Origin of the sequence: Pilimelia anulata, from assembly GCF_014647895.1 — a bacterium.
Taxonomy (GTDB): domain Bacteria; phylum Actinomycetota; class Actinomycetes; order Mycobacteriales; family Micromonosporaceae; genus Pilimelia; species Pilimelia anulata.
In genome coordinates, this window is sequence record NZ_BMQB01000002.1 from 113,882 (window position 1) to 344,567 (window position 230,686).

Sequence of the window (230,686 nt, forward strand, 5' to 3'; positions counted from 1 at the left end):
CGTCCGGCTGCGGCGGGGCCGCCGGCGCTGGTGCAATAGGTCGGATCGGCGCGCCACCGGCCGAAAGGGGGGCCCATGAGTCTCTCGGTCGTCTCGGACGCCGTCCTGCACGAGCAGCGGCGGCTCGCCGCCCTGCACGAGTACCGGCTGCTCGACGCCCCCGCCGACGACGAGCTGGAGGCCGTCGTCCGGGTGGCGGCGATGGTCGCCGGCGTGCCCACCGCGACGCTGAACCTCATCGACGAGCACCGGCAGTGTCAGCTCACCACCACCGGCTTCGCGGGCTGCGACTCGGCCCGCTCCGACTCGATGTGCGCGATCCGGTTCGAGACGGGCAAATTCACCTACATACCGGACGCCAGCCTCGACCCCACCTACGCGCCGAACCCGTGGGTCACCGGCGCGCTCGGCAACGTCCGCTTCTACGCCTCGGCCCCGCTGGTCACGCCGGAGGGGCACGCGCTGGGTTCGCTGTGCGTCTTCGACGTCGTACCGGGCGTGCTCGACAACGCGCAGATCGCCCGCCTCCAGGACCTCGCCGGGGTCATCCTGGCCCTGTTCGAGCGGCGCCGGCAGAGCCGGATCAACGCGGAGCTGGCCATCCAGGCCGAGCGCAGCAAGAAGTTCACCGACACCGTGCTGGAGGCCATCGACGTGGCCGTCGTCGCCGCCGACCAGCGCGGCCGGTCCCGGCTGTTCAACCGGGCCGCCCGCGAGTGGCTGGGCATGGCCGCCGCCGAGGCCGAGCCGGCCGCCGACCGGTACACGCTGCTGGCCGCCGACGGCGCCACCCCGCTGCCGCCCGACCGGGCGCCGCTGCACCGCGCGCTGCACAGCGGCGGGTTCGACGCCAGCGAGCTGATCGTCCGCCGTACCGGGGTCGACGACCGGCAGGTCACCGCCACCGGGCGGCCGCTGACGGCGCGCGACGGCACGCCGCTCGGCGCGGTGGTCGCGCTGCACGACGTGACCGCCGACCGGACGCACCGCCGCGCCCTGGAGCGCGCCCACGCCGAGCTGGCCGAGCGCGGCGAGCAGCTCGCCGCCACCGTCGCCGAGCTGCGCCGGTCCAACACCGAGCTGGAGCAGTTCGCGGGCGTGGTCAGCCACGACCTGGTCGCGCCGCTGGGGGTGGTGTCCGGGTACCTGGAACTGATCGCGGACGTGCACGAGGCCGACCTGGACGAGCAGTCGACGGCGTGGATCGAGAAGGCGCTGAGCGCCACCATGCGGATGCGCCGGCTCATCGAGGCCCTGCTGTCGTACGCCAGGGCGGGCAACGCGCCGTACCGGCCGCAGCCCACCGACCTCGCCGAGATCCTGGAGCAGGTGCAGCTCGACCTGCGCACCGCCATCGCCGACAGCGGTACCGAACTCACGATCGCGCCGCTGCCCACCGTGGACGGCGACCCGACGCTGCTGCGCCAGCTCCTGCAGAACCTCGTCGGCAACGCGATCAAGTACCGCGACCCGGCCCGCCCCTGCCGGGTCGCGATCGCCGCGGTGCCCGACGGCGACCGGTACACGGTCACGGTGGCCGACAACGGCATCGGCATCCCGCCGGAGCACCGCGACCGGATCTTCGACATGTTCGCCCGGGTGGACGGCACCGCCGCGCACGGGCACGGCATCGGGCTGTCGACCTGCGAGCGGATCGTGGACCGGCACGGCGGGCGGATCCGGGTCGCGGACCGCCCCGGCCCCGGTACCACGATCACCTTCACCCTGCCCGCCGTCGGCTAGGCCGGCCGAACCCCCGACGCCCCGTCGGGTTCGGGGTGGCCCGCGCGGTCGTCAGCGGCGGGTCCGGGCGGCCGCCGCGGCCAGGGCGAGATGCCGGGGGAAGGCGGCGATCCGGTCGGCGCCGGTACCGGGCGGGTGGGGCGGGTTGCCCTCGGGTCCCAGCAGGACGGTGACCCCCTCGGCCCGCAGCGCGGCGACGGCCGTGCGCAGCGGCGCGCGGGCGGCCAGGGCGGTGTTCAGGAACGGCAGGACGACCACCGGTACGCCCGCGCCGACCCGCTCGGCGAGCACATCCAGGGCGTAGGTGTCGCAGATGCCGGCGGCGAGCTTGTTCACGGTGTTGAACGTGGCCGGGGCGACGATGACCGCGTCCGGCCGGTGCGTCGAGCGGCGGGGGTCGCCGGGGGTGCGGTGCGCCGACCGGACCGGGCGGCCGGTCCGCTGCGCGACCGCGTCGGCAGCGGCGTCGAGGAGGGCCAGCCCGCTCGGCGTGGCCAGGACGGCGGCGGACCAGCCGCCGGCGGCGGCGAGGTCCAGCAGCGCGGCCACGTACGGCGCCGGCCCGGCCCCGCACACCACCACCTCCAACACCCGCTCCCTCACGGCCTCACCCACTCCGAACCGACCTCCCGTGTCACTCCGTCCATGGTGAACCTCCCGGCAGGTTCACCTCGATGATCAATGAGGTCGGCGACCTTGTGGGTCGGTTTTCGGTACCGGATCTCTTGTTCGCCGGGCGGGTCAGCGGGGCTTGTCGGTGATCAGGGGGTCGGTGGCGAGGGTGCGGGTGCGTTGGCGGGTCAGGGTGCGGAGGCGCTCGGTCTCGCGGGTGGCCGCCGCGCGGTCCACGCCCGGCACCGTCGCCAGGACCGCGCCGAGGTCCGCGGCCGCCTTCGTCGCGCGGCCGCTGGCGTAGACGCGGCGGTACAGGTCGCGGTACGCCGTGCGGTACGCCGCCCGGAACGCCGGGCGGGCCAGGAACCGCTGGGTCAGGCCGGGCCGCGCGGCCCGCGGCGCCGTCGGCGGGCCGCCGCGCTCGTACGGGCCGCGGTCGGCCGGGTCGGCGAACGCGAGGTCGTGGTCGCGGGCGAGCGGGGTGAACAGCTTGCGGCGCAGGTCGTACCACAGGTAGTAGGGGCGGCCCGGGTCCGCGGCCGGGCCGGGGTCCAGCAGGAGGTTGCGCAGGGCGACGTACCGGGCCAGGGCCGGCACGTCCACCCGCCGCCCCAGCTCGCGGTCGAACGCGGCGTCCGGGGCCCGCTCCACCCAGCGGAGCAGGTCGGCCACCGGCTTGAGGTCGTGGCCGCGGTCGGCGGTGAGCTGGGCGAGGTCGTGCCGGTACCCGTTCCGGTCGCCGGCCGGGGCGCCGGGGCGGCCGTCGGCGAGGGCCCGGTACAGCACGCCGGGGCCGGTCAGCCGCTGCGCGACGCCGGTGTCCGGCTGCTCCACCACGAGCCGGGCCGCGGCGGGGCGGTCGTTGACGGTGAAGCCGGCGTACGCGAACCGCGGGGCCGGCTCGCCGGCGCCGGCGAGCAGGTTCAGCGCGAGCGCCTCGTTCAGCCCGGTGACCCCGGCCGGGCCGCCGACGCGGACGGCGATCTCGCGCAGGCCCTGGTACCGGCGCCCGGCCACGAACTCGTCGAACCGGATCAGCCAGGGGAGCGTCTCCGGCTTCTCGGTCGCCAGCGGCGCGACGCCCGGCCCGACCGGCGTACCGGCGGGCGCGGTGGGTGCCGCGCCGGCGGGCCGGTTGTCGCCCCGGTCGGGGCGGCGGTCGCGGTCCGGCCGGGGGCCGGGCCACGGGCCGTCGCGGCCGCGGTCCGGGCCATCGCCCCGGCCGCGGTCGGGATCGCGGTCCGGGTCGGGCTCGCGGTCCGGGTCCCGGTCCGGGTCGGGATCCCGCTCGCCGGACCCGCGGCCGCCACCGTCGGCCGGCCCGCCGCCACCCCGCCGGTCCGTGTCGCCACCCCGCCGGTCCGCGTCGGCCCCGCGCCCCGGTCCGCCGGTACCGCGCCCCTCGGGCGCCCCGCGCTCGCCGGCCACCGACCCGGCCTGCGGCCCGTGCTCGTCGGCCCGATCCTCGCCGGACCGCCGCTCGCCGGACCGTCCACCATCGGATCCGCCCTCGTCGGATCGGCCCTCATCGGACCCGCGGCCGGCACGCGACCCGCGGTCCTCCCACGCCCCGTCATCCCGCGGACCGTGGTCCCCCCGGTCGTCGCGATCCCCCCGGCCGGGCCGGTCGTCGCGGTCGCGCCAGCCCCGGCCGTGGTGCCGGTCGCCGCGCCCCTCGCGGTCCCACCACGGCCCCTCGTCCCCGTCCGACCACGGCCCGTCGCCCCCGCCGCGGTCCGGCCAGCGGTCGCGGTCGGGCCAGCGCTCCGGCCCCCGCCCGTCCGGCCCCCGCCCGTCGGGCTCGGGGCGGCCGTCGGGGCGGCCGCCCGCCGGCCGCTCCGGGCGCGGCCGACCGGCCCGGGTGAGGTCGGTCAGCGACGCGGCGCCGCGCAGCCGGATGCCCACGCTGGGTACCGGCGTGCCGTCGATCGTCAGGTCCGCCTCGACGTACCCCTTCTCGCCGTCGTCGAAGTAGTCGTCGAGCATCCGCTCGTAGTCGCCGTCCCGGAAGGTGACGGCGAGCCGGTGCGGCCCGGCGTCGAACAGGCCGCGGGTACCGGCGATGTCCACCGGCATCGCGGCGCCGCCGGCGATCCCGGTGACGTACGGGCGCGCCCGCAGCGCACCCAGCGCGATCGTGAGCAGTACGGCGATGGCCACGCAGGCCGCCAGCGGTCGCCAGTACCGGCGCAGCCGGCCGGCGAGCCGGCGGTCCGGTCGGGCGGGGGCCGCGGCGGTCACCGGGCTGGCCGGGCCGGCGCGCCGGCGGCGGGTGCGCCGGGGGAGTCCTGCAGCATGGTCGAGCCTCGCTTCCGCGACTGTCGGGGTGCGGTCGTGCCGGTGTCGCGTCCGCGTCCCGACCGGGCGTCGGGCAGCGGGCCGCGGCCGGGTACGACCGGTCGGGCGGACCGGTCACCCGACCCCGGCGGGCCGGGCGGCGGCGCCGGTGGCGCGCCCCGCGGTGGCTGCCGGCCGCCGGGTCGGATGGGGGCCGTGTGACGCATGGGAGTCCATGAATACCGCATGTGGGGCCCCGGAACGAGATGCGGGGCACCCCGGTTACGCCCGGGGCGCGAAAATTTTCAGCGGACGACCGGGCTGCGCCGCTCCAGCAGCAGGACGTCGCGCCAGCCGCCGTTGAGCCGGGCGACCCGTTCCCGGCTGCCGACGACGCGGAATCCGCAGGCGACGTGGACGGCGAGGCTGGCCGCGTTCTCGGGCAGGATGCCGGACTGGATGGTCCAGATCCCGGCGGCCTCGGTGGAGGCGACCAGCGTCGCGAGCAGGGCCCGGCCGACGCCGCGGCCCCACGAGTCGGGGTGCACGTAGACGGAGTCCTCGACCACGCCGGCGTACACCTCGCGGTCGGACACCGGGCTGCACGCCACCCAGCCGAGCACCGCGGCGCCGTCGACGGCCACGTACCGGTGCCCGGGCAGCCGGCGGGCGCTGAACTCCGCCCACGGCGGTACGGCGGTCTCGAAGGTCGCCTGCCCGGTGGCGATGCCGAGCCGGTAGATGTCCAGGACCGGCGCGGCGTGCCGGTCGGTCATCGGCACGACGCCGAACCCCGCGCTCACGCCGCGCCCCGCCCGGCGGGGCGGGCCGCCCCGGCGAACGCGCGGCGGCGGCGGTGCATGGGCGGCGGTGCGGTGGTCACGAGGGCTCCATGGTGTCGGGTACGGATCGGCCGGCACCGGGTGGTGGAGGGCGTGGCGATGCCCCGGGTCGCCGCACGCGGGGCCGGGCGGCCGGGCCGGGGCCGGGTCGGCGATCCCCGGCGGCGCCGCCCCGGCGCTGGCCCCGGGCCGCCCGAGTACCACCGGGCCGCCCGCCGCTGCGCAGGCTATCAACCCGGCCGGCGCCGCCACTTTCAGGTGATCAGCGGATTTCCGCCGGAAAGCCGCCGTTTCACAGCGGGCGCGGCGGGGCGCCGCCGGGCGGTGGGCGGTCGACCGGGTTGAGCTGCGCGCGGAGCCGGGCGGGCGGTCGCCGCGGCCCGTGAACGGCCGGCCGCCGCCGCCGGGACCGCCGCCTGCCGGGCCGGGCACCGGGTGCGGCAGCGCACCCGCGCGCGGTGAGCAGGATCACCGCCGGACCGCCGCGGCACGGGCTGGCGCCGCCACCGCGAATCCGACTGCCACCGCGCGAATCCGGCTGCCACCGCGAATCCGGCTGCCACCGCGAACCCGGCTGCCACCGCGAACCGGCGGCCGCCACCGCGAGCGCGGACGCCAGCGCCGGCCGGCGCCGCGGGTCAGGTGGCCGGCGCGACGCGGTCGCCGCCGGCCCGCTTCGCCACGTACATCGCCCGGTCCGCCCGCTCCAGCGTCTCCCGGACCAGGTGCGCCGGCCCGCCGGCCACGCCCACGCTGAGGGTGGCCGGGCAGCCGGGGATCGCCCGGACCGTGTCGACCATCCGGGCCGCCAGCCCGGCGGCGACCGCCGGGTCGGTACCGGGCAGCAGCGCGGCGAACTCGTCCCCGCCCAGCCGGGCCACCGCGTCGCCGTCGCGCAGGCAGTCCGCGATCGCCCGGGCGATCGCGCGCAGCGCGCTGTCGCCCGCGTTGTGCCCGGAGACGTCGTTGATCAGCTTCAGCTTGTCCACGTCGATCACCAGCGCGGCCAGCGCCGGCGCCGTCGCCGCGGGCTGCGCGACCAGCGCGTCGACGAACTCGTCGAAGCCGCGCCGGTTCGCCACCCCGGTCAGCGGGTCGGTGCCGGCGGCCCGGGCGATCCGCTCGTGCTCGGCGCGCAGCGTCTCGTACGAGACCATCGTGGTCGCCGCCTGGAGCGTCCGCTGCCGCTGCCGCCACAGCGCCGCGGCCAGCCGGTCGCCGTACGCCAGGCCGGCCGCCGCGCCCGGCGAGCCCTGCTCGCGCAGCAGCACCGCCCGGGTCCGGTACGCGGTGGCCAGGGTCAGCCACTCCACCTCCGGCACCGAGGCGATCGCCTCGTCCAGCACCGCCATCGCCTCGTCCGGGCGGCCCGACCGGTGCAGCGCGACCGCCAGGCACGGCTGGCTCAGCTCCAGCTCGGCCACGTCCTCCCGGGCGGCCAGCTCGGCCAGGTGCCCGGCCAGGTCCGCCGCCGCGCCCGCCGGGTCGTCGCCGAAGGCCCGGGCGCTGGCCGCGTACACCAGGCCGCGCAGCCGCCAGCCGGTCGCGGCCGGCCCGGCCGCCTCGGCGACGGCCCGCTCGGCGTACCGCTGGGCCTCGGCGACGTGCTTGTCGCCGTCGGGCTGCTCGCCGATCTGGTACAGCTCCAGCGCCCACTGCAGGTGCAGCATCGCCAGGTTGGTCAGCCACATCGACGGGTTCCCGGTGTCCACCGGCGCCGCCGTGCTCACCTCGTACGCCCGCCGGTACTGCGGCTCCGCCAGCTCGTACAGCCGGAGCTGGTGGTACCCGAGCGCCACCCCGGTGTACGCGTTGCCGGCCACGACCGGGTCGGGCTCCCCGTCGCCCAGCGCCGCCTCGGCGGCGGCCAGGTCGCGCAGGACCGCGTCGACGTCGTACTCGCCCAGCTCGCACTCGCCCAGCCGCAGCCGCAGCTCGGCCCGCAGGGACAGCCCGCAGGACCGCCAGCCGGCGGCACCCTCGCGCTCGGCGGCGGCCACGACCAGGTCGCCCGCGGCGATCCCCTCGCGGTGCCGGTGCAGGACCGCGAAACAGACAGCGCGCACGAAGTGGTACGCCGCGGGCCCGTCGGCCAGCTCGCCCGTCCGGGCGCGCAGCAGCTCCTCGGCGCGCGGCAGCACCTCGGCCACCCCGCCGGTCTGCGCCTCTTCGAGCAGGCGCACGGCGTGCGCCGGGACGTTCTCCATCGCGGTCCTCCGGCCCTCCCATCGGCACCGGGGAGCCGGGGGAAAGGGAGCCGGGCGAACCACGTCAGAGCAGGTCGGTCAGCGCCGCCAGCAGGGCCGCCCCGACGCCGGCCACGGTCGGGACCGCGAGCAGGACCAGCGCGCACCCGGACGACCCGCCGCCCCGGCCGCCGCCGCCCCCGCCGCCGCCTCGGCCGCGGCCGCCGGACCAGCCGCCGCCGTCCGACCAGCCCCCGCCGTCACCGCCGCCACCCCCGCCACCGCCGTCGCCACCACCGGCACCGCCACCACCGTCGGACATGCCACCCCTCCTCGCCGGACGCCGGGCACCACGCCCCCTTATCCGACCGCCGCGCGGGCGCCGGCGCAATGCCCCGGTCGGGGTAGCCGGCCTACTTGCCGAGGGCGACCGCGATCCGCTCCGCGTTGGACCGGAACACCGCGGTCAGGTCCAGGTCGGTGTCGGGGAAGTTCTTGATCCCCGCGGACGCGGCGCCCGGCACGTCCGGGTCGGCGCCGGCCAGGTGCCCGTTGCCGAGGACCAGCTTCGGCTTCTTCGCCGACAGGGCGGCGAGCTGGCTGGCCGTGACCGGCTGCGGCCCGTACGTGCCGACGACCGGCAGCCCGGCGAACTCCGCCCAGTACGCCATGAACACGTGCGCCACCGCCGGCGGCGCGGGCGTCCCGATCCGGGCCCGCAGGGCCGTGCTGATCGAGGCGTGGTCGCTGTCGAACGTGGACAGCCACGCGCTCGCCCGGTCCGCCGTGCCGAACAGCGCGCCCAGCCGGGTCACCTCGGCCCGGATCGCCGCCGGGGTGTTCTCCAGCTTGACCGGCTCCAGCTTCGCGCCGCCGCCCGCCGCCTCCCGGATCTTGGCGGCGAAGCCGTCGAACTCGGCGTACAGCACGTACCGGGCGCCGTTGACCGCCGCCAGGTCGCTCGGCTTCGGGTCGTAGTCCGGCGGGTGCTGGACGTTCGCCGGGGCGATCAGCGTGACCTCCGCCGCGCCGGCGGCCTTGGCCAGCGCGCCGACCCAGCTCGTCGACGCGACGACCGCCGGGGCGCCGGCCGCCGCCCGGTCCGGCGCGGGCGCGGCGTCAGTGCTGGAGCACGCGCCGGTCGAGACCAGGGCCACGATCAGCAGAACCAGTGCGGCGGTGCGGGGAGAGCGCATCCTTGACTCCTTCGGGTACGGCGTGGGTGAGCAGGGTCAGCGCGCCGGCGGTCAGCACGAGCACCGGGCCGGGCGGCTGGTCGAGGAGCAGCGCGAGGGCGAACCCGGCGGCGTTGCCGACGGTGCCGATGGCCACCGCCCACAGGGCGATGGAGCGCAGCGAGTGGCCGAGATTGCGGGCGGCGAGCGCGGGCAGGATCGTGACGGCGTCGACCAGCAGCGCCCCGGTCAGCGGCAGCGCCGACCCGATCGCCACCGCCACCACCATCAGCAGGGCGAGCAGCAGCGGGCCGGTGGCCACCCCGGAGCAGGCGGCCAGCTCCCGGTCGAACAGCAGCAGCGCCAACTGCCGCCGGTACCGCCAGAACAGCGCGTGCACCGCCACCGCGAGCACCGCGATCACGACGAGGTCGGCGGTCCGGACGGCGAGGATCGACCCCCACAGCAGCGCGAACGCGCCGGTGGCGTTCACCCCGGACACCGACAGGACCAGCAGCGCGGCGGCGATGGCGAACGTCATCAGCAGCCCCATCGCCCCCGGCAGCCCCGCCGGCCGGCGGGCCAGCGGCGCCAGCGCCGCGCCGGAGACCGCGCAGGCGATCAGCGCGGTGACCATCGGGTTCACCCCGGCGAGCAGGCCGACGGCGATGCCGAGCAGCGCGACGTGCATGACCGCGAACCGGACGGCGATGATGTCCAGCCCGACGATGAGCACCCCGACGATCGGCAGCCCCGCCGAGGCCAGCGCGAGCCCCAGCCCGGACCGCTGGACGGCCGGCAGGGTGAGCAGGTGCAGCAGTGCGTCCACCGGCGGCCTCAGACGATCCGCAGCCGGCCGGCGGCCATCTCGGCGACCCGGTCGCAGACGCCGGCCACGGCCCGGTCGTGGCTGACCACGACGACGGTGACCGGCTGGGCGGCGAGCAGCTCGGCGACCCGGCGCTGCCCGTCGAAGTCCAGCGCCGCGGTCGGCTCGTCGGCCAGGATCGCCCGCGCCCCGCCGCCGACCGCGCCGAGCGCCCGGGCGAGGAACGCGCGCTGCAACTGCCCGCCGGACAGCGTGTGCAGCGGCCGCCCGCCGAGGTCGCCGACGCCCAGCCGGTCGGCGGCCGCCGCGGCGGCCGCGGCGTGCCCGCTGCTGGCCAGCAGCTCGTCGACGAGCAGCGGGAACCGGCCGGGGGTGAGCCGCTGCGGCACCCAGGCGATGTCCCGCCGCCGGGCCGACCAGTCCGCCGGCCGCGCGGCCCGCCGCCCGTCCACCGCGACGCCGCCGCCGGCGACCGGGTGCAGGCCGAGGACCGTGCGCAGCAGGGTGGTCTTGCCGGAGCCGTTGGCGCCGGTCAGCGCGACGTGCTCGCCGGGGGCGACCGCCAGGTCGACGTCGGTGACGACCTCCCGCCGCCCGTACCGGCAGCGCACCCCGGCAAACGTGATCGCCGCCCCCGTCACCCGGCCGCCCCCGCGGCCAGCGCCTCCCACAGCCCCCGCTTGTCGATCTTCCCGGCGGCGGACAGCGGCAGCCGGTCGAACACCCGCCACACCTCGGGCAGCTTCGCCCGCTCCAGCCCGTGCGCGTCGGTCAGGTACTCGGCCGCCGCGGCGAGCGTCAGCGCCGTACCGGGGCGCAGCGCCACGCAGGCGGCCATCCGCTCGCCCATCAGCGGGTCCGGCACGCCCAGGCAGGCCACCTGGGTGACGTCCGGGTGCTGGGCGAGCAGCAGCTCGACCTCGACGGGGGAGAGGTTGCGGCCGCCGCGGATCACCACCTCGTGCTTGCGGCCGACCACGTGCAGGTACCCGGCGGCGTCGAACCGGCCGAGGTCGCCGGTGCGGACCCAGCCGCCCGCGGTCCGGTACCGGGCGTCGAACGCCGGGTCCACGTAGCACAGCGGGCTCATCGGCCCGAGCCCCCAGATCTCGCCCACGCCGCCGGCCGGGACGTCCCGCCCGTCCTCGCCGACGACCCGGATCGCCGCGACCGCCGGGTTGGGGCGGCCGACCGCGGTGTGCACGTCGGCCGGCGGGTCCGCCGGGTCGGTGGTGCAGTTGACGCCGTCGGCCGAGCCGTAGCAGTTGACGTACGCCGCGCCGAACCGCTCCCGGCAGCCGTCCACGGTGGCCGGGTCCACCCGCGAGCCGCCGGCCACGATCGCCCGCAGAGAGGACGTGTCGATGCTGTCCAGCCGCGGCTCGGCGAGCATCATCGCGAACATCGTCGGCACCCCGAACACCAGGTGCGGCCGGGCGCCGTCGATCAGGTCCAGCGCCCGGACCGGGTCGAACCGGCCCTGCACGATCAGCGTGCCGCCGTGCCGGGCCAGCGTCACCGCCGTCCCCGACGAGCCGAACGACGAGGCCAGCGGTACCAGGAACAGGTTGCGCATCGGCTCGGCCCCGTGGTGCAGCCCGGCGATGAACGCCCCGCGCCCGCCGGCCAGCGCGTCGTGCGAGTACGCGATCATCTTCGGCGCCGCCTCGGAGCCGGACGACACCAGGATCCGCGCCGGCCCGGCCGGGTCGGCCGGCACCGGCTCGACCGGCGCCGCGTCGGCGGCCAGCGCCTCCAGGCTGCCCGGCCCGCCGCCGGCCACGACGACCGCCCGCAGGTCCGGCAGCTCCGGCGCCAGCGCCCGCAGGACCCGGGCGGGGGAGGTGTCGCCGTACTTGTCCGGCACGACGGCCGCGGCGGCGCGGGACCGGCCGAGCAGCGCCCGGGTGTCCCGCCGGCCGCGCCCGATCGGGTACGGCAGCGCCACCGCGCCCAGCGCCGCGACCGCGAGGTCCGCGGCGACCGCCCGCCACCCGTTCGGTAGCTGGATCGCGACCACCTCGCCCGGCCGCACCCCGGCGGCGCGCAGCCCGCCGGCCAGCCGCAGCGCCCGCTCGCGCAGCGCGGCGTAGGTGAGCGCGCCGTCGTCGTCGATCACCGCGGCCCGCTGCGGGTGCGCGGCGGCGTGCCGGTCGAACAGCGTGAACAGGTCCGCGCCCGGGTACGGTCCGGCGGCGGACCACCACCGGCGCAGCGCCGCCGGGACGAGGTCGCGGGTGGGCAGGACGGTCACGGCAGGAACCTCCACGGGGGACGGACGAACGCGCACCCGGCGCGCTCCAGGAGAGCCGCCGCGGGCCCCGCGGCGAGCCGGCCGGGGTCCGGGCAGACGACCACGGCCGGGATGTCCGCCGCCCGCAGCCTCGCGGCCAGCGCCGCGGCCGGCAGCGCGGCGGCGCCGGCCAGCAGGCCCGCTGCCGGCGCCGCGCCGGCCGGCAGGGCGACCGCGCCGTCGGCGGCGGCCAGCAGCGCCCCGCCGGGCCCGGCGGGCGGGTCGATCGGCCGCCCGCACGGCCAGCGGTGCAGCAGCGACGACGCCGCCAGCAGGCTGGTGTCGACCCGCTGCCCGCGGCCGGTCCGCTCCCGGGCCACCAGCCCGGCCAGCACCCCCTCGGCGCAGGTCAGCCCGCCGAGGACGTCCAGCAGCGTCATCAGCGACCCGGCCGGCGGCGCGCCCGGCGGGGTCAGCCGGTCGGCCACCCCCGAGTACGCCTGCACCGTGAAGTCCGTGCCCGGCGGCGCGGTCCGCCCGCGCGCGTCCCCCCAGCCGCTCGCGTGCGCGTACACCAGCGCCGGGTTGACCGCCGCCAGGTCGGCGGCGTCCAGCCCCAGCTCGGCGGCCTTGCCGGGCGCCCAGTTGTGCAGCAGCACGTCCGCCCGCCGGGCGAGCTGGCGGACCGTGTCCCGCCCGGCGGCCGTGCGCAGGTCCACCGGGACCACCCGCTTGCCCCGGTTCAGCGCCAGGAACCGGGCCGACGTCCCGCCCACCATCGGCGGCATCCCGCGCAGCGGGTCCCCGCCGGCCGGCTCCACCCGGATCACCGTCGCGCCGAGCAGCCCGAGCAGGTGCCCGGCCAGCGGCCCCTGCACCCGCCGCCCCGCCTCGACCACCGTCAGCCCGGCGAGCGGCCCGCCGGCCAGCCCGCCGCCGTCCGCCCGGCGCGGCGCGGCCGCCCCCGGCAGCGGCGCGATCCGCCACGGCGGGGCGTCCGCGTCCGGGTCCCGCCGCCGCTGCGCGAGCGTGCGCACCGGCTGCACCGCCACGCCCGCGTCCCGGGTGGCGGCCACCACCCGCTCGTACGGCAGGTCCGCCAGCACCGTGTGCAGCGCCGCCGGGATCGGCGCGTACCCCGTGGCGTACCGCAGCACGAACGCCCGCCACCCCCGGTCCACCACCGCCGCCGGCACGCCGAGGGCCAGCCACAGGTCCCGCCACTGCTCCGGGTCCAGCGTCTCCAGCTCGAACCGCACCCCGTCCGCGCTGACGAACGGCGGCGGCACCCCGTCCGCGGCCGGCGCCGGCTCGGGCTCCTCGGCGGTCGCCGCGGCCAGGTACTGCGCCACCGTCAGCAGCGCCGCCGACGCCACCGCGACCCGCACCCCCGCCACCGGCCGCCCGCGCAGCCGGGCCACCGCCCCCGCCAGCACCCCCTGCACGGCCAGCACCCCCGCCGCCGCGGTCACGTGGTCGACGGCCAGCGGCGCCGGCCCGCCGCGCGCCCGCCCGTGCACGGCCATCGGGCCCAGCGCCGCCTGCGCGGTCGTCTCGTCCAGCGGCACCCCGTCCGGCCCGGTCCAGTCGATCTCGACCGCCACCGCCCCGTCGGGCAGCAGGAGCCGCAGCGGTCCCTCGCCCCGCCCCGGCGCGGCGCCGAGCAGCCCGAGGTGCGTGCGGGCCAGCCGCGCCGCCCCGCACTCCGCCCACCCCGCCAGCGCCAGCCCCGCCAGGGGCCCGCCCGGCGCGGGTGGGTCCGCTATGGTCGTGGGCCCGGCCGGCATGCCGGAGCCCGTACCGATCCCGGGATCCGCCCCGGTACCCGTTGCGATCCCCGCCCGTTCGATCGTCACAGCCACATAGTCGAACCCGGACGCCGCGTGGTTCCCGGCGTCCGCCACGTTCCCGGAGGCGGTCGTGACCAGCGCGGACGACGTACGCGAGTTCATCGATGGCCGGGTCGTCCCGGCCGAGCCCGTGCTGGCCCGCGGCGGCCCGCCGGCCCGCGCGGCGCTCGCGGAGCTGCGCGCCGCGGCCCGGGCCGCCGGCCTGTGGGCGCTGCCGCTGCCCGCGGCCCTGGGCGGCGCGGGCCTGACCCCGACCCGGTACGCGCCGCTGGCCCGGGCCGAGGGCCGCAGCGACTTCGGCCCCGCCGCCCTCGGCTCCGACCTGCTGCTCGACGCCACCATGCTCGACGCCCACGGCACCCCCGCGGTCCGGGACGCGTACCTCGCCCCGCTGCTCACCGGCGACCACCCGCCCAGCTTCGCGATGACCGAGCCCGGCGTCGCGGGTACCGACCCGGCGGCCCTGGCCTGCGCGGCCGCCCGCGACGGCGACCACTGGGTGATCACCGGCCGGAAGTGGTTCACCTCCCGCGCCGCCGACGCCGCCTTCACCACGGTCGTCTGCCGGACCGCCCCCGACGCCCTCTCCCTGCTCGTCGTCCCGACCGGCGCCCCCGGCTACCGGATCGTCCGCGAGCTGCCGGTGCTGGGGGCGGGCGGCCAGTACGAGATCGCCCTGGACGCCGTCCGCGTCCCCGCCGACCACCTGCTCGGCGAGCCCGGCGCCGGCCTGCGCCTGATCGGCGCCCGGCTGGCCCTCGGCCGGACCCTGCGCTGCCTGCGCTGGCTCGGCCAGGCCGACCGCGCCCACGAACTGATGCTGCACCGGATGCGGCACCGCCGGGTCGGCGCCGGCCCGCTGGCCGACCGGCAACTCCTGCACGGGTACGTCTTCGCCAACCACGCCGAGCTGCTCGCGGCGACGGCGGCCACGGACGCCGCGGTGGCGGCGGTCGAGTCCGGCGCGGACACCCGGATCGCGGTGGCGACGGCGAAGGTGCTGACGGCGCGGGCGTACGCGGCCATCGTGGACCGCGCGATCCAGGTGCACGGCGCCGAGGGCCTGTCGGACGACACGCCGCTGGCGCTGCTGCACCGGACGGCCCGCGCGGCCCGCATCCTCGACGGCCCGGACGAACTCCACATCACGACGGTGGCCCGCCGCCTCCTGCGCGGCTAGCGCCGCGCGGCCGGCCCGCAGGCGGGCAGCGCGGTTTCACCACAGCGGTACCCGGACGCGGCCGGTGGCGCGGGCGAGCAGGGCGAGCAGGAAGTGGTCGCCCCAGATCAGCTCGTGCGCGGTGGCGATGCCGCGGTCGGCGTCGTAGCAGCCGTCGAGCAGCGCCCCGCCGCGCAGGTGCCGGGCGACGAGCCGGGCCAGGTGGACCTCCTCCCCATCCGGCGCGACATCGACCGGCGGCGACCCGGCCGCCGCATCGGCGAGGGTCCACAGTCCGGCGGCGGCGATGACGGCGGCCGACGTGTCCACCGGCCCGGCGCCGGGCGGCTCCGCGGACAGGTACGCCGGCGGGGCGACGCCCGGGGTGGTACGCCGCCGCCAGTACGCCGCCGCCCGCCGCGCCGGCCCGGCGAACTCCGGCCACCGGCGCGCGGCGTTCGCGGTACCCAGCACGCCCCACGCCTGCCCCCGCGCCCACCCGCCCGCTCTCCCGTCCGCGCCGGGGGAGTGCCCCACCCCGGCCGGGCCGCCGGGATCGCCGCCGGACTCTCGCCCGCCGGTCCGGCCGGCCGCCGCCCGGGGCAGCGCCATCTCGGGCCCCACCCGCCCGTCGTCGGCCAGCAGCAGCCGGACGGTCGTCCCCGCGTGCGCCCGGCCGACCCCGTCGGCCCCCGCCATGCCCCGGTCGGCCGCCCAGCCGAGCAGCGCCACCACGGCACCCAGCGCGTCGATCCCCACCCGCGGCCGCGGGTCGCGGGTGAAGGCCGTACCCACCGGCACCGCCCCGTACCGCGCGTCGAACGCCCCCACCAGCGCCCGCGCCCCCGCCAGCGCGACCGACTCCGCGAGGTCGTCGCCGCACAGCAGCGCCCCGACGGCGGCCCCGTGCCAGAACGTCATCGCCCGGGTGACCGTGTCGTCGCCGGCCCGCTCGGCCAGCCGCCCGGTCCACCGCCGGGCCGCGTGGCGGTGCCGGCCGCTGCCGGTCACCGCGGCCCGCACCCACAGGCACCCGACCCAGAACCCGCCGGTCCAGGACCCCCGCCGGCTCGTCAGCCAGTCCCCGCCGGCCGCGGCGTACAGCGGGAACCGCTCGCCCACCGCCGCCTCGACCGCGTCGACCCGCCCCAGCACGGCGCCGAGCGCCCACTCCCACCCCTCGCCCGGACCGCCGGGTCCGCCGCCATCGGAGCCGCCGCCACCCGCCCCGCCGGCACCCGGCTCAGCCATCGCCGACCCGCCGCAGCACCACCGCCACCGCCCCGGCCGCCGCGAACACCACGGCGACCGCACCCCACCCGACGCCGTACCCCGCCGCGTCCGCCAGCGCCCCGAACCCCGCCGGCCCGACCACGAACCCGCTGAAGAACCCCAGCGACACCAGCCCCGACGCGTGCCCCGCCGCCCCGCCCCGCCGGACCACCGCCACCATCGACACCGCGTTCGCCCCGGTCGCCGTCGCCCCGATCCCGAGCGCCGCCACCCAGACCAGCGCCCCCGCCCCGGCGTCGGCCGCCCACAGCAGCGCGCCGAACCCGCCGGCCAGCACCGGCAGCAGCAGCAACGCCGTACCGAGCACCCCCGGCCGGTCCGCCCAGCGCGCCCAGGCCACCCGCCCGACCACCCCGGCGACCCCGAACACCGCCAGCACGGCGCCCGCCGCCCCCACCCCGAGGCCGAGCCGCTGCCCGGCGAACAGCGGCAGGTACGCGTTCACCGCCGCCAGCCCGGTGCCCAGCAGCAGCGAGTACCCCACCAGCGTCCCCAGCCACCGCGACGGCCGCCGCCACCGCCACCACGCCCCGCCGCCGCGGCCCGCGCTCGCCGCGACCACCACCGGCGCGACCACCGCCAGCAGTACCGCCGCGGCCGCGACGACCCGCAGCGCCCCCCGCCACCCCCACGCGGCCGCCGCCACCGGCAGCAGCAGCCCGCAGGCGAACGCCGCGACCTGCACGCCCGACTGCTTGATCCCGATCGCGGTCGCCCGCCGCGGCCCCGGCACCGCCCCCGCGACCAGCAGGTTCGTGGCCGGATTCGCCAACGCCTGCCCGACCCCGGCGACGGCGACGGCCGCCACGAACACCGCGTACGACCCGGCCAGCGACGCCCCGGCGAGCGCCACCGCGACCACCCCGCCGAGCGCGACCAGGCACCGCCGCGCGCCGACCAGGTCGGCCGCGTGCCCGGCGACCAGCGACCCGGCCGCGGCCACCGCGAACGTCGCCGTCACCACCCCGCCGACCCCGGCCCGGGACAGGCCGAACTCCGCCACCAGCAGCGGCGCCAGCGCGCTGACCGCGTACAGCGGCGCCATCGCCACCGCCATTCCCGCGGTCGCCAGCGCCGTCGGCGCCCACCACCCCCGCCCCATCCCGAACCCCCTCGCGCGCGGGTCGCGACGCGACCCGATAAACCGGATAGTCGTCGCCGCCCGGGCGAAAGTTCCCGCAGAATCCAGGCTGGACAGTACGCGCCGGCCGCCACATACTTCGACGGGCCGATCCGCGGGAGAGGAACGAGATGGCGATCGAGGTACATATTCCGACGGTCCTGCGCCCCTTGGCCGAGGGAAACCGAACCGTGGCCGGCAGCGGCGGCACCATTGACGAACTCATCGACGTCCTGGAATCCCGATTCCCCGGAATGGGAAAGCGTCTCCGGATCGACGGTGAGGTACCCCGATACATGAACATCTACGTCAATGACGCCGACATCCGCTTCGACCGCGCGCTGTCGACCCCGCTGCGCGACGGCGACGTGGTATCCATCCTCCCCGCCGTCGCCGGCGGCTGACGCCCCGCCGCATGCTCGACGCCGAAACCGTCCGCCGGATTCACGCGGACGCCGCGGCGCGCTATCCCGCGGAGTGCTGCGGATTCGTCCGCGGCCGCCGCGTGGTGCCGTGCCGGAACGTCATCGCCGAACTGGCGGCGGCGCGGGGAAAGGTGCGCGACGCGGGCAGCGGATTCGCGTTCGGGCCGGCGGACCTGCGGGCGCTGGACGACTCGTTCGACAGCGCGGACCCGGCCCACACGATCTACCATTCGCACGTCGGCGCGGGCGCGTTCCTGAGCGCCGAGGACCTGCGGTACGCGCTGGTCGACGGCCGGCCCGCGCACCCGGTGGAGCACCTCGTCGTCGATGTGCTGGGCGGCGCGGTCGCGGGCAGTCGGGTGTTCGCCTTCGACCCCGCCCGCGGCAGCTACGCCCCGGTCCGGGACCACGACGCGGACGGGAACCCGGTCGCGCTCGGCCTCCTGCCCGGCCGCCGCGGACGGTTCGCCTAGCATCGCGGGAATATCCGACTAACACCGAATGCCGGTTTTGTCGCTGGTCTGCTGTCGGCCGTCGACCGGGCCGCCCGGGCCGCGGGTCGGGATCGCCGCCGGAGCGGACGCCGGTCCCGCCCGTTCAACCGGCGCCGGCCGTGGGCCACCCGATCTACGTTGATTAAGCGGTCCGTTGGGGATTGTCGGGAAGTGTCGATCCGCCGGACGTCCACACTGGTCGCCTGGTCCGGCGGGGAGCCAGTGGCGAAACCGAGCCCGCGCAACGAGTGATGAGGTGCCGGTGTCGTACTTCGCTTCCCTGTTCCGCCGCGCGCGGGAATGGTCCGTGCGGGCGCGGGCCCTGGTCGCCGTCCTCGCCCTGCTGGGCGTGGCCGGCGGCGCGGCGGCGGTGCATTTCGGCACTCGCTCCGAGCCCACGGTCACGGTGACCAGTACCGATCCGAATCAGGTTCCCGCGCCACCCCGTCCGCCGCGCGCCACGCCGGTGGAACGGATTGTGTCACCGGCACGCTGATCGTCCGCTTGCTTCCCTACCCCCACCCCCAAGGAGAAGAGAGTGTCTATCCGGAACCAGAAGCGTCGGATCATCTCGCTGTCCGTCGCAGCCGTGGCAATCCTCATGGCCTCGGGAACCGTCGCGTACGCCGGCATCCCGAATACCCAGACCGGCGCGATCACGGCGTGCCGCAACGCGAAGACCGGCGCTCTCCGGGTCATCGACCATCAGGCCGGCAAGCGGTGCGTCCGCGGGGAGGCGACCCTCAGTTGGGCCCAGCGCGGCGCGACCGGCGCGAAGGGCGCCACCGGCGCGGCCGGCGCTACGGGTGCGCAGGGCGCCAAGGGCGACGCCGGAGCGACGGGTGCGCAGGGTCCGCAGGGCGACGCCGGAGCCACGGGCGCGCAGGGCGCAACCGGAGCCGCGGGCGCAACGGGCGCAACGGGTGCGACGGGTGCCGCGGGTGCGACGGGCGCCACGGGGTCGCAGGGCGCGAAGGGGGACACGGGCGCCACCGGCGCGACCGGCGCGCAGGGTGCCACGGGCGAGACCGGCGCCACGGGCGCGCAGGGCACCAAGGGTGACACGGGCGCTACCGGCGCTACCGGCGCTACGGGTGCGCAGGGCGACGCGGGTGCCAAGGGTGACACCGGCGCCACGGGTGCGCAGGGCGACACGGGCGCGACCGGTGCGCAGGGCGCCAAGGGTGACACCGGCGCGACCGGTGCGCAGGGTGACACGGGCGCTGCGGGCGCCAAGGGTGACCAGGGCGACGCCGGCGTACCGGGCCTGCCCGGCGCGACCGGCGCGACGGGCGCCACCGGCCCGCAGGGTGAGAAGGGTGAGACCGGCGCTACTGGTGCTCAGGGCGCCACCGGCGCCCGGGGCGAGACCGGCGCTACCGGCGCCACTGGTGCTCAGGGCGAGACCGGCGCGACCGGTGCTCAGGGTGAGACCGGCGCCACCGGCGCCACCGGCGCGACCGGCGCTACTGGTGCTCAGGGTGACAAGGGTGAGACCGGCGCGACCGGCGCTACTGGTGCTCAGGGCGAGACCGGCGCGACCGGCGCTACTGGTGCTCAGGGTGAGAAGGGTGAGACCGGCGCTACTGGTGCTCAGGGCGCCACCGGCGCCCAGGGCGAGACGGGGGCGACCGGTGCCCAGGGTGCTACCGGTGCTCAGGGTGAGAGGGGCGAGGCCGGCGCGACCGGTGCCCGGGGCGAGACCGGCGCGACCGGCGCAGAGGGTGCCCGGGGCGAGAAGGGCGAGACCGGCGCCACCGGCGCGAAGGGCGAGACCGGCGAGACGGGAGCTACCGGTGCCCAGGGCGTCCAGGGTCTCCAGGGCCTGCCCGGCGCGAGCGCCTACGACGTAGCCGTCGTCCAGGGCTTCGGCGGCACCGTCGAGGAGTGGCTGGCGTCGCTGATCGGGCACGACGGCACCAACGGCCAGGACGCGTACCAGCTCGCCCTCGCCCTCGGCTTCGAGGGCGACGAGACGGCCTGGCTCGCCTCGCTCAAGGGCGCCGCCGGCGCGGTCGGCCCGCAGGGCGCGGCCGGTACCGCCGGCCAGAACGGTCAGGCCGGCGAGGCCGGGGCGACCGGCGCCACCGGCGCGACCGGTGCCGCGGGTGCCACCGGTGCCGCGGGTGCCAACGGCGCGAAGTGGTTCGCCGGTGCCGGCGCTCCGGCGGCGGATCTGGCCGGCTCGGTCGTCGGCGACATGTACCTGAACACCACCGACGGCAAGGTCCACAAGAAGACCGCCGCCGCGACGTGGACGGTCACCGCCGGCAGCCTGACCGGACCGCAGGGCGCCACCGGGGCGACCGGCGCGACCGGAGCCGCGGGTGCCAACGGTGCGGCGGGCACGATGGGCATGGTCAACGGCACCTCGTCGACCCGGACCATCACCAGCCTCAACGAGGGCTCGACCTTCGACACGGCTGCCTGCCCGGCCGGAAAGGTGGCCATCGGCGGCGCCTTCAGCGTCACGAACAGCCGGGACATGTTCGTCCGGTCGAGCGTGCCGAACGGCAACACCTGGCGGTTCCAGATGGTTCGGGAGACGAACAGCGACGTCGCGGTGACCTACTACGCGATCTGCGCCAACTCCTAGCAGTACCCGGGGCGGGGGCACCGATGACGTCGGTGCCCCCGCCACCGCTCCGGCGCCCGGCCCGCCCGCACTCCGCGGCCGGGGCGCCGCCCCTCCCCTTCGCCGCGTGGCGGCGCGGTCCCCCTCCGGCCGCGAACAGAGACGAGGAACCTCACGTGCGTAGCATGCGACTGCTCGCCGCCGCGACCGCCGGGGCCCTGGCCGCCGGCACCCTCGCGGTGCCGGCCTCGGCCGCCGGCCCCACCGTGGCGAGCACTTCACCGGCCGACAAGGCCGTCGGCGTCCCCACGACCGCGAAGCCGACGGTCACGTTCGGTACCGAGATCAAGCCGGCCTCGGTGCGCTACTCGTGGCGCACCGACCGGCACGCGGACGTGCCGGCCAGCTTCCGCGTCGACGCGGCGAACCGGACGGTCACCTTCGCCCCCCGCAACCCGCTGACCGCCGGCGGCAAGTACACGATCACCGTCACCGCCCGGGACGCCGCGACGAACACGACGGGCAGGTCGTACGCGTTCAGCTTCACCACCGGCACCCCCGACACCAGCGCCCCGACCGCCCCCGGCACCCCGACGGCGAGCGGGGTCGGCGCGACGTCGGCGACGCTGGCCTGGGCGCCGAGCACCGACAACGTCGGCGTGGTCGGCTACGACATCCACGCGGCCGGTACGGCGACCCCGATCGCCAGCACGACCGGCGCCACCGGCAAGGTCCTCGACGGCCTGACGCCGAGTACCGCGTACTCGTTCACGGTGCGGGCCCGCGACGCCGCCGGCAACGTGTCCCCGGCATCGGCCGCGGCGGCCGTCACCACGGCGACGCCGCCGGACGCGGCCGCGCCGACCGCGCCGGGCAAGCCCACCTTCACCGAGGTCACGGCGACGGGGGCGAAGGTGAGCTGGGCGGCGTCCACCGACAACGTGGGCGTGGCGAGCTACCAGGTCCTCGGCGGACCGGAGCCGATGACGGTGTCCGGCACCGCCGCGACGCTGGCGAACCTGACCCCGCAGACGGCGTACTCGATCACGGTCCAGGCCCGCGACGCGGCCGGCAACGCCTCCGGCGCCTCGGCGGCGGCGGTCCTGACCACGCCGGCGCTGCCGATGGTCAACGCCAGCTCCGGCCGGGGCATCCCCGGCGCCACCGCCAACACGCTGGTGGTCTACGACAGCTCCGACCCCACGTACGGCTTCCTCGGCGGGCAGTACGCCACGATGACCGCGAACCTGTCCTCGCACTTCGGGGACTGGACCGCGCAGCCGGTGGTCGACTACGCGGCGGGCACGCTGAACAACTTCGACGCCGTCGTCTACGTCGGGGCGCTCTACGACGAGCCGCTGCCGCCGGCGTTCCTGGCCGACGTCACCGCCACCACCAAGCCGGTGGTGTGGATGTACAACAACATCTGGCAGTTGACGGCGTTCGACCCGAACTTCGCGGCGAACCGCGGCTTCACCTGGTCGTCGTTCGACTTCTCCACGATCGACAAGGTGCAGTACGAGGGCCGCACCTTCACCCGGAACACCCTCAACGGCGCCGGCCTGATGCAGACCGCGATCAGCGACCCGGCGAAGGCGCAGCCCGTCGGCGAGGCGGTCCGGGCCGACGGTACGACGCTGCCGTGGGGCGTGCGCTCGGGCAACTTCACCTACCTGTCGGAGATCCCGTACTCGTACATCAATGAGCGGGACCGGTACGTGGCGTTCACCGACCTGCTGATCGACGTCCTGGCGCCGGCCACGGCGGCCCGGCACCGCGCGCTGGTCCGGATCGAGGACGTCGGGCCCGACTCCGAGCCCGCCGAGCTGGACGCGATCAGCGCCTACCTGGGCGGCAAGCACATCCCGTTCTCGGTGGCGGTGTACCCGCGCTACCGCAACCCGCTGGGCACCGACAACGGCGGCGTGGCGCAGGACTACACCCTGTCCGACCGCCCGCTGGTGGTCGCGGCGCTCAAGCGGATGCAGAACCGCGGCGGCACGCTGCTGATGCACGGCTACACCCACCAGTACGAGGCGGTGGCCAACCCGTACAACGGGGTCAGCGCCGACGACTTCGAGTTCTACGCCGCGCACATCGACGCCAACAACAACGTCATCTACGACGGGCCGGTGCCGACCGACTCGGAGCAGTTCGTCCAGGGGCGGATCGACGCCAGCTTCGCCCAGTTCGAGGCCAACGGGCTCGGCCGGCCGACCATCTTCGAGTTCCCGCACTACGCGGCCAGCGACCTGGACAACCGGGTCATGGTCCGGACGTTCCAGAAGCGGTACGACCGGGGGATCTACGCGTCCGGCGCGCTGCGCGGCGGGGCGGTCGACCACAGCCGCATCATCGGCCAGTTCTTCCCGTACCAGGTCCGGGACATCTACGGGGCGCTGGTGATCCCGGAGAACCTGGGCAACATCGAGCTGGAGGCGTTCAACAACCACCCGGCCCGGCTGCCCGCGGACCTGGTGGCGGCGGCGCAGGCCAACGCCGGGGTCCGGGACGGGGTGGCGAGCTTCTTCTACCACACGTACCTGGGCACCTCGTACCTCCAGCAGACGGTGGAGGGCATCGAGGCGGCGGGCTTCACCTTCGTCGCCGCCGGGAACCTGTAGCGGCCCGGCGGGTTGCGCTCGCGGCGGCGGGCTGGATGGGCGAGGGCCCTTTCAGCCCGCCGCCGCCGTCTGCCGGCCGGTGGGACGACAGGGGCGGCCACGCCCGGTCCGTAGGCTTGGGCATATCCGAAATATAAGGCATTTTATTCTTCGACAGGCAAGGGGGACCGCGGTGGTGGCGTTCAGCGGGAAGACGAAGCTGGTGCTGGGCGCGGTCGCCCTCACGGTCGTCGGCGGCCTCGGCGGCTGGCAGCTCCCGCGCCTGCTCGACGGCCAGCCCTCCTACACCGGCGAGCCGGCGTCGGCGCTCGCCGGGGGCCTGGGCTGCACCGGGTACCAGAAGGACCCGGTCCGCGACGAGCAGGTCTTCTCCTACTTCGACCGCGGCACGTGCAGCCTCGACGGCACGGTCGTCACCCTGACCACCTTCCGCGACGAGGCGGAGGGCAAGTCGTTCCGGACGCTGATGAACGGCGTCATCCCGCTCCTGCACCCCACCTGGCGCGGGGCGGCCATCGCCGAGGGCGACGGCTGGAGCGTGGCCGACAAGGTCAACCTGACGCCGACGGCGGCCGAGAACGCCGTGCGCGCCCTCGGTGCCGGCCGGGTGCACGTCATCCCGTTCGCCGCCGGCGGGACGGCCGCCACGCCCGCCGCCGCGGCCACCCCGACCGCGGCCGCCACCCCGGCGCCGCGCCGCCCGACCGCGCCCCGCCCGACCGCCACCCCGGCCCGCCGCCGCTAGCCCACCGGGACGAAAGTCCCGCCCCGCCCGCCGTTCCAGCACCCCCGCGCCCGCGAATGTCGGACGTACGGAAACTACTGCCAGTAGTTACGCCGGGTCGGCTGGCCGGTTCGGCCCGAACCGGGGAGTCCCCGTGGAACGAGGTGCAATATCCCGATAATACTGCTGTTCACCAGGGACATACGCCGGCAAGTCCGATTCCCGGCTGGCCGGTGCGGCCACAAGTTCGACCACTCGGCTTCCGGCTATTGCATTACTTTCAGTAACTTCCTAGCGTGTTGACGCGTGGTATCCCGGCACCGCGACCACCCGTCGGAACACCAGCCGCAGGGAGTGGGATGAGTGCGATGTACGCGTGGCTCACGCTGATGCTGGCCCACGCCGTCCTGCTCGCCTGGCCCGCCCTGACCACCACGCTCGCCGTCCACGCCGTATCGGACCGGGGCCGCCGCGGCCGGTCCACCGCCGGCAGCGTCGTCGGCCCGAGCGAGTTCTGGATCGTGGTACCCGCGCTCAACGAGGAGCGGGTCGTCGGCAACACCGTCGCCGCCGCGCTCCGGCTGCCCGGCCCGACCGGCGCCCGCTGCCGGGTACTGGTCGTCGACGACGGCTCCGACGACGCCACCCCCGAGGTGCTCGCCGCGATCGACCACCCGCGGCTGCACGTACTGCGGCGCGACCCGCCCGCCGCGCGGCTCGGCAAGGGCGAGGCGCTGAACGCCGCCTACCGGTGGATCGCTGCCCGGGCCGCCGCCGAGGGGACCGCCCCGCGGCACGTCGTCCTCGGCATCATCGACGGCGACGGCCGGGGCTGCCGGCACCTGCTGCGGGAGGTCGGCGCGCAGATGAGCGACCCGCGGGTCGCCGCGGTCCAGTGCCAGGTGCGCATCCGCAACCGGAACCGGATCCTGGGCGCGGTCCAGGACCTGGAGTTCGGGGCGATGGTCAGCGCCTTCCAGGCGCTGCGCGACCGGCTCGGCACTGTCGGCCTCGGGGGCAACGGCCAGTTCACCCGGCTCAGCTCGTTGCAGACCCTCGGCCCGGCGCCCTGGTCGGGCTGTCTGGTCGAGGACCTGGAGCTGGGCCTGCGGCTGCACCTGTCCGGCGCCGACATCCGCTACACGGCCGCCGCGTCGGTCACCCAGCAGGCCGTGGTGGACGTGCGGCGCCTCACCCGCCAGCGCACCCGCTGGGCGCAGGGCAACCTGCAGTGCACCCGGTACCTGCGGCAGCTCGTGGCGCACCGGGGCAAGTCGGTGCTGGCCCGCGCCGAGATCCTCTACTACCTCATGGGCCCCTGGCTGAACGCGCTCATCATGGTCGTGCTGCTCGGCTACGCCGCCGTGGCGTCGGTGGCGATCGCGGTCCACGCGCCCCTGGACTCCCTGCCCACCTGGGGCCACCTGGGCGCCGCCGCGGCGACCTGGCTGCTCGCCGTGCTGTTCCCCGGCTTCATCTGGGCGCTCGTGCACCTCACCCGGCTGCGCGACGAGGGCGCCTGGCGGCTGGCCCTGGCGGCGCTGGCCTACCCGGTGTTCCTGCTGCTGGGGCTGCTCGCCACCTACCGGGCCGTCGCCCGGCAACTGACCGGGCGGCAGTCGTGGACCAAGACCGACCGCCTCGCCGAGGAGCCCGCCCCGCCCGCGGACCCGTCCCCGCCCGCCGACGCCCGGCGGCCGACCGCGGTCGTGGCGCGGTGACACCGTGTCGGCGATAGCCGCCCGGCTCCGGCGGGCCCTCGCGGCGGCGCTGGTGCTCGTGCTGTCCGGCGGCGCCGTCGGGCCGGTGGCCCTGGCGAGCGTGGCGCGTACCGTCCTGGACCGGCCGGGCGCCGCCCCGGCGGCGGTGGCGGACGCCGTGCTCGGCGACGGCGTGCCCGGCGCCCGCGGCGGCCGGACCCTGGTGCTGTACGACCGCACCGGCCCCTACGGCTGGATGGGCGAGACCTACGGGATCCAGGCGGCCAACCTGGTGTCCCACTTCGGGCCGTGGGCCGCCAAGCCGGCGGCGAGCTACCGGGCCGGGGAGCTGGCGCGGTCCGCGGCCCTGGTCTACATCGGCTCCACGTACGACGAGCCGCTGCCCGCGCAGCTCCTGGCCGACATCCGGGCGTCGACCCGGCCCGTACTCTGGATCAGCAGCAACATCTGGCAACTCAGCCGCATGCCCGGCTTCGCCGCCGACCACGGCTTCGTCGACCAAGCAGCGGACCGGACCCCGGTGACCGGGGTCCGGTACGGCGGCCGGACCCTCACCCGCGACCCGGCCAACGGCGCCGGCATCACCTCGCTGCGGATCACCGACCCGGCCAGGGCGACGGTCCTGGCCGAGGCCGTGCGCAGCGACGGCAGCACCACGCCGTGGGCGGTGCGCTCGGGGAACCTGACCTACGTGGGCGAGATCCCGTTCGCCTTCGCCGGCCACGACGACCGCTACCTGGCCCTCGCCGACCTGCTGTTCGAGCTGCTCGCCCCGCGCACCGCCCCGCGGCACCGCGCGCTGGTCCGGATCGAGGACGTCGGCCCGGACGCCGACCCCGCCGAACTGCGGGCGATCGCCGACTACCTGCACGCGCAGGCGGTCCCGTTCAGCGTCGCGGTCTACGCCCGCTACCGCGACCCCCGCGGCGCGCAGAACAAGGGCCGGCCGCAGGACTACACCCTGGCCGACCGGCCCGAGGTGGTGGCGGCGCTGCGGTACCTGACCGCGCGCGGCGGCACGCTGCTGATGCACGGCTACACCCACCAGTACGCCGCACGCCCCACGCCGTACGACGGCAGCAGCGGCAACGACTTCGAGTTCTACCTCGCGCACGTCGACGACAAGGACTCGGTGATCCTGGACGGCCCCGTCCCCGACGACTCGCCGGAGTTCGCCCGCCAGCGCATCGCCGCCGCCCGCGACGTCTTCGCCCGCACCGGCCTGCCCCAGCCGACGATCTTCGAGTTCCCGCACTACGCCGGCAGCCCGACGAACTACCGGACCGTACAGGCGGAGTTCGGCCGCCGGTACGAGCGATCCCTGTACGCGCCGGGCGTGCTCAGCGGCCGCCCCGACTTCACCCGGCCGGTCGGGCAGTTCTTCCCGTACCCCGTCCGCGACGTCTACGGTTCGGTGGTCGTACCGGAGAACATCGGCAACATCGAGCCCGGGGCGTACAACCACCACCCGGTGCGCCTGCCGGCCGACCTGATCGCCTCGGCCGAGCGCAACCTGGTGGTCCGCGACGGCGTCGCGAGCTTCTTCTACCACCCGTTCCTCGGGGTGGACCACCTCGCGGCGACGGTGTCCGGGATCAAGGCCCTCGGCTACACGTTCGTCCCCGCCGACGCCATGGTGGAGTCTGCTGTCTCAGCGGACGCCAACTGACGCGATTCCCGGGTCGCCGCCGGGTCGAGCGGGAGCCGCGGGTGGGATTCGGTCGGCCGGTCAGCCGGCCTGCGCGGCCGGCGGCGGCCGCGCAGGGTCGGCGGCGTCCGGGCCGGGGAGGCCGTGGGCGGTGAGCAGGCGCCGGTAGCCCTCCTCGGTGCCGATGAAGCGCCGCTCCCCGGGGTACGAGACGTAGTAGCGCAGGACATCGGCGAGGAACCACGGGTGGACCCGGCCGACGGCGATCCGGTCCAGCCGGACCAGCCCGGTGCGGCGCACCGGAGCGGGGTCGCGGAACACGAGCGACAGCCGACGGGGCCGCGAATCGCGGCCCGGCGTACCCGGTTTCATCGCGTCCCACGGCACGGTGAGCCGACCGCCCGGCGTCCGGTACCGCAGCCCGTCCTCGCGAATCTCCAGCGAGACATTGACCCACGCGAGCCAAGCGTGGTGTTCGTACATCAAGAAGATCAGCACGAGGAGGATCAGCAGGACCCGGGACAGCACCCCGATCGGGAACTCATCTTCATGTCCAGCGTGAACTGCACGAACAAGGAAATCGGGAACAGCAGCATCGGACCGGCGGCAGCGGCCGGCCCGTGGTGGAGCGGAACCACGAACCGGCGCCGTTCCGGGTCGACGCGAAGCTGCGGCGGCGGCGTACCGGATGTGCCGGACATTGCCGGGAGCAGCGCCACGAGCGCCGCCGCGTACATCGCGACCATGACGAGATCGATATCGGTGTCGTCCGGGGCGAGCGCCGCCAGTGTCACCGCAGCGGCACCGACCAGGTGAATGGCCACGATGACGGCGCGCCGCCACCGCACCATCAGAGGCCCGTCCACCGTTGCGAGAATACGGACGCCGTACCCGAGCCGCGTCGGCCATTCGCCCAACCCGGCCCGATTCCGGCCTCGAACGGCGCGTTCATCCGAATCAGCGCGGTGAACGCGGACGCGGTTCATCGCCGCGGCGAACGGTGCTGGTGCCGTTCGTGTATCCCGCCATTGCGCACCCACGTGAGACCGTTGAGTACCAGCGCATGAGGCGGCTCTGATGGCAGGTGCAGCAGCACCTCGGTCCGCCGGCTGCCGGCGCACGGCGCGAGCCCGTCGCCGGTCAGGTCGTCGGCGACGACGGTCGCCCGGACCCCGGACGGGGACCCGGCCACCCTGCCCGCCCGCGGTACCTGCCCGCGGTGCGGTCCGCCACGGTGGACGTCCGGGTCGATCGAGACGGCCCGCTCGTCCCCGCTCAGCCGGACGGCGTGCGCGGAGGCCTCCCGGGTGTCCCAGTGCCCGCGACCGGCATCCGGGATCGGCCGCCCGGCCCGGCCGCCGATCCGCCGCAGCGCGGCCGTGCCGACGCTCGCCGTCATCGTCACGCCGCCGCCCTCGCGACCCACGCCGACCAGGACCACCGGGTAGTCGTCGCTGTCGCTCCGGGTCACCGCGTCGGAGTCGGTTCCGGTAGGCCGGCGATCCCGGCCTCGGTACGGAGACTCGGCGCACCGCCAGCTCACGCCGGTGGTGCCGCAGTTGTATCGGTACCGGCCGGTCTCGAGCGGAACCCGGGCCATACCCGCAGTCCTCGTCGGCGAGCACTTCGGGCCGCCGCGGCTACGATCACCTCGTCGGGAACCAGGTGACCGCCCTTCGAACAGGCGTGTACCGCCGCTGCACATTCTGACTTTCGCCGTCCGCCCTGGTGGTGAGAACACCTGCTGAGAGCGAGTGCCAACATGGCCGTTGCGGAGGGGGACCGCCGCACCAACCCGGCGCCCCGGTCGGCAGTCGTCGTCAATCCGTCGAAGGTCGAGGACCTCGACCACCTGCGACATACCGTCGAGGACGTGCTTTCGCGGGCAGGGTGGCCGCCCCCGCGATGGTTCGAGACGAGCGCAGCCGATCCCGGCCTCGGGCAGGCCCGTGATGCTGTCGAGTCGGGTGCGGAGGTGGTCTTCGTGTGTGGCGGTGACGGGACGGTGATGTCGGCGGTGTCCGCGTTGGTGGGAACCGAGGTTTCCATGGCGGTGCTGCCGGCCGGGACCGGTAACCTGCTCGCCGCGAACCTGGGTTTGGCGACTGATCTGGGCGCCGGCCTTGCCGTGGCGCTGGAGGGCGGCTTGCGGCGCCTCGACGTCGGCAGGGTCGAGGGCCGGCATTTCGTGGTGATGGCGGGAATGGGTTTCGACGCGCACATGCTCGATGCCACGTCGGACACTGCCAAGGCGCGCATCGGCTGGCCTGCCTACGTCCTCGGTGCCGTCAAGCATCTCCAGGATCGCCCGATACGGGTCACTGTCCGTGTCGACGGTGCAGCGCCGGTGCGTCGGCGCGCTCGTTCGGTACTCGTCGCCAACGTGGGCCGGCTCCAGGGCGGAGTACCGCTGTTCAGCGAAGCGCAGCCCGACGACGGCGTGCTGGACATCGCGATTCTGACGCCCAACACGTTGCGAAAGTGGATCGCGCTGGGTTGGGGGCTCGTACGGCGCAGAAAGGGGGTCCCGTCGATCGAATTCTTCCGCGGCGCGCGGGTCGAAGTCACCAGTGACCGGCCCCAGCCGCGTCAACTCGACGGCGATCTCGTCGAGGCCAGTGACCGGCTGGTCGTCGAGGTGGTCCCGCAGGCCTTATTGCTGTGCGTGCCCCGGCCCGCCGAATCCCCGGACCTCGCTGCCCGCGCCGATGCCGCGGCGAAACCGGCGTAGGCACCCGTCAGGGCCACTGGTCGTGGTTGCGCCGCCGACGACCGGGCGTGGGATCGGTCGTGTCGGCTTCCGCGTCGGGGGGCGAGGTGCGGCGCGTCAACGGGCCGGACGAGTTGCCTACCGGCTGGTCGAGGTTGGAGCGGCCGCGGATCCGCCCCCGGCCGCGATCGGCGTCCGGCGCGGCGCGTCTCCCTCGGGTGGGTGAGTCGCGGGCGGCGGTTCACGTGAGGGCGTCCCGGGTATGCGCCCGGCATCTCGCTGACCGCGAATGTCGGAGGCTCTCATGATCGATCCCCACGTCCGGCTCGACGCGGCGACGCTCGGGCCCGTCGGACGCAAGTTGGTCCATCCCTTGGAGGAGCAGCTCACCTCGGCCATGCAGCGAGCGGCCGAGAACGTTGACGACGAGTATCACGGGGAAGGTGTGCCGGAGGTCGCCGAGGAGCTGCTGGCGGAGACCCGCAGTGGTCTGCACCCGGATATTGCCGCGGCGTTCGAGCCCGACGCCGGGAGGTCGCCGTACAGATCGTCCGCCACCACTGCGGGCCCGCGGGCCGGGGGACCGGCGAACTGTCCGGGTGATCGGTGGGTCCCGGCGTGCGGACCGTGAGGGTCCACACAGCTCATGGGTCTCGCGCCCGTGCCGAACACCGTGCGCGGCCCTGCCCGCCGAAATCTATGTTCGAGGTACTAGACATGCGGACGTCCCTCGGCTAGAGTTTCGGGAGTTGGAAGGCAAGCTAGTCTAAGATGCAGACGTAGCAGCGCGGCCGTCGGCCGTGATGGACCATCGGATCGAAGTGGCACCGGCTCGACCTGCATTTCGCCACCTGACGCGGATCGTTGCGTCGAGGCGGGTGGTCGAGCTCGTGTGCGGGAGTTGTTGGTAGAGGAAGGGGTCGGTCCGTTCACCACTGATCGCCCGCTCGTCGGTCGCCTTCGCGGCGGAGCGGACACCGTTGTCATCTGAAAGAAAGGTGGTCTCGGTCACGCTTACGCGATCTCCGCAGGTGCTCTCACATAGGGCCCCAGGGCGGATACACAAGCCGAATTTTTCTCGGTAGTTGGTGTTCTGTCCAGTTCCCCCGGGCCCCGGCGCTACCGCGCCGGGGCCCTCAACATGGAGGCTGAATGAGACCCAACCCCGACGACATGTTCGGCGACGAGGACTACCCCGCATACACCATGGGCCAAGCCGCAGAGATTGTTGGCGCTACTCCCGATTTCCTGCGCAGTCTCGACCAACTTAAGCTGATCAATCCGCACCGCTCCGACGGCGGCCATCGACGCTACTCCAGGTATCAGCTCCGCCTGGCGGCTCGAGCCAGGGAAATGGTAGATCAGGGCACCGCGCTCGAATCCGCCTGCCGCATCATCATTCTCGAGGACCAGCTCGCCGAGGCTCAGCGTCTGAACGACACCCGGAAACCTTGACCCCGCTGTTCCGCCTTGCCGCCGCCGTCGTTACCGAGACCGGCGGCGTCCTGAGCCTCGCACCGATCGCGGGGCGCCGTCCCCGGCAACCGCCGGGCAGGCCGAAGAACGACTCCATGGCCGCGTTGTCCCCGGCCGTGCCGACGCGGCCCATCGACCCGACCATGCCGTGGCGTGCAGGGCAGCGACGAACTTTCTGGAGCGAAATTGACCCGCGGTCGGTGTGCAGAACGCAGCCGGCCGGGCGACCACGTCGGGCGGCGGCGTTGTCCAGGGCAGCCACGGCCAGGCGGGACTTCTGGCGGGCGATCTGCAATACCCGGCACGTCACCGCCACGGCGATCCCGTCAGCGGCCAGCTTGCTCACGAGCGGGTGGAATCTTTCGACTCACTGCGGGTCACGCCCGGATCGGCCACGTCAGACGCGTTCGACAAGGCCGCGACGGTCGAGTTTCTTTCCGCCTTGCTGTGGCTCACGGCGGCGGGCCGCTGGCCTTGGACTGCCCTCGGTGGGAGCGGACTCTGAGCAGGACGCGTTGAATGGCGTCCGGCGATTGACGGCTCAGCCGGCATTTTCCCTGGTCAGGAAAGTGCGGAACCCGGCAGGGGCTGGGCTGCTCCAACCTGTCTGCCGTTGCTGGCCGGTGCCCCCACGCCGGGCGACGTACGAGTCGTCCATACCTGCGGCCGCCCGCCTTGTGACCGCGGCACGAAACCTGAGGCAACTCGTTGCCGGCGTTGACCTGCGCGAGATGTCCGTGAGGAGTCGCGACCGTATTGCGCAGGTTCTGGTTGAGATGTGTAGGGTGCCCTGCGCGACTCGAACCTGCGACAACTCAAGGCCTTGCTGAGCTGGACAAACATCCGAGTGGTCACCCGTCAGCTGGCATTCAGCCGGGGGTAGTGGTCGTCGTCCAGTGATGATCATGGCTCTGAGCTGCGGAAATACTGTTCGTAGGTGGTGCCCCCGGCAGGATTCGAACCTGCGCCCCCGCCTCCGGAGGGCGGTGCTCTATCCCCTGAGCTACGGGGGCTCAGCGACCGGGTCAGCCTAGCAAAGCGCCCCCGATCCCCTCGAACCGGCATCCCCCACCCCCTCCCACCAGCGGCGGAAGCCGGGCACGACGAAGGCCGAAGCGGGGCCGGACAGTCACCCAACGACCGCCCGACCCCGCCGATTCCCCGGTTCAGTCCGCGTCCGCCCGGGACCCGACCCCCAGCACCGCCCGCCCCGCGGCGACCAGCCCGAGCACCCCGAAGACCCCGAGCGCCCCCACCACCAGCCACCCCGCCGAGGGCAGCCGGACCTCGGCCTCGTACCGCAGTACCCACCACGCCGCCCCCGCCAGGAACAGCAGCGCGAAGCAGAGCGACAGGATGTCCGTCCGGTGCGTCCTCATCGGGTGACCTCCACGTTCCCGGCGCGAGCCGTCAGGTTCAGTTCGAGGGTGCCGCCGGCCGTACCGCCGGTGCCCTGGTCGGTGCGGGTGGCGGTGGTGTCCCAGCCGGTGCGCTGGTCGAAGCCGAACACCGACACCCGGCCGGCCTGCACCCGGCTGGACGTGGTCACGTTCACCGTCGGCGGGACCACGATGCGCAGGTGGGCCACCTCCGCCGTCGCGTTCACAGCGGTGGTCGTGCCGGCGAAGTTCACCCGGCTCAGGTCCAGCGTGCCCTCGCCGAAGCGGCGTTCGTACGCCGGTTGTACCTCCGCGACCGTGCGCGGCGCCCAGACGATCGCGGCCGTGCCCACCTCGCGGTCCCAGTGGTGCGCCGCGGACGCCCCGCCCAGCGCGATCAGCAGGACCAGGCCGAGCGGGATCAACGCCCGCGCCCGCCCGATCCAGGCGCCGGCGAGCAGGCCGAGGCCGGTCACGCCGAGGGCGGTGGCGACGTACGTGCCGCCCTCGATCGCCCGGACGTCCGCCAGGTCCAGCACCCCCAGCGCCCCCAGGGCGAGCAGCGCCACCGAGATGGTGATCAGGCCGAGCGGCGAGCGCTCGCGGGGGCGCTTCGCCGGTCGGGGGGCCGGCGGGGGCGCGGGGGGTGCGGGCGGGCCGCCCCACGGTCCGTGCGGGGCGAAGGGCGCGGTGTACGCCGGGGTGGCGGGCGGGGCCGGCGCGGGCGCCGGCGGGCGCGGCGGGGTCGCCGGGCTGCCGGCCGGGACCGGGCCGAAGAACGACGTGCCGGGCTCCGGCCCCAGGCCGATGCGGCTGAGTACCGTCGGGCCGGTGCCGGTGGCGCGGTTGGCCAGCAGGGCGATCGCGATGAGGACCGCCGCCGCGAGGACCAGCGCGCCGCCGTTACCGATCGTGACGCCGAAGGCGATCACCGTACCGACGGCCACCGCCACCGTCACCCCGTTCGGGGTGCTGGAGCGGCCGCGGCCGAGCAGGGCGTCTACCGGCGAGCCGGTGTCGCCCTCGGCGGGGGAGATGAGCCAGAGGATCAGGTACAGCAGGATGCCCACGCCGAACAGGCCCAGCACGGACAGCACGATCCGCCACAGGATCGGGTCGGTGCCGGTGACCCGGCCGAGGCCGGCGCAGACGCCGGTGAGGTAGCGGCCCCGGACCGGCCGCACCAGCCCGTGCCGGAACAGCGGCCCCGGCCCACCGGTACCCGCCGACGGACCACCACCCGGTCCGCCCGCCGCGCCGGCACCCGCCCACGCCTCACCACCCGAACCGGCATCCGCCGCCGGCCCGCTTCCCGTGCCGGTACCCGCCGCCGGTCCCCGGCCCGGCCCGCTTCCGTCGTCCGCGCTCGTCGACGGCCCGAAGCCGGTCGCGCCGCCGGCACCGGGCGGCGGGGCGCCGAGCCCGTCCGCCGGGTCGGCAGCCGCACCCGCGCCGGAGCCGACCGGAGCGTCGGCGCTCGTCGCCCGACCCGCTCCGGCGCCGGCATCGGCGACGGGGTCGGCCGCTCCCGGACCGCCCGAGTGCGCTCCCGGTACCGGGTCGGCGTCCGGGCGGTCGGTGGTGCGGGGGAGCTGCGCCGTCGGGTCGTCGGACCCGGGCGCGTCGGTGTCGGGCCGGTACCAGTGGTCCGCCGCGGCGGGCCCGGGCGGCGGGGGATCGGTGGGAGGCGGACCGGTCCGGTCCGTGCGGTCATCGCTCATGCCATCGATCCTCGCCGCCCCGCCGCCCGGCCGGATCCGGTACCGACCCCGAGGCGACCCCGAGATTTCCCGGCCCCGGACTCGGGGTCGTCCCCGAGGGCGCCCCCGCCCGCACGTGCGACGATCGGGAGCGAACCGCGGCCACCTCGGCCCGGCCGGCGAGCGGCCGACCGGGCACGACGAACAGCACAGCAGCGCGGACAACAGCAGCGAGAACGACGCCAGATAGAAGACGACGGCACCGGCGAGGGGAGGCGGTCATCGACACGGTCGGCATCGACGTGCCGCGGCTGGCGCGCTCCCGCGACGGGTACCTCGTCGTCGGCGTCGCCGCGGGCATCGCCGCGCACCTCGGCGTCCCCCGGGTGGCCGTCCGTGCGGCGTTCGTCGTGCTGGTCGCGTTCAGCGGGCTCGGCCTCATCCTGTACGCCGCGTTCTGGGCCATGCTGCCCGAGCGGGCCGCCGACGGGACGGTCGGCGAGGCGCGGTCGCTGGCCCGGCTGGTGCCGTTCCTGGTGATCGGCGCGGCGATCGTCGGCGCGCAGCTCGTGGGGGAGGTGCCGCAGCTCAACCTCATCGCCGCGATCCTCGTCGCCGTGATCGTCGGCGGGGCGGGGATGATCTGGCACCAGACCGACCGGGAGCAGCGGCGGCAGTGGCGGGCGGCCGTGCCCGGCGCGCCGTGGCTCGGCGTGGTGGTGCAGGAGTCGGACCGGCGGCTGGTCGCGCTGCGCTTCGTCGGCGGGGCCGTGCTGGTGGCCGCGGGGCTGATCGGCGTGGTCGCCGTGTACGCGCCGGTCGGGCGGTTCGACGTGCTGACCGTGCTCGGCGGGATCCTGTTCGCGCTGGTCGGCGTGGCCGGGGTGGCGCTGGTCGCCGCGCCGACGCTGTGGCGGCTGTTCGACCGGCTGCGGGCCGAGCAGGCCGGGCGGATCCGGGAGCAGGAGCGGGCCGAGTTCGCCGCGATGGTGCACGACCGGGTGCTGCACACGCTCGCGCTGATCCTGCGCAACGCCGACGACCCCGGTACGGTCCGGCGGCTGGCCCGCGGGCAGGAGCGGGCGCTGCGCAACTGGCTCTACCGGCCCGCCGGGTCGCCGGCCGAGCGGTTCGGCGCGGCGCTGGAGGCGCTCGCGGCCGAGGTGGAGGACACGTACGGCATCGGCGTCGAGGCCGTGGTGGTCGGCGACGCCGCGGTGGACGACGCGGTGGCCGCGCTGGTCGCGGCGACCCGGGAGGCGCTGGTGAACGCCGCCCGGCACGCGGGCGTGCCGACGGTGTCGCTGTACGCGGAGGTGGAGCCGGACGAGCTGAGCGTGTTCGTCCGGGACCGCGGCCGCGGCTTCGACCCGGGTGGGGTACCGGACGACCGGCACGGGGTACAGGGGTCGATCATCGGGCGGATGCGCCGGCACGGCGGTGGCGCCGAGGTGCGCAGCGCGCCGGGCGACGGGACCGAGGTGCGGCTGCGGCTGCCGCACACCGCGCCGGCCGCGGCCGGGGACGAGGGGGAGTGATGCTGCGGGTGTACCTGGTCGACGACCACGCCATGTTCCGCGCCGGTGTGGTGGCCGAGCTGGCCGGGCGGGTCGAGGTGGTGGGGCAGGCGGGCACGGTCGCCGAGGCCGTCGCCGGCATTCCGCGGGCCGCGCCGGACGTGGTGCTGCTGGACGTCCACCTGCCCGACGGCGGCGGCGCGGCGGTGCTCGCCGCGCTGCACGCGGCGCTGCCGGACGTCCGGTTCCTGGCGCTGTCGGTGTCCGACGCCGCCGAGGACGTGATCGGGGTGATCCGCGCCGGCGCCCGCGGGTACGTCACCAAGTCGATCTCCGGCGACGACCTGGTGGACGCGGTCCGCCGGGTCGCCGAGGGGGACGCGGTGTTCAGCCCGCGGCTGGCCGGGTTCGTGCTGGACGCGTTCGCCGGGCGGGTCGACCCCGCCGCGGCCGACCCGGAGCTGGACCGGCTGACCAACCGCGAGCGCGAGGTGCTGCGGCTGCTGGCCCGCGGGTACGCGTACAAGGAGATCGCCAAGGAGCTGTTCATCTCGGTCAAGACGGTCGAGACGCACGTGTCCAGCGTGCTGCGCAAGCTCCAGATGTCGAACCGGCACGAGCTGTCCCGCTGGGCCGCCGACCGCCGCCTGGTGTGAGCCGGGGCGCTAGTGCGCCGGCAGCGGGGTGCCGCCGAGGCGGGTGAGCAGCCGGGTGAGGTTCTTCACCTCGGCGTCCTGCACGCCGCGCATCGTGCCGGCCGCCCGGGCGACCTCGGCGTCGTCGGTGCGCTCGAGTACCCCGTCCAGCATGTGCACGCCGCCGAGGTGGTGCCGGATCATGAGCTGGAGGAACAGCACGTCCAGCTCCCGGCCGGTGGCCGCGCGCAGCCGGGTCAGGTCGGCGTCGCTGGCCATGCCGGGCATCTGCCCGTCCGCGGTGAGGTGCCGTTCGGCGGGCGGCATCCAGGACATCGGCGGGTCCGTCGAGGTCGGCGACACGCCCCACTCGCGCAGCCACGCCTGCATCATCCCGGTCTCGGTGAGCTGCGCCATCGCCATGTCCACCGCGAACGACCGCACCTCGTCGTCGCCGGTCTCGCGGAACGCGATCAGGGACATCTCGATGGCCTGCGCGTGGTGGTTGTCCATGTCCCGGGCGAAGCCGGCCTCGGCCGAGTGCTCGCCGGGGGTGCGCAGCGTGGTCGCCAGCCAGAGCCCGCCGGCACCCAGCAGGACGCCCAGGACCAGCAGCAGCGCCAGCGCCGGCGTGCTGCGCAGCCACCCGCCGCGCGGCGCGGCGCCGGCGGCGGCGGGGTCCGGCTCGGCGGCGGTCGGCTCCGCGACCGCCGTGTCGGTGCCGCCGTCGGCGTCCGTCATCGCGATCAGCCGGCCGGGGTGCCCTGCGGCAGGTCGATCGGCGTCGTACCGGTCGAGGTGACGCCCTCGGAGCACGGCACGTTCTCCACCGCGGCGTTCTTGCGGAACGCCTTGATGAACTGGTTGACCCGCTCGTCGTCGGCGGAGTCGAGCTTGAGCTGGTACCCCCACGCCTGGAGCGAGATCGGCGCGCTGAGGTTCGGGAACGGCGACAGGATCATCCGGTCCCGGTTGCGCACCTTCGCGGCCAGCTTGTCGACCTGGTCCTTGGCGACGTCCGGCCGGTACGTGATCCACACCGCGCCGTGCTCCAGGCTGTGCACGACGTGCTCGTTGGCGATCGGCGCGTCGAAGACCTCGCCGACGCAGTTCTGCCAGCGGGCGTTGTGCGGGCCGGCGACCGGCGGCAGGACGTCGTACTTGATCGGGCCGGTCTTGTGGTCGCCGCCCTGCACCAGCTTCGGGTCCGTCTTGCGGAAGTTGGACAGGCCCTTGATGTCGTCGGCGGTGACCTCGCTGTCGTTGCGCACCACGGCCACCACGCCGAACGCGACGATGCCGACGGCGAGCAGCCCGACGAGGGAGAACAGCAGGATCGGCCCCCAGGGCCGGTCGCCCGCGACCTTGACCGGCTTGATCGGCTTCCGCGGGCCCTTGCCGCCCGGCCGCCCGGCGCCCTTGCCGCCCGGCTTGCCCTGCCCGGCCTTCCCGCCCGGCCTGCCGGCGCCCGCTTTCGCCCCGCCCGTGCGGACCACCGACGGGTCGCGCTGGCTGTCACCGGTGCTGCTGATGCTCATCGTGCCTCGTCATCCGTCGGGATTTCGGTTCACCGCGCCGCGGCTCGGGGTGCGCCCGCCGCCCGGCCGCCGCCGGGCGGTGCCTGTCGGGCCGGCCACCGGACGGGCAGGACCCCGCCGGGGCCGCCGGGCCCACCGACGGCCGATAGTACCCCGGTTCCCCGGGTGCCCCGGCCCGCTGCGAAAACCCCCGATTCCGGCGCTCGGGCCGGTCCGGTAACGGGCTCGACCGGCTCGGTAGCATACGGAAGTGACTCCCGACCAGCTCGCCGAGACCGTGCTCGCCGCCGTCCGTGACGTCTTCGCCGCCCGCGGCCTCGACCCGGCCGCCCTGCCGGCGACCACGGCGGTCGAGCGACCGCGCAACCCGGAGCACGGCGACTACGCCTCCACGCTCGCCCTCCAGGTCGCCAAGCGGGTCGGCGTGGCCCCGCGCGAGCTGGCCGGTGCCCTGGCCGAGCGGCTGGGCGCCGCGCCCGGCATCAAGTCGGTGGAGATCGCCGGGCCGGGCTTCCTCAACATCCGGCTCGACGCCGCCGCCGCGGGCGAGCTGGCCCGGGTCGTGGTCGAGGCCGGGCCGGCGTACGGGCGGTCGGAGCGGCTGGGCGGCGAGCGGATCAACCTGGAGTTCGTCTCCGCCAACCCCACCGGCCCCGTGCACCTCGGGCACACCAGGTGGGCCGCGGTCGGCGACGCGCTGCGCCGGATCCTGACCGCCGCGGGCGCCCGGGTCGACAGCGAGCACTACACCAACGACGCCGGCCTGCAGGTCGAGCGGTTCGCCGAGTCGCTGTACGCGGCGGCGACCGGGCGGCCGGCGCCCGACGAGGGGTACGCCGGCGGGTACGTCGCCGACGTCGCGGCCCGGCTGGTCGCCGCCCACCCGGGGCTGCTGGACGGGCCCGCCGACGCCGCGCTCGCGGTGTTCCGGGACGAGGGGTACCGGGTCATGCTCGCCGATATGCGGGCCAGCCTGGAGCGGTTCGGCGTGCACTTCGACGTCTGGTTCTCCGAGCGCACGCTGCACGCCGGCGGCGCCGTCGAGCGGGCGCTGGCCACGCTGCGGGCGCAGGGCCACGTGTACGACCACGAGGGCGCGGTCTGGCTGCGCACCACCGACTTCGGCGACGACAAGGACCGGGTGCTGATCCGGTCCAACGGGGAGAAGACGTACTTCGCCGCCGACGCCGCCTACTACCTGGACAAGCGCGGCCGCGGCTACGACCGGTGCATCTACCTGCTCGGCGCCGACCACCACGGGTACATCGGCCGGCTGCGGGCGATCGCCGCCTGCGCCGGGGACGACCCGGCGGCGAACATCGAGGTGCTGATCGGGCAGCTCGTGAGCCTGCTGCGCGGGGGCGAGCCGGTCCGGCTGTCCAAGCGCGCCGGGACGCTGATCACGCTGGACGAGATCGTCGAGGCCGTCGGCGTGGACGCCGCCCGGTACTCGCTGGCCCGCTCGTCGACCGACTCGCCGCTGACGCTGGACATCGAGGAGATCACCCGGGCGGCGAACGACAACCCGGTGCACTACGTCCGGTACGCGCACGCCCGCTGCTGCTCGGTCCTGCGCAACGCCGCCGAGCTGGGCCTGGACCGCGGCGCGGGGCTGCAACCGGCGCTGCTGGCGCACGAGCGGGAGAACGTCCTGCTCAAGAGCCTGGGCGAGTTCCCGGCGGTGGTCGCCACGGCCGCCGAGCTGCGCGAGCCGCACCGGGTGGCCCGGTACCTGGAGGAGCTGGCCGCCGACTACCACCGGTTCCAGTCGACCGACGCGTGCCGGATCCTGCCCCGCGGCGACGAGCCGGCGACGGATCTGCACAGGGCGCGGCTGTGGCTGGTCGAGGCGACCCGTACGGTAATCGCCAACGGCCTCGACCTGTTGGGCGTGTCGGCACCGGACCGCATGTAGCGGGGCCCGGCGGCGGCGCGGACCACCCCCCGCCCGGGGCCGTGGACCATGTCGAGGAGCTATTGAGGTGGGCATCGTGATTTTCGGAGCCGGACGATGAGCGGGCGCGCGCACGAGGCGGGTGCGCTGCACCAGGAGATCGGGCACCGGGGGCCGGAGTGGCTGCGCCCGCCGGCCGACGTCAACGCGCTGCTGCCGCGGCTGTGGTCGCGGTCGGTCGCCCGCGGCGACGACGGCGAGCTGGCCGTCGCCGGGCACCGGGTGAGCGCGCTGGCGGCCGAGTTCGGCACGCCGCTGTTCGTCCTGGACGTGGCCGACTTCACCGCCCGCTGCCGCGACTTCGCCGAGGCGTTCGCCGACGCCGACGTGTTCTACGCCGGCAAGGCGTTCCTGTCCCGGGCGGTGGCCCGCTGGGTGGACGAGTGCGGCCTGCACCTGGACGTGTGCACCGGCGGCGAGCTGGCGGTGGCGCTGTCGGCCGGGTTCCCGCCGGCGAGGCTGGGCCTGCACGGCAACAACAAGTCGACCAACGAGCTGGCCCGGGCGGTCGACGCCGGGGTGGGGCGGATCATCGTCGACTCGTTCCACGAGATCGAGCGGCTGACCGCGCTGGCCCGCGAGCGCGGCGTCCGGCAGCGGGTGCTGCTGCGGGTGACCTGCGGCGTCGAGGCGCACACCCACGAGTTCATCGCGACCGCGCACGAGGACCAGAAGTTCGGCCTGTCGCTGGCCAGCGGCGCCGCGCTGGAGGCCGCGCTGCGGATCCTGGACGACGGGGTGCTGGAGCTGGCCGGGCTGCACTCGCACATCGGCTCGCAGATCTTCGACGCGTCCGGCTTCGAGGTGGCCGCGCGGCGCATCCTCGGCCTGCAGGCGCAGATCCGGGACGCGCGCGGCGCCGAGCTGCCCGAGCTGGACCTGGGCGGCGGCTTCGGCATCGCGTACACCAGCCAGGACGACCCGGCGCCGGCCAAGGAGCTGGCCGAGCGGCTGCGCTCGATCGTCACCGACGAGTGCCGGGCCCGCGGGCTGCGCGAGCCGCGGCTGTCGATCGAGCCGGGCCGGGCGCTGATCGGCCCGGCGATGCTGACCCTGTACGGGGTGGGCACGGTCAAGGACGTCGACGGCCTGCGCACGTACGTGTCGGTGGACGGCGGGATGAGCGACAACATCCGCACGGCGCTGTACGGCGCCTCCTACTCGGCCACGCTCGCCTCGCGCCGGTCGACCGCGGGCCCGCTGCTGACCCGGATCGTCGGCAAGCACTGCGAGAGCGGCGACATCGTCGTGCAGGACGAGTTCCTGCCGACGGACATCCGGCCGGGAGACCTCGTCGCCGTACCGGGGACGGGCGCCTATTGTCGCAGCATGGCGAGCAACTACAACCACGTGCCGCGGGCGGCGGTCGTGGCCGTGGACGAGGCGGGCGCGCGGCTGATCGTGCGCCGCGAGACCGAGGAGGACCTCCTCCGGCTGGACGTCGGATGAGCGCGCCGGGCGGCGACCGGCCGCTGCGGGTGGCCCTGCTCGGCTGCGGCACGGTCGGTACCGAGGTGGTCCGGCTGCTGCACGAGCAGTCGGCGGACCTGACCGCGCGGATCGGCGTACCGATCGAGCTGGCCGGCATCGCCGTGCGCCGGATCGGGCGCGACCGCGGCGACCTGCCGGTGGACCCGGCGCTGTTCACCACCGACCCGGCCGAGCTGATCACCCGGGACGACATCGACGTCGTCATCGAGGTGATCGGCGGGATCGACCCGGTGCGCGGCTGGCTGACCACGGCGCTGCGGGCCGGCAAGAGCGTGGTGACGGCGAACAAGGCCCTGCTGGCCGAGGACGGCGCCGCGCTGCACGAGGCGGCCGCCGCGGGCGACGCGGACCTGTACTACGAGGCCGCGGTGGCCGGGGCGATCCCGCTGCTGCGCCCGCTGCGCGAGTCGCTGCACGGCGACACGATCACCCGGCTGACCGGCATCGTCAACGGCACGACCAACTACATCCTGTCCGCGATGGACGCCACCGGCGCCGGCTTCGCCGAGGCGCTGGAGCGGGCCACCGAGCTGGGGTACGCCGAGGCCGACCCGACCGCCGACATCGAGGGCTTCGACGCGGCGGCGAAGGCGGCGATCCTGGCGTCGCTGGCGTTCCACTCCCGGGTCACCGCCGCGGACGTGTACCGCGAGGGGATCACCGAGGTCACCGCCGCCGACGTGGCGAGCGCGGCCGAGATGAACTGCACGATCAAGCTGCTCTGCCTGGCCGAGCGGGTGGACGACGCGGTGTCGGTCCGGGTGTACCCGGCGATGATCCCGCGGACGCACCCGCTGGCCGGGGTGAACGGCGCGTTCAACGCGGTGTTCGTCGAGGCGTCCGCGGCCGGCGAGCTGATGCTGTACGGGCAGGGCGCCGGCGGCGCCCCGACGGCCAGCGCGGTCCTCGGCGACCTGGTCGCGGTGTGCCGCAACCGGCGGGCCGGGGTGCGCGCGCCCAGCGAGTCGGCGTACGCCGACCTGAAGGCGCGGCCGATCGGCGAGGCGCTGACCCGGTACCACGTGCGGCTCGACGTCGCCGACCGGCCGGGCGTGCTGTCCACGGTGGCCGCGGTGTTCGCCACGCACGACGTCTCGATCGCGACGGTCCGGCAGGCCGGGCGCAACGACGACGCGTCGCTGGTGATCGTCACCCACCGCGCGCCCGACGCCGCGCTGGCCGCGACGATCTCGGAGCTGCGCGCGCTGCCGATGGTCCGGTCGGTGGTCAGCGTGCTGCGGGTGGAGGCGCTGTGAGCAACTGGCGGGGACTGATCGAGGAGTTCCGGGACCGGCTGCCCGTCGGGCCGGACACGCCGGTGGTGACGCTGCTGGAGGGCAACACGCCGCTGCTGCCGGCGCCGGCCCTGTCGGCGCGCACGGGCGCGGAGGTGCTGCTCAAGGTCGAGGGGGCGAACCCGACCGGGTCCTTCAAGGACCGCGGGATGACCGTGGCGGTGGCCAAGGCCGTCGGCGCGGGAGCGCGGGCGGTGATCTGCGCCTCGACCGGCAACACGAGCGCGTCGGCGGCGGCGTACGCGGCCCGGGCCGGGATCACCTGCGCGGTGCTGGTGCCCCGCGGCAAGATCGCCATGGGCAAGCTGGCCCAGGCGCTCGTGCACGGCGCCCGGCTGGTCGAGGTCGAGGGCAACTTCGACGACTGCCTGGCGGTCGCCTCGAAGCTGGCGCTGGAGTACCCGGTCACGCTGGTCAACTCCGTGAACCCGGACCGGCTGCACGGCCAGAAGACGGCCGCGTTCGAGATCGTCGCCGCCCTCGGCGACGCCCCGGACGTGCACTGCATCCCGGTCGGCAACGCGGGCAACATCAGCGCCTACTGGCTGGGGTACGGCGAGGACCACGCCGCCGGCCACGCCACCCGCCGGCCGCGGATGTTCGGCTTCCAGGCCGCCGGGGCGGCGCCGATCGTGCGCGGCGAGGTGGTCCGCGACCCGGAGACCATCGCCACGGCGATCCGGATCGGCAACCCGGCGAGCTGGACCCTGGCCACGGCGGCCCGGGACGAGTCGGGCGGGCTGATCGACGCGGTGACCGACGACGAGATCCGCGCGGCGTACGCGCTGCTCGCCCGCGAGGTCGGCGTGTTCGTCGAGCTGGGCAGCGCGGCGAGCGTCGCGGGGCTGCTCAAGACGGCGGCCGACGGCCGGCTGCCGCGCGGCGCGCGGGTGGTCTGCACGGTCACCGGCAACGGCCTGAAGGACCCGGGGTCGGCGCTGGAGAGCGCGCCGGAGCCGGTCTCGGTACCGAACGACGCCGGCGCCATCGCCGCCCGCCTCGGCCTCGCCTGAGTCGGATACCCGATTTCCCCGGTCCGCCGGGTGGCCCGCGCTCGTTAGCATCGCTCCCCACCGGCACCGGTGGGGAGCGATGCGGCGACGGGGGCGGCATGGACGGGGAATCGGGGGCGGGCACGACCCGCCGGGGCTGGCTGCGCCGGGCCGGGCTGCTGGCGCTGGGGGCGGGCTGCGGCGGCGCCGGCGCGGTCGGCGGGGCGGACCTGCTGGACCGCGCGCTGCCGATCCGCGGCGGCGCCGCGTCGGCCACCACCGCGAGCCGCGGCGCGCACCCCGGCCTCGACCGGCTGGACGTGCTCTGGTCGATCCGCACCGAGCGCAAGCTGGTGGCGCTGACCTTCGACGACGGCCCGAAGCCGAACTGGACCACGCTCACCCTGGACACCCTCGACGCGCTCGGCGTGCCGGCCACGTTCTTCTTCGTCGGCGACCGCGCCCGCCGGTACGCCGGCGTCGTCCGCGGCCGGATGGACCGGCACGAGGTCGGCAACCACTCGTGGCGGCACCACGACCTCGCCCGGCTGGACGCCGGCGCCGTCCGCGCCGACCTGGAACGAGCGCACGACGCGATCGCCGCCGCCACCGGGCGGACGCCGCGGCTGTTCCGCCCGCCGTACGGGCACCTCGGCGGCTCGACCCTGCTCGCCGCGAGCGAGCTGGGCTACCGGGTCGTGCTGTGGAGCCGGCAGATGGTCGAGTCCCGGTTCCCCGGCGACCCGGCCGGGCACGCCGCGCACGTCGCCGCGGGGGTGGCGCCCGGCGCGGTGCTGCTCGCCCACGACGTCGGCCCGGCCGACCGGCTGGTCGCGCTGCGCGGGCTGCCCGAGCTGGTCCGCCGGGTGCGGGCCCGCGGGTACCGGTTCGTCACGGTCGGCGAGCTGCTGCGCGCCGGTCACCCGGTGGGCTGAATCCGCTCCGGCGGGTAAGGTGCGCTGGTGTCTTCACCCCTTCCCCCGTCCTCCTCCGTGCTGGGCCTGCTCCGCCGCAACCGGGACTTCCGCCGCCTGTTCGCCGCCGAGCTGGTGCTGTTCGGCTCGGACTGGTTCGTGCTGGTCCCGCTCCTGGTCCTGCTGCCGACCCTGACCGGCAGTGGCCTGCTCGGCGCCCTCGTCCTCGCCGCCTCGACGGGCGCCGGCGCGCTGCTGCTGCCCGTCGGCGGCTCGTTCGCCGACCGGTACGACCGGCGCACGATCATGCGGCTGGCCAACCTCGCCGCGCTGGTCGGCGTGCTGGCCATGCTCGCCGTCCGGGACGCGGCGACCGCCTGGCTCGCGCTGCCCGCCGCCGGGGTCGTCGCCATCGCCAAGGCGTTCTACTCGCCGGCCGCCGGCGCCGCCCTGCCCAACGTCGTCGACCCGGCCGACCTGGCGCTCGCCAACGCCATCGCCGGCTCGGCCTGGGGCACGATGGCGATCGTCGGCGCCTCGCTCGGCGGGGTGCTGGCCACCACCGTCGGGCCGTACGTCAGCTTCGGCATCGCGTTCGCCTGCCTCGCGCTGGCCGCGGCGCTGCTGTGGGGGATCCGCCGGCCGCTGCAGGCGCCGCGCGAGCCGGCGAGCGTGCCGACCCGGACGTTCGCGTCGGTGCGCGAGTCGCTGCGGTACATCAACGCGAACCCGCGGGTCCGGGCGCTGGTCACGGTGAAGTCCGCGGTCGGGCTGGGCAACGGCGTGCTGGCGACGTTCCCGCTGCTCGCGCTCGCGTTCGGCACCGGCGGCTGGGGGACGGGGCTGCTGTTCGCCGTCCGCGGCGCCGGGGCGCTGATCGGGCCGCTGCTCATGCGCCCGGTGCTCACCCACCGGCGGTGGCTGCTGCCGGTGCTCGGGCTGTCCATGGCGACGTACGGGCTGGCGTACCTCGGGGTGGCCGCGGCCGGCTGGTTCCCGCTGATCCTCGGCCTGGTCTTCCTCGCGCACCTGGCCGGCGGCGCGAACTGGGTGACGTCGAACTTCGCCCTCCAGCACGAGGTCCCGGACGGGCTGCGCGGCCGGGTCATCGCCACCGACATGATGCTGGCCACCCTGGCGATCTCGGTCAGCCAGCTCGTCGTCGGCGCGCTGCTCGGCGCGGTGTCGGTGACCGGGCTGATCGCCGGCTGCGGCGCGGTGACCCTGCTGTACGCGGCCCTGTGGCGGCTGGGGACCCGCCGGCTGCCCGCGCCGGCCCACCCGGCGGCCGCGTGAATGATCACCCGATAGCCTGATCACGTGTCCACTCTCCTGTCCGAACCCGTGACGGTCCGCGCGCCGGCCAGCAGCGCCAACCTCGGCCCGGGCTTCGACGCGTGCGGCCTCGCCCTGGACGTGTACGACGAGGTGACCGCCCGGGTCACCGGGGACGCCGCGGGCGTGCGGGTCGAGGTGGCCGGCGAGGGCGCCGGGGCGCTGCCGGCCGACGAGCGGCACCTGGTGGTCCGCTCGCTGTACGCCGGGCTCGACGCGCTCGGCGTCCGCCCGCCGGGCCTGGCGGTGCGCTGCCGCAACGCGATCCCGCAGGCCCGCGGCATGGGCTCCTCCTCGGCGGCGATCGTGGCCGGGCTGGTGCTGGCCCGGGCGCTGGTCGCCGGCGGCGCCCGGCGCTGGCCGGACGCCGCGCTGCTGCGGCTGGCCAGCGAGATCGAGGGGCACCCGGACAACGTGGCCGCCTGCCTGCTCGGCGGGCTGACGATCGCCTGGACCGAGGCCGACGGCGCCCGGGCGGTCCGGCTGACCCCGCACCCGGAGCTGCAGCCGGTCGTCTACGTGCCGACCGGCCAGGGGCTGACCGCGCACGCCCGGGCGGCGCTGCCGGCGGCCGTCCCGCACCGGGACGCCGCGTTCGCCGCCGGCCGGGCGGCGCTGCTGGTGCACGCGCTGACCGAGCGGCCCGAGCTGGCGTTCGCCGCGACCGAGGACCGGCTGCACCAGCCGTACCGGGCGGCCGGCATGCCGGACACCGCCGCCCTGGTCGGGCGGCTGCGCGCGGCGGGTGTGGCGGCTGTGGTCAGCGGGGCGGGGCCCAGCGTGCTGGCGCTGTCGCCGGTGCCGCCGGCCGCCGAGCCCGGGCCGGAGTGGAAGCGGCTGGAGTGCGCCGTCGCGGCCGGGGCCGCCCCGGTGCCCGATTCCGCCGGCTGAACCGTACGCCGGCCGGTCGCGGGCAACGAGGCACGGACGGGAAAGTTGCGGGCGCCCGTGCCCGGCGTCGCGCGGCGGGGTATGCTGGACACGCCGCACGGCACATAGCCGCAGGTAGCTTGCCGTAGCCAGCGGAGTTTTACTACGCTTCCGGCAAGCACAGTTCGCGCAGTTGGCGATCTTCAGTGGGTTGACCCGTTCGATGGGCCTCCAGCCCGATCTCGACGGCCGATCCGTCATCTCGTCAAGCAGCCTTGTGTTCCACCGTCTTGACGGGTCGCTGACCTGCGGCGTTCGCCCCCGGTCCGGACTCGCTCCGGCACGACCGTTGGCGAAAGTGTCCGTCCCGGCCGCTGGAGGCGTAGCGGCCCGGTACGGGAGACGCGGGCACCACCTCCCCCCACCCGACCGGGCCGGGGGGGTCGGTACCCGCGCGGCTGTGCCCCACCCCCGCACTTGCGTATGCCGCGCAGGGCGCGGGGTCTACCGAGGCCACCCGAGCGGTGCTGGCGTGTTCCAGCCAGGTCGGCCCCGGCCCACCGAGGGAAGGAATCCATTGAGCGACACCACCGACGTCACGTCGGATGCCCCCCAGGTCGAGGCGGCCGGCACCACGCGGCGGCGGCGGTCCGGTACGGGCCTGTCCGCGATGCTGCTGCCGGAGCTGCAGAGTATGGCCACGTCGCTCGGCATCTCGGGCACTGCCCGGATGCGCAAGAGCGAGCTGATCGCGGCCATCTCCGAGCGCCAGGGCGGTACGCCGCGCCAGCGTGAGGTAGCGGCCGACAGCGGCCGGGAGGCCGTCCGGGCCGAGGTCGCCGCGGAGCCGGCGGCGGAGGCGGCGACCGACGCGCCGGCCCGCGAGGGCGGCCGCCGGCGGCGCAACCGCGACGAGGCGGGCCGCGCCGACGAGGCCGAGGCCGCCGAGGGCACCCGCCGGACGCGCGAGCGCGGCGACCGCGACCGCGGCGACCGCACCGAGCGCGACCGCACCGAGCGCGACCGCACCGAGCGCGACCGCAACGACCGCGGGGAGCGCGCCGAGCGCAACGACCGCGACCGCAACGAGCGCGGCGACCGGGACCGCAACGAGCGCGACCGCAACGACCGGGATCGCAACGACCGCGACCGCGGGGAGCGCGCCGACCGCGACCGCAACGACCGCGATCGCAACGACCGGTCACGCGACCGCGGCGGCGAGCGGGCCGAGCGGGACGACGACGACGAGAACGGCGGCCGGCGCAACCGGCGCAGCCGCTTCCGCGACCGCCGCGGCCGCCGCGGCGAGCGCGAGGGCGGCGGCAGCGAGCCGCCGGTCGGCGACGAGGACGTGCTCGTCCCGGTCGCCGGCATCATCGACGTGCTGGACAACTACGCGTTCGTCCGCACGACCGGCTACCTGTCCGGCGCCAACGACGTGTACGTGGCCATGTCGCAGGTCAAGAAGCACGGCCTGCGCCGCGGCGACGCGGTCACCGGCGCCGTGCGGGCGACCCGCGACGGCGACAGCAGCAACCGGCGGGACAAGTACAACCCGCTGGTCCGGCTGGACACCATCAACGGGATGGAGCCGGAGGAGGCGCGGCGGCGGCCGGAGTTCTACAAGCTGACCCCGCTGTACCCGCAGGAGCGGCTGCGGCTGGAGACCGAGCCGCACGTGCTCACGACCCGGGTCATCGACCTGACGATGCCGATCGGCAAGGGCCAGCGGGCCCTCATCGTCTCGCCCCCCAAGGCGGGCAAGACGATGGTGCTCCAGGCGCTCGCCAACGCGATCACCCACAACAACCCGGAGTGCCACCTCATGGTGGTGCTGGTGGACGAGCGGCCCGAAGAGGTCACCGACATGCAGCGCTCGGTGAAGGGTGAGGTCATCGCCTCCACCTTCGACCGGCCGCCGTCGGACCACACCACGGTCGCCGAGCTGGCGATCGAGCGGGCCAAGCGCCTGGTCGAGCTGGGGCACGACGTGGTCGTGCTGCTGGACTCGATCACCCGGCTGGGGCGGGCGTACAACCTGGCGGCGCCGGCCAGCGGCCGGATCCTGTCCGGTGGTATCGACTCCACGGCGCTGTACCCGCCGAAGCGCTTCCTCGGCGCCGCCCGCAACATCGAGAACGGCGGCTCGCTGACCATCCTGGCGACCGCGCTGGTGGAGACCGGCTCGGCGATGGACAACGTCATCTTCGAGGAGTTCAAGGGCACGGGCAACGCGGAGCTGAAGCTCGACCGCAAGATCGCGGACAAGCGGATCTTCCCGGCGATCGACATCCACCCGTCGGGTACGCGCAAGGAGGACATCCTGCTCGCGTCCGACGAGCTGGTGATCATCCACAAGCTCCGGAAGGTGCTGCACTCGCTGGACTCGCAGGCCGCGCTCGAGCTGCTGCTGGACAAGCTGAAGCAGAGCAAGACCAACATCGAGTTCCTGATGCAGATCGCGAAGACCACGCCGGGGGAGTAGCGCCACCGGCCGACCGGGTCGCCGGGCGCGTGCGCCCAGTGATCCAGCATGCTCGATGCGGCGGGCGACGGATCGCACTGGCGGTCCGTCGCCCGCCTGTTTCCGCAGGGTTCAATTGTCCTTACGTCCGGTTTGGCGGTTCTGTGACCTGGCTGCCCGCGTTGCTGTGTGTCAAATTTTGCTCGCACACAGTTTCTGTAGGAGGCGGCGCATGAGGGTTCCCGGCTACCGCGACACCCCGCCGCGGCCTTGGGACGCGGCGGCCGACGTCGATCCCGCCGAGGCCGCGGAGTTCCTGACCCGGTGCTACGCGGAGAACCCCCGGCTCGGCCCGGTGGCGCCCCGGCTCGCGCTCGTCGCCGCGCAGGTCGAGGCCACCGGCACGTACACCCACACCCCCGACGAGCTGACGTACGGCGCCCGGCTCGCCTGGCGCAACTCCAGCCGGTGCATCGGCCGGCTGTACTGGCGGAGCCTGATCGTCCTCGACCGGCGCCGGGCGAGCGCCGCCGACGACATCTTCTCCCTGCTGGTCGAGCACCTGCGGATCGCCGGCGGGCAGGTTCCGGTCCGCGAGCCCGGCCGGAGACGCACCGGCGGCGACGCCGTCAAGCAGGGCCACATCCGGCCGGTCATCTCGGTCTTCGCGCCGGCGGTACCCGGCCGACCGTATGCGCGGCTGTACAACGAGCAGCTCATCCGGTACGCCGGCCACCGCACCCCGGAGGGCGTCGCCGGCGACCCCCGGTACATCGAGTTCACCGCCCGGATGCAGGAGTACGGCTGGCAGTCCACCGGCAAGCCGTTCGAGGTGCTGCCGCTGGCGGTCGAGACCCCCGCCGAGGGGGTGCGGCTGTTCACCCTGCCGCCGGACGCCGTGCTGGAGGTGCCGATCCGGCACCCCGAGTACGAGTGGTTCGACGAGCTGCACCTGCGCTGGCACGCCGTCCCCGCGATCGCGAACATGCGGCTCGCGGTCGGCGGCGTGCACTACCCGCTGGCCCCGTTCAGCGGCTGGTACATGGGCAGCGAGATCGGCGCCCGCAACTTCGCCGACCTGGACCGGTACGACCTGCTGCCCGAGGTCGCCCGCCGGCTCGGCCTGGACACCTCCCGCGAGTCGACGCTGTGGCGCGACCGCGCCCTGGTCGAGCTGAACCGGGCCGTCCTGTGGTCGTTCGAGTCCGCCGGCGTGCGGATCGCCGACCACCACACCGAGTCCGACCGGTTCCTCAAGCACGTCGCCAACGAGGAGCGGGCCGGGCGCGGCACCCCCGCCGACTGGACCTGGATCGTGCCGCCGATCTCCGGCGGCGCGACCAGCGTCTTCCACCGGTACTACGAGGAGGCCGACCAGCGCCCGAACTTCTACCTCGACGCCGAGGCCCGGCACCTCGGCAAGTACGGCGAGCCGCCGGCCGCCGGCACCGCGACCGCCCCGCGCCCGCGGGCCGCCCGCTGCCCGGTTTCGGCCCACCTGCCCGATCCGGTGCCCTGAGCGCAGCCCGGCCCGGCCCGCCGCCGGGCCGGGGAATAGCGCCGGTCGCCGGGCGTTGTACCCGGCGGCCCCCGCGGCCGGCCCCCGGGCCGGCCATGGCAGACTGGGGGGCCGGCTTCGGTACCGGTTCACGCCGACAACCACCCGCCACGCGAGGGGTGGGGCGACCCGGCGACCACGACGAGAGGACACGCCGAGATGCGCAAGGGAATCCACCCCGAGTACCGCGACACGACGGTCACCTGCTCCTGCGGGACCACGTTCGTCACCCGCAGCACCGCCCCCGGGGCGAGCATCCACGCCGAGACGTGCAGCGCCTGCCACCCGTTCTACACGGGCAAGCAGCGGGTGCTCGACACCGCCGGCCGGGTGGCGAAGTTCCAGCAGAAGTACGCCAAGGTGCAGGCCAAGAAGGCCGGCAAGTAGCGCGTCCCGGCGCCCGCCCACCCGCATCGGGAGGGGCGGGCGCCGTTCGCTGTTCCCGGCCGGTACGGCCGAACCCCCGCCGGCAGCGGCCGGCGAACCGCGGCGCGGAGGTGGCCAGCATGAGCGAGCGGACCCGGACCCGGCCGGCGGTGCGCCGGTGAGCGGCGCGCAGCGGCTCGACGCCCTGCTGGCCGAGTACGCCGACCTGGAGCGCCGGTTCGCCGACCCGGCCACCCACGCCGACCCGGCCACCGCCCGCCGGGTGGGCCGCCGGTTCGCCGAGCTGACCCCGATCCACAGGGCCGCCGCCGAGCTGGCGGACGCCCGGGCGGACCTGGCCGCCGCCCGCGAGCTGGCCGCCGAGGACGCCGCGTTCGGCACCGAGGCCGACGCGCTCGCCGCCGGCCTGCCGGCGCTGGAGGAGCGGCTGGCCGAGCTGCTGATCCCGCGCGACCCGGACGACGCCAAGGACGTCCTGATCGAGATCAAGGCCGGCGAGGGCGGCGAGGAGTCGGCGCTGTTCGCCGGCGACCTGCTGCGCATGTTCACCCGGTACGCGGAGCGGCGCGGCTGGACCACCGAGATCATCGACGCGCAGGACTCCGACCTCGGCGGCATCAAGGACGTCCAGCTCGCCGTCAAGAGCAAGGGCACGCCCGAGGCCGGGCACGGCGTGTGGTCCCGGCTCAAGTGGGAGGGCGGCGTGCACCGGGTGCAGCGGGTGCCCGCCACCGAGTCGCAGGGCCGCATCCACACCAGCGCCGCCGGCGTCCTCGTGCTGCCGGAGGCCGAGGAGGTCGACCTCACGATCGACCCGAACGACCTGCGGATCGACGTGTTCCGCTCGTCCGGCCCCGGCGGGCAGTCGGTCAACACCACCGACTCGGCCGTCCGGATCACCCACCTGCCGACCGGCGTGGTGGTGTCCTGCCAGAACGAGAAGAGCCAGCTCCAGAACCGCGAGCAGGCCATGCGCATCCTGCGCGCGCGGCTGCTCGCGGTCGCCCAGGAGCAGGCGGACGCCGCGGCCTCCGACGCCCGCCGCTCGCAGGTGCGCACGGTGGACCGGTCGGAGCGGATCCGGACGTACAACTTCCCGCAGAACCGGATCACCGACCACCGGATCGGGTACACGGCGTACAACCTGGACCTGGCGCTCGACGGCGACCTGGACGGGGTGCTCGACGCGCTCGCCGTGGCCGACCGCGCGGCCCGGCTCGCCGGCGAGGACACCCCGGCCCGGCGCTAGCCCGCCCCGGGGCTACGGCCGCCAGCGCTGGAAGTTGCCGCCGTTGCAGGCGAGCGTGTACACCGCGCCGTCGGTGTTGCTGTCCAGGCAGAAGCCGGTGGCCACGTTGGCCAGCTCCTCGCCGAACGCGTGCTGCCGCACGTCCCACTCCTGGTACGAGCCGCCGTTGCAGGGCAGCGTGTAGACCGCGCGGGCGGCATTGCTGTCCAGGCAGCGCCGGGTCTCGGCGTTGACGAACCTGGTCCCGAACCGGCCGCCGACCCGGCTCCACTGCTGGTACCGGCCGCCGTTGCAGCCCAGCGTGTACACGTGGCCGGCGTGGTTGCCGTCCAGGCAGAGCAGGGTCGCGGTGTTCCGCATCGTGCCGGCGGCCGCGGTCGCCGGGCGCGGCGCCGCGGGCGCCGGGGCGCCGGCGGCCAGGGCGAGCGGCGCGCCGGCCAGGGCGGCGATGAGGACAGTGGTGCTGCGCATCGGTGGAACCCCCGTGTGTCGGTACCGGTCCCGGCCGTCGGGCGACCGCCGGGCTGCGGTGTCGCGCCCGCGGGATACCCGGACTCGGCGGTCGGAACCCTCGCCCGCGGCGTCAGCCGTCGCCGGCCACCCGACTGAGTGTCGGCAGGCCGCGCACCGCCGCCCGCGGGCGCGGGCGGTTCTTCGCCCGCAGCATCGCCCGGTCGGCGGTCTCGAACGCGGCGACGATCGCCGCCGGCAGCGCGCCCACGTCGTCCGCGGCGACCTCCGCCCAGCCGACCGTCACCCCGACCGGCGTACCGGGGACCAGCGCCGCCCAGTCCTCCGCCGCGACGCCGGCGGTGATCCGGTCGTGCAGCAGCGCGGTGTCCCGGCCGGCGTCGCCGGGCAGGACGACGACGAACTCGTCCCCGCCGTACCGGGCCACGAAGTCGCCCGACCCCATCACCCGGGCGAGCACCGCGGCGATCCGCTGGAGCACCAGGTCGCCGGAGAGGTGGCCGTGCACGGTGTTGACGTTCTTGAAGCCGTCCAGGTCGCACACGCCGATCACCGGGCGGCCGCCGCGGTTGATCATGCCGGCGACGTGCCGCTCCAGGTGCCGGCGGTTCGGCAGGCCGGTCAGCGGGTCGGTCAGCGCCTCGTCGGCGTACCGGGCGACGGTGTGCCGCAGCTCCTCGTGCGCGAGCCGGGCGGCGATGCCCTCGACGTACACGTCCTGCTGCGCGGCGATCCGCTCGGTGACGATCCGGAACGCCGCCCGGTCGGCCCGGTGCGCGGCCGCGTGGTCGCCGGCGCGCTGGTTGGCGAGGCTGCGCAGGCGCAGCGGCTCCGGCGCGCCGAGCACCGTGCGCTCGGGCAGGCTGTCCAGCCGGGTCAGCGCCTCGATCGGGAAGCCGGAGTTGATCGCCAGGCAGACCTCGCCGAGCTGCCGGATCTCCCGGGCCATCGGCGTCGGCCCGCCCGAGGCCAGCAGCGCCCCGGCGTCGAGCGAGGACGGTCCGCCGAGCACGGCCAGCCGGGCCAGCGCGTAGCCGTACCCCGTCCGGCCGCTCGGCCGCAGCAGCGCGATCCCGCCGCGCTGGCGCAGCGCGGCCAGCTCACCGGCCAGGTCGGACAGGATGCGCAGGCAGCCGTCGGTGTCGCCGCGGTGGTCCAGGGCCAGCGCGCCGCGCAGCCGGATGCCGGGCGCGGCCAGCGTCTCCATCGGCACCCCGACCAGCGCGCCGAACTCGCGCGCCTTGGCGATCGCGCTGAGCGCGTGCCGGTGGAAGCCGTGGTGCGAGTACGCCACCGCCAGGTCGTGCCACGCCGCCGCGGTGTCGACGTCGATGTCGGTGATCCGGTTCAGGAAGCGGGCGCCGTGCACGAGGTGGGTCACGGCCCGCTCGAACAGCCCGTGCGGGAACACCGTGACCGACGCCAGGGCATGCAGGTGGCCGTGCAGGTACGGGTCGTCGACCTCGCCGGCGGCGGCGAGCGCCGCCTCGGTGGCCTCCCGGTACGCCCCGGTCCGGCCGAGGTGGTACAGGATCGCCAGCCGCTGCACCAGCGCGTCGGCCCTGGCCCGCGGGTCGGCGGTGGCGGCGAGCACCCGGTCCACGACGAGGCACGCCTCGGCGGCCCGGCCGTCGATCTGCAACCGGCGCGCCTCGGCGAGCGCGCCGGCCTGGTCCCGCACCCGGTCCAGCCAGCCCACTCCGCCTCCTTCGCGACGCGCCCGCCGCCGGTGCGCGGCGCCGGCCGCGGTGGTCACCGCCGGGAGCCGGGCCCGCCGGCCGGGCGGCCCACCCGGCGGGCATGATTATCCGGTGCCCCGCCACACTGAACAGCCCACCGAAGGTACAGAACCACTCAGCGTGGTGATCGCACAAGCGGTGCGGGTGCTCTCCGCCGCCGGTGTGCCGTCGCCCAGAGTGGACGCCGAGCTACTGGCAGCTTACGTCCTCGGAACGCCCCGTGGGCGGCTGCATACTCTGGATGGCGTGCCGTCCGTCACTGCGGCCGCACTGGCCGCGCTGGTCGCGGCCCGCGCGGCCGGTGCGCCGGTGCAGCACCTGACCGGCAGCGGGCCGTTCCGCCACCTGGACCTCGCGGTCGGCCCCGGCGTGTTCATCCCCCGCCCGGAGACCGAGCTGCTGGTGGACTGGGGGATCGCCGCGCTCGCCGACGCCGCCGACCCGGTCGTGCTGGACCTGTGCGCCGGCTCCGGCGCGATCGCCCTCGCGGTGGCGCAGGAGGTGCCGGCCGCCCGGGTGTACGCCGTGGAGCGGGACCCGGCCGCGCTGGCCTGGCTGCGCCGCAACGCCGCCGCCCGGGCCGCGGCCGGCGACCGGCCGATCACGATCGTGGCCGGCGACGTCACCGACCCGGGGCTGGCCGCGGCGCTGCCGGCCGCCGTCGACCTGGTGCTGACCAACCCGCCGTACGTGCCGGCGGCCACCCCCGTACCGCCGGACGTGCGCCGCGACCCGGCGGCGGCGGTGTTCGGCGGCCCGGACGGCCTCGCGGTGATCCGGCCGCTGGCCGCGCTCGCCGCGGCCGTGCTGCGGCCGGGCGGCGGGCTGGCCGTCGAGCACGACGAGACCGGGGCCGCGGCGGTCGCCGCGCTGCTCGCCGCCGACTTCCTCGGCGTCGCGGGCCATGCCGACCTGGCCGGACGGCCACGGTTCACGACCGGGTGGCGGACGGATGGTGGGGACGCGGCCGGACGTGGGAGAGTGGTCGGGTGACCTTTTACGACTGTCGGACCGCGCGCGAGCGGGATCGCGCGCTCGAGGCCGCGGTCGAGGCCGTCCGCCTCGGCGAGCTGGTGGTCCTGCCGACCGACACGGTGTACGGCGTCGGCGTGGACGCGTTCCGCCCCGACGCGGTCACCCGGCTGCTGGAGGCCAAGGGGCGCGGCCGGCAGATGCCCCCGCCGGTGCTGGTCGGCTCGAAGGACACCCTCGACGGTCTGGTGTACAGCCTGCCGCCGGCCGCGCGCGACCTGGTCGACGCGTTCTGGCCGGGCGCGCTGACGCTCGTGGTCACGCACGCCCCCTCGCTGAAGTGGGACCTCGGCGACACCGACGGCACGGTCGCCGTCCGGATGCCGCTGCACCCGGTCGCGCTGGAGCTGCTCGCGCGCACCGGCCCGATGGCCGTCACCTCGGCGAACCGCACCGGCGAACCCGCCGCGAACACCGCGGAGGAGGCGCACGAGCAGCTCGGCGCCAGCGTCCGGGTGTACCTGGAGGCCGGCGCGGTGGCCTCGGTCGGGCCCGGCCCGGCGCTGCCCAGCACCATCGTCGACCTCACCGACGACATCCCCCGGGTGCTGCGGGCGGGCGCGATCCCGCCGGCGGCGCTCCGCGAGGTCGTACCGGACCTCGCCGAATCCGAGGAAGATTGATGCCCCCCTTCGTGGTCCTGCACGTCTGCATGGGGAACATCTGCCGGTCGCCGATGGCGGAGCGCCTGCTCGCCGCCGCGATCCGGCAGCGGGTGCGCGCCGTCGGCTGGTCGATGAACCCCAGCGACCTGGTGTACAGCCACGGCGCCGGCACCGGCGGCTGGCACGTCGGCCAGGCGATGAACCCGCCGGCCGCCCGGCAGCTCCGCGAGCGCGGCGCCGACCCGTCCGGCTTCGCCGCCCGGCGGCTGCGCGCCGACCAGCTCGACTCGGCCGACCTCGTGCTGACCGCGACCGCGGAGCAGGCCGAGTACGTCCGCGAGCTGCGCCCGGACGCCGCCGACCGGGCGTTCGTCCTGGGCGAGCTGAGCCGGCTGCTGCCGGCCGTGGACGCCGCGCTGCTGCCCGCGCCGGGCCCCGACCCGAAGCTGGTGTACGCCCGCGGGGTCGCGCTGGTCGAGGCCGCCCTGGCCGTCCGCGCCGGCGCCGCGCCGGGCGCGGCCGACGACCTGCTGGACCCGTACGGGCTGGCCGAGACCGAGTACGCCCGGGTCGCCGACGAGATCGAGCGGACCATTCATCCGCTCGCCGACCTGCTGATCCCCGGCCCGTAGCCGCCCGCGGGCGTACGCTCGGGGGGTGGAGCAGACGTACTGGGGGCCCGACTTCGCGCAGCTCGCGACCACCGACCCGGAGATCGCCGGCGTCGTCCTCGGCGAGCTGGAGCGGCTGCGCGGGGGCCTCCAGCTCATCGCCAGCGAGAACCTGACCTCACCGGCCGTGCTCGCCGCCCTCGGTTCGACGCTGACCAACAAGTACGCCGAGGGGTACCCGCAGCGGCGCTACTACGGCGGCTGCGAGCAGGTCGACATCGCCGAGCGGCTGGCCGTGTCCCGGGCGACCGCGCTGTTCGGCGCCGACCACGCCAACGTGCAGCCGCACAGCGGGGCGAGCGCCAACCTGGCCGCGTACGCGGCGCTGCTCCAGCCCGGCGATACCGTGCTGGCGATGGGGCTGCCGCACGGCGGCCACCTCACCCACGGCAGCAAGGTCAACTTCTCCGGGCGCTGGTTCGCCACCCTCGGCTACACCGTCCGCGAGGACACCGAGCTGATCGACTACGACGAGGTCCGCGACCTGGCCCGGGCGCACCGGCCCAAGATGATCATCTGCGGGGCGACGGCGTACCCGCGGCTCATCGACTTCGCCGCCTTCCGGGCCGTCGCCGACGAGGTGGGCGCGTACCTCATGGTCGACGCCGCCCACTTCATCGGCCTGGTCGCCGGCGGGGCGATCCCGTCGCCGGTGCCGTACGCCGACGTGGTCTGCGCCACCACCCACAAGGTCCTGCGCGGCCCGCGCGGCGGCATGATCCTCTGCCGGGCCGACCTGGCCGCGCGGATCGACAAGGCCGTCTTCCCGTTCAGCCAGGGCGGCCCGCTCATGCACGCGGTCGCCGCGAAGGCCGTCGCGCTGCGCGAGGCGGCCACCCCCGAGTACGCCGCGTACGCCCGCCGGGTCGTCGAGAATGCCCGCGCCCTTTCCGCCGGCCTGGCCGCGCACGGCATGCGCCCGGTCTCCGGCGGTACCGACACCCACCTGACGCTGGTCGACCTGCGCCCGGTCGGCGTGACCGGCGCCGAGGCGGAGGCGCGGTCCGACGCGGCCCGGATCACGCTGAACAAGAACGCCATCCCGTACGACCCGCTGCCGCCGCTGACCGCCAGCGGCATCCGGGTGGGCGCGGCGAGCGTGACGACGCAGGGGATGGGCCCGGACGAGATGACGATCGTGGCCCGACTGGTCGCGGCGGCGTCCGGGGCGGACCCGGCGACGACGGCGGGGGCGGCGACGCTGCGCGACGTCGCGGCCGAGGTGGTCGACCTGGTCGGCAAGTTCCCCGCGTACCCCGCCCCCTGAGCCGGCCGACCCGCCGTTTCGCTTTCCGGGCCCGGCCGGGCACCATGTGGGGGCGCGGCCGCCCGGCGCCGCGTGCGCCGAGCGAGCGAGGGTGAGTGGCATGGGGTCCGGTACGGCGGAGGACGGGTGGCGGCTGCGCCACCTGCCGATCCTGCTGGCGAGCTGCGCGGCGACGGCGGTCGTCGCCACGATCGCGGCGTGGGCGGTGGCCGGGCCGGCGAGCGCCGTGGGGATGCCGATCGGGATGGCGGTGTCCGTCGGCAGCTTCACCGTGACGACGGTGCTGCTCGCACACCTGGACCGGGTGGCGCGTCATTTGATCATGCCGTTCGGGATGACCCTGTACGCGACGAAGTTCACCCTCTTCGCGGTCCTCATGCACGCGGTAGCGCGGACGGAGTGGCCCGGTCTGCCGGCTCTCGCGATCGGCATCGTCGTCGGGGCATTCGCGTGGATCGGTACGCATATTGCCTGGTTACAGACTCGACGCGGTCGACCGCGTTTGTGACCGTCGCCGTCGGCCCGGGACATCGGCGAACGCCTACTTAGGCGACGCTCACTCGCCGTTCAGGGGGGTGTGCCCGCGACGGTCCGCCCGACTGATATCGTTCGCCGCGTCATGGCAGGTGACCACACTTCTCCGCAGAAGCCGGACCCGGGCGACCCGCCGCCCGTGCAGTCCGGTCAGGGCTATGCGGTGCTCGGCTACCTGATCGCGGGGATGGCGGTGTGGGGCTTCGTCGGGTTTCTGGTCGATCGCTGGCTGGACACCGGTGGGATCTCCACCGGCATCGGTCTGATCCTCGGTGCCGCCGGGGGCGTGTACCTGGTGGTCCGCCGGATGGGCCTGTAGCAATGGAAGGAACACGGTGCTCGCACAGCTGATGACCGACCCGGGCGACGGCGGCGGCTTCCACCCGCCGACGGTCAAGGAGTTCTTCCCCGCGCCCGTCGTCGACGGCGCGCCGTTCTGGCTCACCAGGTTCCCGATCCTGGTGTGGATCGCCGTGGCGGCCATCATCATCTACTTCCTGGTCGCGTACCGCGACCCGAAGCTCGTGCCCACCAAGAAGCAGTGGATCGCCGAGTCCATCTACGGTTTCGCGCGCAACTCCATCGCGAAGGACATGATCGGCCACGAGGGCATCCGGTTCGCCCCGTACCTGGCCACGCTGTTCGTGTTCATCGCCGCGACGAACTTCTTCGCCATTCTGCCCGGTGTGCAAATGTCGCCGAACGCGCACATCGCGTTCCCGCTGGTCCTCGGCCTGCTGAGCTACATCGTCTTCATCGCCGCGGGCATCAAGAAGAACGGCGCCGGCAAGTTCTTCAAGAACCACCTCATGCCGCCGGCCCCCTGGTTCATGCAGCCGCTGCTGATCCCGATCGAGTTCATCTCGACGTTCGTCGCGCGACCCCTGACGCTGGCGCTGCGGCTGTTCGCGAACATGTTCGCCGGGCACATGATCCTGGTCGTCTTCACGATGGGCGGGTTCGCGCTGATCGGCGCGCAGAACTTCCTGCTCAAGCCGATCGGCGTCCTGTCCTGGGCGATGGCCATCGCCCTCACCTTCCTGGAGATGATGGTCATCGTGTTGCAGGCCTACATCTTCAGCGTGCTGTCCGCGAGCTACATCGGCGGCGCACTCGCCGATGAGCACTGAGCGACCCAGCCGAGCACCGAGCGACCCACGAGCCCATCCTGCAAGTCCTAAGTCCCGCGTGAGGGTCACGCGCGATTACCGGGAGGAACAACGCAATGGAGATTCAAGCCGCGGTTGAGGGCAGCGTCGCCGCCATCGGTTACGGCCTCGCCGCGATCGGCCCGGGCATCGGCGTGGGTCTGGTCTTCTCGGCTTACATCCAGTCGACGGCGCGCCAGCCGGAGTCGAGCCGGATCACGCAGCCGTTCGTCTGGATCGGTTTCGCCGTTATCGAGCTGCTCGCGCTGCTGGGCATCGCCTTCGGCTTCCTCTGGCAGTAATTCCGACCGTGCTGCTGTAGGAGGCTGCAATGATGTTTCTGGCCGCCGACGACCCGAGCCCGATCGTCCCGATCTGGGAAGAGATCGTCATCGGTACGATCGCGTTCGGCATCCTGTTCTGGGTGCTGAGCAAGTTCGTCTTCCCCAAGATGGAGGAGACGTTCCGGGCGCGCGTCGACGCGATCGAGGGTGGCATCCAGCGCGCCGAGGCGGCCCAGGCCGAGGCCAACGCGACGCTGGAGCAGTACCGCGCCCAGCTCGCCGAGGCGCAGACCGAGGCCGCGCGCATCCGTGACGAGGCCCGGGCCGACGCCGAGGGCATCCGCCGCGACGTGCTGGCCAAGGCCGCCGAGGAGCGGGACCGCATCATCGCGGCCGGCAAGGAGCAGCTCACGGCCGAGCGGCAGGGCATCGTCCGCGACCTGCGGGCGGAGCTGGGCACGCTGGCCGTGGACCTCGCCGGGAAGATCGTCGGCGAGTCGCTGGCCGACGAGGCGCGGCAGCGCGGCACCGTCGACCGGTTCCTGTCCGACCTCGAGACCGCCGGGCGGCGCTGATGCAGACCGCCAGCCGGGAGTCGTACGCCGCCGCGGCCGCGCGCCTGGCGGCGTACGCCGAGTCGGCGGTGCCGGACGCCCTGGCGGCCACCGCCGGGGAGATCGACACGGTGGCCCGCCTGCTCGGCCGGGAGCCGCGGCTGCGCCGCGCGCTGTCCGACCCGGCCCGCGCGGGCCGGGACCGGGCGGAGCTGCTGCGCGGGCTGCTCGACGGCCGGGCCTCGGCGGCGACGCTGGACGTGCTGGGGACGCTGGTCGCCGGGCGCTGGTCGGCGCCGGGCGAACTGCTGACCGCGGCCGAGACGCTGGTCGTGGACGCGCTGCTGGCCGCGGCCGACAAGGCCGGCGAGCTGGCCGAGGTCGAGGACGAGCTGTTCCGCTTCGGGCAGGTCGCCGCCGGTACGCCGGCGCTGCGCTCGGCGCTCGGCGACTCGACCACCGACCCGGTCCGCCGGGCCGGCCTGGTCGCCGACCTGCTCGGCGGGAAGGCCGGGTCGGTGACGGTCCGGCTCGCCGAGCTGGCCGTGCGCGGGTTCGGCGGGCGCGGCTTCGAGGCGGCGCTCGGCCGGCTGGTCGAGCTGGCCGCGGAGCGGCGGGAGCGGCAGGTCGCGTACGTGACCGTCGCCGCGCCGCTCGACGCCGCCGCCCAGTCCCGGCTCGGCGCGGCGCTGGCCGCGCAGTACGGCCGGGAGGTCTCGATGCGGTTCACTGTCGACCCGGCCGTCGTCGGCGGGATCAGCGTCCAGGTGGGCGCCGATCTGTACGACGGCACGATCGCCCGCCGCCTCGCCGAGACCAGGCAGGCACTCACCGCGCGCTAGCGCGGACGACCGGCCGGGCGCTGCGGCGCCCGCCGGTCCCGGACAACGCGCCTGATCGGGCGCTGTATGAAGCCGCTCGCTCACGGCGCCCCGCGGGGAGCCCGGGCACAACGCAGAGGAAGCAGAGGATGGCCGAGCTGACCATCTCGTCGGAGGAGATCCGGGGCGCCCTGGAGCGCTACGTCTCCTCCTACAACCCGGAGATCTCCCGTGAGGAGGTCGGCATCGTCGCCGACGCCGGCGACGGTATCGCCCACGTCGAGGGCCTGCCCTCGACGATGGCCAACGAGCTGCTGGAGTTCGCGGACGGCACGCTCGGCGTGGCGCTGAACCTGGACGTCCGCGAGATCGGTGTCGTCGTCCTGGGCGACTTCACCGGCATCGAGGAGGGCCAGAGGGTCAAGCGGACCGGCCGGGTGCTCTCGGTCCCGGTCGGCGACTCCTTCCTCGGCCGCGTCGTCGACCCGCTGGGCAAGCCGATCGACGGCCTGGGCGAGATCCGCCACGAGGAGTTCCGCGAGCTGGAGCTCCAGGCGCCGAACGTCATGGCCCGGCAGTCGGTGTTCGAGTCGCTGGAGACCGGCATCAAGGCGATCGACGCCATGACGGCGATCGGCCGCGGCCAGCGCCAGCTCATCATCGGCGACCGCAAGACCGGCAAGACCACGGTCGCCCTGGACGCCATCCTCAACCAGCGGGCGAACTGGGAGAGCGGCGACCCGAAGAAGCAGGTCCGCTGCATCTACGTGGCGATCGGCCAGAAGGCGTCCACCATCGCGTCCGTCAAGGGCACGCTGGAGGAGCGCGGCGCGATGGCGTACACGACCATCGTCGCCTCGCCGGCGTCCGACCCGGCCGGCTTCAAGTACCTGGCCCCGTACGCCGGCTCGGCCATCGGCCAGCACTGGATGTACGGCGGCAAGCACGTGCTCATCGTCTTCGACGACCTGAGCAAGCAGGCCGAGGCGTACCGCGCGGTGTCGCTGCTGCTGCGCCGCCCGCCGGGCCGCGAGGCGTACCCGGGCGACGTGTTCTACCTGCACTCCCGGCTGCTGGAGCGCTGCGCGAAGCTGTCCGACGAGATGGGCGGCGGCTCGATGACCGGCCTGCCGATCATCGAGACGAAGGCCGGCGACATCTCGGCGTTCATCCCGACCAACGTCATCTCGATCACCGACGGGCAGGTCTTCCTGGAGGCCGACCTGTTCAACCAGGGCGTCCGGCCGGCGATCAACGTCGGCACCTCGGTCTCCCGGGTCGGCGGCGCCGCGCAGCCCAAGCCGATGCGCAAGGTCGCCGGCCGGCTGCGGCTGGACCTGGCCCAGTACCGCGAGCTGGAGGCGTTCGCCGCCTTCGCCTCCGACCTGGACAAGGCCTCCCGGCAGCAGCTCGACCGGGGCGCGCGGCTGGTGGAGCTGCTCAAGCAGCCGAACTACTCGCCGTACCCGGCCGCCGAGCAGACCGTCTCCATCTGGGCCGGCACCGCGGGCAAGCTGGACGACGTCCCGGTCGCGGACGTGCGCCGGTTCGAGAACGAGTTCCTGGAGTACCTGCGGCACAAGCACCGCGGCACCCTGGACTCGATCGCCGCCAACAACTGGGGCGACGAGATCACGAACACGCTGGACGAGGCGATCGCGCACTTCAAGCAGCTCTTCCTGGCGAAGGACAAGCCGGTCCGGATCAACGAGGCCCCGGCCGCGCCGCTGGCGGGCGCCGAGGACCGCGAGTCGGTCACCCGGTACACGACCACCGACGACGACCGGCGGTAGGGCACGCCCATGGCCGGTCAGGTACGCGTTCTTCGACAGCGGATCCGCTCCGCGAAGTCGATGAAGAAGATCACCAAGGCGATGGAGCTGGTCGCGACCAGCCGCATCGCCAAGGCCCAGGCCCGGGTCGCGGCGTCGCTGCCGTACGCGGAGGCGATCACCGGGGTGCTCACGGCGCTCGCGTCGAGCACCTCGATCGACCACCCGCTGCTGACGGCGCGCTCCGCGATCCGGCGGGCCGGCGTGCTGCTGATCACCAGTGACCGCGGCCTCGCCGGCGGTTACAGCGTGAACGCCATCAAGACGGCGGAGCAGTTGATCGCGCGGCTGCGGGCCGAGGGCAAGGAGCCGGTGCTGTACGTCGTCGGCCGCAAGGGCGTCGGCTACTACTCGTTCCGCGGCCGGCCGGTCGCCGCGAGCTGGACCGGGTTCAGCGAGCAGCCGTCGTTCGCCGACGCCCGGGCCATCGGGGGGACGCTGATCGAGGCGTTCACCCGCGGCGCGGACGACACGGCCGACGGGCCCGGCGCGGACGGCGTCGTCGGCGTGGACGAGCTGCACATCGTCTCGACCCGGTTCCAGTCGCTGATGACCCAGGTCCCGCAGGCGCGGGTGCTCGGCCCGATGCAGGTCGAGGACCAGCCGCGCACGCCGGGGGCGGTCCCGTCGTACGAGTTCGAGCCGGAGGCCGAGGCGCTGCTCGACGCGCTGCTGCCGCGGTACATCAACACGCGGATCTACGCGGCGTTGATCGACTCGGCGGCCAGCGAGTCGGCCGCCCGGCGGCGCGCGATGAAGAGCGCCACCGACAACGCGGAAGACATGATCCAGAAGTACACGCGGGAGATGAACTCCGCGCGTCAGGCCGGGATCACCCAGGAGATCAGCGAGATCGTGGGCGGCGTCAACGCTCTCGCTGCGGCAGGAAGTGAACAGTGATGACGACAGAGACTCTGACCGCCACCGGTCGCGTTGTCCGGGTCATCGGCCCCGTGGTGGACGCCGAGTTCCCGCGCGATGCGATGCCCGAGATCTTCAATGCCCTCAAGGTCGACGTGGAGCTGGCCGAGGGCCGCAAGACGCTGACCCTGGAGGTCGCCCAGCACCTCGGCGACAACATCATCCGGGCCATCTCCATGCAGCCGACGGACGGCCTCGTCCGGGGCAGCGAGGTGCGCGACACCGGCGACCCGATCATGGTCCCTGTCGGTGACGGCACCAAGGGCAAGGTGTTCAACACCATCGGCGAGTGCCTGAACCTCAAGGAGGGCGAGCAGCTCGAGGTGACCGAGCGGTGGGGCATCCACCGCAAGGCCCCGGCATTCGCCGACCTGGAGCCGAAGACCGAGATGCTGGAGACCGGCATCAAGGTCATCGACCTGCTCGCGCCGTACGTCAAGGGCGGCAAGATCGGCCTGTTCGGCGGCGCCGGCGTGGGCAAGACGGTGCTCATCCAGGAGATGATCATCCGGGTCGCCAACAACTTCGGCGGCACCTCGGTGTTCGCCGGCGTGGGCGAGCGCACCCGCGAGGGCAACGACCTCATCCACGAGATGACCGAGACCGGCGTCATCGAGAAGACCGCGCTGGTGTACGGCCAGATGGACGAGCCGCCGGGCACCCGGCTGCGGGTGGCGCTGTCGGCGCTGACGATGGCGGAGTACTTCCGCGACGTCCAGCACCAGGAGGTGCTGCTGTTCATCGACAACATCTTCCGGTTCACCCAGGCCGGCTCGGAGGTCTCCACGCTGCTCGGCCGCATGCCGAGCGCCGTGGGCTACCAGCCGACCCTGGCGGACGAGATGGGTGAGCTGCAGGAGCGGATCACCTCGGTCCGGGGCCAGGCGATCACCTCGCTGCAGGCGATCTACGTGCCCGCCGACGACTACACCGACCCGGCGCCGGCGACCACGTTCGCCCACCTGGACGCGACCACCAACCTGGAGCGGTCGATCTCCGACAAGGGCATCTACCCGGCGGTGGACCCGCTGGCGTCCTCGTCCCGGATCCTCGCGCCGGAGTACGTGGGCGCGGACCACTACGCGGTGGCCTCCGAGGTGAAGCGGATCCTGCAGAAGTACAAGGACCTGCAGGACATCATCGCCATCCTCGGCATGGACGAGCTGTCCGAGGAGGACAAGATCACGGTCCAGCGGGCGCGCCGGATCGAGCGGTTCCTGTCGCAGAACACCTACGCGGCGAAGATCTTCACCGGCATCGAGGGCTCGTTCGTGCCGATCAAGGACACCGTGGAGGCGTTCCGGAAGATCGCCGAGGGCGAGTACGACCACATCCCGGAGCAGGCGTTCTTCATGTGCGGCGGCCTGGACGACCTGGAGCGCAACGCCCGCGAGCTGGAAAAGGCGTAAGCGCGACGCACGACGCGGCCGCGGTGGGCAACCACCGCGGCCGCTTTCGTTTTCCCCGGTGACCGGTCGGATTTGACCGACTTCAGGAATGGCTAAAGCTGTCTTCATCGGACTCTCAGGAATGCTGCGCAACTGTTATATTGGCCGCGATCTTGCGTAGCTTCTACTGTGGAGGGGCCGGGTCGGCGCCTTGAAGATTCCAGACTTCCCGTCAGCAGCAGCCGGCCGCCGCGCGGCCGCCCGCGTCCTCGCCGGCCTGACCGGCACCGCCGTCGCCCTCGGCTCGCTCGGGTCCGCGCACGCGGCGCGCCCGGCCGTGAACCCGACGCACCCCAGCGTGGTCAAGGACAACCCGGCCGACTGGACGCCGAACGTCCTCGACGGCAGCGTCGAGGCGATCGCCCAGATCGGCGACCGGGTGTACCTGGGCGGCTCGTTCACCCGGGTGCAGAAGCCGCGGCGCGGCGCCACGGTCAAGGTGCCGTACCTGGTGGCGGTCAACGCCCGCACCGGCGCCGTCGACGAGGACTTCGACGCGGCCGTGGACGGCACCGTCCGGGCGATCGAACCGGCGGCCGACGGCAGGTCGCTGTACCTCGGCGGCGACTTCCGCGAGGCCGGCGGCGTGCAGCGCCGCTCGCTGGCCCGGGTCGACGCCGGCACGGGCGACGCCGTGAAGGGCTTCACCGCCCCCGCGCTGGACAGCGTGGTGCACGACCTGCGGCTGGTCGGCTCCCGGCTGTTCCTCGGCGGGGCGTTCGGCACGGTCGCCGGGCGGGCCCGGCCGGCGCTGGCCGCCGTGGCGCCCGGCACCGGCGCGGTGGACAACACCGTCGACCTGGGCTTCGCCAAGCAGCGGGTCAGCCAGACCGGCGCCCGGGCGCCGATCCGGGTCAGCGCGCTGGACGCCACCCCGGACGGCAAGCGGCTGGTCGTGATCGGCGCGTTCGGCGAGGTCGACGGGCAGAGCCGGGGGCAGCTCGCCGTCCTCGACGTCGGCAAGGACGTGACGCTGTCCCGCTGGGCGACCACCCGGTACGCGCCGTACTGCGCCACCAGCATCCCGTCCACCGTCCGCGGCCTGGACATCTCGCCGGACGGCAAGTACTTCGTGGTGGCCACCAGCGGCGGCCCCGTCTCGAACACCCTGTGCGACACCGCCGCCCGGTGGGACCTGGGCAGCGACGGCCCGAACAAGCAGCCGGCCTGGGTCAACCACACCGGCGGCGACACCCTGCTGTCCGTGGCGATCACCGGCGCGGCCGTGTACGTCGGCGGGCACCAGCGCTGGCTGGACAACCCCCGCGGAAGCAACCGGCCGGGCCCGGGCGCGGTGACCCGGGAGGGCATCGGCGCGATCAACCCGAGCACCGGCAAGGCCCTGTCCTGGAACCCGGGCAAGGAGCGGGGCATCGGGACCGGCGCACTGTACGCCACCAAGGCCGGCCTGTGGATCGGTTCGGACACCGAGCTGGTGGCCGGCGAACGCCGCGAACGGGTGGCGTTCTTCCCCCTGTAGCGGTTCCGCGGAGCCCCCTCGCAGCGCCGCCGCGGGTCGTAGGCTGAGGCCACGTCCGCGGCCCGCGGGCGGCGTCACGGGGGAGGGTGATCGGTCGTGCTGCGCCCGCGCAGCCCGCTCTGGGCCAAGTTGAGCCTGCTCGCGGGCGTGCTGCTCGTCCTCGGCAGCGGGGGCGCGCTGGCCGGTACCCGGCTGGTCGCCGCCCGGTACGAGGGCGCGGTGCAGACCGCCGACCTGTTCGGCGACGCGGCCACCCCGACGCCCGAGCCGCCGGAGCTGGCCGGGCCGCTGGACCTGCTGCTGGTCGGCATCGACCCGCGGGACAGCATCGCCGACTGGATCCCGCGGGCGGACTCGGTGATCCTCGTGCACGTACCCGAGGGGCTGGACCGGGCCTACCTGATCTCGCTGCCGCGGGACCTGCTGGTGACGATCCCGCCGTTCCGCCGCGCCGGCTACTGGGGCGGGCAGGACAAGCTGGCGCACGCGATGTACTTCGGCGCGCAGGTGCCGGGCCGGACCCAGCCGGACGTGGCCGCCGGGTTCACCCTGCTGGCCCGGACGGTGAGCCGGTACACCGGGATCAAGGACTTCGACGCCGGGGCGATCGTCACGTTCACCGGGTTCAAGCGGATCGTGGACGCGCTGGGCGGCGTGACGATGTACCTGGACCAGGACGTCACCTCGATCCACCTCAAGCCGGACGGCAACCACCGGGAGCCCAGCGGGACCGGCGGCGAGGGGCCGTACGCGTACGTGGGGCCGCAGAAGCAGTACGCCAAGGGCACCCGGCACCTGAAGGGCTGGGAGGCGCTGGACTACGTCCGGCAGCGCTACATCGACGGCGGCGACTACGCCCGGCAGCGGCACCAGCAGCAGTTCCTCCGCGCGATGATCAACCGGGCCCGGGCCCGGGACGTGGTGACGAACCCGCTCAAGCTGGACCGGGTGCTGACCGCCGCCGGCGCGGCGCTGACGTTCAACGGGCGCGGCCACTCGCTGCTGGAGTACGCGCTCACGCTGCGCCACCTGCGCTCGGAGTCGATCACGCTGGTCCGGCTGCCCGGCGGCGGCGTGAGCAGCGGCGGGCAGTACCTGGGGGAGCGGCTCGACCCCGTCGCCGCCGGCTTCTTCGCGGCGCTGCGCGCCGAGCGGGTGGACGACTACCTGGCCCGGCACCCGCAGCTCGCCACGCCGTTGCAGTGATCCCGCGGAGCGGCCCGCGTACGCAGTGACCCGGCTCACATCCGCGCCCGGCGCCGCTGGTCCGGGCGGCGCGGTGTGCCCGCGGGGCGGAGCCCGGCGCCGGGGCGCGACACGCGGACCATTACACTCGCCGTACCCTGCCCGGCGTGCGCCCACCGCCCGGCGACCGGCTCCGCTGCCGGCGCTGGCGTGGTGGGGGTTCGTCGCGGGCGCTGTAGTTGTCGGCGTTGTCGAGGAGTCACCGCGTGGCCAAGCAGTTGCACGTCGAGTTCGTCGCCGTCGAGGAGAAGATCTGGTCCGGCGAGGCCGAGATGCTCGTCGCGCGCACCACGGAGGGCGAGCTGGGTGTCCTGCCGGGCCACGCCCCACTGCTCGGGCAGCTCGCGGAGCCCAGCGAGGTGCGGGTGACCGTGCCGGGCGGCGGCAAGCGCGTCTACGAGGTCGCCGGCGGCTTCCTCTCGGTGACCGACAAGGGCGTGACCGTACTGGCCGAGAGCGCCAGCCTCCGCAGCGCGAACTGACGGGCGGCCCGCCGGTGGTGATCCTCGAAGTGATCGGCATCGGCGTGCTGCTCCTGCTCGTCTTCATCCTCCTGCTGTACCTGCGCCGGACCGCGATCGCCCGGTCGGGCGGCACCATCGCGCTGCACGTCCGGCTGTCCACGGTCGTGCCGGGGCGCGGCTGGTCGCCGGGCGTGGCCCGGTTCGCGGGGGACGAGCTGCGCTGGTACCGGATCTTCAGCTTCGCCCCGCGGCCCCGCCGCGTGCTGTGCCGGCAGGGCCTGGTGGTCGAGGGCCGGCGGCTGCCGGAGGGGCCCGAGCGGGCCACCCTGCCGCCGGACTGGGTGATCCTGCGATGTCTGGGCCGCGGTACGGCCGTCGAGATCGCGATGGCCGGCGCCACGGTCGCCGGCTTCCTCTCCTGGCTGGAGGCCGCGCCGCCGGGCACCGTCGCCCCGCGCCTCGTCAGCAACTGACCCGAACGACCACCGCCGCCCGCCGGCCACGCCAACCCGCCGGCCACTCCCGCCCCGCCGGCCCCGCCGCCCGCCGACCCGGCCGCGACGCCGTCAGGCAGGCAGGGCGATCGCCGCGACCAGCAGCCCGTCGGCCGCCGCCCACCGGCCGGTGAACCCGCGCAGCGGCTCCCCCCGGTACGCCGGCCCCTCGACCAGCAGCGCCGCGGTGAACGTCCCGTCGGCGGCCAGCGCGACCCGCGCCTCCTCGAAGCCCAGCCAGCGCCGGGCCAGCGGGTACCACGCCTTGTACACCGCCTCCTTCGCGCAGAACAGCAGCCGGTCGGCGTGCGCGGTCACCGGCGCGCCGGCCAGCTCGCCGGGCAGCGCGATCACGTCGGCCACCCCGTCGGGCAGCGGCGCGGCCGGCTCGGCGTCCAGCCCGACCGCCGCGTACGCCGCCGCCCGGGCCACCGCGGCGCCGCGGAAGCCGGCGCAGTGGGTCATGCTGCCGACCACGCCCGCCGGCCAGGCCGGCGCGCCGCCCTCGCCCCGGGGCAGCGGCACGGGCGGCTCGCCGAGGTCGGCCAGGGCGCGCCGGGCGCAGGCGCGGACGGTCCGGTACTCCCGCTGCCGGCCGGCCACCGCGCGGGCGAGCTGCGCCTCCTCGGCCGGCCAGGCGGTCGGCTCGGTCAGGTCCGCGCGGGTCTCGGCGTGCCGCACGTCCGGGGGCAGGACAGCGGCGAGCAGGCCCGTCATGCGCCGCGCTGGCCGCCGGGCACCCAGCGGACGTCGCCGTCCGGGTTCGCCGATCTCGACAGAATGAACAACAGGTCGGACAACCGGTTGAGATACTTTGCCGGCAGGGTGCTGGTCTGCTCGGGCTCGACGTCGAGCAGCGCCCAGGCGCTGCGCTCGGCGCGCCGCGCCACGGTGCGCGCCACATGCAGCAGGGCGGCGCCGGGGGTGCCGCCGGGCAGGACGAAGGAGTCGAGCGCCGGCAGCGGCTCATTGAACCGGTCGCACCACGCCTCGAGGCGGGTGACGTACTCCTCGCTGACCCGCAGCGGGGCGTACGGGGGGTTGGGGGTGATCGGGTTGCACAGGTCGGCACCGACGTCGAACAGGTCGTTCTGCACCGTGGTGAGCACCGCGCGGATCTCGCCGGGCAGCCCGCCGAGCGCCAGCGCCGCGCCGATGGCGGCGTTGCACTCGTCGGCGTCGGCGAACGCGGCGATCCGCGGCGCCGTCTTGGCCACTTTCTCGTTGTTGCCCAGCCGGGTCGTGCCGGCGTCGCCGGCGCGCGTGTAGATCCGGGTGAGGTGAACTCCCATGACGCCCAGCGTACGTGCGCCCGCCCCGCAGCCGGGGGTCTGGCCGCCGTTGGACCTGCCGGAGACCGCCGGCGAACCTACGATGGCCGACGTGGACGTGATCCGGATCGCCGGTGCCGCCCGGCTGGCCGGGGAGGTCCCGGTGGTGGGCGCGAAGAACTCGGCGCTCAAGCTGATGGCCGCCGCGCTGCTGGCGCCCGGCCGCACGGTGGTGGCCAACGTGCCGCGGATCACCGACATCGCGATCATGGCGGAGGTGCTGCGCCGGATCGGCTGCGAGGTGGTGTTCACCGCCGACGAGGTGGCCATCGAGGTGCCGGAGCGGCCGGGGACCGAGGCCGACTACGACCTGGTCCGGCGGCTGCGCGCGTCCATCTGCGTGCTCGGGCCGCTGCTGGCCCGCCGCGGCGAGGTCCGGGTGGCCCACCCCGGCGGCGACGCGATCGGCTCGCGCGGCCTGGACATGCACATCGCCGGGCTGACCGCGATGGGCGCCCGGGTGTCCGGCGCGCACGGGTTCGTCATCGCCCGCAGCCCGCAGCGGCTGCGCGGCGCGCACATCCGGCTGGACTTCCCCAGCGTCGGCGCCACCGAGAACCTGCTCATGGCCGCGGTCCTCGCCGACGGCGAGACGGTGATCGACAACGTGGCCCGGGAGCCGGAGATCGCCGACCTGTGCGCGATGCTGACCGGGATGGGCGCGGTGATCGACGGCGTCGGCACGTCCGCCCTGCACATCACCGGCGTGGACGCGCTGCACCCGGTCCGGCACACCACCATCGGCGATCGGATCGTGGCCGGGACGTGGGCGTTCGGGGCGGTGATGACGTACGGGGACGTGACCGTCACCGGCGTCGACCCCGCGCACCTGGCGGTGGCGCTGGACAAGCTCGTGGACGCGGGCGCGCTGGTCGAGACGCGGGCGCCGGGCGGGTTCCGGGTGCGGATGGACGGGCGGCCGCGCGCGGTCGACGTGGCGACGCTGCCGTACCCCGGCTTCGCCACCGACCTGCTGCCGATGGCGATCGGCCTGGCCGCGGTCGCCGAGGGCGCCTCGCTGATCACCGAGAACATCTTCGACGGCCGGTTCATGTTCATCAACGAGATGCTGCGGCTGGGCGCGCACGTGCGCACCGACGGGCACCACGCGGTCGTCCGGGGGCAGCCGGCGCTGTCCGGGGCGCCGGTGCGGGCCACCGACATCCGCGCGGGCGCCGGGCTGGTCATCGCGGCGCTGACCGCCGAGGGGGAGACCACGGTCAGCCACGCGCACCACATCGACCGCGGGTACCCCGACTTCGTCGAGCACCTGCGGCGGCTCGGCGCGCCGGTCGCCCGGGCGGCGGCGCCCGCGGAGCCGGCGTACGTGTTCTGAGCCCACCCGCCGGCCGCCGGCGGGGCGCGGCGGCCGGTAGGGTCGCGGCGGAGTTGTTCGTCCGGACAGGAGGTACCCCATGGCGGGTCGGCTGGCAGTGATCGGCGCGGGACTGATGGGCGCGGGGATCGCCCAGGTGGCGGCGGCCGCGGGCTGGCGGGTCACCCTGCGCGACCTGGACGACGCGGCCGTGCAGCGCGGGCTCGACGGCATCCGCGCCTCGCTGGGCAGGTTCGCCGGCAAGGGGAAGATCAGCGAGGCGGACGCCGCCGCGGCGCTGGACCGGATCACCCCGACCACCGAGCTGGACGCCGCCGCCGAGGCGGACATCGTCGTCGAGGCCGTCTTCGAGAAGATCGAGATCAAGCACGAGGTGTTCCGCGCGCTGGACAAGATCTGCCGGGACGGCGCCGTGCTGGCCACCAACACCTCGGCGATCCCGATCACGCAGATCGCCGCCGTGACGCAGCGGCCCGAGGCCGTGGTGGGTACGCACTTCTTCTCGCCCGTACCGATGATGCAGCTCTGCGAGCTGGTCCGCGGCTTCAAGACCAGCGACGCCACGCTCGCGGCGGCGCGGGAGTTCGCCGAGGGCGTCGGCAAGACCTGCATCGTCGTCCAGCGGGACATCGCCGGCTTCGTCACCACCCGGCTGATCTGCGCCCTGGTGATGGAGGCGGTGAAGCTGGTCGAGACCGGCGTGGTCAGCGCCGAGGACCTGGACACCGCCTGCAAGCTCGGCTTCGGGCACGTGATGGGCCCGCTGGCCACCTGCGACCTCACCGGAACGGACATCCTGCTCAACGCGGCGAAAAACATCTACGCCGACACCGCGGACGAGAAGTTCTTCCCGCCGGAGCTGCTGCAGCGGATGGTCGCCGCGGGCGACCTCGGCCGCAAGTCCGGCCGCGGCTTCTACCAGCACTGAGCCGATCGGCGCGCCGGTCCGCTCAGGTCCGGGCCGGCGCGGCCGATGGTCCCCGATGGAGTACCCCTGCGTCCGGTGAGGTCCCGATGGGCAAGCAGCGCACGGCGGAGGGCGACCAGGTCGCCGAGCTGCTGCGTACCGCGAAGCGCTCGCTCGGGCTCAGCGTGGCCTTCCTCAGCCGGTTCGAGGGCGACAAGCAGCACCTGGACGTGGTCGAGTCGTCGATCCCGCTGCTGTTCCGCGAGGGCGTGACGCAGGTCCGCGAGACGTCGCTGTGCCAGGCGATCCTGGACCGCAAGCTGCCGGCCGTCATCCCCGACCTGACGCAGTACCCCGCCGCGATGCGGCTGCCCGCGGCCCGGCTGCCGCGGATCCGCAGCTTCGTGTCGGCGCCGGTGGTGCTGTCGGACGGCACGCTGTACGGCACCTTCTGCGCCGCCGGCATGACCGCGGACAGCGACCTGACCCCGCGGGACGCGAAGCTCATGGACGTGCTCGCCCGGGCCGCGGCGGTGGTGATCGAGCCGGGCGTCCGGGACGCCGAGCGCCGCGCGGACATCGACGGCCGGCTGGACGCCGTGGTCGCCGCCGGCGGCCCGGACATCGCGTTGCAGCCGATCGTCGCGCTCGCCGACGGCGGGCGGGTCGGGGCGGAGGCGCTGAGCCGGTTCCCGGCGGCCTGGCAGCGCACCCCGGACGTCTGCTTCGCCGAGGCGCACAGCGTCGGCCGCGGGGTGGAGCTGGAGCTGATCGCGCTGGAGCGGGCCGCGGCGCAGCTCGCCGTCGTCCCCGGCTACGTGTCGATGAACCTGTCGCCGGCCGTGCTGACCGACCCGGCCGCGGCCGCGGTGCTGGGCCGGATGCCGCTGGACCGGGTGGTGCTGGAGCTGTCCGAGCACGTCCCGGTCGAGGACTACGACACGCTGACCAAGGTGCTCGCGCCGCTGCGCGCGGGCGGCCTGCGGCTGGCCATCGACGACGTGGGCGCGGGCTTCTCCTCGCTGCGGCACATCGTGCTGACCTCCCCGGACATGCTCAAGCTCGACCGCAGCGTGATCACCGGCGTGGCCGGGGACCCGGTGCTGACCACGCTGATCCGGTCGCTGGTGGGGTTCGGGCACGGCTGCGGGGCGTCGGTGGTGGCCGAGGGCGTGGAGACGGCCGCGGACGCCGCGGCGTTGCTGGACCTCGGCGTCGACCACGGCCAGGGCTGGCACTTCGGCCGCCCGGGCCCGGCCGACCAGCTCGCCCCGCTGGCGGACTGACCCCGCGCGGTCAGGTGTCGGCGGACCAGCGGAAGGTGCGCAGGCACAGCACCAGCCCGAGGACGCACCACGCGCCCAGCACCAGCGCCACCCGCCCCAGCTCCCACGACCCGGCCGGCTCCAGCGCGCCGAACGACTCCGGCAGGAACACCGCGCGCAGCCCCTGGCACATCCACTTGAGCGGGAACACCGCGGCCACCTGCTGCATCCACTCCGGCAGCCGGGTGAACTCGACGAACACGCCGGAGGTGAACTGGAGCACCAGCGCCACCGGCGTGACCACCGCGGTGGCGCCGCGGGCGCTGCGCGGGACCGAGGAGAACGCGATCCCGCACAGCGTGCACGCGGTCACGCCGAGCACCGACACCCAGGCGAACGTCCACCAGGCGGCCGCGGTACCGGGCAGGTCCAGGCCGAAGAACGCCAGCGCGACGGCCAGCAGCAGCACCGTCTCGGCCAGCGCGATGACCGCCACCAGCACGACCTTGCCGGCGAAGTACGCCCACGGCGGCATCGGCGTGCCGCGCAGCCGCTTGAGCACGCCGCGCTCCCGCTCGATCGGGATCTGGATCGCCAGCGCCTGGAACCCGACCGTCATCAGGCCGGTGGCGATCATGCCGGTGACGAAGTACTGGGTGAAGGTGACGCCCGGCGCCAGGTCCCAGTCGAAGATGGACGAGAAGATCACGATCATCAGTACCGGGAAGACGATCGTGAAGACGACCGACTCCCGGCTGCGCAGGAACTGGGTCAGCTCCAGCCGCCCGCGCCGCCAGCTCAGCCCCACCGGGTTCACGCGCTCTCCCCGATCATCCGCAGGTACGTCTCCTCCAGCGTGGGCCGGGTGACGGTCAGGCCCGGCACCTCCCCGCCGTGCGCCGCGGCCAGCTCGGCGACCAGCGCCGTCGGCGCGTCGGTGGCCCGCTCCCGGGGCGCGCCGCCGGCGTCCCGCCAGCGGACGACGGCCGCCGCGCGCTCCCGCCCGCCGAGGGCGGCCGGGGTGTTCACCTCGGCGATCCGGCCGGCGACGATCACCGCCACCCGGTCGGCCAGCGCCTCGGCCTCGTCCAGGTAGTGCGTGGTCAGCAGGATCGTCGTACCGGCGCCGGCCAGCGCCCGCAGCAGCGCCCAGAAGTCGCGCCGGGCCCGCGGGTCGAAGCCGGTGGTGGGCTCGTCCAGGAACAGCAGCTCCGGGCGGCCGACGATGCCGAGGGCGACGTCCAGCCGGCGCTTCTGCCCGCCGGACAGCGCGCGGGTGCGCCGGCCGGCGCTGTCGGCGAGGCCGACCCGGTCGATCACCGCGGCCGGGTCGTCGGCGGCCGGGTACAGGCCGGCGAAGTGGGTGACGACCTCACGCACGGTGAGGTCGTCGAACTCGCCGGTGCTCTGCAACACGATCCCGATCCGGGCCCGCCAGGCGGCGTCCGCGGCGGCCGGGTCGAGGCCGAGCACCCGGACGTCGCCGGCGTCCCGGCGCCGGTACCCCTCCAGGATCTCCACGGTCGTCGTCTTGCCGGCGCCGTTGGGTCCGAGCAGCGCGAACACCTCGCCCGTACGGACGTCGAGGTCCACCCCGGCGACGGCCGTGCGGTCGCCGTAGGACCTGCGCAGGCCGCGCGCGGCGACGGCCAGTCCTTCTGTCGTCATTCGCCCACTATCGCGTGCGGTGCCCGTCGGCCAGTCGGCGGACCCCCCGCCCGCCGACCCGGTCACAACAGCCCTGACCTGCGGCGATGGCCGGTTGCCGATCTCGGCGGCGGCCCTTACGGTGAGTGGGCCATCGAGAAAAATTGATTCCGCGGCCGTCGGTGGGCGGCCGTGCGAACCACCGGTCCGGCTCTGCCAACCGCGCCGGTGGGCTCAGTCGCGCGTCTGGGGCAGACGCGACGAAAGGGACCGCAGTGACCTCCAGCGCCGACCCGCGCCTGCGCGCGGTTTTCTCCGCCACCGTGGACCGCCAGCCGAACGCCATCGCCGTCGTCTGCGAGGACCGCTTCCTCACCTACGCGGAGCTGGCCGACCTGACCGACCGGCTGGCCCGGCGGCTGCGCCAGCACGGCGTGCGCCGCGGCGACGTCGTCGCCGTGCACTTCGCCCCCTCCGAGCTGCCGATCATCGCGATCCTGGCCTGCCACTCGCTCGCCGCCACGTACGTGCCGCTGGACGCGCACTACCCGACCGAGCGGATCGCCGGGATCATCGCCGAGCTGGGCGTGACCTGGTGCGTCACCGAGCGCGACCTCGGCGACCGGGTCGCCCCGCTGCTGGCCGCCCGCCGGACCATCGCGATCAGCCACGACTCCGCCTTCTTCACCGCCGGCGTGCCGGCCGAGCAGCGGACCCGGATCAACGAGGCCGAACCGGACGACCCGGCGTACGTCACGTACACCCGCGACGCCGCCGGCAACCGCCGGGCCGTGGTGGCCGAGCACCGGCACGTCGCCGCGTACCTCGCCGGCTTCGCCGAGGTCTGCCAGACGACCGTGGGCGACCGGGTGTACCAGGGGCACTCGCTGAGCTTCGACGGCAGCGTCGCCGAGATCTGGGCGGCCCTGGCCACCGGCGCCACGCTGGTCGTCCCCGACGTCGACGCGCCGACCGGCGGGCCCGGGCTGGCCGCGGTGCTCGCCGCGCTGGACATCACCCACCTGGCCACCACGCCGGCCGGGCTGGCCGGGCTGGACCCCGCCGCCGTACCGGCGCTGCGCGCGGTCGTGCTCTCCGGCGGCGCCTGCCCGCCCGACCTGATCGACCGGTGGACGGCCCGCGGCACGACCCTGCTGAACGTGTACGGCCCCGCCGAGACGACCGTGCACGCCCTGGTCAAGCGGTGCGAGCCGGGCCAGCCGGTGACGCTCGGCCGGGCGCTGCCCGGCTACGCGGTGGACGTCGTCGACACCGGCCTCCAGCCGGTCGTGGACGGGCACACCGGCGAGCTGCTGCTCGGCGGGCCGGCGCTGGCCGCCGGGTACGTCGGCGACCCCGACCTGACCAACGACCGGTTCGTCACCCTCGACGGCGGCCGGCGGGCGTTCCGCACCGGCGACCGGGTCCGCCGGCGCACGGACGGCGAGCTGGAGTACCGCGGCCGGGCCCGGGTGCCGGGGCAGGGGGCGATCCCGCGCCAGCGCTCCGGCGCCCACGACGCGGACCCCGCGCCCGCGGCGGGTGCCGACCCGCACGCGCCCGCCGACCCGAAGCCGGCCGCCCCGGCGGCTGAGCGGGACCGGCCGGCGGTCCCCGCGGACCCGGCTGGCGCGGTCCGCGGGGTGGCCCGCCCGATTGCCGCCGCGCCCGCCGCCGCGGCGTTCATCCCCGCGCAGCGGCCCGCCCCCGGCAGCCGGTCCCGCCGGCCGCGCACCGACGGGACGCCGACGCTGATCGGCCCGCCGACCCCGACCCCGCCGCTGTACCCGCCGCCACCGCCGACCGCCCGGGACGTCTTCCGGGACCACTCGGCCGACGACCGGGCGGCCACCCGGCGGCGGCAGACGCTGGCGCTGTACCCGATCGCCGCGCTGTACGCCGTCCCCGCCGGCATCGCCGGCGCGCTCCTCGCCGACTGGGCCGGCGGCGGCCGCGGCCTGCCCGGCCTGCTCGGCGGCCTGGCGCTGCTCGGCCTGCTCACCTGGCCCGCCCTGCTCGCCGTGGCCCTCGCCGCCAAGTGGCTGATCATCGGCCGGTACGCCGCCGGCGAGTACCCGGTCGGCGGCCCGTACTACCGCAAGTGGTGGCTGGTCGAGCGCTTCCGCGCGGCCAGCGGCGCCGGCCTGCTCGCCGGCACCCCGGCCCTGCCGGTGTACCTGCGCCTGCTCGGCGCCCGGGTCGGCCCGGGCTGCCGGGTCGACACCGCGACCGTCGGCGCGGTCGACCTGCTGACCCTCGGCGCCGACAGCAGCGTCGGCACCGGCGCCGACCTGCGCGGCTGGCGGGTCGAGGCCGGCCTGCTGCGGATCGGCCCGGTGTCCGTCGGCGCCCGCGCCTTCGTCGGCAGCCACGCCACCCTCGCCCCCGGCAGCGCCGTCGGCGACGACGGCGCGCTCGACGACGGCTCCGCGCTCGCCGACGGGGAGCGGCTGCCCGCCGGCGAGCACCGCCGCGGCACCCCGGCGGTCCCGGCCCGGGTCCCGCTGCCCGCGCCCGACGCCCCGGCCGGGCGCGGCCGCCGGCTCGGGTACGGCCTGCTGCACCTCGCCGCCGGGTACGCCGTGCTCGCCGCGCACGCGGTGGCGCTGCTGCCGGCCGTCCTGCTGTACCGCCTGCTGACCCCCGCCGTCGGCGGCTGGTCGGCCGCTGCCGCCGTCATCGTCGCCACGCCGGTGCTGGTGCCGCTCGCCGCGGTGCTGCTCGCCGCCGTCCGCCGGCTGCTGGTCGGCACGGTGTACGCCGGCGAGGTCGCCGTGCACAGCCCCGCGTACCTGCGGCGCTGGGTCGGCGACCAGATCGACCGCGGCGCCCGGGCAGCGCTGGCGCCGCTGTACGGCACGCTGTTCGCCGGCCGCCTGCTGCGCCTGTTCGGCGCGCAGACCGCGCCGGGCATCGAGATCGACCGGCCGGCCCTGCTCGCGCCGGAGATGCTCAACCTCGGCGCCGGCAGCCACCTCGCCGCCGGCGCGGTGGTCGGGCCGCGGCGGGCGTACGGCGGGGTCCTCACCATCGCCGCCAACCGCGTCGGCCGGCACAGCGAGGTCGGCGACGGCGCGCTGCTGCCGCCGGGCGTCAGCGTCGGCAACGACTCGGTGGTCGACGCCGGCGCGCTGCTGCCGGTCGGCGGCCCGCGGCCCGGCGACGGGGCCCGGCTGGCCGGCGCCCCCGCGTACCCGGTCGCGCCCGCCGCCCCGCCCCCCGCGCCGCACCCGCGCACGGGCCGCGAGCGGCTCGTGCGCGGGCTGCTCGACGGGCTGCGGGTGCCGCTGGCGTACGGGCTGGCGCTCGCCGGGCTGGTCGCGTTCGTGGCGCCGGTGTACGCGCTGTGGTCCCGGTTCGGCGCGTGGGCCGCGCTGCCGGCGGCGCCGCTGGCCGCGCTGCTGGCCGGCGCGGCGGTGCTGCTGGCGACGGCGGCGCTCAAGGCGCTGGTGCTCGGCCGGGTGACCGCCCGCGACGTGCCGCGCTGGTCGCCGTACGCGCACCTGTACGGGCTGGTCCAGGCCGTGTACGACACCGTCGCGGCGCCGCTGCTCGCCCCGCTGGTCGGCACCCCGCGGCTGGCCCGGCTGCTGCGGCTGTTCGGCGCGACGATCGGCAGCCACGTGCACCTGGGGACGACCGCGCTGTCCGGCTTCGACCTGATCCACGTCGACGACTTCGCCACGGTCGACGCCGACGCCACGCTGCGCGGGGGCCTGCTCGCCGCGCAGCGGCTGCACACCGCCCCGGTGACCGTCGCGGCGGCGGCGACGGTCGGCGCCGGCGCCCTGCTGCTGGCCGGCGCCACGGTCGGCGCCGACGCCGCGCTGGCCGCCCGGACGGTCCTGCCGCCCGGCGCGGACACCCCGCCCGGCGCCCGGCTGCACGGCGTCCCCGGCCGCCCGGTCGGTGCGGACGCCCCGCCCCCGGCGGCGGGCCTGCCGCGGCGGGACGGCGGCCCGGTCGAGGGCGGGCGGGCGGAGCGGCGGGGCGCGGACGGCGGCGACGGCGTGCGGCCGGCGCTGGGCGCGGTGGCCCCGGCACCCGGCGCCTGACCGCGCGGCGGCCGGTCCGGCGGGCGGCCCGATGCGGCGGCGGCCCGGTCCGGCGGCGGTCCCATGCGGCGCCGGCCCGGTCCGGTGGCGGCCGTGCGGCTCGGGCCGAATGCCGGGCGACCGTGGTCGGGCGGCGTTCGGATCCGGCTACGGTTCGTCCGGCGGCTTGGGCCCGGTCGAGCCCGGCGGCCGGATCGGCGGGGGAGCGGTGCGGGCGGCGCGGCGGCGGCGCAGCAGCCAGCGGATGCCGAACCCGAGCGCGACCAGCAGCACCAGCACCAGGACCGGGAGCAGCACCGCCGCCAGCGACAGCGACACGCTCGCGGCGTCCTCCGCCGTGCTGACCACGGGCGCCCCCGCCCCGACGGTCAGCGTGTTCACCGCTGGCCGGGCCAGCGCCTTCGCCCCGTGCACGGTCAGCGCGACGACCAGCCCGAGCGCCACCGGCACCCACTGGTGCGAGGTGAAGAACGAGCCCGGGTCGGTCACCGTCGCCGTCTCGGACCCCGCCCCGGCGCCGAACACCAGCCCGCCCGCCGCCGGCCGGACCACCGTCTGCACGACGTCGTTGACGTGGTCGACGACCGGTACCTTGTCCGCCACCACCTCGATGACCAGCAGCAGGGCGAGGATGGCCAGCGTCCACCCGTTGCTCAGCCACTCCCAGCCCGGCGGGAGCCCGACGAGCGCGGTGTACCGGGCCAGGAGGCCGAGGACGAGCATGGGGATGTAGGCGTTGAGGCCCGCGGCGGCGGCGAGCCCGGTCCCGGTCAGCAACTCCAGCACCCCACCAGCATCCCCGTTCCCCGCATCCCGCGCCGCGGTGTGCGGGGAACGGGACGGCGCGCGGGCGCGGGGTGCCGGACGGCGGGGTGCGGCAGCAGGGCGCGGCGCGGGCGCCTCAGCGGTGCGGGGCGGCGGTCAGCAGGACTCGCTGCCCCGGACGCCGACGGCGTCCCACGCCCGCTGGACGGCGGCGCACTCGGGCCCGCCGCGGAACAGCTCGCCGGCCGCCGCCACCGTCGCCGCCCGCGCCCCGGCGTGGGTCCAGCCCGAGGTCTTGCGGGACAGCGCGCCCATGAAGATCCGGCCGGCCTTCCGGATGCCGATGCCGCTGACGGTGCTGTTGTTGCAGGTCGGGGACTTCGGCTGCCCGTTGGTCGGGTTGGAGCCCTCGGCCAGCAGGTAGAACCAGTGGTTCTGCACCCCGGCGGCCCGGTACGTCGCCGGCGGGTTGCCGGTCCACATGCAGTTGGCGTCGCCGACCCGGCTCGGGTCGTACAGGTACCGGAACGGCCCCTTGCCGTCGAGGTCGGCCAGCTCGCCGACCTCGTAGTCCGGCTTGTCGTTCGGGTGGTTGGCGTAGAACTCGGTGAGGGCGCCGAAGATGTCGCCGGTGGACTCGTTCAGGCCGCCGGCCTCGTTGCCGCTGCCGGTACCGCCCGGGGTGTTCTGGAAGATGCCGTGCCCGAACTCGTGCGCCACGATGTCGATGGTGGTGAGCTGGCGCTTGTTGTCCTCCGTGCGGCCGAAGGTGGCGTACTGGCCACCCCACGAGGCGTTGACCTGGTTCAGCCCGACCCGGGCGGGGAAGCCGCGGCCGTTGCCGTCGATGCCGTTGCGGCCCAGCCACTCCTTGAGCATGTCCCATTCCTTCTGCGCCGCGTACATCGCGTCCGCGCAGCCGGAGGGCAGGTCAGCCCCACCACCGTTGCCGTAGGAGTTATTGGAGCTGGTGAACGGCGAACCGTTCTGCCCACCACACTGGAGGCCCGGCCGCGACGGGTCGACCATCTTGCCCGAGTCCAGGGCGCCCAGGTCCTGCTTGCCGTAGTAGCCGCCGTGGCCGGTGGCGTGGACGACCTCGTTCCAGGTCCGGTCCTTGAGCACCTTCCCGGACTTGGCGTCGATCACCACGTGCAGGCGGGCCGGGTTGTTGCTCTTGTCGGCGCCCTCGACCAGGACCTCGTAGGCCAGCTTGCCGGCGCCGTCGGCGACGATCACGAGCTTCGGGGTGGCGGCGGTGTCGACCCTGTCGAGCTGCGCCCGGGCCGCGCGGGCGGCTTCCGCGACGGGGAGGCCCGCGCGGGTGGTGCTGACGTTCAGCTCCGCTTTCTGCGCGACCCGGGCGGACAGGACCGCGCCGGCGGCGTCGGTGACGACGACCGCGTCGCCGCCGAGGACGGGCAGGCCGCGGTGGGTGCGCTCGTAGGCGACGTACTGCAACCCCGCGCCCGCCACGTTCGAGCGCTGCTCGAACTCGTCGGCGGGGGAGGCGAAGAACCGCGCCGGGTCGCCGGCGACGAGCCGGTCGGCCGATGCGGCCGCGAGCAGGGCCGGGGCCCGCCCGGCCGGCGCGGCGCCGGCCCGGTCGGCGGGGGCCGCGGCGGGGGCGGCGAGGGCGGCGGCGCCGGTCACGGCGATCACCGCTCCGATGGCACGGGCTGTCGAACGCATCACGACGCTCCGGGTTCCGAGGGGGCGAGGGACCCCGACCGGACGGGCGCTGCCCCACCGGCGGGCGGCAGCGGGAACCCGGCCGGGCGGCGACCCGGGTGGGTGCCGTCCCCGTTCGGGGCGTGCTGCCGGCCTGGCATCCGGTGGCGCCGACGGAAGACCGAGCGGCACCGAGTAAATGCCGTCGGTGATCGACTGTCAACCCCTGCCGGCCCGCCGTCGGCCGGCCCCGGGGCGCGGCGCGGGCGGCCGGCGGGCGGTCCGGGGGCGGCCGGTAGGGTTGCCGGATGCGGTTGGTCATCGCGCGGTGCCAGGTGGACTACGTCGGACGGCTCTCGGCCCACTTGCCGATGGCGACCAGATTGATCATGGTTAAGGCGGACGGATCGGTCTCCATCCACGCCGACGACCGGGCGTACAAGCCGCTCAACTGGATGAGCCCGCCGTGCAAGCTGACCGTCGCGGAGAACGTGTGGACGGTCGCCAACCCCAAGGGCGAGCGGCTGTTGATCACCCTGGACGAGATCCTGCTGGACACCTCGCACGAGCTGGGCATCGACCCCGGGCTGGTCAAGGACGGCGTCGAGGCGCACCTCCAGGAGCTGCTCGCCGCCGCGCCGGAGGTACTCGGCGCGGGCGTGACGCTGGTCCGGCGCGAGTACATGACCGCGATCGGCCCGGTCGACCTGCTCTGCCGGGACGCCGGGGGCGCCGCGATCGCGGTGGAGATCAAGCGGCGCGGCGAGATCGACGGGGTGGAGCAGCTCACCCGGTACCTGGACCTGCTCAACCGCGACCCCCTGCTCGCCCCGGTGGCGGGCGTGTTCGCGGCCCAGGAGATCAAGCCCCAGGCCCGGGTGCTGGCGGAGGACCGCGGCATCCGCTGCGCCCTGCTGGACTACGACGCCCTCCGCGGCATGCAACGCGACGACCTGACCCTCTTCTGACCCGCGTCCCCACCTTGCCGATCATGGGCTGGGGTACCGAATCGCGCCCTGATCCGGCACCCCAGCCCGTGATCGCCGGCTGCGGCGGCAGCGGCGCGGGTCGGCGGGCGTGGCGGGGGTGGGGGCGTGGGAGGATCGGCGGGGCTCGGGCGGCTCGGGTGCGGCCCGGATGACAGCAGGAGGCCAGCGGTGAGCCGTGCGTTCCGGACAGTCGGCGTGATCGGGCTCGGCACCATGGGTGCCGGCATCGTGGAGGTCTGTGCCCGCAACGGCGTCGCCGTCGTCGCCGTCGAGGTCGACGACGCCGCCCTGGAACGCGGCCGGGCCACCCTCGCCCGGTCCACCGACCGGGCCGTCGCCAAGGGCAAGCTCGGCGAGGCCGACCGGGACGCGCTGCACGGGCGGGTCACGTTCGCCGCCGGGCTGGCCGCGCTCGCCGACGTCGACCTGGTGATCGAGGCCGTGCCCGAGCGGCTGGACGTCAAGGCGCCGCTGTTCGCCGAGCTGGACCGGATCTGCCGCCCCGACGCCGTCCTCGCCACCAACACCTCCTCGCTCAGCGTCACCGACATCGCCGCCGCGACCGGCCGGCCCGAGCGGGTCATCGGCGTGCACTTCTTCAACCCCGCGCCGGTGATGAAGCTGGTGGAGATCGTCCGTACGGTCGTCACCGAGCCCGCCCTCGTCGACGACCTGGCCGCCTTCTGCACCGGGCTGGGCAAGGTGCCGGTGACGATCGGCGACCGGGCCGGGTTCATCGCCAACCACCTGCTGTTCGGGTACCTCAACCAGGCGATCGGCATGCTGGAGAGCGGCTTCGCCACCCGCGACGACATCGACGCCGCGATGCAGCACGGCTGCGGCCTGCCGATGGGGCCGTTCGCGCTGCTGGACCTGATCGGGCTGGACACGTCGTACGAGATCCTGCGCACGATGTACGAGCGCGGCGGCCGGTCCCGCCGGCACGCGCCGGCGCCGCTGCTCGCCGAGATGGTCACCGCGGGCCTGCTGGGGCGCAAGTCCGGGCGCGGCTTCCACGCGTACGGGAACGGCCGGCCCGTGCCCCCCGCGGCGGCCGCGCCCGCCGGCGAGGCCCCGCAGCGCATCGGCCTGGTCGGCGCCGGCCCGATGGCCCGCATCCTGGGCGGGCGGCTCGCCGAGGCCGGGCGCACGGTGGTGACCGCCACCGACGACCTGTCGGCGCTCGCCGACGTCGACCTGGTGATCGAGATCTCCCATGCGGACGCCGACACCGTGCGCGCCCGCTTCGCCGAGCTGGGCGCGGTCTGCAAGCCGGGGACCGTGCTCGGCGCCGCCACCAACGCGCTGCCGGTGATCGACTGCGCGATGGCCAGCGGCCGCCCGGAGGACGTCGTCGGGCTGCGCCTGCCCGCGCCGGCGGTGCGGCTGATCGAGGTCGTGCGGACCGTCCGCTCCGGGGAGCCCGCCGTCGCGGCGGCGCGGGCGCTCGGCGCCGCGCTCGGCGGCGCCGTCGTGGAGTGCGGGGACCGGGCCGGGGCGATCGTGCACGCGCTGCTGATGCCGTACCTCAACGACGCCGTCAAGCTGGTCGAGTCGGGCTACGCCGGCCCGGACGACATCGACCACGCGATGACCCTGGGCTGCGGGTACCCGGTCGGGCCGATCGGGTTCATCGACCACGTCGGGCTGGACCGCGCGCTGGCCACCCTGCGCGCCCAGTTCGCCGAGACGGGCGAGCCGTCGTTCGCGCCGGCGCCGCTGCTGGAGCAGATGGTGACCGCCGGCCGGACCGGGCAGCGCGCCGGCCGGGGCTTCCGCCCGCACCAGCGGTGAGCCCGCGGCGCAACCGGCGCGACGACGCCGGCGCGCCGCTCGACCCGGACCGGGTCCGCCGGGGTGCGGGGGCGGTCGAGACGGCGGCGGACGGGGCCTGGCACGTCCGGACGGTGCCGGCCCCGGCGGCGGTGAAGGCGTACCGCTGCCCGGGCTGCGACCACCCGATCCCGCCGGGCACGCCGCACCTGGTGGCGTGGCCGGCGGACGAGCGGGGCGAGGCGGCGGACCGCCGGCACTGGCACGCGGGCTGCTGGCGCGCCCGCGCCCACCGTCCCCTCCGGCCCCGCCACCGCTGACCCGCCGCGGCCGGGCCGGCGGTCGTCCGGCGGCCGGGAGCGGGCGGTGACCACGCCGGACGGACGTCGATCACGTCGAGGCGACGTGATTCACGCGGAATTCATGTCGCTATCCCCGGGTTCGGGCGGTCGGGGGTGGCGGCCGATGGCACCGGGGTCGTAGCGTTCGGCATCGACTCTGGTGGGAGGGTGGACGTGGCGGGTTTGCGGCGGCGGCCGGACGCCGATCGGCAGCGGCGAGCAGGGCGGCAGCGCGGTCCACTGTGGGCCCGGCTGTGCCTGATCGCCGGCCTCGTGCTGGCCGTGGCGGGCGGCGGCAGCGCGGTGGCGGCGACCGTACTGGTGAACCGCGTGGACAGCGCGGTGGGCAAGGGCGACCTGTTCGGCGACGGCGCGGCCGAGGCGGGGGCGCCGCGCGGGATCACCGGCCCGCTCAACATCCTGCTCGCCGGCATCGACCCGCGCGAGTGGGAACCGAACCCCGACCTGCGCGCCGACTCGGTCCTGGTGATGCACATCCCGGCCGGGCTGGACCGGGCGTTCCTGTTCTCGCTGCCGCGCGACCTGCTGGTCGACATCCCGGCCTTCCCGCCGGCCGGGTACGCGGGCGGCAAGGACAAGCTGACCCACGCGATGTACTACGGCTCCCGGGTGCACGGCGACGGCCGCAAGGACCCGGTGCGCGGCTTCGAGCTGCTCTCCCGCACGGTCGGCCACGCCACCGGCATCGCCCGGTTCGACGCCGGGGCGATCGTCACGTTCACCGGCTTCCGCCGGATCGTGGACGCGCTCGGCGGCGTCAAGCTGTACGTCGACATGGACGTCGACTCCATCCACATGCGCCCCGACGGCAAGCACCGCGAGTCCAACCCCGGCGGCGGCGAGGGCGCGGCGGCGTTCCGCGGCCCGCGCAAGCACTACGCCAAGGGCATGCGCACGCTCAGCGGCTGGGAGGCGCTGGACTACACCCGGCAGCGGTACCTGCCCGGCGGCGACTACACCCGGCAGCGGCACCAGCAGCAGTTCCTCCGGGCGATGGCGGCGCAGGCGCTGAGCCGGGACGTCGTGACCAACCCGGCCCGGCTCGACCGGGTGCTCCAGGCGGCCGGCAGGACGCTGACGTTCAGCGGGCGCGGGCACAGCGTGTCCGACTTCGCGTACGCGCTGCGCAACCTGCGCTCGGAGTCGATCACCATGGTCAAGCTGCCGGGCGCCTCGGTCATGCCGGGCGGGGTGTACCAGGGGGAGGCGCTGACGCCCCCGGCGAAGCAGTTCCTGGCCGCGGTGCACGGCGGCCGGGCGGAGGAGTTCCTGCTCTCCCACCCGGAGATGGTCAACCGGACCAAGTAGCGGCCCGGATCACTGTTGCCGGGGTCGCCGCCCGCGGGGCGCGGCGGCGGCGCAGGATGGGGGAGTGAGCACACCCATCCGCGCGAACTCGATCCTGCCGGCCGACCGGACCCCGGTCACGCTGGAGACCGCCGACGGCCTCCGGCTGGTCGGCGAGCTGGCCGTGCCGGCGGCCGGCCGGGCGCCCGCGGCGACGCTGATCTGCCTGCACCCGCTGCCGACGCACGGCGGGATGATGGACAGCCACGTGTTCCGCAAGGCCGCCTGGCGGCTGCCGGCGCTGGCCGACCTGGCCGTCCTGCGGTTCAACACCCGCGGTACGACCAGCGTGCAGGGCACCAGCGAGGGCGCGTTCGACGGCGGCGAGGGGGAGCGGTACGACGTCGCCGCGGCGATCGAGTACGCGGAGTTCGCCGAGCTGCCCCGGCGCTGGCTGGTCGGCTGGTCGTTCGGCACCGACCTGGCCCTGCGGCACGGCTGCGACCCGGCGATCGAGGGGGCGGTCCTGCTCTCCCCGCCGCTGCGCTCGGCCACCGACGCCGACCTGGCCCGCTGGGCCGGCAGCGGCAAGCCGCTGACCGCGCTGGTCCCGGAGCTGGACGACTACCTGCGCCCCGCCGCCGCCCGCGAGCGGTTCGCGGCGATCCCGGCCGCCGAGGTCGTCGGCGTACCGGGGGCGAAGCACCTGTGGGTGGGCGACGCCGAGACGGTCCTGGACGCGATCGTCGCGCGGGTCACGCCGGGCCGCGGGCCACTGCCGGCGACGTGGGACGGACCGATGACGTACGGCGACGCCAGCGCCTACGCCGACCGGACGGTCGCCGCCTTCGACAGCGCCTGAGCCGCCCGCTCGGACACCGCCTGCCCGGCCCGCTCCCGCAGGTGCGGGTCGGTGAGGTCGGCGAGGTGGTGCAGCCAGTCGCGGACGGCGTGCACCGGGTCGGCCTCCTTGGCCGCTATTCCGAGGATCTTGCCGGACAGTCGGGCCTTGTCGGCCGCGGTCAGGTCCTGCGCGGTGAGGACCAGCACGGGGACCTCGCGGGTGTGCGGGTCCTCGTGCAGCGCGGAGATCACCGAGAAGCCGTCCAGGTCGGGCAGCATGAGGTCGCAGATCACCAGGTCGAACCGGTGCTGGCGGGCCAGCCGCAGCCCGTCCAGGCCGTTCTCGGCGGTGACCACGCGCAGGCCCGGCCGGGCCAGCCGCCGCTGCGCCGTCAGCAGGACGGCCGGGTCGTCGTCGATGACCAGGATGTTGGTGTCCTGGTCGGTCAGCGGCGGCACCATGCCGTGCCGGATCAGCCAGGCCAGCAGCAGGTCGTGGTTGATCGGCTTGGTGAAGTAGTCGACCGCGCCGAGCGCCAGCCCGACCGCGTGGTCCTCGACCACGCTGATGATCGCCACCGGGATGTGCCGGAGCCGGTCGTCGGCCTTCAGCCGGCGCATCACCTCCCAGCCGTCGATGCCGGGCAGGATGACGTCCAGCAGGATCACCTCGGGCTGCTGGACGGCGGCCAGCCGCACCCCCTCCTCGCCGTCGGGGGCGATGGTGACGGCGAACCCGACCCGGCGCAGGTGGGTGGCGAGCAGGTCGGCGGCGGCCCGGTCGTCCTCGATGACCAGGATGCCGCCGGGAGCCGGCGGGGTGCCGGGCTCGGCCCGCGGCGCGCTGTCCGGCTGGAGGCTGGGCAGCCAGGCCGTGAACCGGGCGCCGTGGCCGGGTACCGAGCTGACCTCGATCCGGCCGCCGTGCGCCTCGACCAGCCGGCGGGTCAGCGCGAGCCCGAGGCCGCTGCCGGCCTTGTGCATCCGCGGGTCGCCGACCTGCTGGAACTCCTCGAAGATCCGGGCCTGGTCGGCGTCGCTGATGCCGGGCCCGGTGTCGCTGACCGACAGCCCGACCTCGGCGCCGACCTGCCGGCCGGCGACGAAGATGCTGCCGCCCTCGGGCGTGAACTTGATCGCGTTGGAGAGCAGGTTGGTCAGGATCTGCCGCAGCCGGGTGATGTCGGCGCGCAGCGGCAGCGGCGGTACGGCGACGACCATGTCCAGCCGCTTCGCCTCGTGCAGCGACTGGAGGCCGGCGATCACCTCGTGCACCACGTCGGCCGAGTCGATCAGGACCGGGCGCAGCTCGACCTTGCCCGCTTCGATCTTGGACAGGTCCAGCACGTCGTTGATCAGCGCCAGCAGGTGCTGGCCGCTGGTGTGCACGTACTCGATCCACTCGGCCGGGATGACCCGCCCGTCCCCGGCGGGCGGCTCGTCGCGCATGAGGTCGCTGAACCCGATGATCGCGTTCAGCGGGGTGCGCAGCTCGTGGCTCATGTTCGCGACGAACTGGGTCTTGGCCCGGCTCGCCGCGTCGGCCGCGGCCACCGCGGCGGTCAGCCGGTCGGTCAGCGCCTGCCGCTCGGCCAGCAGCGCCGCCGCGCCGCCCAGCTCGCCGAAGAGCGCGATGTCGTCCTCGCTGAACAGCGATTCGTACGCGTCGAGCAGCACCAGCGTGCCGCGCCGGCCGTCGGGCAGCGGCAGCGCGGCGGTGATCCCGTACCGGACCCGCGGGTCGTCGGCCAGTTCCCGGGCCAGCGCCGCGGCCGCGTCCGGGGGCAGCCGCCGGTACGGGCGCCCCGGCGACGTGCGCACCGCAGCGGCCAGCGCCTCGTCCAGCCGGACCGGCCCGCCCCGCGGGTCGCCGGCCGGGCCGGCGCGAGCGGCCACCATGAGGCCGCCCCGCTCCTCGGGCAGCAGCACCAGCACCGCCCGGGAGGCGCTCAGCCGGACGACCGCCTCGACGTACCGCTGCCAGACGCTCGCGGCGGACTCGTTCGGCGCCCGGTCCAGCAGCCGCATGGTCAGCTCCTGGGTCGAGGCGAGCGACCAGCGGCGGCGCAGCCGGGCGGGCGGGACGAACGCCGTCACGTACCCGACCGCCGACACCAGGGCGATCACCCGGGCCGCCCGCCCGCCGTCCGGGCCGGCGACCGCGGTGATCAGGATCACGGCGAACGCCACCGTGCTGAGCGCGGCGAGCTGGAGCCGCAGCCGGGACGAGCCCGCCCGGTTGCGGGCGGCGGCGTACAGGTACCCGGCGGCGACCAGCTCGCCGAGCGCGAACACCCCGGCCATCATCGCGAGGAACCAGGTCGGCCGGGCGCCCAGCTCGGTCATGATCAGGCCGAGGACGGTGGCCGCCCAGCCGAGCGCGGCGGTGGCCCGGACCCACCGGGGGACCGGCCGGATCCGGGCGGCGAGACCGAGGGTGAAGTACGGCTGCCCGAGCAGCAGCGCGGTGAACGAGGTCTGCACCCACTCCGGCGCCCCCACGCCGAGGAAGCGGAAGACGCCCAGCACGAACAGCGCCGTGATCGCGAAAAAGACGATCATGACCTGCCGCTGCACCGCGTCGCGGTGCCGGAGATACCCGGACAACGCGCGCACGAAGACGGCGCAGAACAGGATCTCCACGATCACGACCAGCACCAACGGGCACCTCCGAGCGTGCGGGCATCGCCTCCTGCGGCTACCCGCCCCCGGCCCGCGCCAACCCTCGTACGCCGCCCGAAATGTCAGACCTAGTCGACGGCGATCAGTGCCGCTGCTGGCGCGGGACGACGACCTCGTCGACGATCAACTGGAGCGCGGCCACCGCCGGGATCGCCACCAGCGCGCCGAGTACCCCGAACAGCGCCACCCCGGTCAGCGCCGCGATGATCGCGGCGAGGTCGCTGACCTTCACCGAGCGGCGCATCACCTTGGGGTAGATCAGGTAGTTCTCGATCTGCTGGTACACCAGGAAGAACACCAGGCACGCGATGCCGACCGGGACGGACGTGGCGAAACCGGCCAGGCTGACCACGACCGCGCCCAGCGTCGCCCCGATCTGCGGGATCAGGTCGCACACCGCCACCACGAACGCCAGCGCGAACGCGTACTCGACCCCCACGGCCCGCAGGAAGATGAACGTGGTCACCCCGGCCAGCAGCGCGATCGACAGCGCCCCGACCAGGTACGCGCCCACCTTGGCCAGCACCGCGTCGCTGAGCTTGCTCACCCGGTCCCGGCGCGAGGCCGGCACGAGCTGGTACGCCCGGGCCCGCAGCCGGTTGAACGCCGCCATGAAGTACAGCGTCAGCACCGACACCGTCAGCACCTTGAAGACCGTCCCGAACACCACCCCGGCGCCGCCGACGATCCCGCCGGCCAGGTTCGACAGCCGGTCGGCGGTCGCCGCGGTGCGCAGCTTGTCGATGAGCTGGTACCGGGCGTTCAGGTCGCGCAGCGTCTCGCTGCGGTTGAGCGACTCGATGTACTGCGGGAGCTGGGTCGCGAACTCCTTGGACTGGTGCACCAGCGGCGGGACCAGCGCCAGCAGCCCGCCGGCGAACAGCGCCAGCACCGCCAGCGCCACGATCAGCACCGCGAACCCGCGCCGCATCCGCAGCCGCTGGAGTGCCTCGACGGCCGGGTTCAGCCCGATCGCGAGGAACAGCGCGCTGAACACCAGGACCAGCATCCCGGCGGCGTCGCTGAGCGCCCGGAACAGCATGAACGCGGCCAGCGCGCCGAGGGCGAAGACGAAGCCGAAGACGAACGGGCTGCGGGCCAGCGGCCGGCCCGGCGTGCCGAACGGGGCCCGGTCGTCGGTGTACGAGCCCTCGGTGGTCGCGGCCGCCCGCGCGGGCATCGCCGGGGCGTCACCCGGCCCATCGGTCGGCCCGTCGCCGGGCGCGTCCGCGGGAGCGGAACCGGTCGCCGGCGGATCCGCCGGCGGGTCGTCGTCCTTCCGCGGCTCCGCCATCGGCCGACGTCAGTCCGCGTCCGCGCCGACCGGCTGCTCGCGGGCGGGCTTGCCCTCCTGGCCCGCCGGGCGGGCCGGCGCGCCGCCCGCGGGGCGGGGACCGGCGTTGCCGGCCTGGGCGGGCCGCGGGCCGTCCTCGGGCCGGCCGCCCGGCCGGGCGGCCGGACGCGGCTCCTCGGCGGGGCGTGGCCGCTCGGCCGGGCGGCCCGCGTCGGCCCGCGCCGGCTCGGCGCCGTTCGCCCGCGGCTGGTCGGCCGCGGGGGCGGTCCGGGCTGCCGGCGCGGTGCCGGGCTCGGCGCCCGCCCGCTGCTCGGCCTCGCGGACCCGGCCCATCGCCGCGGCCATCCGCTCCTCCAGGTGGGCGAGCCGCTGCTGCCCGGCGACGAGGTCCTTGCGGGTCTCGCCGGTGCGCTGCTCGACCTCCGCCAGCCGCTCGTGCGCGCGGGTCAGCTCGGCCTGCAGGCCGCCGATCCGCTCGCGGGCGCGCTGCATCTGGTCCTCGGCCTCGCCGCGGACCTTCACCGCGTACCCGTCCGCCTCGCTGCGCCGGTGGTTGATCTCCTGCTCGACCTTGGCCACCTGGCCGCGCAGCTCCTGCTCGGCCTGGCTGCGCCGGGCGGCGATCTCCTGCTCGAGCGCGGTCCGGCGCTTGGCCAGCTCCTGCTCGGCCTGCGTCCGCCGCTTGGTGAGGTCCTGCTCCAGCGCGGCCCGCTGCTGGGTGGTCTCCTGCTGGAGCTGCGCCCGGACGCTCTGCACGTGCGCCTCCAGTTCCGCCCGGGTGGTGCCGACCCGGGCGGTGGCGGCCTCGGTGAGCTGGTGGGCCTCGGCCCGCGCCGTACCGAGCACCCGCTCGGCCTCGGCCCCCGCCTCGGCGGTCAGCCGCTCGGCCGCCTCCCGGGTCTTGGCCGCCTCCCGGGCGGCCGCGGCGCGCAGCTCGTCGCACTGCCGCTGGACCTCGGCGACCTTGGCCTGGCGGGACTTCTCCCGCTCGGCGTCGACCTTGTCCTCCTCGGCCCGGCGGGCGGCCAGCGCGACCTCGAAGTCCCGGACGGCGGTCTGCGCTTTCTCCTGGGCGTCGCTGAGCGCCACGTCGGCGGCCCGGCGGAGCTGCTCGACCTCCCGGGCGGCCTCGGTGCGGAGCTGGTCGGCCTGCTCCTCGGCGAGCCCGAGGATCTGCTCGACCCGGGGGCCGAGGTGGCGGAACGAGACCTTCTCCGGGGTGGCGGCGCGGCGACGGGCCTCGACAAGTTCGTTCTGGAGCTGGTCGATCTGCCCGGCCATGGCCTGGACCTGGGCGTACGCCTGCTCGCACTCGGTGCTCAGGGTGGCCTTCTCGGCGTCCACCTGGGCGACGAAGCGCTCCACCTGGCGCCGGTCGTACCCGCGGAGGGCGAAGTCGAAGGCGGGCTCGGAGGCGCCGTCATCTAGGGGGAAGAACTCTGCGCCGTGCTGCACCATGCTCACATCTTTTCATGTGGCGGCCCGGCGCGCTGAGGATCACCACCCCGCGCCGGGCCGCCCGCTGGCTGAGTGCCAGCCCCCGCCGTGGCGCGGGACTAGCTGGTCTTCGCTGCCTGCTTGGGCGGCCGGGAGTCGCCGCCGGCGGCGACGCTCCCCGATTCTGCCGTGCCGGACTTGTCCGCGTCACCCTTCGGCGCCGACTTTGTCGCTGCGCCGTCGGCCGGCGCCCCGACCGTCGGCACGATACCGGCCAGCCCGGAGAGCATCTGACCCAGTTGGGCGGTGACGACCTCCTTCTGGCGGGTGAGGTCCTCCACCTCGCGGCGGGCGGCCTGCAGGGTGATCTCCGCCTCGGTCCGGGCCTCGCTCATCACCCGCTGGGACTCGGCCCGGGCCTCGGTGACGGTCTTGTCGGCGAGCGCCTTGGCCTTGTCCACGGTCTCGGCGGCGGTCCGCTCCGACTCCTGGCGGCGGGTCTCGGCCTTCTTCTCCGTCTCCTTCGCCCGCTCGTCGGCCGACCGGGCCCGGCCCTCGGCCTCGGCGACGAGCTTCTGGGTGGCGGCCACCTGGGCGGCGTGCCGCTGCGACTCCTCGTTCTCGGCCCGCTCGTTGCGCTCGGCGATCTCCAGCGCCAGCGCCTGCAGGTCCTTGTCCCGCTTCTCCCGCGCCTCGGCGAGGATCTTGCTGGCCTCGGCCCGCTTCTCCTCGGCCTCCCGGGACGCCTTGGCCCGCTGCTGGGTGACCTCGCGCTCGGCGGTGGCCCGCATGGTGGCGACCTCGCGCTCGGAGGTCGACTTCAGCTCGGCGACCTCGTGCGTGGTGACCGTCCGCAGTTGCTTGGTCTCGCGGTCGGCGTCGGCCCGCAGCGTGTCGGCCTCGCGCCGGGCCTGGACCCGGGTCTCGGCGGCCTCGCGCTCGGCGGCGGTGCGCAGGTTGCCGACCTCGCGCTCGATCGCGGCCTTCATGCCGGTGGACTCGGACCGGGCCTTGTCGGTGATCTCCCGGGCCTCCAGCTTGGCGGCCGACAGGATGCCCTCGGCCTCCCGCTTGGCCTCGGCCCGGTGGTCGTTGGCCTGCTCCTCGGCCAGCCGCAGGATCTGCTCGACGCGGGTGCCCAGCCCGGCCAGCGTCGGCCGGTTGTTCTCCTCGAGCTGCTTCTGGCTGTCGGCGAGCTTCTGCTCGACCGCGCCCACCCGCTGCTCGGTCTGGCGCAACCGGCGCTGGGCGTCGTTCATCCGCTGCTCGGCCTCGGCCCGCGCCTGCTTCGATTGGTCGAGCGCAGCGTTGAGCCGCTGCAGGTGGTTGTCGACCTGCTGCCGGTCATAGCCGCGCAGGACCACCGTGAAGTACTGGTCCTCGTTGCTGTTGTCGAAGAAGGCGATGGACGAATCCTGCTGGGCCATTGCCACATCGTCGCAGACGCCCCGGGGGGCTCCGCAAGAGTCGATAACGGGGCATTCATCGACAGTTGACAACCATCCGCCGACTGCCCCGGACCGGCGCGTTCGGCCAGCGCGAGCGCGGTTTGCGCCACCGTCGCCGGCGGCGCGCCGGGCGGTCGCGGCGCCGGCTGCCAGCGGCGCGCCGCCGCCGTCATCCACTCCGGACATTATCGGACGAAACATACTGTCCGTCCGGCGTGGTCCGCGCCCGCGCGGGCGGACCGCCGGTGCGCCTCCCCGCGCGCCGGCGGCGATGTCCACCGGCCGGGGTAGTCGGCGCGACAGGCGATCGGGTGTCGCGCCCCGCCGCCGGCCCGACCGCCGGCCGACCCGTCCATGGCCGACCCGCCCCACCGCCCGGCCCTGCCCGCTCGCCGACCCGGCTCGGCGAGCGGCCCGGCTCAGTGGCCGGCGGCCGGCTCCACCAGCTCGACCAGGACGCCGCCCGCGTCGGCCGGGTGGACGAAGTTGATCCGCGACCCGCCGGTCCCGCGCCGCGGCGCGTCGTAGAGCAGCCGCACGCCGCGGCCGCGCAGCACGGCGCAGGCCGCGTCGACGTCCGCCACGGTGTACGCGAGCTGCTGCAACCCCGGCCCGCGCCGGTCCAGGAACCGGGCGATCGTGCTCTCCGGCCCGAGCGGCGCGAGGAGCTGGACCGCCGTCGACCCGTCGCCGGCGGCGAGCATCGCCTCGGCCACGCCCTGCTCCTCGTTGACCTCGCGGTGCACGCAGCGCAGGCCGAGGACCCGCTCGTGGAAGTCGATGGCCGCATCGAGATCCGGTACGGCCAGGCCGACGTGGTCGACGCGCCGGATGCCGACGTCGGCCGGCAGCGGCGCCGGCGGCGGGGCGGGGTGCGGGTCGGGGTTCGCCATGGGGATAGTCTGGCTGAACCAGCGTTAGGGCGCGCCGCGACCCCGCCCCGGGTCGCCGCGGCGCCCACCCCGGGGCCACCGTGGCCGGTGGGGCGCGGATCGGGCAGTGCTTCGGAGGGTGGAGGACCATGACCTCGGTGATCGTTGGCGGCGCGCGGACCCCGATGGGTCGGCTGCTGGGCAACCTCAAGAGCTTCCCGGCCACCGAGCTGGGCGCGGTGGCGATCCGGGCCGCGCTGGCGCGCGCGGGCGTCCCGGCGGACCGCGTGCAGTACGTGATCATGGGTCAGGTGCTCCAGGCCGGCGCCGGCCAGATCCCGGCCCGGCAGGCGGCGATCAAGGCCGGCATCCCGATGGCCGTGCCGGCGTTGACGATCAACAAGGTCTGCCTGTCCGGCCTGGACGCGATCGCCCTGGCCGACCAGCTCATCCGCGCCGGCGAGGTCGACATCGTCGTGGCCGGCGGCATGGAGTCGATGACCAACGCCCCGCACCTGCTGCTCGGCCAGCGGACCGGGTACAAGTACGGCGACGTCACGGTCCGCGACCACATGGCCCTCGACGGCCTCACCGACGCGTACGACGGCATCTCGATGGGCGAGTCCACCGAGCGGACCGGCGCGAAGCTGAACATCAGCCGCCGGGCGCAGGACGAGTTCGCCGCCGCGAGCCACCAGCGCGCCGCCGCCGCGCAGAAGAACGGCCACTTCGCCGAGGAGATCGCCCCGGTGGAGATCCCGCAGCGCAAGGGCGACCCGGTCGTGGTGAGCGAGGACGAGGGCATCCGCCCGGACACCACCGCCGACGGCCTGGCCAAGCTGCGCCCGGCGTTCGCCGGGGACGGCACGATCACCGCCGGCAGCGCCTCGCCGATCTCCGACGGCGCCTGCGCGGTCGTGGTGATGCGCAAGGCGACCGCCGAGGAGCTGGGCCTGCCGTACCTGGCCGAGATCGTCGCCCACGGCAACGTCGCCGGCCCGGACAACTCCCTGCACCACCAGCCGGCCAACGCGATCGAGCACGCGCTGGGCAAGGCCGGCCTGGCGGTCGGCGACCTCGACGTGATCGAGATCAACGAGGCGTTCGCCGCGGTCGGCATCGCCTCGACCGCGCAGCTCGGCGTCGACCCGGAGCGGGTCAACCCGAACGGCGGCGCGATCGCCCTCGGCCACCCCATCGGCATGTCCGGCGCCCGGCTGGCGCTGACCCTGGCGCTGGAGCTGAAGCGCCGCGGCGGCGGCCTCGGCGCGGCGGCGCTGTGCGGCGGCGGCGGCCAGGGCGACGCCCTGCTGCTGCGGGTCCCGAACGCCTGAGGGGGACGCGGATGACCGGCTCGCTCCGGCGCTCCCGGGACATCGGGCGGCTCGTCGCGCTGGCGCGGGACGGTGACCCGCGCGCGGTCGCGCGGCTGCTCACCCTGGTGGAGAACGGCGACCCGCTGCTGCCGGAGATCGCCGGCGCGCTCGCCCCGCACGTGGGCGGCGCGCAGGTGATCGGGCTCACCGGGTCGCCCGGCGTGGGCAAGTCGACCACCACCAACGAGCTGGTCCGCGCGTTCCGCGAGCAGGGCCACCGGGTCGGCGTGCTGGCCGTCGACCCGTCCAGCCCGTTCACCGGCGGGGCAATCCTCGGCGACCGGGTCCGGATGCAGGACCACGCCACCGACGCCGGCGTCTACATCCGGTCGATGTCCAGCCGCGGGCACCTGGGCGGGCTGTCGGCGGCGACGCCGCAGGCCGTCCGGGTGCTGGAGGGCGCCGGCTGCGACGTCGTCCTGGTGGAGACCGTCGGCGTCGGGCAAGCCGAGGTCGAGGTGGCCAGCCTGGCCGACACGACGCTGGTGCTGCTCGCGCCGGGCATGGGCGACGCGATCCAGGCGGTCAAGGCCGGCATCCTGGAGATCGCCGACGTGTTCGTCATCAACAAGGCCGACCGGGACGGCGCCGACGCCACGTACCGGGACACCCAGGGCATGATCGCCCTCGGCGAGCGGTCGGCCGGCCAGTGGCGGCCGCTGGTGGTCCGCGCGGTCGCGCTGCGCGGCGAGGGCGTCGAGGACGTCGTCGCGGCGATCGGCAAGCACCGGGCGTGGCTGGTCGAGACCGGCGAGGCCGGCCGCCGCCGCGAGCGCCGGGCCGCCGCGGAGATCGAGGCGATCGCGCTGGGCACGCTGCGGGCGCGGATCGGCGGGCTGCGCCCGGGCGCGGGCCTGGAGGCGCTGGCCGCGGACGTGGCCGCGGGCCGGCTGGACCCGTACGCGGCGGCGGCCACCCTGCTGGACCGCCTCGGTCACTGACCGCGCATTCCACCGCACCGCACGTGTGTGCACACCCGGCTGTCAACTGTTTGACAGTTGCCAGTTATTTACCACTCATCGTTCACGGAGTGTATTCACGCGGCGGGATCCGGGGGTGCCGGCGGCGGCATCCTTGATTTGACAAATTTGCGTCGCCAAACCGACAAAGCGGTCCATGGATGGGCCATCCATGGACCGAGTGTTGTCATGCCGGTACGTTCCCACCCGCAGCGACGCGTTCACAGAAGACCGTGAATGCGGCCTGGCCAATGGTGCCCAATGGACCGTTTTCGGGTGCTGGACAACCGAATAACACGTGAATGCCGCCGCGGACGGTACCCGTACCGCCGCGGCGCACCCCGATCGGCGGCGCGCGCCATCCCCGGCTGCACCGGGACCGCCGCCGCTCGGCATCCCTCACACACCTTTCGTTCGAAGGACGGGACTGCATGCCCTCACACGGCCCGACGCGGGCGCTCACGCGCACCCCGCGTACCACCATCGTCCGCTTCTCCGTCGCCCTCGCCGCGGCCGCCGGCCTCGCCGCGGGCACCCTCGCCGCCCCGGCGGCGGCCCTCGCCGCCCCGGCGGCGCCGACCACCTCGCTCAGCGGCGCCGCCGGCCCGCTGGCGCCGGCGGCCCCCGCGACCGCGGCCGAGGATGGCACGGTGCTGCAGGTCAACCTCTGCAACAGCGGCTACGACGAGGACTGCTACGACAAGGGCAAGTCCGTGCCCGCCACCGTCGCGCTGGTCAAGGAGCTGAAGCCGGTCGCGCTGACGCTGAACGAGGCGTGCCGGTCCGACGTCGACACGCTGTTCAACGCCATGCGGACGACCCACCCCGGCCGGCACACGCACTGGGCGTTCGCCCCGATCAGCCGGGCGGACGGGCACCACATCACCTGCGCCACCGGCGGCCACTACGGCTCGGCCGTGATCGACACGCTGGCCGACATGACCAGCTACAACTCCTGGGCGTTCCCGTTCGACAAGCAGGCCGCCGGCGACGAGCGCCGGATCGCGCACTGCTCGCAGGTCGTCTCCCGCGAGGGCGGGTACTTCACCTGCGGCGTCCAGCTCGCGGCGAAGGACCGCAAGGTCGCCAACGCCCAGTGCAAGCAGCTCGTGGGGTCGATCATGGACCGGGTGGCCGGGAAGACCGACTACCCGATCATGGCCGCGGGCACGTTCAACCTCCGCGCCGACGGCATGGGCGACTGCCTGACCGACGTCGCCGACGACTACACCACCGCCGGCAAGGGCCTGCAGCACCTGGTCGCCTCCGAGGGCATCACCCTCGGCGACGTGGCCACGCACCCGATGTCCGGTACGGGGCTGCCCGGCATCTCCTTCGACGCCACCTTCGACGGGGACCGGCGCTGACCCGGCGGGCCACCGCCCGGTGATCGACCGCAGTGCCCCCGGCCGACGGCCGGGGGCACTGCGCCGGCCGCCGCCGGCCACCCCGAACGCGGCCCGCCCTGACTAGACTCGGGGCAAAGAGAAGGAGCCGTGCATGAACGCCGACGAGATCGCCGCTGGCCGGGCCCGCTGGCAGGCCCGCTACGACGCCGCACAGAAGCGGGACGCGGACTTCACCACGCTGTCCGGCATGGCGGTCGAGCCGCTGTATGGCCCGCCGGAGGGCGCCGACGTGCCGGGCTTCGACCGGATCGGCTGGCCGGGGGAGTACCCGTACACCCGCGGCCTGTACCCGACCGGCTACCGCGGCCGGCGCTGGACGATCCGGCAGTTCGCCGGCTTCGGCAATGCCCAGCAGACCAACGAGCGGTACAAGATGATCCTCGCCGCCGGCGGCGGCGGGCTGAGCGTCGCGTTCGACATGCCCACCCTGATGGGCCGCGACTCCGACGACCCGCACGCGCTCGGCGAGGTCGGCCACTGCGGCGTGGCCATCGACTCCGCCGCCGACATGGACGTGCTGTTCGACGGCATCGACCTGCAGGGCACCACCACGTCGATGACGATCTCCGGGCCGGCGGTGCCGGCCTTCTGCATGTACCTGGTCGCCGCCGAGCGGCAGGGCGCCGACATCACCAAGCTCGACGGCACGCTCCAGACCGACATCTTCAAGGAGTACATCGCGCAGAAGGAGTGGCTGTTCGCGCCCGAGCCGCACCTGCGCCTCATCGGCGACCTGATGGAGTACTGCGCCCGCAACATCCCGCGGTACAAGCCGCTGTCGGTCTCCGGGTACCACATCCGCGAGGCCGGGGCCACGGCCGCGCAGGAGCTGGCGTACACCCTCGCCGACGGCTTCGGGTACGTCGAGCTGGGCCTGTCCCGCGGCCTGGACGTCAACGTCTTCGCCCCCGGCCTGAGCTTCTTCTTCGACTCGCACGTGGACTTCTTCGAGGAGATCGCGAAGTTCCGCGCCGCCCGCCGGATCTGGGCCCGCTGGCTGAAGGAGAAGTACGGCGCCACCAGCGAGAAGGCCCTCTGGCTGCGCTTCCACACCCAGACCGCCGGCGTCTCGCTGACCGCGCAGCAGCCGGTCAACAACGTCGTCCGGACCGCGGTCGAGGCGCTCGCCGCCGTCCTCGGCGGCACCAACTCGCTGCACACCAACGCCCTGGACGAGACGCTGGCCCTGCCGACCGACGAGTCCGCCGAGATCGCCCTGCGCACCCAGCAGGTGCTGATGGAGGAGACCGGCGTCACCAACGTCGCCGACCCGCTCGGCGGCTCCTGGTACGTCGAGGCGCTCACCGACCGGATCGAGGCCGAGGCCGAGGCCATCTTCGCCAAGATCCGCTCGCTGGGCAGCGACGGCAGCATCACGCAGGGCATCCTGCGCGGCATCGAGGACGGGTACTTCACCGGCCAGATCGCCGACTCCGCCTTCACCCACCAGCAGGCGTTGGAGAAGGGCGACAAGCGGATCGTCGGCGTGAACTGCCACACCACCACCGTCGCCAAGGACCTGGAGATCCTGCGCATCTCGCACGAGGTCGAGCTGGTCCAGAAGGAGCTGCTCGGCAAGCGCAAGGCCGCCCGCGACGGCGCCGCCGTCCGGGCCGCGCTGGCCGCGCTGGTCGAGGTCTCCCGGGGTACGGGCAACATGATCCCGGCCATGCTCGACGCCGCCCGGGCCGAGGCGTCCATGGGCGAGATCTGCGACGCGCTGCGGGGCGAGTGGGGGGTGTACCGCGAGCCCGCCCGCTTCTGACACCCGCCGGGTGCCGACCCCGGAACCGCGCCACGCCGTGCCAGACTGGACAACCATGAGCGACCCACGTACCTCCCCATCGATCTTCACCCGCGGCGCGGTCGACCTCAGCGCCCTGCGGCGGCCGGCGACGCCCCCGCCGGCCGCGCCCGCGGCCCCCCGCCCCGGCGCCGCCGGCGCGGCCGTCATCGATGTCACCGAGGCCACCTTCCAGGCCGAGGTGCTCGAACGCTCGCTGACCACCCCGGTCGTCGTCGACTTCTGGGCCGAGTGGTGCGAGCCGTGCAAGCAGCTCTCCCCGGTCCTGGAGAAGCTCGCCGTCGAGGCCGGCGGCGACTGGGTGCTGGCCAAGGTCGACGTCGACGCCAACCCGCGGCTGGCCCAGCTCTTCCGGATCCAGGGCATCCCCATGGTCATCGGCATCGTCGGCGGCCAGCCGGTCGACGCGTTCTCCGGGGTGGTGCCCGAGGCGCAGCTCCGGCAGTGGCTCGGCGCGCTGCTCAAGGCCGGCGGCGTCGAGGTCGAGGAGCCCGTCGACCCGCGGCTGGACGCCGCCGACGACGCGCTCACCACCGGCGACCTGGACGAGGCCGAGGCGGCGTACCGGCGGATCCTCAACGAGACGCCGAACGACCCGGCCGCGCTCGCCGGGCTGGCCCAGGTCGAGCTGACCCGGCGGGTCGTCGGGGTCGGCGACCCGGCCGCGGCCATCGCCGCCGCCGACGCCGCGCCGGCGGACGTCGCCGCCCAACTCGTCGCCGCCGACGTCGAGGTGCTCTCCGGCCTCGCCGAGCGCGGGTACGCCCGGCTCGTCGCGCTGGTCCGGCGGACCGCCGGCGAGCAGCGCGAGGCGGTCCGGGAGCGGCTCGTCGCCCTGTTCGCCGTCGCCGCGCCGGACGACCCCGCCGTCGCCGCGGCCCGCCGCGCGCTCGCCAGCGCGCTGTTCTGAGCGGGGCGGCGGTGCGTCGGATCGCGGTGCTCGACGCGCCGTCCAACCTGGGCCTGCGGCCCCCCACGGCGGCCTCGGTGCCCGGCTGCGCCAAGGCGCCGGGGGCGCTGCGCGACCACGACCTGCTGGCCCGGCTCGGCGCCCGCGACGCCGGCTGCCTCACCCCGCCCCGGTACGACCCCGGCGACTGGCGGCCCGGCGACGGCGCCGCGCACGCCCCGCAGCTCGCCGGGTACACCCGCCGGCTCGCCGAGCGGATCGGCGCGATCGTCGACGCGGACGAGTTCCCGCTCGTCCTCGGCGGCGACTGCGCGATCCTGCTCGGCGCCGCGCTGGCCATGCACCGGCTCGGCGAGGCGGTCGGCGGCCGGGTCGGGCTGATCTACCTCGACGCCCACTCCGACTTCCGGCACCCCGGCAACGCCGCGTACGTGGGGGCCGCCGCCGGCGAGGTGCTCGCCCTGGCCACCGGGCGGGGGCAGGGCGACCTGGCGGCGATCGAGGGCCGCCGGCCGTACTTCCGGGACGTGGACGTCGCCGTCCTCGGCCTGCGCGCGCACGACGACTACCGGCTGGACCTGCAGGCCGCCGGGATCGTGCACCGGCAGGTGCCGCAGTTGCGGACCGAGGGCGCGGCGCGCAGCGCCCAGTGGGCGCGCGAGCAGCTCGCCGACTGCGCCGGGTACTGGCTGCACGTCGACGTGGACGTCCTCGACCCGGCGGTGATGCCGGCGGTGGACGCGCCGGAGCCGGGCGGGATCGCGCTGGCCGAACTGGAGTCGCTGCTGGTCGGGCTGGTGGACACGCCGCACTGCCTGGGCATGCAGCTCACGGTCTTCGACCCGGACTACGACGCCGACGGCGACCACGCCAGCGAGCTGGTCACCACGCTGTCCGCCGGCCTGGCCTCGCTGCGCCCGGCGCTGCCGACCCAGCCGGCCGCGCCGCCGGCGACCACCCCGGCCACGGCCGGCTGACCCCGGCCACGGCCGGCGGTCAGCGGCGCGGGGCCGTCGCGGTCAGGAACCGGGCCGCGATCGGCACCGCCGTCGCCCCGCTGCCGCCGCCCTGCTCCACGAACACCGCGATCGCCACGTCCCCGCGCCAGCCGACGAACCAGGCGTGGGTGTGCGCCGGGTTGTTGTCGTACTCCGCGGTCCCCGTCTTGCCGTACACCGGGCCGCCGGGCACCCCGGCCAGCGCGGTCGCCGTGCCGGCGGTGACCACCTCGCGCATCATGTCGTGCAGCGCCCGGATCGACGTGGCCGACAGCGGCGCGGCCTCGCCGGTCGGCGGCGGGGCCGCCGGCGGCGGCGCGGTGGTGCCGGCGGCCGACGCGCCCGCGGTCGGCGCGGCCGGGGTCTGCGGCGCCGCGTTGTTCGGCAGCGGGTCCAGGACCAGGCCCGGCGTGCGCCACCGCCCGCGCGCCACGGCCGCCGTGGCCGCCGCCATCGCCAGCGGGCTGACCACCGTCCGGCCCTGGCCGAACGCCGCGGCGGCCCGCTCGGCGGCGTCACCGTCGCGGGAGACGGTGCCGGTGTCGGCCTCCAGGCCGACGTCCCAGCGGGCGCCCACCCCGACCCGGGCGGCGGCGTCGGCGAGGCCGGCGGCGCCGAGCTTCGGGGCCAGGGCGGCGAACGCCGTGTTGCACGACTTCGCGAAGTCGACCCGGAACGGCACGGTACCGAGGGCGAAGTTGTTGGCGTTGCGGAACGACCGCCCGCCGGCGCTGGCCGTGCGCGGGCAGGCCACGGGCGTGGCCGGGGTGACCGCGCCGCTGTCCAGCAGGCCCAGCGCGCTGATCATCTTGAACGTCGAGCCCGGCGGCACCCGAGCGGTGAAGGCCAGGTTCACCGCGCCGCCGTCGGGCCCGTTCGCGGCGGCGAGCACGGCCCCGTCGGTCACCCGGACCGCGACCAGCGCGCCGCGCTGCTTCACCCCGGCGAGCGCCGCGTCGGCGGCGCCCTGCACCCGCGGGTCGAGCGTGGTCTTCACCGGCTGCCCGGCGGCCGGCTCGACGGTGTGCAGGTCGCGCGCCTGCGGCGTGCCGTCCGGGGTCTTGCTGACCGCGACGACCCGCTGGCCGGGGGTGCCCCGCAGCCGGTCCTCGTACCGGCCCTGCAGGCCGCCGTGCCCCACCTGGTCGCCGATCTCGTACGCGTCCGGCCGGGCCACCATGTCGTCGCGCTGCACGGGGTCGACGGTGCCGAGCAGGGCGCGGGCGAAGGTCCGGCTCGGGGCGAGCTGCCGCTGCTCCTCCCGGAACACCGTGCCGGGCAGCGGCTGGAGCCGGGCCCGGGCCTTCTCGTAGTCGGCCTTGCGCAGCGTGACGACCTCGACGAACGCCCCCTTGTCGGCCTTCGCCAGCTCGGCCGGCAGCTTCGCCAGGTCGACGCTCGTGCCGGCGGCCCGCAGCGCCGCGGTCAGCGCCGGCACCAGCTTCTTCACGTCGGTCACCCGGCCGGGCTCGACGCCGACGACCACGACCGGCCGGGCGGTGACCAGCGGCTGCCCGGCGGCGTCGAGGATCGCGCCGCGCGCGGCGGCGCTGCGCCGGACCCCCAGCGACTCGCCCTCGACCAGCCCCGGGTGGACGACGGCCGGGCTCCAGATCACCGCCCAGTCGTCGTTCTTCCGGTTGACCTGAACGGTCGTGGCGTACTTCCAGTGCGCCCCGCCGGGCAACTGCCAGTCCACACTGACGGGGACGTCGGCGGCGTCCTCGTTGCGCCGCGGCTCGCCCGCGGTCAGGGTCGGCGGGGACGTGCGCAGCTCGCCGGCGAGCGCGGCGAGCTGGGTGGCGACGTCGCCGGCGGCGACCTTGCTGCCGTCGGGCCGGATGAAGGCCACCCGGTCCAGCTTGCCGGCCCGCCAGCCGGCGAGGAAGGCGCCGGCCGCGTCGGCCGGGCCGTCGTCGCCGCAGCCGGCGAGCAGCGCCAGCGCCGGCAGCGCCGCGGCGGCGAGCGCCGTTGCGCGCCGGAGTGCGCCGGATGGGCGGTTCGGGGCGGGCGGGCACGGTGCGGCGGCGTGGAATCGCCGGGCCTGGCGCATGTGTTCACTCCTCGGACTCGGACGCCCCCATTGTCCGACATGCGGGCCACCCGGCGCTGTACCACACTCTGTCCGGGGGCCCGGCTCCCCGTGCCGTGTCCCGTGGTGGCTGCGAACGGGGCGCGGCGAGGTCCTAGGCTGTGGGGGGATTCTCCGGTCGGACGGCGGGTGCCGTCGTCCTTTTTCCGGGTCCCGCACGGGTCATCGGCGTCCCGTACGGGTCATCGGCATCCTGCATGGGTCATCTGCCGCGCGGCGCGCCGCGCGGGGGCGAGGGGAGTGGGCGGTACATGGAGCGGCACGCGGACGCGAGCGCGGTCACCCGGGTCGACACGGCGCCGCCGCCGGGGGCCGACGACGACCGGCTGCCCGCCCCGCCGAGCGCCGAGCAGCTCATCGCCGCGGCCGTGGCCGACGCCACCGACGCCGCCGAGCGGGCGCTGGTCGCCCGGTACTGGATGTTCGCCCCGGACGAGGACCTCGCCGGCCGTACGGCGGCCCAGTTGCTCGCGGCGGTCCGGCAGCACGCGGCGCTGGCCGCGCAGCGGGTGCCCGGCGAGCTGAAGCTGCGGATCGGCGAGCCGGTCCCCGGTGACCACCACACGGTGATCGAGGTCGCCACCGACGACATGCCGTTCCTGGTCGACTCGGTGACCGCGGCGATCGCGGCGCAGCACCTCAACGTCCGGCTGATGGTCCACCCGCTGCTGGTGGTGCGCCGGGAGCCGCTGGGCCGGCTGGTGGAGATCGCCGCGGACCGGGAGCCGGACGAGGCGGGCGCCGGCGAGGCGGTCGAGAGCTGGATCCGGATCGAGATCGACATCGTCCGGGACGCCGCCACCCGGGACCTGCTGCAGAAGGCGCTCCAGCGGGTGCTCACCGACGTGCGCGAGGCGGTCGAGGACTGGCCGCGGATGCAGCGCCGGGCGCTGGACCTGGCCGACGAGCTGAGCCGGGCCCAGCTCCCGGTGCCGGACAAGGACATCACCGACTCGATCGACCTGCTGCGCTGGCTGGTCGACGACAACTTCACCTTCCTCGGCTACCGCGAGTACCGGCTGATCGGGGCCAAGGGCGCGGACGAGACCGCGCCCGAGCTGATGCTGGAGGCGGTCCTCGGCACCGGCCTGGGCATCCTGCGCTCGGAGCCGCCGGCGGCGCGGCTGCTGTCGTCGATGACCCCCGAGGCGTACGCCAAGGCGCTCGAGCGGCGGCTGCTGACGATCACCAAGGCCAACTCGCGGGCGACCGTGCACCGCAACGCGTACCTGGACTACATCGGGTTCAAGGTCTTCGACGACTCCGGCGCGGTGGTGGGGGAGCGGCGGTTCCTCGGCCTGTTCTCCTCCTCGGCGTACCTGACCAGCGTGCGCGAGCTGCCGGTGGTCAAGCGGAAGGTCGCCGAGGTGCTGGAGCGCTCCGGCCTGTCCGCCCGCAGCCACTCCGGCCGCGACCTGGTCGACATCCTGGAGAGCTACCCGCGCGACGAGCTGTTCCACAGCCGGACCGACGAGCTGTTCCACACGGTCATGGGCGTGCTGCGGATGGCGGGCCGGCGGCAGCTCCGGCTGTTCCTGCGCCGGGACGACTACGGCCGGTTCATCTCCTGCCTGATCTTCCTACCGCGGGACCGGTTCACCACCGCCAACCGGCTGCGGATGCAGGCGATCCTGCTCCGCGAGCTGAACGGCGTCGGCGTCGACTACACCACCCGGGTGAGCGAGTCGGTGCTGGCCCGGGTGCACTTCATCGTCCGGACCGACCCGGCGAACCCGCCCCGCGACATCGACGTGCCGACGCTGGCCGAGCTGCTGAACACCGCCACCCGGGCGTGGGAGGACGACTTCCGGATCGGGCTGGAGACGAAGTTCGGCGAGAGCCAGGCGCGGGCGCTGTTCGACAAGTACGCGCCGGCGCTGACCGAGTCGTACAAGGACGAGCACACCACGTTCGAGGCGTGCCAGGACATGGCGAAGCTGGAGCTGCTGGAGGATCCCGGCCAGCTCGAACTGCACCTGTTCCGCAAGCGCAAGGACGACGACGACGTCCGGTTCAAGGTCTTCCGGTACGGCGAGCCGATGCTGCTCTCGGCGGTCCTGCCGGTGCTGCACTCGCTCGGCGTGCAGGTGGTCGACGAGCACCCGTTCGAGGTCCGCCGGGCCGACGGCACCGTGTACCTCTACGACTTCGGCCTGACCCTGCCGGCCGGGCACCGGGCGCTGACCGAGGTCCGGGCGCACGTGGAGAACGCGTTCTCGGCCACCTGGCGCGGCGAGGCCGAGGTGGACGGCTTCAACGAGCTGGTGCTGCGGGCCGGGCTGACCTGGCGGCAGGTCGTGGTCCTGCGCGCGTACGCGAAGTACCTGCGGCAGGCCGGGACGGTCTTCTCGCAGGAGTACATGGAGCAGACGTTCATTGCGTACCCGCAGGTGGCGCGGCTGCTGGTCCGGCTGTTCGAGGCCCGGTTCTCGCCGGCGGTGAACGCCCCGGCCGGGCGCGAGCACCTGGCCCGCGACATCACCACGGCGATCGGGCTGGAGCTGGAGGGCGTCACCAGCCTGGACCAGGACCGGATCCTGCGCTCGTACCTGACGCTGATCCAGGCCACCCTGCGGACCAGCTTCTTCCAGCGGGCCTCGACCGCCGACGGCGGGCGGCCCAAGCCGTACGTGTCGTTCAAGCTGGACCCGACGGCGATCCCGGACCTGCCGGCGCCGCGGCCGAAGTTCGAGATCTTCGTGTACTCGCCGCGGTTCGAGGGCGTGCACCTGCGCTTCGGCTCGGTGGCCCGCGGCGGCCTGCGCTGGTCGGACCGCCGGGAGGACTTCCGGACCGAGGTCCTCGGGCTGGTCAAGGCCCAGATGGTGAAGAACGCCGTGATCGTGCCGGTGGGCGCCAAGGGCGGCTTCGTGCTGAAGCAGAAGCCGGGCGACCGGGACGAGGCGGTGCTCTGCTACCGGATGTTCATCGCCGCGCTGCTGGACATCACCGACAACATCGTGGCCGGGCAGGTCGTGCCGCCGCCGGACGTGGTCCGGCACGACAGCGACGACCCGTACCTGGTGGTCGCCGCCGACAAGGGCACCGCCACGTTCTCCGACATCGCCAACGAGATCAGCGGCAACTACGGCTTCTGGCTGGGCGACGCGTTCGCCTCCGGCGGCTCGGCCGGGTACGACCACAAGGGCATGGGCATCACCGCCCGCGGCGCCTGGGAGTCGGTCAAGCGGCACTTCCGCGACCTGGGCGTGGACACCCAGACGCAGAACTTCACCGTCGTCGGCGTCGGCGACATGTCCGGCGACGTGTTCGGCAACGGCATGCTGCTGAGCGAGCACATCCGGCTGGTGGCCGCGTTCGACCACCGGCACATCTTCATCGACCCGGACCCGGACGCCGCCACCTCATACGCCGAGCGGCAGCGGATGTTCGCCCTGCCCCGCTCGTCCTGGGCCGACTACGACCCGGCGCTGATCTCGGCCGGCGGCGGGATCTTCCCGCGGACGGCCAAGTCGATCGACCTCACCCCGGAGATCCGCGCCGCGCTGCACCTGGACGCGGCCGTCGAGGCGCTGACCCCGTCGGAGCTGATGCGGGCGATCCTGCAGGCCCCGGTGGACCTGCTGTGGAACGGCGGCATCGGCACGTACGTCAAGGCCACCGGCGAGACCCACCTGGAGGTCGGCGACAAGGCCAACGACGCGATCCGGCTCAACGGCGCCCAGCTCCGGGCCCGGGTCGTCGGCGAGGGCGGCAACCTCGGCCTGACCCAGCGCGGCCGGATCGAGTTCGCCGACCACGGCGGCCGGATCTTCACCGACTTCATCGACAACTCCGCCGGCGTGGACTGCTCCGACCACGAGGTCAACATCAAGATCCTGCTCGGCGGCGCGGTCGCCGACGGGACGATGACCCTGGCCGAGCGCGACGCCCTGCTGGCCGAGATGACCGACGAGGTCGCCGACCTGGTCCTGCAGGACAACTACGACCAGGCCCGGGCGCTCGGCAACGCGGGCGCGCAGGCGCTGTCGCTGCTGCCGGTGCACCGCCGGATGATCATCGACCTGGAGCGGTCCGGGCACATCGACCGCGCCCTGGAGGCCCTGCCGACGGACGCCGACCTGCAGGTCCGCGGCGAGAGCGGCCGCGGCCTGAGCATGCCGGAGTTCGCGGTCCTGCTGGCGTTCGTCAAGATCGCGATGGAGGAGGAGATCCTCGCCTCCGAGCTGCCCGACGACCCCTGGACCACCGACATCCTCGTCGACTACTTCCCGACCCCGCTGCGCAAGCGGTTCGCCGACCGGATGGCCGGCCACCGGCTGCGCCGCGAGATCATCACCACGTCGCTGGTCAACGAGGTGGTCAACCGCGGCGGCACCTCGTTCGTCTACCGGGCCACCGAGGAGACCGGCGCGTCGGTCGCCGACGTGCTGCGGGCGTACGTGGTCGTGCGCGAGGTGTTCGGCTTCCGCGACCTGTGGCAGACCGTCGAGGAGCTGGACAACAAGCTGCCCACCGACGCGCAGACGCTGATCTACCTGGAGTCGCGGCGGCTGCTCGACCGGGCCGTGCGCTGGCTGGTCAGCTCCCGGCCGTCGCCGCTGGACGTACCGAGCGAGATCGCCCGGCTGCGCCCCGGCGTGGCCGACCTGCTGCCCCGGGTGGCCGCGCTGTTCCACGGCGCCGAGCAGGAGGCGCTGCACCGGCACGTGACCAAGCTGGCCGCGTCGGACGTGCCGCAGGACCTGGCCGAGCGGGCCACCCGGATGGTGTACAGCTTCGGCCTGCTCGACGTCGTGGAGATCGCGGCGAAGGGCGGGCACGAGGTCGGCGAGGTCGCCGGGGTGTACTTCGTGCTCTCCGAGCGGTTCCGGGTGGACGACCTGCTGTCCCGGATCTCCCGGCTGCCCCGGCACGACCGGTGGCAGACGCTGGCCCGGATGGCGCTGCGCTACGACCTGTACGCGGCGCTCGCCGGACTGACCAACGAGGTGCTGGTCGGTACGGAGTCCGGCCTGTCGCCGGCGGACCGGGTGCGGCGCTGGGAGCAGGACAACGCGACGGCGATCGCCCGGGCCCGGGCGGCGGTCAGCGAGTTCGGCGAGTCGCCGGCGGACCTGGCGGCGCTGTCGGTGCTGCTGCGGCAGATCCGCACGCTCGTCCGCACCTCCCGCGCCTCCTGACCCACCCTTACGCGATCCCGCGCGACGGGAACCGCCCGGCCGACGCACACGGTGGCCGGGCGGTTCGCGAAACGACCCCGCGCCCGGACCGGCTCGGTGGCGCGCCCGGCCGGATCACCGTTGCTCCCCGTCCCGCAGCTCGGCCGGGACGGCGGCGTCCACGTCGGGGTCGCCCCACCGCGGGGGCAGCGGCACGGGTCCGGCGGCCGCCGGCGGCGCGGCGCGGCCGCCGGCGACGAGGCGGGACAGCACGTCGCGCGCCGGGTCCGGCTCCGGCGCGGTCACTGGCGGAGGGTGCGGATGAGGGTCATGACCTCGCGGGTGACCGGGCGCAGGACGCGCAGCCGGCTGAGCGCCACCAGCCGGTCCAGCAGCGGTACCGCCCCGTCGATCAGCGCCCGGGTCCGCCGCTGCCCCGGCGACCGGTCGTGCACCCAGTACAGGATCACCCCCATGTACGCCAGCCACAGCAGCTCGGGCAGCTCCGCCCGCAGCTCGGCGTCCGGCTTGGCCGTCGACCCCTCGACCACCTCGCGGAACAGCGCGATCGTCGCCTCCCGCGGCGCCGAGGACTCGGCCGAGAACGGGCTGAGCGGCGAGTCCGGCTCGGCGGCGGTCTTGAAGAAGGTGGCGGCGAAGTCGTGGTACGGAGCGTTCACGTCGATGCCGGCGTGCAGCAGGGCGCGCAGCCGGCCGGCGAGTGTCGTCTCCCGGGCGAGCGCCGGGGCGGCGGCGTCCCGCAGGCCGTCCTGCGCGGTCAGGTAGAAGTGCTGGATCAGGTGCTCTTTGGACGGGAAGTAGTAGTACGCGTTGCCCACCGCGACGCCGGCCTCGCGGGCGATGGCCCGCATCGTGGTCCGGGCGTAGCCCTGCTCGCGGAACAGCCGCATCGCGGTGTCCAGGATCAGCGCGCGGGTGTGCTCGCCGCGGCTGGTGGGCGGGTCAGCGGCAGCGGTCGGCCCGGGTGTGGGGTTCATCGCCGCCACCGTATCCAACCGGCGGGCCCGCCCGGCGCAGCGCCGCCGCCGCGCCGATGGCCCGCCGGGCGATCGGGCGCAGCGCCGGGTGGGCGAGGCGGTGGGCGAGTTCGCGGTACCCGTCCAGCGCCCACAGGCAGGCCAGCCAGGCGGCGTCGCCGCGGTACACCGCGCCGGTGTCGGCCACGACCGTGAGGTCGCGCCGGGTGGCCGCGTGGTCGAGGTCGGGCAGCGCGGCCCGGGCGGTGGGGGAGTCGGCGGCCAGGAAGTACACCGGCAGCAGCATCGGCTGGCGGCCCAGCCAGTCCCGGGCGGCCCGGCACGGCCGGCATTCGGCGTCGTAGAGCAGCAGCAGGCTGCGCACGGCCCCGCCCGGCGCGGCGGTGTCGGGTGCGGCGGTGTCGGGCGGGGTGGCCGGGTCGGGCCGGGCCGGGCCGGCGGTCACCGCGGTGCGCTCGCGCGGCCGGCGGCTCACGCCGGGGTGCCGGCCCGGCCGGGGCGGGCGCCGGGCCAGCCCGGTGGCGGGGGCGGCAGGGGGCGCGGCAGGTGCACGGCGGCGAGCCGGCGCAGCCGGGTGCGCCGGTACCGGCTCAGCGCGAACACGTTCAGCAGGTGCAGCAGGCCGAGCACGATCAGCACCGGGCCGACCCGGCCGGCGAGGGCGAGCAGGACGTCGGCGGCCGAGGACAGCGAGCCGGTCGGGCCCATCGTCACGGTGACGTAGCCGATGGTGATCAGGTAGAAGCCGGCGAGCAGCAGGCGGTTGAGCGCGGCGGCCAGCGCGCCGTCGGCGAGGACGTCGGCGAGGAAGACCAGGCCGTTGCGGGACAGCGTGCGCCCCACCAGCACGGTCGTGCCGATGGTGATGGCCGGGTGGAGCAGGTACAGGGCGAGTCGGTCGTCCATCGCGGGCACTCCTTTCTGAACGCGTTCAAGTCGATACCGGGAAGCGTACGCCCGGCTTTTGAACGGGTTCAAGTACGGGTCGGCTGTGACCGTCCCCACAAACCCGGTCGTGGTCCCCTGCGGCTGCGGGCCGCCGCCGTGGTTACATAGCCCCGTGTCGTACGCCGCAGCCGATGCCACCGCACCCGCCGCCACCCCGTCCGCGCCGCCCGGCCAGCGCCGCCCGGCCGAGGACGACGACGCGGTGATCGCGCTCGACGCGGTCCGGGTCAGCCGGGCCGGCCGGGCGCTGCTCGCCGACCTGAACTGGCGGGTCGAGCCGGGGCAGCGCTGGGTGGTCCTCGGCCCGAACGGGGCCGGCAAGACCACCCTGCTCCAGCTCGCGGCCGCCCGGATGCACCCCAGCGCCGGGGCGGTCACGCTGCTCGGCGAGCGGCTCGGCGCCACCGACGTCAGCGAGCTGCGCAGCCGGATCGGCCTGACCGGCGCCGGCGACCGGCTGCCGGAGCGCGAGCGGGTGCACGACGCCGTGCTCACCGCCGCGTGGTCGGTGGTCGGCCGGTTCCGCGAGCGGTACGAGGAGGTCGACACCGCCCGGGCGACCGAGCTGCTGACGCAGCTCGGCGTGGCGGCGCTGGCCGACCGCGACTACGGGACGCTCTCCGAGGGCGAGCGCAAGCGGGTGCAGATCGCCCGGGCGCTGATGACCGACCCGGAACTGCTGCTGCTCGACGAGCCGGCCGCCGGGCTGGACCTGGCCGGGCGGGAGCAGCTCGTCCGCCGGCTGGGCGAGCTGGCCGCCGACCCGGCCGCGCCGACGCTGGTGCTGGTCACCCACCACGTCGAGGAGATCCCGCCGGCGTTCACCCACGCGCTCGTGCTGCGGGCGGGCGCGGTCGTCGCGGCCGGGCCGCTGGCGGCGGCGGTGACGAGCGAGACGCTGAGCACGGCGTTCGACCTGCCGCTGACCGTACAGCGGGCGGGGGACCGCTTCACCGCGACCGCGACCTGACCCGCGACCGCGACCGACCCGACACCCCGACCCGACCGCGGCCGGACCGGCGGCGGGCGACCGGCTCGCCGGTGGGGTGCGGCGGTCAGACGCCCGTGTGCGCGCGGATCCAGGCGCGGTGGGTGGCGATGCTCGCGTAGTCCTGGGTGCGGGCGGCCGCGTCGCCGGTCGAGCAGACGCCCACCTGCTCGCCGTTGTACACCTGCGGGCCGCCGGAGTCGCCGCGGTGCGCCGCGCCGTCGATCCCGGCGCTGTGCAGCGCCGGGCCGCCGAGGAAGTCCGCCGTGATCGCCTCGTACCGGACCCGGGCGACCCGCAGCACCGGCGAGCCGGCGCAGTCCGCGCACGTGCGGCCCCAGCCGTAGATCAGGCTCTCGGCGCCCAGCGGCGGGTCGGCGGCGGCCAGCCGGATGGGCGCGGCCGCCACGGGCGCCGCCAGCCGCAGCAGGGCGAGGTCCCCGCCCGGGCCGCGGGCCACCCGCTCGACCACCCGGCGGACCTCGCCGCCGGCGGTGTTGTCGAGGCTGCCGGTGCGCACGTAGTGCTCGCCCCCGGCCGCGGCGCAGTGCCCGGCGGTGAGCACCCAGGTCGGGGCGATCAGCGTGCCGGAGCAGAACGAGCCGACCCCGGCGGCGTCCCGGCTGATGCTGGCGGCCCCGACGTACGCGGGCGCCGGCCGGCCGTCGACGACCTCGGCGGCGAGCGCGGCCCCGGCGGCCGCGGGCGCGGCGAGCGCGGCGGCGACGCCGACCGCGAGGGCGGCGAGGGCGGCGAGGGCGGTACGCGGGCGCGGTCGGGCGGACGGCGGGTGAGGGCGCACGACGGACTCCCTTGCGGCGGGAATGATCGGCCGGGGTCGATGCCATCATCCCCGGCCGATCGGCCGGCCGACAACCGCCGCCCGGCCCATCCCGACCCGCCCGGTCGGCGCCGGGCGGGCCCGGGAGCCGCGGGTCCGGGCCGGGCCCGGTTCCGGCCGGTCAGTCGCAGCCGGCCAGCGCGGGGCGCGGCTCCGGCCCCTCCGCCCGCGCCGGCGCTGCCTCGCGGGCCGGGGAGTCGGCCCGCTCCGCCCGGGGCCCGTCGGCGGCGCGGCGGGCGGACAGGGTGGAGCCGGCGCTGGCCAGGATCACCACGGCCACCGCGACCACGCCGAGCCAGCCGAGGTCCTGCCCGAGCAGCAGCCACCCGGCGAGCGCGGCCACCGCCGGCTCCAGGCTCAGCAGCACCCCGAACACCCGCGGCGGCAGCCGGCGCAGCGCCGACAGCTCCAGCGAGTACGGGATCACCGAGGCGAGCAGGCCGATGCCGAGGGCGAGCAGCAGCAGGTTCGGCCGGACCACCGCCGGCGCGGCGCCCGCGGCGCCCACCGGCAGCAGCACCAGCGCGCCGACGGCGGTGGCCACGGCCAGCCCGCCCAGCCCCGGTACGGCCGCGCCGACCCGCGCCCCGGTCAGGATGTACGCGGCCCAGAACACCCCCGCGACCAGCGCGAGCAGCGCCCCGACCGGGTCCAGCCCGCCGGCGCCCGGCCCCTCGCCGCCCAGCCCGAGCAGCAGGACGCCGGCCAGCGCCAGCAGCACCCAGCCCAGGTCCCGGACCCGCCGGGACAGGACGGCGGCCAGCGTCAGCGGCCCGAGGAACTCGATCGTCACGGCGGTGCCGAGCGGGATCCGGGACAGCGCCGCGTAGAAGCTGGCGTTCATCGCGGCGAGGCTGATGCCGAGCATGATCACGTTGCGCCACTGGTACCGGTCCCAGCCGCGCACCCGCGGCCGGGCGATGGCCAGCAGCGCCAGCGCGGCCAGCGCGAGCCGCAGCAGCGTGGCCGGCGTGCTGCCGATGCTCGGGAAGAGCTGGGCGGCGAGCGCGGCCCCGACCTGCAGGGACGCGCACGAGCCCAGGACGAGGGCGACGGCGCCGCCGCTGGCCCCGGCGGTACCGGTGATCGACTGGTTCGGCATACGTCCACGGTCGCCGGCCGCGAGCCGTCTGTCCAGCGAACGTTTCTGGAGCATACTGATCAGTAGAACTGACGAATCGGGGGCGCGATGCTCGACGTGCACCGGCTGCGGCTGCTCCGCGAGCTGGCCCGCCGCGGCACCCTGGCCGCGGTCGCCCGGGCCCTGTCGTACAGCCCGTCGGCCGTCTCCCAGCAGCTCTCCCTGCTGGAGACCGAGACCGGCACCAAGCTGCTCGAACGGGTCGGCCGGGGCGTCCGGCTGACCGCCCGCGGCCGGCTGCTCGTCGCGCACGCCGACGCGATCCTGGAGCGGCTCGAACGGGCCGAGGCCGAGCTGGCCGCCGCGGCCACCGAGGTCACCGGGGTGCTGCGGGTGGCGTCCTTCCAGTCGGTGCTGCTGGCGCTGGTCCCGGCGGCGCTGTCCCGGCTCGCCGAGCGGCACCCGCGGCTGCGGGTGGAGATCACCCAGTCCGATCCGGACGTCGCGTTCGCCGGGCTGCTGGCGCACGACTTCGACCTGGTGCTGGGGGAGGAGTACCCCGGCCAGCCGCAGGCCCGGATGCCGGGCGTGGACGAGGCCGACCTGACCCACGACGAGCTGCGGCTCGCGGTACCGGCGCACGGGCCGCTGGCCGCGACCGACGGCACCCTGGCCGGCCTGGCCGGGGCGCCCTGGGTGCTCGACCCGGCGGACACGGCGGTCGCCCGCTGGGCGCTGGCGCTGTGCCGGGACGCCGGCTTCGAGCCGGACGTGCTGTTCGAGACGCCGGACCTGCTGCTGCACGTGCACCTGGTGGAGACCGGCCACGCGGTCGCGCTGCTGCCCGATCTGCTGTGGACGCGCGGGCTGCCGGCGCTGCGGCTGGCGGAGCTGCCCGGCCGGCCGAAGCGGCGGCTGTTCACCGGCGTGCGCAGCGGCGCCGCCCGGCACCCGGGCATCCGCGCGCTGCGCGACAGCCTCCGCCACGGCCTGCGCGCCGCCGAACGCCGCGCACCCTGACCACCGCCGGGCTCAGCGCTCGGCGGCCCGTTCGATCGCCCGGTACACCTGGCCGAACCGCCGCTGGTCCCGGGTCCGCAGCAGCAGCACCTCCTCGCCCCGCCAGCGGGCCCAGATCTCCCACTCGCGCGCGCCGCGCGAGTACGACCGGTCCACCCACTCGAGCAGCAGGTCCGCCAGCGGCCCGGTGGCCAGCCCGGCGACCAGCGCCGCGCCGACGACCGCGGCCAGCGGCAGCGGCGCGAGGTCCAGCGACAGGCCGATCACGACCGCGGTCGCGCCGAGCGCGAGCGGCACCAGGATCGCCAGCGCGAGCGCGCCGCGCCGGGCCGTCCGCCGCCAGGACCGCGCCCCGCGCCGGTACCACACCTCGGTCAGCTCGGCCAGCGGGAGGTGCCGGCCGTCGATCTCGATACCCGCCGCGGTCACCGCCACCGCCGCGTCGCGGTAGTGCTCGCGCTCCATCGCCCCACCGTACGCGCGGCCCGGCCGGCCCGTAGGGTGGGAGCCGGTCGGACACCCCGGACGCGAGGAGTGAGCGGATGAGCGAGGGCTTCAAGGGCGAGTTCGTGCGGCTGGAGGTCGCCGACGGCATCGGGACCATGCGGCTGGACCGGCCGCCGATGAACGCCCTGAACACCACGCTCCAGGAGGAGCTGCGCTCCGCCGCCCGGGCCGCGGACGCGGCCGCCGACGTGCGCGCGGTCGTCGTGTACGGCGGCGGGAAGGTGTTCGCCGCCGGCGCGGACATCAAGGAGATGGCCGCGATGTCGTACGTCGACATGGCCGGCCGGGCGCCCGCGCTGAGCAGCGCGTTCGACGCCATCGCCCGGATCGGCAAGCCGGTCGTCGCGGCGATCACCGGGTACGCCCTGGGCGGCGGCTGCGAGCTGGCGCTGGCCTGCGACTGGCGGGTCGTCGCCGAGGACGCCAAGCTCGGCCAGCCCGAGATCAAGCTCGGGGTGATCCCCGGCGCCGGCGGCACCCAGCGGCTCGCCCGGCTGGTCGGCCCCGCCCGGGCCAAGGACCTGATCCTCAGCGGCCGGATGGTCGACGCCGCCGAGGCGCTCGCGATCGGCCTGGCCGACCGGGTGGTCCCGGCCGCCGACGTGTACGCCGCCGCGGTCGAGCTGGTCCGCCCGTACGCGACCGGGCCGGCGCAGGCGATCCGGGCCGCCAAGCAGGCCATCGACGGCGGCCTCAGCATGGACCTCGCCGCCGGCCTGGCCTGGGAGACCCAGTTGTTCGCCGGGCTGTTCGCCACCGACGACCGGCGCGAGGGCATGACCGCGTTCGTGGAGAAGCGGAAGCCGGACTTCACCGGCCGCTGACCGGCCCGGATCCGGAAATTGCGTCGCGGCCTGTCGTACCCCCGGGGCAGGCTGAGCGAGTTGTGAACGCTCAGCCCGCACCGGGGAAGGAACCATGACCCAGCCGTTCAACGGTCCCGCGATCGCCGCCGAGGGGCTGGTCAAGCGCTTCGGCGACACCACGGCGCTCGACGGGGTCGACCTGGAGGTCGCCACCGGTACGGTGCTCGGCGTCCTCGGCCCCAACGGCGCCGGCAAGACCACCGCCGTGCGCATCCTCGCCACCCTGCTCACCCCGGACGCCGGCCGGGCCCGGGTGGCCGGGCACGACCTGGCCGCCGAGCCGCACCTGGTGCGCCGGGCGATCGGCCTGACCGGCCAGTACGCGGCGGTCGACGAGACGCTCACCGGCGCGGAGAACCTGCTGCTCATCGGCCGGCTGCTCGGCATGTCCCGGCCCGACGCGCGGGCCCGCGGGGCCGACCTGCTGAAGCGGTTCGACCTCGCCGACGCCGCCGACCGGGCGGCCAAGACGTACTCCGGCGGCATGCGCCGCCGGCTCGACCTCGCCGCCAGCCTGGTCGGCTCGCCGCGCCTGCTGTACCTGGACGAGCCGACCACCGGCCTCGACCCGCGCAGCCGCAACGACCTGTGGGACATCGTCCGCACGCTGGTCGCCGACGGCGTGACGGTGCTGCTGACCACGCAGTACCTGGAGGAGGCCGACCAGCTCGCCGACGACATCGTGGTGTTCGACCACGGCCGGGTGATCGCCACCGGCACGCCGGCCGAGCTGAAGGCGCGCACCGGCGCGCGGACGCTGTCCGTGCGCCCGGCCGACGCCGCCGACCTGCCGACGATCACCGCGACGCTCGCCGCGCTCGACCACGGCGCGCCGGAGACCAGCGGGGAGGTCGTGTCCGTCCGGGTGGAGAGCCGGGACGTGCTGCCGCTGCTGGTCCGCCGGCTCGACGACGCGGGCATCGCCGTCGCCGAGCTGTCGCTGCGCAACCCCAGCCTCGACGAGGTGTTCCTGTCCCTGACCGGGCACCGGGCGGAGCCCGATGCCGAGCCGAACGGGGTACCGGCATGACCGCCGCCACCCTCGCCGCCCCGGCGGCGAACCGGGTGTCGCCGCTGGCGACGCTCCGGCAGACCATGACGCTGTCCTGGCGCAGCCTCGTGCAGATCAAGCACAACCCGATGGAGCTGCTCGATCTCAGCATCACGCCGATCATGTTCGTGCTGCTGTTCACTTACGTGTTCGGCGGCGCCATCGCCGACTCGCCGAAGGCGTACCTCCAGTTCATGCTGCCCGGCATCATTGTGCAGAACACGCTGTTCGCCACGATGTACACGGGCATGGGCCTCAACGCCGACCTGACCAAGGGCGTGTTCGACCGGCTGCGCTCGCTGCCGATCGCCCGCTCCGCGCCGCTGGCCGGGCGGATCCTCGCCGACACGGTCAAGCAGGCGTGGGCGATCGCGCTGCTGCTGGCGATCGGCTTCGCCCTGGGCTTCCGGGCCACCGGCGGCGTGCTCGGCGTACTGGCCGCGACCGGGCTGATGCTGCTGTTCGCGCTGGCCGCCGCGTGGATCGCGGTGCTGGTCGGGGTGCTGGTCAGCGATTCGGAGAAGGTCCAGGTGTACGGCTTCACGGTGCTGTTCCCGCTGACCTTCACCTCGAACATCTTCGTCCAGACGGAGTCGATGCCCGGCTGGTTGCAGGCGTGGGTGAAGGTCAACCCGGTGACGCTGCTGGCCGACGCGATGCGCGGCCTGATGGTGGGCGGGCCGGTCGCCCGGCCGACCCTGCTGTCGCTGATGTGGGGCGTGCTGATCGCCGCGGTGTTCGCGCCGATCGCGGTCCGGGCGGTCCGTCGCCGCGCCTGAGCGGGCCCGCTGCCGGCGGTGCGCCGGGGTCAGCGGCCCTGCCGGGGGATGAACGCCTCGCGCAGCCGGTACCCGTACCGGTGCAGCAGCGGCAGGGCGACGGCGCTGGCCACGGCCCGCGCCGCCGCCGGCTGCTCGCGCCGCCACGCCTCGTCGGCGCGCAGCGTGATGCAGCCGGTGCGGAACCGGCTCGGGTTGCCGGAGACGGTGTGGTTCGGGCCGAGCTGCACGGTGCCGTCCCCGGCGAACGGCCCGTCCGCGGCCGGCACGCCGGCCAGCCGGAGCATCCGCTCGGCGTCAGCACGGGGCCGGGTGAGGAAGTCCTCGTACCGCAGCCGCAGCGCGCGGGCGCCGTACCGCGGGGCGACCCGCTCGACCAGCGCGTTGTACAGCAGCCAGTGCGACGTGCTCTCCCACGGCCCGTGCCGGTCCATGAACGCCGGCTTCGGCCGGTCCACCTGCCGCTTCGGCCGCATCCAGGAGTGGGCGACGGCGCGCGGGTCGCGGATGGCGTGCACCAGGTACCCCTCGACGTCGGACAGGCCGGCGAGGACGGCCGCGCCGGCCGGCGACTTGGACGAGTCCACGATCAGTTCGGCGCCGGTGACCTCGGCGATGCCCCGGTACAGCCGACTGATGATCCCCCGATAGCGGCGGTCGGCGGCCGTATCGGGGCCGCGACACAGGCGCAGCGTGTGCCGGGTCCGGGCGACCTCGGCCTGGAGCGCGACCATCTCCCGCGGGTCCGGCTCGGCGGCGCCGAACGCGGCCCGGCGGATCGCGGCCCACAGCGCGCACTCCGGCAGCGGTACGCCGCAGCCGCAGCGCCGCCCCTGGACGAGCCCGCGCCGCCACAGGTAGAAGACCTCGCCGGCGGAGAAGACGCCCGGGTAGGCGTTCAGGATGTTGTCGACGAGCGTGGTGCCGCTGCGGCCCCACGCAGCGACGTACAGCACCTTCGGCACAAAACCCCCTCAGTGGGCCCCAAAACGGCAAATGGGTTCATCACTGTAGGGACTGTAAGCGCCCGACCCGGGCCGGACCTGCGGCGCGGATCAACCGCACCCGGGAAGAGGGACACCCGCGCGGGGTGGGCCGCGCGGCGGCGCGCTGCCCGGCGCGCCGGCCGGGGTCAGCGGCGCGGGGCCGCCCGGGTCGGGTCAGCGGCGCGGGTCGTCCGGGGTCGGGTTCAGCGGCGCGGGTCGTCCGGGTCCGGGCGGTCGTCCAGGGAGCGGAGGAAGTCCGGGTCGTCGTCCGGGGCCACCGGGCGGCGCGGGGCGGCCGGGCCGGATCGGGCCGGCCGGTCGTACCCGGCGGCGAACCAGGCCACCCCGCCGACGATCGGGAACAGCAGGATCACGATGACCCAGCCGAACCGCGGCAGCACCCGGACCCGCTCCGGCGCGATCGACAGGACACTGATCAGGGCGGCGATGGCCAGCCCGATCTCGACGACGGTGAGCAGCAGGAGCAGGCGGGCCATACCGCCATCATGCGCGATCGGTGCCCGCCCCGGCCACACCGCCCGCCCCGGCGCGGGCCGGGCGCGTCGGCCCCGGTCCGGCCGGCGGCGGGGGCATGCTGTGAGATGTCTCGCGGAGGGGCCCGGGCGGGCCTCCTGACCGGCCGACCGGGCGCGGCGGCGGCTAGTATGGCCGGACATGAACGATCGTTAACCTCAAGCTGGGGGGTCATCGGCCACGATGAATATCGTCGTCCTTGTCAAGCAGGTGCCCGACTCCGGAGCGGAGCGCACCCTGCGCGCCGACAACACCGTCGACCGGGCGGCCGCCGACAACGTGATCAACGAGATGGACGAGTACGCCATCGAGGAGGCCCTCCGACTCACCGAGGCCGGCGGCGGCGAGGTCACCATCCTCACCATGGGCCCGGAGCGGGCGGCGGAGTCGATCCGCAAGGCGCTCTCGATGGGCCCGCACGGCGCCGTGCACGTCGTCGACGACGCGCTCGCCGGCTCCTGCGCGCTCGGCACCTCGGCGGTGCTCGCCGCGGCGCTGCGCGAGCTGAACCCGGACCTCGTCCTCTGCGGCGCCGAGTCGACCGACGGCCGGGTCCAGGTCATGCCGCACATGCTCGCCGAGCGGCTGGGCATCGCCGCGCTGACCGGCGCCCGCAAGCTCACCGTCGACGGGGGCACGCTGACGATCGAGCGGCAGACCGACGAGGGGTACGAGGTGGTCACGGCCGCCACGCCCGCCGTCGTCTCGGTGTGGGACACGATCAACGAGCCGCGGTACCCGTCCTTCAAGGGCATCATGGCCGCCAAGAAGAAGCCGGTCCGCACGCTGAGCCTCGCCGACCTCGGCGTACCGGCGGGCGAGGTCGGCGCCGCGGGGGCGACCAGCGCGGTCGTCGAGCACAGCCAGCGGCCCGAGCGCACCGGCGGGGCCAAGGTCACCGACGAGGGCGACGGCGGCGTGCAGCTCGTCGGGTTCCTGGCCACCGAGAAGTTCGTCTGAGGGGATAGTCATGGCTGAAGTACTCGTCGTCGTCGAGGCCAGCGCGGCCGCCGGCGTCAAGAAGGTCACCCTCGAACTGCTCACCCACGCCCGCGCCCTCGGCACCCCGGCCGCCGTGGTGCTCGGCGCCCCGGGTACGGCCGCCGCGCTGACCGGCAAGCTGGCCGAGTACGGCGCCGAGAAGGTGTACGTCGCCGAGCACGCCGACATCGACGGCCACCTGGTCGCGCCGAAGGCGAGCGTGCTGGCCGAGCTGGTCCGCCGGGTGCAGCCGGCCGCCGTCCTGCTGGGCGCCACCCAGGAGGGCAAGGAGATCGCCGGGCGGCTCGCGGTCAAGCTGGACAACGGCCTGCTCACCGACGCCGTCGCGGTCGCCGCCGACGGCACGGCGACGCAGGTCGCGTTCGCCGGCTCGACCGTCGTCACCGCGCGGGTCACCAAGGGCCTGCCGATCGTGTCGCTGCGCCCCAACTCGATCACCCCGGCCGCGGCGCCCGCCGCCGGCACGGTCGAGGAGGTCGCCGTCGAGCCCGGCGGCACCGACCTGCTGGCCCGGGTCACCGACCGGGTGGTGGAGCAGAAGGGCTCGCGGCCGGAGCTGAGCGAGGCGTCGGTGGTCGTCTCGGGCGGCCGGGGCGTCGGCAACGCGGAGAACTTCGCGCTCGTCGAGGAGCTGGCCGACCTGCTCGGCGGCGCGGTCGGCGCGTCCCGGGCGGCGGTCGACTCCGGCTTCTACCCGCACCAGTTCCAGGTCGGGCAGACGGGCAAGACGGTGTCGCCGCAGCTCTACGTGGCGCTGGGCATCTCCGGGGCGATCCAGCACCGGGCCGGCATGCAGACCTCGAAGACGATCGTCGCGGTGAACAAGGACGCCGAGGCGCCGATCTTCGAGCTGGCCGACTTCGGCGTCGTGGGCGACCTGTTCAAGATCGTCCCGCAGGCCGCCGAGGAGATCCGCAAGCGCAAGTAGCGCCGCCCGATCATCAACCGCGCGAGCGCGGCTGTTGCCGCTCCCCCGACAACAGCCGCGCTCACGCCAGAGCCTACGTCCTTCGGCATGGCCCGTGGGGGCGTGCCGGGCGTGGACTGTCGAGGATGGACGACCTCTCGGTGCGAATCGGGCGCTTCCGGTCAGTCGGCCGCGCCGCCGGCGCCGGGCACTAGGCTGAGTAGCGATGGCATACCTGGATCACGCCGCCACCACCCCGATGCGGCCCGAGGCGCTCGCCGCGCACGCCGAGGCCGCCCGCACGGTCGGCAACGCGTCCTCCCTGCACGCCCCCGGCCGGGCCGCCCGGCGCCGCGTCGAGGAGGCGCGCGAGCAGGTGGCCGCCGCGCTCGGCGCGCGGCCCTCCGAGGTCGTCTTCACCGCCGGCGGCACCGAGAGCGACAACCTCGCGGTCAAGGGGATCTTCTGGGGCCGGCGGACCGAGGACCCGCGGCGGCGGCTGATCATCGCCAGCGCGGTCGAGCACCACGCGGTGCTGGACGCCGTCCAGTGGCTCGCCCGGATCGACGACGCCGAGGTCGTCTGGCTGGACACCGACCCGACCGGGATGATCCGCCCCGACTCGCTCGCGGCGGCCCTGGCCGCCGCCGGCCCGGCCGCGGGCCTGGTCACGGCGATGTGGGCGAACAACGAGGTCGGCACGATCCAGCCGGTCGCCGCGCTGGCGGCGCTGGCGGCCGCGCACGGCGTGCCGATGCACACCGACGCCGTCCAGGCGGTCGGGCAGATCCCGGTGGACTTCGGCGCGGCCGGGGTGCCGGCGCTGACCGTCTCGGGGCACAAGCTCGGCGGGCCGGTCGGGGTCGGCGCGCTGCTGCTCGCCCGCGACGTGCCGTGCACGCCGCTGCTGCACGGCGGCGGCCAGGAGCGCGACGTCCGCTCGGGCACCCTCGACGTGGCCGGCATCGCCGCGTTCGCCGCGGCGGTGGCCGCCGCGACGGCCGCCCGCGAGCGGGAGGCCAAGGAGGTCGCCGAGCTGCGCGACGCGCTGATCGCGGGGGTGCGGGCGGCGGTACCGGACGCGGTCCTCAACGGCCACCCCGAGCTGCGGCTGCCGGGCAACGCGCACTTCGGCTTCCCCGGCTGCGAGGGCGACGCGCTGCTGCTGCTGCTGGACGCGCAGGGCATCGCCTGCTCGACCGGGTCGGCCTGCTCGGCGGGCGTGGCGCAGCCGTCGCACGTGCTGCTGGCGCTGGGCGCCGACGAGGCGCTGGCCCGGTCCTCGCTGCGCTTCACGCTGGGCCACACGTCCACGACGGCCGACGTGGCGGCGCTGCTGGCGGCGCTGCCGGCGGCAGTGGAGCGGGCCCGCGCGGCCGGCGCCCTGCGCTCCCGCCGCTGACCCCGCCCGCCGGGCGTCAGTGGTCGTGCGCGGCCGGCAGAGGCGGCGGCGGGAGGGCGCGCTGGCCCGGCTCCACGACCGCGAACTGGCCCATCATCCCGCCGTCCTCGTGGGCGAGCTTGTGGCAGTGGAACATGTACGGGTGCGCCGGGTCGCTCGCCCCGTCGAACCGGATGAGCAGCCGCAGCTCCCGGTTCGGCGGCACGTACACCGTGTCCTTCCAGCCGGCCAGGGCCGGGTCGCCGGGGTCGAGCACCCGGAACCGGACGTCGTGCACGTGGAAGCTGTGCGGCACCCCGTCGGCGTTGCGCACCGCCCACACCTCGGTCGACCCGCGGGTGATCTCGGCGTCCAGCCGTCCGGGGTCCATCTTCCGGCCGTTGATCTTGTGGCCGGACAGGCGGAACGTCCGCGTCGCCGCCCCGGCCGGGTCGGGCGCGGGCAGCGCGGCCAGCGCCGCCGGCAGCGGCGGGGACGGCGCCAGCGCCGCGGCGGCCCGCAGCTCCAGCACGTCGAGCGTGTCGTGCCCGCCGTGCGCCCGGTCGAACAGCGCCGGCACGGAGTGCAGGCCGGGCGGGAAGCTGCGCAGCACCACCCGCTCGCCGGGGCGCAGCCGGACGACGATCTCGGCCCGCTCGCCGGGGGTGAGCCGCAGCCGGGTGCGCCGGTCCGGGGCGGCGAGCAGGCCGCCGTCCGTGCCGACCAGGTCGAACGGGCGCCCGTCGGCGAGCCCGAAGCCGTACGAGCGGGCGGGGGAGGCGTTGACCAGGCGCAGCCGGACCGCCTCGGTGCGCACGTCGTGGTACGCGCCGGCGACGCCGTTGGCGAGCACCTGCCGGCCGAGGATGCCGAGGTCGCTGAACGCGGCCTTGTCCTCGTCCAGCCGGTCGCCGTCGACGTTGACGTCGGTGACGAGCACGGGCACGTCGTCGACCCCGTACCGGCCCGGCAGCGCCGCCCCGCCCGGACCGCCGGGCTCGCCCGGACCGTCCGGCTCGTCCAGGAGGAACAGGCCGGCCAGGCCGCGGTAGACCTGCGGGGCGGTGGCGCCGTGCGGGTGCGGGTGGTACCACAGCGTCGCCGCCGGCTGGTCGACCCGCCAGGTCGGCTGAAGGGTGCCGCCCGGCGGGATCGGCTGGTGCGGCCCGCCGTCCATCAGCGCGGGCAGCCGCATGCCGTGCCAGTGCACGGTCGTCGGCTCGCCGAGCCGGTTGGTGACGTTGACCAGCACCCGCTCGCCGCGGGCGGCGCGCAGGGTCGGCCCGAGGTACCCGCCGTTGTACCCCCACGTGGCGACGGCCCGGCCGCCGATGTCGTGGGTGCCCGGCGCGGCGGTCAGGTCGAACACCCGGCGGCCCCGCCCGTCGAGCCGGGACGGCGCCAGCGGCGGGATCGCCAGCGGCGTCGCGAACGCCACCTTCCCGGCGGTGTCCAGGACGCCGGCGTTCCACAGCAGCGTGCCGCCGACCGCGGCGCCGCCGCCGCACAGGGCGAGCATGCCGGCGAGTCCGCCGATCAGCAGCCGGCCGGCCCGGGGGATGGCCATGTCCGTTCCTCTCCGCCGGCCGCGCGGCCGGGTCGTTTCGTACCGTCAGTCGACGCTGCGCAGGAGCTGCTCCATGGCCTCGACCCGGCCGCGGATGAACGCCAGCTCGTCGCGCATGTCGCGCTCGTTCGTGGCGGCCCGGGTCAGGTGGGCGTCGTAGTTCTCGGCGAGCTTCCGGTACGCGTCGTCGCGGGCCAGCGCCGCGCTGGCCTGCTTGGTGCTGACGAAGGCCCGGATGCAGACGACCACGATGATCGTCACCAGGATCAGGAAGCCCAGGCCGAAGCTGATCCCCATGATCACGTCGGGCCAGGCGGTCGTGTGCTGCTCGTTCATGTCTCGCTCCTATCGCGCCGACGGCCCGGCGCCGTCGCCTCTCGACTCGGTCAGGGTGGGGACGGCGGCGGCGACATCCGCCGGGGTGAGGCGCAGCGCGAACGCCGTCGCCTCGACGTACTTGACCGCCTTGCCGCTCTCGGACAGCTCCAGGTCGGCGCTGATCAGGCCGGCGGCCTCCAGCCGCTGGAGGTGCATGTGCAGCAGCGGCCGGCTGATCCCCAGCTCGCGGGCGAGCTGGGAGACGTACTGGCGACGCCCGGCGAGCGCGGCCACGATCCGCAGCCGCTGCGGGTTGCCGAGCGCGGCCAGGATCGCCAGCAGCCGATCGCCGGTCAGGGGTTCGTCCACAGCATCACCATCGCCCACAGCATCACCTTCCATGTGTAAGGAAAACCTTACACATGAAATACGGGGCTGCCAAGCGGGCTGTCGCACCCCGGCGCTACGGTCGGGCCATGAGCGTGGGGAAGCTGCACTCGATCGTGCTGGACTGTCCGGATCCGCGGGCCCTGGCGGCGTTCTACGCCGAGCTGACCGGCCTGTCCGTCGTCGACGCCGACGACGACTGGGTGACGCTGCGCGCCGGCGACGCCGTCCGGCTGGCGTTCCAGCGGGCGCCGGACAACCCGCCGCCGACCTGGCCGGAGCCGGGGGTGCCGCAGCAGTTCCACCTGGACGTCGAGGTCGACGACGTCGAGGCCGCCGAGGTCCGCACGCTCGCCCTCGGCGCCCGGCGGCTGCCCGGCGGCGGCGGCACGACCAGCGGGTTCCGGGTGTACGCCGACCCGGCCGGGCACCCGTTCTGCCTCGTCTGGGGGCAGTGAGCCCGCCGGCCGCCGGGGAGTACCGTGGTCGGGTGCGAGTTCTGGCGGCCATGTCCGGCGGGGTGGATTCGGCGGTCGCCGCCGCCCGCGCCGTCCACGCCGGTCACGAGGTGACCGGCGTGCACCTCGCGCTGTCGGCGAACCCCGGCACGTTCCGCACCGGCGCGCGCGGCTGCTGCACCCTGGAGGACGCCCGCGACGCCCGCCGGGCCGCCGACGTGCTCGGAATCCCGTTCTACGTGTGGGACATGGCCGCGGAGTTCCGCGCCGACGTCGTGGCGGACTTCGTCGCCGAGTACGCGGCCGGGCGTACCCCCAACCCGTGCCTACGCTGCAACGAGAAGATCAAGTTCGCGGCGGTGCTGGACCGGGCGGTCGCCCTCGGCTTCGACGCCGTCGCCACCGGCCACCACGCCCGGCTCGGCGCCGACGGCCTGCTGCGGCGCAGCGTCGACGCCGCCAAGGACCAGTCGTACGTGCTCGCCGTCCTCACCCGCGACCAGCTCGACCGGGCGCTGTTCCCGCTCGGCGACGCCACCAAGGCCGAGGTCCGCGCCGAGGCGGCCGCCCGCGGCCTGGCGGTGGCGGACAAGCCGGACTCGCACGACATCTGCTTCATCGCCGACGGCGACACCCGCGGCTTCCTCGCCCGCGAGCTGGGCGAGCGGCCGGGGGAGATCGTCGACGCCGCCACCGGCACGGTCCTCGGCACGCACACCGGCGCGTACGCGTACACGGTCGGCCAGCGCCGCGGCCTGCACCTCGGCCGCCCGGCCCCGGACGGCCGCCCGCGGTACGTCCTCGCCGTGACGCCCGTCACCAATACGGTCACGGTCGGTCCGGCCGAGGCGCTGGAGGTGGCCGAGGTGCGGGCCGCGCGTCCGGTGTGGACCGGCGGCGCCGGGCCGTCCGGGCCGGTCGAGTGCGAGGTGCAGTTGCGCGCCCACGGCACGCCGATCGCCGCCGTCCTGCACGCCGACCCGGACGGGTGGACGGCCCGGCTGCGCCGGCCCGCGCGCGGCGTCGCCGCGGGTCAGGCCCTGGTGGCGTACCGTCCGGACCCGGCCGGCGACGTCGTTCTCGGCTCCGCCACCATCACCTGACCGGCCGGCCGGGCAACCCCCGCCGGCACCCCGCCCGGGCCGCCGCGGCAGCCCGCCGCGGACCCGGCCGGGCCGGGTACCGCCCCGGCCGCGCGGGGCCCGCCCGGACGGGGCGCCGGCGCAGGGAGCGGCGCGGGCCGTGCGCCTTTCGCCGAAAGGCGGTGACGCGGGTCACCCGCCGGGGTGACCGCGCGGTAACGTCGGCGGTCATGAGCGCGCAGACGTGGCCCTGGCCCGCCGGCTCCGCCACCGGCATCGGTTCCCTGCCCGGCGTGGACATCGCCGAGGCGCAGAAGACCGTCCTGGGCGAGCTACCCGACCTCCCGCACCTCGCCGAACTGCCCGCCCGCGGGCCCGGCGCCGACCTCGTCGGCCGCGGCGCCGGGCTGCTCACCGAGACCCCGGTCGAGCTGTACGCGGCCCGCTGGCGGCTCGCCGCCCGCCCCGGCCGGGATTTGCGGGTGACCCGGGACCTGATGGAGCGCGACCTGGACCAGCTCACCGCCCAGGCCAGCGGGTACGCCGGCCCGCTGAAGGTGCAGGTCGCCGGCCCGTGGACGCTGGCGGCGACGCTGGAGCTACCGCGCGGCGGCCCCGCCCTGGCCGACCCCGGCGCCGCCCGGGACCTGGCCGCGGCGCTGGCCGACGGCGTCCGGGCGCACGTCGCCGCGGTCGCCGCCCGGGTGCCGGGGGCGACCGTGCTGCTGCAACTGGACGAGCCGCTGCTGGCCGCGGTCCGGGCCGGCCGGGTGCCGACGGCGAGCACCCTGTCCACCGTCCGGCCGGTCGGCGACGACGTGGTCCGGGCGGCGCTGGCCCTGGTGATCGCCGAGGCCGGCGTCCCCGCGGTCGTGCACTGCTGCGCCGCCGACCCGCCGGTGTCGCTGATCGCCGAGGCCGGGGCCGCCGCCGCGGCCATCGACCTTGATCAAATCGGCGACCTGGATGAACTCGGCCTGGCCCTCGACCGTGGGTTGGGGGTGTTCGCCGGAGCGGCAGCGACCGACCCGCAGATGCCGGCGAACCCGATGGTGATCGCGGATCGGGTGGAGCGGTGGTGGCACGTACTCGGCTTCGCGCCCGCGCAGTTGCCGGCGCAGGTCGTCGTCACGCCGGCGTGCGGGCTGGCCGGCGGCTCGGGGGCGCGCGCCCGGGCCCTGCTCACGGCCTGTTACCGGGCCGGTCGGGAGCTGCGGGACAGGATTGGCGTGTAGATCACAACCCCGCTATGGTTCACGACCATCAATGGAAGGAGTTGCCGTGATTGGCCGCTTGCACGTGATTGTGCTCGACTGTTCCGATCCACGGACCCCCTGGCAGCTCCCCGCCCGTGACACCCGGCCGGTGTGCCGGGTGTGGAGCTGACGGTGCTGCGGGTCACCGGCTCACTGTTCGGACTCGCCTACGGGGACGCGCTCGGCGCGCCGGTCGAGTTCCTCGACCACGGCGCCATCATCGATCGGTACGGACCCGGCGGCCCGCGGGAGTTGATCGGCGACCCCGCCCGGGTCACGGACGACACCCAGTTGGCCCTGGCGGTGGCGTGGTCGCTGTACGACGCCGACGGCCCCACCCCCGCCCTCCTCGAACCCCTGCTCCGCGCCCGGTACGTCGCCTGGGCGATGAACGCCGACCCGTCCCGCGCCCCCGGCAAGACGTGCCTGGAGGCGATCGGCCGGCTGGCCGCCGGGCGGCCCTGGCGCGAGGCGACCGTCCCCGACTCCAAGGGCTGCGGCGCCAACATGCGGGCCACCCCGGTCGGCCTGGTCAACGGCCTGGACCCGGAGAGCCTGGCCGGGATGGCCCAGTTCCAGGCCGCCCTCACCCACGGTCATCCGACCGCGCTGGCCGCCGCCGAGCTGACCGCGCTGGCCGTCTGGGTGCTGCGCGACGGCGGCCCGCTGGCCGAGCTGCCGGCGCTGCTGCGGGCGCGCTGCGACTCCCAGCGGACGGTGTACCGGGAGGACTGGCTGGGCGACCTGTGGCGGCAGCCCGGCGTGGCCGACCCGGCGGCGTTCGTCGCCCGCGGCTGGGACGAGTGCGCAGCCGCGCTGGACCGGCTGCGCGGCGCGGTCGCCCGCCCCGACGACGGCGGCGACCCGTGCCTGGCCACCGGCGCCGGCTGGGTGGCCGAGGAGGCGCTGTCCACGGCCCTGTACTGCGCGCTGCGGCACGCCGACGACCCGGTCGCGGCGCTGGCCCGCGGCGCCACCACCTCGGGGGACTCGGACTCGATCGCGGCCCTGACCGGTGCCTTCCTCGGCGCGGTGCACGGCATGGCGGCCTGGCCGGCGGCCTGGGCGGACCGGATCGAGTACGCCGACCAGCTCCGCGTGCTGAGCGCCACCTGGGAGGAGGAGGCGGCGGACTGACCGCCCGGACCGACCGCCCGGACCGGGTGCACCCGGCCGACCCGGCCCGGTCGCCCGGCCACCCGGCCGCGTGTCGTAGCCGGTGACTAGCGTGCGTCGTGCGGCACTATCGCCTCACCGCCGCGATCATGGAGGTCACCGGTGCCCGACAACGCCCGCCCCGCTCCCGCCGTCGTCCCGGTGGCCGGCGAGGTATCCCAGCCCGACGACGCCGCGACCGCCGCGGCCGCCGGGGCGGAGCCGCCCCCGGCCGCGCTGGCCCGGCACGCGGAGCTGGCCGACGAGCTGACCGCGCACCAGTTCCGGTACTACGTGCTGGACGCGCCCACGATCCCGGACGCCGACTTCGACGCCCTGCTGCGCGAGCTGGGCGCGCTGGAGGAGCGGTACCCGGCGCTGCGCACCCCCGACTCGCCGACCCAGCGGGTCGGCGGCACCTTCTCCACCGACTTCACCCCGGTCGCGCACGCCGAGCGGATGATGTCGCTGGACAACGCGTTCGACGACGACGAGCTGGCCGCGTGGGCCGAGCGGGTGGTCCGGGACGCCGGCGGCGAGGTCGCCTACCTCTGCGAGGTCAAGGTCGACGGCCTGGCGATCAACCTGACGTACGAGCACGGCCGGCTGGTCCGGGCGGCCACCCGCGGCGACGGCCGCACCGGCGAGGACGTGACCGCCAACGTGCGCACGATCGCCGACGTGCCCGACCGGCTCGCCGGCGCCGACCTGCCCGAGCTGGTCGAGATCCGCGGCGAGGTGTACTTCCCGGTCGCCGGCTTCGCCGAGCTGAACGCGGGCCTGGTCGAGCAGGGGAAGGCGCCGTTCGCCAACCCGCGCAACGCGGCCGCCGGCAGCCTGCGGCAGAAGGACCCGCGGGTGACCGCGTCCCGGCCGCTGCGGATGGTCGTGCACGGCATCGGCGCCCGCCGCGGGCTGACGCTGACCGCCCAGTCGGCGGCGTACCGGACGATGGCCCGGTGGGGCCTGCCGGTGAGCAAGCTGTGGAAGGTCGCGAAGAACCTGAAGGCGGTGCACCGGTACATCGCGCACTACGCCGCGCACCGGCACGACGTGGCGCACGAGATCGACGGCGTGGTGATCAAGGTGGACGACGTCGCGGTGCAGGGCCGGCTGGGCTCGACCAGCCGGGCGCCGCGCTGGGCGATCGCGTACAAGTACCCGCCCGAGGAGGTCACCACGCTGCTGCGCGACATCCAGGTCAACGTCGGCCGGACCGGCCGGGTGACCCCGTTCGCGGTGCTGGAGCCGGTCCTGGTCGCCGGCTCCACGGTCGCCCTGGCCACGCTGCACAACGCCCGCGAGGTCGTCCGCAAGGGCGTGCTGATCGGCGACACCGTGGTGATCCGCAAGGCCGGCGACGTCATCCCCGAGGTGCTCGGCCCGGTGGTCGAGCGGCGCCCGGCGGACGCCCGCGCGTTCGCCATGCCGGCGGACTGCCCGGCCTGCGGCACGCCGCTCGCGCCGGCCAAGGAGAGCGACGTCGATATCCGCTGCCCGAACAATCGGACCTGCCCCGCGCAACTGCGCGAGCGGGTGTTCCACCTCGCCGGGCGCGGCGGGCTCGACATCGAGGTGCTCGGTTTCAAGGCGGCCAACGCGCTACTGGAGTACGGCGTCATCGCCGACGAGGGCGACCTGTTCGCCGTGGACGCCGATGCGCTCGCCTCCTGCCCGTTCTTCGTGAACAAGGACGGATCGTTGGGCAGCAATGCGTCCAAGCTGCTGGAGCACCTCGAGGTGGCCAAGGCAAGGCCACTATGGAGGGTAATTGTCGCGCTGTCCATCCGGCATGTCGGACCCACCGCCGCGCAGGCGCTGGCCAGGCACTTCCGCTCGCTGGACGGGATCGCCGGCGCGGCCGTCGCCGATTTGGCTGCCGTAGAAGGGGTCGGTCCGACTATCGCGGAAAGCGTCCGGCAATGGTTTGCTGTGGACTGGCACCGTGAGGTCGTGGCGAAGTGGCGCGCCGCCGGCGTCCGCATGGCGGAAGCGGCGGGGGAGGAGGGTCCGCGCCCGCTGGAGGGGATGACCGTGGTGGTGACCGGAACCCTCGCGTCCTTCTCGCGGGATCAGGCCACCGAGGCGGTGACATCGCGCGGGGGGAAGGTCAGCGGAGCCGTTTCGAAGAAGACCGGCTTCGTGGTGGTGGGCGACAACCCGGGGAGCAAGTACGACAAGGCGGTGACGCTCAGGGTTCCGGTACTCGACGAGGACGGTTTCGCGCTGCTGCTGCGGGAGGGCCCGGAGGCGGCGCTGGCAGTCGCACAGCGTGGTGAGACGGGGACTGAGAGTGATTCATCTGCTTAGCGAGGATTGCAACTTTATTACAGCTAAGTCCGGTTAGTCCCTTAGTGTCCCGTACTCCGTAGCGTGTGCCGTGAGTGGTGGCGGCCCCTCCGGTACGGCCGCAGCCGGATGAGGCGTCGGAGGTTCGCTATGGAGCCTGAAGCGTCGCGGAACACCGTGCCCCGCGACCGGGCGGTGCCGTTCTACGGGTTCGCCCTGGCGACGGTGCTGGCCGCGGTCGTGGTGTGCGCCGGTCCGCTGCTGCGCCTCGCCGGCACCCTGCCCGCGCTGCCCGCCGGCTTCTGGCTGATGGCCACCCTCGCCGTCGTCAGCGACGCCCGCCCCTTCGTCCCGCCCGGCCGGCGGCGCACCTCGGCCATCTTCCCGTCGATCTGCTTCGCCTTCGCCATCCTGCTCCAGTGGGGGCTGGGCGCCGCCGTCGCCGTCCAGGCCGCCGCGGTCGTCGTGGCCGCCGTCCGGCAGCGGCACGCCATCTGGCGGGCGGTGTTCAACCTCGGCCAGTACACCCTCGCGCTCGCCGCCGCCGACCTCGTCCTGCGCCTCGGCGGCCAGGCCCCGCCCGGCGTGCCGCAGAGCTGGCGCGGGGTCGCGCTGCTCGGCCTCGCCGGCCTGGCCTGGTTCGCGGTCAACACCGGCGCCGTCACGTACGCCGTGCACCTGCGCTTCGGCCGGAGCTGGCCCAGCGAGCTGGCGCACGGCCTCGGCGTCGAGGCGCTGGCGACCGCGGCGCTGCTGCTGCTCAGCCCGATCATGCTCAGCGCCGCCGCGGCCACCCCGGCGCTGATCCCGCTGGTGCTGGTCCCGCTGTACGCGGTGTACCGGATGAGCCGGCTCGCCGCCGAGCACGCCGAGCGGGACCGGTACGACGCCCTCACCGGCCTGGCCAGCCGCACCGCGCTGGTCAACGCCGTGGCCAGCCGGGCCGCGGCCCGCGGCCGGGTCGGGCGGACGCCGATGGCGCTGATCCTGCTCGACCTGGACCGGTTCCAGCACGTCAACGACGCCCTCGGGCACGCGGTCGGCGACCGGCTGCTGGTCGAGGTGGGGCACCGGCTCGTCGCCGCGGCCGGCCCGGACGACCTGGTCGCCCGGCTCGGCGGGGACGAGTTCGCCGTCCTCTCCCTCGGGGTGCCCACCGACGGCCGCGCCCGGGAGCTGGCCGCCCGGCTGGTCGCCGCGCTGCGCGCCCCGGTCGTCCTCGACGGCCTGCCGCTGGACGTCGACGCCTCGATGGGCATCGCCCTCTACCCGCGGCACGGCGACGACGTCACCACGCTGCTGCGCCGGGCCGACGTGGCGATGTACGAGGCCAAGCACAGCGGCTCCGGCGTCGCCGTGTACGCGCCCGAGTCCGACCACCACTCCGCCGAGCGGCTGGCCCTGCTCGCCGACCTGCGCCGGGTGCTGGAGGACCCGACCAGCGACGAGATCGCCATGTACTACCAGCCGCAGGTCGACATCGCCACCGGCGAGGTCGTCGGCGTCGAGGCGCTGCTGCGCTGGCGGCACCCCCGGCGCGGGCTGGTCGACCCCGAGGAGCTGATCCGGGTCGCCGAGCAGACCGCCGTGATGGCCCTGCTCACCCGCCGCGTCGTGGACACCGTCATCGGCCAGGTCGCCGCCTGGGCCGCGGCCGGGTGCCCGCTGCGCGCGTCGCTCAACGTCAGCGTCCGCGACCTGCACACCGGCGAGCTGGTCGACCAGATCGCCGGGCTGCTGGCCGAGCACGACCTGCCGCCGCACCTGGTCCAGCTCGAGATCACCGAGGGCGCGCTGATGGCCGACCCGCGCCGGGTGCTGGCCACGATCGGCAAGCTGGACCGGATCGGCGTGGCGATCGCGCTGGACGACTTCGGCACCGGGTACTCGTCCATGTCCCACCTGCGCCGGCTGCCGCTGACCGAAGTCAAGATCGACCGCTCGTTCGTCCTCGGCATGGCCGCCGACCCCGACGACGCGGCGATCGTCCGGTCGATCATCGAGCTGGCCGGCGCGCTCGGCCTGCGGGTCGTCGCCGAGGGCGTGGAGGACGAGCGGATCTGGCGCGCCCTGTACGCCGCCGGCTGCCACGTCGCCCAGGGCTGGTTCCACGCCCGGCCGATGCCCGCGGCCGACCTGGTCGGCTGGCTGGGCCGGTACCGGCCGGTCACCCCGGCCCGCCCCGGCGCCGCCGGCCCGCGGCCGGTCGCCCCCCGCGACGGTACGGCCGACGAGCCCGCCGCCCGCGCCGACGCCGCCGCGCCCGCCGCCGACCCGCCGACACGCCCCTCGACCCCGGCCGCCTCCGCGAGCCGGCGCAGCAAATAGACTCGACCGGTCGCCCGCCCGGGCCACGCCGTACGAGCACGAGGGGGACCGATGGCCGCCATCTCCCGCGAGGAGGTCGCGCACCTCGCGCGCCTGTCGCGGCTCGCCGTGACCGACGACGAGCTGGACCGGTTCGCCGGGCAGCTCGACGTCATCCTGCAGGCCGTCGCCCGGATCGGCGAGGTCGCCGCCGCCGACATCCCGCCCACCTCGCACTCGGTCCCGCTGACCAACGTGCTGCGCGAGGACGAGGTCCGGCCGGGCCTGGACCGCGCCGCCGCCCTGGCCGGCGCGCCGGACGCGCACGGGGACCGGTTCCGGGTGCCGCGCATCCTGGACGAGGAGGCGTGAGCATGACCGACCCCACCACCGCCACCGCCGAGGAGCTGGGCCGCCTGGTCGGCGCCGGCGAGGCCAGCGCCGAGGAGATCACCCGGGCGCACCTGGACCGGATCGCCGCCGTCGACGAGCGGGTGCACGCGTTCCTGCACGTCGACGCCGAGGGGGCGCTCGCCGCCGCCCGCGCGGTCGACGCCCGGCGCACGGCCGGCGAGCCGCTCGGCCCGCTGGCCGGCGTCCCGATCGCCGTCAAGGACGTGCTGGCCACCGCCGGCATCCCCACCACGGCCGGGTCGAGGATCCTTGAGGGCTGGCGCCCGCCGTACGACGCGACGCTGGTGACCCGGCTCCGCGACGCCGGCCTGGTCATGCTCGGCAAGACCAACATGGACGAGTTCGCGATGGGCTCCTCCACCGAGTACTCGGCGTACGGCCCGACCCGCAACCCGTGGGACCTCGGCCGGATCCCCGGCGGCTCCGGCGGCGGCTCGGCGGCGGCCGTGGCCGCGTACGAGGCGCCGCTGGCCATCGGCACCGACACCGGCGGCTCGATCCGCCAGCCCGGCGCGGTCACCGGCACGGTCGGCGCGAAGCCGACGTACGGCGGCACCTCGCGGTACGGGCTGGTCGCCTTCTCCTCCTCGCTGGACACGCCGGGGCCCTGCGCCCGGACCGTCACCGACGCCGCCCTGCTGCACGCGGTCATCGGCGGCCACGACCCGATGGACTCCACGTCCATCCCCGCCCCGGTCCCGCCGGTGGTCGAGGCGGCCCGCCGCGGCGCCGCCGGCGACCTGTCCGGCGTCCGGCTGGGCGTGGTGCGCGAGTTCGCCGGCGACGGCGCCGAGCCGGGCGTCGCCGCCGCGTTCCGGGACGCGCTGGAGCGGCTGACCAAGCTCGGCGCCGAGATCGTCGAGGTGTCCTGCCCGCACTTCGCGTACGCGCTGCCGGCGTACTACCTGATCGCGCCGAGCGAGTGCTCGTCCAATCTGGCCCGGTTCGACGGGGTCCGGTTCGGGCTGCGGGCCGGCGACGACGGGCGGCGGTCGCTGGAGGAGGTCATGTCGCTGACCCGGGAGGCCGGGTTCGGGCCCGAGGTCAAGCGGCGGATCATCCTGGGCACGTACGCACTGTCGTCCGGGTACTACGACGCGTACTACGGGCAGGCGCAGAAGGTGCGGACGCTGATCACCCGCGACTTCACGGCGGCGTTCGGCACGGTCGACGCGCTGGTCTCGCCGACCACGCCGTTCGTGGCGTTCCCGTTCGGGGCGCGCACGTCGGACCCGTACCAGATGTACCTGGCCGACCTGTTCACCATCCCCACCAACCTGTACGGCGGGCCGGCGATCTCGGTGCCGTGCGGGCTGTCCGAGGGGCTGCCGGTCGGCCTGCAGGTCATGGCGCCGACGATGGGCGACGACCGGATGTACCGGGTGGCCGCCGCGCTGGAATCCGCCGTGGGCACGCTCGCCCCGCCGGCGCTGTAGCCGTGGAGATCGAGGTCGGGCCGGACGGGATCCGGCTCGGCCAGCTCCTCAAGCTGGCCGACCTGGTCGAGACCGGCGGCGACGCCAAGGAGACGATCGCCGCCGGACTGGTCCGGGTCAACGGCGAGGTCGAGCTGCGCCGCGGCCGGCAACTGCGCCCCGGCGACACGGTCACCCTCGGCCGCCACCGCTGCCGCCTGCGCTGACCCCGCCCCGCCCCGCCCCGCCGCCCTGCCGACGCCCGCCGACACACCGACACCCGACACCCGGCGGCCGTCGGCCGGGGTCGCCCGCTGCGTCGCCGCTGCCGGCCGTCCGGCCCACCGGCGGGCGGGCCGGCTAGGGTGGTGGGCGTGGAGCATCGGTACGCCGTCACCGTCACCTGGACCGGCAACCGCGGCCCGGGTACCAGCGACTACCGGGCGTATGGGCGGGAGCACGACGTCGCCGCGGAGGGCCTCCCGCCGATCGCCGGCAGCGCGGACCCGACGTTCCGTGGCGACGCCGCCCGGTGGAACCCGGAGCAGTTGCTGCTCGCCGCGCTGGCCCAGTGCCACCTGCTGTCCTACCTGCACCTGTGCGCGACGAACGGCGTCGTCGTCACGGCGTACGCCGACCGGGCCCGCGGGAGGATGAGCGCCGGGGCGAAGGGCGGGCGGTTCACGGAGGCGGTGCTGTACCCGGAGGTCACGGTCGCCGAAGCCGGCATGGTCGCGCGGGCCACCGAGCTGCACGCGGACGCGCACCGGGCCTGCTTCATCGCCAACTCGGTGAACTTCCCGGTCCGGCACGAGCCGACGGTCCGCGCCGCCTGACACCCCGCCCGCGATCGCGCCACCGCTGGACGGGCGGGGTGTCGCCGTCGCCCCGCACACCGTTGCCGGGGGACGCTGGGCCACCGCCACCGCCCGACTCGTGCCGGGCGTACCCGTGCGCGCCGGCCGCGGCGCGCAGCGCGGCCACCGGCGCGTCCCCCTTGATCCGCAGCAGCTCGGCGCCGCCGTGGCCGAGCCACCACCAGCTCGCCCTTCTCCCGGAACAGGCCGGCCACGTCGGCGCGGGCCAGCGCCGTCCGCCGGTCCGGCCGCCGTACGGTGAGGTCCTCCGGCCCGAACGCGACCGCGAGCTGCTCGACGCGGTCGGCCACCGCGAGCCCGGCGCCGGCCAGCAGCCCGGCAGGCCGAGCCCGACCAGCAGCGCGACGTTGCCGACCCGCCGGCCCGCCCCGTGCCGTCCAGCGCCCGTCACCCACGCCCGCCATGGTGCCGGGCCGGCGCCGCCCGCGCCCGTATCCGGTGGGGGAGCACGGCCGCGGCGGGCGGTGGCGATAGGGTGGAGCGGTTGTCGGTTCCCAGCGGGAGGCTGTTGATGAGCGCGATCGTCTCGCCGTCGTACGAGGACGTCCTCCGCCGGTACGAACCGGTGATCGGCCTGGAGACGCACGTGGAGCTGGGCACGCGGACCAAGATGTTCTGCGCCTGCCCGACCGACTTCGGCGGCGAGCCCAACACCCGGGTCTGCCCCGTCTGCCTGGGCCTGCCCGGCTCGCTGCCGGTGGCGAACAAGGCGGCGATCGAGGCGACGATCCGGATCGGCCTCGCGCTCAACTGCGACATCGCGGCCTGGTGCCGGTTCGCGCGGAAGAACTACTTCTACCCGGACATGCCGAAGAATTACCAGATCAGCCAGTACGACGAGCCGCTGTGCACCGACGGCTGGCTGGACGTGGACCTCGACGGCGAGACCGTCCGGGTGGGGATCGAGCGGGTGCACCTGGAGGAGGACACCGGCAAGACCCTGCACGTCGGCGGGGCCACCGGCCGGATCCACGGCGCCACCGAGTCGCTGGTCGACTACAACCGGGCCGGCATCCCGCTGGTGGAGATCGTGACCAAGCCGATCACCGGTACGGGGGAGCGCGCCCCGCTGGTCGCCAAGGCGTACGTGACCGAGCTGCGCGACGTGATCCGCGCGCTGGGCGTGTCCGACGTCCGGATGGAGCAGGGCTCGATGCGCTGCGACGTCAACACCTCGCTGAACCTCCCCGGCGCCGACTGGGGCACCCGGACCGAGACGAAGAACGTCAACTCGCTGCGCAGCGTCGAGCGCAGCGTGCGCAGCGAGATGATCCGCCAGGCCGGCGTGCTCGACGGCGGCGGGTCGATCGTCCAGGAGACCCGGCACTTCCACGAGGACACCGGCGAGACGACGTCCGGCCGGTCCAAGGAGACGGCGACGGACTACCGGTACTTCCCGGAGCCCGACCTGGTCCCGCTGGCCCCGGACGCCGACTGGGTGGCCGAGCTGCGCGCCGCGCTGCCCGAGCCGCCGCGGGTGCACCGGCAGCGGCTCCAGGCCGCGTGGGGCCTGAGCGACCTCGACATGGCCGCGGTGGTCAACGCCGGCGCGGTCGAGCTGATCGAGGAGACGGTCGCGGCCGGCGCGACCGCGGCCGGCGCCCGCAAGTGGTGGCTGGGCGAGCTGGCCCGGCGGGCCAACGAGCAGGGCATCGAGCTGGCCGCCGTCGGCGCGGCGCCGGCGCAGGTGGCCGCGCTGCAGGCGCTGGTGGACGCCGGCAAGCTCAACGACAAGCTGGCCCGGGTGGTGCTGGAGGGCGTCGTCGCGGGCGAGGGCGACCCGGCCGCGGTGATGGCCGCGCGCGGGCTGGGGGTCGTGTCGGACACCGGCGCGCTGACCGCCGCGGTGGACGCGGCGATCGAGGCCAACCCGGACGTGGCGGCGAAGGTCCGCGACGGCAAGGTGGCGGCGGCCGGGGCACTGGTCGGCGCGGTGATGAAGACGACCGGCGGGCAGGCGGACGCGAAGACGGTCCGCGAGCTGATCCTGGCCCGCCTGACCTGACGGCGGCGCCCGTCCGATGGCGACCCCGGCCGACCGGCCGGGGTCGCGTGCGTCAGCGGCAGATCGGCGGCCGCGCGGCCGTCGGGGTGAACAGGATCACCGGCGAGCCGGTCACCACGACCCGGCGGGCGTCCATCACGAACCGGGCGACGGCCGGCGCCATCAGCGTCATCGTCCCGGCCGTGTACCCGGTGTAGGTCTCCACGCCCGCGGCGTCGGCCCGGGGCAGCGGCTCCGGGCGGGCCGGCGTGACGCGCCAGGTCCGGCCGCCGAACCGGGCGAACTCGAGCCCGCAGTGGGTGTACAGGTCGTACGGGTACGCCTGCCCCCGCACCGGCGCCGCCGGGCCGCCGCGCGGCGCGGCCGGGTCGGTCGGGTCGACCAGCGCCCGCTCGGGGCCGGCCGAGTTGTCGGTGTGCGCGATGCTGACGATCTCGGGCGCACTCATCGGGCCCGTGCCGGCGCAGCCGGCGAGCGCGGGTACGGACAGGGTGAGCAGGGTCAGCGCGGTGCGCCCGTGGCGTGGCATGACTCGCCCCTTCGTCATGGGTAGATCACCCGGCGCAGCAGGTCGATGTCGCTGGCGTGCGGCTGGGTCGGATCGCTGGCGGTGTCCACGGCGTACATGCAGCTCGCCGTCGACGTGTTGTGGCCGACGCCGAGGGCGTGGCCGAGTTCGTGGCAGGCGGTGCTGCGCCGGTCGGCGGCACCGTTGGCGTACCGGTCGTTCAGGCGAACCAGCACCGTACCATCGATGAAGTTGCGGCCCATCGTCATCTTGAAGGTGGTATTGCCGGCCCAGCCCTTGCCGAAGTCGCCGCTGCGCACCTCGACGCAGTGCTTGCGGGCCCGCGGGCAGGCGCCGCCGGTCCAGAACGAGTCGACGCCGGGGGAGCGGTTCCAGCCGTTGACGGCCTCGCGGACGGGCCAGTTCGCGGGCGTGCGGTCGCGGAAGTACACCTGCGGGTCGGCGTACCCGGACCAGGTCCAGCGGATCGGTGGGCACTTGCCGTCGTCGAGGGCGTACGCGGTGCGGATCCGGCAGTTCGGCGACCCGGCGCCGGGCGGGCGCAGGCCGCGCACGCCCTGGCCGGACAGCTCGCGGTACAGCTCGTCGGGGGTCACGCCGTCGCCCGGCGTGTACACCGACACCTCGATGACGTCCTCGCCCGCGGGCGCGACGGCCCACACCTCCAGCGGCTCCCGGTGGTCGGCGTGCGCGTCCGCCGCGCCGCCCTCGCCGTCGGGGGCCGGCTCGCCGGTCGGGGTGTCGGGCGCTGGCTCGCCGGTCGGGGTGTCAAGCGCCGGCTCGCCGCTCGGGGTGTCGGGCGCCGGTTCGCCGGTCGCCGCCGCGGTGCCGGCTGCTGGCCGGGGTGCCGGCGGCGCTGCCGCCGCGGGGGTGCCCGCCATCGCCACCGCCGCCGCCAGCAGCAGCCCCATCCACTTGCGTCGCCCTTGCCGCACAGGCCCTCCGTCCGGGCGCCGCCGCCGGCGGCGCCTCCCGAGTCGTTCGGCCGGCCCGTCCGGCCCAGCGCCGGGGCGGTCGCCGACCGGCGGGCGGCATGGCGCGCCCCGGTCGCGGGGCGCGCTGGACCCGACCCGCGCCGGCGCGCCGGGGGACGGCCGCGCGGGTGCCCGCAGTCCATTCTGGAGTTTGCCGAGGGGAGCCTAGTCATCCCGACCGGGCCCGGCAATACCGTCCGCGGATCCCGCGAGGCCCGCCGTCCCATCGCCGGCCGCTCGGCTGCCCATTGACGCTGATCATCGGGCGGATGACCCGCGGGCCGTGCGGAGCGCGGGCGTGCGGCAAATAGTGCGGCGCATTCGGGTGGCCCGCCGAAATGGATCAGGAATTGCTTCCGCGCGGCCGGCCCGCGACATGCGAGAACGACCCGGGATCGGAAAGTGAGGCTCACGTACCGTGCCGTTCCGATGGTGAAGGCTATGGTCACGGGCGTGAAAAAGTCGGACGGTCCGTAATGGACGCAATCCAACGGGTCGACAATTTCACGCGCGGAACCGATTCCGTTGCCTCCCGCGTCAACGCCGGGGCAGGCTCGCCGGGACGATGATCCCGCCGCAGAAATGAGGATCGACATGCGAGTGGTCCACGCCGCGTCGCCCGCCCCCGGCCGGCCGGCCGACCCCGCGCCGGCCGACCCCGCCGCCGGCGACTGAGCCGCACCGGGTCCGGCCCGCGGGCGCCACGACACCGGCGGGCCGGGCCACCGGCGTGGCGTGGGTGGTGCATGCCACGCCGGGGCGGCGCGCCGCCCCCCGCTCAGCTCGCGGGGCGGCGCGCCGCCGCGGCCCGCTCGGCGGCGGCGCCGACGACGTGCCGTTCCAGCGTCACCTGGGAGCGGCCGGTGCCGCCCAGCTCGATGTCGTCGTACGCCTGCAACCGCCGGTCGGTGCCGAAGTACAGCACCGACATCGACAGCGGCGTCGGCTCCGACCCCTCCAGCCCGCGCAGCCCGGCGCCGCCGGTCGACCCGGCGACCGACAGCCGGGTGACCGGCCGCCCCGGTACGGCGGTCAGGCTGCCGAACGCCCGCTGGTGCGTGTGCCCGGCCAGCACCAGCGGCACCACGCCGCTGAGCGCCGACGCCGACGCCGGGTCGTGGACCAGCGCGATGTCCACCGGCGGCTTCGCCGCCCGGGCCGTGGCGGCGAGCGCCGCCCCCGAGTCGATCAGCCGCTCGATGCTCTGCTTGCCCGCCTCGGCCTGCTTGTCCGGGGTGAACCGCGGGTCGCCGATCCCGGCGATGCCCAGCCCGGCGACCCGGACCACCCGGTTGTCCAGCACGACCGCGTTGCGCTGCCGGGCCACCGCCGCGGCGGTCCCGGCCGAGTCGTGGTTGCCGGGGATGAACACGTACGGCACGCCGAGGCTGCCGATCGCGCCCACGTACGACTGCTCGGGCTCGGTGCCCCAGTCGGTGATGTCGCCGGTGTCGATCACCAGGTCCACGTCGAACTGCTGGACCACCGTCCGGATCGTCGGCCACGCGGTCGGGTTCAGGTGCAGGTCGGAGACGTGCAGCGCGCGGACCGTGCCCGGCTGCGCCTCGAACGTCGGCAGCGACGACACCGTGCCGTACAGCCGGCCGACGTTGGTCAGCAGCTTCTGGAGCTGCCCGGCGTACTCCTCGTACCGGTCGGCCACCCGGCGGGCGTCGCCGACCACCGCCGGGGCGTTGGTGAGCAGGCCCTCGTACCGGGGCTCGGCCAGCGCGCCGCGGTGGAACGTGGCCGCGCCGGCGGCCAGCCCGCCGGTGGTCAGCAGCAGCGCGGTCGCAGCGGTCCAGGCGACCCGGCGCCGGTCGCGCAGCACCAGCCAGCCGAGCAGCGCCGCCCCGAGCACGGCGACGGCCAGGGTGCGCAGGGCGAGCCGGATCAACGCCGAGCCGAGGTCGGTGACGGCGGTGGCGCTGGCCCGGGCGACCCCGTCGGGGTCGGTGATCAGGGCGGCGGTCCGCTGCTGGTCCAGTCGGTCCAGCCGGACCGTCACGTGCGCCGGCCCGTCGTGCGAGTCCAGGTACAGCGCGCCCAGCGGCGGGATCTCGACGTCCGCGTCGCCGGTCAGCGACGGCGTGACCTGCAGGATCGTCCGGAAAGGTCCGATGTCGGCGTCCAGCCGGGCGGTCGCGGCGACGGCGACCCCGGCGCCGACGACGGCGACGAGCAGGACGGCCAGGCCCGCGCCGGCCCGCCGCCCGGCCGGCCCGCGGGCCGCGCCGGCGAGCCACCGGCCCGCCCCGCGGGCGGCGCGGGCCAGCGCGCTCGCGCCGCGACCGACGGCGACCCCGGCGCGCCGCAGCGCCGCCGGGGTCCGTGCCGGGCCCGGACTGCTCAGGTGCGCCCCGCCGCCGTGCCGTTCGGGACGAACCGCAGGATCCGGTCGTCGTCGGGCTTCGGCTGGCCGCGCCCGTCGTGGTTGGAGGTGGTCAGCCAGAGCGAGCCGTCCGGCGCCGGCACCGCGGTCCGGATCCGGCCGTACTCCTGGCGCAGCAGCGCCGTCGGCGAGCCGACCACGTTGCCGTCGCTGCCGAGCTTCACCGCCCACACCCGCTGCCCGCGCAGGCAGGCGGCGTAGAAGGTGTCGCCGAGGATCGCCCCGCCGGAGCAGGACGACTCCTCGGTGCGCCAGACCACGAGCGGGTTGACGTACTTCGGGTCGTTGCCCTTGCCCTCGACGTTCGGCCAGCCGTAGTTCTTGCCGGGCTCGATCCGGTTGATCTCGTCCCAGGTGTTCTGGCCGAACTCGGTCGCGTACATCCGCTTGGCCGCGTCCCAGGCGAAGCCCTGGACGTTGCGGTGGCCGTACGACCAGACCAGCGAGTCGGGGAACGGGTTGCCCGCCGCCGGCTTGCCGTCGGGGGTCATCCGCAGGACCTTGCCGCCGAGGCTCTTGAGGTCCTGGCTGTTGCCGGTCCGGCTGGCGTCACCGGTGCTCGCGTACAGGAAGCCGTCCGGGCCGAAGCCCAGCCGGCCGCCGTTGTGGATGCCGGAGATCGGGATGCCGGTGACGATCGGCGCGGGCTTGCCGCCGACGACCAGCTTGGCGATCCGGTTGTCCTGCTTGGTGGTGTAGTAGAGGTAGACGGTGTTGTCCGAGGCGAACTGCGGCGACACGGCCAGGCCGAGCAGCCCGCCCTCGCCGTTGGCGTCCGCCTCGTTGATGGTCTGCAACGGGGTGACCTTCAGGCCGCCGCCGCTGGACTCCGGCCCGACCTTCACCAGCCGGCGCGAGTCACGCTCGGTGACCAGAGCCCCGCCGTCGGGCAGGAAGCCGAGGCCCCACGGGACGCGCAGGCCGGTGACGAGGGTGGTGACCGCGGGTGGGTCGGCGCTGGGCTCCGCGTTGGCCAGCTTCGGCGCGGCCGCGCTCTCGGTGGCGGGTGGGGAGCCGAGGCCGCAGCCCGTCAGCGCCAGCGCGGCGCCGAGGCAGGCGGCGACACCGACCCGGCGACGCACGGGTCGGCGGGGGGTGGGGTGGTGCACCAGGGGGATCACCCTCGCCAGCGTAGCCCGAATCGGCCGGGTGCCAAGTCCTCCTGTCGTCCGGTCGGCTGACCCCGGCGGCCATCGATCGGCCGAGGTCCGGGCCGGAACGGACCCCGCACCGGGAATCGGGCGGATCACCCGCCGCGGCCCGCGCGGCCGACCCCCGCGAGGTACCGCGACAGCGCCCGGGCGGCCCCGATCAGCTCGGCCCGGGGCGCCGCCGGCGCCGCCCGCTGCCGCCGCGCCCACAGCCGCCCGACCCCGCCGAGGACGGCGCCGGCGGCGGCCGGCTCGACCGCCCGCCACAGCGGCAGCGCCCCCGCCCACGCGACCGCCGCCGCCGGCCCGTGCCCCGCGCGGACGAGCCGGCACAGCAGCAGGGCGGCGCCCACCCACACCGGGCCGCGGGCCGGCGCGGCCCAGTCCACGACCAGCAGGCGACCGCCGGGGCCACCGGTGAGGAAGTTACGCGGCGTGACATCGGTGTGCAGCACGGTGTCGCCGGCGAGCAGCTCCGGGTCCACGTACCCCGCCCACCGGCGGGCCAGCGGCAGCACCGGGACGGCGCAGCCGGTCAGCCGGCGGGCGTTCGCGGCGAGCGTCGCGGCCAGCGGCGCCAGGTCCGGCGACCCCGGCGCGACCACCGGGTGCCGGCCGTCCCGGTACGCCGCCAGCAGCACCAGCCAGCCGCCGGCCTCGACCCGGCCGAGCGGGGCCGGGGCGATGCCGGCGGGCAGGGCGGCGGTCACCCGGGCCTCGTTGCGCAGCAGCGCGGCGGCCGGCGCGGCCGCGGGGACGGCCTTGGCGAACACCCGGCGCCCGCCGGTGGTGAGCACGGCCACACAGGCCGAGGCGCTGCCGTACGGCAGGTCGCGGGCATCGCCCACCGGCCCGATGCGCGCCGCGACACCCCGCCGGACAGCGGCCGGCAACCCGGCCCACGCCACACGCCGCACCGACATCGACCCCCCGGAATCCATTCCGGACCATTCTCGCCGCCGCCGGGCCGGCTCGGGACGGCGGCGGCAACCCGCCGAACCCCCGGGTGACCGGGCCGCCGCGGTGGGAGACTCGGGGAATGGCGGTGCTGCTGGCTGATCGGCTCGCCGGGGCGCGCCGCCGCGGGTTCGTCGGCCGTACCGCCGAGCTGGCCGCCCTCGCCGACCTCCTCGCCGGCGCCGGCACCCACCGCATCCTGTACCTGCGCGGACCCGGCGGCGTCGGCAAGACCACCCTGCTGCGCCGGTACGCCGACCTGGCCCGGGACGCGCACCGCCCGGTCTGCTGGCTGGACGGCCGGGACCTCGACGCCGCCCCGGTCGACGCCCTGCGCGCCGCGCTGCCCGGCCGCCCGGCCGACCCGCTGGCCGCGCTCGCCGACGCCGGTACCGACGCCGTCTGGCTGGTCGACGCCGTGGAGCGGGTCGGCGGCGGGCAGCGCTGGCTGTGGGACGAGCTGCTGCCGCGGCTGCCCGGCGGGGCGGCGGCGGTGCTCGCCGGGCGGGACCCGGTGCCCGCCCGGCTCGGCGCCGACCCCGGCTGGCGGGAGCTGCTGCGGCCGCTGGCCGTCGGCAACCTGGACGCCGCCGACGCGGTGGCGCTGCTGCGCCGGCGCGGGGTGCCGGCGGCCGCGCATCCGGCCGCGCTGGCGCTGAGCCACGGGCACCCGCTGGCGCTGGCGCTGTACGGGGACGTGTGCGCCGCGGCCGGCGGCCCGCCGCCCGCCGACGCCACCCGGCAGGTCGTGGCGGCGCTGCTGCGGGAGCTGGTCGACGCCGTACCGGACGGCGGGCACCGGGCCGCGCTGGAGGCGGTGGCGCAGGTCCGGGCGACCACCGAGCCGCTGCTGGCGGCGCTGCTCGACGTGCCGGACGCGCGGGCCGAGTTCGCCCGGCTGCGCGAGCTGTCGATCATCGACGCCGGCCCGCGCGGCCTCGAACCGCACGACCTGGTCCGCGAGGCGCTGGCGAGCGAGCTGCGCTGGCGGCACCCGCGCCGGCACGCGGCGATCCGGCAGCGCGCCCGGGCCTGGTACCGGGACCGGTTCGCCGCCGCGGCCGACCCCGCGGCGCAGCGGGCGGTGCTGGCCGACTACGCGTTCCTGCACCGGCACGCCCCCGGCGCGGCGGCGCTGCTCGCCCGGCTCGGCGCCGAGCCGGGCGCGGACGGGCCGGGCGGGCCGGCGGTCGCCCCGGCCGTGCCGGCCGACCTGCCCGCGCTGCGGGCGCTGGTCGCCGCGCACGAGGGGCCGGAGTCGGCCGCGCTGTTCGCCCACTGGGCCGGGATCCAGCCCGACGCCGTGCACGTGGTCCGCGGCGGCGCCGGTCCGCCGGCCGGGCTGTACGTGCTGCTGGCCCTCGACCGGACCACCGCCGCCCAGCGCGCCCCGGACCCGGCCGCCGTCGCCGCCTGGCAGCACCTCGCCGGGTCGGCGCCGCCGCGGCCGGGCGAGCGGGTCACGCTGGTCCGGCACTGGCTGGCCGCCGACGGGTACCAGGAGCCGGGTCCGGTGCCGGCGCTGATCTCGCTGGAGGTGGTCCGGCACTGCCTGACCGTGCGCGGGCTCGCCTTCCACTTCCTGCCCTGCGCCGACCCGGACGCGTGGGCGGGGGCGTGCGCGCACGCGGACCTGGCCCGGCTGCCCGGCGCGGACTTCGCCGTCGGCGGCCGCCGGTACGGCGTGTACGGGCACGACTGGCGGGCCACCCCGCCGCTGGCCTGGCTGGCCGTGCTCGCCGACCGCGAGGACCCGGACGCCGGCGGCCCGCCGGCCGGGGCGGCGCCGGCCGGATTGGACGAGCCGGCGTTCGCCGCCGCGGTCCGGGCGGCGCTGCGCGACCTGGAGCGGCCGGACCGGCTGGCCGACTCGCCGCTGGCCGCGGCGGCCGCCGTCCGCGGCGGCGCCGACCCCGCCCGCGCGGTCGCCGGGCTCCTCCGGGACGGGGCGCGCCAGCTCGCCGACTCCGCCCGGGACCGGTCCGGGTACCGGGCGCTGCACCACACGTACCTCCAGCCCGCCGGCACCCAGCGGGCCGCCGCCGAGCTGCTCGACCTGCCGATGAGCACGTACCGCCGGCACCTCGCCGCCGGCACCGCCCGGCTGGTCGCGCTGCTGTGGCGGCGGGAGACCCTGGCCCGGGACGGCGGGTGACCGGCCGGCGGTAGGTTGGGCGCCGTGAAGGCATGGCTCGCGCACCCGGACGGCATCGACCTCATCGGCGGGGTCCCCGCCGGCGTCGCGGTGGAGGTGGTCACCGACCCGGCCGACCCGCCGTCGGACCCGGCCGGGGTGACGTTCTGGACGCCGCCGTACCTCGTCTCCTCGCCGGCCTGGACGGCGTTCGCCGCGTCCCTGCCGGACCTGCGGGTGATCCAGTTGCTCACCGCCGGCGCCGACGCCTGGCTCGGCCGGGTCCCGGCCGGCGTGACGCTGTGCGACGGGCGGGGCATCCACGACGCGGCGACCGCGGACTGGGCGGTGGCGGCGACGCTGGCCAAGCTGCGCCGGTTCGACGACTTCGCCCGGGCGCAGGCGCGGGCCGACTGGTCGTACCGGGCGTACGCGCCGACCGACGAGCTGACCGGCAAGCGGGTGCTGGTGGTCGGCGCGGGCGCGATCGGGACCGGCATCGGGGCGCGGCTGGCGCCGTTCGGGGTGCCCGTCACGTACGCGGCCCGCACCGCCCGGCCGGGCGTGCACGGCGTCGGCGAGCTGCCCGACCTGCTGCCCCGGCACGACGTGGTGATCCTCATCGTGCCGCTGACCGCGGCCACCCGCGGCCTGGTCGACGCCGGCTTCCTGGCCGCCATGCCGGACGGCGCGCTGCTGGTCAACGCCGCCCGCGGCCCGGTGGTGGACACCGCGGCGCTGACCAAGGAGCTGGCGACGGGCCGGCTGCGGGCGGCGCTGGACGTCACCGACCCCGAGCCGCTGCCGGCCGACCACCCGCTGTGGGCGATGCCGAACGTCCTGCTCACCCCGCACGTGGCCGGGGCGGTGCGGGGGATGCCGGCGCGGGCGTACGCGCTGGCGGGGGAGCAGCTGCGCCGGCACGCGGCCGGCGAGGCCCTGGCGAACGTCGTCCACGACGACTACTGACCCGCCGACCCCTGACCCGACGGCCCCCGGCCACCCGGCGCGCGATCGGCGCCGCCGGCGCCGCGGCCGCGGTCTTCGGGCTGCCGGGGCCCGGTGTGGTCAGGCCGGGGTGAAGCGGGTGGTGGCGGCGAGCAGGCGCGGCAGGTCCGCCTCGCGGACCGCCGGCAGCGGTACCAGCGTGCCCGAGTCGAGCCGGGCCGCCGCGCCGCCGGACCCGTCCGGCCCGACCGCGGCGACCGCGTCCCAGCCGATCCGGCGCCGGCCGAGCAGCGCGGTCACGGTCAGCCCGCGCTCGTCGGCGGCCGTACCGGAGCGCCAGGCCCAGCCGGCGACGGCGAGCGGCACGAGCAGCAGCGGGAACAGCCAGCGCGACGCCGTGGCCAGCGGGACCACCGCGACGACCGCGATCAGCGCGGCGGCGAAGACCGTGCCGTTGCGCCGGAACCGGGCCGGGCGCGCACCGCCGGCCGGCGGACCGGCGGCGGTGTCGTCGGCTCCGGCCGGGTCGTCGGCGGGCCCGGCGGGGGTCGCGGCGGGGTCGGCGGGCGTGGCGTTCACGCCGGCCATTGTCCCACCGCCGCCCGCGCCACCCGGGGCCGGGTGCGCCGCGGGCCGGCGCCCCCGTCCCCGGGTGGCGCCGGCCCGGCGCATCGGTACCGCGGGCACGCGGTGCCCGACGGGATCAGTCGGTGTAACCCGGCATCGGGTGCCCGGCGAGCAGGTCCCGCACCTCCCCGGCGATCCGGGTCAGCGTCGCCTCGTCGTCCTTGAGCGCGGCGGTGATGGCGTCGTCCATCCAGCCGGCGACGGCGGGCATGTGCTCCGGGGTGAGGCCCCGGGTGGTCAGCGCCGCGGTTCCGAGCCGGATCCCGGACGGGTCGAACGGCTTGCGGGTGTCGTACGGGACGGTGTTGTAGTTCAACTCGATCCCGGCCCGGTCCAGCGCCTGCGCGGCCGGCTTCCCGCCGATGTTCTTGGTGGTCAGGTCGACCAGGATGAGGTGGTTGTCCGTCCCGCCGGAGACCAGGTCGAAGCCCCGCCCGGTCAGCTCCGCGGCGAGGGCCCCGGCGTTGGCGACGACACCGGCGGCGTAGTCCCGGAACGCCGGCTGCGCGGCCTCGTGCAGCGCGACGGCGATGCCGGCGGTGGTGTGGTTGTGCGGCCCGCCCTGCAACCCGGGGAACACGGCCTTGTCGATCGGGGTCGCGGTGTCGGCGGTGGTCAGGATCAGCGCGCCGCGCGGCCCGCGCAGGGTCTTGTGCGTCGTCGTGGTCACCACGTCGGCGTACCCGACCGGGGTCGGGTGCGCGCCGCCGGCGACGAGGCCGGCGATGTGGGCGATGTCGGCGACCAGGACCGCCCCGACCTCCTTCGCGATCTCCGCGAACGCCGGGAAGTCGATGGTGCGGGGGATGGCGGTGCCGCCGCAGAAGATGACCTTCGGCTGCTCCCGGCGGGCGAGGTCGCGGACCTCGTCGAAGTCGATCCGCCCGGTCTCCCGGGAGACGCTGTACTGCACCGACCGGAACCACTTGCCGGTGGCGGAGACCGACCAGCCGTGGGTGAGGTGCCCGCCCATCGGCAGCGCCATGCCCATCACGGTGTCACCCGGCGCCAGGAACGCCAGGTACACGGCGAGGTTGGCCGGCGAGCCGGAGTAGGGCTGGACGTTGGCGTGGTCGGCCCCGAACAGCGCCTTGGCCCGGTTGACGGCGAGGGTCTCGACCTGGTCGATGACCTGCTGGCCCTCGTAGTAGCGGCGACCGGCGTAGCCCTCGGAGTACTTGTTCGTCAGCACCGTGCCGGTGGCTTCCAGCACCGCGCGGGAGACGTAGTTCTCGGACGCGATCATGCGCAGGCTGTCGTGCTGCCGCTTCGCCTCGGCGTGGATCAGCTCCGCCAGTTGCGGATCGGCGTCGGTCAGGCCGGGGATCGGGGGGACGTGCATAGCGACAAACCTCCTGTACAGGGGGCGCTCGGATCGAGTCGCCCGATCGTAGCGGTTACGACGGGCACCGCCGGGGAGCAGGCGGGTGCTCTGCGTCACGCCGCCGCGCCCGCCGGGCCCGCCGGCGGGCATATCCGACTCGCCGCCGCGTTTGAAACGCCCGTACCGGGGACACCCCCCAGTGGTACATGCCGGTCGCCCGAGGGAGGCACCCGTGTCCGCTCGCCCACTCCTGTGCGCCGCCGCGGCCCTGGCCGTGCTCGCCGCCGCCGGCTGTACCGGCGGGGACGCTCCCGCCCGACCCGCCGCCGACGGCGGCCGGGTGACCGACGGCAGCGTGCGCGGCGGCGACGTCGTCGGCGCCGCCGCGGCGCTGGAGGACGTCCGCTGCGCCGCCGACGGCGCCGGCCGGTGGAGCCTGCGCGGCCGGATCGCCAACGGCGACCGGGAGGAGCACCGGTACACCGTGACCGCCTCCGTCGTCCGCTCCCGCGGCTACACGGTGCTGGGCGCCAGGGACGTCCGGGTGACCGTCCCCGGCGGCGGCGAGCGCGGCGTCGTCGCCCGCCACTTCGCCACCCACCGAGGCGAGGGGCTCCAGTGCGTGACCCGGACGGTCCGCGCCGCCGGCTGACCGGCCCGCATCCTAAAGGTCAGATGCTTTTCGCGGGGAAAGGGAAGAGGCTTCTGCCTTCTCGGGCAGTGTCCCGCCCGCGTGCCGGGGTAGAGCGTGTCCGCGAACCTCCGGACGTCCCGGCCCCCGCCGGTGCCGCCGGTCGGCGAATGCCGAGGTCAAAGTGGGCACTGAGACACGACGGGCGACCGGCCCCGGCCGGCGCCGCCGCGACTGGCGGCCGACCGGCGGTCGGCTGGCCCTGGGCGTCACGCTGCTGACCCTCGCCGCGGTCATCCTGGTCACCACCGACACCGTCCGCACCTCGGCGCCGGTCCCGGCGTTCGCCGCCGGTACGGCCGGCGAGTGCGCCACCGCCGGCACGAACATGTGGGTGGCCAGCACCGACCCCCTGGCCAACGCCAACAGCCGGTACATCGAGGTGTCACTGGCCGGTGCCCCCACCGGTCGCTCCTGGACCGTCCCCACCCAGCTCGTCGGCCTGGTGCAGCAGCCGTTCAACGCGGACCTGGCCGCCGGCCCGACCGGCCAGCTCCACGCGATGTCGGCCAGCGGCAACCTGCGCACGATCAACCCGGCCACCGGGGCGGCGGGGTCGGTGGTCACGCTGTCCCCGGCGCTGGGCCTGCTGGTGACCGCGACGGCGCTGAGCCGGGCGGCGACCGGCGACCTGTACCTGGGCACGTCCGCCGGCGCGATCCTGCGGGTGAACGCCGCGACCGGCGCCGCCACCCAGATCGGCACCAACCCGGCCGCGCTGGTCGGCTGGGCCGACATCCTGACCATGCCGGACGACTCGCTGCTGGCGATCTCGAACGTCGGCCGGGTGGTGCGGTACACCGTCGGCGGCGGCGGGATGCTCAGCGCGGGCGACGACATCGGCGGCATCGTCGGCGCGGTCGGCACACTCGGCGGGGCGTCGTTCGTCGGCGGCGCGGTGCACGTGGCCACCGAGGCCGGCGCCATCTACAAGCTGGACAGCCTGCCGGCCGCCGGCAACTCGGTGCTGACCTCGTACAACACCACGTTCGTCGCCGACGACAGCACGATCGCCGGCACCAACCTGCGCAACGTCACCGGCCTGGCGGCCGCCCAGGACTCGCTGGGCTGCCGGTGGGGCTTCAACGTCGCGCAGACCGCGGGCAGCGTGACCGGCCCGGCCGGCGACGGCCGGTACACCGTGAACTACACGGTCACCGTCACCAACAACGGCACCATCGCGGGCGCGTACGGGCCGCTGACCCACCGGCCGCGGTTCGACTACAACCTGGACCCGAAGTCGGCGTCGTGGACCGGGCAGGCCACCGGCTCGGGCTCGGGCAGCGGGCCGTACACGCTGGCCAACGGGCCGGCGACGCTGGCCGTCGGCGCCACACACACCTACCAGGTGGCGGTCGAGTACGCCTTCGAGGGCCCGGTCGCCAGCGCCTGCGGCGGCCCGAACACCGGCCTGTACGCCGTCGCCGCGCTGCCCGACGGCCAGGAGGCCGGCGCCGCCGGGGACAACGCCGCCTGTACCGCGCCGCCGGCGAAGGCGGCCGTACCGTGCTCGGCCGCGCCGAAGACGATCTGGGTCACGGCGGTCAACCTGCTCAGCCTGAACACGGCGTACGAGCTGAACCCCGACGGCAGCCGCACCGGCCGGGAGCTGACCGTCGACCCGCTGGTCACCGACGTCGCGGTATCGCCGGACGGCAACCGGCTGTACACGACCGTGGTCTCCGGCCAGGTCAAGGTGTACAGCACGATCACCGGCGCCCACCTCGGCACGGTCACCACCACCGGGCTGCCGCCGCTGGACACGATCCAGTCGCTGTCGTACGGCCCCGGCAACCGGCTGCTGATGGGCGGCACGTCGGGCAACGCGTACTCGGTGAACCTGCTCACCGGCGCCGCCACCAAGATCGGCGACACCCTGGAGCTGGGCGGCTGGTCCGGCGACTTCGTGATGCTGCCCGACGGCGCGCTGCTCGGCTTCACCGCCACCAACCGGGTCATCCGGTACGACATCGCCAACGACGGCAGCCTGACCAACGGCACCGACCTCGGCGGGGTCGTCGGCCCGCTGCTGATCAGCGGCACCGCGATGGTCAGCGGCCGGATCCACCTCACCGACGCGCTGGGCAACCTGTGGCGGCTGAACGAACTCCCCGACGCCGACGACGGCCCGCTCACCCTGCACACCAGCACCATCGAGCTGGCCGGGCTGCTCAACGGCTTCGTCGGCCCGTTCACCGGCGCGGCCAGCGCCCACGACGCGCTGGGCTGCGTGCCGTTCGCCGTCACCAAGACCGCCGGCGCGGTGCAGGGCCCGGACGGCACCGGCGAGTTCACCGCCACGTACACCGTTACCGTCCGCAACAACGACGCCGCGACGACGTACGGGCCGCTGACCGACACGCCGGTCTTCGCCCCGAACCTCGCCGTCACCGGCGCCACCTGGTCCGGCCGGGCCAGCGGCGTCGGGGCCGGCGACGGCCCGTTCACCCTGGCGCCCGCCGGCACGGCCATCGCCGCCGGGGCCACCCACACGTACACCGTCGAGGTCAGCTTCCGGTACACCAACGTCGTCCAGGCCACCGCCTGCACCGGCAACCCCGGCTCCGGCCTGTACAACCGCGCGGGCCTGCCGCGCAGCCAGCCGGAGAACCGCAGCGACAACTCCGCCTGCGCGGCCCCGCCCGCCCCGCCGCCGCCGCTGCCCGCGCTGAACGTCAGCAAGTCCGCCGGCACGCTCGTCGGGCCGGACAGCGCCGGCGACTACACCGCCAGCTACGACGTCACCGTCCGCAACGTCGGCTCGGCCACCGGCTCGTACGGGCCGCTGACCGACACCCTCGGCATCGACCCGAATCTCACCCCGACCGGGGTGGCCTGGTCCGGGCACCTGTCCGGCAGCGCGGCCGGCGGCGGGCCGTTCCAGCTCGCACCCGGCGGGCAGAGCATCGCCGCCGGCGACACCCACACGTACACCGTGACGCTGACCTTCCGGTACACCGGCGGCTCGCCGACCGCCGCCTGCACCGGCGTGGGCACCGGCCTGCACAACGCGGCCACCCTGCCCGGCGGGCAGGAGATCGAGTCGCTGCTGGACAACGCCGCCTGCCTCGCCCCGCCGCCGCTGCCCGCCCCCGGCATCTCCGCCGCCACCAGCGCCGCGCTCAGCCTGGACGCCAACGCCGACGGCCGGGCCGGGGCGGGCGACCGGATCGTGTTCACCGTGGACGTCACCAACTCCGGCAACACCCCGGTCGGCAACGTCGCCGCCGCCGTCGCGCTGACCGCGCCGGCCGGCCCCGGCGTCGCGGTGAGCTGCCCGCAGAACGCGCTCGCCGCCGGGGCGTCGACCGCGTGCACCTCCGCGCCGTACACCGTCACCCAGGCCGACGTGGACGCCGGCGGCGTCACCGGCACCGGCACGGCCACCGCCACCGGCCCGGCCGCGCTCCCGCTGTCCGCCGGCCCGTCCGCCGCCACCGTGCCCGCGCCGACCGCCACCGACCTGCTCACCGTCACCGCCAGCGGCGCGCTCACCGCCGACGCCGACGGCGACGGCCAGGCCGACGTCGGCGACTCCGTGACGTTCTCCTTCGACCTCACCAACGCCGGCAACCGGACGCTGACCAACCCCGGCGCCGGCGCGGTGCTCGCCGCGCCGGCCGGCCCGGCCGTGGTCGTCACCTGCCCGCCCGGCCCGCTGCCGCCGGGCGCGACCATCACCTGCACCGCCACCGCGTACGTCGTCACCCAGGCCGACGTGGACACCGGCACGGTCAGCGCCACCGGTAGCGCCACCGCCACCGCGCCCGGCGGGCTGCCCGTCGTCTCGCCGCCCGCGCCGGCCGCCACCGTCGCGTTCGTTCTCGCCCCGGCCGCCGACGCGCTCACCGTCGACGTCGCCGCCACCCTCGACGTGGACGCCGACGGCGACGGCGCCCCGGACGCCGGCGACCGGCTCGCCGTCACGGTGACCGTGCACAACGACGGCAACCGGACGCTGGTCGACGTCGCCGCCAGCCTGCCCGGCGTGCCGCTGAGCTGCCCGCTGAACATCCTGCCGCCGGGCGGCAGCACGGTCTGCGTCGGCACGTACATCGTCGCCCAGGCCGACGTCGACGCCGGGACGATCACGCTGACCGGCTCGGCCACCGCCGAGACGCCCAGCGGCACCCCGGTCGGCTCGCCCGGCGGCGACCCCGACGCCACCGTCACCGTCACCGTCGCGCTGGGCGTGCGCGCCGTCGCCGTCGTCGCCGCGGCGACGCTCAGCCACGACCCCGACGCCGACGGCCGGGCCGACCTCGGCGACCGGCTCACCTTCCGCTTCACCGCCACCAACACCGGCAACCTGACGCTGGGCAACCTCGCCGTCGCCGCCGCGCTCAGCGCGCCCGCCGGCCCGGCGGTCACCGTCACCTGCCCGCCCGGCACGCTGCCGCCCGGCGGCAGCGCGGTGTGCACCGCGACGGCGTACACCGTGACCCAGGCCGACCTGGACGCCGGCGCGGTCGTCGCCGCCGGTACGGCCACCGCCACCGGCCCCCTCGGCATCCCGGTCACCTCCGCGCCCGGCGACCCCGCCGCGACCGTCACCGTGCCCGTCGCCGACCCGGCCGGCGCGCTCACCGTCGCCGCCTCGGCCGCCCTGGACACCGACGCCGACGGCGACGGCCGGGCCGACCCCGGCGACGTGGCGGTCTTCACGTTCACCGTCACCAACGGCGGCAACCGGACCCTGCTCGGCACCGCCGTGGACCTGGTGTTCACCGCGCCCGCCGCGCCGGACGCCGCCGTGGTCTGCCCGGTCGGCCCGCTGCCGCCCGGCGGGACCAGGGTGTGCACGTCCGCCCCGTACGTCGTCACCCAGGCCGACGCCGACGCCGGCGGGGTCACCGCCCGCGGCACCGCGACCGCCACCACGCCCGGCGGCGACCCGGTCGGCTCCGACCCCGCCGCCGCGGCCGCCCGGGTCACGATCACCGCGACCGCCGCCCTCACCGGGCTCACCGCCGCCGCGTCCGCGGCGCTGACCGGTGACGTCGACGGCGACGGCCGGGCCGACGTCGGCGACACCGCCACCGTCACCGTCGTGCTCACCAACACCGGCAACCGGACCCTCACCGGCCCCGCCGCGGTGCTCGCCCTGACCCCGCCCGCCGGCCCGGCGGTCCTCGTCACCTGCCCGGCCGGGCCGCTCGCGCCCGGCGCGACCCGGACCTGCACCAGCGCGCCGTACACCGCCACCCAGGCCGATGTCGACGCCGGCGGCATCCACGCCGTCGCCACCGCCACGGCCACCGCGCCCGGCGGCGGCGTCGTCGGCTCCGACCCGACCGACCCGGCCGCCCGGGTCAGCATCGCCACCGCGCTCGGCGTGCCCGCCCTCGCCGTCGTCGCGTCGGCGACCCTGACCACCGACGCCGACGGCGACGGGCAGGGCGACGCCGGCGACCGGGCGACGTTCGCCCTGCTCGTGACGAACAACGGCAACCAGACCGTCGCCAACCTCGCCGGCCAGCTCGCGCTCACCCCGCCGGCCGGGCCCGGCGTCGCCGTCACCTGCCCGGTGCCGGCGCTCGCCCCCGGCGCGTCGACCACGTGCACGTCCGCGCCGTACCCCATCACCGTGGCCGACATCGACGCCGGCGCCGTCGAGGCCACCGGTACCGCCACCGCCACCACCCCGGCCGGGGACCCGGTCGGCTCGCCGCCCGGCGACCCCGCCGCCCGGGTCGTCGTCACCGTCGCCGTACCGGCCAACGCGCTCGCCGTGGACCTGTCCGCCGGGCTGACCGCCGACGCCGACGGCGACGGGCAGGCCGACGTCGGCGACGCCCTCACCCTGAGCCTGGAGGTGACCAACGCCGGCAACCAGACCCTCACCGGGATCACCGGCGACGTCCAGCTCGCCGCCCCCGCCGGCCCGGACGCCGCCGTCACCTGCCCGCCCGGCCCGCTCGCGCCGGGGGACACCCGGACCTGCACCGCCGCCCCGTACACCGTCACCGAGGCCGACGTGGACACCGGCTCGGTCAGCGCCACCGCCGTCGCCGCCGGCACCGCCCCCGGCGGCGCCCCGGTCGGCTCCCCGCCCGGCGACCCGGACGCGCACGTCACCGTGCCCACCGCGATCGCCGCGTCCGGCCTGGCGGTCGTCGTCACCGGCGCCGTGACCACCGACGCCGACGGCGACGGCCAGGCCGACGCCGGCGACCGGGTCACCTTCACCCTCACCGTCCGCAACAGCGGCAACCGGACCCTCACCGGCCCGGGCGCCGCCCTGTCCCTGCCCGGCCTGACCGTCACCTGCCCGCCCGGGCCGCTCGCGCCGGGTGCGACCCGCACCTGTACGTCCAGCGCGTTCACCATCACCCAGGCGCACGTCGACGCCGGCCACCTCCAGGCCACCGCCACGGCCACCGCGGTCGACCCGGACGGCCAGCCGGTCGCGGCCCCGCCGACCCCGCTGCAGTACGCCACCGCGGCCCCCGCCGACGCCCTCGCCGTGGCCGCCGCGGCCACCCTGACCAGCGACCCCGACGGCGACGGCCGGGGCGACCCGGGCGACACGGCCACGTTCACCCTGACCGTCACCAACGCCGGCAACCGGACGCTGACCGACCCGACCGCCGCGGTCGCCCTCGACCCGCCCGCCGGCCCGGCGGTCACCGTCACCTGCCCGCTCGGCGCCCTCGCGCCCGGCGCGTCGCGGACCTGCACCTCCACCCCGTACACCGTCACCCAGGCCGACGTGGACGCCGGCGGCGTGGACGCCGTCGGCACCGCCACCGCCGACGGCCCGGGCGGCGCCCCGGTCACCTCGCCGCCGAACGACCCGGCGGCCCGGGTCCGGGTGCCGGCCACCGCGGCGGCGACCGCGCTGACCGTCGCGATCGGCCGGACCTTCGCCGCCGACCCCGACGGCGACAGCCGGGCCGACGTCGGCGACCGGATCCGGTTCACCGTGCAGCTCACCAACGCCGGCAACCGGACCCTGACCGCGCCCGCCGCGGCCGTCGCCCTCGCCGCGCCCGCCGGGCCGCCCGTCGCCGTCGCCTGCCCGGCCGGCGCGCTGGCCCCCGGCGCGTCGGTGACCTGCACCAGCGCCGCGTACACCGTGACCCGGGCCGACGCCGACGCCGGCGGCGTCACCGCCAGCGGCACCGGCACCGGCACCGCGCCCGGCGGCGGCACCGTCGCCGGCGGCCCGGCCGGGCTCACCGTCCCGGCCGACCCGGCCGCGCCCGCGCTCGCCGTGGTCGCCGGGGGCGGCCTCACCGCCGACGCCGACGGCGACGGCGAGGCCGACGCGGGCGACCGGATCACCTTCACCGTCGTCGTCACCAACACCGGCAACCGGACGCTGTCCGCCGTGGACGCCGCGCTCGCCCTGACCGCCCCGGCCGCGCCCGCGCCGGGCGTCACCTGCCCGCCCGGCGCGCTCGCGCCCGGCGCGTCGGTGACCTGCACCAGCGCCGCGTACACCGTCACCCAGGCCGACCTCGACGCCGGCGGCGTCCGGGCCCTCGCCACCGCCGGCGCGCTCGACCCCGGCGCCGGTCCGGTCGCCTCCGACCCCAACGACCCGGCCGCCCGGGTGACCGTCGCCGCGGCCGGCGCCGTCGCCGCGCTCGCGGTCGCCGCCACCGGCGCGGTCAGCACCGACCTCGACGGCGACGGCCAGGCCGACCTCGGCGACCGGATCACCTTCACCGTCACGGTCACCAACCCCGGCAACCGGACGCTGACCGGCCTGGTGGCGCAGTACACCCTCGCCGCGCCCGCCGGCCCGGCGCTCACCCTGACCTGCCCGGCCACGACGGTCGCGCCGGGCCAGAGCCGGGCGTGCACCACCTCGTCGTACCTGATCACCCAGGCCGACGTGGACGCCGGCGCGGTCAGCGGCACCGCCACCGCGACCGCGACCGCACCCGGCGGCGCCACCGTGACCGCCACCCCGGCCACCGCGACCGTACCGACGGTGACCGCCGCGAACAGCCTGGTCGTCATCACCGTCGCCACCCTCGGCATCGACGCCGACGGCGACGGGCGGGCGGACGCCGGCGACCGGATCTCGTTCGGCCACCGGGTGCTCAACACCGGCAACCGGACGCTGACCGCGGTCACCGTCACCAACACCCTCGCCGCGCCCGCCGGCCCGCCGCTGACCGTGACCTGCCCCGGCACCACGCTGGCGCCCGGTGCGGACATGACCTGCACCACGACCGCGCACATCGTCACCCAGGCCGACGTGGACGCCGGCGGCGTCACCGCCACCGGCGTGGCCAGCGGCCGCGACCCGGACGGCCGGATCACCAGCTCCTCGCCGACCGACCCGGCCGCCACCGCCACCACCCCGGCCACCGCCCGGACGGCCGCGCTGACCCTGACCATGACCGGCGCGCTCACCACCGACGCGAACAACGACGGCGCGGGCGCGCTCGGCGACATCGTCACGTACACCTACGTCGTCACGAACACGGGCACGGTCACGCTGTCCGCGCTCGCGCTGGTCAACAGCACGAGCGTGACCCACCTGGTCTGCCCGACGTACACGCTGGCGCCGGGCGCCGCGGTCACCTGCACCGCCCGGCACCACGTCGACCAGGCCGACCTGGACGAGTCCGCGATCATCAACGTCGCCACCGCCCGGGCCACCGCCCCGGCCGGCTGCCCCGCCGCCCCCGGCCCGAGCCCGTCGCCGGCCGCCGCGGCCACCTGCACGGTGGTCTCCGGCGAGGACATCGAGACGCTGCCGGCCGCCGCGGTGGCCGACGCGCTGGCGCTGACCAAGGCCGGCTGGCTGGAGCAGGACACCGACGGCGACGGCATCGCCGACGTGGGCGACCAGTTGGAGTTCTCCTTCACGATCACCAACGGCGGTAACCGGACGATCACCGACCTGGTCGTCACCGACGGCATGACCGGCGTCGGCGTCACCTGCCCGCAGACCACCGTGGCGCCGGGCGCCGAGGTCGTCTGTACCTCCGACCTGTACACGGTCCGGGTCAGCGACGCCGCCGCCGGTACGGTCCGCAACACCGCCACCGTCACCGGCCGCGACCCGGACGGCCGGACGGTCGGCTCGCCCGCCAGCGACCCCGACGCCACCGTCGAGCTGCCGGTCGCCGGCGGCGGCCTCACCCCGCTGCCGACGGCCAGCCCGACCGCGAGCCCCGACAACGGCAACGGCAACGGCAACGGCAACAGCAACGGCAACGGCAGCGGGAACGGCAGCGGGAACGGGTCCGCGAACAGCGGCAACGGCGACGAGGGCGGGTCCGGCGGACCGCTGGCCACCACCGGCCGGGCGGTGCTGCGGCTGCTGCTGTTCGCCCTCCTCGCGATGGCCGCGGGCCTGCTCCTGGTGCGGGCCGGACGACCGCGCGGGCGGCACGTACGCTGAGCCCCGGGTCGGTAATCCGGCCGTGTCCGCCGGCCCCGGCATCCGGTTGGTTAGGGTGCGCTTGTCGCCCGTCCGGGCGCGGCCCGCCGAGAAAGAGGACCCATGACGACGCCGGTGTACTTCGACGACGACGCCGACCTGTCGCTGCTCACCCAGCGCAAGGTGGCGGTCATCGGCTACGGCGACCACGGCGCGGCGCACGCCCTCTGCCTGCGCGACTCGGGCGTGGACGTGCGGATGGGACTGCCGCCGACCTCGATCAACCGGGCCCGGGCCGAGGACGAGGGCCTGCCGGTGGCGACCCCGGCGGAGGCGGCCGCCGAGGCGGACGTCGTGGTGATGCTGGCGCCGCTGGCGCTCCAGCGGTTCGTGTACGAGCAGGCGATCGCCCCGGCGCTGGCGCCGGGGAAGGCGCTGCTGTTCACCGACGGCTTCCCGATCCGGTACGAGCTGATCGTCCCGCCGCCCGGTATCGACGTGCTGCTGCTCGCGCCGATGGGCGACGGGGCGCTGCTGCGCCGCCAGTACCTCGACGGCAAGGGCCAGCCGTGCCTGGTCGCGGTCGAGGCCGACGAGTCCGGCGGCGCGTGGGGCCTGCTGCTGGCGTACGCCCGGGCGATCGGCGCGACCCGGGCGGGCGCCCGGGCGACGACGTTCGCGGCCCAGGCCGAGTCCACCCGGTTCGCCGAGCAGGCGCTCGCCGGCGGCACGCTCGAACTGGTCCGGGCCGGGTTCACCACGCTGACCTCGGCCGGCCTGTCCCCGGACGTCGCCTACCTCGCCTGCGTGCACCAGCTCAAGGCGGTCGTCGACGACCTGTACGCCGGCGGCCTGGCCGGGGTCCGCGGGCACGCCTCGGAGGTGGCCCGCTTCGGCGCCGCGACCCGCGGGCCGCGGGTGGTGGGGGAGACCGCCGCCGACGAGCTGCGCCGGGTGCTGGCCGAGCTGCGCGACGGCACATTCGTCAAGGAGTGGCTCGCCGACGAGGACGCCGGGCGGCCGAAGCTGACGGCGGCCGACGAGGCCGCCGCGGTGCACCCGGTGGAGCCGGCGGGGGCGGCGCTGCGCGCCACGATGAGCTGGCTCCACGACGCCTGACCGGCCCCGTCCGCCCCGCCGCTGCCGCGCCGCTCCCGCCGGCGGTGGCCGGCGCCGGTCAGCGGGTCGGGGCGTGGTGGTCCAGCCAGGGCAGCCGGGTCGCCGCCAGCGGCGGCCGCTCCGCCACCGTGACCGCCGTCGTCCGCACCTCCCGCTCGTCCGCCCCGCGGGCGAACTGCGTCAGCAGCGGGTGCGGCTCCGCGGCCGGGTCGGCCCAGCCGCGCCGCTGCAACCGCGCCCACACCGCGTGCAGGATCTGCGCCGACATCCGCCCCAGCGCCCGGTTGTCCTGGTGCCGGTGGTGCCGCTCGCCGAGGTCGACCTGGGCGAGCGCGTCCAGCCCGGCGTACTCCAGCAGGTCGATCAGCAGTGCCGTCTCGACCGCGTACCCGGTGGCGAACGGCACCCCGGACAGCACCTCCCGGCGCCCGGCGTACTCGCCGGACAGCGGCTGCACCAGCCGGGACAGCTCCGGCCAGAACAGGTTCAGCAGCGGCCGCGCGACCAGCTCGGTGACCCGCCCGCCGCCGTCCGGCTCGGGCGCGCCGCCGCCGGCCGGGCGCAGCGGCCGGTGGTAGAACCCCTTGACGTACGCGACCGCGGGATCGGTCAGCAGCGGGCCGAGCAGCCCGGTGACGAAGTCGGCGCGGAACCGCAGCAGGTCGGCGTCCAGGAACACCACCAGGTCGCCGCGGCTGGCGGCGAGCCCGGCCCACAGCGCGTCGCCCTTGCCGTCGAGCCGGGGCAGGCCGCTGGTGACCTCGTCCTGCCCGACGACGGTGGCGCCCGCGGCGGCGGCGATCTCGGCGGTCGCGTCGGTGGACCGGGAGTCGACCACGAGCAGCTCGTCGACGAGGCCGTGCCGGTCCATCAGCTCGCGGCGGACGGTGGTGAGGATCGCGCCGATCGTCGCCTGCTCGTCCCGGGCCGGCAGGACCACGCTGACCCGCTGTCCGCCCTTGCGCGCGGCCAGCCCGGCCGCGCTCCACCGGCCGGCGGCGTAGGTGCGGCGCCGGGCCCAGCTCGCGGCCGCGCCGGCCGGATCGACACCCCGCATCCGGTCGCTACTCCCGCCCGTGCCGGTGGTCCCGCGCGCCGCCCGAGACGGCGGCCGCGGCGGGGCCGCGCCCACGCGCCGGCCCCGCTGCCTACGATCGCACAGCGCGCCCGGCGTCCGGTGCGGGGGCGGCCGCCGCGGGCGGACCGGCGCCGGTCGCGGCCCGTTCGGGGGTACCGCGGGGCGGTCGCCCGCTCGTGGGAGTTTTGCCGACTGGCCGGTGGAGGGTTGCGTCCCCCATTCAGCGTCGCTAGCGTATTCATGCGGTTACGCAGTGGGGTCGGCTACGCCTTCGGGTGGCGTGGGTTCGGCCTGCTGCGTGACCCGGTTCCGCATCGGGTGCGAAAAAATCTGTCGCCCCCTTTTGCCGGCGATGCCGCCATTCGGCGCGTATGCCCGCCGAGGATCGCCGATCTTGAACGGCGCGCGGGATGACCCGGGCAGCCCGGAAGCGTTACAGTTTCCTCACTTTCCCCCGCGCGCGGCAGGTACCCCGCGGCAGGCCCCCGGTGGCCGGCGCCGCCGGCGCCCCGGCCGTTCCCGACCCGGCCCCCGTACGGTCCCACTGGCGCGCGGTTGCGCCCCCGGGCCGGCGCCCGCCGGCGGCCCATGACCGGAAACTGGAGGTCCACGCGATGAGCGATGGTGACCTGCTCGCCTTCGACGTGCACCCGCGCACGACCCCGACGCCGCCCGCCGAGCGGGCCGCCCTGCTGGTGAACCCCGGCTTCGGCAACGTCTTCACCGACCACATGGTGACGATCCGGTACACCGACGGCAAGGGCTGGCACGACGGCCGCGTCGAGGCCCGCGCGCCGATCGCGCTCGACCCGGCCAGCGCCGTCCTGCACTACGCGCAGGAGATCTTCGAGGGCCTCAAGGCGTACCCGACGCCGGACGGCGGCGTGGCCCTGTTCCGCCCCGACGCCAACGCCCGCCGGTTCCAGCGCTCCGCCGACCGGCTGGCCATGCCCCGCCTGCCCGAGCAGGCGTTCCTCGACTCGATCGCCGAGCTGGTCCGGATCGACCGGGACTGGGTGCCGACCGCCGAGGGCGGCAGCCTGTACCTGCGGCCGTTCATGTTCGCCAGCGAGGCGTTCCTCGGCGTCCGCCCGGCCCGCGAGTACCTGTACGTGCTCATCGCCTCGCCGGCCGGCGCCTACTTCAGCGGCGGCATCAAGCCGGTCACCCTGTGGATCTCGCAGGAGTACACCCGGGCCGCGCCCGGCGGGACCGGCGCCGCCAAGTGCGGCGGCAACTACGCCGCCTCGCTGAACCCGCTCGCCGAGGCCACCGCCAACGGCTGCGACCAGGCCGTGTTCCTCGACGCCGTCGAGCACCGGTACGTCGAGGAGCTGGGCGGCATGAACGTCTTCTTCGTCCACGACGACGACACGATCGTCACCCCGCAGCTCACCGGCACGATCCTGGAGGGCGTGACCCGCGAGTCGATCATCACGCTCGCCGAGCGGGCCGGGTACCGGGTGAGCGAGCGCCAGGTCACCATCGACGAGTGGCGCGACGACGCCCGCAGCGGCAGGCTGCGCGAGGTGTTCGCCTGCGGTACGGCCGCGGTGATCACCCCGGTCGGCGCGGTCCGCTCCCCGGACGGCGAGTTCGTCGCCGGCGACGGCCGGCCCGGCCGGGTGACGATGGCGCTGCGCAAGGCGCTGATGGACATCCAGCGCGGCGTCACCGAGGACCCGTACGGCTGGGTCCGCCGCATCCTCTGACCCTCGCACCCGCCGCCCCGGCCGCCACCGCTCCCGCGGGGTGGGATCGGGGCGGCGGCTCAGCCCGCCCCGTCGTTGCCGGCCGCGTCCCGGTCCGTCGCGGCGGGCCCGGCCGGCACGGGGCCGGTCGCGTCCAGCAGGTGCCCGCGCAGCGCCGCGAGCTGCGCCGGCGCCAGCCCGGCCGCCCGGGCGTACGCCTCCACCGACCCGTACGCCGCCCGCAGCTCGGCCAGGAACAGCCGCATCGCCTCGGCCGGCGAGGCGAAGTACGCCGGCGGCAGGTCCGGCAGCTCGGCGCCGGTCTCGGCGACCCAGGCCAGCAGGTCGGTGGTCGCCTCGGCGCTGAGCGCGTAGTCCACGGCGATCTCGTCGTCGGCGACGCCCAGCAGCGCCAGCGCCACCGCGCAGACCACCCCGGTCCGGTCCTTGCCGGCGACACAGTGCACGGTCACCGGGGCGCTGTCCGGGTCGGCGATCACCGCCAGCGCGGCCGCGATCCCGCCCGCGCCGTCGCGGGCCAGGTCGAGGTACCGGTCGGCGAGCCAGCGCGCGTGCCCCGTCCCGTCGGTCGGCGGGGGAGTGGCCTCCCACAGCTCGTGCATCGGCTCGATGTGGTGGTACGCGAACCGGTCGTGCCCCGGCACCCGCCCGTCCCGGTCCACCTCGGTGACCCGGCGCAGGTCGATGACCGTCCGGATGCCCAGCGCGTCGAACGCCGCGGCGTCGGCGAGGGTGAGCCGGTGCAGCGAGTCCGACCGGAACAGCCGGCGCCAGCGGACGGTGTGGCCGCCGCCGGTGCGGTATCCGCCCAGGTCGCGGAAGTTGAACAGGGCGCTGAAGGTGAGCCGGCGCGGCGGAGTATCCACGATGGTCACCGTAGCGTCCACCGGGGGCGCCCCGCTGTGGCGCAGATCGCGCTCCGTCGACCCGGCGACAACGCACCGGTGGTGTGATCACCCTCATGTCCGGCGAGCGGCGATCGAGGGGCCGGTCGCGCGCTAGAGTGCGATCGCTGATCATCCCTGGATCGCGCGCGGTGTCCGGCACCGCCCACGGTGGGTCTGCGGCGGCCCACGCCGCCGCCGCGCGGTCCGCGCCAGAGGAGCCCACCGTGACCCACCCGCCGTACGGGCGCGCGCCCGTGCCGCCGCCCGGACCACCCCACCACCGGCCCCGGCCCGCGCCCCCGCGCCCGGTCGACCCCGGCCGGGTCGCCGCCGGCGTCGGCCTGGCCTGCGTCGCCCACCTGCTCACGATCCTGCCGCTGCTGTTCCTGTTCCTCGGCGAGGACAGCTCCGCGTCGGCCGGCTTCGTCTTCGGCTTCCCGCTCGTCGGCCAGGTGCTCGTCCTGCTGGGCTGCGTGCTCGGCGGCGCGCTGCTGATCGCCCGCCGGGACGGCGGCATGGGCATCGGCCTGCTCGCCGGCTGGCCGGTGGGGCTGATCCTGGCGCTGGCGGTCTCCGGCGCCGCCCTGGTCACCGCCTACGGCTGACCGCGGTCCGCAGCGCCGGTCGCCGGGCCGGCGGCCGTGGCCGCGTCGATCGCCGCGATCAGCCGCCGCCGCAGCGCCCCCGCCCGCGCCGCGAACCCCCGCTGCGCGGCCACGTACGCCGCCCGCCCCGCCGCCGTCTCGATCGGCACCGGCGCGACATCGAGCGCCCGCAGGTCGTACGGGCTCGCCCGCATGTCCAGCAGCCGGATCTCCCTGGCCAGCGCGAAGCAGTCCGCGACCAGCTCCGCGCACACCAGCGGGGACAGCTTGTAGGCCCACTTGTACAGGTCCATGTTGGCGTGCAGGCACCCCGGCTGCTCCAGCTCCCGCTGCCCGGCCCGGGTCGGCGCGAGCACGTTGAGCGGCCGGGCGGGCGGGGTGAAGAACCGGTACGCGTCGAAGTGGCTGCACCGGATCGTCGCCGCCTCCACCACCGCCGCCGTACCGTCCGGGCCCAGCCGCAGCGGCCACGCGTCGTGCCGCACCTCGCCCGCCGCCTGCCGGTACACCATCGCCCACTCGTGCAGCCCGAAGCAGCCCAGGTGCGGCGCCCGCCCGGCGGTCGCCGCGAGCAGGTCCCGGATCCACGCCACGGCGGGCCCCCGCCGCGCCAGTACCGCGGCGGTGTCCAGGGCGGCCCCGCCCGCCCGGTCGACGTACCCCGGTCCGAGGTCCGCCGCGCCCGCGCCGGCCAGCAGCACCCCCGCGCCGGGGTGCCAGCGGCGGAGCTGCGCCGGCCGGTGCGAGTAGTACGTGAACAGGAAGTCCTCGACCGGGTGCCGACGCCCGGCCACCCGGCGGGCGCGGTGAGCGGCCAGCCAGCCGTCCACCCGGGCCGCGTGTGCCGCGGCCCGGGCCCCCCACTGCGCGGCGGTCAGTACCGTCGTCACGCGCCCTCCGGTCCCGCGCTCCTCAGCGCTTCCGCCCCTCGGCGCTGCGCTTCTCAGTGCTTGCGCTTCTTCTTCCGCTTCTTCGGCCCCTTCGAGCCCTCGTCGTCGTCATCGTCGTCGTCGCCGCCCCCGCAGCCGGCCAGACCGGCCAGCAGGGCGCCCGCCGTCGCCGCGAGCGCGGCCCGACGGGTGATCACCGCAGAATTCATCCCGGCAGGGTGCCACGCCGCCGCCCCCGGTGGCTACCGCCTCGATGGCTGGCGCGGGACGTGAGATTCTGGGCGCGACGTGACCCGACCCCCGGAGGATGGCGCACTGTGCGGATCGCCCGTTTCGTGCACGATGATGGCATGTCGTTCGGCGCGGTGGAGGGGGACCCGGCCGCCGGCCCGGGCGGCCTCACCGTCGCCGCGATCGCGGGGCACCCGTTCGGCGAGGTGACGTTCACCGGCCAGCGCTGGTCCCTGGCCGACGTCCGGCTGCTCTCGCCGATCCTGCCCAGCAAGGTCGTCTGCGTCGGCCGCAACTACGCCGACCACGCCGCCGAGCAGGACGCCCCCGTGCCGAAGGAGCCGCTGCTGTTCCTCAAGCCGTCCACCGCCGTCGTCGGCCCGCGCGACGCGATCCGGCTCCCGGTCCAGTCCGCCCGCGTCGACCACGAGGCCGAGCTGGCGGTCGTCATCGGCGCCCCCGGCGCCCGCCGCGCCGACCGGGCCACCGCCGAGAAGGCGATCTTCGGGTACACCTGCGCCAACGACGTCACCGCCCGCGACCTGCAGGCCGCCGACGGCCAGTGGACCAGGGCCAAGGGCTTCGACTCGTTCTGCCCGTTGGGGCCGTGGATCGTCACCGACTGGGACCCCGCCGACCGCGAGGTCCGCTGCGAGGTCGGCGCCGACCCCGACGCCCGCGAGGTCCGCCAGCTCGGCCGTACGGCGCAGATGGTCTTCGACCCGGCCACCCTCGTGTCGTACGTCTCCCACGTCATGACCCTGCTGCCCGGCGACGTGGTCCTCACCGGCACCCCGGCCGGGGTCGGCCCGCTGGCGGCCGGGGACAGCGTCGCCGTGGCCATCGAGGGCATCGGCGAGCTGGTCAACCCGGTCGTGGCCGCCGAATGACCCGCCGATCGCCCACCCGATTTGAAGGGCCCGGGCGGGTCGGGTAGAGTTTCTCCTCGGTGCGAGAAGCGCCGCGGACCTCCCGAAATCGGCATTTCGGAATCGGGGGAGAGGCAGCGCCGACGGCACCGATGGGGTATGGGGTAATTGGCAGCCCGACGGATTCTGGCTCCGTTAGTCTAGGTTCGAGTCCTGGTACCCCAGCGCCGATGCCCGACAGCGGGACGCGGTGCTGGCTCTGATAGAGTTCGGCCCCGCTGCTCCGCTTCGGCAGGAGCACTTCAGTCCTGGCCCCGTCGTCTAGCGGCCTAGGACGCCGCCCTCTCAAGGCGGTAGCGCCGGTTCGAATCCGGTCGGGGCTACGGTACGACAACCCGCTGCACCTCACGGTGCGGCGGGTTTCGTCTTTCCCGGCCCCATTCCGCGACTACCCCACCCCCACCACTCCATACCCCTGCCCGTCCGGGCAGACGAGAGCGGCGGCTTCGGCAGGGTGAGGGGGTCGGCGGCGGGCGCACCCCGCGCCCGACAACCACAACGAACGCATCGCCTGCGGACGGACGCAGCCATGGGCGCACCCCGTCCGCACCCCGCCGCCCTGCGGGCACGCATCGCCGCGGGCACGCAGGGCGGCGGGCAGGCAACCAAGCAGACCGCGGGCACGCAGCCCCGCGGGCAGGCAGCCACGCAGACCACGGGCACGCAGCCCACAGGTACGCAGCCGCGTGTTCGCGGGCACGCAGCCCTGGCGGACACGCAGGAACGCGGACCCCTGCGGCAGAAAGCCCCTGAAGGGGCCGGCAGCCCCGCCCGGTCGGCGTGCTGTGGCAACAACGACGCCCGCCGACCACGCGCGAACAGGGCACGTCCGATGGCCGCCGATCTCCGCTGCGACCGTCTCGATCACGCGACCGTCGACCACCCGTGCGCGAACGGGGCCGCACCACCGCGATCCGCCCCGCCCCGCGCCGGTAGGTGGCAACGGGCCGCTCCGACCCCCTGCCCGGCACCGTGCGTTGCCGAGTTCCCGGATCGTCACGGGCGCTGCCGGGCGCTCGGTGGCGGTTGCTCGGCACGGGGTGGGTCGCCGCCGGGTACCGCTCATCGCCCCGGGGTCCCGCCATGTCCAATCGGGCAGTCGCCTGCCGGACCGCCCCTGTCTGCCGGCGAAATGCTGCGGGTCCGTCGGGTTCGGGGCGCGTGCGGTGGGAGGCATGCAGTCCGCGCGGGCGGGCGTGGTCGCTGCATGTTGCCCCGGTGCCCGGCGAGCGTGGAGTAGCTCACGGCGTCGCGAGGGCCCGCAGTCCTTGCCCGAGGCCGGCGTAGGCGGCCGGAGTGGGTGCATATTGTGCGCCCACAGCGACCAAATCTGCACCCACTCCACACGGCTCGCCCCCGTCGCCGCTGCTGTCCGCGTTCGGCCGTCACCCTCCGGCCTCCACCCCATCCGCATCGTCCGATGTAGTCGGGTTGCTCGGCCACGCAATCCGGGCAACGTCCCCTGCGCCGAGGTCGAACAACAGCCACTCGCACCTCAGGCGAGCGCCCGTCAGCGCGCTCGACCGAGCGCCAGCAGCGCCTCCGGCGCGTCAACCCGCATACCGCGCCGCATTGCATCGCCACGACGTGCTGCCAGTGCCGAGGCTGTCCGGTGGCACGCCGCTGGCGATCCGCCGTTCGCCGAGCGCTGTCCGGCACCGTGGGTCGACGGGACCGTTCCCTCCGCTCACGTCCCGCCGGGCAGGGCAGACGACCACCGCCGCTCGCATGCAGCCGCGCAAGTTCCGCCGTTGCGCCGCATCCGCACCCGGCCCGCGATCCACCCACCCCCGCCCCACCACGACAAGTCGGCCACCACCCACCCGAATCCCTCCGCACAAGCCCGGCCGGGCCCCGCCCGCCAGCACCACCCCGGCCGTCACCACAACCAACCCCCGGTAACGACCCCACGCCGACCGACCCCACCACCGGGCCCCATCGCACAACCCGGCACGGCCCCGCCCGCCGGATCCCCGCGCCCGCCCGGCGCAACTTTCGGACCCCGCCGCCCCGAATCCCCGCTGTGGCAACGGGTCGGCGTGCCCGCGGCCGGGAGGACGGGCGGCCCGGTCCGCCCACGCCCGCCGGTGACTGTGGGTGGTTGGCGGGCGGGGTACGCGGGTAGGAAGCCCGGCGGTACCGCCCTCGGCGCCGCCACGTTCGGTGGGGTGCGCCGGCCCGGCGGCCGGTCGGGGGAGCACATCGGGCGGTGGAATCCGTTACGACACAAGGGGTTTTTCTCCCATAATGGTTGTGTGCGCGGCAAATTGGGCATACGGTGCGGCCAGATTGCGATTAACTGACCATGTTCGGGAGGAAATGTGAACAAGGCCGAGCTCATCGACGCGCTCGCCGTACGCCTCGGTGACAAGCGCACGGCCACCGAGGCGCTCGACGCGGTTCTCGCGGAGATCCAGACCGCGGTGACCAAGGGGGACCGGGTGGCGATCACCGGGTTCGGGGCCTTCGAGAAGCGGGTCCGGGGGGCGCGGACCGCGCGCAACCCCCGCACCGGCGAGACCGTCAAGGTGAAGAAGACCTCGGTGCCGGCGTTCAAGCCGGGCGCCGGGTTCAAGGAGCTGGTGGCCAGCGGCAAGGCGCCGAAGGTGGCCGCTCCGAAGAAGACGGCCGCCGCCTCGCGGACGACCGCCACCCGCGGTACCGCCGCCAAGGCGACCACCGCCAAGGCGGGCACCACCAAGACCGCCGCCACCAAGACCGCGGCCAAGGCCACCACCGCGCGCAAGACCGCCACCGCGGCGAAGCCGGCGGCCAAGAGCACGACGCGCAAGGCCACGACGGCCAAGGCCACCACCGCGCGCAAGACCACCACGGCGGCGAAGCCGGCCGCCAAGAGCACCGCCCGCAAGGCCCCCGCGCGTACGGCGGCGAAGACCACCGCGCGCAGCACCGCCCGCAAGACGGCCACGACGGCGCGCAAGCGCTGACCGAGGCAGAGCACAGCGGGGCGCCGGCCGAGCCGGCGCCCCGCTCGTGTGTCCTACCGGGAACGCCCCGGGCGCTGCGGCGGCACCCGCCGCGGGTCAGCGCGGCTGGTTCGGCGCCGGCGGGTCCAGGCGGCCGATCGCCAGGGCGATCCGCAGGGCGAAGCCCTCCCGGGCGTGCAGGGCCGAGAAGCCGGTGACCTCGGCGGCGCGCTTGAGCCGGTACCGGACGGTGTTCGGGTGCACGAACAGCGCCCGCGCCGCGCTCTCCAGCACCCCCGCCGCCGCGAAGTACGCGTCCAGCGTCTCCAGCAGCTCCCCGCCGCTGCGCACCAGCGCCCCGAACACGTCGTGCCGCAGCAGCCGCCGCGCCTCCGGGTCGCCGGCCAGCGCCCGCTCGGCCAGCAGGTCGTCGGCGGCCACCGGGCGGGGCGCGTCCGGCCAGGCGGGCGCCGCCCGGTAGCCGGCCAGCGCCGCCCGCGCCGACGCGGTCGCCTCGTCCAGCGACCGGACCGCCGGGCCCAGCACCACCGGCCCCTCGCCGAACCCCGGCAGCAGCGCCTCGGCCGCCGCGGCCGGCTTCGCCGCGCCGCCGATCACCACGACCAGCCGGTCGCCGTGGACGCCTCCGACGACGTCCGCGCCGATCCGCCGGCCGGTCCGGTGGACGGTGTGCAGGACCGCTGTCGGCTCGCCGCCGGGGGAGCGGCCCACCAGGACGGCCACCGGCGGCGCGTCGGCCCAGCCGAGGGCGGACGCGCGGCTGGCCAGCACGTCGGAGGAGTCGCCGCGCAGCAGCGCGTCGACGAGCATGGCCTGGAGCCGGGTGTCCCACGAGGTGCGCGTCTCGGCCGCCCTGGCGTACACCCGGGCGGCCGAGAAGGCGATCTCGCGGGAGAAGCGCAGCATCGCCTCGCGCAGCGCGGCCTCGCGGCCGGGGGCGGCGAGCCGGGGTACGTACTCCTCGACCACGTCGATCGTGACCTGGACCAGCGCGACGGTCTGCGGCAGGCTGATCGCCCGGGCCAGCGCCCGCGGCGCGGCCTCGAAGACCTCGTCGGCCAGCTCGGCCGTGGTGGCGGTGCCGGCGCCGTCGCGGCGCAGCCACTCCACCAGCGACCGGACGCCCGCCTGCGCGACCAGCATCACCCAGGACCGCTTGTCGGCCGGCAGTTCGCGGAACCACGGGAGGGTATCGTCCATCCGGGCCACGCTCGCCGTCGCGAGGGCCCCCGCGGATCGTTCGATCGTACGGAGCGTCTCGGTCAGATCACCCGGGTTCGCGGTCATGCGCCCCATGATGCCGGCCACTCAAGGATTGTGCCGCCTTGACCTGCGCTTTAGGGTGCTCGATGTAGTCGCCTGCCCAGCGGCGGCTCGGCCCTGTGGAGAGTATTCGGTGAACACCCTGGTTCGTATGCTGGCCCGCGGCGCCACGGTCGCCGCGGTCGCCGTCCTCGGTCTGACCGCGGCGGCGGCGCCCGCCCTGGCCCACAACCAGTTGACCGGCAGCACCCCGGCGGACGAGACCCGCACGAACAAAGTGCCCAAAGAGGTCAAACTGAAGTTCCTGAACACGCTGGACCCGGCGACGACGGAGCTGAAGCTCACCGACCCGGACGGCGAGGACGCCACCGACGGCGAGCCGAAGGTCAAGAAGAACGCGGTGTCGGTGAAGCTGAAGCCGACGAAGGCGGGCGTGTACACCGCCTCGTACCAGGTGCTCTCGGACGACGGCCACCCGATCAAGGGCAAGATCACGTTCCGGCTGACCAAGGCCGCGATGGCGACCGTACCGCGGCCGGAGCCGACCCCGAGCGCCGAGCCGTCGCCCAGCGTGGAGCCGACGCCGGCCACCGACCCGATCATCGACAGCAGCCCGGTCGCCACGGCCGGCCCGGTGCCGTCGGGCGGCTTCAACTACTGGTGGGTCGTCGGCCTCGGCGCCGTCGTGATCCTGCTCGGCCTGATGGAGGCCGGCCGCCGCGCCCGCAAGGAGGCCTGACCGGCGCCGGACCGGATCCGGTACTCAGCCGGCCAGCCGGGCGTGCGCCGCGCGGAGCCGGGCCAGCGTCCGTTCCCGGCCCAGGACCTCCAGCGACTCGAACAGCGGCAGGCCCACCGTCCGGCCCGTCACCGCCACCCGGACCGGGGCCTGGGCCTTGCCCAGCTTCAGGCCGCGCTCGGCGCCGACCGCCTCCAGCGTCGCCTTCAGCGTGTCCGCGTCCCAGTCCGCGCCCGCGTACGCGTCGACGGTCGCGGCCAGCAGGTCGGCCGCGCCCTCCTTCATCGCCTTCGCCCACGCGGCGTCGTCGGCCGGCGGCTCGTCCAGGAACAGGAAGTCCACGTTGGCGACGATCTCGGACAGCACCGCGATCCGGGTCTGCGCCAGCGGCGCCACCGCCGCGAACGCCGCCGCGTCGAACTGCTCCGGCCGCCACGGCGGCGCGACCGGCGCCGGCACGGTGACCCCGGAGCCCTCGGGCAGCACCAGCGGCGGCACCGTACCGGTCAGCCAGGGCCGGCAGGCGTCGATGAAGTCGTCCAGCGGGAGGGCGCGCAGGTACTCGCCGTTGAACGCGCGCAGCTTCTTCTCGTCGAAGAACGCCGGGGACGGGTTGACCTGGTCGATCCGGAACTCGTCCACGATCGTCGCCCACGGCACGATCTCCCGGTCGCCGCCCGGCGCCCAGCCGAGCAGCATCAGGTAGTTGCGCATGGCGGCGGCCAGGTACCCCTCGTACCGGTACTGCTCCAGCGCCACCTTGTCCCGCCGCTTGGACAGCTTCTGCCGCTTCTCGTTCACCACCATCGGCACGTGCGCCCAGGTCGGCGGCGCGTGCCCCAGGGCGGCCCAGAGGAGCTGCTGCTTGGGCGTGTTCGGCAGGTGGTCGTCGCCCCGGACGACGTGGGTGATCCCCATCAGCGCGTCGTCCACGACGTTGGCCAGCAGGAACACCGCCGACCCGTCGCCGCGGGCGATGACGAAGTCCTCCAGCAGCGCGTTGTCGAACGTCGGCTCGCCGCGGATCAGGTCCACCACGGTCGTGCTGCCGGAGTCCGGCGTGCGGAAGCGCAGCGCCCGGCCCTCGCCCGCCGGCAGGCCGCGGTCGCGGCAGTGCCCGTCGTACCCGCGCGCCTGCGGCCCGCCGCGGGCCTGCACCTGCTCGCGGGTGCAGTCGCAGTAGTACGCGTGCCCGCCGGCGTACAGCTTCTCGGCGGCGGCGCGGTGCTCGGCGGCGTTGGCCGACTGGAAGTACGGCCCCTCGTACCCGCCGGGGGCGATGCCCAGCCAGTCCAGCGCCGACAGGATGCCCTCGATCCACTCGGGGCGGTTGCGGGCGGCGTCGGTGTCCTCGACGCGCAGGACGAACACCCCGCCGGTCTGCTGGGCGAAGGCCCAGTTCTGCAGCGCCGAACGGGCGCTGCCCACGTGGAACATACCGGTCGGGGAAGGGGCGAATCGTACGCGTACCGTCACGCCCCCAGCCTACGACGCCCCCGGCCCACCCCGCCCGCCGGTGGTCCGGTTCAGCGGACCGTGCCCAGCGCCACCCAGATCGGCAGCGCGATCAGCAGCGCGTCGGCCGCCGCCGCGGCGGCCACGGCCGCGTGGAACTCCGCCAGCACCGCCGGCGCCATCCCCGGCGGGGGCGGCACGTCGTCGCGCTGGAGCATCGGCAGCACCTGCGCCGCCTCGGCCGGGTCGGTGAACACCAGCGGCACCGGCCGGGCCACGACGCCGGCCAGCCCGGCCCGCACCAGCCGGCCGCGCAGCTCGCGCCCCGACCGGCCGAGCCGGAAGCCGATCCGCTCGGCCTCGGCCAGCAGCCGCGCGGTGGCCCGCCCGTCCACGCCCTCGATCATCAGCCCGGCCCAGTCGGTGTCGATCAGGCACACCCGCCCGCCGGCCCGGGTCACCCGGGCCAGCTCGGCCACCGCCGCGTCGGGCTCGGGGAGGTGTTGCAGCACCCGCTCGGTGCGGACGGCGTCGAAGTACCCGTCCGGGAAGTCCAGCGCGGTCACGTCGCCGACGGCGTACCGGACGGGCCCGCCGTCGGCCCGCGACTCCGCGACGGCGACCGCGTCCCGGGACAGGTCCAGCCCGACCACCGCGCCGGTCGGCCCGACGGCCGCGCCGAGCGCCCGGGCGACCTCGCCCGCGCCGCAGCCGGCGTCGAGCAGCCGCTCGCCGGGGCGCGGCGCGAGCAGCGCCAGCGCCTCGGCCCGCATCCGCCGGATCTCGGCGTTGGCGGCGGTGCCGTCGAGGTACGCGATCAGCCCGGCGCGCAGCCGGTCGGCCTGGTCGTCGAGCGCGGCGAACGGACTCCGGGGCTCCTCCACCGGACCAGAATAGGCCCGCGGGCACCCCGGCACGGCCGCGCCGGGGTGCCCGATCGGGCTAGCTGTCGCCGCCGGTCTCGCCGACCGGGGCCGCGGCGACGTTGTCGATCGCGTACTTCTGCGCCGCCTCGGCCGCCACGCCCGCCGGCACCTCGCCGCGCAGGGCGAGCTGGCGCAGCGTCGCCACCACGATCGACTCGGCGTCGACGTGGAAGTGCCGGCGCAGCGCGTGCCGGGTGTCGGACTTGCCGAACCCGTCGGTGCCCAGCGACGTGTAGTCGCCGGGCACCCAGCGGGCGATCAGGTCCGGTACGGCCCGCATCCAGTCCGACACGGCCACGATCGGGCCGGTCGAGTCCAGCAGCGCGTGCTGGACGTACGGGATGCGCTGCTCCCCGCCCGGGTGCATGAGGTTGTACTCCTCGCACTCGACGGCGTCCCGGCGCAGCTCCGTCCACGAGGTCACCGACCACACGTCGGCGGCCACGCCCCAGTCCTGGCGCAGCAGGTCGCCGGCCTTCAGCGCCCACTGCATCCCGGTGCCGGAGGCGAGGATGTTGGCCCGCGGGCCCGGCTTGCCGCCGGCGCCCGGCGCCGGCTCGGCGGCGCGGTACCGGTACAGGCCGCGCAGCAGCCCGGCCACGTCCACGCCCTCGGGCTGCGCCGGCTGGGCGATCGGCTCGTTGTAGACGGTCAGGTAGTAGAAGACGTCGTCCTGCTCCCGCCCGTACATCCGGTCCAGGCCGCGCTCCACGATGTGCGCGATCTCGAACGCGAACGCCGGGTCGTAGGCCACCACGGCCGGGTTGGTCGCGGCGATCAGGTGCGAGTGGCCGTCCTCGTGCTGGAGGCCCTCGCCGTTGAGCGTGGTACGGCCGGCGGTGGCGCCGATGACGAAGCCGCGGGTGAGCTGGTCGGCGGCCGCCCACAGCCCGTCGGCGGTGCGCTGGAAGCCGAACATCGAGTAGAAGATGTACAGCGGGATCATCGGCTCGCCGTGCGTGGCGTACGCCGAGCCGGCGGCGGTGAACGACGCCACCGAGCCGGCCTCGTTGATCCCCTCGTGCAGGATCTGGCCGGCGGTGGCCTCCTTGTACGACAGGAACAGCTCGCGGTCCACCGGCGTGTACTGCTGCCCGTGCGGCGAGTAGATCTTGAGCGTGGAGAACAGCGCGTCCATGCCGAACGTGCGCGCCTCGTCCGGGATGATCGGCACCCAGCGCCGCCCGGTCTCCTTGTCCTTCATCAGCTCCTTGAGCAGCCGGACCAGCGCCATCGTGGTGGCGACCTTCTGCTTGCCGGTGCCCTTCTTCAGGTCCACGTACGCCGCCGTCGGCGGCAGGTTCAGCGGGATCGTCGTCGTCGACCGGGCCGGGATGCCGCCGCCCATCGCCTGCCGGCGCTCGCGCAGGTACTCCATCTCGACCGAGTTCTCCGCCGGCTTCAGGTACGGCGGCAGGTACGGGTTGGCCTCCAACTGGGCGTCGGAGACGTCCAGGTAGAGCCGGTCCCGGAACGTCTTCAGGTCGTTCAGGGTCAGCTTCTTCATCTGGTGCGTGGCGTTGCGCGCCTCGAAGCCCGAGCCCAGCGTCCAGCCCTTGATGGTCTTGGCCAGGATCACCGTCGGCTGCCCGGTGTGCTCGGTCGCCGCCTTGTACGCCGCGTACAGCTTGCGGTAGTCGTGCCCGCCCCGCTTGAGGCTCCAGATCTCGTCGTCGGAGAGGTGCTCGACCATCTTGCGGGTGCGTGGGTCCCGGCCGAAGAAGTGCTCCCGGACGTACGCGCCGGACTCGGCCTTGTACGTCTGGAAGTCGCCGTCCGGGGTGGTGTTCATGAGGTTGACCAGGGCGCCGTCGCGGTCGGCGGCGAGCAGCGGGTCCCACTCCCGGCCCCAGACCACCTTGACGACGTTCCAGCCGGCGCCGCGGAAGAACGCCTCCAGCTCCTGCATGACCTTGCCGTTGCCGCGCACCGGCCCGTCCAGCCGCTGCAGGTTGCAGTTGATCACGAAGGTGAGGTTGTCCAGCTCCTCGCGGGCGGCCAGGCCGATCGCGCCGAGGGTCTCCGGCTCGTCCATCTCGCCGTCGCCGAGGTACGCCCACACCCGCTGCTGCGAGGTGTCCTTGATCCCGCGGTGGTGCAGGTACCGGTTGAACCGCGCCTGGTAGATCGCGTTCAGCCCGCCGAGGCCCATGGAGACGGTCGGGAACTCCCAGAAGTCGGGCATGAGCCGCGGGTGCGGGTACGAGCTGAGCCCGCCGCCCGGGTGGGACAGCTCCTGCCGGAAGCCGTCCAGCTCGTGCTCGGTGAACCGGCCCTCCAGGAACGCCCGGGCGTAGACGCCGGGGGAGGCGTGGCCCTGGAAGTAGATCTGGTCGCCGCCGCCGGCGTGCTGGCGCCCGCGGAAGAAGTGGTTGAAGCCCACCTCGTACAGGCTGGCCGACGACGCGTACGTGGAGATGTGCCCGCCGACGCCGATCTCCGGCCGCTGCGCCCGGTGCACGAGCATCGCGGCGTTCCACCGGATGTACGCGCGGATCCGCCGCTCGGTGTGCTCGTCACCGGGGAACCACGGCTCGGACTCCGGCGGGATCGTGTTCAGGTAGTCCGTCGTGGTCAGCGGCGGGACGCCCACCTGGCGCTCGCGGGCGCGCTCCAGCAGCCGCAGCATCACGTACCGCGCGCGCTTGGTGCCGCTGGCGTCGATGACGCCGTCCAGCGACTCGATCCACTCGCTGGTCTCCTCCGGATCGGTGTCCGGGAGCTGGCTCGGCAGTCCGTCGCTGATCACCGGGCGCTTGCGTTCCGTTGCCACAGGCGTTCTCCGCGTCTCGGGTGGGGTGTCTTCCGCTTCCATTCAATCCCATCCTGCCGCCCGGACACCGGCCCGTCACGGGGTCCCGGCGCCCACTGTCATGCGCGCCACACCCGATCCATCACGATCACTTCCGGCGGAATCGCCGTGATCGGCCACAATCTTCGGCGTGAAGCCGCAACGGCGGGAGAATATTCGGCGTAGCGCCCGAATAGCACAGGTTCGACGGATAGCTTCCGTCGCGGCGCCGCCGTCCCGCCCCGGCCGCCCGGCCGACCACGTCCGGGGGAACGCCCCGGTCAGGCCGGCTCGCCGCCCTCCCGGGCCACGGCCTCGTCCAGCGTCAGCCCGGCCGCCAGCGCCGGGTCGACCGGCCGCACGTACGTCGCCCGCACGCCCGGCTCCCGGTCGGCCACGGCGTACCGCGCCCGGCTGTACTCCGCCGACCCCGCGGCCGTCACCCTCGGCACCACCCGGAAGTCGGCCTCCAGCCGCTCCGGGGTGAGCGTGGCCAGCACGTACCCGCGCTGGTAGTTGTAGAACTTCAGGTGCGGGTTGTGCGGCATGAACGGGTGCTTCGCCGGGTCCATGTCGTGCCCGTCGCCGCCCGAGGTGACCGACGTGCAGACGATCTCCGAGCCGACCACCGCCGACGCCGGGTCGCCGTGGTCCAGCAGCACGTCGGCCGCCCAGTGGGCGTGCACGTCGCCGGTCAGCACCACCGGGTTGCGCACCCGCGCGGCCACCCAGCCGCGGGTGATCCGGTCCCGGCTGGCCGCGTACCCGTCCCAGGCATCCTGGCTGGTCACCAGCTTCTCGCCGGGGTCCTTGTCGCGCTGGGCGAAGAAGACCTGCTGGGCCAGCAGGTCCCAGCGCGCGGTCGAGGCGCGGAACCCGCCGAGCAGCCACTCCTCCTGCGCCGCCCCGGTGATCGACCGCTTCGGGTCGGCCGCCGCCGGGCACTCGCGGTAGTCGTCGCCGCAGGCCTGGTCGTCGCGGTACTGCCGGGTGTCCATCAGGTGCAGCGTCGCCAGCCGGCCCCACCGGGCCCGCCGGTACAGCGGCAGTGCGGTCCCGGTCGGCCGCATCGCCGGCCGCATCGGCAGGTTCTCCCAGTACGCCCGCATCGCCGCGGTCCGCCGGGCGGCGAAGTCGCCGTCGGGCTTCTCCGGCACCCCGCCGGCCCAGTTGTTGTCGACCTCGTGGTCGTCGAAGATCGCCACGAACGGCGCGGCGGCGTGCGCGGCGCGCAGGTCGGGGTCGGTGCGGTACTGGGCGTACCGCTGCCGGTACTGGGCCAGCGTGCGGGTCTCCCCGCCGAGGTGCTTGCGCGGGTTGCCGCCGGGGATGCTGTACGCGCCGGGCGCCTGCTCGTACTGGTAGTCGCCCAGGTGCACGATCAGGTCCGGTCGCGCCGCCGCCAGGTGCCGGTACGCCGTGAAGTACCCGTGCTCGTACATCGCGCAGGACACCAGCCCCAGCCGCAGCAGGCCGGGCAGCGCCGACGGCGCGGGCGTGGTCCGGGTCCGGCCCACCTCCGAGGCGTACCCGTCGGCGGTGAACCGGTAGAAGTACTCCCGGTCCGGGGTCAGGTCGCCGACCTCGACGTGCAGGCTGTGCGCGTCCGCCGGCAGCGCGGTCGCGGTGCCCTCGCGGACGATCCGGGTGAGCTTCTCGTCCCGGGCCACCTGCCACCCGACGTCGACCGGCTGGTCGGGCATGCCGCCGCGGCCGTCCTCGGCCACCGGCTGCGGCGCGAGCCGGGTCCACAGCACCACGCTGGTCGCGTCCGGCTCGCCGGAGGCGACGCCGAGGGTGAACGGGTCGGCGCGCAGCGGGCGCCGGGCGCGCGCCGCCGTGCCGTCCGCGGGCCCGCCGACCGCCGGCCGGCCGCCGGTCCCGAGCGCCCCCGCCACCAGTCCGGTCGTCCCCAGTACCAGCACCGTCCGCCGCCGCACGCGCGCTCCCTCCGCCGCCTGTCGCCCCTCCACCATGGCAGAGAAGGGGCTCGATGCGTATGGCCCATTTCGATGATCGCGACCCGGGCGCCGGTGCCGTGCGCCGCCCACCCGGAAAAGCCGCGAATCGGGTACAGCGTGCCATTCGGGTCGATCGACGGCCCGGCGGGCCCGCGGCTCAGCGGGTCGGGCCGCGCAGCACGTCGGCCGCCCGCACCTCGCGGGCCCGCGCCCGGTCCAGCCGCTGCAGGTGCGTCCGGTGCAGCGCCGGGTCGCCGTCGGCCAGCGCGAACCGGGCCCGGGAGAACGCGGCGGCGCCGGGCCGGCTGACGTACGGCAGCGACCGGAAGTCCGCGGTCAACCCGCCCGCCGCCACGTCCAGCAGCAGGAACCCGCGCTGGTTGTTGTGGAACCGCAGGTGCGGGTTCAGCCGTTGGTACGGGTGCGCGGTCGGCGTGGCGTCGTGCCCGTCGCCGCCGGAGCTGATCGAGCTGCACACCAGCTCCGCGGCCACCGGCGGCGAGGCCGGGTCGCGGAGGTCGCGGGCGACCTGCCCGGCCCAGTGGGCGTGCACGTCCCCGGTCAGCAGCACCGGGTTGCGGGCCGCGGGGAACGCGCCGACCAGCCGGCCGCGGGAGGCGGGGTACCCGTCCCAGGAGTCGGTGCGGGTGACCTCCGCGCGGCCCGGGTCCCGGTCGCGCCGGCCGAAGAACACCTGCTGCCCGATCAGGTTCCACTGCGCCGTCGGGTCGCGCAGCCCGTCGAGCAGCCACCGCTCCTGCGCCGGGCCGGTCATCGTCCGGCGCGGGTCGGCCGCCGCCGGGCACGCCCGCCAGCCCGGCCCGCACGCCCGGGCGCTGCGGTACTGCCGGGTGTCGAGCAGGTGGATCGCGGCCAGCCGGCCCCAGCGCAGCCGGCGGTAGAGCTGCATGTCCGGGCCGCGGGGCAGGGCCGCCCGGCGCAGCGGCATGTTCTCCCAGTACGCCCGCATCGCCGCCGCCCGCCGGGCGGCGAACCGCGGGTCGGGCTCCTCGGGGCGCATCCCGGCCCAGTTGTTCGCGATCTCGTGGTCGTCGTAGACCACCGCCCAGGGGGCGCGGGCGTGGGCGAACCGCAGGTCGGGGTCGGTGCGGTACTGGGCGTACCGCTGCCGGTACTGCGCCAGCGTCACCGTCTCGGTCCCGCTGTGCCCGCGCACGTTGCCGCCCGGTGCCGGCCGCTCGCCGGGGGCGAACTCGTACAGGTAGTCGCCGAGGTGCAGGACCAGGTCGGGGTCGGCGGCGCCCAGCGCCCGGTACGCGGAGAAGTACCCGTGCTCGTACTGCGCGCAGGACGCCACCGCCAGCCGCAGCCCGGCCGGGACCTGCTCGGGCGCCGGCGCGGTCCGGGTCCGGCCGACCTCCGAGGCGTACCCGTCGGCGGTGAACCGGTAGAAGTACACCCGCCCCGGCGCCAGCCCGGCCAGCTCGACGTGCACGCTGTGCCCGTACTCGGGCAGCGCCTGGGTGGTGCCGCGCCGGGCCACCCGCCGGAGCTGCGGATCGGCGGCCAGCACCCACTGCACGGTGACCGGCCGGGCGGGCATCCCGCCGCGGCCGTCCGGGGCCAGCGGCTCGGGGGCGAGCCGGGTCCACAGGACGACGCCGGTGTCGGTCGGGTCGCCGGAGGCGACGCCCAGGGTGAACGGGTCGGTGCGCAGCGGGCCGAGCCGCGGCCCGAGCGCGGAGGCGGCCGTGGCGATCGCCGCGCCGCCGGTCGCGACGGCCGCGCCGGCCACCGCGGCGCCGGCGAGCACGGTGCGGCGGGAGACGGCCCCCGAGTACGACATGACCTGCTTCCCCTGCTCCCGCGCGCGGCTGAGCCCACACCCTGTCATGGATATCCGCAGGCCGGAAGCGCCGCCCCCGGTTTCCCGGGCAAGAATACGATCAATCGGTGACCCGGGGATCACCCTCCGATATCGGACGTCGGTACCCCAATGGACTGTCCACTGCGGGGAGTCACGAGTGGCGGGGACCCCGGAATTCGGTCATGCTGGCGCGCGTGACCACCCCGCACGATCTGGACCAGCGCTTCCGGGCGGCCGTCGCGGAGTTCGCCGAACCCATCCTGCTCAGCGACCCGGCCGCGCCCGTCGTCGACGGCGCCGCCCTCACCGGCGCGGCGGCCCTGGACATCCTCGACGCCCAGCTCACCGCCCGGCACCTCGACCTCGCCGGCCGCTGGCTGCGCAGCTTCGGCGCGGGGTACCGGGACCTGGCCAGCGCGGGGCACGAGGGCACCGCCGCCGTGGCGTACGCGCTGCGCCCCACCGACCCGGCGCTGCTGCACCACCGCGCCGCCGCCTTCCACTGCGTCCGGGCCGCCCAGCACGGCATCGAGGACCCGGCCGCCGCCCTGCTGCGCGGCGCGGTCGGCTCCGCCGCCGACCCGGCCTCCGGCGGCCGGCACAGCTCGTACGGCGACGCCCGGCTGCACACGATCCCCACCACCGGGCGCACCGCCGCCCACCTGCCCCGGGCCGTCGGCGTCGCGTACGCCATCCAGCACGGCGTCGCCGGCGACGCGGCCGGCGGCTGGCCCGCCGACGCCATCGCGGTCGCCTCCTTCGGCGACGGGGCGGTCGGGCACGGCGAGGCGCTCGCCGCGCTCGCCCTGGCCGGCTGGCTCGCCCGCGGCGACGGCCAGCTCCCGCTGCTGCTGGTCTGCGAGGACAACGGGATCAGCGGCGGCGTCCGGGCCCGCCCCGGCTGGGTCGAGGAGCTGCTGCGCGCGCTGCCCGGCCTCGACCACGCCGGCGCCGACGGCGGCGACCTCGTGGGCACCTACGAGGCCGCCCGCACCCTCGCCGACCGGGTCCGCCGCGAGCGCCGCCCGGCCGTGCTGCACCTGCGCACGGTCCGGCTGCTCGGCCACTGCGTCGGCGACGTCGAGCGCAGCTACCGCCCGGCCGCGGAGCTGGCCGCCGACGCCGACGCCGACCCGCTGGTCGGCGCCGCGGCGCTGGTCGTGGACGCCGGGCTGCGCACGGTCGAGGAGGTCGCCGCCCGGTACGACGAGATCGGCTGGCGGGTCCGGCAGGCGGCCGAGGAGGTCATCGCCGAGGCCAAGCACGAGGACCCGGCGGCCATCGCCGCGCCGCTGGCGCCCCGCCGCCCGGCCCGGCTCGCCCGGGCGGTCGCCGGGGCCGCCGCCGACGCCGCCGGGACGGCCGTCCCGGCGCGGACGGCCGCGTTCGGCGGCACCCTGCCGGAGAACGGCCCGCCGCTCGCCCTGGGCCCGGCGATCACCGCCGCGCTCACCGACGTCCTGCTCAGCCACCCGCAGGCCATCCTGTTCGGCCCGGACGTGGCCAACCGCGGCGGCGACCACCGGCTCACCGCCGGCCTGCGCGACGTCCTCGGCGCGCACCGGGTCTTCGACACCCCGGCCGACGAGGCCGCCGTCGTCGGCCTGGCGCTGGGCGCCGGCCTGGGCGGCCTGCTGCCGATCTGCGCGCTGCCCTCGGCGGCCGCCCTGCGCGGGGCCGACGAGCAGCTCCGCGGCCAGGCGGCCACGCTCGGCTTCCGGTCCGGCGGCGCGCTGCGCAACCCGCTGGTGCTCCGGGTGCCGGGCCTGGCCCCCGACCCGGACGCCCCCGGCGCGGCCGGCGACGACCACGCGCTCGCCGCGCTGCGCGACGCCCCCGGCCTGGTCGTCGCCGTACCGGCCCGGGCCGCCGACGCCGTCGGCATGCTGCGCGCCTGCGTGACCAGCGCCGCGGTCGACGGCAGCGTCTGCGTGATCGTCGAGCCGGCCGCCCTGTACGACGTCGCCGACCTGCACGCCCCCGGCGACGGCCGGTGGGCCGACGACTACCCGGCCCCGGACCGCTGGCCGGCGGCGCACGTGCCGATCGGCCGCGCCCGCACGTACGACGTGGGGTCGGCCGCGGAGCTGACGATCGTCACGTTCGGCACCGGCGTCCGGATGTCGCTGCGGGTGGCCGAGGCGCTGGCCGCCGACGGGGTGGGCAGCCGGGTGGTCGACCTGCGCTGGCTCAACCCGCTGCCGGTGGCCGACCTGGCCCGGGAGGCCGGGGCGACCGGCCGGGTCCTGATCGTGGACGAGACCCGCCGCTCCGGCGGCGTCGGCGAGGGCATCATCGCCGCCCTGCTGGACGCCGGCTTCGTCGGCGCCGCCCGCCGGGTGGCCGCCGCCGATTCCTTCATTCCGGTCGGACCGGCAGCGCGGCACGTCCTCGTCGGGGAGGATGCGATCCGGGAGGGTGCCGACGCCCTCCTGGGCAGGTAAATCGGCATGGCCCCGGTGCGCCACTTGCGCGACGGCGGACAACTGTGTGGACTACCGGCACGAGAGTCGGAGCGGGCGCGCCGGGCGCGCCCGCCGCAGGACCGGGCGCGCGGCGCCCATGGGAAGGGAGGCACGCGACTGTGAGCGCGACCGCTGGCTCGGCCGCCGAGGGCGTCCGGGGCATGGTGGACCGGTTGTTCGAGCCGGAGATGGTCGTCCTGGAGCTGGGGTACGACGACGACGTCGACACCGATCTCCGGGACGCGATCATCGACCGGTGCGGCGACCTCGTCGACGCCGACACCGACGAGGTGGTTGACGCCGTGCTGCTGTGGTGGCGCGAGGACGACGGCGACCTCGTCGACGAGCTGGTCGACGCCCTCAGCCCGCTGGCCGAGGACGGCATTATCTGGCTGGTGACGCCGAAGCCCGGCCGGGCCGGCCACGTCGAGCCGAGCGAGGTCAGCGAGGCGGCTCCGACGGCGGGCCTCCAGCAGACGTCCACGCTGAACGTCGGCAAGGACTGGAGCGCCGCCCGCCTGGTCGCCCGCGGCCGTGGCCGCAAGTAGCCTGCCGGCGCCGGGCGACCCGGCGCCGGACTTCCTGCTCAAGGACCAGAACAACCAGCCGGTCCAGTTGAGCGACCTGCGCGGCCGGCGGACCGTCCTGCTGGTCTTCTACCCGCTGGCCTTCACCGGCACCTGCCGGGGGGAGCTGGCGGGCATCCAGGCGGAGCTGGACCGGTACCGGGACGCCGACGTGCAGGTGCTCACCGTGAGCGTCGACTCGGTGTACACGCACAAGGTCTTCGCCATGCAGGAGGGCTTCGACTTCCCGCTGCTGGCCGACTTCTGGCCGCACGGCGGGGTGGCCCGGGCGTACGGGGTGTTCAACGAGGCGGCCGGCTTCGCCGACCGCGGCACGTTCGTCATCGACCGCGCCGGGATCGTCCGGTTCGCCGAGCGGGTGGAGCCCGGCGTGGCCCGCGACCGGGCCCGCTGGCACGCCGCGCTGGCGGCCGTGACCGGGGCGGGGGAGGCGCGCGTCGGCGCGGTAAGCTGACGGCCCGCCGGCCGGTGCCGGCGGCGCGCGGGCGCGTAGCTCAGCGGAAGAGCATCCGCCTTACAAGCGGAGGGTCGCAGGTTCGAACCCTGCCGCGCCCACCACCCGCGCATAGGAATCGCTTATGGTCGCCCCCCGTGCCGCGGCGCCGGCCGAATGCCGTGCGTCGCACCCCGCGAACGCGCAGGTCGGAGCGCCTTCGCCGGCATTCCCGCAATTCCTGCGGCGCCGATTCCGTGACGATTCCGGACGCCGATCCATAGGAGCGGACCGGCACCCATAGCCATTGATATCCATCATTGTTTGCGGCGCTCGGGCGCCGGTAGCCTCGGGTCGTGGCCCTGTCCGCCCCGCACCCGGAGGAAGCATGCGACCGAGGAGCACGCCCGCCCTGCCGGCCGCCGCGGCGGCGCTCGTTCTGGCGGTGACCGGCGCCCCGGCGGCGGCGACGCCCGCGGCGCCCCCGCTCGACCCGCCCGTGATCGCCGACGACGCCTCCCTGGTCCACCTGCGCAAGCTCCAGCAGATCGCCGACGCCAACGGCGGCAGCCGGGCGCACGGCCGCCCCGGCTTCAAGGCGACGGTCGACTACGTGCAGCAGACCCTGGAGGGGGCCGGCTGGACCGTCCGGCTGGAGCCGTTCACGCACAGCGGCGCGCAGAGCTGGAACGTCATCGCGGAGTGGCCGCACGGGGACGAGAACAAGGTCGTCATGGCCGGCGCGCACACCGACTCCGTACCGGCCGGGCCCGGCCTGAACGACGACGGCACCGGGGTGGCCGCGCTGCTGGAGAACGCGCTGCTCATCAGCCGGCAGAACGTGGTGTCGGACAAGCGGATCCGGCTGGGCTTCTTCGGCGCCGAGGAGGCGGGGATGATCGGGTCGCAGCAGTACGTCCGCGGCCTGCCCGCCGCCCAGCGGCAGCGGATCGAGGCGTACCTGAACTTCGACATGGTCGGGATGAAGAACTACCGGCACTTCGGCGTGTACCAAGAGGGGCCGTCGCTGAACGTCCACTTCAAGGAGTACCTGCAGAAGCGCGGCGTGAAGTTCAACATGATCAATCCGGTCGGGCGCGGCGACCACGCGGCGTTCGCCCGGGCGGGGATCGCCGTGACGGGAATCGACTCCAGCGGCGACATGAACAACCTCGACCCGTGCTACCACAAGGCGTGCGACACGTTCGGCAACGTCGAGGGCCGGACGATGGGGGTCTCCTGCAACGCCTTCGCCACGGTGGTGTGGAAACTCGCCGGCGTACGCGCCGGCCGCTGACCCGCCGGCCGGGCCGGGGCACCCCCGGCTCGGGCCGGGCCGCACGTCGTGCCGACCGGGCGAACCGCTCCGGTCGGCACGCCTGCGCGGGTCAGACTACGCGGACGCCGCTCGCCTGCTTGCCCTTGGCGCCCTGCGTGATCTCGAACTCGACCCGCTGGTTCTCGTCGAGGGTCCGGAAGCCCTCGGACTGGATCTCCGAGAAGTGCACGAAGACCTCCTGCTGGCCACCGTCAACGGCGATGAAGCCGAAGCCCTTGTCGCCATCGAACCACTTGACCGTCCCCTGAGGCATACTCGCCCCTTCCTGTTCGGATGCGCTTCGCACGGTGCGAATCGCCGCATGTCGCGGCCGGGCGCACTCCATCGGGAAAGGCGGCGCCCGGCACTGAATTCGCGGGCATCCTGATCAACCGGGAACAGCAACCATCAACGCGCAAATCACGACTACAACCGCCACGGTACACGCTGCGGCGCGACATTCGTCGGTCGAGCGCGCGGATGACGTCCCCGGCGTCGCCCGCGCGCACCCGCGGGGGGCCCGGCGACGGCGCCCGGCGGCGGTCGGGGAGATCGGCTACGATCGGTACAGCGCGCCCGTGACCGTTCTGCCGCCGGGCGCCCCTCCCGTCACTGCACACGCGCCGCAGCCAGCAGGGCGCCGCAGCCAGCAGGGCTGCGCCGGGCAGGACGGCCCATCCCGCGTATGGAGACTTTTCTATGGTGGCCTGCCACCCCACAGACCCTTCCGTTGAAACATCCACCACCTTCGCCGCGCTCGGCGTGGCCGGCCCGCTCGTGCGCGCGCTGGCCCGACAGGGTGTCGCCACGCCGTTCCCGATCCAGGCGGCCACGCTGCCCGACACGCTCGCCGGGCGCGACGTGCTCGGCTGCGGCCGGACCGGCTCGGGCAAGACGTACGCGTTCGTCGTACCGGTCCTGCACCACCTCGCCACCCACCCCGCGCCGCGGCGGCCCGGCCGCCCGCGCGCGCTCATCCTCGTGCCCACCCGCGAGCTGGCCACGCAGATCGCCGCGGCGATCGAGCCGCTGGCCGCCGACCTGTCGCTGCGCTGCCGCACCGTCTTCGGCGGTGTCGGCGCGGCCGGGCAGATCCGCGACCTGCGCGCCGGCTTGGACATCGTCGTCGCCTGCCCCGGCCGCCTCGACGACCACGTCGGCGCCGGCCACGCGCGGCTCGACGCCGTCGAGATCACCGTGCTGGACGAGGCCGACCACATGGCCGACCTGGGCTTCCTCCCCGTGGTCCAGCGGCTGCTCGGGCAGACGCCGCGCCGGGCGCAGCGGCTGCTGTTCTCGGCCACCCTCGACGGCGCCGTGGACGCCCTCGTCCGCCGTTTCCTCGACCGGCCGGTGCGGCACAGCGTCGACTCGCCGCTGTCCCCGGTCGCGGCGATGACCCACCACGTCCTGCACGTGGACCGCACCGAGCACCTGCGCGTCCTGGTCGACCTCGTCGGCGCGCCGGGCCGGTCGCTGGTCTTCGCCCGCACGCGCCGCCGCGCCCGGATGCTCGCCCGCCGCCTCGTCGCCGCCGGCGTGCCGGCCGTCGAGCTGCACGGCGACCTGGCCCAGCGGGCCCGCGACCGCAACCTGGCCGCCTTCGCCGACGGCACCGCGCGCACACTCGTCGCCACCGACATCGCCGCCCGCGGCATCCACGTCGACGAGGTCCGCCTGGTCGTGCACGCCGACCCGCCGGTCGAGCACAAGGCGTACCTGCACCGCTCCGGCCGCACCGCCCGGGCCGGCGCTGCGGGCACGGTCGTCACCCTGATGACCGACGAGTCCGCGGCGGACGTCAACGAACTCGTCCGCAAGGCGGGCGTCCGCCCGACGACGACCCGGCTGCGCGGCGGCGACCGCCCGCCGGCGGCCCTCGCCGGGCCGACGGGCTTCACCGGCCCGGCGCCCGCCCTCGGACCGGTGGCGCCCGCCACGCCGGCCCCGCGCCCGTCCCGGCCGTCCCGCGGCCGCCGCCGGCGCCCCGGCGCGGGCGCGGCGAGCGCCGCGGCGCCCACGGGTGGCGTCCCGGTGCGCGCGGCGGGCGGCTCGGGCGCGGCGGCGTTCTCCGCCAGGGCCGGCGCCCGCCGCGGCCGCTGACGACGCCGGCGCCCGGCTCCGTCGCCCGGCTTTCGGGTGACGGCGCGGGTCCGGCGGCGGTGAGTCCCGCGGCGTGAGGTTTCGCCCGGGGCCCGTGGGGGCACAGTGCCGGCGAGATCGCACCCATTCACCGGACCGGCACGCCGCACCCGCCGCGCGGCGCCGCCGCCCGAACTCCGGCCGCGGCCCCGCCGCGGCACGCCCCACCGGCTCGGGCCCGCCCCCGGCCGGGCCCGAAGCGGCATCCCTCCGGGACCATGAAGGGCAGAGCTGTGCCGGGCATCCTCAGAGCGTCGTGGCCGCCCGGCGGCGCCGTGACGCTCGGCAGTTGGCCGCTCGACGGCCCGCCCGCGCTGGCCGCGGTCCGGGCCGGCATGCGGGCCGCGCTGGCGGCGCTGGGCTGGCGCGACGGCAGTACGGCCGCCGACGTCCTGCTGGTGGCCACCGAACTCGCCACGAACGCGCTGCGGCACGGCCTCGCCCCGGCCCGCGCCCTGCTGCTGCGCGCCCCGGCGGTCCTGGTGTTCGACGTGGCCGACAGCGCCCCGGCGCAGTCGCCGCGGGTGCGGGACGCGGTCGGGACGGACGGCGGCGGGATGGGGCTGCGGGTGGCCCAACGGGTCGCCCTGGACGTCGGCTGGTACACCGCCGGCCCCCACAAACACGTCTGGGCGACCTTCCCGACCACACCCGACTAACCGGACACCCTCCGGCCGCGGACCTCGGGTCAGTTGTGCGAGAGCTTCGGCTTGGGGGTGTTCGACGGGTCGACGGTCACCGGCGTGTTCCCGAGATCCTCGACCCCGGCGGGGGTCAGAAACAGAAGCGCGGCAGCAATCAGCGCCCCGACGACCACCGCCGTGCCGATCACGATTGTTTCTCACGGTCGGGCCCTCGCGCTCACGGTGCTGTCCGGTAGCTCAGGCGGCGGTGGCCGGACACGATCATCACCGCGTACTCGTACGGGATGCCGTCGCTCCCCGCACACACGCGTGCCTGCACGAGTACCGGGTACGGGTCGGCGCCGCCGGTCCAGGTCCGTTCCGGCACGCGTATCGCCCCTCGTCAGCGGCGCAGGGCCGCGGCCGCCTCCACGATCAGTACCCGCGCCGCCTCGCCCTCGACGGCGTGCTCCCACAGCGCGGCCAGGACCGCGCGGTACTCCCGCGCGTCGTCCTCGTCGTGCACCGTCTCGCCGACGTACGTCTCCACGATCGCCACGTCGTCGTACAACTGGAACGCGTTCACCGCCCCGATCGGCAGCGGCGCTGCCGGCCGCAGCGGCAGGATGCCCAGCCGGACGTTCGGCGCGTCCAGCATCACCTGCAAGCGGTCGAGCTGGGCGGCCAGGTGGCCGGGCTCGCACACGAGCCAGCGCAGCACCGGCTCGGCCAGCAGGAACTCGAACCGCTTGGCCTCGTCGTACAGGCAATCCTGCCGCGCCACCCGGACCCGCACCGCGGCCTCGACGTCCGCCGGGTCGCGGCGGCGCGGCCCGCCGAGCCCGCCCAGCGCCCGCCGGATGTACGCGCGGGTCTGGAGCAGCCCCGGCACGAACGCGGTCTCGAAGTGCGCGATGTTCGTCGAGGACGCCACCAGCTCGTTGTACCCGGCCTGCACGCCGGCCGCTCCGGCGCGCAGCCGCATCCGCCACGAGTGCCGGGCGGACCGGGTGCCGGCGAGCAGCGCCCGCAGCTCCGCGGTCGCCGCGGCGTCCAGCCCGCACACCCCGGCCCACGCGGCCAGGTCGGCGTCGCTGGGCAACTGCCGGCCGTTCTCGATCCGGGACACCTTGGAGTGCGCCGCCCAGCCGGCCGCGGCCGCGAGCTGCTCGCCGGTCAGGCCCGCCCGCTTGCGGTGCTCGCGCAGCCGCGCGGGCAGGCCGTCGGGGCGCAGCAGGAGGTCGTCGGCGCCGCGCTCGCTCATGCTCCGGAAGCATTCCTCATCGGGCGGCGGCGCGCACCGCCAGGTCGATGCGCTCGCCAGCGGCGACGTTCGCGGCCGACACGGCCCGCTGCCACCGCTGGTACGCCGTCGGCGGCTCGTCGTGCACGCGGACCCGGCTGATCGTCATCCCCGCGGCGACCTGCTCCCGGACCCGGCTCAGCCAGGGCCGGGCGGCGGGCAGGCCGGTCGCGGCGGCGGGCGCGCCGGCGAGGTAGCGGGCGAACGGTTCCCGCTCGGCCGGCTCGTCGTACGCGGGCTGGAGTTCGAGGCGGAAGGCCGACCGCGCGATGCCGGCCAGCTCCACCGCGAACTCGTCGCCGGTGAGCGGCCGGCCGGTCATCCGGCGCCGCCGGCGAGCCGGTCGAGGATGTTCGCGGGCACCCACACCGCGTCCTCGTCGGCGGCGACCTCCCGCAGCGCACCGCGTTCAGCGGTGCTGAGGTGCCGACCCTGCACGATGTAGCCGGCCGCGCCGGCCCGGTCCGCGCGGTACAGCGCCGGGCAGCCGCCGTCCACCGAGCCGCCGTCCTTCCACAGATACTCGACCGACATGCTTCCCCCTCTGTCGGATAGCGGGACGGTACCGGCCGCACCCGCCTCGACAACAGACCCGACTGAGCACAGTGGCCAAAGATTTGACTTTTGTGCAACAACCGCGGCAACACCTGTCGCACATTCGTGCACATGCCTTAGCGTGCGGAGCACTCGCCCACCACTTCCCGGGAGCGCCGATGCTCGTCCTGCCGCGCCACCTGCTGACCGGGCTGGCCGACCTCGCCAATCAGCGGCCGACGGAGTTCGCCACTTGGCGCTGGATCGCCGAGTCCATGGCGACCGAGCTGCGCCGACTGGCCGCCACGGCCGTCGAACCGCCGCCGCTGGACTGGCTGCCCGGCCGCCTCCACCGGCACCTGCGCCACGCGCGCCTCCCGCACGGCGTCACCGTCGACCTGCACAGCAACCTCGTCCTGGATGGCGCACATACCCTCCCGCCCCCGCAGGCGATCACCCGCGGCTGGGCCCTCCTGGCCGCCGCCGACCTCTGCCGTCACCCCCACTGACCCGGCAGAGAATCCGTACACGCCCCACGCACCCGAGCAACCCCGACTACCCATCCCCGCTGTCCAGTTCGGCGGCCACCGTCATCAGGACCGTCGTCGGCCCGCCCACCGGACTCTCCACCACCAACACCCCGTCGAACGCCCGCAGCCGCCCGGCCACCCCCACCAGCCCGCTCCCGCCCCCGACGACCGCCCCGCCCCGCCCGTCGTCGCTCACCACCACCCGAACCTCCCCGTCCACGTACCGCACGTCGATCCCCACCCGCGCCGCCCCGGCGTGCTTGACCACGTTCGCCAGCGCCTCCGCCACCGCGAAGTACACCGCCGACTCCACCGGCGCCGCCGGCCGCCCCGGCAGCGTCACCGCGACGTCGACCGCGAGCGCCGGCTCCAACTCCAGCGCCAGCGCCCGGACCGCCCCGGCCAGGCCGCGGTCGGCCAGCACCGGCGGGTGGATCCCGCGGACCAGGTCGCGCAGCTCGGCCAGCGCCGCGTTCGCCGCCGTCCGGGCCTCGCGGACCAGCGCCCGGGCCGCCTCGGGGTCGCTGGTCAGCAGCTCGTCGGCCAGGCCGAGGGACATGCCCAGCGCCACCAGCCGGGCCTGCGCGCCGTCGTGCAGGTCCCGTTCGATCCGGCGCAGCTCGGCGGCCCGGGCGTCGACCACCTCGGTCCGGGTGGCGGTGAGCTGGCGGACGCGCAGCGCCAGCGCCGACGCCCGGGTGGGGGCCAGCAGCAGCCGGGCGAAGCGGGCGTGGGCGCGCAGCGCGGCCGGGGCGAGCGTCCAGCCGAGTGCGGCGAGCGCGGCCGCCTCGGCCAGGACCAGCGCGGTGTCGAACGGGCCGTCGATGAACCAGACCGTCCCGAAGCCGACCCGGGTGAACTGGCCGACGATCGCCAGTACCGGGCCCGCGCAGGCGTACCCCAGCAGCAGGACCGGCAGCGCGGCCAGCGGCCAGCCGGCCAGCAGGGCGAGGTGCAGCCAGGCCAGGTCGCGCCAGGTGGCCGGGTCGGCGTACGCGCGGCGGAGCCGGGCCGCCGGGCCGGCGCCGGGCGGCGGGTCCAGGTACGGCCGGGGGATCGGTACGCCCGACCAGCGCCCGGCGACCCGCCGGTACAGCCCGGCGACGGCCCGGTTCAGCCCGACCGCCGGCGGGAACAGCAGCAGCCCGACCCCGACGGCGGTGGCGGCGAGCAGTACGACGGTGCCGAGGCCGAGCAGGAATGCCGGTACGGCCAGCAGGCTCAGCGCCAGGCTGCGGCCCACCGCGAGCCCGCCGCGCCCGCGCGCGGCGGCGGCGTCCTGCGTCGACATCCGGCCTCCCCGGTCGTCCGGGCCGCCGCGGCGGCCGATGGCGCGGGGGCCCGGTCGGACCCCCACATTCTTACCGGCTGACCAGCAGGTCCCGCTCCGGTGCCGGCAGATCCGCCGGTGGCGGCGCCGGCCGGCGCCGCAGGAAGCGCGGCGCCCACCAGTTCACCCGGCCGAGCAGGGCCATCAGGGCGGGCAGGATGAGGATGCGGACCACGACCGCGTCCAGCAGGATCGCGGTGCTGAGCCCGATGCCGATCTGCTTCATCTCGACCATGCTCAGCGTCGCGAAGATGGCGAACACCGCGACCATCACCACCGCCGCGGAGGTGATCACCCCGGCGGAGCCGGTGATGCCCTTGACCACCGCGGCCCGGGTGGGCAGGCCGCCGTCGACGGCCTCGCGGATGCGCTGGACGACGAACACGTGGTAGTCCATCGACAGCCCGAACAGCACCACGAACAGGAACAGCGGGATCCAGTCGATCACCGCCCCGGTGGACCGGAAGTCCAGCAGCCCCTGCGCCCACTCCCGCTGGAACACCAGCACCAGCACCCCGAACGCGGCCACCGCCGAGAGCAGGTTCACCGCCACCGCGGTCAGGCCGACCACCACCGACCGGAACGTCGCGGTCATCACCGCGAACGTCAGCAGCAGCACGAACCCGATCACCCACGGCAGCTTGCCCCGCTGGTGCGCGGCCGCGTCGGCGTTGCCGGCGACCTCGCCGCCGACGGCGTACTCGGCGCCCGCGAGGCCGCCCAGCGCCGCCGGGGCCAGCCGGCCGCGCAGCGCCGCGAGCGCGGCGTCCGCGCCGGCGCCGGTGGGCCGGTGCGGGGCGGCGACGTCCAGCAGGTGCACCCGGCCGTCGGCCGAGGCGCGCACCGCGGCCGCCCGGCCGGCGCCGGCGCCGACCGCGGGGTCCCGGTGCGCGGCCGCGGCCAGGCCGGTGAGCGCCGACCGTACGGCGGCGGCGTCGCCCGCGGTACCGCGGACCGCGACCACGAACGTCGTACCCCGCTCCGGCAGCGCCGCCAGCAGCCGGTCGTACGCCCGGACGGCCGGGATGGACCGCGGCAGCGTCTCCAGCGACCCGGACTGCGTGCGCAGGTCCAGCGCGGGCAGCGCCAGCGCGCCCATCCCGGCGGCGGCGACGAGCAGCGTGGCGAGCGGGTGGCGCAGGGCCGGCCGCAGCAGTACCGGGACGAACCGGGGCGCCCCGCCGCGACTGGTCAGCCGCCACAGCAGCGGGATCCGCAGCCGGTCCACCCGGGCGCCGAGCCCGGCCAGCAGCGCCGGCAGGACGGTCAGCGAGCCGAGCACCGCCACCGCGACGACGATGATCGCGCCGGTGGCGAGCGAGGCGAACGTGGCGTCCCGGGCCAGGTACAGGCCGCCCATGGAGACGATCACCGCGAGGCCGGAGACGAGCACCGAGTGCCCGGAGGTGGCCGCGGCGATCTCGACGGCGTCCACCGGGCCGGCGCCGCGGGCCCGCTCCTCCCGCTCCCGGCGCAGGTAGAACAGGGAGTAGTCGACGCCGACGGCCATCCCGATCAGCACGATCATGCTGCCGATGGTGTCGGCGGACGGCACGGCGTACGAGACGAGGGCGGCCAGGCCGAACGCGGCCGCGACGGACGTGCCGGCCAGCAGCACCGGCAGCCCGGCGGCGACGACGGCGCCGAACGCCACCAGCAGGATCAGCAGCGTCACCGGCAGGCTGAACAGCTCGGCCCGGCCGAGGTCGGCGGCGACCCGGTCGTCGATGCCGCGGTCCAGCGACGCCGGCCCGGTCTGCTCGACCCGCAGGGCGGGGTGCGCGGCCTGCGCGGCGGCGGTCGCGTCGAGCAGCGGCCGCACCCGGTCGCCGGCGGTCGCCGGGTCGCCGGCCAGCGTCACCGGTACGACCAGCGCGGAGCCGTCCGCGGCCGGGACCGGCGGGTCGACCGCCGCGACGCCCGGCAGCGCCCGCAGCCGGGCGGCGGCGTCAGCGGCCGCCGCGTCGGCCGCGGCCCGGTCCAGCGCGCCGGACCGGGCGGTCACCACGACGTGCTCGCGGGCCGGGTCGGTCAGGCCGGAGTCGGCCACGATCGCCTCCGCCCGGCCGGACTCGCCGATGCGGTAGTCGGCTGGTTGGAGGGTCCGGGTCGGTACGGCCGCGGCGACCGCGACGCACCCGGCGACCAGCAGCAGCCACAGGCCGACGGCCCGCCGGGGGTGGGTGGCGCTCCAGCGCGCCAGGCGTACGGTCGCCGACCGTCGGTTCATCGCGGTGCCTCTCGTGGGTCCGGAAAACGATCACCTCATCCTTCGGGCGCGCGGCCGGCTCGGCACTGGGGCGGGACCCCGTACCGGTGGGGGCCTGGCCCCCCTGTCGGTGCGGGGCCGGGCGCCCGCCGGCCGGTAGGCTGCGGGGGCGCGGGAGGGGGACGGGATGCGGGTGGTGCTCGGCGAGGACCTGGCGCTGCTGCGCGACGGCCTGATCCGGATCCTGCGCGCGCACGACTTCGACGTGGTCGCCGCCGCCGGCACCGGCCCCGAGCTGCTGGCCGCCCTGCTGGAGCACCGCCCCGAGGTGGCGATCGTGGACGTCCGCCTGCCGCCCACCCACACCGACGAGGGCATCCGGACGGCGATCGCCGCCCGGGCCGAGGTGCCGGACCTGCCGGTGCTGGTGCTGTCCCAGTACGTCGAGCGGCTGTACGCGCGCGAGCTGCTCTCGGACCGCCGCGGCGGCGTCGGCTACCTGCTCAAGGACCGGGTCTCGGACATCGCCCAGTTCGTCGACGCGGTCCGCCGGGTGGCCGGCGGCGGCACGGTGATGGACCCCGAGGTGGTGGCGCAGCTCCTCGCCGGCCACCGGCGGGCGGACCCGGTGGCGGCGCTGAGCCCGCGGGAGCGGGAGGTGCTGGCGCTGATGGCCGAGGGGCGGTCGAACGCGGCGATCGGCGAGCGGCTGTTCATCACCGAGAAGGCGGTGGGCAAGCACACGGCGAACATCTTCGCCAAGCTGGGGCTGCCGCCGTCGGAGGACGACAACCGCCGCGTCCTCGCCGTCCTCGCCTACCTCAACGCCTGACCGCCCGCCCGGCCGAAAATGTCCACGGTGGACGGCCCGATGCGGTACGGTGCCCGCATCCCCTCATTCGTAGGGGTAGCGGCCCGCCCGGCGGGTTCGCGCTCGACGAGCCGGCGCCCATCGGGCCGCCGCGCCGCCCGCGCTCCGCGCGGTGCCGCGAGCACTCTCACTCAGGCGATCGGGGCGCTCCCGCGTCGGCCGACGCCTGTTCGCGATCCCCGCGCGGCGCTCGATTGGCAAGTCGAGGCCGCACATATCCGTACTAAAAGAAGGGAGACATCCATGCGCACGACCGGATGGGCCGGCCCCGGCCGGTCCGCCGCCTGAAGCGCGGCGCACGACCGCGGCGTCCCGCCGACCACACCCGGCCGCGCGGACGTCCGCTACTTCTCCTCGCCCTTCGGGCCCTCCTTGGCGCAGGCCGCGCCCGCGGGCGCGCAGATCGCCACGTAGCTGCCCAGGAACGCCTTGTGCTGCTTGCCCGCCAGGTTGTATGTCACCCAGACGCCCCGCTGCACCCCGCGCCCCTGCTTCTCGACCTTGTAGCCGATGAGCACGTGCAGCACCGACGGCTTGCCGGCGGCGGGCGCCGGGATCTCGTAGTTGCCGTCGCCCTGCAGCCCGCCGAACAGGTCCCAGTCGGCCTTGGACTTGCCCTTCGGCGGCCACTCGGCCATCTCCTCGAAGCCCTTGCCGTTCTGCGCCGGGAACAGCGTGCGCACGCCCGTGCCGTCGACGGAGACCACGCCCCCCTCCAGCACCGGCTCGACGTCCTCGATGATGATCGGCCCCTTGGCGACCTCGCTGACGGTCAGCGCGGTGGTGAAGACCGTGCCGACGTCCTTGGTCGTGGCGAACCCGTACGACGACGTGTTGGTCAGCACGTCGTCGCCCACGTCCGGGGAACTCTTCTCGCTACAGCCGGCCAGGGCGGCGGCGGTGACGGCGGCGGTCGCCGCGGCGGCGACCCAACGGCGGGTGTGTGTCATGCGAAAGTCCCTTCCCCGGTTCCGCGATGCGGGTTCCCAACCTAGCGGTCGGGCATCGATCCCCGTGGTCGGCCGATCGGTGGAGGGATCGACGGGTATCCGGGTGGGTTTCGCCGGTCGGCGTAGGACTGATCAGCCCTTACCGCCGCATATGCCACTGGTGCCGCTGGTGATCGGAAAGTGGGACATCACTGATTCAGGCGGAAAACCTCGCGCTGTGCGTACTCGCCGTAATACGGTCTGCCGACTATGGACGTGCCGGCGCGACCGCGACTACGCGGCCATCGCGGCCCGGGCCAGCCGGGGCAGCGCGCCGCGGCGGGCCGGCGCCGCGCTGAGCGCGTCGGCCACCAGGGCCTGCACGGCGTACGGGTCGGGGAGCTGCCAGTTCACCTCGGCCGGGCCGACCGACCAGCGCACCGGGCCCTCCAGCAGCCGGGTCGGCGGGGCGGGCACCCAGGAGCCGCGGGCGTGCAGCAGGACGTCCGGGTGGCCGTCCAGCTCGGGCCGCAGCGGCGCCCCGGCGGCGACGAAGAACATCCACCGCCCGGTCGGGGTGACGGCCAGCGGCCCGCGCAGCGGCCGCCGGCTCGGGCCGAGGACGTGCCCGTGGACCCGGGCCAGGCTGAGCACCCACAGCCCCAGGTGCGCCGGTACGTCGAGCACGTCGACCGCACCGCCGGTGGCGATGAGGACGGTCCGCGGCCGGCGCCGCCACCAGCCCTCCACCGTGGCCGGGTCGGTGGACGCGCTGGCCTGCCAGGCGTCCAGCGCCGGGTGGCAGGTGTGGATGTGGCAGCCGCTGCGCTCGCAGGTGAACCGGGTGCCCGTGCGCCAGGCGCCGGGGGTGACGGTCCAGCCGCGCCGGGCGTACCGGGCGGCGGCCCGGCGGAGGCGGACGACATCGATCAGTTGGGCTCCGGGCATCGGTTGCATGAGGCTTTACCCCTTTCGTCACGGGCCCTGGCGCGAACGTCCGCGCCGGCCGTCACCGCCCGCGCGGGTGCTCGTTCCGTTTGGCAGGAACGCGGGTGCAACTTGCACCTGTTCTACGAGGATCAACCGGCGCTTGGGCGCACAAGCTGTGCGATTGATGGAAATTGTGCGTAGGTCCACATTTGACAGCCGAAATTGGGCGCCGTCTGGTAAGGGGGATCCGACGGTCCGCTCGGAGCAGGGGGAGGGCACCGGGGTGGAGGAGATGCCGATCGGACGGCGGGTGGCGTACTGGCGGGGCCGGCGCAAAATGTCCCAACAGGTCTTCGCCGATCGGCTCGGCAAGTCCAAGAGCTGGGTGGACAAGGTCGAGCGCGGGGTTCGCCGGCTGGACAAGTTCTCGGTCATCTACGAGATCGCCGACGTCCTCACCGTCGACGCCCAGCTGCTGCTCGGCCGCGAGCCGGAGCGGCGGCCGGACAGCATCAACTGCATCGACCAGATGGAGGTCGAGGAGATCCGCTCGGCGCTGGAGCGGTACGACCAGATCAGCGCGTTCTTCTACGCCGCGCCCGAGCCGCCCCGGCTGGACGAGGTGCGCAAGGCCGTCAGCCACGCCTGGCTGACCTACCAGCACGCCAAGTACGGCGTGCTGGCCCGCGCCCTGCCCCGGCTGCTGCGCGACGCGCAGACCGCCGACACCGCGTACGCGCGCACCGACCAGGCCGAGGCCGCGGCGCACCTGCTCGGCCAGGTGTACCAGATCGCCTCCTCGGCGCTGCGCAAGCTGGGCGAGCACGAGCTGTCCTGGCTCGCCGCCGACCGGTCGATCGCGGTCTCCCAGCGGGCCGGGGACTACCTGCTCGCCGGCATCGCCAGCTACCGGGTCGGCAGCTCGCTGCTGGCGCTCGGCCGGGCCCGCCCGGCGCTGGAGGTCAACGTCAACATCGCCAACCGGCTGGCCACCGGCGACCTCGGCGAGGCCACCCCCGAGCGGCTCAGCGTGTACGGCATGCTGCTGCTCAACGGCGCCATGGCCGCCGCCCGGATCGGGTGCAGCGCCACCGTCCGGGACCTCATCGCCGGCGCCGAGGAGGCCGCCACCCAGCTCGGCGGCGACCACAACCACTACTGGACCTGCTTCGGCCCGACCAACGTCCAACTGCACAAGGCCGCGGCCGCGGTCGAGCTGGGCGAGGGCCGGGTGGCCGTGGCCACGCACGAGGCGATCGACCCGCAGGGCTTCGCCGCGCTGCTGCCCGAGCGCCGCGCGCACCACTTCATCGACGTCGCCCGCGCCTACACCCAGGTGGGTGACGTCGAGAAGGCCAGCGAGCTGCTGCTGGAAGGCGATAGGTTGGCACCGGCGGAAATCCGGTGCCGGCCGGCCGCGCACGAGGTCCTCACCGACGTGCTGCGGCGCACCCGCGGCGCGCCCTCGGCGCCGATCGCGGAGCTGGCGGAGAACATGGGGGTGGGCGTGTGAGCGGAGGCGTACGGCGATGAGCCCGCCGCTCACCCTGTACGCCCTGGTCTGCGCCGCCCTGCCGGCCGGCGACGTCGGCGTGCTCGTCGACCACGCCGCCCGCACCGGCTGGCGGACCTGCGTGGTCACCACGCCGCAGGCCCGCGACTTCGTCGACGTGCCCGAGCTGGAGAAGCGCACCGGGTACCCGGTCCGGTCCAGCTACAAGCACCCGGCCGAGGACGACGTGCACCCGCCGCCGGACGCGCTCGTGCTCGCCCCGGCCACGTTCAACACCATCAACAAATGGCGGGTCGGGATCACCGACACGCTGGTCCTCGGCCTGCTCACCGAGCAGCTCGGCCTGGGCCGCCCGGTCATCGCCGCGCCGTTCACCAACCGGGCCATGGCCACCCACCCGGCGTACGGCGAGAGCCTCGCGCTGCTCGCCGAGTGGGGGGTCACGGTGGTGCAGGAGGAGGGGTCGCTGGCCAACCCCGGCGCCGCCGACCCGGCCGGCTTCCCGTGGGCCGGGGTGTGCGCGGCACTCGACCGGGTCCGGGCACAGACCGCGCATACCGTACCGGCTTGGTAACCTCGCGCCCGTGCCGCAGAGCCCGCAGCCGGACCACCCGCCCACCGTCGCCGACATCGTCGCCGCCCTCGACGCCCGGTACCCGCGCGCCTGGGCGCAGGACTGGGACCGGGTCGGCCCGGTCCTCGGCGAGCCCGCCGCGCCCGTCCGCCGGGTGCTGTGCGTCGTCGACTGCGTACCGGAGACCGTCGCCGAGGCGTTCGCCGCGGACGCCGACCTGATCGTCGCCCACCACCCGCTGCTGCTGCGCGGGGTCAGCACGCTGGACCCCGGCACGTACAAGGGCCGGATCGTGCACGACCTGATCCGCCGCGGCGTCGCCCTGTACGTCGCCCACACCAACGCCGACATCGCGAACCCGGGCGTGTCCGACGCGCTCGCCGCCCGGCTCGGCCTCACCGCCCTGCGCCCGCTCGCCCCCGCCGAGGGCGCCGCGGCCGGCGGCGGGCGGGGGATCGGCCGGGTCGGCGCGCTGCCCGCCCCGATGCCGCTGCGCGACCTCACCGCGTACGCTGCTGCCCGGCTCCCGGCGACGGCGTGGGGCGTCCGCGCCGCCGGCGACCCCGACCGCGTCGTCGCGACCGTCGCGGTCAGCGGCGGCGCCGGCGACGGCTACCTCGGCGCCGCCCGGGCCGCCGGCGCCGACGCGTTCCTCACCGCGGACCTGCGCCACCACCCGGCCGGCGAGCACCTCGCCGACGGGGGACCCGCCCTGCTCGACGCCGCACACTGGGCCACCGAGCGCCCCTGGCTGGACGATGTCGCCGCGTACCTGCGCGACGCCCTGCCGGTCGCCGTGACCGTGTCCGACCTCGACACCGACCCGTGGACCCTCCACCACGCCAGCCCCGTCGCGAAGGAGAAACCGTGAAGGCAGCACCGGCCGCCCAGCTCCGCCTGCTCGACCTGCAGGCAGTCGACACCACGCTGGCCCAGCTCGCGCACCGCCGCAGGACCCTGCCCGAGCACGCCGAGCTGGACGCGCTCGCGCTGCGCGTGTCCAAGCAGGAGGACGAGCGGGTCCGTGCCGCGGTCGTGGTCGACGACCTGGACCGCGACATCAGCCGGCTGGAGACCGACATCGAGCAGGTCCGGGCCCGCAAGACCAAGGACGAGCAGCGGCTCGACGGCACCGGCCTGCCCGTCCGCGAGGTCACCGCGCTGGAGCACGAGGTCGCCTCGCTCAAGCGCCGGCAGACCGAGCTGGAGGACAGCGAGCTGGAGCTGATGGAGCAGCGGGAGACCGCGCAGGCCGCCCTCGACGCCATCACCGCCGAGCTGGCCGGCAGCCGGTCCGAGCGGGAGGCCGCCGAGCTGCGCCGCGACGGGGCGTTGGCCGCGATCGACAAGGACGAGCAGTTCCAGCGGACCGCCCGCGGTCCGATCGCCGCCGGCGTGCCGGCGGACCTGCTGGCGCTGTACGACAAGGTGCGGGACCTGGCCGGCGGCCTGGCGGCCGCGCCGATCCGGGCGGGCCGCTGCGGCGGCTGCCGGATCGAGTTCTCCGGCGGCGAGAAGGCCCGCATCCAGAGCCTCGCCCCCGACGAGATCATCCGCTGCGAGGACTGCCGCCGGATCATGGTCCGCACCCCGGAGTCCGGCCTGTGAAACGCCTGCGCGTCATCGTCGAGGCCGACGGCGGCTCCCGCGGCAACCCCGGCCCCGCCGGCTACGGCGCGGTGGTCCGGGAGGCCGGCACCGGCGAGATCCTGCTGGAGCGCGCCGAGGCCATCGGCATCGCCACCAACAACGTCGCCGAGTACTCCGGCCTCATCGCCGGCCTGCGGGCCGCCGCCGACCTGGGCGCGGTCGAGGTCGAGGTCCGGATGGACTCCAAGCTCGTCGTCGAGCAGATGAACGGCCGCTGGCAGATCAAGCACCCCGGCCTGCGGCCGCTGGCGGCGGAGGCGGCGGCGCTGGTCCGCCGGTTCGACTCGGTGGCGTTCGGCTGGATCCCGCGCGCCCGCAACACCGACGCCGACCGCCTGGCCAACGAGGCCATGGACGCCGCCGCCGGCAAGCCCCCGAAAGCCCGCCGGGACCCGGGACCCGCCCTGTTCGACGAGCCGCCGCCGGGTCCGGTCGGGGCGGTCGGCGGCGGGGTTGTCGGTCGGACGGCGGGCGGCCGGGGCGGGTCCGGCGCGGCGGGCGCCGGGCAGTCGGGTGCGGCGTGGACGGGCGCGGCGCGGGCTGGCCGGTCGGGCGGGTCCGCGGCGCGGCCGGCCGTCGACCCGAGCGTGGTGGCCGGGGCGGGGGAGCGGCTGCGGCTGATCCTCGTCCGGCACGGCGAGACCGACCGGACCCGCCAGCGCCGGTACGCCGGCCGCACCGACTCGCTGCTCACCGCGCACGGCCGCGCCCAGGCCAAGGCGGTCGCCGCCCGGATCGCCGAGCTGGCCCCCGACCTGACCGCCGTCCGGACGTCCCCGCTGTCCCGCTGCGCCGCCACCGCCGAGGCGATCGCCGCCGCGGCCGGCGGCGTCCCGGTGAAGGTGGAGCCGGACCTGGTCGAATGCGACTTCGGCGACTGGGACGGCCTGACCTACGCCCAGGTCCGCGAGCGCTGGGCCGACCTGCACGACCGCTGGCTCGCCGCCACCGACGTCGCCCCGCCGCACGGCGAGACGTTCGCCGACGTCGGCCGCCGGGTGGGCCGGCTGGTCGACCGGCTGCGCGCCGACCACCCGACGGGGACGGTGGTGCTGGTCAGCCACGTGTCCCCGCTGAAGCTGATCCTCCGCGACGCGCTGGGTGCCACGGACGCCCTGCTGCACCGGCTGTACCTGGACCCGGCCGGGGTGTCGGTGATCGACACGTGGCCGGACGGCGGGATCGCGGTCCGCACCGTCAACGACACCGCCCATCTGCCCCCGACCCCGGCCTGACACCACCGGCCCGACCCGCATTGTCGGGCCCGACGCGCGTCGTCCGGTCCGGTGCGGGCCGGGTCCGGCGTTCTCGCGGTGGCGGGTCCCGGCCGGGGTGCCGCGGTGCGGCCGGGCCCGCCCGCCGCGGGGGTCAGGTGGTGATGGCGATGAAGGCGGTGCCGAAGCTGCCGTTGTTGCGGGCGCAGAACTCGTAGTGCCCCGGCCCCCGCCACCCCGGCAGCCCCGGCCGCAGTTCGACGGCGAACGCCGCCACCTGCATCCCGGACCCGGCGACCTGCTGGTTGGCGTACCGGAGCTGGAAGTTCGCCCCCGGCCCGGTCACGATCCGCCCCTCGCCCCGGACGGAGCCGGTGGCGTACCCGCCGACGCACTGCAGGCCGTACCCCGGCCCGACCGGCACGGTGCCGGCGGCGGCGCTCGCCGCACCCGGCACGCCGAGCACGACGGCCGCGGCGGCGGCGGTGATCCCGGCGGCGCGCCGGGCGATGCTGCTCCTCATGGTGGTCCCCCTCTGCTGGCCTTGCGGACCACCCGAAACTACGAACGGCGCGGGTTCACCCTCGATACCGTTCGCGGTCCGTTCCGTGCCCGATCACCGCCCGATGCGGTCGACCAGCAGGGCGAGGCCGGCGACGGTACCGAAGATCACGATCGCGACCCGCAGCACCCGCACCGGCAGCACCCGCGCGACCCGCGCGCCCAGGTACCCGCCCAGCGTGCCGGCCGGGGCGAGGACGGCGACATGCACCCAGTTCACGGGTCCGAAAACGGCGAAAACGACCACCGTCACGGCCGCGATGACCGCCTGGAACACGGCCTTGCCGACGTTGATCCGGTGCAACGATTCGACGGTGGTCAGCGCGAGAACCGCGATGAGCAGCAGCCCGACGGCGGCCCCGAAGTACCCGCCGTACACGGCGGTGAGGAACAGCGCGACGTGCGCGGCGGCCGGGTGCGGGGTGCGGGTGGACAGGGCCCGCAGCCGATCCTGGAGGGCGATGGCGGCGGTGGCGGCGAGGACGAGGATGGGCGCGGCCAGGGCGAACGCCGCGGCCGGGGTGAGCAGGAGGAGCGCGCAGCCGGCGAGGGTACCGGCGACGACGGTCGGCACTAGGCGGCGCAGGTGGGTCTGGCCGACCAGTTCGGCGCGGCCGCTGGCGATGGCCGGGAGGTAGCCGGGGAAGAGGGCGACGGAGTTGGTGACGTTGGCGGTGATGGGCGGGGAGCCCAGCGCGATCATCGTGGGGAAGAGGACCAGGCCACCGCCACCGGCGACGGCGTTGATCGCGCCGGCGGCGAGCGCCGCGACCGCCATCACCACCCACTCCATACGGGTGATCCTGCCACTGCGCCGCGGATGGGGATCATGTGCGGCGGGGCGGGGTGGCGTGGCGGTCTCGGGGTGGGTTGATTCTGGGCGGGTTGGTTCGGGTCGGGCCTTCGGGGCGGTGGATTCGCCGGGGCCATGGGAATTCGTTGGTGGTGGCCGGGCTGGTCGGTGGTCACCTCGGTGACGTCGGCGGCACTATGACCCGGGTGGCGCGCGGCGACCCGAGGTGGGTGGCCGCGGCCGCCGGGTGGTCGGTCGGCGCGGGTCGGGAGCGGATGGGTGCGTAGGATGGTGGGGCGGACGAGTCGGTCGGGCGGTCGCGTCAGCGGGGAACTGCTGCCGAGGAACGTCCGGACTCCACAGGGCAGGGTGGTTGTCAACGGCAACCCGGGGTGACCCGCGGGACAGTGCCACAGAGAACAGACCGCCGGCCTCGGTCGGTAAGGGTGAAACGGTGGGGTAAGAGCCCACCAGCGCCCCGGGTGACCGGGGCGGCTAGGTAAACCCCACCCGGAGCAAGGCCAAGAAGGGCCGCGTGAGCGGCCCGCGCGAGCGTTCGAGGACGGCCCGTCCGATGCTCGCGGGTAGGCCGCTGGAGCCCGTCGGCGACGACGGGCCGAGATGGATGACCGCCCCTCGGCGCAAGCCGAGGACAGAATCCGGCGTACAGACCGACTCGTCCGCTCGCAAGCCCCTGACCTGCCAGTTTTTCGTGTTGCGTGCCTCTAGGTCTGGTCTTGATGCAACAGCGATGCAACATCCCCGGCCAGGTCACCCGAACTGCACCCATGCTAAGCAGCACCAGTGCCGCCGAGAGCCGCCTCTATCGCAGCCTTCGTGTGCTCGGGTACAGGTGGCCGTACGTATCGAACGTCTCTGAGATTGTGGCGTGCCCCAGCCACGTCTGGATGGCCTTCGGGTTCTCTCCGGCCGCAATCAGCATCGATGCAAAGGTATGGCGCAGCGTGTGGAGCCGGTATGCGGCACCTCGGCCGCATCGAGGGCGTCGTTCCAACCGTGGTCATACAAGGCCGACCTCTTGATCGGGTTCCCGACGTTGTTGGTGAACACCAGACCCTCAGGTCCGGTCCCGAAGTCCTCAACGTGTTGCTTGATCGCTGCCGCCAGGTGGCCGCGAGCGGCACGTCCCGATGGGACTTGGCTGTCTTCGGTGGCCCGAAGACGGGCACACCCTTCGCCATCTCCGTGAGCTGTCGATCCACGGTGACCCGGCCCGCCTCAAAGTCGATCCGATCGAGGGTCAACCCGAGAAGTTCACTGATCCTGAGTCCGGTGCCCACGGCCGTCAGCACTAGTGCCCGATATCGAGGGTTGATCGCCTCAGCGATGGCGCGAACCTGCTCGGGCGTCAGCGGCACCAACCCTCACCGGGATTTCTGCGGGCAGCTCGATCCGCTCGCACGGTGAGTGAGTGATGAGTCGATCCGACACGGCTAGGCGAAAAGGGTTCGCCAACAAGCCATACGTAACCTTGACCGTGGAAGCCGCCAGCACTCCGCTCCGGTCATTTCACCCATACCTGTACATCGGACCGGCGGACGGAGCCAGCGGTCGGGCGCCGAGGATCGGGTAACGTGCTTACGCATAGCGTGCTCGTAGCGGTCGGCCGTGCCGGGTCGACGGGCAGACCGCTTCGTCTCTAACCACTTCTCGGCGTACCGCTCCACCGTCAGCTTCCCTGCGCCCGGGTCGACGTAGGTACCCGTGCGCAGGGAGGACTCTACCTCGGCGCGGTAGGCGCGCGCGTCCGCGGGGAGATCATCGAGAAGCTCCGGGCACGGAGCACCTTCCTGTCGGCCCCGGGCCTGAACGTCATCCCGTTCGAGACCGGCAGTCTCCGCCTCCCGCAGCTCACGGTCTCCACGGAGCCCGCCGTGACCCCTGAGGCGACCGCGATCACCGAGGGTGACACTACCTGGGCGGGTCCGGAGATGGCCCCGCACAAGTACGCCACGCTCCACAAGGCATCCAACGAGGTGCTGGCGGACACCGCGGTTGCCCTCCGTGCCATCATCGCCGACACGATGATTCGGGATGTCCGGACGAAGATCGATAAGGACTGCTTCGGCGCCGCCACCTCGGATGCAATCAAGGGCCTGACCGCCACCGGTCAGCACACGAAGACCTCCCTCGCGACGGGCAACACCACGGTCAAGTGGGACAACGTGGTGGACGCCGTCGCCGATATCGAGGCGACCGGGGCCGCCGCAACCGTCGTGTGGTGCTCGCCGGACATGGCGAAGGCGCTCCGCAAGGAGCGCGAACGGCAGTTCGGGCGCCTACATGGCGAACAGCGCCGCCTCAGGCCCGGCGAACACCGCCCAGGGACTTCCGCTCCTGGTCTCATCGCACCTCCCGGTGCGATCGGTGATCGTCGCCGACGCGTCGCGGGTCTTCTTCGGGATCCGCTCGGATGTCGCCCTGAAGGTGAGCGAAGACGCGTACTTCGGTGAGGATGTGGTCGGCATCCGCCTGACCACCCGGGCCGCGGGCCTCGTCGTCGCCGAGGCGACCTCGGTCCAATGGGTCCAGGCTTCCGCTACCTGAGCACTGACCGCCCGGGATCGGCCCCCTACCGCCGACCTCGGGTTGCCACCGGCACTCTCCCCTGGCGCGGCCACTCGCCCCGCACTTCGGAAGTGCCCCAACGGCCCCCTGTTCGCTGGACGTACCTCCCCCTCTCCGCCCGGCGCGCAAAGGGGGGCCTCGGACCGGGTAGGGGAAGTCACGGACCGTTTCGGTTCCGGTCCGTGCATGGCGCCCCCTCTTTGGGCTCCGGGTGATTTCCCCAACACCCGGCACCCAGGGAGGGGGCCCTTTGCGTTTCCAGGCCCGCAACCACCCCCCAGGCGCCTCAATGGTGCGCGACGGACAGTGATCCTGTTGTCAGGTAGGCGACAGTCCAGTCCCGACAGCAGGTTCGCGTACGTAGCATCCGCACCCGTCAACCTCCGACGGAAGGATGAGGATGCGTAGATCAGCACGGCGCCTCGCGGGTGCGGTAGCCTTGGCTGCCGCGATGACGGTGGCGGTGCCCCCTCACGTAGCGTCTGCGTCCGCCGCTCCGCGGGTTACCACCGTGACCGACGGCGACGAGCCTTACGTGATCATCGAGGCTGGCGACGAGCCGGACTCGGGTGTCCCGGCCGATTGGGAAGACCCGAGCGCCGTAGGCCCGGAAGGCGAAGACCTACCCGACGAGCAGTCGCCCGAGCACGTGGCCGGTGATCCTGATTGTGTGGGGCAATGGATCTACAACAAGAAGAAGAAGTTCGGTGACCGCATGGGGCGTGTCGGCCCGAACTTCACGAGCTGGTTCGATGACAAGGGAAACCACGAGCTGATCGCAGGTGTGAGTGGAGAGCTGTCTATCGGGCATAGCATCGGAGTCTCGGGCGAGGGCAGCGTCATCGTCGCCACCCTTCAGGCGAAGTTAGACCACACGATCCAGGCGAAGATCGGCGTCAACGCGTCCTATAAGGCGTCCGTCAATGTCGGCGCGAAGCGGTGGGGAAACGCGTACTGGGGCCGCGCGCGGTTCGTCGTGACCGGCGAGAAGTACCAACTCGCCGCACGGACATGCAAGAAGATCAACCGCAAGCTACTGACGACCTACGTGTCAGCTCGCAGTAAGGGTATCGGGTGGTGCACGTGGTCGTCGAAAACGTCGCTGGGCTCCCGGCCGGCGCAGTGCAACGACGGTCGACCATACTTGAAGGCGTGATCAACACACGATGCGCCGCCATGGTCGCCGGGCCACTGCTCCTGCTTACGGCATGTGGCGACGACCCGTCGCCAGGAGTTATCCCGACGGCTGCGCCCAGTATCCCTGCCACGACGCCGACCCCTGATGACTCGTTGCCGACTCCGTCGGCGTCTTGGTCGTCTCGAATCACCAAGGGGGACAGCACGTTTTGGATGACCATCGGCGGTCTCCCCAGCCAAGTCACGGACGTGACGAGGCCCTCGCGCACCCAGCATCTAACCTTCCGACTGGAGTGCGACCGCGGTCGCGTGGTCGCAAAGGTTGAGCTTGACGGAGCGCCGCGTATCTGGGATCACCCGTGCGCTGACGGAAGGTTGACCTCGGATCTGGGGACGATCCAGAAGGGAACAGAGGTCAGGATCTCGATGACCGGCACCGAAGGGACGCAGTACGTCGCAGACATGAGGCGGCCCCAATGAGACTCTCCGGGACCTCTGTCCCCATTGAGTCCGGGGAGGCTCCGCCTCCCGCGCTCCCTCGGGGCTAATCCGGGCACGAAAAAAGGCCCCCACCCAGGACCCGTAGGTCCCAGATGGGGGGCGGTGGTTCTGGGGCGCCCAGGGCACCCTCAGGGGTGTCGCGGGCCGCCTACGCGGACACGGGCTCCTCCGGGACGAAGTCCGCTCCGAGGATTTCGGGCGGAAGACGAGCCGCCGGCCGTCGGGCCAGGTCATCTCCATGACCGGGCCGCACGCCAGGGTGTAGGCCACGGTCGTCATGCCGCGCGGGTTGTCTTCGATCACCCGGAAGTCGAGCAGGTCGGCCTCGGTCACATTCTTGTTGTGGTCGCAGTCGCCGTAGCACGCCATGTCGGTCACCCTTCGCCGAGTTGATACAACATCGACGCACACGAGGGGCCGGAACCGGCGCCAAACCTGAGGCTTCCGCAACGACCACTGGTCGCCTACATGGCCTCTGAGCTGGGAAACGCCACCCTGCCGGATGGGAGGAGAAGGCTCCCAAAACGGCCGTCCTGAGTCCGGCGTACAGACCGACTCGTCCGCCACCCACCGGGCCATAGCCATGATCAAGGCGTTGACCGGCCCCATCAGGGTGTCGACGGCCAAGGTTTCTCGACTGTGGCTGGATCGTCGCGGGGGCGAGGCGCTGCGATGGATCCACCGGAGCGGCGGCGCCGATCTCACCAGCGACGACCTCGGTATCATTGCCGAGCTACTCGCCAACGCCGTTGCACGCGACCGGCAACAGGGTCGCGGCGGTGAGTAACGATATCGAGCATGCGGCCGAACGAATCGGGTTCGTTCGGCCGCATGGGTTGTCACCGGACCGCGCGAGCGGATCGCCTTTCTACGACCACTCGATGGAGCTGACCTCGTCGTCGAGCCAGTCGGGCAGTTCCGCGGCCTGCTCCACGTATCCGTACCGCGACCCCGTCCGGTTCGAGTGCTCGTAGTACCGCGCCCAGCAGTTCGCGTACGTCCGGAAGGACTCCACCTCGTCGTTCCACCCGTCCGGCATCACGTTCAGCACGTGCTCGACCGGCGAGGTCGGGTCGTCGCAGGCGAAGCCGCGGGTGTGGGTGAGGCTGCTGCCGCTGAAGTCCTCGCCGGCGAACGAGATCCCGACGACGATACGGGCGGCCGCCCGGTCCCGGCCCAGCTTGTCGAGCCGGGCGACCAGGCCGTCGTCGGCCGCGGCGGCGTGGGCGCCGCTCGGCGCGTCCGCGATGCGGCCGGCCGTGGCGGCGGTCAGGGCCGTGCGGAAGTCGGCGTAGCAGGTCAGGTCGGTGCCGTCGGTGACGCAGTGCCGCGTACCCGCGGCCGCCGCCGGGGCGGCCAGCAGCGCCGTACCCAGGCCGGCCAGGGCGATTCCGGTGATCATCTTGTGGAGCATGTCGTTCCCCCCGTGGACTCCGTTGGCTCCGGGCGGTCGCGCCGGCGCCTTCAGGTCCGAGCATGGCAGCGGCGGAGCACGCCGGGGCGGGACCCGTCAATGGTCGGACCGACGAATATCCGGTCGCACCGCGCGGCCGCACCGATCACCGGGAACAGCCGGCTGCCGGGTCCTGCCGGGCCGGGGTGGAATGGCACACCACCAGGTGGAGCCGTGGGCAAGGCCGGCGAATCAAGAACTGTGAACAGGGCGGAACGTTCAAGGTGAACCGGAAGACATCCAGTGACATCGATGGGTTGCTAGCTTCCGGGCATTCCGCGCGCGGTGCGGGCGTCCCTCCCCGCCGCGACCACCCTCGCGGATGAAGGAGCACCCATGCGTATTCATCGCGCGGCCACCGCCGCCGTCGCCGCGGCCACCGCCGCCGGCCTGCTGACCCCGGTCCCGGCCCGGGCCGCACAAGCCGCCCGCCCCGGCGCCGCCCGCCCGGCGGCGACCGTCCTCGTCGACCGGAACTGTGCCGACGGCGCGCACATCCTCACCGTGGAGGACTTCCGGCAGCCGTCCGAGCTGCCCGACATCCAGGATCTGATCAAGGGGTACAGCAAGAACAACTACATGGCGTTCATCACCGGCGTGCTGTCCCGCCGGTACCCGACCGGGAACCGGATCATCGAGCAGGGCGGCGGCAAGGCCGCCGTGGACCGGTGGCTGCACTGGAAGGACAGCGCCCCCCAGGTCCTCGGGTCGCTCGGCACCGTCGTGCACGAGATCGGCCACGGCATCGACAAGAGCACCCCGCAGAACTGGTACTACGTCACCCGCACCCGGTCCGGCACCGACGTCGCCTTCACCGCGCCCGGCATGCACGGCCGCAAGACCACGTCGTCCAGCCCGATGTACTCCCTCGAACGGTCGCTGCTGCTCGCCGACGACGAGAACAAGAAGCGCCCGCCGTCCCAGCGCGGCACGATCACCACCAGCAGAGAGTTCGGCTCCGGCAGCCACGGTACCGACAAGAACTACGCCGAGACGTACCTCAACGGCGACCCGGCCGACAGCAAGTTCGACTCCGGCGACCAGGGGTTCAACTCGCTGGTCGAGGAGTGGAACCAGTACATCAACTCCTTCGCCGTCGCCCACTACACCCGCACCGGCAACTCCTCGGGCCGGTCCAGCGACCGGCACGCGCTGCTGACCTACCTGTGGTGGGTCGAGCGGTACCTGCGCAAGATCCGGGTCGAGCAGCCCGCCCAGCACAAGTACCTGCTCGACAACCGGGCCTGGCAGGACCTCGTGCTGAGCCTGTGGGGCCGCTCGTGGGTGTACCTCAAGACCGACTTCCCCGGCATGGAGCCGGACAGCGGCCAGGTCACCGAGCTGGTCCGGCAGCCCCACCTGCTGGACGAGATCCAGTACCTGCGGACCGCCCGCGGCTGCACGAACCCGCAGGAGCTGTACCCCTGACCGCTCCCACGAACGCCGCGGTGGCGTCGTCGCCGGGCTTGTTGCGCGGCCAGCGGGCGCCGGCCGGGTCGGCCGCCTCGGCCGCCCGGACCCGCCCGAGCAGGGCGGCCGGGCCCGCGCGGTCGAGCAGGTCGAGGGCGCCGGGCCAGTTCAGCAGGCCGAACGGCGTCACCGCGCGGGCGGCGCCGTCGGTGAGCACGGCCGCCCGGCGCAGCGCCGCGGCCGGGCGGGCGCCGGTGCGGGCGTGCGCGGCGGCGGCCGGGTCGGCGGCGGCGATCCAGTAACCGCCGGGGGTGTTGCGGGCGGCCAGCTCGGCGTGCTTCATCCGGACCAGGGCCGCCCGCTTCGCCGGGCCGGGCGGGAGGCGGTCGGCCGCCGCGCGCTCCGCGGCGGCCGTGCCGGCCACCCGGTCGTCGTGGACGACCGCGGGGGCGCCGCCGGTGTCCAGAACCACTGTCGCGTCGCCCAGGACCAGGTACTCGACCGCGGCCGGGCCGAGGCGCAGGACGGCGACGGCCGCGGCGGGGGCGCCGGGGTGGTGCGGGTCGCAGTCGGGGTGCGCGGCGGCCGCGGCGGCGATCGCCGCCGCGAGCGCGCGGGGGAGCGGGGTGGCCGGGTCGGCGGCGTGCCGGGCCAGGGCCGCGCCGAGGCGGGCGGCGTACCAGGGGACGCCGTGCCGGCAGCCGGTGGCGGTGCGGGCGGTGACGCCGTCGAGGACGACGACCAGGTCGGCGGTGGCGCGGTACCAGTCCTCGTTGGGCGTGCCGGGGGTGCCGGGCGCGGTGGCCGCGACCACGCGGCGGGCCGGGCCCCGGTCGGGGGCGGCCGGTCCGGTTCGGGGGTCCACCGCCCCATTCTGCGCGATGCCGTGCGGGCGTGGCCGCCGGCGCGGGTGCGGTCGGCGGCGGCGTCGGCCACCGATCCATCCGCCGTGGGCGCCGCCCTCGCCCGCCGCGCCGGTACCGCGGCCCCTCGCCCGCCGCCGCCGGCCCGCCGCGCCGCCCGTCAGCCGGTGATCTGGGACAGCGTCAGCCAGTCGCCCTCGCCCGGCTGCCCCGGCGCCACCCGGTAGTGCGGCACGCCGGCGATGATGGCGAACTGGTACACCGCGATGGGCCGCCCGGCCGCCCCCGTCCGGTCGGTGCCGGTGAGCGCGCCGGTCGCCGGGGCGTACGCGTAGTAGCGGATCCGCGCCTGCCGCGCCCGGGTCACCATCCGGATGCGCAGGCCGAGCGCGCTGACCAGGCCGCGGACGTAGACGTACCCCGGCCGCTCGGCCACGTACAGCCCGCGCAGGCTGCCCGCCTTCACGTTCAGCCACATGTACGGCGAGCCGGAGATCCGGTACCGCCGCTCCAGCGGCGCCGACGACGGTCGGCTGAACCGGGCGATCCGGACGAAACTGAGCTTGCCGCCCACCAGCTTGTACACCCGGACCGCCCCGCGCAGGGTGATCGTCCCGGTGCGCAGGTTGTCCTGCACGTCGCCCCACAGCCGCAGCGCCGCCCGGGCGAACGCCGCGTGCCCGGTCATCTCCCCGAGCAGCAGGAGCTGCTGGACGTGCATCGTGTGGTACTTGAACGAGTCCCCGCGCCGCCAGTCGTCGTAGTACGACCGCCAGTACGGCCGGCGCAGCACCCCGCCGTACACCAGCGAGGTGTAGGCGCCGGCGCGCAGCATCCGCAGCGCCAGCCCGGCCCGGGTGAGCAGCCAGTAGTCGTACAGCGCCTGGACGCCGGAGTTGTGCCCGTTGAAGATCCGGTCGCCGGCCGCGACGTGGGTGAACGCGGCCTCCTCGATCCACCAGTACCCGTTGTGGATCAGCGACGACCACGGCCGCCGGACGCGCGGGGTGACCAGCAGCGACGTGAAGGTGCGCCGGGCGGCGGTCCGGTATTTCACCTCGCCGGTGGTGGCCGCGAGCCGGGAGAACAGGCTCAGCGCCACCGCCTGCGCCATGCCCGAGTACCAGGGCGCGCGCAGTGTCACCGCGGGCTTGGTCCGGCTGGCGGCCAGCACGTGGTTCCACCGGTACGGGTAGAACCAGCCGCCGTCGTACTCGACCCGGCTGCCGATCAGCCAGTCCGCCTGCTTCCTGGCCCGGTCCAGCCAGACCAGGGTGCCGGTCCTGCGGTAGTTGATCCACATGGACTGGCCGCAGCGGGCGGCGAACAGCGGGTGCGGGCGGTCCGGGTCGGTGCGCACGTCCATGCAGACGCCGGACGGCGTCAGGTGCGGGAACGTCGTCACCACGCCGGAGCGCGCCACGATCTGCGCCTGCCAGCCGGCCCGCACCCTGAACGGGTACGTCCGCGCCCGGGCCACGTTCACCGCCGACGGCCGCAGCGCCGCCGGGTACCGCGGGACCGCCGCCAGCGGCCCGGCCAGCGGCGCGTCGCCGGTGGCGTCCGGCCAGCCCGGCTCGGCGCCGTCGGGCAGCAGCGGCGGGTCGTCCACGAACGGGCCGGACGCCGCGTCCGGGTCCAGGGTCAGCGGGTCCACGGTCAGCGGGTCGCGGGCGGCCGGGTCGGCGCCGCCCGCCGCGCCGGCGGCCGGGCCCGCGGCGGCGGGGCGCGGCGGCGGGGCGGCGAGCGTACCGGCGGCCAGCACGGCCGCGAGCGCGGCCGCGGCCGGGGCGGCGAACCGGCGGCCGGCGCTCACGCCGTCACCAGCGACAGGGCGATCCAGCGGCCGGCGTGCGGCTGCCCGCCGGCGAGCCGGCCGCACGGGGTGCCGCCGATCGTCGCCACCCGGTCGATCGTCGCCCGGGCGGTCGCCCGCGCGGTCCCGCCCGCGGTGACGCCCGCGTGGCCGCCGGCCAGCAGGCGGGTGCCCTTGCGGACGCCGACCGTGACCGTCGGGCGCAGGTCCAGCGGGGCGAGCGCGCCGCGCACGTACGCGGTGCCGGGCAGCTCGGGCACGAACCGGCCGCGCAGCGGCCCGCCGCGCACCCGCAGCCACACCGCCGCCGAGCCGGGCACCCGCCCGCGCCAGGCCAGCGGCACCCGGGCCGCGGGGGAGAAGCGCACGGTACCGGCGCGGACCGGGCGCCCGCCGCGCAGCACGTACCCCGGCACCGCGCCGCGCAGCAGCACCGTGCCGCCGGTGCCGCCGGCGCCCGTCCAGGCCCGGGCCGCGGCCAGGCCGAAGCCGACCCGCCCGGTCAGCTCCGCCAGGTAGAGCAGGTGCGGGGTGAGCGCGGCGGTGGCGAGGCCGCGGTCGGCGGCGAGCACGCCGTGGACCGTCGACAGCGCCGCCCGGACCACCCGCAGCGCCCGCGGGTCGGCGGTGACCCGCCACAGCTCGTACGCGCCGGTCAGCGCCTCGATGTGCCGTTCGAGCGCCGCGGCCGGGTCCGGCTCGGCGTCCAGCCACAGCCGGCCGGCGCGCAGCGTGCCGGTCGCCGGGCGGCCGGGGCGCGGGGGGACGAGCAGGGCCGCGAACGTCCCCTCGGCCGCCGCCCGCCAGCGCGGCTGCGCGGTCGTGCCGGCCAGCCGGGCGAACAGCGTCAGCGCCTCACCCTGGACCAGCCCGGAGTAGCGGATGCTCGGCCGGCCGCCGGTGCCGCGCACGGTCCGTGGGTGGAACCACGCCTCGCCGTACCCGCGGTGCCGCGCCAGCAGCCACTCGCCCTGCACGACCGCCTGGTCCAGCCAGGTCTGCGCGCCGGTCAGCCGGTGGTTGTTCCACATGGCCTGGCCGCACCGCGCCGCCGCGAGCGCGTCGCCGCCGGGGCCGAGGTCGGGGTCCGTGCAGACCCCGGTGACCGTACGGGCGGGGAAGGCCGTGGTCACGCGGTCGGCGACCGCGCTGCGCCGGCTCCAGGGCAGCCGGCGGACCGGGTACGCCCCGTCGGTGGGCAGCGCGATCGTCGACTGCCCGGCGAGGACGGGCCGGACGGGTGCCCGCGCGGCCAGCGGGCGCCAGCGCGCGATCGTGCTGGGTGGGGGTTCGGCCGGCGGCGCAGCCGCCGGCTCCGGGGTGGTGGGCGCCGTACCGGCCACCACCGTGATGCCGGCCAGTGCGGCCAGCGTCGTGACTGCGGCTACCGCTCGCTTGTCCATCGTCCCTCGAAGCCTCATTCGACCGGTTGGCTGATTCACACGCTAACGAGCAAATGTGCCATTTATCGGCCATTTTGCAAATACCGGGAGGTCAGTAGAGTTTCGGACCCTCGACACGCCATAACCCCGACACACCGACAACACCGGCCCCACCCGCCCGCCCCGCCCCAACCGTCCGACCGGTGCCGCGTGCCGCCCGCCGCGCGCGATGGTAGCTGTAACACCGCCGCCACCCGCAGCCGTCGCCGTCGCACCGCCAGCCGGGCGCCGCCGCTGCACGCTCCCGGCCGCCGCCACCGCCGCGCACCGCCGCCCACCCACCGCAGATTCGGTGATCAACATGAGGCCAGCGACCGAATTCGGCTCCTATAAGGTCTCTGTCCCCATGGTCACGTTGGGTTGGGTGGTCGGTAGGGGTCTTGCTCCGCGGTGGCGCTCGGCACCCGGGCTCGGTCGCTCGGGCCGGGCCCCGGCGCCTACCGCGGGCACCGACGTGCGGTCGGGTACGCCGTGCGCTGCCACCGGCACACCGGGAACCAGCGCCCGCGGTCACCGACGGCGGCCGGGACTGTCTTACTGCGGCGCACACCGGTGTGGCTGCGCGTTCGGGCCGCCGGAGCAACCCCCGCCGCCGGTGCACCCCGGCCGGACGGCGCGGGTCATCGCTCGCCGCGCAAGCTGTGCCCGTACCCGCCGCGCCGCGCTTGCCGTTCCGTCCGTCGTGGCGCGGGTGAAGGGGTGGTTCCGGCCGGGAATTCCGCGTCGGTGCCCCGTTTTTCGCGCTCCACACCCCACTTCCCGAGTGCTTCGGCCGGGGTGGTCCGGAGTGGCGGCCGCAGGCCCCGATGAGTGCTCCCGGGCCCGCTGTCGCGCAATTACCCGGCGAATGCCGAGCGGCGGTGAATCGCTTCTAATGTAGAAGCGCCCGACAATTTGTGTGAATCGGCAGCGCGTGGTGCTTTCGCCGTGCACAGTGTGGTCATGAGCCTTAGCGGGAGTGGCGTGTCGTACGTGTGGTGCGTACGCCGACTCCGTGTCGAATCCGACGCCGATTCGTGCGCCGGCGGGCCCGGCCCGTTCGCGAACGCGGTTGAGGCTGAGCGGGTCCCGGGACGCGTCCGCACCACGGCCCCGCGGGCCGGGGACGCGCGGTGGGCCGGGGAGGACGCCTGAGCCTGGCGTTCGCCGGTGCTCATTTCATCGCCCGACGTATCCGGGGCGATCCGTCAAAGAATCGCAAGGAGGGAAACGACATGGCGGTAGCACGCAAGGCGGCGACTCGCCCCGCGGCCAAGAAGGCCACGGTGAAGAAGACGACCGCTGGTACCACTGCCAAGGCGACCACGCGCAAGCCGGCCGCCGCGAAGAAGACCACGGCGCGCAAGTCGACCACGTCGGCCGCGGCGAAGAAGACCACCACGAAGAAGGCCGCCGCGAGCCCGGCCAAGAAGACCACCGCGCGCAAGACCACCGCGGCGAAGAAGGCCACCACCACCGCCCGCAAGGCGACGACCGCGCGCAAGACGACCGCGGCGAAGTCGACGGCGCGCACGACGACCGCGCGCAAGACCGCGGCCGCCTCGACGCCGCGCAAGACCGCGGCGAAGAAGACCACCACCGCGCGCAAGACCACCGCGGCGAAGAAGGCCACCACCACCGCCCGCAAGGCCACGACGGCCCGCAAGGCCACGACGACCGCGCGCAAGGCGACCACGACCCGCAAGGCCACGACCGCGCGCAAGACCACCGCGGCGAAGGCCACCACGGCCCGCAAGGCCACCACGGCCCGCAAGGCCACCACGGCCCGCAAGGCCACCACCACCCGCGCGACGGCGGCGAAGAAGACCGCCGCGCGCAAGAGCACCGCCGCGAAGGCCACCACGGCCCGCAGGACCGCGGCCGCCGGTACGGCCCGCAAGGCCACCACCGGCGCGAAGAAGACCGCGACCCGGTCGACGGCGGCCAAGAAGGCCACCACCGCCGGTCGGGCCACCACCGCCCGCAAGAGCACCGCGGCGAAGGCCACCACGGCCCGCAAGACCACCGCGCGCAAGAGCACGGCGGCGAAGAAGGCGACCGGCTCGCGAGCCGCCGCCAAGACGGCTGGCGGACGCAGCACGGCCCGTACCTCCGCCCGCCCCACGCCCACCCGGGCCAACGGCAGCCGGCGCGCGCCGGCCGGCCGGACCAGCAGCCGCCGCCAGTCGGCCACCCGCACCGCGGTGCGGCGCGGCAGCACGGCCGCTCGGCGCACGGTGGCCCGCCGCTCCGCACGCTGAGGCGGGGCGCGCCGCAGACCGGCCGCTCGGCGCCCGGGACCCGGCACTGATACAACGGACCAGTGCTGATCAGACGTCTCCGGGCGCCCCGGCTCGACTTCGGCGCGCTCCGCCGGGAGCTCGACCTGCCGAGCGACTTCCCGCCACCCGTCCGCGCCGCGGCCGCGGCGGCCGCCGCCCGGCCGCCCGCCGCCCCGGTCGACCGGACGGACGTGCCGTTCGTCACCGTCGACCCCGCCGGCGCGCGGGACCTCGACCAGGCGCTGTGGCTCGACCGCCGGCCCGGCGGCGGGTACCTCGTGCGGTACGCCATCGCCGACGTCCCGTTCTTCGTCGCCCCGGACGACCCCGTGGCCGTGGAGAGCCGGCAGCGCGGCGAGACGGTGTACCTGCCGGACGGGAACGTGCCGCTGCACCCCGTCGAGCTGAGCGAGGGCGCCGCGAGCCTGCTGCCCGACGTCACCCGCCCGGCCGTGCTGTGGACGATCGCGCTGGCCGCCGACGCGACCGTCACCGACTTCCGGATCGAGCGCGCGCTGGTGCGCAGCCGGGCCCGGCTCGACTACCGGGGCGTCCAGGCCGCCGCCGACGCCGGTACGCTCCCCGAACCCCTGCGCGCGCTGCCCGACCTCGGTGCGCTGCTGATCGACACCGCGATCCAGCGCGGGGCGATCTCGCTGCCGGTACCCGAGCAGGAGCTGGTCGCCGACGGCGACTCGTGGCGGCTGACGCTGCGGGCGCCGGCGCCGGTCGAGGAGTACAACGCGCAGATCTCCCTGCTCACCGGTACGGTCGCCGCCGGCGTCATGCTCACCGGCGGCGTCGGCCTGCTCCGCACGATGCCCGCGCCCGCGCCCGCCGCCGTGGACCGGCTGCGCACGGCCGCCGCGGCGCTGGGCATCGACTGGCCGGCGGGCACTCCCGTCGGCGCGGTCGTGCACGCCGCCGACGCCGGCAGCCCGCGCGGCGCCGCGTTCCTCGACCACGCCGCGGAGCTGCTGCGCGGGGCCGGGTACACGGCGTTCGACGGGCCGCCGCCGGCCGAACCCGGCCACGCGGGCGTGGGCGTGCCGTACGCGCACGTGACGGCCCCGCTGCGCCGGCTGGCCGACCGGTACGCCACCGAGGTCTGCCTGGCCCTGCACGCCGGCCGCCCGGTACCCGACTGGGCCCGGACGGCGCTGCCGCAACTGCCGGCGGTGATGTCGGCCGCCGGGCGGCGGTCCGGCGCGGCGGCGCGCGGCGCCGTCGACCTCGCCGAGGCGGTGGCGCTGCGGGACCGGGTGGGGGAGCTGTTCGACGCGACGGTGCTGGACGTGGACGAGCCGCGGGCCGGCGGGGCGCCGCGCGAGCCCGGCGGGGTGGTGGCGATCGCCGACCCGCCGGTGCGGGCGCGCTGCCGCGGGCCGCTGCCGCTGGGGGAGCGGACGTCGGTCCGGCTGGCGGTCGCGGACCCGGACCGGCGCGAGATCCTGTTCACCGCCGCCTGACCCGCCGCCCGCGGCCCGGCCGGGGCGCCGCCGCGGACACCGCCGCCGCCCGGCAGCGCCGCCGCTAGCAGTGCTGCCGCGGCGGCCCGGGCGGGCGGCGGCGGCCCGGGGCAGAATGGCGCGGGTGACCGACCGCCCGCGCGACGACCTCGGCGACGCGCCCCCGCTGCGCGGCGCCCCGCGCCGGGTGGTCTCGCTCGTCCCGTCGCTGACCGAGGCCGTCGCCGAGGGCGCCGCCGACCTGCTCGCCGGGGCCACCGACTACTGCACCCACCCCGCCGGCCTCGCCGTGGCCAGGGTCGGCGGGAGCAAGTACCCGTCCGTGCCGGACATCCTCGCCGCCCGCCCCGACCTGGTGCTCGCCAACGTCGAGGAGAACCGCGCCGAGGACGTCGCCGCGCTGCGCGCCGCCGGGGTGCCGGTGTGGGTGACGTACCCGCGGACGGTCCCGGCCGCCCTGGACAGCCTGGCCCGCCTCTACGCCGCGCTGGCCCGCCCGGCGCCGCCCTGGCTGGCCGCCGCCGCGGCGGCCTGGGCGGACCCGCCGGCCGTACCGGCGACCGCGGTGGCCGTACCGGTGTGGCGCAAGCCGTGGGTGGTACTCGGCGGCGACACGTTCGCCGGGGACGTGCTGGCCCGCCTCGGCGCCCGCAACGTGCACGCGGGCGCGGCCGAGCGGTACCCCCGCCCGCCGCTGCCGGGCGTGCGCGGCGGCGCGGCGCTGATGGTGCTGCCCGACGAGCCGTACCGGTTCACCGCCGCCGACGGCCCCGAGGCGTTCCCGGGCGTGCCGTGCGCGCTGCTGTCCGGCCGGCACCTCACCTGGTACGGCCCGAGCCTGGCCGAAGCGCCGGCCCTGCTCGCGGCCCAGCTCGGCCGGACGGTGACCGCGTGACCGCCCCGCCGCCCGACCGGGACCCCGCCGCCACCCGGCCCGCCCCGCCGGCCGCCGACCCGCGCGCTGCCGCGCCGCGGTCCGCCGCGGGGTCGGCGGGACCGGGCGCCGACCCCGCCGCCGTGCTGGCCGCCGCGGCCGTGCTGCTGCGGGACCGGTACGTGCTCCCCGACCGCGGCCGCGCCGCCGCCGACCGGATCACCGCCGCCGGGTACGGCGGGACCGTCGACGCCGCGTTCTGCGCCGCCGTCACCGCCGACCTGTACGCCGTCTGCGCCGACCGGCACCTGCGCCTGGCCTGGCGGGCCGACCCGCTGGACGCCGACGCCGCCCCGGCCCGGTACCGCGCCGGCCTCGCCCGCCGGCACCACGGCGTCGCCCGGGCCGAGCGGCTGCCGGGCGGGCCGGGCATCGTCGCGCTGTCCGACGTCGGCCCGGCCGCCTGGATCGGCGAGGCGCTCGCCGCCGCGTTCCGCGCCGTCGCCGGCTGCTCCGCGCTGCTGCTGGACCTGCGGGACAACCGCGGCGGCGCGGCCGACGGCGCCGCGCTGATCTGCTCGTACCTGCTGCCGCCCGAGCCGATCCTGGTCAACACCGTGCACCGGCCGGACGGCGCCGTCCGCGAGTACCGCACCACCGTCGACCTGCCCGGCCCCCGCTGCGCCGCGCCGGCCTGGGTGCTGACGTCGGCGCGGACGTTCTCCGGCGCCGAGGAGGTCGCGTACAACCTGCGCGCCCTCGGCCGGGCCACCCTCGTCGGCGAGGTGACCCGCGGCGGCGCCCACCCCACCGACGTGCACTGGCTGACCCCGCACGTGGCGCTGCACCTGCCGTACGCCCGCTCGGTCAACCCGATCACCGGCACCAACTGGGAGGGCACCGGCGTGACCCCGGACGTCGCCGTGCCGGCCGCCGACGCGGAGGCGGCGGCGCTGGCCCTGGCGGCGGCCGCGGGCCGCGGCTGACCGCGGCCCGCGGCGCGCTCAGAACGTGTGCTCGGGCCCCGGGAACTCCCCGGCCGCGACCTCGTCGGCGTACGTCCGCACCGCCGCGGTCAGCACCCCGGCCAGGTCGGCGTACCGCTTCAGGAACCGCGGCGCCGGCCCGCCGCGCAGCCCGGCCAGGTCCTGCCAGACGAGCACCTGCGCGTCCGTGCCGGCGCCCGCGCCGATCCCGATCGTCGGGATCGCCAGCTCCTTGGTCACCCGGGCCGCCACGTCGCCCGGCACCATCTCCAGCACCACCGCGAACGCGCCCGCGTCCGCCACCGCGCGGGCGTCGGCCAGCACGGCGTCGGCGGCGTCGCCGCGCCCCTGCACCCGGTACCCGCCGATGCGGTGCTCGCTCTGCGGCGTGAAGCCGACGTGCCCCATCACCGGCACGCCGGCCGTGGTCAGCGCGGCGATCTGCTCGGCCACCCGCACGCCGCCCTCCAGCTTGACGGCCTGGCAGCCGCCCTCCTTGAGGAACCGGACGCCGGTGCGCAGCGCCTGCGTCGGCCCCTCCTCGTACGAGCCGAACGGCAGGTCCCCGACGATCAGCGGGTGGGTGGTGGCGCGGACGACCGCCCGCACGAGCGGCAGCAGTTCCTCCGCGGTGACGGGGATCGTGGTCTCGTAGCCGAACACGTTGTTCGCGGCGGAGTCGCCGACGAGCAGGACGGGGATGCCGGCGGCGTCGAACAGCCCGGCGGTGTACTGGTCGTACGAGGTGAGCATCGCCCACCGCTGCCCGCGCTCCTTGGCGCGCTGCAGGTCGGTGACGCGGATCCGGCGGGTGAGCGGGCCGCCGTACAGGGCGACCACCTCGTCCGGGCCGCCCTCGGTGGGTGTCGGCGCACTGAATTCGGACATGAGGAACTCCTCTCGCCTCGGGGCCGCCGTCGCGGTACCCGGGTCCCCCCGAGCGTCCCACGCCCCCGGACGGGCGGCCGCTGAGACGTTGGTCACCGCCGGTGGGTCCGGTCACCGGTACGGGTGCCCCGCCCGGCACGGGTCCATGCCGCCCGACCCGTCCCGACCCACGCCCACACCCGCTGCTCCGGAGCGCCCGACCGCCCGACCCGGCCCGCGTGCCGCGCGGCCGGGTGGCCGGGCGGCGCTCGCCCAGCCGGCGCGCCGCGCCGGTGGTCGCCCGGCGCGCGCCGCGGGAACCGCCGCCCGGGGGATTGCCGACGGGCACCCCGTCCGCTGGGGTCGGGGTGGGGGTGCCCGTGCGCCAGCTCGACCTCATCGAAGCGCTCCAGATGTGGATCTCCGGACAGAGCATCGCCGACCACCGGCTCGGCTGGTGGACCGTGCGCACGTGGGGTCGCGTCGGCAAGGTGCTCCAGTTCCTCGGCGCCCTCACCGTCGTCGCCGAGCTGGCCGGACCGGAACGGGTCCGGCGGCTGGGCGCGCGGGTGCGGGACAGCGTCCCGCTCGCGGGCCTCGTCGCGCTCGCCGCGGCGGTACCGCTGTGGGTGGCCGCGATCGCCCGCTACCCGCGCTACGCCGAGGGCATCGACCGGCTCACGGACACCGTGTTCGCGCGCGTGTACCCCGGCGTGGTGTGCCCGCTGCTGATGCTCGTCGTCGTGTTCCTCATGGTCTTCGGGGAATCGATCGGGTCGACCCGGGTCGGGCACTGGATCGCGAGCGGCCTGGCGCTGATCCTCCTGCTGTGGGCGGTGCCGTTCCTGCTGGTATCGCTGCTCGGGGCCGCCGGGATGCTGGTCGTGGTGCCGGTGTTCGGGATCGCGCTGTGCACCACCGCGGTGCGCTACGGGCTGCAGGGGCTGGTCATCGTGCCGACGGCGTGGCTGCTCGAACGCGAGGGGAAGCGCGTCCAGTGGGCGGGCGTGCTGCTGCTGGTACTCGGCTTCCTGCTCGACATGCTCGCCTCATGACCGGAGCGCTCCCGTCCCGTGACGGGTGGCGGGGCGACGCCGGAGCCCTGCCGCTCGCCGGCGGCCCGCCCCGGCCGGCGTACGCGGGCGGCCGGGCCGTGCTACGGACCTCAGGGGCGGGCCACGCCGGTGGCCGCCCGGCGGGCGGCGACGGCGACGGCGTCGGCCCGCACCTCGACGAAGCCGGTCCGGTCGAGGCCGCCGACCCGCTCGCGGACCCGCAGCCGCACCCACCGGCCGTCGGCGCGCGGGACCGCGCCGCCCACCGCGTCGACCGTCACGGTGATCGCGGGGGCGGGGTCGAGGCGGGCGTACTCGGTGCCGTGCAGGCGGAGGACGTCGCCGCGGCGCGGGGTCACCGGCCGGCCCGGCCGGGCATCGCGGCCAGGGTGGACGAGCCGCACTGGTCGGCGTGGACCCGGACTCTCACCCCGGCGGGTCGCCGACGATCTACCGGACCGATCGCAACAGCTGGCTCGTCCAGGGATGGGTGGTGGACGACCCGGACGCCCTGGCGTGATACGAACATCCCACCGGGCGAGACCTGTGTCGAGATCACGACGCGCTGGTCGCGATCGAGACGCCGTCGGCCTCCATCGCCGTGAACCGGCCGAGCGAGATCGCGCTGTACGCGCGGATGTTCGCCGTGCTGGAGGGCGCCGCGCTGCGCGGCCCGGCCGCCGAGCGGCTGATCACGCGGGCGGCGGCCGCATGCCGGTGACGCCCGTGCTTCGTGGCGGGATGGGTCAGGCGGCGGCCGGTAGGGTGAGGCGGCCGCGGAGGTCGAGCGCGTCGCGCCGACCCGCCGGCAGTACCGCGATCACCCGCCGCGCCGTCGCGTACAGCATGTCGTTGTGCAGCTCCGCCGGCAGCTCGTCCAGCGCCCGGTGCGCGTACGCCAGCCCGCCCGCCGGGTCCCCGTCCAGCACCAGGCACGCCGCCCGGTGCATCCGCATCTGCGCCTGCTCCCGGGCCAGCTCCGGCGGGTACAGCGCGAACGCCCGGTCCTGCGCCCGGTACGCCGCCGCCGTCTCGCCCAGGTACGTGTACACCCAGCTCTCGGTGTGCCGGAGCCGGAACTCCGGCCAGCCGTGCATGGACACCTCGTCGGCGAGTACCGCCGCCGGGAGCCGCTCGGTCAGCTCGGCGAGCCGGCGCAGGGCCGCGATCGCGTCGGCGGCCCGGCCGGCGAGCGCGAACGCCTGCGCCTGGCCGGACAGCACGCCGGCCGCGCCGGTGCAGGCCCGGCCGGGGGCGATGGCGAGGGTCTCGTCGGCGAGGGTGAGCAGGTCGGCGATCGGGCGCCCCTCGTACAGCCCGTTGACGGTCTCCCAGTCGCGCACCCACATCCGGACCAGCGGGTCGGTGGACCGGTCGGCGGCGGCCCGCGCGGTCGTCCACCAGCGCCGGGCGGCCCGGGCCCGGCCGAGGCTGGCGACGCTCATCGCCATGATGACGGCGAGCTGCCCGGCCACCCCGCACAGGTCGCGGCCGGCGGGGGAGTCGCCGTGGCCGGCGACGAGCTGGCCGAGGACGAGCAGGTCCGAGCCGACCTCGTCGACCAGGGTGGCGGGGGCGGTCGTGTAGAAGGTGTGGGCGTAGTCCAGCGCGACCGCCTGCCAGTCGGCGACGGCCAGCGCGCCGGCGCCGCCGTCCAGGGCCACGCTCAGCATGGTGCGGGTGGCCTCCAGGGAGGCGGCCGGCGTACCGGTGAGCGCCGCGAGCCCGGACAGCAGCGTGCGTCGTCGCATGGCTTCCCCCATCTCGGTGTCCGGGCCGGGCCGGGCGAGGGCGGCGGTGAGCGCGCCGCCGCCGTTCAGGGTCCGGTCGCACGCCTCGGCGAGCGCGGGGCTGGCCGGGCGCAGGCCGCGCTCCACTTGGGACAGGTAGCTGAAGTCGTACCCGGCGCGCTCGCCGAGCCGGCGCAGGGTGAGCCCGCGGCGGCGGCGCAGCTCCCGCAGCGCGGCGCCGAAAGTGCCGTCCACACTCCACGTCCTTCGTCGGGTCGGTGGCCGTTCGGGTGGTTTTTGTGGGCCCACACCGCTCACCTGTGGCTTTGTCCGCACTGTACCGGCGACCATCGGGTCCCGGGCGCCGCGAACCCGAGCGCGACGCCCGCACTGCGGCCCGTTGCGGAGGTCGACATGTCGAAGGCGATGAGCGAGTCCGAGTTCCTGGAGTTCGCCGACGGGCAGATCGCGATCATCGACGGTTTCCTCGCCGAGCATGGTCCGGCCGGCGGTTTCTGCTGCTCCTGCGGGCAGCTCCAGCCCTGCCCGCAGCGCGGCATGCTGGAGCTGCGCCGGCGCCACTACGAACGCTGGATCGCCTCGACCCGGGCCGCCCGGCGGGCGCTGTCCAGCGACGCCGATCGATAAACCGACAGTAATCGACAGAAGCGACTATTCGTCCGGAGTGGACGTCAGCGCTCCCGGAACCGGTTGGTCAGCGGGAGGCGGCGGTCCCGGCCGAACGCCTTCATCGAGATCTTGGTTCCGGGGGCGGCCTGGCGGCGCTTGTACTCGGCGCCGTCGACCAGGCGCAGCACCCGGTCCACCAGCGCGGGGTCGTGGCCGGCGGCGACCAGCTCGGCCCGGCCGGCGTCGCCGTCGACGTACCCGGCGAGGATCGCGTCGAGCACCGGGTAGTCGGGCAGCGAGTCGGAGTCGCGCTGGTCCGGGCGCAGCTCGGCGCTGGGCGGCTTGGTGATGGCGTGCTCCGGGATCGGCGGCACCTGCCCGCGGGCGGCGGCGTCGGCGTTGCGCCAGCGGGCCAGCTCCCAGACCAGCGTCTTCGGGACGTCCTTGAGCGGGTTGAACCCGCCGACCGAGTCGCCGTACAGGGTCGAGTAGCCGACGGCCAGCTCGCTCTTGTTCCCGGTGGTGAGCACCAGGTGGCCCTCCTGGTTCGACAGGCCCATGAGGATCACCCCGCGCACCCGCGCCTGGAGGTTCTCCACGGCCAGGCCGGACAGGCCCAGGTGGGTCAGGAACTGGTCCACCATCTCCTGGATCGGCACCACCCGGTACCGGCAGCCGGTCCGCCGGGCGAGGTCGGCGGCGTCGTCGAGGGAGTGGGCCGAGGAGTACCGGCTGGGCATCGCCACGCCGTGCACCCGCTCGGGCCCGACCGCGTCCACGGCGAGCGCGGCGACGACGGAGGAGTCGATCCCCCCGGACAGGCCGAGGGTGACCGAGCCGAACCCGTTCTTGCCGACGTAGTCGCGCAGCCCCAGCACCAGCGCGCCCCACACCTGCGCGACGTCGTCCAGCGGCGGCGCGATCCCGCCGGCCGCGGTGCCGGCGCCGACCGCGCGGACCGGGTCGCCGAGGGCCACCCGGTGCACCACCATCGGCGCGCCGGGCGGGGCGACCAGCGGCACCTGCTCGGGCCGGTCGGTCGCCGCGGGCAGGTCCAGGTCGTGCACGAGCAGGTGGTCGGCGAACTGCGGCGCCCGGGCGAGCAGGGTGCCGTCGGCGGCGACGACCATCGAGTCGCCGTCGAAGACCAGCTCGTCCTGGCCGCCGACGGCGTTGACGTACGCGATCGGGGCGGCGGCCTCGGCGGCGCGGCGGGCGACCAGCGGCAGCCGGAGGTCGTCCTTGTCCCGCTCGTACGGGGAGGCGTTGATGCTGACCACCAGCCCGGCGCCGGCCGACCGGGCCACGGCGAACGGGCCGCCGGCCTGCCACAGGTCCTCGCAGACGGTGAGCGCGACGTCCACGGCCGCGCCGCCGGCCGGCACCCGGACGACGGTGAGCACGTCGCCGGGGGTGAAGTACCGCCCCTCGTCGAACACGCCGTAGTTGGGCAGGTGGTGCTTGTGGTACCGGGCGGCGACCCGGCCGCCGTGCAGCACGGCGGCGGTGTTGCGCCGGCGGGCGGGGGCGCCGGGGCCGGCCCGGTCGACGTCCGGGAAGCCGACGACGACCGGCAGGTCGCCCAGCTCGTCGTTGGCCAGGGTCTTGGCCAGCTCGGTCAGCGCCGCCCCGGCCGCGGCCAGGAACGAGCGGCGGAACACCAGGTCCTCCGGCGGGTACCCGGTCAGGCCCAGCTCGGGGGTCAGCACCAGGTTGGCGCCCGCGTCGGCGCCGGCCCGGGCCGCGCGGTGCAGCAGCGCGGCGTTGCCGTCGATGTCCCCGACCACGGGGTTGACCTGGGCTAGCGCGACCCGCAACGTGACCATGGCCCCATTCTGCTCGGTCCCCGCGCGCGCCCGCCGCCCGGCCCGCGGCCGCGCGGCGCCGGACCCCGGCGGGCGGACGGGCGTTGATCCCCCGTGCCCGGCGGGCGGTTGGAGTAGCGTGGCGGGGACGGGTGACGCGGGATATGGAGGCGGTCGGTGGATCGTCAGCAGGAGTTCGTGCTCCGCACGCTGGAGGAGCGCGACATCCGGTTCGTGCGGCTCTGGTTCACCGACATCCTGGGCACGCTCAAGAGCGTGTCGGTGGCGCCGGCCGAGCTGGAGGCGGCGTTCGAGGAGGGCATCGGGTTCGACGGCTCGGCCATCGAGGGCTTCGCCCGGGTGTACGAGTCGGACATGATCGCGATGCCGGACCCGACGACCTTCCAGGTGTTCCCGTTCGAGGGCGGCACCAGCGGGGAGAGCGCGCGGATGTTCTGCGACATCCTGCTGCCCGACCGCTCGCCGTCCTGGGCCGACCCGCGGCACGTGCTGCGCCGGGCGCTGTCGCGGGCCGCCGACTCCGGCTTCACCTTCTACACCCACCCGGAGATCGAGTTCTACCTGTTCGAGGACGCGCCGGCCGACGGGCGGATGCCGGTGCCGGTGGACGACGGCGGGTACTTCGACCACACCACCCACTCGGTCGCCCGCGACTTCCGCCGGCAGGCGGTGCTGGCGCTGGAGCGGATCGGCATCTCGGTGGAGTTCAGCCACCACGAGGTCGCGCCCGGCCAGCAGGAGATCGACCTGCGGTACGCCGACGCGCTGACCACGGCCGACAACATCATGACGTTCCGGCACGTGGTCAAGGAGGTGGCGCTCTCGCACGGGGTGCGGGCGTCGTTCATGCCGAAGCCGTTCACCGACCAGCCGGGCAGCGGGATGCACACCCACCTGTCGCTGTTCGAGGGGGAGCGCAACGCGTTCCACGACCCGGCCGACGAGATGAAGCTGTCCAAGGTCGCCCGGTCGTTCATCGCCGGCCTGCTCACCCACGCCCGCGAGTACACGGCGGTCACCGACCAGTGGGTGAACTCGTACAAGCGGCTGTTCCCGGCGCCGCTGTCCGACGAGCGGATCACCGAGGCCCCGGCGTACGTGTGCTGGGGGCACCTGAACCGGTCGGCCCTGGTCCGGGTCCCGGCGTACGGCAAGCCGAACTCCGCCCGGGTCGAGATCCGGTCGCCGGACTCGGCCTGCAACCCGTACCTGGCGTTCGCGGTGCTGCTGGGCGCGGGCCTGCGCGGCATCGAGGCGGGGTACGAGCTGCCGCCGGGGGCCGAGGACGACGTGTGGTCGCTGTCCAGCGCGGAGCGCCGGGCGATGGGGTACGACCCGCTGCCGCAGAACCTGTCCGAGGCGATCGACGCGATGGCCGGCTCGGAGTTGGTGGCGGAGGTGCTGGGCGAGCACGTCTTCGATTTCTTCCTGCGCAACAAGCGCGCGGAGTGGGAGGCGTACCGCCGGCAGGTCACGCCGTACGAGCGGCAGCGCTACCTCGGCGCGCTCTGACGCGATTTTCCCACCGTACGGCGGCCGGTGAATGCATATCGGCTCACGCGATTTCGGCATTCAGGTGAATCGATTCCGTCCGTTGCGCGGCGGTGGCTCGGCCGTTCGGACGAGGGGATCGCGGCCAAGCGTGAGCCCCGCTCGCGTTGCGGTGACCGGTCGTTCGCGATTCTCGGAAAATGTCCATTGTGACGACACTCGTTACAACATTCACAGTCCCCAATACAAGACCGAGATGGCCACTTGGTTTTGTGGAGTGTCGATTCCTAATATTCAGGCGGGGTGGGATCCCGTTACACCAGTCATCTCTATGGGGAGTGAAAGATGAGAATGCTACGCCGCGCGGCATGTCTGGTCACGGCCGGCATCGCTGCGATCGCGTTCTTCCCGGGCGCCGCGCAGGCCCGTCCGTACGACGACCGCCCGACGACGCCGGCGGGCGACACGTTCGTCGGCGAGGGCCGCGGGCGGCTCTCCGACGCCGAGGCACGCGCCGAGCGCGACGCCTACCGGCAGGCCCGTCGCGCCGGCTACAGCCGGCACGACTGCGAGGAGCAGCGCACCCAGAAGACGCCCGTCGGGGACAACAACTGGTTCGTCCGCTTCACCATCGAGTGCAGCGAGGACGACGACGACCGCCCGAACCCGGGCAACGGCGGCGAGCTGGCCGCCCGGCTGGTCAACGCCGAGTCGGGCCTGTGCTTCGACGCGAGCAACAGCCGCCCGCGCATCGAGGAGTGCGACGGCACCCGGGAGCAGGCCGTGGAGTACGACCGCGACCTGAACCTGACCGTGCTGGGCCGCTGCCTCGGCGTGAGCGGCAACCGGGTCGTGCTGAGCCGCTGCGACGACGGCAACGACCAGCGCTGGAACTCGCTGACCAGCAACAACCGGACCGTACTGCTGGAGAACCGGTCCAGCGGCAACTGCCTGGCCGTGCTGGACGCCGATCTGGACGAGGGTGCCGCCGTCGGTACCCGTAGCTGCGACAACAGCGACACCCAGGAGTGGCAGGTCCGTCGCTGACCCCGGTCAGCGAGGGTTTCCCTCCGTAACACCGTGAAACAACGGGCCACCCGCGCGGGGAAGCGGGTGGCCCGTTGTCGTGTTCACGCCGGCAGTGGCCAGCGGGGGCCGGTTCCCGGGTCGTCCAGCCAGGCGTACTGCTCGCCGCCGGCCCGGGCGGTGATGCCGAGGCGGGTGCGGTCGGGCCGCCCGACGCGCAGCCACGCCGCGTGCGCCACCTCGACGGCGTCCCA

The 230,686-nt window shown here is 75.4% G+C and carries 197 protein-coding genes, 4 tRNA genes, 1 other RNA gene and 5 pseudogenes (1 of these 207 only partly in view); 119 read left to right on the plus strand and 88 right to left on the minus strand.

What is annotated here, in order from left to right; genetic code table 11:
• Positions 1-75 precede the first annotated feature (75 nt).
• Positions 76-1,743 carry a sensor histidine kinase gene (locus tag IEY94_RS05315; protein WP_189168930.1) on the plus strand — a complete coding sequence of 556 codons (1,668 nt, stop codon included), beginning with the start codon at positions 76-78 and terminating at the stop codon, positions 1,741-1,743.
• 51 nt (positions 1,744-1,794) lie between these two features.
• On the opposite strand, the gene IEY94_RS05320 is transcribed toward IEY94_RS05315, so the two are convergent.
• The 10 genes from IEY94_RS05320 to IEY94_RS05365 all read right to left on the minus strand — a co-directional run bounded on the left by IEY94_RS05320 (position 1,795) and on the right by IEY94_RS05365 (position 13,687).
• Positions 1,795-2,346: a flavoprotein gene (locus tag IEY94_RS05320; RefSeq protein ID WP_229783347.1), complete on the minus strand. Its 552-nt coding sequence runs from the start codon at positions 2,344-2,346 to the stop codon at positions 1,795-1,797.
• A gap of 138 nt (positions 2,347-2,484) precedes the next feature.
• Positions 2,485-4,599 (minus strand): CotH kinase family protein, encoded by a 2,115-nt coding sequence (locus IEY94_RS05325; RefSeq protein WP_189168932.1) that lies wholly within the window; start codon positions 4,597-4,599, stop codon positions 2,485-2,487.
• Positions 4,600-4,940: 341 nt separating this feature from the next.
• The gene (locus IEY94_RS05330; protein WP_189169338.1) at positions 4,941-5,411 is read right to left on the minus strand and encodes a GNAT family N-acetyltransferase; all 471 of its coding nucleotides are present in this window, start codon (positions 5,409-5,411) and stop codon (positions 4,941-4,943) included.
• A gap of 704 nt (positions 5,412-6,115) precedes the next feature.
• Entirely contained in the window at positions 6,116-7,684 is a 1,569-nt protein-coding gene (locus IEY94_RS05335) for a tetratricopeptide repeat-containing diguanylate cyclase (RefSeq protein ID WP_189168933.1), read from the minus strand.
• A gap of 64 nt (positions 7,685-7,748) precedes the next feature.
• Positions 7,749-7,985 carry a hypothetical protein gene (locus IEY94_RS05340; RefSeq protein WP_189168934.1) on the minus strand — a complete coding sequence of 79 codons (237 nt, stop codon included), beginning with the start codon at positions 7,983-7,985 and terminating at the stop codon, positions 7,749-7,751.
• 91 nt (positions 7,986-8,076) lie between these two features.
• Positions 8,077-8,859: a metal ABC transporter solute-binding protein, Zn/Mn family gene (locus tag IEY94_RS05345; RefSeq protein WP_189168935.1), complete on the minus strand. Its 783-nt coding sequence runs from the start codon at positions 8,857-8,859 to the stop codon at positions 8,077-8,079.
• Positions 8,783-9,667 carry a metal ABC transporter permease gene (locus IEY94_RS05350; protein ID WP_229783348.1) on the minus strand — a complete coding sequence of 295 codons (885 nt, stop codon included), beginning with the start codon at positions 9,665-9,667 and terminating at the stop codon, positions 8,783-8,785. Before IEY94_RS05350 ends, IEY94_RS05345 begins: the two co-directional genes overlap by 77 nt.
• Before the next feature lie 8 nt (positions 9,668-9,675).
• A complete protein-coding gene (locus IEY94_RS05355; protein WP_229783349.1) occupies positions 9,676-10,308 on the minus strand; it encodes a metal ABC transporter ATP-binding protein in 633 nt (210 codons plus the stop codon).
• Positions 10,305-11,921 (minus strand): class I adenylate-forming enzyme family protein, encoded by a 1,617-nt coding sequence (locus IEY94_RS05360; RefSeq protein WP_229783350.1) that lies wholly within the window; start codon positions 11,919-11,921, stop codon positions 10,305-10,307. The genes IEY94_RS05355 and IEY94_RS05360 overlap by 4 nt, the downstream gene beginning before the upstream one ends.
• Positions 11,918-13,687: a CoA transferase gene (locus IEY94_RS05365; protein ID WP_189168936.1), complete on the minus strand. Its 1,770-nt coding sequence runs from the start codon at positions 13,685-13,687 to the stop codon at positions 11,918-11,920. Before IEY94_RS05365 ends, IEY94_RS05360 begins: the two co-directional genes overlap by 4 nt.
• A gap of 133 nt (positions 13,688-13,820) precedes the next feature.
• Here IEY94_RS05365 and IEY94_RS05370 point away from each other — a divergent pair, with 133 nt between their 5' ends.
• Positions 13,821-14,930 (plus strand): acyl-CoA dehydrogenase family protein, encoded by a 1,110-nt coding sequence (locus tag IEY94_RS05370; RefSeq protein WP_189168937.1) that lies wholly within the window; start codon positions 13,821-13,823, stop codon positions 14,928-14,930.
• A 36-nt stretch (positions 14,931-14,966) separates the two neighbouring features.
• On the opposite strand, the gene IEY94_RS05375 is transcribed toward IEY94_RS05370, so the two are convergent.
• The gene (locus tag IEY94_RS05375) at positions 14,967-16,160 is read right to left on the minus strand and encodes a hypothetical protein (RefSeq protein ID WP_189168938.1); all 1,194 of its coding nucleotides are present in this window, start codon (positions 16,158-16,160) and stop codon (positions 14,967-14,969) included.
• Positions 16,153-17,304 (minus strand): MFS transporter, encoded by a 1,152-nt coding sequence (locus IEY94_RS05380; RefSeq protein ID WP_189168939.1) that lies wholly within the window; start codon positions 17,302-17,304, stop codon positions 16,153-16,155. Before IEY94_RS05380 ends, IEY94_RS05375 begins: the two co-directional genes overlap by 8 nt.
• Positions 17,305-17,453: 149 nt before the next feature.
• On the opposite strand from IEY94_RS05380, the gene IEY94_RS05385 reads away from it, so the two are divergent.
• The 8 genes from IEY94_RS05385 to IEY94_RS05420 all read left to right on the plus strand — a co-directional run bounded on the left by IEY94_RS05385 (position 17,454) and on the right by IEY94_RS05420 (position 27,554).
• On the plus strand, positions 17,454-17,726 hold the full coding sequence (locus IEY94_RS05385; RefSeq protein ID WP_189168940.1) for a MoaD/ThiS family protein: 273 nt from the start codon (positions 17,454-17,456) through the stop codon (positions 17,724-17,726).
• Positions 17,727-17,737: 11 nt separating this feature from the next.
• Complete coding sequence (locus tag IEY94_RS05390; protein WP_189168941.1) at positions 17,738-18,220, plus strand: M67 family metallopeptidase; 483 nt, start codon at positions 17,738-17,740, stop codon at positions 18,218-18,220.
• A 283-nt stretch (positions 18,221-18,503) separates the two neighbouring features.
• Positions 18,504-18,737 (plus strand): hypothetical protein, encoded by a 234-nt coding sequence (locus IEY94_RS05395; RefSeq protein WP_189168942.1) that lies wholly within the window; start codon positions 18,504-18,506, stop codon positions 18,735-18,737.
• A 42-nt stretch (positions 18,738-18,779) separates the two neighbouring features.
• Positions 18,780-20,837: a collagen-like domain-containing protein gene (locus IEY94_RS05400; protein ID WP_306341592.1), complete on the plus strand. Its 2,058-nt coding sequence runs from the start codon at positions 18,780-18,782 to the stop codon at positions 20,835-20,837.
• A 164-nt stretch (positions 20,838-21,001) separates the two neighbouring features.
• Positions 21,002-23,440, plus strand: a complete 2,439-nt coding sequence (locus tag IEY94_RS05405) for a DUF2334 domain-containing protein (RefSeq protein ID WP_229783403.1) — start codon at positions 21,002-21,004, stop codon at positions 23,438-23,440.
• Between the two features lie 172 nt (positions 23,441-23,612).
• The gene (locus tag IEY94_RS05410; RefSeq protein WP_189168944.1) at positions 23,613-24,185 is read left to right on the plus strand and encodes a hypothetical protein; all 573 of its coding nucleotides are present in this window, start codon (positions 23,613-23,615) and stop codon (positions 24,183-24,185) included.
• Between the two features lie 338 nt (positions 24,186-24,523).
• Positions 24,524-25,885 (plus strand): glycosyltransferase, encoded by a 1,362-nt coding sequence (locus IEY94_RS05415; RefSeq protein ID WP_189168945.1) that lies wholly within the window; start codon positions 24,524-24,526, stop codon positions 25,883-25,885.
• A 4-nt stretch (positions 25,886-25,889) separates the two neighbouring features.
• The gene (locus tag IEY94_RS05420; protein WP_229783351.1) at positions 25,890-27,554 is read left to right on the plus strand and encodes a DUF2334 domain-containing protein; all 1,665 of its coding nucleotides are present in this window, start codon (positions 25,890-25,892) and stop codon (positions 27,552-27,554) included.
• 60 nt (positions 27,555-27,614) lie between these two features.
• Here the strand turns inward: IEY94_RS05420 and IEY94_RS05425 are convergent, their stop codons facing one another.
• The 3 genes from IEY94_RS05425 to IEY94_RS05435 all read right to left on the minus strand — a co-directional run bounded on the left by IEY94_RS05425 (position 27,615) and on the right by IEY94_RS05435 (position 29,004).
• Positions 27,615-28,061, minus strand: coding sequence for a hypothetical protein (locus IEY94_RS05425; RefSeq protein ID WP_189168946.1), 447 nt, complete (start codon positions 28,059-28,061; stop codon positions 27,615-27,617).
• Positions 28,040-28,399, minus strand: coding sequence for a hypothetical protein (locus IEY94_RS05430; protein WP_189168947.1), 360 nt, complete (start codon positions 28,397-28,399; stop codon positions 28,040-28,042). Before IEY94_RS05430 ends, IEY94_RS05425 begins: the two co-directional genes overlap by 22 nt.
• Positions 28,400-28,515: 116 nt before the next feature.
• Positions 28,516-29,004, minus strand: coding sequence for a hypothetical protein (locus IEY94_RS05435; protein WP_189168948.1), 489 nt, complete (start codon positions 29,002-29,004; stop codon positions 28,516-28,518).
• A 291-nt stretch (positions 29,005-29,295) separates the two neighbouring features.
• Here IEY94_RS05435 and IEY94_RS05440 point away from each other — a divergent pair, with 291 nt between their 5' ends.
• The 3 genes from IEY94_RS05440 (at position 29,296) to IEY94_RS05450 (ending at position 31,698) form a co-directional block, all read left to right on the plus strand.
• Positions 29,296-30,264, plus strand: a complete 969-nt coding sequence (locus IEY94_RS05440; RefSeq protein ID WP_189168949.1) for a diacylglycerol/lipid kinase family protein — start codon at positions 29,296-29,298, stop codon at positions 30,262-30,264.
• A 283-nt stretch (positions 30,265-30,547) separates the two neighbouring features.
• A complete protein-coding gene (locus IEY94_RS05445; protein ID WP_229783352.1) occupies positions 30,548-30,874 on the plus strand; it encodes a hypothetical protein in 327 nt (108 codons plus the stop codon).
• Between the two features lie 521 nt (positions 30,875-31,395).
• On the plus strand, positions 31,396-31,698 hold the full coding sequence (locus IEY94_RS05450) for a MerR family transcriptional regulator (RefSeq protein WP_189168950.1): 303 nt from the start codon (positions 31,396-31,398) through the stop codon (positions 31,696-31,698).
• A 97-nt stretch (positions 31,699-31,795) separates the two neighbouring features.
• On the opposite strand, the pseudogene IEY94_RS24250 reads toward IEY94_RS05450, so the two are convergent.
• A pseudogene (locus tag IEY94_RS24250) lies at positions 31,796-32,005 on the minus strand (DDE-type integrase/transposase/recombinase); the annotation flags it as partial.
• Between IEY94_RS24250 and IEY94_RS05455 the strand changes: the two are divergent.
• Positions 31,922-32,224 (plus strand): hypothetical protein, encoded by a 303-nt coding sequence (locus IEY94_RS05455; protein WP_189168951.1) that lies wholly within the window; start codon positions 31,922-31,924, stop codon positions 32,222-32,224. The pseudogene IEY94_RS24250 and the gene IEY94_RS05455 overlap by 84 nt on opposite strands.
• A gap of 433 nt (positions 32,225-32,657) precedes the next feature.
• Here IEY94_RS05455 and IEY94_RS05460 read toward each other — a convergent pair.
• The 3 genes from IEY94_RS05460 to IEY94_RS05470 all read right to left on the minus strand — a co-directional run bounded on the left by IEY94_RS05460 (position 32,658) and on the right by IEY94_RS05470 (position 34,819).
• Positions 32,658-32,732, minus strand: a tRNA-Arg gene (locus tag IEY94_RS05460).
• 153 nt (positions 32,733-32,885) lie between these two features.
• Complete coding sequence (locus IEY94_RS05465) at positions 32,886-33,098, minus strand: hypothetical protein (protein WP_189168952.1); 213 nt, start codon at positions 33,096-33,098, stop codon at positions 32,886-32,888.
• Positions 33,095-34,819, minus strand: a complete 1,725-nt coding sequence (locus IEY94_RS05470) for a PspC domain-containing protein (protein WP_189168953.1) — start codon at positions 34,817-34,819, stop codon at positions 33,095-33,097. The genes IEY94_RS05465 and IEY94_RS05470 overlap by 4 nt, the downstream gene beginning before the upstream one ends.
• 275 nt (positions 34,820-35,094) lie before the next feature.
• Between IEY94_RS05470 and IEY94_RS05475 the strand changes: the two genes are divergently transcribed.
• Positions 35,095-36,336, plus strand: coding sequence for an ATP-binding protein (locus IEY94_RS05475; protein ID WP_189169344.1), 1,242 nt, complete (start codon positions 35,095-35,097; stop codon positions 36,334-36,336).
• Positions 36,336-36,971 carry a LuxR C-terminal-related transcriptional regulator gene (locus IEY94_RS05480; RefSeq protein WP_189168954.1) on the plus strand — a complete coding sequence of 212 codons (636 nt, stop codon included), beginning with the start codon at positions 36,336-36,338 and terminating at the stop codon, positions 36,969-36,971. Before IEY94_RS05475 ends, IEY94_RS05480 begins: the two co-directional genes overlap by 1 nt.
• A 9-nt stretch (positions 36,972-36,980) precedes the next feature.
• On the opposite strand, the gene IEY94_RS05485 is transcribed toward IEY94_RS05480, so the two are convergent.
• Together IEY94_RS05485 and IEY94_RS05490 are read right to left on the minus strand one after the other, a co-directional pair.
• The gene (locus IEY94_RS05485; RefSeq protein WP_229783353.1) at positions 36,981-37,766 is read right to left on the minus strand and encodes a DUF305 domain-containing protein; all 786 of its coding nucleotides are present in this window, start codon (positions 37,764-37,766) and stop codon (positions 36,981-36,983) included.
• Entirely contained in the window at positions 37,697-38,488 is a 792-nt protein-coding gene (locus IEY94_RS05490) for a thioredoxin-like domain-containing protein (protein WP_189168956.1), read from the minus strand. Before IEY94_RS05490 ends, IEY94_RS05485 begins: the two co-directional genes overlap by 70 nt.
• 250 nt (positions 38,489-38,738) lie before the next feature.
• On the opposite strand from IEY94_RS05490, the gene argS reads away from it, so the two are divergent.
• The 11 genes from argS to prfA all read left to right on the plus strand — a co-directional run bounded on the left by argS (position 38,739) and on the right by prfA (position 52,997).
• Positions 38,739-40,403, plus strand: a complete 1,665-nt coding sequence (argS, locus tag IEY94_RS05495) for an arginine--tRNA ligase (RefSeq protein ID WP_189168957.1) — start codon at positions 38,739-38,741, stop codon at positions 40,401-40,403.
• Between the two features lie 96 nt (positions 40,404-40,499).
• Positions 40,500-41,891: a diaminopimelate decarboxylase gene (lysA, locus tag IEY94_RS05500; protein WP_189168958.1), complete on the plus strand. Its 1,392-nt coding sequence runs from the start codon at positions 40,500-40,502 to the stop codon at positions 41,889-41,891.
• 23 nt (positions 41,892-41,914) lie between these two features.
• Positions 41,915-43,189, plus strand: a complete 1,275-nt coding sequence (locus tag IEY94_RS05505; RefSeq protein WP_189169345.1) for a homoserine dehydrogenase — start codon at positions 41,915-41,917, stop codon at positions 43,187-43,189.
• Complete coding sequence (gene thrC, locus IEY94_RS05510) at positions 43,186-44,241, plus strand: threonine synthase (RefSeq protein ID WP_189168959.1); 1,056 nt, start codon at positions 43,186-43,188, stop codon at positions 44,239-44,241. The genes IEY94_RS05505 and thrC overlap by 4 nt, the downstream gene beginning before the upstream one ends.
• A 98-nt stretch (positions 44,242-44,339) precedes the next feature.
• On the plus strand, positions 44,340-45,155 hold the full coding sequence (locus IEY94_RS05515) for a polysaccharide deacetylase family protein (RefSeq protein WP_189168960.1): 816 nt from the start codon (positions 44,340-44,342) through the stop codon (positions 45,153-45,155).
• A 27-nt stretch (positions 45,156-45,182) separates the two neighbouring features.
• Positions 45,183-46,430 carry an MFS transporter gene (locus IEY94_RS05520; protein WP_189168961.1) on the plus strand — a complete coding sequence of 416 codons (1,248 nt, stop codon included), beginning with the start codon at positions 45,183-45,185 and terminating at the stop codon, positions 46,428-46,430.
• Positions 46,431-46,454: 24 nt separating this feature from the next.
• Positions 46,455-47,360, plus strand: coding sequence for a homoserine kinase (thrB, locus tag IEY94_RS05525; RefSeq protein WP_189168962.1), 906 nt, complete (start codon positions 46,455-46,457; stop codon positions 47,358-47,360).
• A 556-nt stretch (positions 47,361-47,916) separates the two neighbouring features.
• The gene (gene rho, locus IEY94_RS05530; RefSeq protein WP_189168963.1) at positions 47,917-49,824 is read left to right on the plus strand and encodes a transcription termination factor Rho; all 1,908 of its coding nucleotides are present in this window, start codon (positions 47,917-47,919) and stop codon (positions 49,822-49,824) included.
• Between the two features lie 211 nt (positions 49,825-50,035).
• Entirely contained in the window at positions 50,036-51,322 is a 1,287-nt protein-coding gene (locus tag IEY94_RS05535) for a nitric oxide synthase oxygenase (protein WP_189168964.1), read from the plus strand.
• 198 nt (positions 51,323-51,520) lie between these two features.
• On the plus strand, positions 51,521-51,748 hold the full coding sequence (gene rpmE / locus IEY94_RS05540; RefSeq protein WP_189168965.1) for a 50S ribosomal protein L31: 228 nt from the start codon (positions 51,521-51,523) through the stop codon (positions 51,746-51,748).
• Positions 51,749-51,905: 157 nt separating this feature from the next.
• On the plus strand, positions 51,906-52,997 hold the full coding sequence (prfA, locus tag IEY94_RS05545; protein ID WP_189168966.1) for a peptide chain release factor 1: 1,092 nt from the start codon (positions 51,906-51,908) through the stop codon (positions 52,995-52,997).
• 12 nt (positions 52,998-53,009) lie between these two features.
• On the opposite strand, the gene IEY94_RS05550 is transcribed toward prfA, so the two are convergent.
• Positions 53,010-53,468 carry an RICIN domain-containing protein gene (locus IEY94_RS05550; protein WP_229783354.1) on the minus strand — a complete coding sequence of 153 codons (459 nt, stop codon included), beginning with the start codon at positions 53,466-53,468 and terminating at the stop codon, positions 53,010-53,012.
• Positions 53,469-53,580: 112 nt separating this feature from the next.
• Positions 53,581-55,167: a GGDEF domain-containing protein gene (locus IEY94_RS05555; RefSeq protein ID WP_189168967.1), complete on the minus strand. Its 1,587-nt coding sequence runs from the start codon at positions 55,165-55,167 to the stop codon at positions 53,581-53,583.
• A gap of 112 nt (positions 55,168-55,279) precedes the next feature.
• On the opposite strand from IEY94_RS05555, the gene prmC reads away from it, so the two are divergent.
• The 17 genes from prmC to IEY94_RS05640 all read left to right on the plus strand — a co-directional run bounded on the left by prmC (position 55,280) and on the right by IEY94_RS05640 (position 69,986).
• Positions 55,280-56,200 (plus strand): peptide chain release factor N(5)-glutamine methyltransferase, encoded by a 921-nt coding sequence (gene prmC / locus IEY94_RS05560; protein WP_189168968.1) that lies wholly within the window; start codon positions 55,280-55,282, stop codon positions 56,198-56,200.
• Positions 56,197-56,862: an L-threonylcarbamoyladenylate synthase gene (locus IEY94_RS05565; RefSeq protein WP_189168969.1), complete on the plus strand. Its 666-nt coding sequence runs from the start codon at positions 56,197-56,199 to the stop codon at positions 56,860-56,862. The genes prmC and IEY94_RS05565 overlap by 4 nt, the downstream gene beginning before the upstream one ends.
• Positions 56,862-57,476 (plus strand): arsenate reductase/protein-tyrosine-phosphatase family protein, encoded by a 615-nt coding sequence (locus tag IEY94_RS05570; protein WP_189168970.1) that lies wholly within the window; start codon positions 56,862-56,864, stop codon positions 57,474-57,476. Before IEY94_RS05565 ends, IEY94_RS05570 begins: the two co-directional genes overlap by 1 nt.
• Positions 57,477-57,501: 25 nt before the next feature.
• Positions 57,502-58,782, plus strand: coding sequence for a serine hydroxymethyltransferase (gene glyA, locus IEY94_RS05575; RefSeq protein WP_189168971.1), 1,281 nt, complete (start codon positions 57,502-57,504; stop codon positions 58,780-58,782).
• A 100-nt stretch (positions 58,783-58,882) separates the two neighbouring features.
• Positions 58,883-59,290 (plus strand): hypothetical protein, encoded by a 408-nt coding sequence (locus IEY94_RS05580; protein WP_189168972.1) that lies wholly within the window; start codon positions 58,883-58,885, stop codon positions 59,288-59,290.
• Between the two features lie 111 nt (positions 59,291-59,401).
• Positions 59,402-59,635 carry an AtpZ/AtpI family protein gene (locus tag IEY94_RS05585; protein WP_189168973.1) on the plus strand — a complete coding sequence of 78 codons (234 nt, stop codon included), beginning with the start codon at positions 59,402-59,404 and terminating at the stop codon, positions 59,633-59,635.
• 31 nt (positions 59,636-59,666) lie between these two features.
• Complete coding sequence (atpB, locus tag IEY94_RS05590) at positions 59,667-60,446, plus strand: F0F1 ATP synthase subunit A (protein WP_189169347.1); 780 nt, start codon at positions 59,667-59,669, stop codon at positions 60,444-60,446.
• 95 nt (positions 60,447-60,541) lie between these two features.
• Positions 60,542-60,766, plus strand: a complete 225-nt coding sequence (locus tag IEY94_RS05595) for an ATP synthase F0 subunit C (RefSeq protein ID WP_189168974.1) — start codon at positions 60,542-60,544, stop codon at positions 60,764-60,766.
• Between the two features lie 29 nt (positions 60,767-60,795).
• Complete coding sequence (locus tag IEY94_RS05600; RefSeq protein ID WP_229783355.1) at positions 60,796-61,323, plus strand: F0F1 ATP synthase subunit B; 528 nt, start codon at positions 60,796-60,798, stop codon at positions 61,321-61,323.
• Positions 61,323-62,144: a F0F1 ATP synthase subunit delta gene (locus tag IEY94_RS05605; RefSeq protein WP_189168975.1), complete on the plus strand. Its 822-nt coding sequence runs from the start codon at positions 61,323-61,325 to the stop codon at positions 62,142-62,144. The genes IEY94_RS05600 and IEY94_RS05605 overlap by 1 nt, the downstream gene beginning before the upstream one ends.
• 128 nt (positions 62,145-62,272) lie before the next feature.
• Positions 62,273-63,916 carry a F0F1 ATP synthase subunit alpha gene (gene atpA, locus IEY94_RS05610; protein ID WP_189168976.1) on the plus strand — a complete coding sequence of 548 codons (1,644 nt, stop codon included), beginning with the start codon at positions 62,273-62,275 and terminating at the stop codon, positions 63,914-63,916.
• Between the two features lie 9 nt (positions 63,917-63,925).
• Positions 63,926-64,855, plus strand: a complete 930-nt coding sequence (locus IEY94_RS05615) for a F0F1 ATP synthase subunit gamma (RefSeq protein WP_189168977.1) — start codon at positions 63,926-63,928, stop codon at positions 64,853-64,855.
• A complete protein-coding gene (gene atpD / locus IEY94_RS05620) occupies positions 64,855-66,285 on the plus strand; it encodes a F0F1 ATP synthase subunit beta (RefSeq protein ID WP_189168978.1) in 1,431 nt (476 codons plus the stop codon). The genes IEY94_RS05615 and atpD overlap by 1 nt, the downstream gene beginning before the upstream one ends.
• 190 nt (positions 66,286-66,475) lie before the next feature.
• A complete protein-coding gene (locus tag IEY94_RS05625; RefSeq protein ID WP_229783356.1) occupies positions 66,476-67,804 on the plus strand; it encodes a hypothetical protein in 1,329 nt (442 codons plus the stop codon).
• A gap of 96 nt (positions 67,805-67,900) precedes the next feature.
• Positions 67,901-69,010, plus strand: coding sequence for an LCP family protein (locus IEY94_RS05630; RefSeq protein ID WP_189168979.1), 1,110 nt, complete (start codon positions 67,901-67,903; stop codon positions 69,008-69,010).
• Between the two features lie 245 nt (positions 69,011-69,255).
• Positions 69,256-69,531 (plus strand): F0F1 ATP synthase subunit epsilon, encoded by a 276-nt coding sequence (locus tag IEY94_RS05635; protein ID WP_189168980.1) that lies wholly within the window; start codon positions 69,256-69,258, stop codon positions 69,529-69,531.
• Between the two features lie 14 nt (positions 69,532-69,545).
• Positions 69,546-69,986, plus strand: a complete 441-nt coding sequence (locus tag IEY94_RS05640; RefSeq protein WP_189168981.1) for a DUF2550 domain-containing protein — start codon at positions 69,546-69,548, stop codon at positions 69,984-69,986.
• Between the two features lie 93 nt (positions 69,987-70,079).
• Here the strand turns inward: IEY94_RS05640 and IEY94_RS05645 are convergent, their stop codons facing one another.
• Together IEY94_RS05645 and IEY94_RS05650 are read right to left on the minus strand one after the other, a co-directional pair.
• A complete protein-coding gene (locus IEY94_RS05645) occupies positions 70,080-70,724 on the minus strand; it encodes a 4'-phosphopantetheinyl transferase family protein (RefSeq protein WP_189168982.1) in 645 nt (214 codons plus the stop codon).
• Positions 70,721-71,299, minus strand: coding sequence for a cob(I)yrinic acid a,c-diamide adenosyltransferase (locus tag IEY94_RS05650; RefSeq protein WP_189168983.1), 579 nt, complete (start codon positions 71,297-71,299; stop codon positions 70,721-70,723). The genes IEY94_RS05645 and IEY94_RS05650 overlap by 4 nt, the downstream gene beginning before the upstream one ends.
• On the opposite strand from IEY94_RS05650, the gene murA reads away from it, so the two are divergent.
• The 3 genes from murA (at position 71,298) to IEY94_RS05665 (ending at position 74,867) form a co-directional block, all read left to right on the plus strand.
• Positions 71,298-72,674 (plus strand): UDP-N-acetylglucosamine 1-carboxyvinyltransferase, encoded by a 1,377-nt coding sequence (murA, locus tag IEY94_RS05655; protein ID WP_373291217.1) that lies wholly within the window; start codon positions 71,298-71,300, stop codon positions 72,672-72,674. The genes IEY94_RS05650 and murA overlap by 2 nt on opposite strands.
• A 79-nt stretch (positions 72,675-72,753) precedes the next feature.
• On the plus strand, positions 72,754-73,602 hold the full coding sequence (locus IEY94_RS05660; RefSeq protein ID WP_189168984.1) for a 3-hydroxyacyl-CoA dehydrogenase family protein: 849 nt from the start codon (positions 72,754-72,756) through the stop codon (positions 73,600-73,602).
• 86 nt (positions 73,603-73,688) lie between these two features.
• Positions 73,689-74,867 carry a sensor domain-containing phosphodiesterase gene (locus IEY94_RS05665; protein ID WP_189168985.1) on the plus strand — a complete coding sequence of 393 codons (1,179 nt, stop codon included), beginning with the start codon at positions 73,689-73,691 and terminating at the stop codon, positions 74,865-74,867.
• Positions 74,868-74,877: 10 nt separating this feature from the next.
• Here the strand turns inward: IEY94_RS05665 and IEY94_RS05670 are convergent, their stop codons facing one another.
• Positions 74,878-75,663, minus strand: coding sequence for an ABC transporter permease (locus IEY94_RS05670; protein ID WP_229783357.1), 786 nt, complete (start codon positions 75,661-75,663; stop codon positions 74,878-74,880).
• Positions 75,660-76,514 (minus strand): ABC transporter ATP-binding protein, encoded by an 855-nt coding sequence (locus IEY94_RS05675; protein ID WP_189168986.1) that lies wholly within the window; start codon positions 76,512-76,514, stop codon positions 75,660-75,662. The genes IEY94_RS05670 and IEY94_RS05675 overlap by 4 nt, the downstream gene beginning before the upstream one ends.
• A gap of 254 nt (positions 76,515-76,768) precedes the next feature.
• Here IEY94_RS05675 and IEY94_RS05680 point away from each other — a divergent pair, with 254 nt between their 5' ends.
• Positions 76,769-80,548 (plus strand): AMP-binding protein, encoded by a 3,780-nt coding sequence (locus IEY94_RS05680; RefSeq protein ID WP_189168987.1) that lies wholly within the window; start codon positions 76,769-76,771, stop codon positions 80,546-80,548.
• 147 nt (positions 80,549-80,695) lie between these two features.
• Here the strand turns inward: IEY94_RS05680 and IEY94_RS05685 are convergent, their stop codons facing one another.
• The gene (locus IEY94_RS05685; protein ID WP_189168988.1) at positions 80,696-81,334 is read right to left on the minus strand and encodes a DUF4126 domain-containing protein; all 639 of its coding nucleotides are present in this window, start codon (positions 81,332-81,334) and stop codon (positions 80,696-80,698) included.
• A gap of 135 nt (positions 81,335-81,469) precedes the next feature.
• A complete protein-coding gene (locus tag IEY94_RS05690) occupies positions 81,470-82,975 on the minus strand; it encodes a M4 family metallopeptidase (protein ID WP_229783358.1) in 1,506 nt (501 codons plus the stop codon).
• A 317-nt stretch (positions 82,976-83,292) separates the two neighbouring features.
• On the opposite strand from IEY94_RS05690, the gene nucS reads away from it, so the two are divergent.
• From nucS to IEY94_RS05715, 5 genes are all read left to right on the plus strand, one after another.
• On the plus strand, positions 83,293-83,952 hold the full coding sequence (gene nucS / locus IEY94_RS05695; protein WP_189168990.1) for an endonuclease NucS: 660 nt from the start codon (positions 83,293-83,295) through the stop codon (positions 83,950-83,952).
• A 189-nt stretch (positions 83,953-84,141) separates the two neighbouring features.
• Positions 84,142-85,767, plus strand: coding sequence for a 3-hydroxyacyl-CoA dehydrogenase family protein (locus IEY94_RS05700; RefSeq protein WP_189168991.1), 1,626 nt, complete (start codon positions 84,142-84,144; stop codon positions 85,765-85,767).
• Positions 85,764-86,066, plus strand: a complete 303-nt coding sequence (locus IEY94_RS05705) for an Rv1322 family protein (RefSeq protein ID WP_189168992.1) — start codon at positions 85,764-85,766, stop codon at positions 86,064-86,066. The genes IEY94_RS05700 and IEY94_RS05705 overlap by 4 nt, the downstream gene beginning before the upstream one ends.
• Before the next feature lie 204 nt (positions 86,067-86,270).
• On the plus strand, positions 86,271-87,416 hold the full coding sequence (locus IEY94_RS05710) for an LCP family protein (RefSeq protein WP_189169352.1): 1,146 nt from the start codon (positions 86,271-86,273) through the stop codon (positions 87,414-87,416).
• Positions 87,417-87,480: 64 nt separating this feature from the next.
• Positions 87,481-88,257, plus strand: coding sequence for an alpha/beta hydrolase (locus IEY94_RS05715; RefSeq protein WP_189168993.1), 777 nt, complete (start codon positions 87,481-87,483; stop codon positions 88,255-88,257).
• On the opposite strand, the gene IEY94_RS05720 is transcribed toward IEY94_RS05715, so the two are convergent.
• The 5 genes from IEY94_RS05720 to mce form a co-directional block, all read right to left on the minus strand.
• Positions 88,218-90,896 carry a response regulator gene (locus IEY94_RS05720; protein ID WP_189168994.1) on the minus strand — a complete coding sequence of 893 codons (2,679 nt, stop codon included), beginning with the start codon at positions 90,894-90,896 and terminating at the stop codon, positions 88,218-88,220. The two genes, IEY94_RS05715 and IEY94_RS05720, sit on opposite strands and share 40 nt — an antisense overlap.
• Positions 90,897-91,002: 106 nt before the next feature.
• A complete protein-coding gene (locus tag IEY94_RS05725) occupies positions 91,003-92,214 on the minus strand; it encodes an AI-2E family transporter (protein ID WP_189168995.1) in 1,212 nt (403 codons plus the stop codon).
• 9 nt (positions 92,215-92,223) lie between these two features.
• Positions 92,224-93,672: a hypothetical protein gene (locus IEY94_RS05730; RefSeq protein WP_189168996.1), complete on the minus strand. Its 1,449-nt coding sequence runs from the start codon at positions 93,670-93,672 to the stop codon at positions 92,224-92,226.
• A gap of 98 nt (positions 93,673-93,770) precedes the next feature.
• Complete coding sequence (locus IEY94_RS05735; protein ID WP_189168997.1) at positions 93,771-95,078, minus strand: coiled-coil domain-containing protein; 1,308 nt, start codon at positions 95,076-95,078, stop codon at positions 93,771-93,773.
• A 440-nt stretch (positions 95,079-95,518) separates the two neighbouring features.
• A complete protein-coding gene (gene mce, locus IEY94_RS05740) occupies positions 95,519-95,992 on the minus strand; it encodes a methylmalonyl-CoA epimerase (RefSeq protein ID WP_189168998.1) in 474 nt (157 codons plus the stop codon).
• Positions 95,993-96,120: 128 nt separating this feature from the next.
• Between mce and IEY94_RS05745 the strand changes: the two genes are divergently transcribed.
• From IEY94_RS05745 to IEY94_RS05770, 6 genes and pseudogenes are all read left to right on the plus strand, one after another.
• Complete coding sequence (locus IEY94_RS05745) at positions 96,121-97,305, plus strand: acetyl-CoA C-acetyltransferase (protein WP_189168999.1); 1,185 nt, start codon at positions 96,121-96,123, stop codon at positions 97,303-97,305.
• 11 nt (positions 97,306-97,316) lie between these two features.
• Positions 97,317-98,288, plus strand: a complete 972-nt coding sequence (gene meaB / locus IEY94_RS05750; protein WP_189169000.1) for a methylmalonyl Co-A mutase-associated GTPase MeaB — start codon at positions 97,317-97,319, stop codon at positions 98,286-98,288.
• 449 nt (positions 98,289-98,737) lie between these two features.
• A complete protein-coding gene (locus IEY94_RS05755) occupies positions 98,738-99,673 on the plus strand; it encodes a hypothetical protein (RefSeq protein ID WP_189169001.1) in 936 nt (311 codons plus the stop codon).
• Positions 99,674-99,806: 133 nt separating this feature from the next.
• Positions 99,807-101,480 carry a coenzyme B12-dependent isobutyryl-CoA mutase large subunit gene (gene icmA, locus IEY94_RS05760; protein ID WP_189169002.1) on the plus strand — a complete coding sequence of 558 codons (1,674 nt, stop codon included), beginning with the start codon at positions 99,807-99,809 and terminating at the stop codon, positions 101,478-101,480.
• A 55-nt stretch (positions 101,481-101,535) separates the two neighbouring features.
• Positions 101,536-102,429, plus strand: coding sequence for a tetratricopeptide repeat protein (locus tag IEY94_RS05765; RefSeq protein WP_189169003.1), 894 nt, complete (start codon positions 101,536-101,538; stop codon positions 102,427-102,429).
• Positions 102,426-103,405 (plus strand): annotated as a pseudogene (locus IEY94_RS05770) (arginase family protein); the annotation flags it as partial. The gene IEY94_RS05765 and the pseudogene IEY94_RS05770, both read left to right, overlap by 4 nt.
• Before the next feature lie 20 nt (positions 103,406-103,425).
• On the opposite strand, the gene IEY94_RS23320 reads toward IEY94_RS05770, so the two are convergent.
• Positions 103,426-105,480 (minus strand): penicillin-binding transpeptidase domain-containing protein, encoded by a 2,055-nt coding sequence (locus tag IEY94_RS23320; RefSeq protein WP_229783359.1) that lies wholly within the window; start codon positions 105,478-105,480, stop codon positions 103,426-103,428.
• Between the two features lie 290 nt (positions 105,481-105,770).
• Here IEY94_RS23320 and IEY94_RS05775 point away from each other — a divergent pair, with 290 nt between their 5' ends.
• Positions 105,771-110,663: an NAD-glutamate dehydrogenase gene (locus IEY94_RS05775; protein ID WP_229783360.1), complete on the plus strand. Its 4,893-nt coding sequence runs from the start codon at positions 105,771-105,773 to the stop codon at positions 110,661-110,663.
• 114 nt (positions 110,664-110,777) lie between these two features.
• On the opposite strand, the gene IEY94_RS05780 is transcribed toward IEY94_RS05775, so the two are convergent.
• From IEY94_RS05780 to IEY94_RS05795, 4 genes are read right to left on the minus strand one after another with little or no spacing between them, the layout of a single operon-like run.
• Positions 110,778-110,948 carry a hypothetical protein gene (locus tag IEY94_RS05780; protein WP_189169005.1) on the minus strand — a complete coding sequence of 57 codons (171 nt, stop codon included), beginning with the start codon at positions 110,946-110,948 and terminating at the stop codon, positions 110,778-110,780.
• Complete coding sequence (locus tag IEY94_RS05785; protein WP_229783361.1) at positions 110,945-111,640, minus strand: TetR family transcriptional regulator; 696 nt, start codon at positions 111,638-111,640, stop codon at positions 110,945-110,947. Before IEY94_RS05785 ends, IEY94_RS05780 begins: the two co-directional genes overlap by 4 nt.
• Positions 111,606-112,115: a DCC1-like thiol-disulfide oxidoreductase family protein gene (locus IEY94_RS05790; protein WP_189169006.1), complete on the minus strand. Its 510-nt coding sequence runs from the start codon at positions 112,113-112,115 to the stop codon at positions 111,606-111,608. Before IEY94_RS05790 ends, IEY94_RS05785 begins: the two co-directional genes overlap by 35 nt.
• Positions 112,112-112,546: a hypothetical protein gene (locus IEY94_RS05795; protein ID WP_189169007.1), complete on the minus strand. Its 435-nt coding sequence runs from the start codon at positions 112,544-112,546 to the stop codon at positions 112,112-112,114. The genes IEY94_RS05790 and IEY94_RS05795 overlap by 4 nt, the downstream gene beginning before the upstream one ends.
• Before the next feature lie 154 nt (positions 112,547-112,700).
• Between IEY94_RS05795 and IEY94_RS05800 the strand changes: the two genes are divergently transcribed.
• Positions 112,701-113,558: an ABC transporter ATP-binding protein gene (locus IEY94_RS05800; protein WP_189169008.1), complete on the plus strand. Its 858-nt coding sequence runs from the start codon at positions 112,701-112,703 to the stop codon at positions 113,556-113,558.
• Between the two features lie 85 nt (positions 113,559-113,643).
• On the opposite strand, the gene IEY94_RS05805 is transcribed toward IEY94_RS05800, so the two are convergent.
• Entirely contained in the window at positions 113,644-114,378 is a 735-nt protein-coding gene (locus tag IEY94_RS05805; protein WP_189169009.1) for a S1 family peptidase, read from the minus strand.
• Positions 114,379-114,538: 160 nt separating this feature from the next.
• A complete protein-coding gene (locus IEY94_RS05810) occupies positions 114,539-115,519 on the minus strand; it encodes an EamA family transporter (RefSeq protein ID WP_189169010.1) in 981 nt (326 codons plus the stop codon).
• 87 nt (positions 115,520-115,606) lie between these two features.
• Between IEY94_RS05810 and IEY94_RS05815 the strand changes: the two genes are divergently transcribed.
• The gene (locus IEY94_RS05815; RefSeq protein WP_189169011.1) at positions 115,607-116,518 is read left to right on the plus strand and encodes a LysR family transcriptional regulator; all 912 of its coding nucleotides are present in this window, start codon (positions 115,607-115,609) and stop codon (positions 116,516-116,518) included.
• A 12-nt stretch (positions 116,519-116,530) separates the two neighbouring features.
• On the opposite strand, the gene IEY94_RS05820 is transcribed toward IEY94_RS05815, so the two are convergent.
• Positions 116,531-116,983 (minus strand): DUF6232 family protein, encoded by a 453-nt coding sequence (locus IEY94_RS05820; protein WP_189169012.1) that lies wholly within the window; start codon positions 116,981-116,983, stop codon positions 116,531-116,533.
• 77 nt (positions 116,984-117,060) lie between these two features.
• Here IEY94_RS05820 and IEY94_RS05825 point away from each other — a divergent pair, with 77 nt between their 5' ends.
• From IEY94_RS05825 to IEY94_RS05835, 3 genes are all read left to right on the plus strand, one after another.
• Positions 117,061-117,849, plus strand: coding sequence for an enoyl-CoA hydratase/isomerase family protein (locus tag IEY94_RS05825; protein ID WP_189169013.1), 789 nt, complete (start codon positions 117,061-117,063; stop codon positions 117,847-117,849).
• Positions 117,850-117,943: 94 nt separating this feature from the next.
• Entirely contained in the window at positions 117,944-118,921 is a 978-nt protein-coding gene (locus IEY94_RS05830; protein WP_189169014.1) for an ATP-binding cassette domain-containing protein, read from the plus strand.
• Positions 118,918-119,721, plus strand: a complete 804-nt coding sequence (locus IEY94_RS05835; RefSeq protein ID WP_189169015.1) for an ABC transporter permease — start codon at positions 118,918-118,920, stop codon at positions 119,719-119,721. The genes IEY94_RS05830 and IEY94_RS05835 overlap by 4 nt, the downstream gene beginning before the upstream one ends.
• Positions 119,722-119,750: 29 nt before the next feature.
• On the opposite strand, the gene IEY94_RS05840 is transcribed toward IEY94_RS05835, so the two are convergent.
• The gene (locus IEY94_RS05840) at positions 119,751-120,686 is read right to left on the minus strand and encodes a sulfotransferase (protein WP_189169016.1); all 936 of its coding nucleotides are present in this window, start codon (positions 120,684-120,686) and stop codon (positions 119,751-119,753) included.
• Between the two features lie 224 nt (positions 120,687-120,910).
• Positions 120,911-121,204 (minus strand): PLD nuclease N-terminal domain-containing protein, encoded by a 294-nt coding sequence (locus IEY94_RS05845; RefSeq protein WP_189169017.1) that lies wholly within the window; start codon positions 121,202-121,204, stop codon positions 120,911-120,913.
• Positions 121,205-121,424: 220 nt separating this feature from the next.
• Here IEY94_RS05845 and IEY94_RS05850 point away from each other — a divergent pair, with 220 nt between their 5' ends.
• The 3 genes from IEY94_RS05850 to IEY94_RS05860 all read left to right on the plus strand — a co-directional run bounded on the left by IEY94_RS05850 (position 121,425) and on the right by IEY94_RS05860 (position 124,552).
• A complete protein-coding gene (locus IEY94_RS05850) occupies positions 121,425-122,201 on the plus strand; it encodes an electron transfer flavoprotein subunit beta/FixA family protein (protein WP_189169018.1) in 777 nt (258 codons plus the stop codon).
• A 10-nt stretch (positions 122,202-122,211) separates the two neighbouring features.
• Positions 122,212-123,171, plus strand: a complete 960-nt coding sequence (locus IEY94_RS05855) for an electron transfer flavoprotein subunit alpha/FixB family protein (protein ID WP_189169019.1) — start codon at positions 122,212-122,214, stop codon at positions 123,169-123,171.
• Between the two features lie 205 nt (positions 123,172-123,376).
• On the plus strand, positions 123,377-124,552 hold the full coding sequence (locus IEY94_RS05860; protein ID WP_189169020.1) for a cysteine desulfurase family protein: 1,176 nt from the start codon (positions 123,377-123,379) through the stop codon (positions 124,550-124,552).
• Between the two features lie 16 nt (positions 124,553-124,568).
• On the opposite strand, the gene IEY94_RS05865 is transcribed toward IEY94_RS05860, so the two are convergent.
• The 3 genes from IEY94_RS05865 to IEY94_RS05875 are packed head-to-tail and all read right to left on the minus strand — an operon-like array spanning position 124,569 to position 126,818.
• Entirely contained in the window at positions 124,569-126,098 is a 1,530-nt protein-coding gene (locus tag IEY94_RS05865; protein WP_189169021.1) for a multicopper oxidase family protein, read from the minus strand.
• 45 nt (positions 126,099-126,143) lie between these two features.
• Entirely contained in the window at positions 126,144-126,434 is a 291-nt protein-coding gene (locus tag IEY94_RS05870) for a hypothetical protein (protein ID WP_189169022.1), read from the minus strand.
• 9 nt (positions 126,435-126,443) lie between these two features.
• Positions 126,444-126,818 (minus strand): ArsR/SmtB family transcription factor, encoded by a 375-nt coding sequence (locus IEY94_RS05875; protein WP_373291218.1) that lies wholly within the window; start codon positions 126,816-126,818, stop codon positions 126,444-126,446.
• Between the two features lie 74 nt (positions 126,819-126,892).
• Between IEY94_RS05875 and IEY94_RS05880 the strand changes: the two genes are divergently transcribed.
• From IEY94_RS05880 to IEY94_RS05925, 10 genes are all read left to right on the plus strand, one after another.
• Positions 126,893-127,261 carry a VOC family protein gene (locus tag IEY94_RS05880; protein ID WP_189169024.1) on the plus strand — a complete coding sequence of 123 codons (369 nt, stop codon included), beginning with the start codon at positions 126,893-126,895 and terminating at the stop codon, positions 127,259-127,261.
• A 32-nt stretch (positions 127,262-127,293) separates the two neighbouring features.
• Entirely contained in the window at positions 127,294-128,364 is a 1,071-nt protein-coding gene (gene mnmA / locus IEY94_RS05885; RefSeq protein WP_189169025.1) for a tRNA 2-thiouridine(34) synthase MnmA, read from the plus strand.
• Between the two features lie 209 nt (positions 128,365-128,573).
• On the plus strand, positions 128,574-129,578 hold the full coding sequence (locus IEY94_RS05890; protein ID WP_189169026.1) for a uroporphyrinogen decarboxylase/cobalamine-independent methonine synthase family protein: 1,005 nt from the start codon (positions 128,574-128,576) through the stop codon (positions 129,576-129,578).
• Between the two features lie 141 nt (positions 129,579-129,719).
• Complete coding sequence (locus IEY94_RS05895; RefSeq protein ID WP_189169027.1) at positions 129,720-130,736, plus strand: ADP-ribosylglycohydrolase family protein; 1,017 nt, start codon at positions 129,720-129,722, stop codon at positions 130,734-130,736.
• A gap of 180 nt (positions 130,737-130,916) precedes the next feature.
• On the plus strand, positions 130,917-133,064 hold the full coding sequence (gene ligA, locus IEY94_RS05900; RefSeq protein ID WP_189169354.1) for an NAD-dependent DNA ligase LigA: 2,148 nt from the start codon (positions 130,917-130,919) through the stop codon (positions 133,062-133,064).
• 129 nt (positions 133,065-133,193) lie between these two features.
• The gene (locus IEY94_RS05905; RefSeq protein ID WP_189169028.1) at positions 133,194-135,371 is read left to right on the plus strand and encodes a putative bifunctional diguanylate cyclase/phosphodiesterase; all 2,178 of its coding nucleotides are present in this window, start codon (positions 133,194-133,196) and stop codon (positions 135,369-135,371) included.
• A 51-nt stretch (positions 135,372-135,422) separates the two neighbouring features.
• On the plus strand, positions 135,423-135,722 hold the full coding sequence (gatC, locus tag IEY94_RS05910) for an Asp-tRNA(Asn)/Glu-tRNA(Gln) amidotransferase subunit GatC (protein WP_189169029.1): 300 nt from the start codon (positions 135,423-135,425) through the stop codon (positions 135,720-135,722).
• Positions 135,723-135,724: 2 nt separating this feature from the next.
• Positions 135,725-137,200 (plus strand): Asp-tRNA(Asn)/Glu-tRNA(Gln) amidotransferase subunit GatA, encoded by a 1,476-nt coding sequence (gatA, locus tag IEY94_RS05915; protein ID WP_189169030.1) that lies wholly within the window; start codon positions 135,725-135,727, stop codon positions 137,198-137,200.
• Between the two features lie 2 nt (positions 137,201-137,202).
• Positions 137,203-137,406 (plus strand): RNA-binding S4 domain-containing protein, encoded by a 204-nt coding sequence (locus IEY94_RS05920; protein ID WP_229783362.1) that lies wholly within the window; start codon positions 137,203-137,205, stop codon positions 137,404-137,406.
• A gap of 141 nt (positions 137,407-137,547) precedes the next feature.
• The gene (locus IEY94_RS05925; protein ID WP_189169031.1) at positions 137,548-138,015 is read left to right on the plus strand and encodes an OsmC family protein; all 468 of its coding nucleotides are present in this window, start codon (positions 137,548-137,550) and stop codon (positions 138,013-138,015) included.
• Positions 138,016-138,188: 173 nt separating this feature from the next.
• Here IEY94_RS05925 and IEY94_RS24490 read toward each other — a convergent pair.
• A pseudogene (locus IEY94_RS24490) lies at positions 138,189-138,461 on the minus strand (YqeB family protein); the annotation flags it as partial.
• A 107-nt stretch (positions 138,462-138,568) separates the two neighbouring features.
• Between IEY94_RS24490 and gatB the strand changes: the two are divergent.
• Positions 138,569-140,062 carry an Asp-tRNA(Asn)/Glu-tRNA(Gln) amidotransferase subunit GatB gene (gene gatB / locus IEY94_RS05930; RefSeq protein WP_189169032.1) on the plus strand — a complete coding sequence of 498 codons (1,494 nt, stop codon included), beginning with the start codon at positions 138,569-138,571 and terminating at the stop codon, positions 140,060-140,062.
• A gap of 52 nt (positions 140,063-140,114) precedes the next feature.
• On the opposite strand, the gene IEY94_RS05935 is transcribed toward gatB, so the two are convergent.
• From IEY94_RS05935 to IEY94_RS05955, 5 genes are all read right to left on the minus strand, one after another.
• Positions 140,115-140,591, minus strand: coding sequence for a hypothetical protein (locus tag IEY94_RS05935; protein ID WP_189169033.1), 477 nt, complete (start codon positions 140,589-140,591; stop codon positions 140,115-140,117).
• A 14-nt stretch (positions 140,592-140,605) separates the two neighbouring features.
• Positions 140,606-141,526, minus strand: coding sequence for a matrixin family metalloprotease (locus IEY94_RS05940; RefSeq protein WP_189169034.1), 921 nt, complete (start codon positions 141,524-141,526; stop codon positions 140,606-140,608).
• A gap of 817 nt (positions 141,527-142,343) precedes the next feature.
• A complete protein-coding gene (locus IEY94_RS05945; protein WP_229783406.1) occupies positions 142,344-144,017 on the minus strand; it encodes a metallophosphoesterase family protein in 1,674 nt (557 codons plus the stop codon).
• On the minus strand, positions 143,915-145,069 hold the full coding sequence (locus tag IEY94_RS05950; protein WP_373291238.1) for a PQQ-dependent sugar dehydrogenase: 1,155 nt from the start codon (positions 145,067-145,069) through the stop codon (positions 143,915-143,917). The genes IEY94_RS05945 and IEY94_RS05950 overlap by 103 nt, the downstream gene beginning before the upstream one ends.
• 134 nt (positions 145,070-145,203) lie before the next feature.
• The gene (locus tag IEY94_RS05955; RefSeq protein ID WP_189169035.1) at positions 145,204-145,956 is read right to left on the minus strand and encodes a hypothetical protein; all 753 of its coding nucleotides are present in this window, start codon (positions 145,954-145,956) and stop codon (positions 145,204-145,206) included.
• A 191-nt stretch (positions 145,957-146,147) separates the two neighbouring features.
• Between IEY94_RS05955 and IEY94_RS05960 the strand changes: the two genes are divergently transcribed.
• Positions 146,148-148,220 (plus strand): AAA family ATPase, encoded by a 2,073-nt coding sequence (locus IEY94_RS05960; protein ID WP_189169036.1) that lies wholly within the window; start codon positions 146,148-146,150, stop codon positions 148,218-148,220.
• 24 nt (positions 148,221-148,244) lie between these two features.
• A complete protein-coding gene (locus IEY94_RS05965; RefSeq protein WP_189169037.1) occupies positions 148,245-149,168 on the plus strand; it encodes a 2-hydroxyacid dehydrogenase in 924 nt (307 codons plus the stop codon).
• Positions 149,169-149,267: 99 nt separating this feature from the next.
• Here IEY94_RS05965 and IEY94_RS05970 read toward each other — a convergent pair whose 3' ends face one another.
• Complete coding sequence (locus IEY94_RS05970) at positions 149,268-149,726, minus strand: PH domain-containing protein (protein ID WP_373291219.1); 459 nt, start codon at positions 149,724-149,726, stop codon at positions 149,268-149,270.
• A 124-nt stretch (positions 149,727-149,850) separates the two neighbouring features.
• Positions 149,851-151,116 (minus strand): serine hydroxymethyltransferase, encoded by a 1,266-nt coding sequence (glyA, locus tag IEY94_RS05975; RefSeq protein ID WP_189169039.1) that lies wholly within the window; start codon positions 151,114-151,116, stop codon positions 149,851-149,853.
• A 214-nt stretch (positions 151,117-151,330) separates the two neighbouring features.
• Between glyA (IEY94_RS05975) and IEY94_RS05980 the strand changes: the two genes are divergently transcribed.
• From IEY94_RS05980 to ilvC, 3 genes are all read left to right on the plus strand, one after another.
• Positions 151,331-151,750, plus strand: a complete 420-nt coding sequence (locus tag IEY94_RS05980; RefSeq protein WP_189169040.1) for a hypothetical protein — start codon at positions 151,331-151,333, stop codon at positions 151,748-151,750.
• 163 nt (positions 151,751-151,913) lie between these two features.
• Entirely contained in the window at positions 151,914-161,156 is a 9,243-nt protein-coding gene (locus tag IEY94_RS05985) for a CLIPPER-2 domain-containing protein (RefSeq protein WP_189169041.1), read from the plus strand.
• A 102-nt stretch (positions 161,157-161,258) separates the two neighbouring features.
• The gene (gene ilvC / locus IEY94_RS05990; protein WP_189169042.1) at positions 161,259-162,254 is read left to right on the plus strand and encodes a ketol-acid reductoisomerase; all 996 of its coding nucleotides are present in this window, start codon (positions 161,259-161,261) and stop codon (positions 162,252-162,254) included.
• A gap of 58 nt (positions 162,255-162,312) precedes the next feature.
• On the opposite strand, the gene IEY94_RS05995 is transcribed toward ilvC, so the two are convergent.
• Positions 162,313-163,311, minus strand: a complete 999-nt coding sequence (locus tag IEY94_RS05995) for a glucosyl-3-phosphoglycerate synthase (protein ID WP_189169043.1) — start codon at positions 163,309-163,311, stop codon at positions 162,313-162,315.
• 635 nt (positions 163,312-163,946) lie between these two features.
• On the opposite strand from IEY94_RS05995, the gene IEY94_RS06000 reads away from it, so the two are divergent.
• The gene (locus tag IEY94_RS06000) at positions 163,947-165,044 is read left to right on the plus strand and encodes a branched-chain amino acid aminotransferase (RefSeq protein ID WP_189169044.1); all 1,098 of its coding nucleotides are present in this window, start codon (positions 163,947-163,949) and stop codon (positions 165,042-165,044) included.
• A gap of 59 nt (positions 165,045-165,103) precedes the next feature.
• Here IEY94_RS06000 and IEY94_RS06005 read toward each other — a convergent pair whose 3' ends face one another.
• Positions 165,104-165,913, minus strand: a complete 810-nt coding sequence (locus IEY94_RS06005) for a tyrosine-protein phosphatase (RefSeq protein WP_189169358.1) — start codon at positions 165,911-165,913, stop codon at positions 165,104-165,106.
• 242 nt (positions 165,914-166,155) lie between these two features.
• Between IEY94_RS06005 and IEY94_RS06010 the strand changes: the two genes are divergently transcribed.
• Complete coding sequence (locus IEY94_RS06010) at positions 166,156-166,536, plus strand: hypothetical protein (protein WP_189169045.1); 381 nt, start codon at positions 166,156-166,158, stop codon at positions 166,534-166,536.
• On the opposite strand, the gene IEY94_RS06015 is transcribed toward IEY94_RS06010, so the two are convergent.
• Together IEY94_RS06015 and IEY94_RS06020 are read right to left on the minus strand one after the other, a co-directional pair.
• Positions 166,527-167,426: a 3-methyladenine DNA glycosylase gene (locus tag IEY94_RS06015; RefSeq protein WP_189169046.1), complete on the minus strand. Its 900-nt coding sequence runs from the start codon at positions 167,424-167,426 to the stop codon at positions 166,527-166,529. The genes IEY94_RS06010 and IEY94_RS06015 overlap by 10 nt on opposite strands.
• A gap of 53 nt (positions 167,427-167,479) precedes the next feature.
• The gene (locus IEY94_RS06020; protein WP_189169047.1) at positions 167,480-167,635 is read right to left on the minus strand and encodes a hypothetical protein; all 156 of its coding nucleotides are present in this window, start codon (positions 167,633-167,635) and stop codon (positions 167,480-167,482) included.
• 108 nt (positions 167,636-167,743) lie between these two features.
• On the opposite strand from IEY94_RS06020, the gene IEY94_RS06025 reads away from it, so the two are divergent.
• The 4 genes from IEY94_RS06025 to IEY94_RS23930 all read left to right on the plus strand — a co-directional run bounded on the left by IEY94_RS06025 (position 167,744) and on the right by IEY94_RS23930 (position 171,534).
• A complete protein-coding gene (locus IEY94_RS06025; RefSeq protein WP_189169048.1) occupies positions 167,744-168,547 on the plus strand; it encodes a fumarylacetoacetate hydrolase family protein in 804 nt (267 codons plus the stop codon).
• 132 nt (positions 168,548-168,679) lie between these two features.
• Positions 168,680-168,751 (plus strand) — tRNA-Gln (locus IEY94_RS06030).
• Positions 168,752-168,836: 85 nt separating this feature from the next.
• Positions 168,837-168,909 (plus strand) — tRNA-Glu (locus IEY94_RS06035).
• A 1,998-nt stretch (positions 168,910-170,907) separates the two neighbouring features.
• The gene (locus IEY94_RS23930; protein WP_189169049.1) at positions 170,908-171,534 is read left to right on the plus strand and encodes an HU family DNA-binding protein; all 627 of its coding nucleotides are present in this window, start codon (positions 170,908-170,910) and stop codon (positions 171,532-171,534) included.
• 96 nt (positions 171,535-171,630) lie between these two features.
• Here the strand turns inward: IEY94_RS23930 and IEY94_RS06045 are convergent, their stop codons facing one another.
• Positions 171,631-172,830 (minus strand): PucR family transcriptional regulator, encoded by a 1,200-nt coding sequence (locus tag IEY94_RS06045; RefSeq protein WP_189169359.1) that lies wholly within the window; start codon positions 172,828-172,830, stop codon positions 171,631-171,633.
• Positions 172,831-172,930: 100 nt separating this feature from the next.
• On the opposite strand from IEY94_RS06045, the gene IEY94_RS06050 reads away from it, so the two are divergent.
• The gene (locus tag IEY94_RS06050; RefSeq protein WP_189169050.1) at positions 172,931-173,536 is read left to right on the plus strand and encodes a copper resistance CopC family protein; all 606 of its coding nucleotides are present in this window, start codon (positions 172,931-172,933) and stop codon (positions 173,534-173,536) included.
• Positions 173,537-173,560: 24 nt separating this feature from the next.
• Here IEY94_RS06050 and gltX read toward each other — a convergent pair whose 3' ends face one another.
• The 5 genes from gltX to IEY94_RS06075 all read right to left on the minus strand — a co-directional run bounded on the left by gltX (position 173,561) and on the right by IEY94_RS06075 (position 182,476).
• Positions 173,561-175,012: a glutamate--tRNA ligase gene (gltX, locus tag IEY94_RS06055; RefSeq protein WP_189169051.1), complete on the minus strand. Its 1,452-nt coding sequence runs from the start codon at positions 175,010-175,012 to the stop codon at positions 173,561-173,563.
• 50 nt (positions 175,013-175,062) lie between these two features.
• Positions 175,063-175,875: a methyltransferase domain-containing protein gene (locus IEY94_RS06060; protein ID WP_189169052.1), complete on the minus strand. Its 813-nt coding sequence runs from the start codon at positions 175,873-175,875 to the stop codon at positions 175,063-175,065.
• A 58-nt stretch (positions 175,876-175,933) separates the two neighbouring features.
• Positions 175,934-178,690 carry a pyruvate dehydrogenase (acetyl-transferring), homodimeric type gene (aceE, locus tag IEY94_RS06065; protein ID WP_189169053.1) on the minus strand — a complete coding sequence of 919 codons (2,757 nt, stop codon included), beginning with the start codon at positions 178,688-178,690 and terminating at the stop codon, positions 175,934-175,936.
• Positions 178,691-178,989: 299 nt separating this feature from the next.
• Positions 178,990-180,648 carry an alkaline phosphatase D family protein gene (locus IEY94_RS06070; protein ID WP_229783365.1) on the minus strand — a complete coding sequence of 553 codons (1,659 nt, stop codon included), beginning with the start codon at positions 180,646-180,648 and terminating at the stop codon, positions 178,990-178,992.
• A 178-nt stretch (positions 180,649-180,826) separates the two neighbouring features.
• The gene (locus IEY94_RS06075; RefSeq protein ID WP_189169055.1) at positions 180,827-182,476 is read right to left on the minus strand and encodes an alkaline phosphatase D family protein; all 1,650 of its coding nucleotides are present in this window, start codon (positions 182,474-182,476) and stop codon (positions 180,827-180,829) included.
• 203 nt (positions 182,477-182,679) lie between these two features.
• Between IEY94_RS06075 and IEY94_RS06080 the strand changes: the two genes are divergently transcribed.
• The 5 genes from IEY94_RS06080 to IEY94_RS06100 all read left to right on the plus strand — a co-directional run bounded on the left by IEY94_RS06080 (position 182,680) and on the right by IEY94_RS06100 (position 187,279).
• On the plus strand, positions 182,680-184,941 hold the full coding sequence (locus IEY94_RS06080) for a thiamine pyrophosphate-dependent enzyme (protein ID WP_189169056.1): 2,262 nt from the start codon (positions 182,680-182,682) through the stop codon (positions 184,939-184,941).
• Between the two features lie 140 nt (positions 184,942-185,081).
• On the plus strand, positions 185,082-185,510 hold the full coding sequence (locus tag IEY94_RS06085; RefSeq protein WP_189169057.1) for a DUF3052 domain-containing protein: 429 nt from the start codon (positions 185,082-185,084) through the stop codon (positions 185,508-185,510).
• On the plus strand, positions 185,497-186,003 hold the full coding sequence (locus IEY94_RS06090; RefSeq protein ID WP_306341593.1) for a peroxiredoxin: 507 nt from the start codon (positions 185,497-185,499) through the stop codon (positions 186,001-186,003). The genes IEY94_RS06085 and IEY94_RS06090 overlap by 14 nt, the downstream gene beginning before the upstream one ends.
• A 29-nt stretch (positions 186,004-186,032) precedes the next feature.
• Positions 186,033-186,107 (plus strand) — tRNA-Val (locus IEY94_RS06095).
• A 263-nt stretch (positions 186,108-186,370) separates the two neighbouring features.
• Complete coding sequence (locus IEY94_RS06100; protein WP_189169058.1) at positions 186,371-187,279, plus strand: M20/M25/M40 family metallo-hydrolase; 909 nt, start codon at positions 186,371-186,373, stop codon at positions 187,277-187,279.
• 91 nt (positions 187,280-187,370) lie between these two features.
• Here IEY94_RS06100 and IEY94_RS06105 read toward each other — a convergent pair whose 3' ends face one another.
• The gene (locus tag IEY94_RS06105) at positions 187,371-187,574 is read right to left on the minus strand and encodes a cold-shock protein (RefSeq protein WP_189169059.1); all 204 of its coding nucleotides are present in this window, start codon (positions 187,572-187,574) and stop codon (positions 187,371-187,373) included.
• A 425-nt stretch (positions 187,575-187,999) separates the two neighbouring features.
• Here IEY94_RS06105 and IEY94_RS06110 point away from each other — a divergent pair, with 425 nt between their 5' ends.
• Together IEY94_RS06110 and IEY94_RS06115 are read left to right on the plus strand one after the other, a co-directional pair.
• Complete coding sequence (locus IEY94_RS06110; RefSeq protein ID WP_189169060.1) at positions 188,000-189,403, plus strand: DEAD/DEAH box helicase; 1,404 nt, start codon at positions 188,000-188,002, stop codon at positions 189,401-189,403.
• Positions 189,404-189,660: 257 nt separating this feature from the next.
• On the plus strand, positions 189,661-190,101 hold the full coding sequence (locus IEY94_RS06115) for an ATP-binding protein (RefSeq protein ID WP_229783366.1): 441 nt from the start codon (positions 189,661-189,663) through the stop codon (positions 190,099-190,101).
• Between the two features lie 29 nt (positions 190,102-190,130).
• On the opposite strand, the gene IEY94_RS06120 is transcribed toward IEY94_RS06115, so the two are convergent.
• The 5 genes from IEY94_RS06120 to IEY94_RS06140 are packed head-to-tail and all read right to left on the minus strand — an operon-like array spanning position 190,131 to position 191,902.
• Positions 190,131-190,274: a hypothetical protein gene (locus IEY94_RS06120; protein WP_189169061.1), complete on the minus strand. Its 144-nt coding sequence runs from the start codon at positions 190,272-190,274 to the stop codon at positions 190,131-190,133.
• Positions 190,275-190,303: 29 nt separating this feature from the next.
• Positions 190,304-190,453 carry a hypothetical protein gene (locus tag IEY94_RS06125; RefSeq protein WP_189169062.1) on the minus strand — a complete coding sequence of 50 codons (150 nt, stop codon included), beginning with the start codon at positions 190,451-190,453 and terminating at the stop codon, positions 190,304-190,306.
• A 15-nt stretch (positions 190,454-190,468) separates the two neighbouring features.
• Positions 190,469-191,329: a helix-turn-helix domain-containing protein gene (locus IEY94_RS06130; RefSeq protein WP_189169063.1), complete on the minus strand. Its 861-nt coding sequence runs from the start codon at positions 191,327-191,329 to the stop codon at positions 190,469-190,471.
• A gap of 16 nt (positions 191,330-191,345) precedes the next feature.
• A complete protein-coding gene (locus tag IEY94_RS06135) occupies positions 191,346-191,690 on the minus strand; it encodes a DUF6879 family protein (protein ID WP_189169064.1) in 345 nt (114 codons plus the stop codon).
• Complete coding sequence (locus IEY94_RS06140; RefSeq protein WP_189169065.1) at positions 191,687-191,902, minus strand: lipid A biosynthesis lauroyl acyltransferase; 216 nt, start codon at positions 191,900-191,902, stop codon at positions 191,687-191,689. Before IEY94_RS06140 ends, IEY94_RS06135 begins: the two co-directional genes overlap by 4 nt.
• Positions 191,903-192,081: 179 nt before the next feature.
• On the opposite strand from IEY94_RS06140, the gene IEY94_RS06145 reads away from it, so the two are divergent.
• Positions 192,082-192,411 carry a hypothetical protein gene (locus tag IEY94_RS06145; protein WP_189169066.1) on the plus strand — a complete coding sequence of 110 codons (330 nt, stop codon included), beginning with the start codon at positions 192,082-192,084 and terminating at the stop codon, positions 192,409-192,411.
• A 46-nt stretch (positions 192,412-192,457) separates the two neighbouring features.
• Here IEY94_RS06145 and IEY94_RS06150 read toward each other — a convergent pair whose 3' ends face one another.
• Both IEY94_RS06150 and IEY94_RS06155 read right to left on the minus strand, forming a co-directional pair.
• A complete protein-coding gene (locus tag IEY94_RS06150) occupies positions 192,458-193,723 on the minus strand; it encodes a sensor histidine kinase (RefSeq protein ID WP_189169067.1) in 1,266 nt (421 codons plus the stop codon).
• Between the two features lie 70 nt (positions 193,724-193,793).
• Entirely contained in the window at positions 193,794-195,992 is a 2,199-nt protein-coding gene (locus tag IEY94_RS06155) for an MMPL family transporter (protein WP_189169068.1), read from the minus strand.
• 166 nt (positions 195,993-196,158) lie between these two features.
• Here IEY94_RS06155 and IEY94_RS06160 point away from each other — a divergent pair, with 166 nt between their 5' ends.
• A complete protein-coding gene (locus tag IEY94_RS06160; RefSeq protein WP_189169069.1) occupies positions 196,159-196,803 on the plus strand; it encodes a response regulator transcription factor in 645 nt (214 codons plus the stop codon).
• A gap of 383 nt (positions 196,804-197,186) precedes the next feature.
• On the opposite strand, the gene IEY94_RS06165 is transcribed toward IEY94_RS06160, so the two are convergent.
• Positions 197,187-197,792 (minus strand): hypothetical protein, encoded by a 606-nt coding sequence (locus tag IEY94_RS06165; protein WP_189169070.1) that lies wholly within the window; start codon positions 197,790-197,792, stop codon positions 197,187-197,189.
• Between the two features lie 273 nt (positions 197,793-198,065).
• Positions 198,066-198,719: a bifunctional DNA primase/polymerase gene (locus tag IEY94_RS06170; protein ID WP_189169071.1), complete on the minus strand. Its 654-nt coding sequence runs from the start codon at positions 198,717-198,719 to the stop codon at positions 198,066-198,068.
• A 265-nt stretch (positions 198,720-198,984) separates the two neighbouring features.
• On the opposite strand from IEY94_RS06170, the gene IEY94_RS06175 reads away from it, so the two are divergent.
• Genes IEY94_RS06175 through IEY94_RS06195 form a run of 5 tightly spaced genes read left to right on the plus strand, consistent with a single transcriptional unit; the run spans position 198,985 to position 203,673 of the window.
• A complete protein-coding gene (locus IEY94_RS06175; RefSeq protein WP_189169072.1) occupies positions 198,985-200,214 on the plus strand; it encodes a helix-turn-helix domain-containing protein in 1,230 nt (409 codons plus the stop codon).
• Positions 200,215-200,230: 16 nt separating this feature from the next.
• Positions 200,231-200,788 carry a flavoprotein gene (locus tag IEY94_RS06180; protein ID WP_189169073.1) on the plus strand — a complete coding sequence of 186 codons (558 nt, stop codon included), beginning with the start codon at positions 200,231-200,233 and terminating at the stop codon, positions 200,786-200,788.
• A 55-nt stretch (positions 200,789-200,843) separates the two neighbouring features.
• Positions 200,844-201,659: a Nif3-like dinuclear metal center hexameric protein gene (locus IEY94_RS06185; protein WP_189169362.1), complete on the plus strand. Its 816-nt coding sequence runs from the start codon at positions 200,844-200,846 to the stop codon at positions 201,657-201,659.
• Positions 201,656-202,396, plus strand: coding sequence for a zinc ribbon domain-containing protein (locus IEY94_RS06190; RefSeq protein WP_189169074.1), 741 nt, complete (start codon positions 201,656-201,658; stop codon positions 202,394-202,396). The genes IEY94_RS06185 and IEY94_RS06190 overlap by 4 nt, the downstream gene beginning before the upstream one ends.
• Positions 202,393-203,673: a bifunctional RNase H/acid phosphatase gene (locus tag IEY94_RS06195; RefSeq protein ID WP_189169075.1), complete on the plus strand. Its 1,281-nt coding sequence runs from the start codon at positions 202,393-202,395 to the stop codon at positions 203,671-203,673. The genes IEY94_RS06190 and IEY94_RS06195 overlap by 4 nt, the downstream gene beginning before the upstream one ends.
• Positions 203,674-203,806: 133 nt before the next feature.
• Here the strand turns inward: IEY94_RS06195 and IEY94_RS06200 are convergent, their stop codons facing one another.
• The gene (locus IEY94_RS06200; RefSeq protein ID WP_189169076.1) at positions 203,807-204,175 is read right to left on the minus strand and encodes a hypothetical protein; all 369 of its coding nucleotides are present in this window, start codon (positions 204,173-204,175) and stop codon (positions 203,807-203,809) included.
• Positions 204,176-204,268: 93 nt separating this feature from the next.
• Positions 204,269-205,006 (minus strand): sulfite exporter TauE/SafE family protein, encoded by a 738-nt coding sequence (locus tag IEY94_RS06205; protein ID WP_189169077.1) that lies wholly within the window; start codon positions 205,004-205,006, stop codon positions 204,269-204,271.
• A gap of 301 nt (positions 205,007-205,307) precedes the next feature.
• On the opposite strand from IEY94_RS06205, the gene rnpB reads away from it, so the two are divergent.
• Positions 205,308-205,689: RNase P RNA component class A (rnpB, locus tag IEY94_RS06210), an RNA gene on the plus strand.
• Between the two features lie 140 nt (positions 205,690-205,829).
• On the opposite strand, the gene IEY94_RS24255 is transcribed toward rnpB, so the two are convergent.
• Together IEY94_RS24255 and IEY94_RS24260 are read right to left on the minus strand one after the other, a co-directional pair.
• On the minus strand, positions 205,830-206,021 hold the full coding sequence (locus IEY94_RS24255; protein WP_373291221.1) for a tyrosine-type recombinase/integrase: 192 nt from the start codon (positions 206,019-206,021) through the stop codon (positions 205,830-205,832).
• A 187-nt stretch (positions 206,022-206,208) separates the two neighbouring features.
• Positions 206,209-206,385: pseudogene (locus IEY94_RS24260) on the minus strand (tyrosine-type recombinase/integrase); the annotation flags it as partial.
• Between the two features lie 384 nt (positions 206,386-206,769).
• On the opposite strand from IEY94_RS24260, the pseudogene IEY94_RS06225 reads away from it, so the two are divergent.
• The 4 genes and pseudogenes from IEY94_RS06225 to IEY94_RS06240 form a co-directional block, all read left to right on the plus strand.
• Positions 206,770-207,270: pseudogene (locus IEY94_RS06225) on the plus strand (phage major capsid protein); the annotation flags it as partial.
• A 40-nt stretch (positions 207,271-207,310) separates the two neighbouring features.
• The gene (locus IEY94_RS24265; RefSeq protein WP_189169079.1) at positions 207,311-207,574 is read left to right on the plus strand and encodes a phage major capsid protein; all 264 of its coding nucleotides are present in this window, start codon (positions 207,311-207,313) and stop codon (positions 207,572-207,574) included.
• A gap of 532 nt (positions 207,575-208,106) precedes the next feature.
• The gene (locus tag IEY94_RS06235) at positions 208,107-208,751 is read left to right on the plus strand and encodes a hypothetical protein (protein ID WP_189169080.1); all 645 of its coding nucleotides are present in this window, start codon (positions 208,107-208,109) and stop codon (positions 208,749-208,751) included.
• A gap of 1,065 nt (positions 208,752-209,816) precedes the next feature.
• Positions 209,817-210,020 carry a hypothetical protein gene (locus IEY94_RS06240; protein WP_189169081.1) on the plus strand — a complete coding sequence of 68 codons (204 nt, stop codon included), beginning with the start codon at positions 209,817-209,819 and terminating at the stop codon, positions 210,018-210,020.
• An 81-nt stretch (positions 210,021-210,101) separates the two neighbouring features.
• Here IEY94_RS06240 and IEY94_RS06245 read toward each other — a convergent pair whose 3' ends face one another.
• Positions 210,102-210,635 carry a beta/gamma crystallin family protein gene (locus IEY94_RS06245; RefSeq protein WP_189169082.1) on the minus strand — a complete coding sequence of 178 codons (534 nt, stop codon included), beginning with the start codon at positions 210,633-210,635 and terminating at the stop codon, positions 210,102-210,104.
• Positions 210,636-211,022: 387 nt separating this feature from the next.
• On the opposite strand from IEY94_RS06245, the gene IEY94_RS06250 reads away from it, so the two are divergent.
• Complete coding sequence (locus tag IEY94_RS06250) at positions 211,023-212,114, plus strand: hypothetical protein (RefSeq protein ID WP_189169083.1); 1,092 nt, start codon at positions 211,023-211,025, stop codon at positions 212,112-212,114.
• Here the strand turns inward: IEY94_RS06250 and IEY94_RS06255 are convergent.
• The 3 genes from IEY94_RS06255 to IEY94_RS06265 form a co-directional block, all read right to left on the minus strand.
• Entirely contained in the window at positions 212,020-212,961 is a 942-nt protein-coding gene (locus IEY94_RS06255) for a protein phosphatase 2C domain-containing protein (RefSeq protein WP_229783367.1), read from the minus strand. The genes IEY94_RS06250 and IEY94_RS06255 overlap by 95 nt on opposite strands.
• 158 nt (positions 212,962-213,119) lie before the next feature.
• A complete protein-coding gene (locus IEY94_RS06260) occupies positions 213,120-214,775 on the minus strand; it encodes a D-glucuronyl C5-epimerase family protein (protein ID WP_189169084.1) in 1,656 nt (551 codons plus the stop codon).
• Entirely contained in the window at positions 214,772-216,178 is a 1,407-nt protein-coding gene (locus IEY94_RS06265; protein ID WP_189169085.1) for a hypothetical protein, read from the minus strand. The genes IEY94_RS06260 and IEY94_RS06265 overlap by 4 nt, the downstream gene beginning before the upstream one ends.
• Before the next feature lie 1,253 nt (positions 216,179-217,431).
• On the opposite strand from IEY94_RS06265, the gene IEY94_RS06270 reads away from it, so the two are divergent.
• The 4 genes from IEY94_RS06270 (at position 217,432) to IEY94_RS06285 (ending at position 221,807) form a co-directional block, all read left to right on the plus strand.
• Positions 217,432-218,457, plus strand: coding sequence for a hypothetical protein (locus IEY94_RS06270; protein WP_189169086.1), 1,026 nt, complete (start codon positions 217,432-217,434; stop codon positions 218,455-218,457).
• 62 nt (positions 218,458-218,519) lie between these two features.
• Complete coding sequence (locus tag IEY94_RS06275; RefSeq protein ID WP_189169087.1) at positions 218,520-219,947, plus strand: RNB domain-containing ribonuclease; 1,428 nt, start codon at positions 218,520-218,522, stop codon at positions 219,945-219,947.
• Between the two features lie 124 nt (positions 219,948-220,071).
• Positions 220,072-220,842 carry a helical backbone metal receptor gene (locus IEY94_RS06280; protein ID WP_373291222.1) on the plus strand — a complete coding sequence of 257 codons (771 nt, stop codon included), beginning with the start codon at positions 220,072-220,074 and terminating at the stop codon, positions 220,840-220,842.
• A complete protein-coding gene (locus IEY94_RS06285; protein WP_189169088.1) occupies positions 220,839-221,807 on the plus strand; it encodes a S41 family peptidase in 969 nt (322 codons plus the stop codon). The genes IEY94_RS06280 and IEY94_RS06285 overlap by 4 nt, the downstream gene beginning before the upstream one ends.
• Before the next feature lie 18 nt (positions 221,808-221,825).
• Here IEY94_RS06285 and panB read toward each other — a convergent pair whose 3' ends face one another.
• Positions 221,826-222,695 carry a 3-methyl-2-oxobutanoate hydroxymethyltransferase gene (panB, locus tag IEY94_RS06290; RefSeq protein ID WP_189169089.1) on the minus strand — a complete coding sequence of 290 codons (870 nt, stop codon included), beginning with the start codon at positions 222,693-222,695 and terminating at the stop codon, positions 221,826-221,828.
• A gap of 359 nt (positions 222,696-223,054) precedes the next feature.
• Here panB and IEY94_RS06295 point away from each other — a divergent pair, with 359 nt between their 5' ends.
• Entirely contained in the window at positions 223,055-223,729 is a 675-nt protein-coding gene (locus tag IEY94_RS06295) for a hypothetical protein (RefSeq protein WP_189169090.1), read from the plus strand.
• 110 nt (positions 223,730-223,839) lie between these two features.
• Here the strand turns inward: IEY94_RS06295 and IEY94_RS06300 are convergent, their stop codons facing one another.
• Positions 223,840-224,088, minus strand: coding sequence for a hypothetical protein (locus tag IEY94_RS06300; RefSeq protein ID WP_189169091.1), 249 nt, complete (start codon positions 224,086-224,088; stop codon positions 223,840-223,842).
• A gap of 387 nt (positions 224,089-224,475) precedes the next feature.
• Positions 224,476-225,714, minus strand: coding sequence for a helix-turn-helix domain-containing protein (locus IEY94_RS06310; protein ID WP_189169092.1), 1,239 nt, complete (start codon positions 225,712-225,714; stop codon positions 224,476-224,478).
• 159 nt (positions 225,715-225,873) lie between these two features.
• On the opposite strand from IEY94_RS06310, the gene IEY94_RS06315 reads away from it, so the two are divergent.
• The gene (locus IEY94_RS06315; protein ID WP_189169093.1) at positions 225,874-226,107 is read left to right on the plus strand and encodes a hypothetical protein; all 234 of its coding nucleotides are present in this window, start codon (positions 225,874-225,876) and stop codon (positions 226,105-226,107) included.
• A gap of 44 nt (positions 226,108-226,151) precedes the next feature.
• Here the strand turns inward: IEY94_RS06315 and IEY94_RS06320 are convergent, their stop codons facing one another.
• Complete coding sequence (locus IEY94_RS06320; protein WP_189169094.1) at positions 226,152-227,915, minus strand: NAD+ synthase; 1,764 nt, start codon at positions 227,913-227,915, stop codon at positions 226,152-226,154.
• A 156-nt stretch (positions 227,916-228,071) separates the two neighbouring features.
• On the opposite strand from IEY94_RS06320, the gene glnA reads away from it, so the two are divergent.
• The gene (gene glnA / locus IEY94_RS06325; RefSeq protein WP_189169095.1) at positions 228,072-229,427 is read left to right on the plus strand and encodes a type I glutamate--ammonia ligase; all 1,356 of its coding nucleotides are present in this window, start codon (positions 228,072-228,074) and stop codon (positions 229,425-229,427) included.
• 324 nt (positions 229,428-229,751) lie between these two features.
• Positions 229,752-230,453, plus strand: coding sequence for an RICIN domain-containing protein (locus IEY94_RS06330; RefSeq protein WP_189169096.1), 702 nt, complete (start codon positions 229,752-229,754; stop codon positions 230,451-230,453).
• Between the two features lie 83 nt (positions 230,454-230,536).
• Here the strand turns inward: IEY94_RS06330 and IEY94_RS06335 are convergent, their stop codons facing one another.
• Positions 230,537-230,686 carry the end of a methyltransferase domain-containing protein gene (locus IEY94_RS06335; protein WP_229783368.1) on the minus strand. Its footprint extends 717 nt past the window's final position, so 150 of the gene's 867 nt are visible here — the last part of the coding sequence; its start codon lies off the right edge, out of view; its stop codon occupies positions 230,537-230,539.

What these genes read in the sequence shown, in the direction of transcription:
- mce (WP_189168998.1), bottom strand. Translation starts at nt 95,992, where the DNA reads ATGGCGAACCCCGACCCGCACCCCGCCCCGCCGCCGGCGCCGCTGCCG.
- IEY94_RS05415 (WP_189168945.1), top strand. Translation starts at nt 24,524, where the DNA reads ATGAGTGCGATGTACGCGTGGCTCACGCTGATGCTGGCCCACGCCGTC.
- IEY94_RS06160 (WP_189169069.1), top strand. Translation starts at nt 196,159, where the DNA reads ATGCGGGTGGTGCTCGGCGAGGACCTGGCGCTGCTGCGCGACGGCCTG.
- IEY94_RS06165 (WP_189169070.1), bottom strand. Translation starts at nt 197,792, where the DNA reads ATGACACACACCCGCCGTTGGGTCGCCGCCGCGGCGACCGCCGCCGTC.
- IEY94_RS05995 (WP_189169043.1), bottom strand. Translation starts at nt 163,311, where the DNA reads ATGCGGGGTGTCGATCCGGCCGGCGCGGCCGCGAGCTGGGCCCGGCGC.
- IEY94_RS05335 (WP_189168933.1), bottom strand. Translation starts at nt 7,684, where the DNA reads ATGGAGAACGTCCCGGCGCACGCCGTGCGCCTGCTCGAAGAGGCGCAG.
- IEY94_RS05785 (WP_229783361.1), bottom strand. Translation starts at nt 111,640, where the DNA reads ATGAACCCCACACCCGGGCCGACCGCTGCCGCTGACCCGCCCACCAGC.
- gatB (WP_189169032.1), top strand. Translation starts at nt 138,569, where the DNA reads ATGAGCGCGATCGTCTCGCCGTCGTACGAGGACGTCCTCCGCCGGTAC.
- IEY94_RS05330 (WP_189169338.1), bottom strand. Translation starts at nt 5,411, where the DNA reads ATGACCGACCGGCACGCCGCGCCGGTCCTGGACATCTACCGGCTCGGC.
- IEY94_RS06270 (WP_189169086.1), top strand. Translation starts at nt 217,432, where the DNA reads ATGGCGGTAGCACGCAAGGCGGCGACTCGCCCCGCGGCCAAGAAGGCC.
- IEY94_RS05725 (WP_189168995.1), bottom strand. Translation starts at nt 92,214, where the DNA reads ATGGCGGAGCCGCGGAAGGACGACGACCCGCCGGCGGATCCGCCGGCG.
- IEY94_RS05600 (WP_229783355.1), top strand. Translation starts at nt 60,796, where the DNA reads ATGATGTTTCTGGCCGCCGACGACCCGAGCCCGATCGTCCCGATCTGG.
- IEY94_RS06075 (WP_189169055.1), bottom strand. Translation starts at nt 182,476, where the DNA reads ATGTCGTACTCGGGGGCCGTCTCCCGCCGCACCGTGCTCGCCGGCGCC.
- IEY94_RS05730 (WP_189168996.1), bottom strand. Translation starts at nt 93,672, where the DNA reads ATGGTGCAGCACGGCGCAGAGTTCTTCCCCCTAGATGACGGCGCCTCC.
- IEY94_RS06315 (WP_189169093.1), top strand. Translation starts at nt 225,874, where the DNA reads ATGTCGAAGGCGATGAGCGAGTCCGAGTTCCTGGAGTTCGCCGACGGG.
- IEY94_RS06110 (WP_189169060.1), top strand. Translation starts at nt 188,000, where the DNA reads ATGGTGGCCTGCCACCCCACAGACCCTTCCGTTGAAACATCCACCACC.
- IEY94_RS06100 (WP_189169058.1), top strand. Translation starts at nt 186,371, where the DNA reads ATGCGACCGAGGAGCACGCCCGCCCTGCCGGCCGCCGCGGCGGCGCTC.
- IEY94_RS06205 (WP_189169077.1), bottom strand. Translation starts at nt 205,006, where the DNA reads ATGGAGTGGGTGGTGATGGCGGTCGCGGCGCTCGCCGCCGGCGCGATC.
- IEY94_RS05855 (WP_189169019.1), top strand. Translation starts at nt 122,212, where the DNA reads ATGGCTGAAGTACTCGTCGTCGTCGAGGCCAGCGCGGCCGCCGGCGTC.
- IEY94_RS05860 (WP_189169020.1), top strand. Translation starts at nt 123,377, where the DNA reads ATGGCATACCTGGATCACGCCGCCACCACCCCGATGCGGCCCGAGGCG.
- IEY94_RS05615 (WP_189168977.1), top strand. Translation starts at nt 63,926, where the DNA reads ATGGCCGGTCAGGTACGCGTTCTTCGACAGCGGATCCGCTCCGCGAAG.
- rpmE (WP_189168965.1), top strand. Translation starts at nt 51,521, where the DNA reads ATGCGCAAGGGAATCCACCCCGAGTACCGCGACACGACGGTCACCTGC.
- IEY94_RS05605 (WP_189168975.1), top strand. Translation starts at nt 61,323, where the DNA reads ATGCAGACCGCCAGCCGGGAGTCGTACGCCGCCGCGGCCGCGCGCCTG.
- IEY94_RS06045 (WP_189169359.1), bottom strand. Translation starts at nt 172,830, where the DNA reads ATGGGGCGCATGACCGCGAACCCGGGTGATCTGACCGAGACGCTCCGT.
- IEY94_RS05580 (WP_189168972.1), top strand. Translation starts at nt 58,883, where the DNA reads ATGGGGTCCGGTACGGCGGAGGACGGGTGGCGGCTGCGCCACCTGCCG.
- IEY94_RS05375 (WP_189168938.1), bottom strand. Translation starts at nt 16,160, where the DNA reads ATGGCTGAGCCGGGTGCCGGCGGGGCGGGTGGCGGCGGCTCCGATGGC.
- IEY94_RS06180 (WP_189169073.1), top strand. Translation starts at nt 200,231, where the DNA reads ATGAGCCCGCCGCTCACCCTGTACGCCCTGGTCTGCGCCGCCCTGCCG.
- IEY94_RS05820 (WP_189169012.1), bottom strand. Translation starts at nt 116,983, where the DNA reads ATGGAGCGCGAGCACTACCGCGACGCGGCGGTGGCGGTGACCGCGGCG.
- IEY94_RS05775 (WP_229783360.1), top strand. Translation starts at nt 105,771, where the DNA reads ATGGAGCGGCACGCGGACGCGAGCGCGGTCACCCGGGTCGACACGGCG.
- gatC (WP_189169029.1), top strand. Translation starts at nt 135,423, where the DNA reads ATGGCCGCCATCTCCCGCGAGGAGGTCGCGCACCTCGCGCGCCTGTCG.
- IEY94_RS06000 (WP_189169044.1), top strand. Translation starts at nt 163,947, where the DNA reads ATGAGCGATGGTGACCTGCTCGCCTTCGACGTGCACCCGCGCACGACC.
- lysA (WP_189168958.1), top strand. Translation starts at nt 40,500, where the DNA reads ATGAGCGGGCGCGCGCACGAGGCGGGTGCGCTGCACCAGGAGATCGGG.
- IEY94_RS05570 (WP_189168970.1), top strand. Translation starts at nt 56,862, where the DNA reads ATGCCCCCCTTCGTGGTCCTGCACGTCTGCATGGGGAACATCTGCCGG.
- IEY94_RS05735 (WP_189168997.1), bottom strand. Translation starts at nt 95,078, where the DNA reads ATGGCCCAGCAGGATTCGTCCATCGCCTTCTTCGACAACAGCAACGAG.
- IEY94_RS06020 (WP_189169047.1), bottom strand. Translation starts at nt 167,635, where the DNA reads ATGAATTCTGCGGTGATCACCCGTCGGGCCGCGCTCGCGGCGACGGCG.
- IEY94_RS06115 (WP_229783366.1), top strand. Translation starts at nt 189,661, where the DNA reads ATGAAGGGCAGAGCTGTGCCGGGCATCCTCAGAGCGTCGTGGCCGCCC.
- IEY94_RS05315 (WP_189168930.1), top strand. Translation starts at nt 76, where the DNA reads ATGAGTCTCTCGGTCGTCTCGGACGCCGTCCTGCACGAGCAGCGGCGG.
- IEY94_RS06200 (WP_189169076.1), bottom strand. Translation starts at nt 204,175, where the DNA reads ATGAGGAGCAGCATCGCCCGGCGCGCCGCCGGGATCACCGCCGCCGCC.
- IEY94_RS05480 (WP_189168954.1), top strand. Translation starts at nt 36,336, where the DNA reads ATGCTGCGGGTGTACCTGGTCGACGACCACGCCATGTTCCGCGCCGGT.
- IEY94_RS05935 (WP_189169033.1), bottom strand. Translation starts at nt 140,591, where the DNA reads ATGCCACGCCACGGGCGCACCGCGCTGACCCTGCTCACCCTGTCCGTA.
- IEY94_RS05825 (WP_189169013.1), top strand. Translation starts at nt 117,061, where the DNA reads ATGAGCGAGGGCTTCAAGGGCGAGTTCGTGCGGCTGGAGGTCGCCGAC.
- IEY94_RS05875 (WP_373291218.1), bottom strand. Translation starts at nt 126,818, where the DNA reads ATGGAAGGTGATGCTGTGGGCGATGGTGATGCTGTGGACGAACCCCTG.
- glyA (WP_189169039.1), bottom strand. Translation starts at nt 151,116, where the DNA reads ATGCACGTCCCCCCGATCCCCGGCCTGACCGACGCCGATCCGCAACTG.
- IEY94_RS05810 (WP_189169010.1), bottom strand. Translation starts at nt 115,519, where the DNA reads ATGCCGAACCAGTCGATCACCGGTACCGCCGGGGCCAGCGGCGGCGCC.
- IEY94_RS06105 (WP_189169059.1), bottom strand. Translation starts at nt 187,574, where the DNA reads ATGCCTCAGGGGACGGTCAAGTGGTTCGATGGCGACAAGGGCTTCGGC.
- IEY94_RS06265 (WP_189169085.1), bottom strand. Translation starts at nt 216,178, where the DNA reads ATGGACAAGCGAGCGGTAGCCGCAGTCACGACGCTGGCCGCACTGGCC.
- IEY94_RS06080 (WP_189169056.1), top strand. Translation starts at nt 182,680, where the DNA reads ATGCTGGCGCGCGTGACCACCCCGCACGATCTGGACCAGCGCTTCCGG.
- IEY94_RS05745 (WP_189168999.1), top strand. Translation starts at nt 96,121, where the DNA reads ATGACCTCGGTGATCGTTGGCGGCGCGCGGACCCCGATGGGTCGGCTG.
- IEY94_RS05385 (WP_189168940.1), top strand. Translation starts at nt 17,454, where the DNA reads ATGGCGATCGAGGTACATATTCCGACGGTCCTGCGCCCCTTGGCCGAG.
- IEY94_RS05595 (WP_189168974.1), top strand. Translation starts at nt 60,542, where the DNA reads ATGGAGATTCAAGCCGCGGTTGAGGGCAGCGTCGCCGCCATCGGTTAC.
- IEY94_RS05490 (WP_189168956.1), bottom strand. Translation starts at nt 38,488, where the DNA reads ATGAGCATCAGCAGCACCGGTGACAGCCAGCGCGACCCGTCGGTGGTC.
- IEY94_RS05870 (WP_189169022.1), bottom strand. Translation starts at nt 126,434, where the DNA reads ATGAACGAGCAGCACACGACCGCCTGGCCCGACGTGATCATGGGGATC.
- IEY94_RS05880 (WP_189169024.1), top strand. Translation starts at nt 126,893, where the DNA reads ATGAGCGTGGGGAAGCTGCACTCGATCGTGCTGGACTGTCCGGATCCG.
- atpD (WP_189168978.1), top strand. Translation starts at nt 64,855, where the DNA reads ATGACGACAGAGACTCTGACCGCCACCGGTCGCGTTGTCCGGGTCATC.
- IEY94_RS05830 (WP_189169014.1), top strand. Translation starts at nt 117,944, where the DNA reads ATGACCCAGCCGTTCAACGGTCCCGCGATCGCCGCCGAGGGGCTGGTC.
- IEY94_RS06240 (WP_189169081.1), top strand. Translation starts at nt 209,817, where the DNA reads ATGATCAAGGCGTTGACCGGCCCCATCAGGGTGTCGACGGCCAAGGTT.
- IEY94_RS05465 (WP_189168952.1), bottom strand. Translation starts at nt 33,098, where the DNA reads ATGAGGACGCACCGGACGGACATCCTGTCGCTCTGCTTCGCGCTGCTG.
- IEY94_RS06135 (WP_189169064.1), bottom strand. Translation starts at nt 191,690, where the DNA reads ATGACCGGCCGGCCGCTCACCGGCGACGAGTTCGCGGTGGAGCTGGCC.
- icmA (WP_189169002.1), top strand. Translation starts at nt 99,807, where the DNA reads ATGAACGCCGACGAGATCGCCGCTGGCCGGGCCCGCTGGCAGGCCCGC.
- IEY94_RS05365 (WP_189168936.1), bottom strand. Translation starts at nt 13,687, where the DNA reads ATGCCGGCCGGGCCCACGACCATAGCGGACCCACCCGCGCCGGGCGGG.
- atpB (WP_189169347.1), top strand. Translation starts at nt 59,667, where the DNA reads ATGACCGACCCGGGCGACGGCGGCGGCTTCCACCCGCCGACGGTCAAG.
- IEY94_RS05340 (WP_189168934.1), bottom strand. Translation starts at nt 7,985, where the DNA reads ATGTCCGACGGTGGTGGCGGTGCCGGTGGTGGCGACGGCGGTGGCGGG.
- IEY94_RS05960 (WP_189169036.1), top strand. Translation starts at nt 146,148, where the DNA reads ATGGCGGTGCTGCTGGCTGATCGGCTCGCCGGGGCGCGCCGCCGCGGG.
- IEY94_RS06170 (WP_189169071.1), bottom strand. Translation starts at nt 198,719, where the DNA reads ATGCCCGGAGCCCAACTGATCGATGTCGTCCGCCTCCGCCGGGCCGCC.
- IEY94_RS05765 (WP_189169003.1), top strand. Translation starts at nt 101,536, where the DNA reads ATGAGCGACCCACGTACCTCCCCATCGATCTTCACCCGCGGCGCGGTC.
- IEY94_RS06140 (WP_189169065.1), bottom strand. Translation starts at nt 191,902, where the DNA reads ATGTCGGTCGAGTATCTGTGGAAGGACGGCGGCTCGGTGGACGGCGGC.
- IEY94_RS23320 (WP_229783359.1), bottom strand. Translation starts at nt 105,480, where the DNA reads ATGCGCCAGGCCCGGCGATTCCACGCCGCCGCACCGTGCCCGCCCGCC.
- IEY94_RS05445 (WP_229783352.1), top strand. Translation starts at nt 30,548, where the DNA reads ATGATCGATCCCCACGTCCGGCTCGACGCGGCGACGCTCGGGCCCGTC.
- IEY94_RS05535 (WP_189168964.1), top strand. Translation starts at nt 50,036, where the DNA reads ATGAGGGTTCCCGGCTACCGCGACACCCCGCCGCGGCCTTGGGACGCG.
- IEY94_RS05515 (WP_189168960.1), top strand. Translation starts at nt 44,340, where the DNA reads ATGGACGGGGAATCGGGGGCGGGCACGACCCGCCGGGGCTGGCTGCGC.
- IEY94_RS05905 (WP_189169028.1), top strand. Translation starts at nt 133,194, where the DNA reads ATGGAGCCTGAAGCGTCGCGGAACACCGTGCCCCGCGACCGGGCGGTG.
- IEY94_RS06250 (WP_189169083.1), top strand. Translation starts at nt 211,023, where the DNA reads ATGCGTATTCATCGCGCGGCCACCGCCGCCGTCGCCGCGGCCACCGCC.
- IEY94_RS05660 (WP_189168984.1), top strand. Translation starts at nt 72,754, where the DNA reads ATGGCGGGTCGGCTGGCAGTGATCGGCGCGGGACTGATGGGCGCGGGG.
- IEY94_RS05440 (WP_189168949.1), top strand. Translation starts at nt 29,296, where the DNA reads ATGGCCGTTGCGGAGGGGGACCGCCGCACCAACCCGGCGCCCCGGTCG.
- IEY94_RS05675 (WP_189168986.1), bottom strand. Translation starts at nt 76,514, where the DNA reads ATGACGACAGAAGGACTGGCCGTCGCCGCGCGCGGCCTGCGCAGGTCC.
- IEY94_RS06245 (WP_189169082.1), bottom strand. Translation starts at nt 210,635, where the DNA reads ATGATCACCGGAATCGCCCTGGCCGGCCTGGGTACGGCGCTGCTGGCC.
- atpA (WP_189168976.1), top strand. Translation starts at nt 62,273, where the DNA reads ATGGCCGAGCTGACCATCTCGTCGGAGGAGATCCGGGGCGCCCTGGAG.
- IEY94_RS05850 (WP_189169018.1), top strand. Translation starts at nt 121,425, where the DNA reads ATGAATATCGTCGTCCTTGTCAAGCAGGTGCCCGACTCCGGAGCGGAG.
- nucS (WP_189168990.1), top strand. Translation starts at nt 83,293, where the DNA reads ATGCGGTTGGTCATCGCGCGGTGCCAGGTGGACTACGTCGGACGGCTC.
- panB (WP_189169089.1), bottom strand. Translation starts at nt 222,695, where the DNA reads ATGTCCGAATTCAGTGCGCCGACACCCACCGAGGGCGGCCCGGACGAG.
- IEY94_RS05890 (WP_189169026.1), top strand. Translation starts at nt 128,574, where the DNA reads ATGAGCGCGCAGACGTGGCCCTGGCCCGCCGGCTCCGCCACCGGCATC.
- IEY94_RS05650 (WP_189168983.1), bottom strand. Translation starts at nt 71,299, where the DNA reads ATGGGAGTTCACCTCACCCGGATCTACACGCGCGCCGGCGACGCCGGC.
- IEY94_RS05795 (WP_189169007.1), bottom strand. Translation starts at nt 112,546, where the DNA reads ATGGACGACCGACTCGCCCTGTACCTGCTCCACCCGGCCATCACCATC.
- gatA (WP_189169030.1), top strand. Translation starts at nt 135,725, where the DNA reads ATGACCGACCCCACCACCGCCACCGCCGAGGAGCTGGGCCGCCTGGTC.
- IEY94_RS05645 (WP_189168982.1), bottom strand. Translation starts at nt 70,724, where the DNA reads ATGACGGGCCTGCTCGCCGCTGTCCTGCCCCCGGACGTGCGGCACGCC.
- IEY94_RS05550 (WP_229783354.1), bottom strand. Translation starts at nt 53,468, where the DNA reads ATGCGCAGCACCACTGTCCTCATCGCCGCCCTGGCCGGCGCGCCGCTC.
- IEY94_RS05405 (WP_229783403.1), top strand. Translation starts at nt 21,002, where the DNA reads ATGCGACTGCTCGCCGCCGCGACCGCCGGGGCCCTGGCCGCCGGCACC.
- IEY94_RS05755 (WP_189169001.1), top strand. Translation starts at nt 98,738, where the DNA reads ATGCCCTCACACGGCCCGACGCGGGCGCTCACGCGCACCCCGCGTACC.
- IEY94_RS05345 (WP_189168935.1), bottom strand. Translation starts at nt 8,859, where the DNA reads ATGCGCTCTCCCCGCACCGCCGCACTGGTTCTGCTGATCGTGGCCCTG.
- IEY94_RS05815 (WP_189169011.1), top strand. Translation starts at nt 115,607, where the DNA reads ATGCTCGACGTGCACCGGCTGCGGCTGCTCCGCGAGCTGGCCCGCCGC.
- IEY94_RS05380 (WP_189168939.1), bottom strand. Translation starts at nt 17,304, where the DNA reads ATGGGGCGGGGGTGGTGGGCGCCGACGGCGCTGGCGACCGCGGGAATG.
- IEY94_RS06155 (WP_189169068.1), bottom strand. Translation starts at nt 195,992, where the DNA reads ATGAACCGACGGTCGGCGACCGTACGCCTGGCGCGCTGGAGCGCCACC.
- murA (WP_373291217.1), top strand. Translation starts at nt 71,298, where the DNA reads ATGACGCCCAGCGTACGTGCGCCCGCCCCGCAGCCGGGGGTCTGGCCG.
- IEY94_RS05390 (WP_189168941.1), top strand. Translation starts at nt 17,738, where the DNA reads ATGCTCGACGCCGAAACCGTCCGCCGGATTCACGCGGACGCCGCGGCG.
- IEY94_RS05845 (WP_189169017.1), bottom strand. Translation starts at nt 121,204, where the DNA reads ATGGCCCGCCTGCTCCTGCTGCTCACCGTCGTCGAGATCGGGCTGGCC.
- IEY94_RS05665 (WP_189168985.1), top strand. Translation starts at nt 73,689, where the DNA reads ATGGGCAAGCAGCGCACGGCGGAGGGCGACCAGGTCGCCGAGCTGCTG.
- IEY94_RS06320 (WP_189169094.1), bottom strand. Translation starts at nt 227,915, where the DNA reads ATGGTCACGTTGCGGGTCGCGCTAGCCCAGGTCAACCCCGTGGTCGGG.
- IEY94_RS05450 (WP_189168950.1), top strand. Translation starts at nt 31,396, where the DNA reads ATGAGACCCAACCCCGACGACATGTTCGGCGACGAGGACTACCCCGCA.
- IEY94_RS05470 (WP_189168953.1), bottom strand. Translation starts at nt 34,819, where the DNA reads ATGAGCGATGACCGCACGGACCGGACCGGTCCGCCTCCCACCGATCCC.
- IEY94_RS05585 (WP_189168973.1), top strand. Translation starts at nt 59,402, where the DNA reads ATGGCAGGTGACCACACTTCTCCGCAGAAGCCGGACCCGGGCGACCCG.
- IEY94_RS06145 (WP_189169066.1), top strand. Translation starts at nt 192,082, where the DNA reads ATGCTCGTCCTGCCGCGCCACCTGCTGACCGGGCTGGCCGACCTCGCC.
- IEY94_RS06150 (WP_189169067.1), bottom strand. Translation starts at nt 193,723, where the DNA reads ATGTCGACGCAGGACGCCGCCGCCGCGCGCGGGCGCGGCGGGCTCGCG.
- IEY94_RS05835 (WP_189169015.1), top strand. Translation starts at nt 118,918, where the DNA reads ATGACCGCCGCCACCCTCGCCGCCCCGGCGGCGAACCGGGTGTCGCCG.
- ilvC (WP_189169042.1), top strand. Translation starts at nt 161,259, where the DNA reads ATGACGACGCCGGTGTACTTCGACGACGACGCCGACCTGTCGCTGCTC.
- IEY94_RS06130 (WP_189169063.1), bottom strand. Translation starts at nt 191,329, where the DNA reads ATGAGCGAGCGCGGCGCCGACGACCTCCTGCTGCGCCCCGACGGCCTG.
- IEY94_RS05865 (WP_189169021.1), bottom strand. Translation starts at nt 126,098, where the DNA reads ATGGCCATCCCCCGGGCCGGCCGGCTGCTGATCGGCGGACTCGCCGGC.
- IEY94_RS06330 (WP_189169096.1), top strand. Translation starts at nt 229,752, where the DNA reads ATGAGAATGCTACGCCGCGCGGCATGTCTGGTCACGGCCGGCATCGCT.
- IEY94_RS24265 (WP_189169079.1), top strand. Translation starts at nt 207,311, where the DNA reads ATGGCGAACAGCGCCGCCTCAGGCCCGGCGAACACCGCCCAGGGACTT.
- meaB (WP_189169000.1), top strand. Translation starts at nt 97,317, where the DNA reads ATGACCGGCTCGCTCCGGCGCTCCCGGGACATCGGGCGGCTCGTCGCG.